The sequence below is a fragment of the Cytophagaceae bacterium ABcell3 genome (genome assembly GCA_030913385.1).
Lineage (GTDB): Bacteria > Bacteroidota > Bacteroidia > Cytophagales > Cytophagaceae > ABcell3.
The window spans coordinates 3232712-3463397 of the sequence record CP133159.1 but is presented as its reverse complement, the minus strand read 5'-3'; the positions used below and the strand labels follow the sequence as shown (position 1 = coordinate 3463397).

Genomic DNA, 230686 nt, shown 5'->3' with positions numbered 1-230686 from the left:
CTCAGTACTGGCAGCAGACTTTGCCAGACTTCATTCAGACATAGAGATGATCAACAACAGTCAGGCCGACTGGTTTCATATAGATATAATGGACGGGGTTTTTGTTCCCAATATTTCATTTGGCTTTCCTGTTTTAGAGGCCATTAACAAATATGCCCAAAAGCCCTTGGACGTACATCTTATGATCGTACAACCTGAAAAGTATCTGGAACAGTTTAAAAAAGCAGGAGCTGCAAATATTACCGTGCATTACGAAGCTTGCCCACATTTGCACAGAACCCTTCAGGAAATAAAAGACTTGGGCTGCAAAGCTGGTGTTGCACTTAATCCTCATACGCCTGTACATGTATTAGAAGATATCATTGCGGATATAGATTTGGTTTGCCTTATGTCGGTAAACCCTGGTTTTGGAGGACAAAAATTCATTCCAAAGACCTATGATAAGGTAAGAAAGTTAAAGTCAATGATCGAAGAGAACAATGCTTCAACGCTAATAGAAATAGATGGTGGTGTAAATAATAAAAATGCCAAAGAATTGATTAGCTGTGGGGCAGAGGTTCTTGTGGCGGGTAGCTTTGTATTTAATGCAGAAAATCCCGCTCAGGTTATCGTTGATCTCAAGCAACAGGTATAATAAGCCTGCCAGATGAACGTTCAACCGCATAGATGAGTTCAAAGCTTTTCATAATATTATTTTTTTTACTTTCAGGAACTTTATTATCCTACGGTCAAAACGCTGTCTTTGAGGGCGCAGTAACCGATGAGGACGGCAAAGCGCTTGAACTTGTCAACGTATTTGTTGAGGAGACGGGTGCCTCTGCTATTACGGATGAGCAAGGAAGTTTTAGCTTTAGTGTGCCTGTCGGAAAAACGTATACTTTTACTTTCTTTTACACGGGGTACAAATTCAAAAGCTATACTCTGGATGCCCTGGAAGAAAAAGTGTACAAGATGGACATAGCTCTTGAAGAGGATATCTATGAGCTGGATCATGTGGAAATCGAAGGCCAGCGCCAACGGTATAAAGATGAACGGCGGCAAGCCAGTACTTTTAAATTAGACCCTAAAGTCCCCAAGTATGTTCCTTCGGCTTTCAATGACTTTAACCGTGTTTTAGCCACCCTTCCGGGGGTAATGTCCAACAATGAGCTTTCTTCGCAATATGCAGTACGTGGAGGTAGCTTTGACGAAAACCTGGTATATGTTAATGAAATAGAAATTTACCGTCCTTTTTTGGTGCGTGCAGGACAGCAGGAGGGGTTGAGCTTTGTAAACCCCGATCTGGTGGAAGATGTGAGCTTCTCTGCTGGGGGATGGCAGCCAAGGTATGGGGACAAGCTTTCTTCTGTGCTTGCCATTAAGTATAAAGACCCAACTAGGTTCAAGGGTTCTGTTTCCGCCGGTCTGTTGGGAGGAACGGCCCATCTTGAGAACTCTTCAAAAAATAGACGGGTCAGTTGGGTGATAGGTGCCAGACAAAAGTCTAGCCAGTATCTTTTAAACTCATTGCCTGTAGAAGGAGAGTATTTTCCCCGGTTTCATGATGTGCAGTCATTCATAACTTTTGACCTTACCAAGCGAAAAGACTCCCTTGATTTTGAGAAAAGAACGACCATTAGCCTATTGGGCTCTTATGCCCGTAACCGTTACAATGTTATACCAGCCACAAGAGAAACCCGGTTTGGTACTTTTTTCGAACCTATGAATCTGCAGGTGGCTTTTGGCGGCCAAGAAGTGTTGGACTATGATACGTGGCAGGGAGGGATAAAATTTTCGCATAGAACCAAAGACCAAAAATTCAGGACCAACCTTATTGTATCTGGTTTTTTGTCTCAAGAAAGGGAGTTTTTTGATGTAGAATACGCTTATAGGTTTTGCGATATCGTAAGGGACGGTGATTTTAACAATTGTGCCTTTACCAGGGGGATTGGTGGGGGAATGGACCACGCCAGAAACCGGTTGACTGCCCAGGCCCTTAATATTACCAGCCAGAATGAAATAGTCCTTAATAAAAAGAACAGTATTGAAGTAGGCTTTACCCAAACCTTTGAAGACATTAATGACCGTCTTATGGAGTATGGATGGGTCGATTCTGCAGGTTATGTGGAAATGGCCTATTATATGAACAACGAAATAAACCTGACTTCTCAGAGGACTCAGGTGTTTGCGCAGCATACCATTAAGCCGGATACAAACCAATTGCTGACCTACGGGGTGCGGTTAAACTACTGGAGCTTTAACAACCAGTTGTTGGTCAGTCCAAGGATACAGTACAGTATAGCCCCCAAAAGTAAAAAAGACCTGATATTGAAGTTTGCAGGCGGGGTTTACCAGCAGCCTCCATTTTACCGTGAACTAAGAAATAGGGAAGGGCAGATCAACCACGATATCCGTGCGCAAACGTCTTACCATGCCATTGTAGGGAGCGACCTGTTGTTTACCGCTTGGGGCAGGACTTTTAAGTTTATTAGCGAAGCCTACTTTAAGTATATGACCAATGTAATCCCCTATGACATGGACAATGTCCGCTTACGTTATTTTGGGGACAATGTGGCGACTGCCTATGCTGCGGGTGCAGATTTCAGGGTGAGTGGGGAATTTATCCGGGGTGCTGAATCATGGATCAGCCTTGGTCTTTTGACAACCCGTGAAAATGTGGAAGGCGATGGACGTGGCTACATTAGAAGGCCTACTGACCAAAGGGTCACTTTTTCCATGTTTTTCCAAGACCATATACCTAACAACCCTTCTATGAAAATGTACTTGAAGACGGTCTTTGGTAGTGGACTTCCTTTTGGTCCGCCAAATTCGGTAGAGTACCGTGCGGCTTTTAATATGCCATTTTACCATAGGGTAGATATAGGCTTTTCTAAATTGATCAGCTTTGTGGACCGCTCGGTAGACCGTTCTACTTTTTTTGAATCTCTTTGGATCAGTTTGGAAGTATTAAACCTTACGGGGGCGAACAACACTATTTCCTATTTATGGGTCAACGACCTCGAGTCTAACAGCTATGCTATTCCCAATACACTTTCTCAAAGGTTCTTTAATCTAAGGGTAATGGCAAGGTTTTAATTAAAATAAGGGAGGGTGAACGCCAACATTTGTTTCCTTTGGTATGGTATCTGAGACATAATGTAGAGGCATTGCAGCATGCAACGCCTCTACATTATTTTAAAAAAGATTTGCCTCACGAATAACAAGGTTGAATATTTCTATTGCCTGTTTCAGGCTTAAACAGCCACAGCTTTATTTTCAGCAAGTGCGGCTCTATCCCTGATCTCTTCAAATGTGTGTTCCTTTTTGATTTCGCCATTTTCAAAAACCACCTCTAGTTGGTCAGGCAGCTCAGGGAATTCATTTTCGGCCACTGTCGAATATCTACCGTTTTCCAAGACGAGCTTTAGTTTTCCGCCTTTAGATTTTTTGAAGGATTTAACTATGTTGCCCTTGTCGTCCATTTCAACCGGTGACTTCCTCACTTGTACTTCTTCTCCGTTCACTTCGGCATAAGAACACTTTATCGCAAATTTTTGCGTATCCCTGTCCACCTTCTGTAGCAAGGCGCCACCCATACCAAGCACAAGGTTTTCAGCAGAAATGCCGTTTTCCTTTAAGCTGGCATAGATTTCTTTTATGCTGTCATAGTTTATCCCGTCTCCCTGTATGACCCTGATTTGAGGTGGAAGCACTTTGTATCCTTTTTCATTGAGGCTAAAACCGAATTTCGTGAAGAGGATTTCAAAAACCTTCAAAAGCGTCTGTACAGGATCGCCTGAGTCAGGGCGTATCACCAAGGTACCGTTTCTTTCCATGACTTTTTCCTTCAAATCCTCGCCCCAATATTCTTCACATGCCCTGAAAATGTTGAAAGAATCAGAAACACAGGCTACAATCCCGGATGGGAAAGTGTCCAGCACGTGCTTAAAAATATCTTTTTCCCCTTTTTCTCCGAGCAACGTGCAGATAGAGTGCTCTGTGGCAGGTACAGATACTCCGGCTATCTCTTTGGCCTTATAAAACCTTTTGGCAAACACAGAACCTAAAATAGTGTCGCTCCCTTTAAAATTGATGAGGTGGGCTGACCCTCCAAGGCCTCCGCTTTCCACCGAACTCACTCCGCGGAAACCGAAATCGTTGAGCACAAAAGGTATTCCAGCTTCGGCCCCTTCAGATGCAGTTTCTGCGTAATATAGGCTGATTACTTTCTTGATTTCCCTAGAAAGTGTTGCAACGGTAATCGGATACCATATCTGCATAAGAACTGTTTCAAGAAAATTAGTAAGCCAGAAACACTTAGGGTCTGTGCTTTCAATGGTTAGCATAACATTTGAGACAGGTACAGAAACCCCTTCCTTAACAGCCTTGATCCTGACAGGAAGCTTTCCGTCATATTTGTCAACTATGTAGTCAAAAATAGACCTGTCAAAAACATCATCACGGCCAAACACCTGCGTCAGGACTTCTTCGGCTTCATCTATATCTGCCTTGGTTATTACCTGTCCTTCCAGGTATTTTTTTAGATAATATTGGAGTCCATAGAAAACAGTTTCATCAAAAACGCCTCCGCGGCTTTCTAGATAAGAGTAGATTTTAGTGGTTCCTGGATAGTACAACTTGTGGTGAGAGTACTTATATGCGTCAGCCAATAAAATGAGGTTTTCTTTTTTAGTAGTGTTCATAGCATTAGGTGTTTAAAGTTGTCATTTTTGCATATTTGCTGTTCAGCAGATTCAGTTGTGGGAAATGCTCGGTGGCCACTTCTCCAGCTTCCATCATGGAGGCCACTTCTTCCAGGGAAAACCACTGGACCTTGTCCAGGTCATCTCCGGCCTTGGCATTACCGTAAGCATAGGAGCAACTAAACAGTAAGGTTATAATTTTATCACTTTCTTTTCTGTACCTCCAGTCATTTACTTTGAAGCTTTTTTCATACTTCAGGTCAGAAACTTCGAGGTTGCCACATTCTTCCTGCAGCTCCCTTAAAGCAGCAGATTCATAGTCATCATCTTCAGGGTCAGTAAAACCACCCGGCAACCTCCATTTTCCCTCTTCCTCCCTGAAACCGAGTAGGATTGATGAATAATTGTCCCTGAACAGCGCTACATCTACAGTAGGGTAGGCCTTGGGGTACATATTGGCATAAGCATAAATGATCCCGCACCTAAAGTCTTCTGAATCTCTTACGCAATCGCTTATCTGCTCCCTGAGCGCTGTTGCTGTCAATGCCCCCTTCTGTGGTATTTCTTCTGTCTCTAACCTTCCTGAATAGTAAGAGATGAAACTGTCTCTAGAACCATATAAAAGAAACTTTTCACTTGGGAAAGTTATGGATAATAATGTGTCCAAATTCAGAGACCAACGTTCATCATTTCGGGTATCAGCAAGAGGAAGAACCACTACGTCGGGAAATTCTTTTTTTACCATTTTCTCCCTTGTATAGAAATCCAAAGGGTTTCTTAAAGATCCTTTTACAGGGCTCACCCCTAAGACAATCACTACTTTATTATGCTTTTCTTTTACCCGAGAGATTAATTCATAATGCCCTTCGTGTAGGTAAGGTGTCTGGAACCTTGCAATTATTACGCCTGTTGATTTCATTTTCTATTTGCGTTTATATGACACAAATTAAGTGGTAAAAATTTTAATCTGCAAATTAAACTTGTGTTTTTTTTACGCAAATATGCCGAAGTTATGTAATGTGTTAAAAATTAAATGACTATATCGAATACAAAACCCTCTTTTTTCAGGTTTAGGAATTTTTCTTTATCAAACTTATACAAGTGACCAGGCCTTCCGGCACCTTCAGAGGACGCTAGTTCATCCAATTCCACAACCACGCCTAGTTTCATTATTTTTCTTTTGAAGTTCCTCCGGTCTAAATCCCGGTTAAGAATAGCCATATAGAGCTTTTCAAGATCTGAGAAGGGGAATTTTGGTTCAAGCAGTTCGAAGCCCACAGGTTCATAGGTAACTTTCCCCCTGAGCCTTTCCAGTGCCGTTTGGATAATATGCCCATGGTCGAAAGCAAGGGTAGGGAGCTTGTTTAGGTTAAACCAGGCTGCGTCCTCAGCATCTGACGAGGCCTTTATTTGGAAACCCTCAGGACGTACCAAGCCATAGTAGGTAACAGAAACTACCCTTTGTCGTGGATCTCTGTCCGGTGTGCCAAAAGTAAAAAGCTGTTCCAGATAGTTGACTTCTACACCGGCTTCTTCTTTCAGTTCCCTCAGAACAGCGTCTTCAAGTGATTCTTTGTCCCTTACAAAGCCACCGGGAAGCGCCCAGTGATGTATGAAAGGCTCAAGTCTTCGCTTAATCAAAAGCACGCTAAGACCTTCTTCTCTGTTATATCCAAAAAGTACGGCATCGACTGTAAGAAGTATGTCCTGTTTGAAATCCATTATTCCTCTTGTTATAGCTAAATACAAAAGTAAGGAATTTTATGAAGGACTTACTTGTGCTCGGGTAGGGTTAATGGACTTTTCTTGATTATGGGTTCATTGGGGGGCGTGAATATTGATTTGAAAGCTCTAAAAAGGACAATTTGATAATAGAGAAGAATAAGCCATCCAATTTCGAAAGCAGGTCTTTATGTTTGGGTTATTAGTAAATCATATGAGAGGGGCCATATTTATAAAGGATGAAATAAACGGTAATTTCTTAACCGATAGGCGCTGATGTTTAAGATTTGCCTTGGAAGTTGAAGCAGCCATGTTGAAAAATCCTACTTTTCAGTACGTGCTGTTGAGTTTAGTTAAATAGGATTTGTAATACAGTTATTTTTCATCATATTCATGAAATTGTTGGAAAAATACATAATAATCTCTCATTAGGTCAAGGAAATAATTTTGGGGAGATATAACATGCATTTAGCTTCTTATTTTGAATAGCTGAAAAAAACATTACTGGATAGCAAATGGGAAATTGGTGGTTTAGAAAGAAAGTTTTAAAAGTTTTTGTAGTCATACATTTAGTGGTAGTGAGTGGGTTTACTATGTCAGATGTCAGGTGTTTGTTTAACTATCACGAGTTTTATGGATGCTTAAGTTTAGGTACGTTTGGTTACCCTAAAGAAAAAAACTTTTATATTATTAGATCTCTTTTCTCTATAGTTTATACTCTTCTTGGCTTTTTTAGTATTACGTTTAATAAAAAACTGATTAGCTCTTTATTTTATACACTGGTATTCTTTTTGACAATACTTTATATACATTGCTTTATAGTTAGTGGGCATGTATTTTGGGGGCCTTTTCAGGATTTCCATCAAATGTTGATGCTTTTTACTCTTTTTTTAGTCAGTTTGAGTATTATTTTCTGCTTTATTTTAAATAAACTTTATAAGTTAAGAGAGGGCGATTAAGCTTTTGTCCTTAGTCCCTAATATTTCCCAGTGTTTTGCTATTTTCAAATCTTCCCGTTTTTTGTTAGAAATCTAAATTTTAGCTTAAAAGCCCCGAAAGGGGCGATATGATTATAGAAAAAGAACAACCATCACCACCCAGCCCCGAAGCGGGCGAATGTGTTTTTTCTATTTAGGCTAAACCCTATCGCCAGATTTGGGTTTAGTTTACAATGTCTGCAGCTAATTTACCAAATTCGTCACGAAGGAATACACGGGATAAAAGAAACTTGGCCAGAAACCGGCGAACCCATCGCAGGAGGTCGGGCAGGCGGAGGGTGTCCAGTGCTAAGGGGAGTCTTAGAAAGTTTAGACAAGCCACCTTGCTCGCTGTTATTTTTACTACTTTATTGTTGATGTTACTCCCTTCTGGCGATGCTGAAAGCCAAGACAATGATTTGCCGGATACTGTAGCTATTATTGATGAAATAGCGGTAGATGAATTAGTTGAAACAGTAGAGGAGGACGAGGAGGAGTTGGCGCCTGCTGAAACTGTCAGTGAGGCACTGATAACCCTACGTGAAATGGTGGCTTCGCTTTATCGGAACCTTCCACGTTTTGGTATCGCTCTGGTACTATTGCTTGTGGCTTGGATGGTGACCAAAGGGGTAAAGTATGTTTTTAGAAAAATTTCAAAAAACAAGAGACGCAACAGCGGGATAGTTGCACTGACTACCATTGTAGTTTGGCTGGTTGCTATTAGTATGATTTTTGGGGTGTTATCAGGGGATATAAGGGCATTGGTCGGGTCTTTGGGGCTGCTTGGATTGGCATTGTCATGGGCGCTTCAAACGCCTATAGAAAGCTTTACAGGTTGGTTGCTTAACTCTTTTCAAGGTTACTATCGGATAGGCGACCGGGTGGTGGTAGGAGAGGTGTTTGGCGACGTATATAAAATAGACTTCCTTACCACAACAGTTTGGGAAACCGGAGGACCTGAAAGAATGGGTTTTGTCAACGCAGAGCAACCTACCGGCAGGCTGGTTACCTTTCCCAATAATGAAGTGTTGGCCGGCTCTGTTATTAACCTTACCAGAGACTTTCCTTTTGTTTGGGATGAGGTAACGGTTCAGGTGTCTGACGAATCAGACTTACGCTTGGCCATGGAAGTGCTGTTTAAAGTGGCATCTGACTTATTGGGTGATCATATGAAGGGACCAGCCCGAAAATATGGGACTATTTTGCAGAAAGCTGGGTTGGCCTATGAAGGCATTCCGGAAAATCCGCAAGTATTTTTTAACTTCAACGAATCTTGGACTGATACCACACTTCGGTATTTGGTAAACGCGCGTGAACGCAGAAAATGGAAAAGTCGCCTGGTGTTGGCAATCACAGAAGAGTTTGGTAAACCTGAGTACAATGGGAAAATCTCTTTCTCTTATAATAGAAACCAGGTACAGTTTTTAAACCATCACCCTGATATTTCGTAAATCAGGAAATTACCATACTATTTTTTAAAAGAGAGCGTAATTGCTCAACGATCATGAAACACTATACCATCATTTTACTTTCTGGGCTGCTGCTGGTGTCTATAGCTTGCACAGATTTATTGAAAGAGGTCAATACTAGTCTTTCTGAAGAAGAAATGGCCGAAGGTTTAAAAGCGGCATTGCAAGTAGGTACCGATACCGCCGTTGGCCGTTTGTCTTCGGTCAATGGGTACTTAAAGGATGAGGCAGTAAAAATTTTGCTCCCACCAGAAGGGGTGAAAATTTTGAATACAGTAAACAGTATACCTGATGCCACGACAAGAGGAATTATCAACGATCAAATAGATAAAGTAATAGAAAGTATGAACCGTGCGGCAGAAGATGCAGCTTCAGAAGCAAGACCTATATTTGTTGAAGCCATTACAAATTTAACTATACAAGATGCGATAGGAATATTAAACGGCCCAGATACGGCTGCTACTGGGTATTTGCATGGTGCGACTTATAGCCAGCTTTTAACGGCATTTACTCCTAAGATCAACAATTCCCTCAATAACCCCATTGTTTTTGGGCAATCTACAGAGTCTTTGTACAAAGACCTTATCAATGCGTACAATACAGCATCCTTAGGAGGTTTTTTGTTTGATCAAATTACAGAAAACAGTTTAAGTACACATGTTACCAGTCAAGCACTGACTGGTTTGTTTTTTAAAGTGGGCGACGAGGAACGCATGATCCGTCATGATCCGCTCCACAGGGTGTCAGAAATACTGAAAAAAGTATTTGGCAATGAATATGATTAGCCAATTTTTACATTAACTGTTAGAACATAATGCTAGTTTATGGCTTTTTCCTTTTTTTCTTGTTTTTGTGATAATGTTCCCAAGTCATTTCCTTGGGAACAAGATTAAAACTTCCATAAAATATACCTCTTTTGTTGTTATTTTTTTCAGAGTCAGCATCAGTGATAAATACTTTATGTCTTAAGAGGTAGTACTTTGTTGGTTTCTTCTTCTTTTTAACCGGTTTTGTAGTTTTTACTGTGTCAGGTTCTGCGGCCTCTGAATGCGAACTGGTGTCTAACGTATCAGAGGTATTGTTCAAAGTATCTGTTCGCTTGATCGTGTCCTTGACCATGACAGGCTTGTTTTCCTCCTCCGATTCGATTTCCATTTCTTCTTCAACCTCTGGGTCCCTGACAAATCCATCTGGTTCATCACAAGCGGTTAAAAGTGCAAATGACATTAAAAAACATATGTTTGTTATATATGTAAATATTCCTTTTTTCATAATAAGCCAATTTTAAAATATAACCAGCCATTTAAGTGCTTTGTTAAAAAAACCTTTATAAGGTTCCTACAAAAATCATACGGATTATTTAAAAAGAAGATGTTTGGACATGGGTTACTTCCCACGAAAAGTAAAAATTAACAACTCTTGCCGGACCTGTTCCGGCATCTGTCAAAAGTTTGCAGAAAAGTACGGCTTTCTAAAACCTTTCTATATAAGAAAAACTTCGTTAGCACTACCTTATGTCTAAACTATTTTTTTAGGCAAAAAAAAGAGCCACCCCGAAGGTGGCCCTTAAAAATAAAAATTAATTAAACTCAGGTTATGCAGTAGAGCTCTGCATGACAACTCTGTTACATAATTGAGTTTTAAAACATAAACTCAATTCCTCCGGTAATCATCCTTGGAAGGCCTACCGTAATACCTTGAGGTCTTCTTGTGGCAATGTACCTTTCGTTGGTAAGGTTTTTACCAGCAAGTGTGAAGGTCAAGGGAATGTTTTTCATTCTATAATAAGCGGTGGCGTCCAATAAGTAGTAAGATGGCATAACCCCAGTTCTACCATTGGCATCAGGGGTTTCAGAATTAATTTGGTCGGTGTATTGGCGGCCTACATAAGTGAGCACACCTCTTACACCCACTCCAACTGGCAGCTCAAAACCGGCAGCGCTGTTTACCAATAAACGAGGTGCGTATGGCAATCTGTTTCCTGCAATATTTTCATCAACGCCATCCCTAGGAACCTCCATTTCTGTATATCTTGAATCTACTAAAGTGATATTGGCATCATAGAAAAATTTATATCTGGTGTTGAATAGTTTGCTAAAATCAACATTTAAGGCTATTTCAGCACCTCTGTGTTCTGTAGCTCCTGCATTGACAAAACCAACGCCTGCGCCTCCCATAGAAAGGGCTGCTGGTACAATTTGGTTGGAAAAAGCCATGTGGAATAAAGTAATTTCAGTAAAAACAGCCTCGTGGAGACGGGTTCTTGTCCCTAGTTCATAGTTCCAGCTAAATTCAGCATCTAGTTCCAGAGCTTCTCCTTCAGGGGTGATGGCATCTTTAATTCTTGGAGGGGCAAAACCTCTGTGTATACCAGTAAATACTGTAATTCTGTCGTTTACGTTATAGTTGACCCCTGCACCGGGAATTACACCTAAAACATTATTGTTGTTAACTAAAGCTGTGTCAACAAAACCTAATCTAAGGATATCTCTTTCATAGTTATACGATTCCACCCTTGCTCCAAATGTGAGGCTAAATCTTTTGGTGAAGTCCGTTCTGTTATGTATAAAACCACTTAGTGCGTGACCAGTCCTGATTTCATCGTCTCTTAACTCACCAGACCTTGAGTTCGGGCTGCTGCCTATTAAACGTTGTTCTAAAGCACGTTCAAAAATATACCGTACACCAGCTTCAGTATGGTTGCTTATGTTATTGGTAAAATCTACGTCATAGCTTAACCTGGATTCAGCACCAGCTACTTCAAATTGTCTGTTTCTGTGTTGGTTTCTGTTTCTTAGCAATATAGCACCGCCTGTTACAGAAGGGTCTCCGAAGTATTGACCTGTCCAATCGTTTGGACTGATTAGCGCTCCTTCTTCGACAATACTATAAGCATAGTCTTGCCTTTGCCAGTTTCTAGTGGTGGTATATCCAAATGCCGAATTTTTCAGCTTTAGGCGTGGTGTAATTTTATAGACATGGTTCACGCTTAATGAATATCTTCTAATAGGCAGAATGTCATCAGGGACAATTCTGTCAAAGTCCATGCCTCCCATATCGAACATACGCTGCGTCATGCCTACATAGGTAGCATTGGAAACTTCGTCATAAATACCCGCTTTTATTCCTACCGTATGCTTGTTGCCTAGCTTTGTAACGGTTTTTATGTTCAGGTCATTTGCCCTAAACCAAGTAGGCCCCATATTGTCAGCCCTTCTGTGTAAATAGTTGACCAATATACCGGTATTTCCTACCGTGGTTCCAAAGCTGGCATTGCCCATAAAGTAACCCATTTGTCCACCTTGTAACCTTAACCTTGTTTCGGTACTGTCGGGAGGGTTAGGGGTAATATAGTTTACGACACCTCCGATGGTCTGGGGACCATGCATAATTTGTCCACTACCTTTCAATATTTCCACACCTTGCATTCTATCAATAGATGGCGTGTAATATAGCTCAGGTTCGCCATAAGGTGAAAGCGCAATGGGGATACCATCTTCCAAGACCAACACATTACGGCTCCTGTCAGGGTTCAATCCTCTGATACCCAGATTTAATCTTAAACCCGCACCTTCTTCATCTACCACGTGTACACCGGGAGTTCTTCTAAATACTTCATTGCCACTAATAGGGGCTATTTTTCTTATTTCTTGCTCCGGAATATAAGTTGCTGAGCCAGGTATATTTTTCAAAAGGCTACCTTTTTCTCCGATAATTTCTACTTGTGGGAGCTTGCTTAGGGCAGTGTCTGAAATTACTGTTACTGAGTCAGGAATTGATTGACTCAAAGCGGAGGAACCACTCATGCAAAACAGGCACGCCATCTTAATTACCTGCTTCCGGTTTATATTGAAAATCATTTTTATTTAGATTGATTTTAAATTACAGTCGCAAAGTTATACCCGAAAGTTTTTTTTGCAAACTTTATTTAGAAAAAGTCTAAATAAAAATTAGGTAATAATTATGTGTGTAGGTTAACTTGTTGTTTATTAGTTTTTTTAGTTGGTTTTTCAGGTTGGGTGATATTTGTCATTGTTTCGATTCCTGCTTGTGCAGGTCAAAGCAATGCGCTTTTTGATCCATTGGAATTATAACAATAGTGTACTGCTTCGTCACTTTTTGTACCACTTTTTCTTTTCGGGCTCAGGAGCTTTTTTGAGCTTCATTTTGATAAGAAGTTTATTGAGCCCACTCGGTTCTTGTCCTTTATTTTTAGCCTTTTCTTTGGCTTTTTTCTTTTTGGCTTTTTCTTTTTGCTTCTTTTTGCGCTCTTTTTCCTTAGCCTTTTCTTTTCGCTTTTGCTTGCGTTCTTTACTTTGGTCTGTTTTATATTTAATATCGGTAGGGATAAAGTATCTGATGGTCACGTGCAGGTTGTTAGCCTCTTCCATTTCTTTGCTCCCCAGTAAAAAGTTGTATCCCGTCATAAGGTGGAAACCTAAGAGCCTAAAGCCGACCACTGGGCCACCACCAAAGCGGCTTCCTGTAAAATCAGTATAGTAACATGTATTTAGTCCATAAGTCAAGTCTACACCTTTTTTAGTCCATACACCCGCCTGGTACCCTAAGACCCGGTCTTGAAAACTATAAGCTGCTGTTCCATATACGGCATACATTCTTGGATTTTTTAGACTGACTTTTTTCCAGTGTTTTTGTACACCAAATTCGAAAAAGGTCGTCCGGCCTTGGTGCATGCCCAATAGAAAGCCGTACCGGGAGGAGTTTACTTTTAGGTTGGCAGCATCAGCAAGGAGGGGAGAGTGGGTATCATTGATGGAGTAAGGGAGGAGCATACTTTCCCTTCCTGCAAGCGGTTGTGCTTGCGTTGCTCCTATACCGGTCAATAATAGAAATGAAAGAAGATATAGTTTTACTTTCAACGGATTTCTTCGGTTATTAAAACAACAACTCCTAGAGAGTTTACCTCAAAAGCTATTCTTTTGCCGTTTTTTTGTCCTGAAGCGTCATCACATTGGTCGCCTGGTTCGTAAAAGTATAAGTAGCTTTTTTTGCCCCTTTCATAATAGCGTTGCATGTCAGGCTTTCCAAGCAGCTTAAAAAGGTTCTTATCTGAAACCCCTTTTAAGCTTTCTTTATTTTCCAGTAAAAGCTTTACAAGGTCTCCTCTGTGGTTGTTACAGCCTTTTATGTCGTTGGCCCAAGCCTCTTTACTAAAGCCTTCTATTTCAGGCGTACTTCCACAGGAGCAAAATATAATCGAGCAAAATAAAAGGAGTATGGTGTTTTTCATTTAATTTTTTGCCAAATTTAACCTGTTAAAATTCCTTGTCCAATTAATTGTGCAGGGAATTTGGAGGCTATGTATGGTATATAAACTCTCTTTTTGATTTTTTATTTTAGTTCTTAATTTTGAACGATCACAAAATATTATCCGACCAGATTTATGGCTGAAGATGAAATAGAGGATGGCCCTGAACAGGGCGATGATAACAACGGTGAGTTTTCACACGACGTAATTCCTGTTTCAGGAATGTACGAAAATTGGTTTTTGGAGTATGCCTCTTATGTAATCCTAGAACGGGCTGTTCCTGCTATTGAGGACGGGTTGAAACCGGTGCAGCGCAGGATTTTGCACGCCATGTACGAAATGGATGACGGGCGGTATAATAAGGTGGCCAACATTATTGGCCAGACTATGCAGTACCACCCCCATGGAGACGCCTCTATTGGCGACGCTATGGTGAACCTGGGGCAAAAAGACCTTTTGATAGATACTCAAGGAAACTGGGGTGATATTCGTACGGGCGATAGGGCGGCCGCATCTAGGTATATAGAAGCCAGGCTTTCCAAGTTTGCTCTGGATGTACTTTTTAACCCTGATACTACACCTTGGCAACTGTCGTACGATGGAAGGAAGAGGGAGCCTGTTACGCTTCCTGTTAAATTTCCTCTGTTGTTGGCGCAAGGTGTGGAAGGTATAGCTGTAGGCCTTGCCACAAAAATACTGCCGCATAACTTCTGCGAGCTATTGGAGGCTTCTATTAATATCCTTAAAAATAAACCCGTTACCATTTACCCTGACTTCCAAACAGGGGGAATGATTGATGTTACCAATTATAACGAAGGGCAGAAAGGCGGAAAAGTCAGGATTAGGTCCAGGATTGAAGAGCTGGACAAGAAAACCTTGGTCATTAAAGATATACCTTATGGTGTAACTACTACCAATCTAATTGATTCTATCATTAAAGCGAATGATAGTGGAAAAATCAAGATCAAGAAGGTTATAGACAATACCGCAAAGGATGTTGAAATACTGGTGCAGTTGGCGCCTAATACATCCCCTGACATTACTATAGATGCTTTGTATGCATTTACAGATTGTGAAGTGTCTATCTCTCCTAATGCTTGTGTAATTATTCAAGATAAACCGCACTTCATTAGCGTAAACGAAATTCTGAAGATTTGTACCGACCAGACGGTTGCTTTGCTTACCAGGGAACTGGAAATCAAGCGCAGCAACCTTATGGAAAAGTTGCTGTTCTCTTCTTTAGAAAAGATATTTATTGAAAACCGTATTTATAGGGATATTGAGGAATGTGAAACTTGGGAAGATGTCCTCATTACTATAGATAAAGGCTTGGAGCCTTATAAAAGCCAGTTTTTCAGAGAAATTACCCAAGATGATATCATTAAGCTTACAGAAATTAAGATTAAAAGGATTTCGAAGTTTGACTCTTTCAAAGCAGATGAGCTGTTGCGCAAACTTCAAGAAGACCTGGACGAGGTAAACTATAACCTTGAGCATATCATTGAGTTCTCAGTAAAATATTTCCAAAACTTATTAAAGAAATATGGAGAGGGCAGGGAAAGAAAAACTGAGATCAGGACTTTTGATGTCATATCTGCCAATATAGTCGCTGCGGCAAACCAGAAGCTTTATGTTAACAGAAGTGAGGGTTTTATTGGCTATGGCCTTAAGAAAGACGAATATATCTGCGACTGCTCAGACATAGATGACATTATCGTTTTCCGTAAAGATGGGGTTTGTGTGGTAAAGCGGATAGAGGAGAAAGTCTTTGCGGGCAAGAACATCATTTATGCCGGGGTGTTCAAACGGAATGACGACCGTATGGTATATAACATGATATACCTAGATGGGAAAAGCGGTTTTTCCATGGTCAAGCGTTTCCAGATTTTATCTGTTACCAGGGACAAGGAGTATGACCTGACTAAGGGAACCAAAGGCTCTAAAGTATTATATTTTACAGCTAATCCTAACGGAGAGGCGGAGATTGTAACAGTGACCCTGACACCAGGCTGCAAGGCCAGAATGAAAGTTTTCGAGTTTGACTTTGCTTCTATTGCCATTAAAGGAAGAGGTTCCCAAGGTAATATCCTCACCAAATATCCTGTTCGAAAAATTCAGTTCAAATCCGGTGGGGCTTCTACCCTCGGCGGTGTGGATATTTGGTACGATGAAGTGGTAGGAAGGTTGAATTATGATAATAGAGGGCGGTATATAGGCAATTTTGAAGGAGAAGACCGGGTCATTGTGTTGTATAACGATGGGACTTACGAATTGACTTCTTATGAATTGACCAACCGCTATGATGCCCCAACGGTAGTTGATATTGATAAAGTAACCGACGAGCTGGTAATTTCTGCGGTCTATGTAGAGGGAGAATCTAACGTAAACTATATCAAGCGGTTTAGGCTAGAAACGGCTACCGTAGGAAAGAAATTTAGTTTTCTTCCAGAAACAAAGGGAACGAAGTTGTTATTTGCTTCTACTTCAGAAGAACCTTTGGTCAAGGTAAGCTATGTAAAAGGAAAATATGTCACAGAACCTGATGCTGAACTAAAACTGTCCGAGTTTGACATTAAAGGTTGGAAAGCGTTAGGGAATAAAGTTTCTAATGCAAAAGTAAAAAATGTGACCTTGCTTGAATCTGGTGCTAAGAAAAAGGAGGACAAAGAAGGCTCTGGTGACGATGGTGGTTACAAACCGGGGTCGAGTGTAAAGCTTGACATAAAGCCCAAGAACAAAAAAGATGATGATGATGGAAAAGACCAATTGGGCTTGTTCTGATTCAGATGATATTGAAGAAGGCCTGAAAGTTTATCTTTCAGGCTTTCTTACAGAAGAGCGTATGGCTCGGCTAAAAGATGTACTTGGTCGTCGTACCCGCCATTTGACGGTAGTGATGGAAGATATTCACCAACCCCACAATGGAAATGCCGTAATACGTTCATGTGAATGTTTTGGTATTCAGGACTTACACATTATTGAACATAAGTCTAGGTTTTCTATTAGTAAAAAAGTTGGCTCTGGTGCTTGGAAGTGGATAGACATAAAAAAATATAAAGGTGTCCATGCTACCGAACAATGTATTAACTCGTTAAAGGACAAAGGGTATCGAGTACTGGCCGCCACCCCGCATACAGATGATATTAGCATTGGAGACTACCAGCTTGACACTAAAACTGCCATCATGTTTGGCTCAGAGCATACAGGATTATCTCCCAAAGCGATGGATCTGGCCGATGGTTTTATTAAAATACCTATGCATGGCTTTACTGAAAGTTTGAATATTTCCGTATGTGCTGCAATAATGATACAGAATTTAAGGGAAAAACTAGACGCTTCTTCACTAGATTGGCGTTTAAAGGAAGAAGAGGCTGAGGAAATCATTAGAAGGTGGGTAAGAAAATCGGTGAAGAAACCTCATATGCTTGAAAAGCAATATTTCAGTATAATAAAGAAAGCTTGAGAAAGAATTTAAAGAAACTACTTAAAGGGCTTACCATAATGGTGCTGCTCGTTGTTTTAGGGGCTGCTTCTATCAATATCTGGATGTTGGCAAAAACAGAGGGTCGGGTATATACCAATATTAATGAGATACCTGAAAATGATGTGGCTTTGGTATTGGGCACCAGCAAGTACAACAGGAGTGGAAGGGTAAACCTATTTTTTAAAAGCCGTATGGAGGCTGCAGCAGCATTATATCATTCAGGCAAGGTAAAGCATATCATTGTAAGTGGGGATAACTCCCTTTCGTATTACAACGAGCCACAGGATATGAAAAAAGCCTTATTGGCAAAAAATGTCCCCGTTTCTGCTATTACCCTTGATTATGCCGGCTTTCGCACTTTTGACTCCATTGTGAGGAGCAAAAAGGTTTTTGGAAGGAGCAAGCTAACCATTGTTACTCAGAGTTTCCATTGCAACAGGGCATTGTTTATCAGTGATTTTTACGGTTTGAATGCCATCGCTTTCTCAGCAGAGGGGGTTAAAGCAAATTATACCCGTGTTATGCAAGCCAGAGAGTTTTTTGCTAGGTGTAAAGCTGTTTCAGACCTTTACTTTTTTAACCACCAGCCCAAGTTCTTAGGCGATAAAGTAAAAATAGTCATAGAACCACCTGTGCCTTTAGATTCTGTGAAAGTAATAGAGGTTAAGGACGATAGTAGCCTTGATTTGAAAAAAGCGTTGCCTTAAACTTGGATTATGCATTAGAACTTTCTTTTGCCCCTCATAACGAAATCTAATACATGACCCAGTTTAAAATCACTTTTTCATTCTTGTAAAACAATTTAGCCTATATAGGTATTTATATGGCTAAACTGTACACTTATGAAGTATTGGTTTGGCCTAATTTTTTATGTTTTGTTTACACATCATGCATTAGGACAGTTTTTTGCCGATGTTGAGACAGGGCTAGTTACCGGCACCCGCTATAACGAGGTAAGGGTGCCTGGCAATGAGGGTACTTTTTTTGACTTTGATGATAATTTTGAAAGCAATCCCCAGTTTTTTTACAGAGCAAGGGTCGGGTATACCTTTAACGACAGGCATGTTATATCAGCTCTTTTTGCTCCCTTGGCACTTAAATATACCGATGGAGTATTTGCAGATGATGTGCGCTTCAATAATGATGTATTTGAAGCGGGAAGCGAATTAGCTGGAAGGTACAGGTTTAATTCTTACCGTCTTACCTATAGGTATAATTTTATTGTACGAGAGAACTTTGTGCTTGGGGCTGGTATAACCGGTAAAATCAGAGACGCAGCCATACGTTTGTCTGGAAACGGAACAACTAGCGAAAAAACTGATTTAGGGTTCGTGCCACTTATTAACTTTTATACCCTGTGGAGTTTTTATGACCGCTTTGGTCTTTTGTTTGAAGGCGACGCACTTGTAGGGCCACAAGGTAGGGCAGAGGATGTGTTTTTGGGATTGACCTATACTTTTAATCAATATCTGACATTTAAAGGCGGCTATAGATTGTTAGAAGGCGGCGCTGATGTTGATGAGGTTTATAATTTTACATGGATTAATTATGCTTCTGTAGGAGTTTTGGTAAATTTTTAAAAAGTATCCCAAGGAACAATTTTGATTTTTTGTCTTGTGTACCTTACCTTTCTGCTATGAAAAGAAAGGTGTTTTTAGTTCGGAAGACTGGGTCTTTGAAAAATTTGGCATGTGTAGAAGAGCAGCTTGACCCTCCCGCGCCAGACGAAGTTACCATATCAGTTAAGACCATAGGGTTAAACTATGCGGATATTTTTACAGTATTGGGACTCTATAAGGCAGCTCCTAAAAATGAAGCTTTTGTTCCTGGCCTAGAGTTTTCCGGTCTAGTGGAGGAGGTAGGCAGCGGTGTGGAAAGGTTTAAGAAAGGTGACAAAGTGATGGGGGTAACCAAATTCGGCGCATATGCAGACCACCTTAATATCAGTTCTCAATACATAGAGCTGCTTCCTGAAGGCTGGTCATTTGAAGAAGGTGCTGCTTTTCTCGTACAGGCTTTAACAGCTTACTACGCTTTAAAACCTTTGGGAAATGTGCAGAAAGGCCATGCAGTCTTAATCCATAGCGGTGCTGGTGGGGTGGGTATATTGGCTAACCGCATCGCCCGTAAGTTAGGTGCTTATACCATTGGGGTGGTGGGCAACCATGAAAAAATACCGCTTTTACAAAAAGAAAAATATGGAGCCGGAGTCGTAAGGTCAGATAATTTTAAGCAAGATGTGCTAACGGCACTGGACGGGCGTGAACTGAACCTAGTGCTAGAGACTACAGGAGGAAAGTATCTGAAAATGAGTTATGACTTACTCGCTCCAACAGGAAGGTTGATTGCCTATGGGTCTGCGAGATATACCCCGTCTGGTGACAAGCCGAACTACCTTAAACTATTGTGGAAATTTCTAACAAGGCCTAAGATAGACCCTCATGCCATGATCACCCAAAACAAAGCCGTAATGGGATTTAACCTAATTTGGATATACGAAAGGGTAGAGCTGATGCATACACTCCTGCAAGAAATTATGGAGTTGAACCTTGACCCGCCTTACATTGGTCAAAAGTTTTCATTTGAAGAACTCCCTGATGCACTTAGGGTTTTCAGAGATGGAAAAACCACAGGAAAGTTGATTGTAGACCTGTCATCGTAACGTAGGAGGATTCCATTCCGTTGTACTCTTTTGTTTCGCCCCTATGGGGCTGATAAGGAAGTTAAAGATACGTTCTACCGATATTTCGCCCTTAACAGGGCTTATTCCCCTCCCTGTTGGTTGGTGTTTTCACCAACAACCTTGTAAGTGATAAAGTGAATTCGCCAAGATAAACTAACGCAGAAAATAAAACCTTATGCTCTCTCCCAGCACCTGTTGCGGGGGCTGTTGGTAAGTAGCATTATCCATAAAGAACGTCTATTAAAAACCACTTTTCTGCCAACTCTTAACAGATGCCGGAACGGGTCCGGCAAGAGCTGATATTTTTGTTTTTCAGGTATAGTCACCAAATTAATGGCAACCTTGTGGAAAGTGATAAAGTGAATTCGCCAAGATAAACTAACGCAGAAAATAAAACCTTATGCTCTCTCCCAGCACCTGTTGCGGGGGCTGTTGGTAAGTAGCATTATCCATAAAGAACGTCTATTAAAAACCACTTTTCTGCCAACTCTTAACAGATGCCGGAACGGGTCCGGCAAGAGCTGTTAATTTTGTTTTTCAGGGGAAGTCACCCCTAATAGTTGTGCATAAGGTAAACTAACGCCGAAAATAAAACCTTATGCTCACTCCCCGCACCCGTTGCGGGGTCTGTTGGTAAGTAGCAGTACCCGTAAAATACGTTTATTAAAAAATCACTTTTCTACAAACTTTTGACAGATGCCGGAACAGGTCCGGCAAGGGCTGTTATTTTTGTATCATCAATTAACTAATTAAATTAATATATTTGTCCTCTTAGGGAATAAACATTATTATCATGAAGAGGAAAGGTAAATTGTTTTTTTACAGAAAAGACGCTGGAAAGGTTTTTGTACTTCTAGGGCAAAGAGAGAATAAAGGAGAACATTTTTGGTGGCTACCTGGTGGAGGAGCTGATGAAGGGGAGACTGTTTTTGAAGGTGCTGTACGTGAGCTATCAGAGGAGTTGTATCCTACAGTGGAAATTAAAGCTGCTGTAGACCGTTTTAGCACTTCAGGGAAAGAGCCTGAGGCCTTTCAATATAAAACCTCCATATCAGAAAATACTGTATTCTTTGTTGAGGTAAAACAAGACTCAGATGTGCTTCCTGAAATTAGAGATGAATTCGAGAAGATGCAGTGGTTTCCCGTTAATTCCTTTCCGGGAAACATGTCTCGTGAGTTCCGTTTCTTTAAACCTGGGATGGAAGCTTTTTTGAGGAGTTTGTGAAAGGTTAATTGCAAAGTTAGTTCTGAACTGAGCTCTTAAGAGTTATGGGTAAAATTAAATTTTTGGCAGCTTTCGTGTTAGTTGTTTTTAAAGGTTGGATGGGGAAAAACCCTATTAAGGGGATATAGGTGCTTTTCAGGCAAAGGAGCATTAGTCTGTGGTGGTTTAATAGTAATGCTAATTTTTTGTTCTGCCAATTCTTATAGAAGTGTTGATACATGAGAAAAATAACCTGTCAGATTATAAGCCGACAGTCTGCAGAGGAAGTTGAAGCGCTTTTGACCTCAAAAATTTTGAAGAGAAAAGGGTTTAGGCTGGACTTCTTGTCGGAAAAAAAATATTTGTTGGGAAATATAAACAGTCTTGAGCTAGACTTAAAAACTTTTGACAAACCTCCTATGAGTGTAAAAGGAAAAATTGTTCAGGAGGAATCTGGAAGCAGAATTGATTTGGTTATTATCTCCGAGTCTCTGAAAGGTCAGTTGCGGGCTGTTATGTATGCCCTTTTTTACCCGCTTGTTTTTGCGATGGTTCTTACCGTAATTATATTAAACTCCAAAGATTTTTGGAGTTATGCAGGTGGATTTCTGGCTTTTATTTTTCCGTTAGTGTTTGTCCGTGTTTACGAAACCGTGTACTATCAGGAACCGGATCCAGAGGAGGTGCTAAGGCTGATTTCAAGGACATTAAATGGAGAAATTAGAAAGATTGAGTCTGAAATGGAAGAACGATGAAGACATTGGTCCTTATTTGTTACTTCAACCGTTAATTATAAATAATTAACGCAGGAGCATTTAGGGAAATGTCGCAAGTTGGTTTGCGACAACTTAAGTTAGTTTCTGTTCTGATTTTGTTGTTTTTCCTTGTATAGTCGATATAATAATTTCTTGGGTTAATGTTTTTTTTGTCATTAATCCAAGATAGCTTAACTCTGTCAGCATGTACTACTTTTAAAAATGTTGAAGCTTCGAAAATGTGTTCTGGATTGTATACTTTTAAATTCAGTCCTCCCTTAAAATTTAAAGTTACAATGTTTAATCTTTTATAATAATGAGCGGTTTCTATTTTATGACAATTGTCATAGTGTTTTCCAAACCAACTTCCATAAAGCCTTAAAGAACCGCCTTTGCAAAGATTTTTACTATCTTCTATTAGCTCCACAAGTTCGCACGGACGCCTTCTTTTTGTTTCACTATTAGATGTTGGCTCAAGATGGTCAAGATCTGGAGTGGCATGAAGAGCTGTCATAAATTCTGTTGGCCCAACCTTTGAAACTCGCTTGAAAATTTTAACCCCTAGCCATATTGCTGAAATTTCTACTGCTCAAGAAATTACTATTCCTGTTAGGTTTGGGAATGAACTATAAATAGCTATTCCAATAATTGTTGCTATTAGCACAGGTGACAATCCGTAAATAAAACCTGTTATTATGTTAATTACCTGTGTCAAGTGATTTTTATGTGTTTAATCATTAACCTTCAATTGGAAAGTGTTTGATTACATCTTTTCATTGAAAGAAAATATTCCTTTAAAGACTTAGAAAAGCTACTGCTGTTCCAAAATAAATGAGCAGGCCGGTGATGTCCACGACAGTGGTAATGGCCGGACTTGCCGCTACTGCCGGATCACCTTTAAACCTTCTGACAATAAGTGGCAAACTTGCTCCTATGATGGTGGCTGTTATCACTTGTAGGGATAGTGCAAGTGAGATGACCGATGCTATCTGGAAAAGGTTGTAAACTTCTGGTATATCTGCTTCCCAAGATAGAAAAAGTACCTTGCCAAAAGCCAATACGCCCAGACAGATAGCCAATAGCAAGGATATCTGTGCTTCTTTCCAGATAATACGCCACCAGTTTCGTACAGACACCTGTCCCAAGGCTAGTGCCCTTACCACCACTGTAGCGGCCTGACTGCCTGCATTCCCTCCTGTATCTGCTACCATGGGCATGTATAAGGCCAAAATCAATAATTTGTCGAGGGTGGATTCGAAACTATGGATGATCATTCCGGAAATGATGCCTATAATAGCTAATGAAACTACCCAGATTACCCGTTTTTTAAAATGGCTCCAACTAGAGGTTTGTAGATAGAAAACCTCTTCTTTGTCGGGCATAATCCCCATAAACTTTTCGAAGTCTTCTGTATGTTCAGCACGTATTACTTCAATAGCCTCATCATGGGTTACAATACCCACCAACTGCCCTTGGTTGTTCAAAACAGGTATGGCTACCAGGTCATACTTTTCAATCTTGGCAGCGACATTTTCCCGGTCATCGTCTACGTGTGCGAATATGTATTCTTTGTGAAGGGCGTCTTTTACCTTCGTGTCGGGTTCTATTAATATTAGATCTTTTAGAGTTATAAACCCTGCCAGGCACATGTTTTCATCTACTACATAAACATAGTAGATCATCTTTTTGGAAGGGGCATCCATTCGTACCTTGGCAATGGCTTGTTGACAAGTCATATCTTCCCAAACAGTGGCAAAGTCGGTACTCATAATACCGCCAGCAGTTTCTGGCGGGTAAGCACTTAATCGGATTACGTCTGTGCGTATCTTTTTGGGCAAAAATGGCAGAAGGGAAGCTTGCTCTTGCTGGGTCATGTGCTGGAACAAGTCCGCACGACTCTCGGAGTACATGTGCTGAAAACCTCCGGCAAACCATCGGGCATCGCTTTTTTGGAAAAGAGAGAGCTGCTTTTTAACGTCGAACTCTGAAAGGATCAGACCTTGCTGTTCAGTGGAGAACTCCGGCATAAGGTCAATGACTACCTGATCATCTAAGCTAGACAGGATTTCGCTCAGCTCAACCAGCGCCAGTTTTTTCATTTCCGGTACCATTTGGCGCGCTTCTTTTCCTTCTGTTATTTCTTTTACCAGTACATCTTTCGTTTCCTGAGACATAATTAGCCTTTTTCCCTTTTCCTAACATTTATTTCGCTTATAGTAAAGTTTCCAAGCTCTTTTTGTCGAGTTTGGAGGGTGAATAATGAAAGTTTCCTCTAAATAGGGATGAGGAGTGCGGGGAGCCACATGGTAAAAGAAAAATGACAGCTAGGGCAAAAGCTATTAATTTTAGCTTTGTTTGGTGATATATAAATGAAATGAAACTTACCGTTCGGGTATATATAAGCTTTTACAGCCATGGTTTACACAAAGTTATCCCAGTTGATCGGGATTACTAAGGTGCAATCAGATCAACGGGCGTTGAACAATATTAAGGTCCGTATTCGACCGGGGGTACTATCCATTTTTTTAAATATTTTTATGCTGCAAAGGTAAGGACAAGTTTTGGTAAAGTCCAATAGTTATGTACTTTTTTAAGGTAAAACGCTAGGATGTTGGATAAATGATAAAAAAATATAATAAAAAAAAGGGGCGTTCCCCTTTTGTTACCTTGCTTCCGCGCCTCCTGTAGTGTTTTGGTCAGGACCGGCTGTGGTACCAGCTTCTCCATCTCTCGGATCTGTCTCACGAGGAGGAGGAGGTTCTGGCATTTCAGGATCTGCGGCTCCTGGCCCTGCAGTAGTTCCTGGGGTAGTGCCTTGTACTGCCGTATCTGTTGGGTCTGTTCTTGGCGCCATTGGCCGGTCTTCTGTTGTCGGAGCGCCTGCTTCTGGCCCAGGTGTTGCCCTTGTTGTTGCTGGTGCTCCAGGACGCCGTTCTGTTCCTTCGCCACTTTCATCGCAGGAGACTAAACTGATCGTGCCAGCTAACCCTAATATTATTATAGCTTTGTTCATAAGATTTCTGGTTTTGTCTTTAATAAGTAACTTCTACATACTTTGGAAAGTTATGAACTGATGAACCTTTTAAGCTATTTTAGTCTCGTATTACTTTTTTGTTTCTGCTGTTATAGTGAAAAAAAACAATTGATTAAGTATTTGTTTTTTAGTGACTTTTGTTTTTGGTTGAACGGTATAGTTAATTTTTTATGTTTAGAAAGCAGAGTGTTGAGTAAAAAAGGCTCTTCGGATTCATTGATATTGAACCGATACTTTATAAGCAACCTGGGGAGGTGCTTCTTTATAAGTATAATCAGCAGTTCTCTATTAATGTTTCCGAAAAATTAAAAAAAGTTAAATAAAATTTCAGGAGCGATGAAGAAAGGTCTTTTAAGAGGGAGAGATTTTGTTATACTTGGTTTAGAGAACTGGGATGATAAAGTGGGGAGCAAGAATGCTTCTAATATAGCAAGAGAAATTGCGAAGGATAACAGGGTGCTATTTGTAAACCTTCCTCTTGAAGTTAGCAATATCATCCGTAAACCGTTTGATCCTGTGAACACGAAGCGTTTGAACGTTTTTCGTGGAAAGGAACAAGATATTCAACAGGTTGACACCAACATTTGGAAGTTTTACCCTAAGACATTAAGCCAGTCTGTAAACTGGATAAAAAATGGCGAAATCTTTGACAAGTTCAATAGGAAGAACAGTAAACTATTGGCAGCCAAAATTAATGAAGCGTTAGAAGCTTTAGGTTTTGATAATGTTATTCTTTTAAATGATAATGAGCTGTTTAGGTGCTTTTACTTAAAAGAGTACTTAAACCCTGCGCTTTCTGTATTTTATATCCGAGACTTTATTACAGGGGTAGATTATTGGAATAGGCATGGTTCAAGGCTAGAGCCTGAACTGCTGGCAAAATCCGATGTGGTTGTCGCTAACTCTACCTATTACGCAGATTATGCAGCAAACTATAACAATAATTCTTATTTTGTTGGGCAGGGGTGCGATTTAAGCCTGTTTAAGCCTGACGAAGTAAAAGAGCTTCCTGAACCTCTTAAAAATATGTCTCAGCCGATCATTGGCTATGTAGGCGCTCTTACAACACTTAGGCTCGATATAAACATTTTAGAGCACATTGCCGAGCAAAGACCAGATTGGAACTTGGTATTGGTTGGAACGGAAGACGAGGATTTCAGGAAAAGCAGGCTTCATGACATGAAGAATGTTCATTTTGCTGGCCAGCAGAATATAGTAGATCTGCCTAACTGGATTGCAGGTTTTGATGTATGCTTAAACCCGCAGCAGCTAAATAAGATTACCATTGGCAACTATCCGCTAAAGTTAGACGAGTATTTGGCGATGGGCAAACCAGTAATAGCAACGAAGACACGAGCAATGGACTTCTTTAGTCAGCATGTATATTTGGCGGATTCTAAAGAAGCATATGTGGGGTTAATTGAAAAAGCTTTGCTGGAGGACGATCCGGAGAAAAGAATGAACAGGAGAAAATTTGCCGCATCACATACTTGGGACCAAAACGTGAAGAATATTTATCAAGCAATTTTAAAAACAGAATCAAACAAAATGGCTGTAGAAAGCTTATAATAGGTATGTCAGGGAAAGCTATAATTCTTTTTGATGGCGAATGTAACCTGTGCAACGGTTTTGTACAGTTTGTGCTGAAAAGGGACCCTAAGGGGTATTTCAAATTCTCAAGTCAGCAATGTGAAAAGGCAGCACCTATACTTGCCGAGTTCAATGTGGAGGATAGGTTGCGAACAGTGGTGCTTATAGAGAACGGAAAAGTATATAAGCGCTCAACTGCTGGCTTGAGGATTATGAAAAAATTAAAAGGATTATGGCCTTTAATGTACGTGTTTATTATAGTTCCGGCCAGAATCAGGGATGTTGTTTATGAGTTTATTTCCCGAAATAGGTATAAGTGGTTCGGCCACAAGGAAGCCTGTATGGTTCCTGATCCAAACTGGCGAGAAAGATTTATACTTTAAAGGATGGATGTAAAAAGACAGATTAAAAAACTGTGTATTTTTGACCTTAGATCATTGGCAGTGCTGCGTGTCGGCACTGCTTTTATTGTTGTATTAGACCTGTTGCTTCGGCTGAGAGATTTTCAGGGGCATTATACCAGTGGGGGAGTAATGCCTTTAAATGTGCTCTTTCGGTATCTTTGGAACGACTACTATTTTTCTTTCTATACTATGGCCTCTGGCTATGGATTTGCCCTTTTTCTCTTTCTGCTCAACCTTGTCTTTGCATTGGTGCTGATGTTTGGTTATAGAACCAGATGGGTATCTATAGCATGTTGGCTCATGATGGTTTCTTTACATAATAGGAACCCTCTGGTTTTGCAAGGAGGTGATGACCTTTTGCGCATGATCCTCTTTTGGGGCATGTTCCTACCCTGGGGAAGAGTGTGGTCGCTAGATGCCATTAAAGCTCAAAGAATAACTGATTATAGAGTGTTTTCTATGGCTGGAGTCGGTTATATGATGCAAACGGGTGCAGTATATTTTTTTTCAGCGCTATTAAAAAACTCGCCTGAATGGACTTCCGAGTTCACCGCTGTCTATTATGCCTTGAGCCTTGATCAAATGGTATACCCGGTGGGAAAACTAATTTATCCTTACCCTGACTTGTTGCGCGTGCTTACTGCCAGTGTTTGGTTTGCCGAGCTTTTGGTACCATTACTGCTGCTTATTCCTTTTGCGGTTTCCAGGTTTAGGCTATGTTTTATTATTCTGATCATAGGCCTTCATTTAGGGATAAGCCTAGTGCTCAATGTTGGACTTTTTCCCATTATAGGCACTGTTACTTTAGCAGGCTTATTACCAGGAAGTATTTTTGATAAAGGTAAAAATACAATTCAGGATCAACTGTTAAGTGATCATAGGTTTAAACAATGGGGTGTAAGCTTTTTTATTTGTGTGGTTTTGCTTGGGAATGTGGTTAGTCTTAGAAAGTTTGATCTTGCGGAGAAACTATACCCAATGAAAGTAGCCAACTTGTTTCGAATTGAACAAAATTGGGGCATGTTTGCCCCACGGGTTTTTAAAGACGATGGTTGGTTTGTATTAATTGGAAACGAGGAAAAGGATATTTATAGGGGAGGGAAGACTGTCAGTTTGGAAAAGCCCAAAAAAGTGTATAGCACTGTTCCAACAGATAGGTGGAGGAAATACCAGGAAAACATATTACTGATTAGTAATTCACACTTTAGGCCATATTATTGCAATTATTTGATGAATTACTGGAACAGTAGGAATGATGATAAAATTACAAATTTAAAAGTAGTGTACATGAAAGAGGTTACTCTCCCAAATTATGAAGTAGAAGGTCCTTCTTATGAACTTTTATATGAATGTAGCTGTCAATGAAAAAGCCCCAAATGACGGGGCTTTTATTACTTCTTTTTTACTTTTTTCTCAGCTGTTTGAACAGGCTCTGCTTTGTTGGTATTAGGTTTCTTACGTTGTCTGCTATTTCCATAAGACCCCATGATCATTTTTCCTCTTTTGGTTTTTTTGTCTCCTTTTCCCATTGTAAAGATTTTTTTAGGGTGAAAAAACTTATTTTGTTAGCTAAACCTGAAATATGCATTAGAACTTTCTATTACGTGGCAAAATAACTTCAAATCAGACGCTTCGGTCGCATTTGGTTTTTAACCATAGAACCACTATGCTTTGCAAACCAAATACGCTGATTTCTTGTTCTTTTGCCCTTCATAACGAAATCTAATGCATGATCTAGGCTAAAGTGAATTTAAGCGTTACAACTATCTAAGTCAAATTTTCAGGAAATGTTTTTCTAAGTGCTTACAATAAGAGCCAAAAGAACCATAAAATGTACATGTAGATAATAGTAATTTTGCCTTTTTTGTCTTGGATAATTTCAGACTATATGATTGTGGTCCTAAACTTTATGAGGAGGTAGCGGTTTTATGGAGGATGATTTTTTTTGATATGGTTTTAAAAGCTTTAAAATATTCTGTTGCACTATTTTTTTTTGTGCTTTTTCAACATATAAGTTATGGACAGCCCGATGTGCTTGAGCGCAGTTATAACCGGCATAAAATGCTTTGGACGGCATTTTATATTAATCAAGATTTGGGTGACCAATGGGAAGTGGAGCTTGATATTCAACACAGACGCCAAAACTTTGGAGAGGATGATTGGAACTTTGCTCGGTTTTATCAGTATCAGGGATATAGGGCTTGGTTGCACTTTAACCCAACCAATGATTTTACCATCTCTTTCTCACCTTTAATGTATGTGCATGACGTTCCAATTTCCGTTGACTCCTGGTTTGAAGATGTAGAAGAGCAGGACGAATTTCGGTTTTCTTTAAGGATGGAAAAAGAGTATCAGCATCGTTTCTTTAATGTTAGCCATAGGTATGGGCTTGAACACCGGCAGATATCTTCAGATGAAAGGCCAGGGTATTTTTGGCGTGAGTGGCGTGCTAGGTACCTCTTAAGGCTCACAAGGCCTATATCTTCTAACACTGATTTGGTGTTTTACAACGAGGCTTTCCTCTCTTTCGGAAGCCGCATTCAGTATAATGTTTTTGACCAAAACCGTACCTATCTTGGTCTAGAATTTGACGCAGGGGATTACCTTTCTTTTGAACTAGCTTATATGTTTCAAATAATTATGCAAAGGTCTGGAGATGCTTTTGACAGCGTAAATATTTTATATGTTAGTGCAAAAATTAGAAACCTCTTTGGGGATAGGTAAAAGTGTTGTTAATTCCAGAATCTTAAAACCTGAAATATGTAATAAAATAACTTAAAATCAGTCGTTTTGCTCAAATTTGTTATCCATAGCGTTGTTATTTTTTGCGGTCTCTAAATGCTGATATTTTGCTCTTCATGACAAAACTTATTGCATAATTCAGGTTAAAGATGTGTTTAATATTTAAAAACATAGAGTATGAGTTTCTTAAAGGCCGAATGGCGAAAATTGGCAATTTTTAACTATGAGGTAGATCCTTCACTTTTAGAAAAGCACATTCCTTTTGGCACGGAGCTAGACTTGTGGCAGGGGCGGTGTTATATAAGTTTGGTCGGTTTTATGTTTGTAAATACCAAAGTATTGGGGATAGGTGTGCCTTTTCATAAAGATTTTGAAGAGGTAAACTTAAGGTTTTATGTCAAAAGGTTTGTCAATGGGGAGTGGCGTCGGGGAGTGGTGTTTATTAAAGAAATTGTGCCTAAAACAGCAATTACTTTAGTAGCAAATACCCTTTACAATGAAAATTATGAAACCATGCCCATGGAGCATACTTGGGAAGAAACGGAAGACTCTTTAAGCGCTGTTTATAAATGGAAAAAGGGAGGGAAATGGCAAAGTGTACAAGTGAAAGGTGATAGGCCAGCCCAAAATTTGCAGCCCGATAGCGAAACCGAGTTTATCACAGAACACTATTGGGGGTATGCAAGGTATAATGAAAGCAAAAGCATTGAGTATGAAGTAACGCATCCTAAGTGGAAGATCTATGAGGTGAGCGGGTATGATGTCTCCGTAGATTATAAGCTCGTCTATGGCCAAGAATTCGAGTTTTTAAATACCGCTGAACCGGCTTCTGTTATGTTTGCTGAAGGCTCTGAAATAACAGTGGAGAGTAAACAAACTTTGGAGTAATGGGGCAAACTTTCTCAATATTTTGCTCCTCATGACGAAATCTATCGGCGCATAGTTTAGGATAAAAAAGAAAACCCCGAATTTGCTATTAAAAGCTTTTCGAGGTTTCTGTTTGCCAGTTTTCGGAGGCCGATCCGAAACTAGCTGTTATAGCCCACTTTAAGGGGGATTTTAAATGCTTTACCTAACAATGGTAACATGTCCTGTAAGTGGCTTATCAAATACTTCCGAGTTTAGGATAATTACGTAATAGTAAGTAGCTACTGGTAATATTTCATTGTTCCTGAAGTTGGTGCCGTCCCATTCGGCGGGACCTTCTGAAAGCCAAACCAAGTTACCCCATCTGTTATAAATCTCTATTCTCGCATCAGGGAAGCGCTCTAAGTTTTCTATATACCAAGTGTCGTTGATATTGTCGCCATTTGGAGTAAATGAATTGCGGACAATGACAGGCTTCTGAACAATTATGTTTACTTGGTCTTCTGCCACACAGTCTCCATTTGAAACTTCTACAGTATATGTGATATTATCTTCTGCAATCAATGTTGGATTTGGGATATAAGGGTCGCTCAGGCCATCTTCTGGATGCCATTGGAAGGATTCCCCGCCGGAAGCATGAAGTTGCACTGGGGCGCCCTCTACTGTGGTTATATCTTCTCCTGCAAAAGGAATTGGGTTAGGGATAACAGTTAAAGGAACCGACATTGATTGTTGCTCACAATAATTATTGTTTTCTATGACGCTGTATAACCCTCCTTCATTAGCGTGAATGGTATGTCCGGTTTCTCCTGCAACAGGGTTCCCGTTCAAATACCATTGTAGGCTGCCTCCATCGCTTTCGACTGTAAAAGTGGCATAATCCCCTTCACATATAGCGGTGCTGTCCTCATTGATCTGAGGGGATGGGTCAGGTATAATGTTGATCATAGCCTCGGATGAGATGGTATCACATCCTGCAGGGAAAGTTACCCTCACGGTATACGTGCCTGAGCTATCAGCTGGATAAAAAGGCGTGGATCCGTTAGGGATATCCGTACCGTTAATTGCCCAAGTGTATGAACTTTGGTCTGGAATTTCTCCCTCAACAGCTACTGGTGTGAGTAACTGAGGGCTTTGGCTTGCACATAAAGTCCTGAGATCTGGAGAAATTGCTATTTCTGGAATTTCAAAGATGTCTGCATTTAGTTGTGCATGGGCTGTTCTATCTGGACAGTCTATGCTGGATATAAGTTCAACCCGCACTTCTTCTTGGTCTTTAAGTGTGGTAATTGCAAACTCATGTGTCGTTTCTTGGTGCAACTGACCGTTTACGAACCAACGATACTCAGGTGCGCTTCCTCCATTGACAGGTATAGCGACAAACTCAGCTAATTCATTTTCACATATTGTGCTGGTAGGGCCTTGAAGGGACACAGACACTGGTTCTATAGGGTCGATCTGCATGACATGTATATTGGATGTAGCAGGGTCGCCAGTCTTACAGTTTAATGATGAGTTCAATATTACATAAACTTGGTCGCCATCCTCGAAATCATCTGCTTTAAACTCTTGATTGTTCATTCCTCTAGGTTGTCCATTGACATGCCACTGGTAAGTAGGTGTTGCACCTCCATTGGTAGGAGTGGCCTCAAAGGTAATTTCAGTTCCCTCACATTGTCTTGTGTCTGGGTTTGCTATAATAGATACGCTTACTGGCATATTTTCATTCACCACCATGGTATGGGTGTTAGAGGTCGCTTCAGCACTGGCGTTTGCATCTATGCAGTTTGAGTTAGAAGTCATAATTACGTGTACTTGGTCTCCATCTTGCAATTGGTCGCTTGACCAAGTGGCAATTTCGTCTTCCGGACCTTGGGAAACATTGTTCACAAACCACTCATAGGTAGGGTTAGTGCCGCCGCCAGAAGGGGTGGCCGTAAAGTTTACTTCTTCGCCTTCACAGATTTCAGGAGCAGTATTTATAGCGACAGACGGTGTAATTGCATCATTGACAACCATGGTAACCTCGTTCGATGTTGCTGGGTTTCCAGATGGACATTCAGCGTTTGATGTTAAGATTACACGTACTACATCAGCACTGTCCAGCGAAGAGGTGGTAAAAGAAGGGCTAGTTTCGCCAGGAACTTCACTTCCATTGATTTCCCACCTATACACTGGATTGGCACCTTCGTTTTCAGGATCTGCAGTAAATACCACAGGCTCGCCTAAGCATATTTCGCCTGGTTCATTGATTTCAACACTTACAGGCACTAGAGGTGTCACATCAATTTCTACCATATTTGAGGTTACGGTACCACAGTCGTCAGAAGTTACGAGCCTTCTATATATCGTAGACTGTGACAGGGCAGGGGGTGAGTAGGTGGAATCTGTTCCGCCACTTATTGTTGTCCATGTATTACCATTGTCCTCGGTCATTTCCCAGGTATATGTGTAAAACCCTGTTCCGCCAGTTGCCGGCGTTAGTTCAGTAATTTCGCTTGGGATATCATTTTCACAGATTTTTTGGTCTCCTCCTATTGAGCCAGGCGTTAAGTCTTCATTGACCCTGATAAGCACAGGAGAAGTAGCGGAAGTATTACACTCGCCAGTTCCTGACACTACTACTCTTCTATAAAAAATTGATTCTGTTAGAGAACCTGGGGAAAAGGTCAAGCTGTTTTCCCCACTGATATCTGACCAGTCGTTAGGGTCATCTTCACTGGCCGATTGCCAGCTATAGGTAAAAGACCCGTCTCCGCCGGAGGCAGGTGCAACACTATTGATCTCTGCTGGTGTAGCACCGTAGCATATGATTTGGTCGCTTTCGATAACGCCGGGGTTAAGTCCCGGAAGTACTGTGATAGAAATGATATTGGAAATATCCGGATCACATGTTGCTGTGGAAACCACCCTTCTGTAACGGGTGTCTACAGTTATGTTTTCAGGGGTAAACTCAGGGTCATTTTCTCCAGTTATTTCTTCCCATGGACCGTTTTCTTCAGACTTTTCCCATATATAAGTATAACCCCCTCCGCCACCTGAAGCTGGATCGTCTTCAGTAATGGTACCTGGAGAAGCTCCTGCACATATTTGGGTTTCGTCTACCTGAATAGAGCCTGGTTCTAATGGGTCATTTACATATACCTCTACGGCATCTGTAAGCTGAGGAGGGCAGTTTCCTGAGCTAACTTCTCGTACAAACCAAGCGGTTGCTGTAAGTTCCTGAGGTTGGAATGTAGAACCTGTGCCTCCTGTGGCACCAAATGTTCCGTTTTCATCTTCAGAATAAAGCCAGCGGTAAGCATAAGGTTCTGTAGAGTCCCCTTCAGTAGGCAGCTCAATGTTTGTGAGTTCAGCAGGCACATCACCGTAGCAGATTACCTGGTCGTCTCCGATAATGCCTGGTGTTGGCTCTTCATATACGGTAATGGTAACAGTGTCAGAGTAGGCGGTGTTGCACGCTGGGTCATCGCCTGATTCTACCATTCTTCTGTACATACGACTTTCTGTCAGAGGGCCTATAGAAAGCTCATTTTCTGGGCCAGTTTCGCTTGTCCAGTTGTCAGGGTCACTTAAAGGCGCAGACTGCCAGGTATAGGTATATGTGCCTTCGCCATCTCCTCCGCTGGCTAGCGATTCGCTTGTAACTGGGTCTGGCGCTACGTTATAACATGTACTTTGGCTGGAGTTTATTTCACCACCTAAAAGCTGCGGTTTAATGGTAATGATGACAGGGCTTCCCGGCACAGAGTCACATGGGCCGTTGATGGCAATCCTTCTGTACCAAGTTTCTGTGTCAATAGGATCGTTAGGCGTATATTCATCACTAATTTCATTGTCTATCAATGTCCAGGAGTTCCCTTCATCTGTGGAATACTCCCATAAAAAAGTGAAAGTCTCATCCGCATCCCCACCACTTGGGTCAACAGCATTTAAGATCGGCGGGGGAGTGGTGTTTGCGCAAATAGCGGTATCTGCATCTATATAAATCTCTCCTGGATCTACTTCGTCGATGATGGTTAATTGTGCAGAGTCCGAAATGGTGGAAGGGCAATTGGCTCCAGACGCTACTACTACCCGGTATAGATGCTCGTTTAAGGAAGCTGATGCCTCGGAAATAACCAACAAACTATCAGTTTCATCTTCTAGGTCAAGCCAAGAAATACCTTCGTCATAGCTTACTTGCCATTGGTAGCTGAATGAGCTAGTGCCTGAAGCGCTTGCTTCTACAGAAAAGTTGGCGTCGTTGGTTTCACATACTTTTGTGTCTTCTGGGTGAACAACAATGTCAACAGGTACACAGCAAGGTTCAACCGTCACAGTGTCGGTTACTGTTACATCAGAGAGCGGCGCGAAGACCAACTCGTCCAAGGCAAAGTCATTCCCCTGAGAAGAGGGGTTGATGTTGTGAAGTTCAATGTCTATTGTACCTGTAACATCAGAGGTCCACACGGTACTAAACTGAAACCAGTCATTGGTATTTTCAGGGAAGTCAATTTCATCTAGTTCCTCTCCGTTAATGATAAATCTCATTTGTGGAGGGTTCAGGGCTTCTATATGGATGTTAGCAATCCATGAGGAAAATGCATATTCCACACCTTCTTGAACATTTACCTGGGTTCTGTACATGGTTTCATCGTCGTCATTCGGGTCTAGTATCATCATGTAACCTTCGCCGGAGGTAACATCTCCCATGGATACAAACCAGTTCTCATTTAGAAGACTTGGGTCTGTGGTAACACCGTAACTTCCTGGGCCAATGGTATGTTCATTATAATTCAAGTCGGTTGTAAACCCTTGATTTCCCAGCTCAAAATCACCGTTTTCTATTTTGTTTCCGATTTGGAATCTTGCAGTGGCAATATAATTGGTGGTCTCTGTCGGGGTTACTGCTGTTTGGTTGAGGGTGGGGTTTGCAATGGTAGCAGTTCCTCCGCCTTCTTCCTCCCAGCCAACAAAAATACCGTTGGTAGTGGCAGAAATTATCGTTTCTTCATCCTCGTTACATTCTTCCAGCACTTCAGCTTCAAGATCAAAGCAAGAGTTTATAGGTCCCACTTCAATGGCGGCTGTTTGGTTCATAGGCCCTCCAAACATGATGTTGTCCATGGCGAAATCCCGACCCGGCGCAGGCTCGTATGGTTGTCTGATCTCTATGGTAGCACTAGTGTTGTTTTCTGAATTCCATTCAAAGGTGTCTGTTTTCCATCGGCATACACCTTCATACTCTCCGTTTCCATCAGTGGTAAAAGTAGCATATAATGTACCGTTGATGAAAACATGGAGGGTGGCATCAGTATCGGCGACCCTGCTATTGTCATGAGGATCACTGTCCCATGATATGTTGGCATGGTCCATTGAAAACACATAATCGTTGTTAGGTGAAACATTTACAGTTTGCCTCCATACGACGCCAGTTTGCCCTTCTTGGTTAGGGGCAAATCCATCTGCATAAAAGAAATTTCCGTCTCCCTGACATTGCTGTGCAGGATCTTGGTTGGTGGTTCTTGACCAATATGGTTGATCTGGGGTCACATGATCATCAATTCTGAATTGATTTGAAGCAGGGGTTCCGGCAGACTCTGTCATGTCCGTATAAAAACCTTCACTGCCATCTTCAAAGTCTCCATTGACAATGACATTACCAACAAACACTTTTGCCTCTGCCGTAAACTCTATGCTTCCGGTTTGGGACAAAATGGCGGTGGTGGTACGTGAATTTGGGTCGCTTACTATACTAGCAGGCGCCCAAGTTACGCCAGATATGTCTTCTCCATACGCCTCTAGCTCTATTTCATCTCCTAAACAATATTCCGCTTGTGGGTCATTAACTCTTACAAACAATGAACGCTCTTGTACATTGCCAATACCTTCTGCATAGCAACTTACGTTGTCTATATCGTCAAGATCAACAACTTCCCTAACAGTGTAGTTACCTGCTTCGCTAACTGTAATTTCTGTGGCTCCTGGCCCAGAAACTCCAGCAAGCAAGTCTCCGTCTTTATACCATTGGAAGTAATTGCTGTTGTTTTCATATCCAATAGCAGTAAGAACTGCTTCGTCCGTACCCGATACAATAACAGGACCGGAAACGTCAATACTTAGTTCTGCTAATACTGGTGTACAGCAGCCCTCTGTTGTTCTTGTGGCAGGAGGGGTTTCCTGAAATTCACAGTAGGCTGTAAAGTTCCAGTCAAACAGAACAGACCTTTTATCTGCCCCCCAGAAATTCGAGGTGTTCCCTTGAGCATTAATGATTCCCGGCTCTTCAAAAGTTTGACTGTTTGCTGGAGAATTATCCCACCAGCGGAAGCCATCTATGGGGTTTGTGCCGGCATTAGGGTTGGCTGGTGCTGTAATGACTTCTACTTCATAGTCGCCGGCTTCTATATTAAGGTTTACGGGGACAGTAACTGCATAAGTTTGGTTGCCAATTTCCGTTGCGTTATTTCCTGAAAAATGAAAGACATCAGAGTAATGGTCGCCAATGCGAATCTGTAAGTGAAAAGTATTGTCTGTGTTGTATAAAACCACAGGTACATTTACAGAATGTAGTCTAATATCTTGCTCAAGTGATAAGTTCATTGTAAAGTCTTCCAAGGCAGCAGGTTGTCCATTGTCAAAGTCTAAATCACCGAATGGAATAAAATCATTGACAGGACTTTCTTTTACATAATAAAAAGTACGCTCATCCCAGCCAGGTTCTGTAGGTTCCGGATCGGGGGTAGAATACCTAGTTGGCGAGATAAAGCGGGTGCCATTGGCATTGGCTCCATAATGGCGGTTGATGGTGTCATCTGGAATCCCATCTCCGTCCGTATCGATAAGTTGATACCACCGATATCTGGCGTTAGGGTCAGGGTTGGTAATTTCCCACTCCGCAAACTGGTTCTCGCACCAGTTGGTAACTTCAATGTTTTCATCTCCACATTGTGCAAGGGCACTGTAGGAAAACAGTAATAGCAAAGCAAAAACACTAAAGGGCTTAATCATCTGAAAAATATGTTATTATAACGTACTTCTTGAAATTATCAACATTTAATACAATCCTAAAGACGAAAAGTAACCTAAATAATATAAAAAAAAATCTTGATAAAAGCTAATTTAATGGGTACGTATTGATCCTCAAAGGGTTTTCATAATGACATCATTGAGCGTCTGGTACAATTGCCTTATATTTTGATATTTACAGCAAGGAGACGAGAAAGAATCCTTATATTGCTCCTTATGACGAAACCTTTCGTATAATTCAGGTTTAATAGAAAAAGAAAGCTTAGAAATGAAGAAAATTTTAATTATAGGGGCTGGCCCTTTGGGGAGTCTTTTGGCGGCAAGGCTTTATGAAGCAGGTCATAATATTTTCTTAATGGCAAGGGGCAAGCGTTTGCTTGATATCAGGCAGCACGGTGTGGTCGTTCAGGAAGATGGTGCGGACAAAGAGGAAGTTGCTCCCGTGAAACTTGTAGAAGCCTTTGACCCTGATGATGATTATGACTTAGTCATTGTTGTTATGAGAAAGAACCAGATTGAGGAAATTTTAGATGTTTTAAGTCAGAATAAACGGGGTCCTTCTTTTTTGTTTCTGGGGAACAATGCTGCTGGCCCTACAAGTCTGGTAGAGGCCTTAGGTAAGGAGCGGGTTATGTTGGGTTTTCCCTTGCCTGGTGGTAAAATCGAGGGGCATGTAGCACGTGTTATGCCTGTTAATGAAAAATATACCTATAAAATCCCTATAGGAGAGGTTGATGGTAGTGTCAAGAAAAGGACTGTAGAAGTGGCAAAACTGCTTAAATCCATGCGGGGTTATGAGGTGGACATTCGTAAAGATATGGATGCCTGGCTTAAATATCATGTAGGGATTTTGATTTCAGGGTTTGCTCCAGCTATTTATGCTGCTGATGTGAACCTAAAGCGTTTAGGGAAAACACAGGATCTGTTAATTATGGCTGTCAGGGCAACAAAAGAAGCCCTTCGTGGACTTAGAAAGGCCGGTGTTCCGCCAAGTCCTGGTATAGTGAGGTTTTTTGAGTATGTACCAGAGCCGGTTTTGGTCACATTGATTGGGTGGATTGCGCGTAAAGAATACGGAAAAACATCACTGGAAGGACATGCCCGTGCGGCACGTGATGAAATGCAACACCTTCATAAAGAACTAAAAAGCCTGATCGGGGGTAAGGTGAAAACTTATTATATGGACATGCTGAGCAAATACTTTAACGCTGATGAAGATCCATTTCCTGAAGGAAGCAGAAATATTCAGATGAAATGGAAGCCCTTACTTGTGCCTTTGACTGGCATATTGTTATTGATTTTGTTTTTGTTCCGAGTAGCTAAAAAAAGAGGTTAAAAAAACCGGGAATACCGGTTTTTTTAACCTCTCTCTATTCTGTAGAAGTAACTCATGGTTCCGTCAGGAAGTGCCTCCTGATACACAAAGCGATATCCATGATTTTCAAAATCTTCCAGAAAAACATCCCAGGTCAACACTTCTAGGTTGTCTGGTTTTTCCTGAGCCTCTGGAAAATATATTGTTAATGGGCCTAACCCTGGTGTATCTGTTTCCAATATCCTTGCTGGAACACCATGTCTGTCTTTGACCCAACGCTTTATCTCTGCATGGTTTGTTGTTCTCACCGCCTCAATCTGCATAATCTAATAATTTTGTCTCCTATTTAAAAAACTAAGATCTTTGAGGATTAGTTTAATCTTGGATTTTTATGCATTTTTTAACTTTTGGAGAAGCTGGTAGGATAGCAATACATGTTATTACCTGCTTTTAACCTATTAATTGCATCATGAGTTATACGTTTAGGTAATTTTGTCTAGCGCAGAGGTGTCTTCATTACCGCTTTTGCTAATGATGCTCAAAGAACCATCTGTTTCGATAATTACAGCTTCAACATTTTGTAGCCCTTTAAAACCGTTTTGTCTAACGGAGGCTAATATTTCTTCTTTGGTTACCCGTTCTTTTTTCATGTTTTCTTGTAAAAATCGATTGCGGTAAAATAAAAGGGTTGGGTTTGATTTTACAAGATTAACTACTTTTTTAGACTTCCAAGCAGCTTTGGTTATAATGAATTGAAGAAAGATTAAAATGGAAAAGGCCAAAACCCCGTCAGCTAAAGCTATGTTTTTTGTAACTATTACAGAGGCTAACGTAGAGCCCAAGGCAACAGTAACAATGAAGTCAAAGGCGTTCATTTTTGACAAAGTTCTTTTGCCTGAAACCCTAAGCAAGACAATCATAGCTACATAGGCAAAAATGCCTATCAGAAAAGTCCTAAGAAGGCTCATCCAGCTATCAAAAAATATAATCTGTTCTTCCATATCAGAAAAACAGGTCATGGGGCAGATAGTTTACCTAACTTTATTGTTCGTGTGTGAGTGACTGTTAATGCGATCTACTTTTTCTGGCCGAGTGGATTTTATTAGTCAAATTTAGCTGTTTAAGAAATTCTTTTTCAGACAATTCTTGGACTTCTCCTGGCTGCATGCTCCCAAGGTACATGTTTTCTATACTAATCCTAATGAGGCGGAGTGTAGGGAACCCGGCTGCTGCGGTCATTTTCCTGACCTGTCTGTATTTTCCCTCAATTAATGTTAGAGAAAGCCAAGAAGTAGGTTTGTTAAGCCTGAAACGGACAGGTGGATGTCTTGGGGGCAGGTTTTCCGGCTCTTCTAGTAAGCTGGCTTTAGCTGGCCGGGTCAAATAGTCTTGACCTTCAATCCTAATGCTTACACGGTTTTCGAGTATGTCAATGGCCTTTTCTGTGGCAATGCCTTCAACCTGCGCATAGTATGTCCTTTCGTGTTTGTTTTTAGGGTTGAGTAGCAGGCTATTTATTTTTTTGTTATTGGTAAGCAGGAGGAGGCCTTCGCTGTCTGCATCCAACCTTCCTACAGGGTAAACATCTTTGGGGAAGTTGCCTAGTTCGGAAAGAACAGGTTGTTGTCCATGACCGCCTGTAAACTGGCTAAGCATCCTGTATGGCTTGTATATTTTAAAGTACCTGAAAGAAGACATGAGTGGAAATTCGTTATAGCAAGTGCAAAAGTAAAGAATAGAGTAGAGGCTTGCAACTTGATAAGGCTGCTTGTATGGTGCTAATAGGATGTGATATCTGTTTTTTTAAAATTGTATTTTAGTATTATAGTAATAGTTCGGTTAAGTTTATTTATAATATTCATTACCAATTTATAAGCTATTGGTATTTCTAGTTATTCTTTTTGTATTTAAACGGCAGGTTTTATTTAAGAGTAAAAGAAACAAAACAATTTTAAACTTATGTGCTTTTTTGTTTATGTAAATTTATTTGAGGTATGAAGCATTTAACAATTACCGTTACCGGAAAGGTGCAGGGTGTATATTATCGGGCTTCGGCCAGAGAAAAGGCACTTGAGCTTGGCCTGAAAGGACTTGTGAAAAACATGTCCGATGGGTCGGTTTATATTGAAGCAGAGGGGCCGGAAGAAAAGCTTGAGGAGTTTGTCCGGTGGTGTAAAAAAGGCCCGGTATTGGCAAGGGTTTCTGATATTGATGTGAAGGAGGGCAGTGCCCAAGATTTTGCTTCATTTGTTATAGATAGGTAGTGGATGGGGCTTGTCCCTGTTCGCTATCTTTATGGAGATCCAGTTTTACCCACTCGCCCTTGGTGCAATGCGGCCTCCCGTTATCAATCATTTTTACAACCTTCTTTATTTTCAGTTTAAGGCCTTTTAAAGCTGTTTTTTGCAAGCTTTGTATCTTCCTGTGCGGAATTGTTGAAGAATGCCTTAAATGGCTTTATTTGAACCTTATTTGCGTGAACTGCCATGGGACCTTCTGAGCTTTATACCTGAAATATGCATTCGAACTTTCTATTGCGTGGCAAAATAACTTCAAATCAGACGTTTCGCTCGCATTTGTTTTTTTTTACCATAGAACCACTATGCTTGGCAAACCAAACACGCTGATCTTTTTGTTCTTTTGCCCCTCATAACGAAGTTTAATGCATAATCCAGGTTAAAAAAATATGCTTTTTTACATCTTTTTACCTATGTCATGTGTTATGATGGAATGAATAATAAAAGTACGGCTTTCTTGTACAGAAATTTTAATATGTATTTTATTGTTTTCTTTGCCATATTGAGTTCTTGTGGACAAGAGTCAGAAGAACGAACATATAACCATAAACCAACAGAAGGTATGAAACAAGCAACATTTGGCGCTGGATGTTTCTGGTGTGTCGAGGCTATTTTCCAAGATTTAAAGGGCGTGCAATCTGTAGTGTCAGGCTATACAGGTGGTGAAACAGAAAACCCTACTTATGAAGCTGTGTGCGGTGGCAATACAGGGCATGCAGAAGTTGTGCAGGTTACCTATGACCCTGATACAATCAGCTATGAGGAGCTGCTCGAAATTTTCTTCAAAACCCATGACCCGACCACGCTTAACAGGCAAGGGGCAGATACCGGGACGCAATACCGTTCTGCTATTTTCTATCATGACCAAGCTCAGCAGGAAATTGCTACCAAGGTTCTTAAGGAACTTGACCAATCCGGTGCCTGGGATGACCCTATCGTTACGGAGATTGCTCCTGCACAAAAATTTTATCCGGCAGAAGGATACCATCAAAACTATTTTAAACAAAACCAGGGGCAGCCCTATTGTTCATTTGTTATACAACCTAAAGTCGAAAAATTCCGAAAGGTTTTTGCCGATAAGATCCGGAAGTAATATGATATACAAGGGAGCTTTTGTCAATTTTGGACGAGATTTTGGTATGTGGGAAAAGAACAAGTTTGAATTGTTTTGCTACCTAAGGGGTGTTCTGTTGTAAATTTCAGGTGAAGCTTTTCTTTACCTAAGCATGGATAGTAATCTGTGCTTTTTTTGTTTTAAGAATAAAGGAGGAAATGTCATGAGAACCCCAAAACCTATAGAGCGGCAAAGGCGCAGGTTGTTTGGTGAGCGCTTAGAGAAGAAGCTAGAGAGAAAATATGCTCCTTGTGTTCGGATCGATGAGACTTTCAGGAACAACGATGTTACCATTGTTACCAATGAGCAGGGCTTGCCCGTGACACTTTACATAGGAAAAAGAAATGAGGATGGGTCTATCAAAGGTGATAGGTATGTCCGGCAGATCAGTAAAATGTCTTCAGGAGAAACCAAATCCCATTGGGAAAGAAAGGGAAAGGTAAACAGATATAAGTGATGTTGAAAATCACAGAAAAAGAAAAAATTCTTCAGGTGCTTGATATCAAACAAATATATCACGAACCGAACATAGGCCTGTATCCAAGAGGAAAAGAATTGCTTGAAAAGTATTCAGATGCTGAACGTATTATGGTTTCCTCTCATTGGAAGATACCAGATCTTTACGGTAATGAAGGGATGGCAGAGCGGTGGCTTAGAAACAAAAAAAATATTTTGGTTCTTGGGGTAAAGAAAGGGCTTACGGCAAGACCTAATACTCGGAGCTCTCATTTTGTTGCACCTTCGCTAGCCAATGGGTGTGCTATGGCATGTTCTTACTGCTATGTGCCAAGAAGAAAAGGGTACGCCAATCCGATAACTGTGTTTGTCAATATAGAACAAATACTGAAGTATATCACCAACCATTCCAGAAAACAAGGGTTAAAGACAGAACCTGATCAGATAGATGAACAGTATTGGGTTTATGAAATTGGGGAAAACAGCGACTGCTCTGTAGACGCAGCCGTATCTGACAATATTAAGGACATCGTAAATCTTTTTAAAGAGCTGCCAACAGCAAAAGGTACTTTTGCCACAAAGTTTGTCAACCGGGATATGCTCAATTATGATCCACAATTAAAGACCAGGATCCGCTTTAGTTTGATGCCGTCAAATATTGCAAAAATAGTTGATGTCCGTACCTCGCCCACTAACGATAGGATAGAAGCTTTGAACGATTTTGTAGAAGCTGGTTATGAAGTGCACCTCAATTTTTCCCCTGTCATGTTTTATGACGGGTGGTTAAAAGACTATAATGAGCTTATGGAGGCAATTGATGACTTGGCATCAGCTAAAACAAAAGCACAGTTAAAATGTGAAATAATTTTTCTAACACACAACACCAAGCTGCATGATATAAATATGGAGTGGCACCCAAAAGGGGAAGAGCTATTGTGGAAACCCGATATTCAGGAAACCAAATTTTCCCAAACAGGAGGAAAGAACCTCCGTTATAAACGAGGCTTAAAAACTGAACTTGTCCAATCCTTCACAGATCTGCTAAACGACAAATTGCCATATTGCCAAATCCGCTATGCCTTTTGAATCAAGATTAATTTACATGACGAAAGGTCAGTCGTCGGTAGGAGAAGTAAAGTAAAGCCGTCTCATTTTTTAAAGAAGTGAACTTTAGAAAAAATAAGCCACGAGAATTAAATATTCTGTCCCTATATACGGCAGGGAAATGAATATTTAATTCTCAGGGCTTTTAAGGAGTTGATTTTTCGGTATAAGTAATTGAAATACAGTTATTCAGGATTGTATACGGAAAAGGTTTTGTCGTCGTAGAAAATTACGATTTTTTCAATTTTTTTGCCTTTTGACCCTAAAAACGGCAGCATGGAGTTATCCTGCTCAATTCTTTGCGTTTTTGGAGGTTCTTCAGGAGCTTTAGGTGGTTCGGGAGGCGGAGGAGGTGTAGCGGCTTGGGGAGCCGGTGGTGGCACAGACTGGTACGGCTGCGTGTTAGTTACATTTGTAAACTTGTCCTCAGAAGCTGGTTCAGGAGTAGATTTGTTGTGGTTTACATTCGTAATCTTTTGATCCTCGCTAGGTTTGTTTTCCTGATCGCCAAATAAGTCTAATTGTTTCATTTCACCCTTTCCTGTTAGTAACCATACCGGATTGATCTCCGGAAACCTTTTAATGACCTTTTGAATAAGGTCTAAACTGGGCTTGTTTCTCCCAGACAGTATATGGGAGATGCTAGAGCGTTGAACCTCAATTTCATCTGCGAAAACAGAAGGACTGAGTTCAAAGTGCTCTATTATTTTCTTTATCCTTTTTGTAGTGTCCATTTGTGTTTACAAATGTATAAATCCATGTATCAAGAGTAACTATAACGCAATTATACAAAGTTAAACCGTGATTTACAAATGTAATTACAAATGTAAACTGTAAAATTAGCCCAAATAAAGCAATATTTAGTGACTAAAGCATTGTATTATAGTTAGTTACTGTTTAGGGTAAGTTATTTTAGAATAAAACTATTTACATGTGTGATTACAGGTGTAAACAAGTTGATGCGTGTCTTTTGAGGTGATTTTGCCTTCCTTTTGCAGCCTTTTCGTGATGGTTTAACTTGATGCAGTAGCAAGAAAACAGCCATATTGCCTATCATTTACCTTTAATGTATTTTACTGAATATGTTTCAGAATATAACGAAGAGCTATTACCAGTACCATTTTTCCAACAATTTAAACAATTTACAATTATGATTACAATTGTAAATTGTTTAAATTGTTGTGTAGCAGTGTATTAAAGTGTTTTAGTTTAAAAATGTAAACTTCCTGTTTTGATAATTTACAAAAGGAAATTAATATTGTTTTGTTGTGTTTGGTGGGTAAGTTTTCTGTTTGTAGCTTTTGGGGTGTTGGTTTAGGTTATTTAGGCGTTTTTTCTCCTAATGGCATAAAAGTAGGTAGGTAAAAGTCTGGAAGTCTCTTTTCCGCCGATGGGGTTTCCTTTTGTAAACAGGGGATTTAGTGCAAATATTCAGAAGGTTATAGCTTTTCTCACTGTGTATGTATTTTTCAGAATATGCTGCTTAACATTCTTGGTTACCGTTAGGTTTTTCATAAAAAGGCTTATGAAGAAAAGAATTGGGCATATTATCCTTATTTTTTCCATATTTATGATTAATTTTCTACTTGCAGCCGCCATTATTATTGACTTTTTGGCTGAGTGAATGATGTATAATATTAAATTGATCATTTTTTATGGAATACCGGAAACTTGGAAATACGGATATCAGTGTTAGCCGTATTTGTATGGGAACGATGACCTTTGGGGAGCAGAATTCGGAAGAGGATGCGCATGAGCAGCTTGATTATGCTGTTTCTCAAGGAATCAATTTTATTGATACTGCTGAAATGTATCCTGTGCCAGGAAAAAAAGAGACCCAAGGCCTTACTGAAAAATACATTGGGACATGGCTTAAAAAAAGGGGGATACGTGATAAAGTTATTGTGGCCAGTAAGGCTACAGGTCCCAATCCAGGGCTTGCTTATATAAGGAACGTCCCTTCTTTTGCGCCTGACCACCTTACTAAAGCCCTAGAGGGTTCTCTCAAGAGGCTTCAGACTGATTATATCGACCTTTATCAGCTTCATTGGCCTGAGCGGAAAACCAACTGTTTTGGTAAACTAGGCTTCGTTCATAAAGAGGATGAATGGGAAGATAATTTTCAAGAAGTATTGACGGTTTTACAGAGGTTTCAAAAAGAAGGCAAGATCAGGCATGTGGGATTGTCCAATGAAACACCATGGGGGCTCATGAGGTGTCTACATTTGGCCGCAGTACAGGGGCTTCCTCCTGTTGTGAGTATTCAAAACCCTTATAATTTGTTGAATAGAAGTTTTGAAGTAGGCCTTTCCGAGATTGTTACAAGAGAAAATATCGCTATGTTGGCTTATTCGCCCATGGCTTTTGGTGTTTTATCAGGCAAATACCTTAAAAATACCGCAGATGAAAGGTCTAGATTAAACCTTTTCCCTAAAATGCAGAGGTATAATAAGCCTCAGGTTGAAAAGGCTGCCCAATCCTATGTTGAAATTGCTGAAAAACATGGGTTAAGCCCTGCATCTATGGCCTTAGCTTTTGTAAACCAAAGGCCTTTTGTCACTTCAAATATTATTGGTGCTACTACCATGCAGCAATTAAAAGAAAATATAGGCTCTATTCATGTAAAACTAGACGATTCTGTATTAGAAGAGATAGAAGGGGTACACGAGCGGTTTTCCATTCCTGCACCATAAAAACAGTGTAAAGCAAAAAGAATATAGAGGTTAGGTTCTTAAGGCTTAACCTCTCTTTTTATTGGTCTTGAACGGCAAAAGTTTAAGTGGTGACGGTTCTGCGCATAGGGATATGGTTATTCTAAGGCTTGTTTGTAATTTATTGTTTTATAGTGACTTAATATTGGTGTTGCATTATGTCTGTACCTTTGTATTTTCCTGCTGTAAACATATCGGTTCCTTTATCTTTTATATTTAAAAGAGGGAATTGATATGAAGTCTATATATTCGGTTGTTGTTTTTTTATTTTGCGCATTTGGTGTTGAAGCCCAGAGTGTCGTAGATTCTATGTATGAAAATGGCGTTAATAAATGGGCCTATAGGCCTGTCCATGAATCTGATATCATGCATAGGAAAACGGTAGTTAGAGGCATTGATCTGCGTGAAAGACAGAACAGACCCATGTTTGGGAAAAACAGGGAAATTACCAAATTATTGATCAATGCAGTAAAAGAAGGCACGGTCACTGCTTATCAAAATGACTCCCTGACAAAAAAACTTTCTTTAGAAGAGTTTCAGGAAAATCTAACCATTCCAGGAGCTGAACCTGAGTATACCGAAGAGGAAAAGGAAATGATGCTGGAAATGGGCGACTCTTCGTTTTTGCACATGGAAGAAACACAATATTATCTTCCTTCAGATCTTTACCAGTTGGAGTTAAAAGAGGAGGTTGTATTTGATAAAGAGCATTCGCTAAAGTCTTATCATATTATCGCTATCACTATTTACGTGCCTGCTGACCATCCGGCAAACGTGAAGCAGATTTTGCAACCTGTAGCTTCCTTTAGCTATAAAGAGTTAGTTGAGGAGCTTTTTAGGGACAATCCTGAGGCGATATGGTTTAATGCCCAGAATGATAGCCAGCATAAAAATTTGGCGGAAGCATTTGAACTAAGGCTGTTTAGTTCTTATTTGTTAAGTGTTTCAAACCCTGCAGGCTCTTATTTGATAGATATGTATGGGGGAGATCCAAGCAAGGGGGTAGAGGCATCTGAATGGGCGCAGGATGAACTTTTAGAAGAGGAGCATAATTTATGGGATCATTGATAGTTAAGCTGATGATATGATGGTCAGTTGCCATCATATCATCAATGATGTATTTGCCTATCTGTTAAAGGTTCTAGTCCAATTTCTAAGCTTTTTTTCTATAGAAGGTTTTAAGGCACCTTTTTTAAGCCTCCAGAGCCAGTTTTTCTCTACAGATGCCGGAATGTTCATCCTTGCTTGTTCGTCCAGCCCCAGCACGTCCTGAATGGGTAAAATTGCGGTTTTTGCTACTGACGAATAGGCCAACCTGGCTAGTACTTCATGTACATTGTCATCTGTTACTTTTATACCAGTATATTTCTCCATGTTTTTACGCTCAATGCTTCCTGCATCTTGCCTGAACCATCCTTTGGTAGTATTGTTGTCATGTGTCCCGGTGTATGCTATATACAGAGGGGTATAGTTGTGTGGTATGTATATGGATTCCGGTAAGTCATCGCCAAAAGCAAACTGTAGTACTTTCATGCCCGGCAATTTCAGGTCGTCCCTAAGGTTGTGCACCAGTTCATTGATATCACCTAAGTCCTCCGCAATAAATGGCAGGTCTCCGAGCGCTTTTTTGACAGCTTCAAAGAAATCTTTTCCCGGACCATCTTTCCAAGTACCGTTTATGGCTGTTTCTTCGCCCGCAGGCACTTCCCAGTAGTCGGCAAAAGCACGAAAATGGTCTAGTCTCAGAAAGTCATACAGCTCCATGTTTTTTCTTAGGCGCTGTATCCACCAGTCATAGTTTCTTTGCTTGAGTACTTCCCATTTAAAGACAGGCATGCCCCACAATTGCCCGTTGGCGTTGAAATAATCTGGTGGTACTCCGGCAACACCTTTGATATTGCCTTCCTCGTCAAGGCTGAAAATGCCTGGATGCGCCCAAACATCAGCAGAGTCGTAGCTGACATAGAAGGGGAGGTCGCCAAATAGGTGAATATCTTGCTTGTTGCAGTAGGCTTTTAGGTGTTTCCATTGCCTGATAAACATATATTGGAACCATTTGATCTTTTCCAATACCTCTTGGTTTTCTTCTGCAAATTCTTCCAGTGTTCGTTTATCTCTTTTTTTCAAAGCTTCAGGCCATTGAAACCATGCTTTTCCTTTGTGTGCATCTTTAATGGCAAGGTATAGTGCAAAATCGTCAAGCCAGAAAGCTTCTTTGGCACAAAACGCTTCAAATTCCGGTTTTAGGTGCGGTGCTTTACCTTTCTGGAAATTTTTCCATGCTTTTTTGAACAGTACTTTCCTAATTTTTTCGGCTTTTGGGAAATTGGCAGTTTCAGAAGTTGGGATCTTAAACTGCTTCAGCTTCTCCTTTTTTATCAAACCATCTTCTGCCATAAGCTCAGGGCTTAGCAAAAGGGTATTTCCTGCCATACTAGAAATAGAGCTGTATGGGGAGTAGCCTGTTCCTTCTTCGGTTGGGTTTAAAGGGAGTATTTGCCAGTACTTTTGCCGACTTCTGGCCAAAAAGTCTGCAAATTTTTGTGCTTCTGGGCCAAAATCTCCTGTTCCAAAGGCTGACGGCAGTGAAGAAATATGCATTAGTATGCCAGCATCCCTGTTTTTTTCTAACTTTTTTAGTTTAGCAACTCCTATAGGAACCTTATTGAAAAGATCTTTTATGGCTATATTTCCTTTCTTCTTACCCTTCGCGTCAGTCAGTTGTTCGTAATGGTCTGGTGCTTCTGGGGGCAAGGAAACCCTGGTGTCTTTCCAGTCTAGTGCGTCCAGGCTCTGTTTTTGTCCTTTGCAAAGTCTACCTATATGCAAAGGTATGGCTACTACCAGCCAATCTTGTTTATGTCGACGGGCAAACGCTAAAACATGCGATGCATAAGCTCCTTTTACCTGAAGAGGAATATATTCCCCTTCGCTGAACAATTCTGGATTTTGTTTACGCTCTTTTAAAAGTGCTGTGGTCAGCCATTGCTTTATCTGTGCATTGTACCTGTTTCCCCAAAGGCTTTCCAGTTCTAGCTCGTTGGAGTTTTCAAATGTCTTGAGCGCATCTTGCCTTAATTTATAATCGACTGGCCTTCTATTGTCAGGGTCTACCATACTTAAGTCCCAAAACTCACATCCTTGATATACGTCAGGCGTTCCGGGGCAAGTAAACTTAAGTACAAGCTTTGATAGTGAATTTACAATCCCAAAATCAGAAAGCTCCTCATGGAATTTTTTGAAGCTCTTCATAAAGGCATTTTCAGGCTCAAGCAGTTTCTCTGCAAAAGAAGTAACTGCGGCCTCATAAGCTTCGTTGGGTTGAGTCCAGTTCGAGTTTAATTTCCCTTCTCTCAGTGCTTTTACTAGGTATTTCTTAAATCTTTGCTTGAAGTTATCTTCGTCTTGTCCAGGCATTGGATAGGCGCCGACCAGTGTTTGGTAAATGAAGTATTCGTCATTTGTATCAGGTCCATTTTGCTTAGCCTCTTGGTTAAGCTTCTGCCATTTCTTTACCATTTTTAACCATCGTCCAGGAATATCGGAGAGGGCATTTAGCCTAGCGCTCACATCTTCGCCTCTTTTTGTATCGTGGGTAGCAGTGGCATTCATGGACAAAGGCATCTTTAGGAGCCTTTCTTGCATGTGTTGGTGAAACTCTTCAGGTGAGATACCGAACAACTCTGGAGATCCACCCACTTCATTTAAGCCTATAAAACGGTTGTAGGTGTACATGAGGGTATCTTCTACACCTTTTGCCATTAGAGGGCCTGAAAACTGCATCAGGCGTTGGTAAAACTGTAAAGCACGTCTGTTAAATTCTGCATCTCCATGTTCCGGTGCTTTAATCAACACACCTTCTAATGCATTTACCGGTTCAGAGAGATCGTTTTCTTTTTTATTGATCTCTTTGAAAACTTGCTTTAGTGCATTTTGCTCTTCTTTGTCCAAAGGCATTGCATGGCCATAATAGCGGTAAACCGGACAGTGTATCAGCACTGCTCCAATGGCTTTTTTTAGATCTTCATACGGTATGTCATGGTCTTTCTGAAGGTCTAGGTCAAAAAAGAGTTTGCTTAAGTTGTCCAATTCTCCCGCCATATTGTTGTAAAGGATATTGGCTTTTTTCTCCAATACTTGTGAGTGGACAGGCGTGTCGTCATCGGTTAACTTCCTATAGAATTCAGTAAGCCTTTCTTTACTTTTTCTCCTTGTAAGCAGGTTATTGACCAGAGTAAGGAAGTCATAACCTGTATTGCCTTGTATTTTCCAATGCTCAGGAAGGTTTTCCCGGGGTTCAAGAATTTTCTCTACAACAATGTATAGGTTCTCGCCAGAAAGTTTCCGTAGCTGTTGTAAGTAAGTTGTAGGATCATATAGACCGTCTATATGGTCAATTCTTAACCCTTGTATTACACCTTCGTCTATAAGTTTCTTAATCTGCTTGTGGTAATCTTCAAAAACTTCTTTTTTATGGATGTTTAAGCATATAAGGCCATTGATGGTGAAGAAGCGTCTGTAGTTTATTTGGTGGTCTGTTTCCTGCCAATGGGAAAGCTGATAAATCTGTTGGTCCGCTATTTCTTTTAGGTACTCAGGCGAACTGCTAATTGCATAAATGGTATCGTTAAACCAATCTCTAATATGTTCTTGGTTTAAAAGAGTACTTAATTGCTGTCTAATTTCGTCCCATTGACCCTGATATCCTGTTTTGTCTTCGTTTTGATCAGGTAATGGAATTTTGTTTAACAGGTTTTTGACTTCTTCAGGAGTATTTTCTCCCCGTAAGACATTAAGGTAAGAAGCAGGTTGTAAAGGGTAAGTGTTATCATAATAGCGAAAGATAAGCCTTGTGTCATGATAATCTAATTTAATTTCTCCATTTCTCAGAAGGTCTTCAAGGGGCGAACCCAGAAAAGGAACCATGAGTTTTCCATTGTACACATGGCTGTTCCAAGCAATATCAAAATATTCAGCATATATGGAACGCCTGCCTTTTTCCAGCACATCCCACAACCAGATGTTGTCGGGGTGGAAGGCCATGTGGTTTGGAACAATATCCTGGAGCCAAAGAATGTCATTTTCTTTAAGCTTTTGACTTATTTGCTTGAGGATTTCTTCAGACCCTATTTCAGGGTTTATTAAATGTGGGTTTACACCATCATACCCATGCGTGCTTCCAGGTGTAGCTTGAAATATCGGGGACGCATAAACCGTTTTTACGCCCAGTGATTTTAAATATGGAATTATATGGTCTAAATCTGCTAAGGTAAAACCTTTGTGAAGTTGCAGTCTATAAGTAGAAACTGGATTAATCATGCTTATTGGTATAGATTAAAAAAGATTCAGGTTGTAATTTGAAAAAAGCTGCATTAGGCAATGTTTCTGGAGCAGCTTCTGGGCCATTCCATTCTGGGGCGGCAGAGTCTAGTAGTTTAACCCATTCCATATTAACCGATGGAAGGTTGATATTTTGAGCCTGTTTGGAAAAGTTCATCACACACACAATATGTTGATTTTCGTGCCACCTGTGCAGTATCAGGCTTTGCTTTTCTTCGTCAGGGTACACTTCTACATTTTTTCTGTTTAGGTTTTTCAGGGCTGGTTGTTTTTTGCGCAAGGCTATAAGAGTCTGATAGTACCTAAAGAGCGTTTTGTGTGCGTGCTTGTCTAGCAGCTCCCATTGAAGTTTAGATGTTTCGAAGGTTTTTTCATCCTGAGGGTCTGGTGCTTCTCCTTTTGCGTGAAAAGCCGCAAATTCCGCTTTCCTTCCTTTCCTTACAGCTTCTATTAAATTGGGGTCACCATGGCTTACGAAGTACAAAAAAGGATGGGTTTCACTATATTCTTCACCCATAAACAGCATCGGCAGGTAAGGGCTGGAGATAACCGCTCCGGCCATAACTTTAAGCATTTCGTAGCTTACAAGCTGACTGGAACGTTCGCCAAGCATCCTGTTGCCGGTTTGGTCGTGGTTTTGGGAAAATACAACAAACTGCTTTCCTGGGTTATTGTCTGTTTTTGTGCCAAAGTTTCTGTGCCTGTGCGGCGAATAAATACCGTCGTAAACATAGGCATCTTTATATGATTTGGCCAGGTGTTTCAGCCCGTCAAAATCTGCATAATATCCGGTTTTCTCTTCGCCTGTTGTAACCCTAAGGGCATGGTGAAACTCATCTATCCATTGGGCGTCCATGCCATACCCATGATCTTCTAATGGGGTTATGAACTTATTGTCGTTTAGGTCTAATTCTACAATTAGGTGGTGGTTCCTTCCTGTTGTTTTTTGTAGTTCATTGACATGCTCTTTTATTTCCCTTAGAATATGTTTTGGGCTAAAGTCTTTAATAGCGTGTACGGCATCCATACGGAGGGCATCAATATGAAAATCCCTGAACCACATCAGGGTATTTTCTATAAAATACTTTCTGACGCCATCGCACCAGGCATCATCAAAATTTATGGCCTTTCCCCAGGGGGTATTGTATTTGTCAGTAAAATAAGGTGCATATTCAGCCAAATAGTTGCCTTCGGGACCTAGGTGGTTATAAACTACATCAAGGATGACCGCTATGCCTTTTTTATGACAGGTGTCTACCAGGTGTTGTAAGCCTAATACACCACCATAGGATTCCTGTACCGCAAATGGATACACCCCATCATAGCCCCAGTTTCGCTGGCCTGGAAACTGGGAGACTGGCATAATTTCTATGGCTGTGATGCCGAGTTCCTTCAAATAGTCAAGCTTTTTTTCTATGCCTTCAAAATTGCCTTCAGGAGAAAAAGTGCCTGTATGCAGCTCATATAGGATATAGTCCTCTAGCGGAATATTGTTCCACGACTGGTCTGACCATTTATAGGTAAGGTCAATGGCTTGTGAAGGGCCATGCACGCCCTCTGGTTGAGAAATAGAAGCCGGATCCGGTAATTTCTTTTCTCCATTTAAAATGTATTGGTAATAATCTCCTGATTTTATTTGTTCTGTGGTAAGTTGCCAATATCCATAGACTTTCTGCTCTAGGGGTAGTTTTACATCTTTTTGGGTTAAGTAAACTTCTGCCTGTTGAGCATGGGGTGCCCATAGCGTTACATTGGCCACCCCTTCTTTATCAAAGCGTATTCCCGGAATACTTTTCTTTACTTCTGAAAAACTCATAAAAATGTGTATTTAAACAATGCGATCGAACGTCCTTCTACCTGTATGGTTTGACAAGGTTCATAAGTTTCTGTCGAATCTTCGTCAAAATAGTTAAAGCAGGTATCCAAGATTTTGGTCCACTGAGCACCATATTTTTTAGGTGGAAGTTTATAGTCCAAAGGCAAATGATAAGCGTTGAAAACCAAGTAAAAACTATCGTCAAGGATAATTTCTCCTTTGGGGCCTCTTGAGTGGATTCCGCGTCCGTTGAGGTATACTCCTAATGATTTAGCAAAGTAATCCTGCCAATGCACTTCTGTCATTTCAGTTCCATCGGGCAGGAACCAAGCAATGTCTTCCAGTCCTAACCCTTTAATAGGTTGACCTTGGAACCACCGGCGCCTGCAAAACACCGGATGTTTTTTTCTGAAATTGATAAGTTTTCTAGTAAAGTCTAGCAGATCTTTGTCAGCTGTAGGCCAGTTGATCCACGATAGCTCATTGTCTTGGCAATAAGCGTTGTTGTTGCCATGTTGTGTCCGGCTAATTTCATCTCCAGATACTAACATAGGCACACCTTGAGACAAAAATAGAGTGGTTAAGAAGTTGCGTTTCTGCTTTTCTCTCAACGTATTGATTTCCGGATCATCGGTAATGCCTTCTATTCCACAGTTCCAGGAACGGTTGTGGCTTTCCCCGTCACGGTTATCTTCGCCGTTCATCATGTTGTGTTTCTCATTGTAAGAAACAAGGTCGTTTAATGTGAAACCGTCATGGGCGGTAATGAAATTAATACTGGCCGTAGGTCTTCTGTTGTCATCTTGGTACAAGTCTGAGCTTCCGGTAAACCTTTCTGCAAACTCTGCCAGCATACTTTCTGCGCCACGCCAGAAGTCCCTGATGCAGTCTCTGTATTTTCCATTCCATTCTACCCATCCAGGAGGGAAGTTCCCAACTTGATAGCCGCCTTCGCCCACATCCCATGGTTCGGCAATCAATTTTACTTGTGAAATCACAGGGTCTTGGTGAATGATATCAAAAAATGCACTTAACTGGTTCACTTCATGAAGTTCACGCGCAAGGGTGGAGGCCAAGTCGAAACGGAAACCGTCCACATGCATTTCCAAAATCCAATACCTAAGGCTGTCCATAATTAGCCTTAAAACATTTGGAAGGTTTACATTGAGGGTGTTTCCAGTGCCGGTGTAATCCATATAATACCGTTGGTCGTCACTCATCAAGCGGTAGTAAGCGGAATTGTCAATGCCTCGCAAAGATAGGGTAGGCCCAAGGTGGTTTCCTTCGCCTGTATGGTTGTAGACCACGTCTAGAATTACTTCAATACCTGCTTTGTGCAGTTCCTTTACCATGTTTTTGAACTCTTTGACCTGTTCTCCCCGGTTGCCACTAGAAGAGTAGCGGACATCAGGTGCAAAATAGCTAAGGGTGTTGTAGCCCCAGTAATTCGTAAGACCTTTTTCGTGGAGGAAAGAATCCGTTATAAAATGATGCACAGGCATAAGTTCTATAGCGGTAATGCCTAATTTTTTAAGGTATTCAATTGTTACAGGATGGGCTACTGCTGCATAGGATCCTCTAATTTCTTCTGGGATCTCAGGGTGTAGTTTTGTCAAGCCTTTTACATGTGCCTCATAAATGATAGACTTATGGTACGGGTAGTTTGGTGACGTATCGCCTTCCCAATCAAAATTAGGATCTATTACAACAGATTTAGGGATATAAGGAGCACTGTCCTCCTTATTAAAACTTATATCCTCATCTTTATGCCCAATTTTATAGCCAAATAAAGACTTGTGCCATTTTATGGTTCCCGAAATGGCTTTGGAATATGGATCTATAAGGAGTTTGTGCGGGTTAAACCGGTGTCCGTTTTTGGGATCGTAAGGGCCATGTACCCTATACCCGTACAGTTGACCAGGCTTAATACCAGGTATGTAAACATGCCATATCTGGTGAGAGCGTTCGGTCAAAGGGATTTTAACAGATTCTTTTTTATCTTCGGTTGAATTAAACAAACATAAATCCACACCCTCAGCATTATCTGCATAAAGTGCAAAATTTACACCTTTTCCGTCCCAGGTTGCGCCAAGCGGATAGGATTCTCCAGGGTATACTATTGTGCTCATATCTATAGTTAAATAAAAAATATAATCTTTGAACCTCTATTTTGTTCAAAATTTGACAAGAAGAATGTTTCCCAAATTGATCTGAAGATCAAAAAGTCATTAATAATAAAGTTTTTAAACAATATTATTGTTTAGTGAAGGTCGTAATTCCTCCCTTATCTCACAAAATAAACTTTGTTTTAAACATTATTTTTTTTAGCCGGTTTGGGCTAAAAAATAACCTATGTTTGAGATAACCCAAGAATTTAAGTTCTTCGCCGATTCGTTGCCGCAAATAGTCTGGACGTCACGCCCTGACGGCAATCTTGATTACTTTAACAAAAGCTGGTATCGGCTTACAGGCCTGAGCTTTGATGAATCTCGGGACTTAGGAATTCAAAGTATTATTCACCCAGATGAAAAAAGCGAAACCGTTAAAAGATGGAAAAACTCTTTTGAAAACGGAGTAGATTTTGAAATGGAATATAGGCTTAAAGACCACCAAGGTCACTATAGGTGGTATATAGCAAGAGCTATTCCTATGCGTGGTCCAGATGGGGACATTGTTAAATGGTTTGGCACCTGTACCAGCATCCATAAGCAAAAGGAACAGGCTATAGAACTTGAAAAGGTAAACTACGAACTTGAAAAACTGCACAATGACCTTGATAACTTGGTTTATACTGCTTCTCATGAGTTGAAAGTTCCTGCGTCTAACTTAGAAGGGCTTGTGGCCAATATTTATGACATGGTTTCCCATAAGTCTTTTGATGACGACTGTGAACTAATTGCTGACTTGATGAAGCAGTCTGTTAACCAGCTTTATGTAAACATTAACCAGCTTGTTAACATGACCAAGGCACAAAAGAAATTAAACGGACATTATTTTTATGTAAAATTACCAGGTATAATCCATCAGGTCATGGATGATTTAAAAGCGCAGTTAAATGCTTCTAAGGCTAAAATTGATATTGATTTAAAAGAGCCTCAAATCTGCTTTACAGCAGCAAATACAAAGAGTGTTTTGTATAACTTGGTTTCCAACGCAATTAAGTTTAGAAAACCTGACCAAAAGTGTGTGGTTAAAATCAGTACATGGAATGAAAACGGACATACAGTCCTAAGTGTCAAAGATCATGGTATAGGCATAGAGCCTAAAGAAGAAAACCGGTATTTCAATATGTTCAAAAACTTAAATGAGCATATTGAAGGTAGTGGCTTGGGTTTATATACTGTAAAAAAAATGGTTGAAAATGCCGGTGGATTTATTGATGTTTACGGTCAAGAAGGGGTAGGAGCCGAATTCCGATTGCATTTTAAAAACCAATAACTGTAAATGATCAAAAAAACACTGAAAGGAAACCTGGTAATACGTCAGTTTGAACACTTGTCAAAATATCCTGAATTAAAGCACTTTGTGTCCGGTAGGGAAGGAGGTGTAAGTAATGGAGAGTTAGGTGGTCTCAATCTTAGCTATAATGTGGACGACAATGTAGAAAATGTCAAAGAAAACCGAAAAAGGCTTGCAAGTGCTTTGAAAGTTGACCGATTAGTGTTTCCTGAGCAGACGCATAGTGACCATGTAAAGGTTGTTCTTTCAGAAAAAGATCTTGACTATTTGAAAGATACCGATGGGCTGGTTACCCAAATGAAAGGCCTGTGTATTGCTGTTATGTCCGCCGATTGTGTTCCCGTGCTAATTTATGACCCTGTTGAAAAAGTGGTGGGAGCCGTACATGCAGGATGGAGGGGAACAGTATCTCTGATTGCTCAAAAGGCGGTAAAAGCTATGATTCGTAATTTCAATTGCGAGCCCCAAAATATGATCGTCGGGATAGGGCCTTCTATTTGCAAGGAAGTGTATGAAACAGGGTCAGAAGTAGTTTCGGCCTTTCATCGTGTTTTTGGAAAAGAAGAACGTATTGTAACAGTAAACCCAGGTACAGGGAAAGGGCACCTTGACCTCTGGGAGGCGAACAAGGTCCAATTATTGGATATCGGTGTGTTACCTGGCCATATTGAGCTAGCGGAAACTTGTACTTATAAAGAAAATAAACAATACTTTTCAGCCAGATATTCCGCTGGTAAGGCCGGAAGGTTTGCTGCTGGTATTATGGTTAGTTAAACTTGAAATATGCATTAGAACTTTCTTTTGCCCCCTCATAATGAAACCTAATGCATAGTCCAGGTTAAAATGTAGTTATGCGCTTTAGCCACTTATCAGGTGAACATAGGAGGGGGAAGGCGTGTTTTTATTAAAAGGAGGTTTTTATGGCTTATAGAGGAGATAAAGAAAAAACTAGCGTTGAAGGGAATCCTGAAAACATTCCAGGCGGATACGGTCATGCTGATTCCACTGACAAGGTATCTAAGAAAGAGGAAAAAGGATATAAAGGGAAAAAGACTTCAAATACTGGTATTGCCCCAGGAGAAAAAAAAGATTTAAAACCTGGAGAAGATGCAGATGCCTCTTCTGGTTAACCAAGGTAAGTTTGGGTTAAACCTGAAATTTGCAATAGAACTTTCTGCAGCAAAATAGCTTCAAATCAGTCGCTGACGCTCTCATTTGTGTCTAACAATAGCCCTGGTTTATTGTTATTTTGCTCCTCATGAGGTCTATCTCATTTTAAAAGTATATAGCCGGCGTAATTTTTGCCGGCTTTCTTATTAGCTATTTTTAATGGCATTGAGAACACTGTGGGCAAAATCGCTCAGCGATGGATCACGGGCTCCCATAAGTAGGATAACATCACCTTTCTCAGCCATATCGGCTAACTTTGCTGGAAGTTGCGCCCGGTCTTTTATAAAAAGCGCATGTTTCCCCTGTTTACTGACAGCTTCTGTAACAATTTCAGAAGAAATATCTTTATTTACGGTACCGCCTGCATAATATACATCAGATAAAATCAGGGTATCGTTTGCGCGGAGTGTTTCGGCAGACTTTTCAGAAAGCTCTTCGTGCATAAACCTTAGAGGACCGAAGCCGTGTGGTTGAAACCAAGCAAATACCCGTTTACCAATAATTTGACAGCTTTTAATGGCGGCTGCTACTTCTGCAGGGTTGTGTGCAAAATCATCGATAACTATAATTCCACGGTGTTCTCCGACCAGTTGTGTTCTTCTGTAAATACCTTCATAAGTACGGAGTGCTTTTGCAGATTGCTCAACAGAAACACCAGCAGTATGTGCTGCGGCCACTGCTGCGGCTGCATTCTCCATATTGTGCCTACCTATAACAGGAATTCTGAATGATACCTCTTGAATGGTAAAGCTGATAGAAAAACCTTCTTGGTTAAAATTTTCAGCCGCAAAACCAGCTTCAGGAATAGTTCCAAAATTATCTTGAGGGTTTACCGACAGTTTTTGGGTTATTTCCAGGTCATTGTTTACTATGAACTTTCCCTTTGTATTCTGCTTGAAAGTTTCAAAAAGTGCAATAAGCTCATCAAACTCTTTATGGTCTCGGTCTATATTGAGCACAACTCCTGTTTCAGGCAAGTAGTTTACGATAGATCCATCAGATTCGTCAGATTCAATGACCAGCCAAGGCCCTTCTCCAACTTTGGCATTTCCAGGTAAGCCCTGTTTTTGTAATGCTGTCAAACCTGCTCCTGTAATCAAGGAAGGGGAGAGACCGTTTTCATTGAGGATATGAAAGATCATTGCCGTAGTGGTCGACTTTCCTGAAGTTCCACCTACAGCAATTGTTTTTTTCTCTGACGAAATAGCGGCTAAAAGTTCTGACCTTTTAACAATAGGGATGTTTAACTGTAAAGCCTTTTGGTATTCCACATTGCTTTCTTCAATGGCTGTAGAAACTACAACTACTTGTGTGTTTGCATCTATACCAGAACCATCTTGATAGAAACAATGTATTCCAGCTTTCTCAAACTGCTCTTGTATCAGCATTTTGTTAGTTTGCGTAAACAGTCGATCCGATCCAGCAACTGATTTTCCTATGCCATTTAGGTATTGGGCAATGGCACTCATGCCTGTGCCAGCGATTCCTACAAAAAAATAGTTTTGATATTGTTGGGTATTAAAGTTCATGGTTCTGAATTATCCTTCTAGGATGGTAAACTGCCAAACTAATAAAATTTATATAAAGAAACTAAACTCAACTGTTCCCTGGCTTTTGTTGTAAAGGCACTCTAATTTCATAGCTTTCTTTACGTCCTACCCTTAATTTAAAATTGGAGGTGTTGTTAAACCATGGGTTTAGCAGTCGCAATTCTTTATACGTAGTGTTGTGTTCCAAAGCGAAATCTACGAGGTTGTTGATGTCATCATCTACTACTACCGTCTTAAACTCGTAAGGCTGGTATTTTTCGTTTTCAGGAACAAAATATCCGTAGGCTTCAGGGGATTCTAAGATGAGCTTTAGCGCTATAATCCTGTACACATATCTTGCAGTCTCCTGGTTGAGGTGGAGGTCAAAGAAATTGTCTGCTTTTTGCTCTTCCAGCACATCTTTGATGCCTTTTACACCTCTATTGTAAGCGGCAGCGGCAAGTGTCCAATCGTTAAACTTTCCATAAGCTTTTGTCAGGAACTTACTAGCTGCTTCAGTAGCAAGCTTAGGGTCCCTTCTCATGTCTACATCATTGTTGATTTTAAGGTCGTATTCTTTTGCTGTTTTTTCCATAAACTGCCACATGCCCACCGCGCCTGCAAAAGAGCGCGCATTGTTGTCAAACTCACTTTCTGCGACAGCTAGATAAATAAAGTCTTCTGGAACATTATTTTCTCGCAATATTTTGGTGACAAAAGGGCGCCACCGTTCAATGGTTTTTATAATGCGCAAGGTATGAGAGTGCCTGAAAGTGTTAATTATTAACTCTTGCTCCAGTCCTTCTCTAACATCTGTACGTTCTATAGGTATTTTTTCACCAGCAAAAGTTACTATTTCAGGAATAGGCACAGAGGTAATATGCTGTGTGGCTTTGCTATCGCCAGGACTAAAGACTACTGTTTCCTTGCTAAGGGCAGTGCTTTCCCTTAAGGCCCTTTGGTCTGGTGTGCTTCTGGACTGACAGGCAAAAAAACTATATGCTGCTATGAAAAGGTATATATATGACTTCATGTTTGATCTTGCGTATTACTATAAAGAAGATATTGCAAACTTATTATTTTCAGGAATATCTTTTTTATAATATTTATTGATTTCTTGAAAATTTTTAAAGAAAAAGTATTGTCAGCACCAAGTTGGCTTTTAGTTACTTTGATTAACAGACTAAGCAGAGCCAGCTTGGGTGAAATCAGGAGAACCAATAATTGTACCACTTGTACCGTTCTTTTAAGGTGAGGTTATTTTTTCTTGCCTTACTTCTGTTTTTAATTCACTCTCTACTTTAATTTTAATTGTAAATTTAAATGATTAACTGGTTTAAAATCAGTAAACATGCATGTGTTGTCATGTTTCTGGTGCTTACAATTTCTTCATGTAAAAAAGAGGATCCTTCTGCGAGTAACTCGTTGAAGGTCGGAGCTAGTGCAAGAGATTTGCTTTCGTCGTCTAGATATCAACATCTGGAGGTTGAAATACAGTATGTGCGAGGTTTTGCTCCCACTTCAGAAGCCATAAAAAATCTAAGGGACTTTTTACAAAAAAGGCTTCATAAACCATCCGGTATTACGTTTAAGTACACTTCCATTAATTCACCCAATAAGCAAAATTATTCAGTAGCTGATTTTAGGGAAATAGAAAACCAACACCGAACTGTATATACTCGTAAAGATACTATAGGTGTTTACTTCTTTTTTGCTGACGGTGGTTATGTACGAGATACTGACCGGTCTAAGGTTTTAGGGGTAGCTTATCAGAACACCTCCATGGCTTTGTTTGAAAAAACAATAATGGACTATTCCGATGGGCTAAACAAGCCATCACGAAGCACATTAGAAACTGTTGTCTTAAATCATGAGATAGGGCATAACCTAGGGTTGGTTAATCTCGGAAGTCCTATGCAAAATCTTCATCAGGATGATGAGCATGGACACCATTGTGATAACAGGTCCTGCCTGATGTATTATACTGTTGAAACAACAGATGTTATTTCTAACCTTTTAATCGGTGGGGCAATACCTGAATTGGATCAAGAATGTATTAACGACCTCCGTGCAAATGGAGGAAAATAGCCAAGATTGATTCTTTAAGCTTTTATTTAATACAAATAGTTTAAGTTATTTAGTATTAGAATGATGTTTCTAGGTATTTAAATTAAAAGATGGTCTCATTGGGAAGAAATTTATTGAGGTTCTCTGTGGTTTTTGTTTTCCTTGCTCTACATTTTGTAGCTATGGGACAGCCAGGAAATCTAGATAGAGGAAGTGGAAATTTAGGTCGAGGGAATGAAAATGGAGGGAACCCTTTGACAGAGTTTGACATTCAGTCTACCCCTCGAGGCAAAGGTGTTTCTGGCTACATTGAAATAAAGGAAGGGGATCGGCTATCTGTAGCTAATTTTGTTCGTGAACTATTAAAAGACAAACCAGCACATAAATTACGGGAGAAAAAAAGGGAAAAGGATGCGCTTGGTTTTGTACATATCAAGTATCAGCAATATTATGAAGATGTTGAAGTAGAAGGTGGGGAGTATATTCTCCACACACAAAATGGTTATGTGAAAAGTGCTAATGGTGCCATTCAAAATATATATAACTTTGATGTTAGTCCTTCTTTGACTAAAGAAGCAGCACTATCTTTGGCTTTAAACTTTTTAGGCGCAGAGAAATACAAATGGGAGATACCGGAAGAGGAAGAGCTTCTTAAAGAAATGACCGGTGATAACAACAAAACTTACTATCCTGAAGGAGATTTGGTTATAACCCCAATTGATAAAGAAGCAGCATTTATACTTTCATACAGGTTTGACATTTATTCCGAAGAGCCTCATGGCAGAAAGTTGATATATATTGATGCGAAAACTGGCGAGGTTATATCAACCTTGGATATGATATGTCACATAGATGCAGAAGGGACTGCACATACCAGATATTCAGGAGTGCAGCGTATAATGACGGACCAATTTTCGGAAGGGTATCGGTTAAGGCAATCTGCGAGGGGAAATGGAGTCGTTACGCTCAACATGCATAATGGCACTTCTTATCGTGAAGCTTCCGATTTTGTTAATGAGTCGAATGTGTGGAATAATGGAGAAAATGAAAATGCTGCTTATGATGCACATTGGGGGACAGAAAGCACCTATGATTATTTTTTAGAAAAGCATAACCGTAAAAGTTATGACAATGAAGGTGCTATACTTGCTTCATTTGTTCATTATTCAAAGAACTACAACAATGCCTTTTGGAATGGTAGGTGGATGACCTATGGAGACGGAGATGGTGTTAATCTTTCTCCTTTGACCTCCTTAGATATTATCGGTCACGAAATTGCTCATGGGGTAACTAATTATTCTGCTAATTTAATCTATGCCAATGAACCGGGGGCACTCAATGAATCTTTTAGTGACATATTTGGAACCGCAGTAGAGTTTTATAAAGGAATAGATGCCAACTATCTTATTGGAGAGAAAATCTTTATCAGAGGAGGCTTTTTGAGAGATATGGCTAACCCTAAACGGCGTAGGCATCCCAATACCTATGGTGGAGAATTTTGGTACACAGGTACTGGCGATAATGGAGGGGTACATATCAACAGTGGTGTGCAAAATCACTGGTTTTACCTTTTGTCTGAAGGAGGAAGTGGGGTAAATGATTTGGGTAACGAATATCAGGTTCCTCCAATAGGTATTGAAAAAGCTGCTGCTGTAGCTTACCGGAACCTGACTGTTTATCTGACACGTTTTTCAGATTATCAAGATGCCAGGATGTATTCTATACTGGCTGCTGAAGATTTATTTGGAGAGTGCTCAGATGAAGTTAAATCAGTAACCAATGCTTGGCATGCTGTTGGTGTGGGTGCTCCATATTATGAAGGGTTGAAGGCAGGTTTTGCTGCTTTAAATAATAGCTCCTGTCGTTTGCCCTTTACGGTGTCTTTTGAAAATGAGAGTCTTAACGGAGGTGATTTCCATTGGGATTTTGGGGATGGGAATTCTAGTAACGAAAGTCATCCATCCCATACTTATTATAAAGAAGGTAGTTACTCAGTTAAGTTAAAAGTTAATGGCTCTGTATGTGGGCGTGAGCTGGAAGATTCTCTGACCCTAGAAAATTTTATCAACATTAATCAGGAAGAAGGCCCTGTGGCAGAGTCAAACGGTCGATGTGGCCCTGGTTCTGTAAAGCTCTCTGTAGAGGAAGAGGGTATGTTTAATTGGTATGATACTGCTGTAGGAGGCAGTCCTTTATACTCAGGCAACTATTTTGATACGCCTGAAATATATGTGGATACAAAATTTTATGTAGAAAGGGAAACCCAACCAGGCAATGTGTTCTCTGAACCTATAGACCATCAATTTGGAACAGGTGGCTATCACAATAACTCATCGACTCAGTTTCTTATATTTGACTGTTATGAACCAGTAGTTTTAAAATCTGTGTGGGTCAACTCAGCTGCTTCAGGTAGAAGAAATATCCATTTATGGGATGAAAATGGTGCATTGGTGAAAAGTTTTTCTGTGCATATACCATCAGGAACCAATCGGGTAAAGTTCGACCTGCCTATAGAACCTGGTAGAAATTATAGGTTGGGTGGCTCATATATGAATTTATATCGTAACTCCAGTGGAACTTCTTACCCATACAATGTCAATAACCTTATTTCTGTACATGGTAGCTCAGCCGGTAGTGAATATTACTACTATTTTTATAATTGGGAAATACAGCCGCAAGCTTGCCTGTCTAAACGTTCAGAGGTGGTTGCGCATGTTTCAGAGCAGCAAAAGCTGAGTATAGAAGGACCTACTAATGTTTATGAGGAAGAAATGGATATTGCTTATAATGTAGGAAAGGAGCAGAACACTAGCTACTCATGGCGTGTTCCGGAAGATTGTGAAATTATTTCAGGCCAAAATACTTCTAGTATAAAGGTCAACTGGGGCGACTTTTCGGGATTCGTAAATGTGGAGTCTTTATATCGTGGGTGTGTTAGCTATGACTCTTTACTTGTTGTTGTAAAAAACAAGCTTTCTGTTTCTTTGCTTTACTTGAAGGCGCAACAGCATGATAACATGGTTGATTTGACATGGTCAACGGCTTCTCAAAAAAATACCTGTTGTTTTGTTGTTGAGAAAAGTTTTGACGGTGAGAGTTTTACAGCTATAGGTGAGGTGGCCGCTTTGGGAGAAAGCAGTCAGGTCAACTCATATGACTTTACGGATGTTTTATCAGGTTTTCAGCCATTGAGAGGGAAAAAGCTTTTTTATAGACTAAAGATTTATGATATGGATGGAGACTTTGATTATTCTCCCGTAAAAATTATTCAACCAGAATCTGTAGAGTTCAAAGCATTTGCTTACCCTAATCCGGTGCAGATCGGCAAAAATTTGCTTATAAAGTTTGATAAAATTAGCGATGGCCCTATTATGTGTCATGTTTCTGATATTGCAGGAAGGAACCTTGGCATTTATAAAATATCTGAAGAGGAGAGCATGGCTGGATTTTATTTTGACACTTCAAGTTTAAGCAGTGGGGTATATCTTTTTAGGTTTCTTAATGCCGGATATTCGGATATTGTGAAAATAGTGGTACAGTAAGTGCGGTTTTTACTCTTAAAACTGGAAATTTTTTTTTATTTGCATGTATGGATATAGTTGATTTTGGCAATACAGGCCTGCGAGTTTCGAAAATCGGACTAGGAATGGCAGCATTAGGCCGTCCTGGGTATATCAATCTTGGACATAACGAAGACCTAAAGCGCGTGTATGACCCTTTAGTTATGGAAAAACATGCTTCAGAAGTATTGGATTTAGCTTATAAGCATGGGATAAGATATTTTGATGTTGCCCGCAGTTATGGAAAAGGAGAGGAGTTTCTAGCTAATTGGATAAATAACCTTCCTGACAAGCGAAGTCTTATAGTAGGGTCCAAATGGGGCTACACTTATACTGCCGGTTGGAAAGTACAGGCCAGCAAACATGAGGTGAAGGAGCATTCTCTTGAAGTTTTACAAAAACAATATCCTCAATCTCAGAAGAACTTAGGAGAAAACCTTAAAATTTATCATATACACTCAGCCACACCGGACAGTAAAGTTTTGGAGAACCCGGCCGTCATTGAACGGCTGTGGGAGCTAAAAAGGTCGGGAATTATACCAGGGCTTTCGTTGAGTGGGACAAGCCAGGGTGAAACATTGGAAAAAGCCATGACTATACAGCGAGATGGAGTATATCTGTTTCAATCTGTTCAGGTAACATGGAATATCTTAGAACAGTCAACCACTGAAATACTCAAAAAAGCACAGGCAGCAGGCTTTGGGATTATTGTAAAAGAATCATTGGCAAATGGTCGCCTTACAGCACGTAACAGTGAGGCTTCTTTTGCTGATAAAAAAGCTGTTTTAGATAAACTGTCCGCTAAATATCAAGTAGGAATAGATGCATTGAGTATGGCATTTGTTCTAAAGCAGCCATGGGTTTCTGTCGTGCTGAGTGGTGCTGCAACAAAACAACACCTGCTTTCGAATTTACAAGCCAATGAAATAAATATTAGTGAGGAGGATATAAAAAGCTTAGCAGCTTTGAAAGAAACGCCTGAGGTTTATTGGAATAAAAGAGCCTCGCTAGAATGGAATTAATGACCTTTTCTGAAAAACAAAATTAACAGCCCTTGCCGGGCCCGTTCCGGCATCTGTTGGGAGTTCGCAGAAAAGTGGTTTTTTAATAGATGTATTTATGGATAATGCTACTTGCCAACAGACCCCGCAACAGGTGCGGGGAGAGAGCAAAAGGTTTATTTTTTCTGCTTAATTTCACCTTATGCATAACTATTTGGGGAGACTTCCCCTGAAAATAAAATTAACCGCCCTTGCCGGCCCCGTTCCGGCGTCTGTTAAGAGCTAGCAGATTTTTAATAGACGTATTTACTTACAATCAGTGAATCCAGATTCTGAAAAAAAATGTTCCGCCCCTAACGGGGCTATAACTAATATGTTAACCTCAGTCTACCAATATCTCGTCCCAAATGGGACTTGACTGGGAATAAGCCCTGTTAAGGGCGAAATATCGGTAGAAACCTTGACCTTGCCCCAGTTAGCCCTAATCGGGGCGAAACATATAAAGGAGCGAACCATATTCCGAAAAGTAGTTTTCAAAAAGACGTGTTTTTACGGACACTGCTACTTATTAACAGACCCCGCAACAGGTGCGGGGAGAGAACAACAAAGTTTATTTCTGCTTTATTTTACCTTGTGCAAAATTAATTTATCTATTTTCCGCATGATTGTTGGTGAAAACACCAACAACAGGGTGTGATTTTGGATTAACGGGATTGGTCTGAACTTGTATGTGCTGTTATTTTTTCGAGCTGAAGAGCAATCCTTGAATCCATTAATCTTGTGAATCCTGATTCTGACAGATTCCGGGTGACTTCCCCTGAAAAACAAAAAATAACAGCCCTTGCCAGCCCCGTTCCGGCATCTGTTGAGGGTTCGCAGATGCTTAGTTTTTAAATTATGTCGCCACCTTCGGGGCTTAAATAATAATGTAATTTTGATTCTATAATCATATCGCCCCTTTTGGGCTCTGGATATCATTAAAATTACCCCTATAAATTACCTGTCACCCTGAGGAACGAAGGGTCTGTTAGACATTGCCTCTTTTGCGACACTAAAAGGTAATCCTTAAATCCTTTAATCGGGCGAATCCCGATTCTGACAAAAAGGACACTGGCACTAGATAACATTTTGATAATACCAGTATTCACAGCGTACCGTAAATTGCAAAATATCTTGGTGACTATACCTGAAAAATAAAATAACAGCCCTTGCCGGACCTGTTCCGGCATCTGTTGAGAGTTAGCAGAAAAGTGATTTTTTAATAAACGTATTTTACGGGTACTGCTACTTACCAACCGACCCCGCAACGGGTGCGGGGAGAGAGAGTATAAGGTTTTATTTCTGCCTTTAATTTACCTTAGCAAAATCAATTGATTACGCTATTGCTTTTCAGTATGTTCTGAAGTACATAAAATTTAATAGGGGAAATATTTTGATGTTGTCTGGTCAAAATCTTAACTTTATGATAAGGGTTGGGTTTACAAACGAAAAATCAATAGATAAACAAAAACTGGCTTAACCCATAATGAAGAGCAGGCCGCATCCGTTTTCGAACGGACCTCGCCCAAAAAGCAGGTTAACAGCGGAAGGTCGACATATATGGAGCGGCTGATTCCTGTAAAAAGCGGATTTTTCGCTCCCAGCCCTTTTTTTCCTTCTATATTTTTAGTTTAGGTGTCGTCGTAATGCCTCCCATGAAAAAGATCAGTGTAATTATTGTATTTGCTTTCTTGGTTTTCCTTAATGCTTCCTGTACCTCTTTGTTGGGAATTAAAACAAAATCAGAGCGGCCAGTTTCTAATGTTAGCGTAGTTAAGGAAAGATATATTTGTCGTAATATTGATGTTTCTAGATTTAAGGTAAGTATTGTTGATGGTCAGTTAAATCTGTTTAAAAACAATGGGCTTATTCAGATTGAGATTGAAGGTACACTTTTATTAAACAATGAGGATGATAATATTTATTTCAAAAAGTTTAAGGCCATAGAAAAAGTTATTTCGAACCATACGCTACCTGGATGCAAAGTAGAAATAGAATTAATTCCAGTGTTTAGTAAAAGGCAAAGACATAAAGACAAAACTTTCTATAGTCGTCAAGAAAATGGTATAGGTTTTAGAACAGCATTACAACATCGGTTATATTCAGGATGTTTTGGAAGCAATGATGTTAGTATTAGGTTTATTGGCCATGAAGAAAGTTTTATTATTTATCAAGGAAAATAAGCCAGTCTACTTTTTAAGCTTTGCTCAAACTATTGATTAATTGAGCCTATGTTTATTGGATTTTGGTGTCAAATAACTAATGGGTGAAAAGTTAACTGTTATATCGGTTTGAGGATCTTGCGCATATAACTTAAAAAGGCTGCCTTACAGACAGCCTTTTTAAGTTATATGCTTATTATGGTCATTCTATTCATATTTTCTTCTTATCCACTTTTCGGCTGATATTATTAGGTAAACAATCAAACCTGCTCCAATAATTCTAGCCCAAGACTCCAAAGTAATAGGCATTGTATGGAAGAAAGTGTTCATGACTGGTACGTATATGAACAGCAACTGGGAAACCATCATAGCGCCTATACCTCCAAATATCCAAGGGTTTGAAAATATCCCTATTTGGTTTAGTGGCTTTATAAGAGAGCGGCAATTTAACAGGTAAAAGGCCTGAATCACAATGATGGTGGTAGTTGTGGTTGTACGTGCGTAATCAAGTGATACACCAAGTCCAAGTTCGTAATGGAAAAGTCCTGAGGCGAATAAAAGTATCAGGAAGCCTACCAAAAGCGTCCTCATGATCAATTGTTTTGTAATCAGGGGTTGGTCTGGGCTTCGCGGAGGGCGCTCCATAATGCCTGGTTCGTTCGGTTCAAAAGCTAAAGGAAGGCCCAATAAAACCGCCGTAGTCATATTTACCCACAAGGCTTGAACTGGTAAAATGGGCAATAATACTCCAAGAAGAATAGAGGCCATAATGGCAAGTCCTTGTCCTAGGTTGGTAGGTAAAATCCAAACAATAAACTTGGTAAGGTTGTCAAAAACTCCACGTCCTTCTTCAACAGCACTTTCTATAGATGCAAAATTATCATCTGTTAGCACCATATCAGAGGCATCTTTGGCCACTTCGGTACCAGTTATTCCCATAGCCACCCCAATATTGGCCTGTTTTAACGCTGGGCCATCATTTACCCCATCACCGGTCATTGCTACCACATGTCCTTTGGACTGTAATGCTTTTACCAGATAAAGTTTTTGCTCTGGGGCTACCCGTGCAAAAACAGCTGTTTTTTCTGCAATGGCTGGAAAATCATATTCAGATAGTTGTGAGAGCTCTCTCCCTGTGTAGGCTTTAAGTTTATCTCCTTCTTTTTCACCTTTCAGGCCTATCATCCCAGCAATGGCTGATGCTGTGAGTGCATGGTCACCGGTAATCATCTTTACCTGGATACCTGCCTGCTGACACAAATCAACAGACTGTTTCGCCTCTTCTCTAGGAGGGTCTATCATGCCTTGGATTCCTAAAAAGACAATATCTTTTTCCAAGTCTTTGTGCGAAAGGTGTTTTTTGTTTTTGTTGAACCTGTGAAAGGCAAATGCCAAGACACGCAGTCCATCCGAAGCCATTTTTTTAGCTTGCTCTTCTATGGTATCTTTATCGAGTTCAGCCTCGGTGCCATTTGCCAGTAACATTTTGTCACAGCGTTCCAGCAGGGCCTCAAGGGATCCTTTGATATAAGCGGTGGCATGTTCATCTTTTTCATGGAGCGTGGCCATGTATTGATGTTCTGACTCAAACGGGATTTCATCAATTCGAGGGTGCTTTTCGTTTTCTTTGTCAGCGTCAAAGCCTCCCTTTATAGCAGCCACATAAATGGCACCTTCTGTAGGGTCGCCTTGTATGTCCCACTTGTTATTTTTTTTCGTTATTTTACTGTCATTGCAAAGTATGCCACACCTAAGGCATTCACTCAATACATGATGCTCTTTTAAGGTGATTTCTTTTTCTTCTTTTGTTATTTTTCCTTCAGGGGCGTAACCTGTTCCTGATACAGTAAAAAATTCACCACCAGAGAAAATTTCCTTGACCGTCATCTGGTTTTCGGTAAGGGTACCTGTTTTGTCAGAACAGATGACTGTTGTGCTACCAAGTGTCTCTACGGCTACCAATTTTCTTATTATCGCCCTTCTTTTGGCCATTTTCGAAACACCTAAGGCAAGCATGATGGTAACTGCTGCCGGAAGTCCTTCAGGAATAACAGAAACCGCAAAAGCCACAGACGCCATAAATATTTCTGTAAATTCCTGCCCTCTCAAAAGGCCTATGCCAAATGTGGCAAGGGTCAAAACAATAATAACCAGAAGTAATTGATGGCTGAACTTTTCAATCTTAACAGTAAGTGGGGTTTTAATGTCCTGAGCAGACATAATGTGACCGGAAATCTTACCCATCTCTGTTTTGTCGCCCGTGGCAATAACAATACCCGAACCTCTGCCATATGTAACTACAGTAGAGGCATAGGCCATATTGAAGCGGTCTCCCAGTACAGTATCTTTTTCAAGTACTTCTTCTTTTTTATCTACAGCAACTGATTCTCCTGTAAGCGCTGATTCATCCAATCTCAGGTCTTTCACTCTCGTCAGCCTCAAGTCAGCAGGAACTCTGTCGCCCGACTCTAAAAATACTAGGTCTCCAGGCACCAATTCAGAGGCATCAATATGTGTTTTTTTGCCACTTCTAAGCACAACTGCTTTTGTTGTCATGCTCTTGGACAATGATTCAATGGCACTTAAGGCTTTCGACTCTTGTACAAAACCTATAATGGCATTGAGCAGTACAACAGCAAAAATTACAACTGCGTCTAAATATTCTCCTAGAAAAATTGTGACGGCGGTAGCACCTAAGAGAATATAAATGAGCGGCTGGTGAAACTGCATCAGGAAGCGTTTTAAAGCACTGTCCTGTTTCTTTTTGCTAATTTCGTTTCTTCCGTACTGCTGTAGCCTTTCTTCAGCTTTACTGTTACTGATGCCTTTCCCCGAACTGGTCTCCAGGCTTTGTTCGATATCCTCAACTTTAAGATTGTGCCAATCTTTATCTGGAACTTCCTTCATGGTGTCTAAAAATTCAAATAATAATTAAAAAGATGGTTCTTAAAATGCTTATAAATATAATACAAACACAATGCCATTAATTTATAATAGCTTAATTGCCGTATTTGTTTTCTACCAATAAATCATTTATTGCTAACTATGTTATTTTCTAATCTTTAAAGAATGCTTTGTGTTAGCTAATAACACAGTATTCACTTTAGTAGAAAATGATATGTTACACTTTTGTAGTGATGTTCTTCATTTTATGAAGGTAAAAAAATGAGGTTAAGAAAAAAACCGGAAAATACTTTTTGGCTATACTTTCCGGTTATATTGGTGCTTTTTACCTGAATAATGCTATAGAACTTTCTATTAATTAGCAAAATAAATCAGATCAGTTGTTTCTTTCACTTTTATCCTTTAACCGTAGCTATGCTTTTGCGGCCTTAAGTGCTTACTTATTGTTATTTTTGCTCTTCATGACTAAATCTATCATATAATTCAGACTTAAGCTTTTTGAAATATGCCCTGTTCGGCAAGTTTAGGCCCTGAGTTGGCAATTTCTTTACTCACGCCCGCTTCATATTGTTTGAAGTTTTCAATGAACAGGTTTATCAATTTCTTTTTGGTTTTAAAGTACCTGCTTTTGTCCTTCCATGTATTTTCTGGAATAAGTATATCAGCAGGAATATTCGGGCAGGACAACGGTATTTGCAAACCAAAGTCCGGATCGGTAACAGAATCTGAACCTGCAAAGCAATTGTTATGAATGCCATCTATAATGGCACGGGTATACTTAAGTTTGATCCTGGAACCTGTTCCATAATCCCCCCCTGTCCATCCGGTGTTTACCAGCCATACCTTGGCATTATGCTTTTTTATTTTACTTGACAGCAGTTCTGCATATTTGTTGGGGTGCCATAACATAAAAGGCGCACCAAAACAGGCACTAAAAGTAGCCTTTGGTTCACTTATGCCAACTTCTGTACCAGCAATTTTTGCAGAATAGCCAGAAATGAAATGGTAAGCTGCTTGCTCTGGCGAAAGTGAACTTACTGGCGGAAGGACGCCAAAAGCATCGCAGGTAAGGAATATTATGTTGTTAGGGTGACCGGAAACACATGGTATTTGTGCGTTTTGGATAAATTGGATCGGGTAGGAGGCCCGGGTGTTTTCTGTTATGGTGCTATCGCTGTAATCTACAGACCTACTTTTATTATCGTAAACAACATTTTCCAGTACTGTGCCGTAGCGTATAGCTTTATAAATATCAGGTTCACGCTCGGCAGATAAACCTATAACTTTTGCATAACATCCACCTTCTATATTAAATATCCCTTGGTCATGCCAGCAGTGTTCGTCATCTCCAATAAGTTTTCTGTTGGGATCTGCACTTAATGTTGTTTTTCCAGTTCCTGACAGTCCAAACAGCACTGACACATTATTGTCTTTTCCTGTAGTGGCAGAGCAATGCATAGGAAAAACGTCTTTCAGAGGCATTAGATAATTCATGATAGAAAAAATACCTTTTTTCATTTCCCCTGCGTATTCTGTGCCGAGTATTACCACCTCTTTCTGTTCTAGGTTAATGTCTATGCTTGTTGTTGCTTTGCATTGGCCAGCGTTGAAAATGACGTAATCAGGTTCCCCAAAGTCCTCTATCTTTTCTGGCATAACAAGCATGTTTTCCATGAATAAAGCATGGTATGGACGTGTGCATATGATCCGTACTTTAAGTTGGTACTTGGGTTCCCAACCTGCATAGGCGTCTACTATATACAGTTGGTCTTGTTGGTTTATATAACCTATAGCTTGTGCTTTGTTTGCATGGTAACTTTCCTGATCTGTCGGTATGTTAATTTTTCCCCAGTCAATATTTTTTTCAGACGGACTGTTTTTTAAAATTTTCCTTTGTTTAGGGCTCCTGCCAGTTTTTTCTCCAGAATATACCATCAGCGCACCATTATCTGCCAGGGCTGTTCCTTCTTCTTTACAAATAGCGTGTTCGTATAAGTCAGGCGCACTTATGTTTCTTAATAGCTTTTTAACATGTATATTATATTGGCTTAGGCTAAATTCCATAGTAGTATTTTTTTGCGCTTTTTAACTTTACCTATTATTAAAATGACTGCTATGGGTTCATAATGTTGATGATTGGCTTGAAATATATAATAAGGCCTATTGGCAACAGGCCTTATCGCAATAAAAGTGTACTGTAAATGCCTGCAATATTTATAAGATATTTTATAAGATATAGGTGATAGAGTTTTTCGCTTATTTCTCCCAAAGGGTTATTTTTTATACCTATGCCTGATGCAGAATTTTGGTTTAACAAAGTCTTTTTATGCTTGTTAATTACCAAAGGAATTTTTTCAATACCCATCAGAATGGATAAATAAGCAGCCATGAAATGTACTCATTGTCGCACTAATTACTTTATAACTATTATGTAGGGGAGGTATGGCTGAAAAGAAATCAGGAAAAAAAATGACACGGCATCTGGGCACGCCTTCTGTATTTGCAATAGCGACAGGTGCCATGTTCAGCTCTGGATTTTTTCTATTGCCAGGTATTGCAGCCGATGAATCGGGAGCTTCTGTGCCATTGGTCTATTTGGTGGCAGGTTTGTGTATGTTGCCTGCTATTTTTAGTATTGGCGAATTGGCTTCGGCCATGCCGCGTGCAGGAGGGCCTTATATATTCCTTACACGTGGACTTGGGCCAATGGTCGGTACTATAGGTGCTGTAGGTATTTTTCTTCAATTATTGTTTAAAGGAGCTTTTGCCTTTGTAGGTGTTGGTGTTTATCTATCGTTGATTATCGATGTACCTATAGAATTTGTGGCGGTGGGGTTGATCGTTTTTTTTACAGCCTTGAACCTGATAGGCGTGCAGCAAACAGCTACTACTGAGAAAATAATGGTTGCTGTGCTTTTATTGTTGTTGGTTTACTTTGTTACGGCCGGTTTTACTGAAATCTTAACTACCGGTATCAGTTTTAAAGAGCAGGTTGAGCCTATTTTCCCTTTTGGGTTTATGGGGTTTATCTCTGCTGTTGCTTTGATATCAGTATCGTATGGAGGTTTTCAGCAGGTGGCAAGTATATCGGAAGAAATTAAGGAACCTTCAAAAGCCATTCCGAAGGGAATGATCTGGGGGTTGGTTATTTCTACCTTTTTTTATGTTACGGGCACGGCAATTATGGTTTTACTTATATCTCCAGAGGCGCTACGTGATGACAATACACCAGTGGCCACGGTTGCAGAATTGATCAGACGGTTACCTTTGCCAATACTTGGGGTTGTAATAGCAGCATTGGCTGCTTTTGCCTCTACCGGAAATGCAGCCATACTTTCTGCCGCTAGATATCCTTTAGCTTTGGCAAGGGACAATCTGATCTGGTCGGAATTTGGCCGCTTGGATAAAAAAGGAGTACCACGTTTAGCTGTTATTTTTACCGGACTGGCTCTGACTTTGCTAGTTGTTGCTTTTGATGTTGAAAATTTAGCAAAATATGGTAGCGTGTTTTTGCTTCTGGCATTTACAGGATTGTCTGTAGCTGTTATTGTTTTTAGGGAGAGCAAACTTAAAGAATATAGGCCTGGCTATAAATCTCCTTTATACCCGTGGATTCAGATACTAGGTATATTTATATACTTGGCTTTGATTGGGCTTAGTGGGGTAGATGCTCTTGCTTTTATTTTTTTTGTTGTCGCTTTGAGTGTTGGCTGGTATTTTGGAAAAGGTCGAAAGCGGGTTCGTGTATCTGGTGCTATATACAACTTGTTTGGCCGGCTTGCACGGCATGTTTCGCAGGAAAGTCATGCGGATGTTACTAGTGTTCCGGTATTTAATGATTTATCTGGGTTGGTAAAAAGAGCTATTGTCTTAAGTCATGTGAAAGACGAAGGGTATACTGAAGTAACTGAACATATAGCTAAAGTTTTGAAAGATAGGATAGGAGGAGGCGTGGAAGAGCTCACTAGGTCCATTAGACAGGAATCCGAATCATGGAGCAGTCCATTAACCGATGACATTGCTGTTTCATCAATACTTTTAGAAGATATTGAGCAGCCTGAAATGATCATTTTAAAAGGAAAGATTGTATTAAATGGCAAAAGCTTTAGTGGACTGATAGTAATGGTTGATGACAAAGAGGCGCCTGAAAGATTTTGGAGCTATTTATCATCGCTTTCTGACATTATACGTCAACCTGAGTTTTCAAATAAATGGCGCAAGGCTTCTAAGCCTGAAGAAATAAAAGAAGCTTTAATTCAAGATATCCGTACGATAAGCTTTACGGTTGGGGATGAAACCCATACAGCCTCTATGGTAGGAAAAGATATAGGTAAACTTGGATTGCCTGAAGGCAGCCGTATTATGACTATACAGAGAGATGGAAGGCAATTTGTTCCAAAAGAAGGGCATAAGCTTGAGAAAAACGACAAAATAAGTATTATTGCAGAAAAAGATGCCTTAGAAAAGATTAAAGGTATGTTAGGTTAGTGGTGATTAAAATGAACTTTGAGAGAAAAGCAAAATGTCAGAACGAGTGAATGTACAGGATTTGGAAAAGGAAGTTGTATTTACAGCTTCTAGAAGCGGTGGGGCCGGAGGACAGAATGTCAATAAGGTAAATACCAAAGTGACACTGTTGTTTGATGTACGCAATTCCTCCATTTTGGACGAAGCGGATAAGTCGAAAATGGAAAATAGGCTGTCCAATTATATCAACAAGGAAGGTGTGCTTGTTATTTCGGCATCAGAAAAACGCTCGCAGTTGCAGAATAAAGATATTGCGCTTCAAAAGCTGGATAAGTTGCTTGCTAAGGCATTTGCAAAGAGAAAACCAAGAAAAGCTACAAAACCTCCTAAGTCGGCAGTTAAAAAGCGGTTGGATATAAAGAAGAAAACCAGTGAAAAAAAGCAATGGCGGAAAAACATTGATTGACAAAAAAACGCCTTTGATAATTAATATTAAAGGCGTTTTTTTATTAAAGTTAAGGAAGTCTAAAAAGCTAAAAAGCCGATGCCTATTCTGAAATTTATTGCTTGGTGCCTGCTCAGCCTTTCTAAAACTGGGTAGGTAAAATCAATTTCATTAGGGTCGTAATCGTCGTCTAGAAATCTATTAGTCTCCCTACTTTGTGCTAAGAAAAAACCAGGAATTATTCTAAACCTGATTCCAAAATCTATCAGCAAGCGATCAAAAGCCACTACTTGCCTACCAAAACCAACCCCAAGAAGCATTGAAGTGCCAGACTGAAGTTTTTTGTGGGTATTAACGCTATCTTGGGTAGCACTCCAAAACAATAGTTGTGTTTCAAAATCAGCATAATTGCCCATGGGCGCTAAATTGCCTGAACTACCACCATACACCCTATAGTTGAGCCCCAAACTTTGTACGTAGATCCTTTGGAAAACATCTATATACTCTGGGTCAATATAATCGTCCCTCCCATGGTCATAATTGGGTGGATATTCAGCAATATCTATCTCTTTCTGACTTATAGCTGTACGAAAAAAGCTGTAGGTTAAACCAATAGATGTCTTTCTGGTAAGGACATATTCCAGCCTTGCTAAGTGGGAGTAATTAAAGGATGGAAAAGAGGTAAGGTTGTTTCCTTTGTAGTTAGGGCCGTCAAGAACAGATATTGATTCCACTGCATAGTTTATGGAAAACTTTTTACCTTGATATCCTGGCTGTGCTTGGGAAGTTAAGGTGCTTATAAATAGAATTAGAACTATATATATATACTGCATTTTATCTGTTGGTTTTTATTTGATAAAAAAGGTCATAAAGGGTAGCATTAATTTGGCTGGATGAATCCATATAGCCTATACTTTCGGCTTGTGCATGTACAATTTCTCCGGTTTTTATGTCTAGTACCAGACAATAAAAGTTTGTGGCATATTCAGGGGTGACCATTTTAAATAGGTAATATGGTATGGCAGGAACAAAAAGGTAACCTAGGCTACTTGCTAAAAGAAGGTTACCCAATTTTCCTCCTTTCCTGCTTGTGTGTCCCAAAATACCCATCCAGCAAAAGTATTTTGTGTCGTATTTGCTTATGAGTTCGTTTACCAGCTCTCTGTCAAGGTTGGTGATGGGAACTTGGTTGTCCAAGTGTGAGAGTCTCTCTTTGAACCAACTGTTTAGAAAGGCGAGGTCGTTATACTTCTCCAAATCGTTTTCTTTGAAAACTATGTCATCAATAACCTCTAAATCCAGGTTATTAAGATTAGCATTTTTGAAAATGCGCTCGCTCAGCCCCAATTGAGCGTTTTCGGACTTTAAGAACTTCCTTGGTTGGTCTTTTCTATGGTCGAGCTTGATGTAAAAAGGATTAAATACCACCATTTTGTCAATTCCATGGGCGTGGCCCCGTCTTTTGATGAGCTGTTTTTCACGTGTTTCTCGTTTTATCCTTGCCTTACGTTCTTTAGCGGTTTCCTTCTTCTTGGTGTTCTTTTTTGTAATTGACTCTTCAATCTCATCAAACTTTCTGACAAAGTCTTTATCTTGTAACTTGTCTATAAAAGCGAAATAGGTAAACTCTTTGTTTTCCTCTACTTCCTTCTTCTTCTTTTGCTGATGTTTTATTTTTTCATACTTGGTCAGTTTTGCTATGTCTACCTCATCCTCTTCTTCTTCTTGCTGTACAGTTTTGGCTAGTTCATTTCTTTCGACACTCGATAACTTATCACGGTTTTGAAAATGTTTTTCTACTAAAGATTCAAAAACTTTATCTGTGAGCAATGAAATTTCTAAGTCGTCAGGGTGTTTTTTATTTAAATCCCAGAGGTAATTGAGGGTCACTGTATTCATGTCTTTGGCACTCATAGATTCAAAAAGGTGGAAAAGCTGAGAACTTTCTCCTTCTATTCTATCTGCGGCCGTATGTACTTTTTGTTTGTCGCCTTCATTGTAATAAGTGGTTAAGGCGTACAATGATTTTGCAATTATTTTTTGAAGGAAGAGGCTTTCTGGATCTTCTTTTAATAGCATGTATGCTTGATAAATTGCTTTTTCGTAATTTAGGCTTTGCTGATATAAATGCGCAATTTCATATCTGGCCTTTTTTCTGACATCCAGAAAATCTTCTTCTGAGACAATGAAATCTTTTTTGCCTTTGGAGTCAATATCCGCTATTTCATTGAATATGTATTCCCGTCTTTTGTTAATGCTAGGGTGGGTGCTTTTGCTTTCATCTCCTTCCTCTGGCTCTACTATCTCATTGGCTGTTTCCAGAAAATAATCTTCAGGGAATTTGAGATGGTCTGTTTCAAAAAAAGATCTTTCAAACTTAATATCATCAAAAGGAAGGTAGGCATATTGTAGCACATCAAATACGCCCATAATTTTGTTGGTGCTATAGTTACTCCTTAAGAAAATTTCAAGGCCTTCCAGATCCGCTTCAGTTTCCCTTTCTTTAGAGTAATTGTTTTTGGCCAAAAGCTTTTCCTCTACTGAAAGTTTCTTGTACATGCCTTTGCTTTGCTTTATTTTTTGTGTTTCAATATAGCCTTCTAAGACATGGTTGTGGGTATAGTGCACCATTTCGTGACTGAGTATAAAAGCAAGCTGTGCTTCTGTAGTCAACTGGGCCAATAATCCAAGGTTAACAAATATCATCCCTGAATTAGTGGCAAATGCATTTACGTGGGGAGATTTGACCGCATAAATTCTGATTTCGCTCCTAAGTTGTGGGTTGTCTTTTAAGAGCTCGTCAGCTACTTTATTGATGTAGTTAGTTACAGGGTCGTTAAACAGCACTTTCCCACTATTTAACAGTTCACGTAGCCTAAAGCTGTTTTCTAGGAAAAAGTTTTTTTGTGCTTTTTTTTCTCTGCGTTTAATACCATCTTCAATCTGCTCTGTTTCTTGCTTATAGGTTTCTGATGAGAGTGTGGTAAAGTCGTTAGGGATTTTTCCTTCTGATCGCAAGAGCTGGTAGTCTTGGGCGGAAAGTCCATTAATTAAAAACAGGAAAATAAAATTTATTAAGTAGAGTTTTTTCATTTGATGTTAGTTTAAAACCAGTAGTAACTGCCACTTTGGGAAGGATATGTGTACGAATTTAAGACAGATTGGTTTATTTTTAAAGTTTTTTAATGGAAAAAAGTGGCTTTCCTATCTTTTTAGGGATGGTGTCTGGTAGTTTTTTTAAGTAAATTTAATATTAAATTAATATAGCCTTTATCGGTTTGGAGAAAGTGGTTTTTTCTGTAAGGTTTGGACGTGAAAATTCAACAAATGTATGGGTAATGGGTTTTAATGAAATGAAAAGTTTCTTAAGTATAATATTATTGTTACTGGTGTATGTAGGCCATGCTCAAGGTGTAGACGTGCCTGTGGGCAAAACAGAATATAAAGAGTTACAAACATTTGAATGGTATGAACTTGGTTATGAAAACTATAGGCCTAAAAAAAGAGTAGTAAACGACCTTGGGAATGACCTTAACCAGTTTCAGGTTCTGATTTTTGGTGGCACTTGGTGTCCTGATACGCAAAAGCTTTTGCCTCATTTTTACAAAGTGCTTCATGATGCAGGTTACCCCTTAGATGATGTTTCGCTTTATTTGTTGGATTTTGATAAGTCAAGCCCTGAAGGGGAGGAAGAGAACTATGCAATAAAATACATTCCCACTTTAGTCCTAATGAAAGATGGGGAAGAGGTTGGTCGTATTGTGGAACGGGTAAAGAAAAGCGTGGAAGTTGACTTAAGGGAAATTATTCGTGATAAGTAGGCGTGCTGAAAAATGTGCCAAACGGTATGGTCCATGCGTAACCATAAGCTAATGCTTTGTGGCTAAGTACACGTATGATTTTTTTGGCAGCCCCTAAGTAGGCACAGGCTAACTTACTTGAATTTAGTTTAAGATCATTTTTAAAGACAAAATACCTATCGCACTAACCTATTATTTGTTTAGTGGCAAGTGCTCAATTTTATCCTACCTGAATTTTTCTATCCTGACCCACATTCATAGTTACAGCTATGGTTTTTTTAAAATACCACCTTTTATTTGATTGTTTTTAACAAATTTGTTAAACTTGGTAGTTAAAGCTTTTGTCTTTACTAATACAGTTAGTCGTATCCCGTTGTAAAATTTGATGTTTGGGTTTATAGTGTAAGGTTTTTTTGATAATGTACTGGTTGATAGGTGTTAATGGGCTGATAGTTTTACGTTAAATAATTTATGAAACCAAATTTGTTTTGTTCATGAAAGTAATCATAAAGTCACTTTTAGTTATATTTTTAAGCATTATAATTTCTTCAGCGACATTTTCTGAGAAAGGAAGAATTGTAATAGAAGTGGAAGGATTAAGAAATTCAGAGGGTAGTGTTTTGGTCAGTATATTCAAGAACAAAGATTATCTGGAAGAAAAAGGAGTTGTTTCCTATGTGGTGGGAAAAGTCAAGGACAAGCAATGCGTGTTGACAAGTGAAGAATTGCCTTATGGAGATTATGCAATCGTGCTTATTCACGACGAGAATGATAATGGGGAGATGGATTACAACTTCATGAAGATACCTAAGGAAGGCGTTGGGTTTTCAAACAACCCTAAATTGGGTCTGAGCAAGCCCTCTTATGAAGAAACTAAGTTTAATCTTGATGCTAAAGAGGTAAAGCTCAATATTAAAATGAAATATTTTTAGCTAGGGCGCGCTGAAAAACGCCCAAATATTTGCTGTTAAGTATTATGAAATTGGTTTATGATGATCAGGTGCAAAGTTTTTCTTACTTAAATTCAACAATTCCCGTGTATTTGAATTTGTCAAAGACCAAAATATTAGTGGTTGTTTGGGCTAGCCACAAGCGCACAATCTCTTTATGGCCTCACAATTGAAGTATTCCAATACGTCTTCATGTAAGGCCATACGTACCTTGCACACTTGTGACTTTTTCAGCAGGCCCTAGCTAACAAACATCAAACCATCCGAAGGTTGATTCTGATGGTTTGATGTTTTACTGTTCTATTGCATATTTCAGGTTAAACCACTCCTTGGGCTTTCATTGCTTCTGCAACTTTCAGGAAACCAAATATATTAGCTCCTTCCAGATAGTTTCCGGGCATATCATATTCTTCTGCTGCTTGAAGACACACATCGTGAATATTTTTCATAATACCTTTAAGCTGCGCGTCTACATCTTCGTTGTTCCAATACACTCCCATACGGTTTTGTGTCATTTCAAGTCCCGATACTGCCACGCCTCCTGCATTGGCTGCTTTGCCTGGAGCGTAAAGGATTTTTGACTTTTGTATCAACTCGATAGCTTCAGAGGTACATGGCATGTTAGCGCCCTCGGCTATTAATTTAATCCCGTTAGCTATAAGGTTTTCCGCATCATTTTTACTGATTTCATTTTGTACAGCACACGGAAATGCACAGTCGGCCTCTTTAGTCCAAATCGGATTGCAGAACCCTTTGCCATCACATGGATGATATTCGGCGTGAGGGTATTTTTCGATATAGGCTTTTATTCTTCTTCTTTCTTGGTTTTTTATCTTTTTTATAAATTCAAGCTTTTCCATATCAATCCCTTCGTGGTCTATGATGCACCCGTCAGAATCTGAAGCACTGATAGGTATTCCGCCTTCATGGATGAGTTTTTCAATGGCAAATTGCGCTACATTTCCTGATCCTGAAACCAAACACCTTTTTCCTTTAAGGGAGTCGTTTTTAGTTTTAAGCATGTTTGAGGCAAAGTAAATAAGTCCATACCCGGTTGCTTCAGGCCTAATAACGCTACCTCCCCAATATTCGCCCTTGCCGGTAAGTACCCCGGTAAATTCATTTCGGATCTTTTTGTACATTCCGAAAAGGTAACCTATTTCTCTTGAGCCAACACCTATATCTCCTGCAGGAATATCAGTAAATGCACCAATATGACGATAAAGTTCCTGCATGTATGCATGGCAAAACCGCATAATTTCAGCATCCGACTTTCCTTTTGGGTCAAAGTCTGCTCCCCCTTTTCCTCCACCCATAGGCAAACTGGTCAAGGCGTTTTTAAAAATTTGCTCAAATGCCAAAAACTTTAGGATACTGTAGTTTACAGACGGGTGAAACCTTAAGCCTCCTTTGTATGGGCCAATAGCAGAGTTCATTTGTACTCTATACCCACGGTTTACCTGTACTTCTCCCTGGTCGTCTTGCCAACATACACGAAAGGTAATTATCCGCTCAGGTTCGACTATTCGCTCAAGTATTTTTAACTTTTTGTACTCAGGGTGTCTTTCGAATACTTTTCTAACGGAATGTACTACTTCCTCAACCGCTTGAAGAAATTCTTTCTCATGTGGATTAATTTTTCTGACACGGGCTATGAGTTCGTCTTCTTTATTCTCTGACATTGGTATTGGTTTGTTTCTGTTGTTTTAAACTAAATAATATATTCAAACATAAGGGATGTTAAAATTAGGACATTTCCTTAAATAAATAAATGATATATATTCTTTCGTAAGATTAGTTGATAAAAAATAAATTATAAATAATATCATAAAATTGCTAATTTAGTTTATGCTTAATAATCAAAGAAAGCCTTTATGGAAGCACTTTTTAACCCTTCCTGATCTTTTGTAAGATTATAGCTTTAAAAGTAAACCTATGGAGTTACTTTCTGTTGAATATGCTGGTGTAGAAATAAAGAGGAAAGCGTATGGTGCCAGCATATTATACAGTGTTTGCTACCCTAATATTTTCTTTGGTCATGTTTATATGGGGCAAAGTCCGTCATGACTTCATTGCATTAATTGCCCTATTTATTTTAATCATAGCAGGTATCATACAGCCTGAAGATGCTTTTGTCGGGTTTTCTCATCCCGCTGTTATTACCGTAGCGGCTGTATTGGTGTTAAGTAAAGGGTTGGAGTATTCTGGGCTGATAGACCTTTTAGGAAAGTGGGTTATGCAGGTTAGCAATAATATGGTTACACAGATTGTGTTACTGTCTGCTTTGGTAATTGTTGCGTCAGCTTTTATTAACAATGTAGGAGCACTGGCAGTAACTATGCCTATTGCCATACATATGGCCAGAACTACTGGTTACTCCCCATCTTATATTTTACTTCCCATCGCTTTTGCTGCCCACTTTGGCGGTATGAGTACCTTAATTGGTACCCCCCCTAACATTATTATTGCTAATTTTCGTGGAGGTGCGGTCGGGGAGCCGTTTAGATTGTTTGACTTTGCGCCAGTTGGGGTAGGTTTGTCCATAGTAGGGTTGGCTTTTATATCTTTTGGATGGCGGTTAGTTCCAAAGAGAATGGCTAAAAAATCAGCCTCAGAATTGTTTAGTATCAACGATTATATTACGGAGGTGAGGGTCTTGAAAGATTCAAAAATAAATAATTTAAAAGTAGATGATCTGGACAAAGTTTCAAGAGTAGGTATTTCTGTGTTGGGTATAATCCGAAAGGGAAGAAAGATACCTGTACCTGAACCTCATGAAGTTTTTCTAGAGGATGATGTCATTATGGTCAAAACGGATGCCGAACACTTAAAAGCTTTTTTAGATGATACTAAAGTAGCCTTAAATGGAACGAGGAAACTGAAAGCCAAGAAAAAGGTGAAACTGGAAATCAGAGAAGCTGTAGTTGTGCACGGTTCTGAACTCGTTGGGGAGACTACCTCTTGTGCCAAAATACGAACGCGTTTCCGTCTTAATTTGCTTGCAGTCTCCAGAAGTGGAAAAAACATTTTTCACAGACTAAACCACATAAAATTTCAACCTGGCGATGTATTGCTCCTGCAGGGGCCAATCCATATTATTGAGGAGTCAATCGTAAGAATGGGGTGTTTGCCTTTGGCGCCCCGAAATCTTAGGATTGGATACAAAACAAGAATACCTATTACATTGGCTATTTTTATAGCAGGCTTGATACTGGTCGTTGCAGATATTTTTCCTACTGAAGTGGCATTTCCTATGGCGGCTGGCGCTTTACTGTTTGTAGGAATTCTTCCTCGGAGGGAAGTATACCGTTCTATTGACTGGCCTGTAATTGTTTTACTGGGGGCATTTATCCCTGTGGGACAGGCATTGGAAACCAGTGGCGGGGCAGCTATACTGGGAAATGTAATTGCAGATTTGTCGGATGGGATAGCGACTTGGGTGCTTTTGGTTCTTTTGCTCACTATAACCATGTTTCTCTCAGATGTTGTAAACAATGCCGCTACTGCCGTTTTGATGTCGCCGATTGCTATTAGTGCTGCAAATAAGCTTGATTATTCTATTGACCCCTTTCTAATGACAGTGGCTGTTGGTAGTTCCTGTGCATTTTTGACACCAATAGGACACCAATCCAATACTTTGGTGCTGGGGCCTGGTGGGTATAAGTTTGGTGACTATTGGCGGCTGGGACTTCCTTTGGAAATACTCATTGTAATTGTAGGTATACCTTTAATTTTATTGGTATGGCCGGTATAGCTTACGTCATGAGTAACAAAAGGAAAGTCTGTTGCCTTGGTATGTTTCTGTAAATTAAATATTAGGATTACCCATTTAAGTCTCTAGGAAGTAATAAGTTTTTTTGTACGATAAAATGCTTTAAACTACTTTCTAATGGCGATAAGTCAGGGCTGACGCATTTAAGTTTCAGGGTGTAAGGAACTGCCTTACAGGGCGTTCCGCAAGTCTCATAACCTTTATTGGGTTTATTTAATATATGGGTGCCTTACGGGGCACTGATGATACAAATATAATAATTTTTAATTGATAATCAGTGTTTTAACATTTTTTGCTTGACTTTTTTCTATATAGAGAACTCAATTAAAAAATTCAGTTTCCGATTCATTTGTTCGTATATTTGGCACTGTGTCAGAACCAAGAAGAACCATCAAAGGCAATTTCAAATATCCGCTGCAGGAGATCCTTTTTCTGTGCGTAAGTGCCGTTGTCAGCAATGCGGGGGACTGGCATGAGATTGTTACATTCGGCAAAGAAAAAATTGAATGGCTACGTAAATTTTTTCCTTACCGTAACGGTGTCCCTTCGCACGATACCCTGGAAAGGGTATTTGCAAAGATAGTACCGGATGAATTTGGCGAGTGTTTTGTAGAGTGGGCATCAACCATGTTCAGACCAGTCGAAAACGAGACAATCAATATTGACGGGAAGCGGATCCGTGGATCGTATGACAACAGAAAGGGCGCCAATGCATTGCACATGGTATCGGCTTATGCCACCGCTAACCAGCTTACCCTCGGTCAATTGGCCGTGCCAGACAAAAGCAACGAGATCACAGCCATTCCCAAGCTTTTGGATATGATAACTGTTGAAAACACAACAGTGACAATAGATGCCATGGGCTGCCAAAAAGATATTACGGAAAAAATAATCCGGAAAAACGGTGATTATGTAATTGCTGTAAAGAACAACCAGAAAGAGCTATTCCAGCAAATAGACAGGGCTTTTAAAAAACAGGTAATTGCAGATGTGCACAAACAGATAGACACGGGACATGGCAGGTTGGAGAGCCGCACCTGCAAACTGATAAATGACCTGAGGTTCATAGATGCAGCACATCAATGGTGCGGCATAAAGTCAGTGGCAAGGTTAGAGTCAGAGCGCTATAACAAGCTTACAGGAAAGCAGGAGCAACAGGTGAGGTATTATATAAGCAGCCATGACAAGACCGCTGAATGGCTTAACGGTACAATACGCAACCACTGGGCAATTGAAAACAAGCTGCACTGGAGCCTGGATGTGGTTTTTGGGGAAGATAGTTCCAGAAGAAGAAAGGGATATACAGCACAAAACTTCCACATCTTAAATAAAGTGTCCCTGATCTTGTTACAAAAACATAAATCTAAGGAAACAAAACCCAAAAAAAGGTATAAGGCAATATTCAATGATGCTTTCAGGGAAGAAATTTTAGATGTATTTTAAATGCGTCAGCCCTGGGCGATAAGTGCCATTGTTAGGAAATAAGGCGGCCATTGATGAAATTGCGTTAAGAACTTTATAAGCATGAAGCGGCCAAAAAATTTGCTGTTTGAGCCCGACGCAAGGAGGGTGAGTTTCATCCCGATAGCTATCGGGATAGCGTAATGGTTATAAAGTTTAGCAAATTTCATCACAGGCCTTGACTTTTTTGCTTACTTTTTTTGTCTAAGAAAAAAAGTAAGGCCCTGCCGGCGAGGCAAAAAGTAACTAAGCGAGCCTAGGTAAGCTAATAAAACATAAGATATATAAATGGGTAACCCTATTAAATAGTTACTCCGGCAATAGAGATTTCATCTTTGAGTATATAAATTTTGCTGCAAATTTGGGATTGAGTCTGTATATAAAGTCCATAAACTTTGCATCAGAGCCTACCAGGATGCGGTAACTGTTTGCTTCCATTCCTTTAATGATTTCTTGAGCAGCTTTTGGGGCTGGCATGGTTTTCATTGAATTCTTTTGGTTTCCTCCTGGCAAAGTGCCTAATCCTGAATTTTTAGCTATATCTGTACCGATGGCGCCTGGAAATACAATGCTTACGTTAACTTTGGTGTCCATTAGTTCAGACCTTAAACCTTCTGTAAAAAGCTTTACTGCTGCTTTAGCCGAACCATAAATGGTCTGTCCGGGAACTGGTAAAAAGCCGCCCATACTGGAGACGTTCACTATATGCGCTTCAGGGCGTTTTAATAGGTGAGGTAGTAATGCTTTTGTCAGGTAAAGGGTTCCATAAAAATTAACATTCATTACACGCTCAATGGTTGGGTAGTCTAAGTTATTAAACTTCACAAATGGCTGGATAATACCTGCATTGTTAATGACTCCGTCAATATTACTTTCTGAAATTAGTTTTTCTGCTAAAGCCTCACTTGCTTGTTGGTTGCTGATGTCAAGTTCGTATACAGAAAGGCTAGCTTTACTTTCTTGTGCTAAAACAGTGGTTTCTTCTAAAGCGGTTTTGTTTAAATCAAGTGCTATAACAGATGCACCTTTCTTTAATAGCTCAAGCACTAACTCTCTGCCTATGCCACTTCCGCCACCCGTAACAATAATTTTTTTACCTTTTACTTCCATAGGTTCTTCTTTTTTTGATTTCGAAATGCGTGTAGGGCTATACCACCAACTTGAGCTGAAAGTACCACTTTCGCTTCGCATAATAATCAAAATTAGTTAATATAGAACAAATACCAACCTTTGGGTTTGGATAACATGTAAGCGAAAAGAATTTAAGTTTATAAGCGGTTATGATTAACAAGCATAGTAGTGTAAAATATTCCATATTAGAGTTAGCAAGCGTCTCAGAAGGGGTAAGTCATCAGCAAACTTTTAACAATTGTCTGGATTTAGCCCAAAAAGCAGATACTATGGGCTACTTTCGTGTATGGTTGGCTGAACACCATAACATGAAGAGCATTGCCAGTTCGGCAACGGTCGTTCTCATAGGTTATATTGCAGGAGGAACGAAAAAGATCAGGGTAGGATCCGGGGGAATTATGCTGCCCAACCATTCACCGTTAATTGTTGCGGAACAGTTTGGTACATTAGGAACCTTATATCCAGGGCGTATAGATCTGGGGCTTGGAAGGGCACCAGGCACGGATCAAGAAACCGCCAGCGCTATACGGGCAGACCGCATGCAAGCGGTTTATCATTTCCCAGACGATGTGAATGAGGTTATGCAATATTTTTCCAGTGACGATGGAGGAGCCAAAGTCCGTGCTACCGTGGCAGAAGGGGTGGAGGTGCCTGTTTATATCCTTGGGTCCAGTACCGACAGTGCCCATCTTGCAGCCAAGATGGGTTTGCCATATGCATTTGCCAGCCACTTTGCCCCGACACACCTGTTTGATGCACTGAATATTTATCATAATGAATTTCAGCCATCGGAGTATTTGCAAGAGCCTTATGCCATGGCTGGTATTAATGTCATTGCTGCAGATACTGATGCTACAGCAGAAAGGTTGTCGACATCTATGCTTAGGATGATGCTGGGGGTGCTGACCAATAAACCAAATTACATGCCACCGCCCACAGAAATGGTTCCGGAACTGAGAGAGCTCTCACAACATCCTGCGATGCACCAGTTTTTGAAATATACCTTTACTGGTAGCAGGGAAACTGTAAAGCAGCAAACCGAAGATTTTTTGAGACAAACAGGGGTAAACGAGTTGATTGTGGCTTCTCATATGTATCACCATGAAGATCGCGTAAATTCTTATCGGATATTTTCGGAGATAATGAAGGAAGTGAACGGAGGTTGACAGTATAGCGCTTTAGTTAGATTGTATCTATTTCAGGATTTTTTTTTAATAAAAGGTAAGCCTGTGCTGACCGATATCAGTAGAAGGATAATTGCTGTACTTTAGTTGACGAGCTTTGTTCATTGAGGTGTTTGGGATAACCTGCCCTATAAGGATTTCGTATAATATATGTAAAAATAAGAATTTGTTACCAAATACCTATCCATATGAAAGCACCTGAAAAAATGTCAAAATGCAAATGTGCAGAAAACAATTGTACCTGTACCTCATGCAACTGTAGCACATCATGCGGGTCAGAGTGTGATTGTACCTGTTCTTGCTGTAATTAAAACTGAATTATGCGGTAGAACTTTCTATTAAGTAGCAAAATAAATCAAATCAGTGGCTTCGCTCGTATTTTGTGTCTTAACCATAGCGCTGCTATGCTTTACGACCCAAAAGAAGCTGGTTTATTGTTATTTGCTCCTCATGACGAAATCTATCATATAATTCAGGTTAAAATATGTAGTTATCCGCGGGTGTAAATTAGTTTCCCGCGGATTTTTTGTTTTTAGAGTAAAATCATTTTTTGTAAAAATAAGTCTTACATGATGAAATTAGCTAAACTTTGTACTATACTAATTTTTAATTCTCTCACTTCTTTAGGACAAGTCAACTCAGAAATACTAATCCCTTTGGAATGTTCTATTAATGAAAAAGTTCCTGTTGTTGGGCACGTTGCAGTCATGAAAAAGGCCTTGGGTGAGCCTCTGAGTACTGAAATTGTTGATTATGAATGTGGAATGACTGAAGAACAGGAGGGGGCTGACTATCAAAGTTACTATTTATATGGGGAAACCAAGTTTTTTATTTATGATGAAAAGTATAAATTAAAGATAATTGATTTTAAAAGCGGAGATTTTATCTTTAAAACGCCAAAAATAACTTTGACAGGTGCTACTACTTTTGATGATTTGGAGAAGGTATTTCCTAGAGCAGTAAAAGCCTCACTTAAGGAAAACAATGGGAGGTTGGTGAGGTTGCAGCCGTGTAAATATTGTGATGGCGAAGTTCAGTTGTATATTGAAAATGGAAAGTTAGTAAAGCTTCAGCTATGGGAGTCATGCTGATTTTTTTAATATATTTTTAGCAGAAGGAACCTTCTCGTAAGAGAATAAAGTATAAGTTGCTGAAAATCATAACCACCGGACAAAAAAGTGTCCGGTGGTTATATGGTTTACTCAATCATTAATTTATCCGATTTTAGTCCCTCCTTATCATAAATATACAAAACATACAATCCTGGCTTAAGGCTTGAAACATCAACCTCGTTTCTGTCAAAGCTAAGTTGCCCTTGTAGGACACCATGGGAAGAATAAGCTTCAATTTTTTGAATTTCTTTAGTGCCTGAAATTGTTACCTTTCCACCACTTGCAGGATTTGGATAGATAAAGCCAGATTGCACTTTTAGATCCTCAGCATCGTCTTCATCAAAATAGCCATAGCGCGCACCACTTATAGAGTGGAAGTTCATCATCAATGCCCGGCCATGATAGTCATCATAGAAAGAATCCCCGATCAAGACATCGTTGCCACTCAAGCCTACCTTAATGGGAGATATAGTCCAATCCATCTCAATCGCTCCTACTTCCTGCCACACACCATTGTTCCTTTCAAATCGATATACTTTCTTTGGGTGTATGCCAGATGAAACTATAAGTCTGGAACCTTCCAGGGCACAATCGGCACCAATATAATGGTAATTTTCCCCTATTATAGTATGCTCATAATACCAGAAGTTGTTGATTTTTCTGTAAAGGGCAACCATTCCCCTATTGTTATTATTATTGTTATAGTAATTTGAATTAGTTACGGCCATGTAGTTTTCGCCAACAGAAATACTCGAACCAAAACCGCCATTTTCCCCACTAATGGGTGAAAATATTTTTTGCGGGTTAACATATGCACTGCCATTCCACCTATAACTATAAACAACACCTTTGGAATCATCAACCCCCATAGTTATAAGGAGGCCTCCCTTCAACTTTACATTAGATCCAAAATACTGATTATCTGCCGTCTTGTCCGGTACTATCTTCTGGACCAGACTCCAGTTACTACCATTCCAATGATATATAAAAACAGCACCTGCCCGGAGTCCTTTGGTAACATCTCCGGTAGCACCAACAGCCAGATAATCCCCTTCAATACTTACCGATCCTCCAAAATACATATGGTCTCTTGCAACTGGACATACGATAGTTCTGTGTGCATCAACGTCTTCTATCTTTTCGCCCGAAGAGGACAACACATGGTAAAGCTGGACAGCGCCTCGGTTATTTCCTAGTCTGGTACCTATTGCGGCAAATTTATCTGTGATATCTACATCCACGCCAAACACTTCGCCTTGTTGCCCGTTAATACTGTGGATTTTTTTTATAAACTGCCACTCTCCGTTAACTTTCTTCAATATTGAAACAGCGCCCCCGTTTTCTTCCACATCTTTTGCAAGATCATGACCCAGCAATGCGTAATTTCCAGATATAGCAAGAGAGCGCCCTATGTAATTATGCCTTTCAGGAAACGTCGTGGTAAATACCTTGGAATTATTTGGGCCATTTTCCGGAGTTTGAATGTCATATACATATAAAGCCCCAGATGGATTCTGCGTGGTACATTGATTACCGGTAAGATTATCGTTGGTTTTATCTTCCGGGTCTCCAACAAACAATAAGTTATTTCCTGACAAAGCAACTGAGGCTCCCCACTCCTCAGTTTCATACTCATAAAAGTAACTTCTTGGCGAGCTCACTACATCTGCCATTCTATATTGTCCATCCACATAATTAAGCAAAGCTACACGGTTTCTATATGAAAAGTCATTCCGCTTATAGAAGGAAACCGCAATACCCTTGTTCTCTTTGATGTATACATCTTTAATTGTCCTGTTATTAATGTGAGGGTCAACAGAATTGTAGTTGTTGAAGGACAGTCCCAAAGAGAAGTTTATGTCAGAGACATTCTGAACGTTATCTGATCCAAACTTAACAACTCTTATACCTCCCCAACGGGAGCCAGAACCAAAAACATTGTAAGTTTCAAATACCGCAGAATTCCCGTCTACAGATGCCCTGCCACCAAGCACCCAGTTTCCGGAAGGTAAAATCTGATCATCTGATATTTCAGTAAAGCCATTTCCATGTGCCTTGAACAAGCGTACAGAGCTTTCATTCTGGACTATTACTATACCTTGATCCGTAATCCCTTGTATGGTTCCGGCATCGTTTCCTATATTCATAGAACCTACCAGATTAACGGAATATCCCGAGGCAGTATAAAGGTAAAGCTGAGACTGGTTACGGTCGTAAACTACTATTTGAATACCGTTAGTGGCTACACCACCTATTGCATATTCACCTCCAAAGCTAGGGGAGGGGGCAAATACTTTGGCAACACGCGTAAAGTTTCCTCCCCAGCTTGACCTTCTATATACGTATATAGCACCTGCCCTTGGGGTATTGCTTGAGTGGTTTTCTCTTTCCGCTGAACAAACCAGCAAATTGAGCTTATAAGAAAAGTGCCGGGCAAATTTATTCTCCGTACTTCCTTCATCGGGCAAGAAAAGTTGGTGCTGGGACCAGTTGCCCGACTGTTGTTTATACGTATACAATGCCCCATAACCCCGGCCACAGTTCGGATCCGGAGCTTTATACTCAGAATCCGAAATAAACAACGTGTTGTCAGTGAAATGCGTTTTCTCAGCGAAATTTACAGCCTTTGTCAATTGGCCCGGAAAAAGTTTTTGCTGCGCAGTTGTTTCCTGCAAAAAAAGAAAAAAGCAGATAATTGTAAAAATGTGTAAAGTTTGTCTGTTCATACACTTTAATTTTAAATTGTTTACACTTGATTTATTGCAGTAGAAAAAATAAAGTCCGTGATATGTAACACTCTGTCGCACATACAGGATAAAGAATAAAAGTAACAGAAATTAATGGGTAAGATAAGGTTGGTTTTACGAAAGACGGAAATTGTTTTACCAAGTCCAGGTTTGGCTTTATAAGCGATACTTGTATTCTTTGAAATTGAAATCAGTCCAAATACAGAGAATGGTCTTACTCTCCTTTTAATAGTTAATCTTATAATTTAGCTGGTGGGGACAACCTCCTCTGGAAGAGTTTTCTTAAAAGCACTTTATTATTGTATCTGGTGGGTATAATATAGAAAAAGTTAAGTCTGCAAAAACAAAGCTGATTCTTTACACTAATTATGAAATCTCATCTCTCTTTAATTTTTATTGTAAATTCTGGGCTAATTGGATTCTAGATGATTTTCAAAAAGTAATTTTGAACGTGGTTAGGCTAAGGTGTGAAAACAATTAATCTTTAGGTTAGAATATACCAACATTAAGGCATTCCGAATATGCTAAATAGTGATTGGATATTATATCAACTATAGAAAAATGAATAATGCTAAATGGTTGAAAGCAATAGTTGAAAAACTCTTTTATTATGGAGGGTTAACGGTTATCTTTTTGATAGCTGGATCCTTTTTTAGGTTCATCGACAATAGTTTATCAGTGGAACAGGTGGAGAGAGGGGGGATTATTTTATTGGCTTATTTTGTAGTAGCGGTTGCTCATTTTTACTTGCAAAAAGTAAAATAACTGGAATGCATAACCCTACTATTTAACATTTGTGTCTTAACCATAGCGCTGCTAAGCTTTTCGACCCAAAAGTAGTGGTTTAATTTTATTTTGCTCATCATTACGAAATCTAATGCATAATCTAGATTAAAAAAATGTTATCCTAATCTGAAGTATGGTATATTATATTTGACCTGATAACTTTTCGTTTCAATATTAAAGAAACAGGCTATCCGGATCTGGATAGCCTGTCTGCTTAAAAGATTGCCCGGCTAAAAGTGGGTAAAGGTTATTGGACCAATATAGTTTCTTTAACCATTCCTTCTTCCGTAGTTACGGTAATAACGTACAAACCGGATTTTAAAGAAGAAACATCAATCTCATTGCCCCGGGAGGAGAGTTTACTTGTTACTCCCACAGTACTTATTGCCATAGCAGAGACAATTTTGCTATTTGATGAAAGCTTTACCACATCTACTGCTGGGTTAGGATAAAGAGACAAAGAGGATTCTTCGAAAATATCTTCCGTAGCCAAAACTTCACTGTGGGCTTTGGAAAGAGGTGCCATGCCATAGAAAGGAGCTCTGAAACCTGCCCCGTCTGCAACAGTCTCATAATACGCATTTGGCGCCCCCGATACTACAATTGCATTGTGCATGGCCACAGAATAGCCAAGTAAAGTGTGTTCTTGTAAATCATTAGGACTGGCGTTAATATCTACGTGCATTTTGCCGACTTCTCGGAAATTAAATACCCATGTCGAACCATTAAAATAGGTTTCTTGCTGATAATAGCTTACTTCCCCTTGCCCATCACTACCTCCATTAGATTTTCCGAGTACCAAACGTTGTGCTTCCACAGCTACGTCTGTTATATGGTCGTCTGTTTCAATTGTCTGGTAAGGTATCCAAGTGTTGTCCCAATGTTTTACATATATTTCCACAAAACCGCCAGAACAGGAAACTGCGTGTTGGCCTGAGATATCCACCCTATGCCCCATATGGTTATTGCCAGTGTATTCACTTTTAAAAACCCAGCAATCGCCCTGTAGCTCATAAATATAGAATGTACCATTGCCTGGAGCACCCACTATTAAATGATTGTTGTCCATAGCAACAGAACTTCCAAAGTTCGCAGGGCTAGGGAATGGTGAAGGATTTCCTCCAAAAGAGGGGTACCGGAATGGGGCATTTTCGAAGTCAGGTAAAGGCAACCAGCACTTTTCCGACCAAACACCTTGAGAGTTTCTTTTGTACATGGCTACGCCACCTTCAACATCTTTTTCCGGTGCACCGACAGCAACCCAGTCGCTGCTAGTAGCTACAGCCTCGCCAAACTTTGAATCAGGACTTCCATAAAAATTATAGTCCACATAAAAATTATAATGCGTCCCATCCCATGTTTTGTTGATGATGCTTACTTTTCCTACTTCCTGGTCATTGACCTTAAAAAGAGGGGCTCCAAGAACAATGGCTTGCTGTCCTATACCTACGGTTTTTGGATTACCAAGTCCATCATGGGAATAAATCGGTGAAGTTCTGTAGGAACGTATATACTTGTCATTGTGAAATAGCATAGCGGCTCCATTTGACCCAGCTTTGCCAAACTTGCTACCAATGATAGTATATTCGCCGTGAATATCTATTGACTGCCCTCTTTCCAACTCGAGGATATCCTTCCGTATCAGCTCTGTGGCAGGTGTTTGTCCGAATGCACTAATGGAGGTTGCCATTAAAGCACCAAAAATGACTTGTTTCAATTTGAACATTTTTTTCATCTTAAAAAATTTTAGTGAGGCAGCAATTAATATGCAATTTGAAAAGCAATCAACACCTAATTTATAAACGATGGGTTTCACTTTACGATCGTAGACAAAAGGCAATAAAAAGTAATGTGGTTATTTATTTAGTTATATAAAATTTAAGTTTTTTGGACTCACCGTCAGGGGTTTTGTTTTTTTTGTTGACAAAAAAAGTACACAAAAAAGTTAAGGTATACTGTTGACCGGGGCAGGTGTGGTGTGATTTGCTAAACTATATTAACATTACACTAAAAAATATGAAAATTGTATTTTATAGAGGGTTAACGGTTCGCCTTTTATTGGTTGGATCCTTTTTGGGGTTCATCGACGATAGTTTATCAAATGGAACATGTAGAGAGAGGGGTGATGATTTTAATGGCTTATATTGTAGTAGTGATTGCTCATTTTTGCTTGCTAAAGGTAAAATAACTAGAAGGCACAACCCTACTATTTGACGTTTGTGTTCTTAAAGTGCAGTTTGGTACTGTCATCGGTTAACAAGAACTCGCCTATGCCCATTTGCCTAAACAGGCTAGATATACGCTCAAAGTAGATATACTTGTACTCCCAAGAATTAGTATTTTTTAACTCATACAGAATATCTTCAAGCGAAATACTGGTGTTTTTTACCGCCAAAGGGAGATAATGAAAATTCGACATTAGTTCGTTGATGTTAAGTCTTGTAACTCTATATTGGCCTGCTCTGAAAATGCGGATATTTTAAATTCCATACTCAATCTGAACACTAACGGTTAATTTTTACTCGATACAGTTCTAGGCGAGATTTGTTAGGGATACGGAAACCCTATTCTTTCCCCAACCTACCCTTCTCCGCCAATAGACGCTTAATCATTTCCTCGCGATTACTCTTGCGGTATTGCTTTCCGTAATCTTCTATCGCCATAAAGTAAATGCCGGTCATGCCCTCCCTCTTAATCGCCTCGGCCAGATCGGATCGCACAAGGATTAAATCTCGTTCTTGTCCCAAGCGAAAAATATTAGCATCGTCTGGAATCTGATCTTCATCCAGAACCAGGCGCTTGATGTGGTGCACTTGACTTTTATCGATTGCACTACGCACAAAATCAGAGCGCTCTTCATCCATACACGGCAACGTCCTTAATACATTCATAATATAATACGGAGTTTCAACTGGAAACTTTTTATGATCCAGAATACCAATTGGTAAGAATTCAATACAGTCTTTAGCATGAATTTCGAGTAGGTCTTTAAGTCTTGGGGAAACGATGTGCAATAAGGCATGGTTCGGAACTGAGTCCGCAAGAACTTTTCCACCCTCCTCACTCATTTCGAACAGAACGTTTTCTGGAAACCAGCTCGAGCATAAAATACCTTCATCGAGTTTATAGTCATCCTCCTCAATACTATCGGGTGTATCTTCAATTTGAATTAAACCATCATGGCTCCAATCATGGAGCCATGGATGGTAAATTCTTTCACTTCTTTCATTTCTCATATTACTGTGTTTTCATTTCATAAAAAGACTTTTTCTAATGCACATCTTCCCGTCGAAAGTCTGCTGAGTTGAAGAGCATATACGAACAACCCTATGATAGTATATTCGTCGTGAATATCTATTGGCTGCCCTCTTTCCAACTCGAGGATATACCCTTCCGTATAAACTCTGAGGTGAGTGTTTGTTCGAATGTACTAATGGAGGTTGTCATTAAAGCACTAAAAATGATTTATTTCAATTTGAACATTTTTCCCATCTTAAAAAAATTTACTGAGGCAGCAATTAATATGAAATCTGAAGAACAATCAACACCTAATTTGTAAACGATGGCTTTCACTTTACTATCGTAGACAAAAGCATTAAAAACGTATGAGATTACTCATTTAGTTATCTAATACTTTATGTGCTTTTGCATCGCCAACAAGGGCTTGCTTTTTAAATTACTTAAAATAACAGATTATGCTTAAAACCTGGCTAAAGTGTACTTAATTTTATTTCCTTTGATTGGTCGCAAAGCGTCTAAAAGATCTTTAACATATTTTTATCTTTTGCAAGACTAAGTTTGGTTTAAATAGGGCCTGCTAAAAAAGTCACAAGTGTGCAAGATACGCATGGCCTTACATGAAGACGTATTGGAATACTTCGAATGTAAGGCCATAAAGTAGATTGTGCGCTTGTGGCTAGCCCAAAAAAAGTATTGGATTAAAAGTCTCTCAATTTACTGTACACGGCAAATTAAGAAATAACCGAAAAACCCTTGCACCTATCCCTCATAATTTTTACACAAATATAAATAAGTCAACATTTTGGGCGTTTTTCAGCGCGCCCTAAATAATATAATTGATCGAGCTTATGAAAAGTACCTTAGTAATATTGGGAGTTTAAGTTTAATTCTTGAGAAACCTATCGTAAAAGGCAAATGTATTTATTCTATAAGTTCATTATCAAGTGAATTGATTAGCTCTTCAAGCTCTTGGCTGTTGTAAAAGTCTAGACACTTCATTGCACCCAGGGTTTTACTGTTTTTTGAAGGATAATCTTTTGCAGCCCAATGACCGGCAGCTTCAAATACAGTAGTAAAAGCATCTATGCTGTAGGAGCTTGTTTCCAAATATCCGGCAGCGCTTCCATCTTTCGTAAAAGCTTCCTCCATTTCAGGAGAAGTTTTGGCTAAGCAAGCGCAAAAAGCATCATTTTTTAATTTTAATTGTTCCTCTGTTAGTTTTTTAGCGGTATCTTCTTTTAGAGAAGAGCTTTTGGTGTTTCCGGTGCTTGTGGCACATCCGGCCATCAGCGAAATTGCGATGAACCATATTATATTTTTAATCTTTAGTTTAGCTGCCATAAACATAACATTGTTTGCTTCTGCAAAATAACCTCCATAAACACACCTGCTGCCATCCCACAAGGTAAAGTGTCCAGAAGCGTTTGACCATCCTGATACATTAAACTGGATAATGCCTTTTTTCCCTTTAAACGTATTCTGTCAGTAGAATTTAGATTAGGGTCACCAAGTCCTGTGTCCATTTAGGTACTAAAGTCTCTGATTCTGTGTGATTGTAAATGTAAAACTACATTATCCTCTTTTTTTTACTTTCATTAATAAGCCATTTTTAGGTCTTAAAGTAATTAAAGCTTCTGGGGTGGCGTTGTCATTGATATTTTCAAACTCAAACTCTTGGAGTAATTTAAACAGTGAAAACAATATCTCCATTTTTGCCAGTTCAACACCAATACAAAGTCTTGGGCCTCCTCCAAAAGGAAAGTAGGCATATTTTGGCCTATCACTTGTTTCCTCAAACCTTTCCGGTATGAACTTGTCTGGCTGGCTCCACCAAGCAGGGTTTACGTGTAGACCATGGACAGGAATATACAGCTGTGCGCCTTTGGGAATTTTATAACCATCAATAGTATCATCCTCCAAGGCCTCTCTTCCTAAAAACCAAGCTGGGGGAAAAATCCGTAAAGATTCGTTCATGCATGCACTGAGGTAACGCATTTCTTTCATGGCTTCCAAACCGTTAAGTCCTCGTTTTAGTATGCTACAGATTTCTTCACGTGCTTTTTCTTCTTTGTCGCGGTTTTGGTTGAAAAGGTATAAAGTCCATGTCATGGCATTGGAGCTAGTCTCAGAGCCAGCCAAGAACAAGGTAATCACCTCGTCACGCAATTGCTCATCACTCATGCCTTCTCCTGTATCTTCGTCTCTGGCGTCCATGAGCATCTGAAGAAGGTCGTTATAGCTGTTTTCTTTAGAACTTCTTCTCTTAGAAATAATGTCTTCTATTATTTTAAACAAAGCATCACGTCCTTTGATAAACCGGCGGTTATTGGGCGTTGGAATCCAGAGAGGGATTAACAAAGGGACTTTGATCATATTGCTGGCGCAATGGTTTACCTCACCAACCCAGTGTACAACATCTTCTTCCTTATTGCTGATGTCCGTTCCGAACAAAAGTCTTGAAGTAATCCTGGTGGTGAGCTTCATCATCTCATCCGCAATGTTGATTACCGCCTGACCAGCTTTCATATTTTCCTGCCACTGCGTGGAAAGCTCTTTCGTAATATCCTGTATAGAGTCTGTAAATCCAGCCAGCACCTTGCGGTGAAAAGCTGGTTGGGCAATCCTACGCTGCCTTTTCCAGAACTCACCTTCGTTGGTCAATAAACCGTTTCCCAGTAGCCGTTTAACTGCCAAATAAGATTTGCTTTTAATATAATTGCGATTGTTTTTTACCAGTACATGCTCTATAAAATCTGGATTAGTCAAAATATAGGTCGCAACTCCTGGGAAAAAACCAACGTCAACCATGTCATTGTGCTTAAGCGTTCTTGACGCAAAAAATTTCAGCGGGTCTTTGCCCATTTCAATCCAGTTGAATGGAAAGCGGTCTGTTTTTAATATCTTTTTATCCATATAAGAATTCTTTCTAGAAAAAACTATTGTAAAGTAACAATTCCAAATCAGGAGTACAAAGATTTTTTCTGGTGAAATTTTGAAAGGGCAGTGGGTGCAATATTTTAAATTAGGTTGTTTTAAAATGTGTTGACTTATAAAAGGTTAAGTTAATGGTTCTTGTAATGCGGTTAGGTTTTATTTGTCGTTCAAGGCGGTACTTTGTTCTTTAAAGGGTGTATATGTGTAGGTTTATAAAAAAAATGATTACTTTCGTACAATAAACCTAATTTTTATGAAATTTAGCATTACCACACTTTTAATTCTTTTGTGCTTTCACTTTAGCTGTTATTCCCAAAACTGGGATCTCTTTGTGAAAAACCAGAATAGCTTTTATCAACAGCAATACGGTGATTCTGCTATTGTTGAAAATTTCCTAGCTGATTCGTCAGTCAACATAGATGGTATTAGTTATTTGTACTTTAACACTGTTTCAGAATTTTCTCCAGGGTGCAGGGATAGTATTAGGAATTTTATTCATGTCTATAACTATAACTTTTTTAATCTTACAAAAATAGATAGTTTAGTGACTATTAATGATTCTGTTTTTTTTGTAATGGATACTACAGAAGATGTTGACTCCTTTTTGTTTATGCCTAACAGTAAAGTAGGGGATAAGTGGGAAACAAATGGTTTACATATAGAATGTACTAGTGCGTCTATGGGTGAGGTATTAGGCTTACAGGATTCTGTCAAAACCTTTTTATGCAGTAGCAGTGACAGATACGAAGGTATTGAGTTTAAACTTTCCAAATCACATGGACTTGTTCAATTTTTACCTTTTAATGAATTTTTAACAAATAGCAACTCTGACCTTCCCCCTTATTATGAACTGATTGGATTTTCTAGAGATGGTATCCAAAAAGGGTATCAACAGCCAGGCTTTGAGGATTATTTTACCTTGCGAGAAGGTGATGTATTGCTATGGCGGCACTATTTAAATAGATTTGGACGAGAAATAACCACTTATTCCAGAGATTCTATTGTTTCTACATATACTTCATCCGATACTATTAAATATAATATAATCAGGACTACGTATGATAACAACGGTTCAATAACTGGTACCAAAGATACTAGCACAACTTTTTTAAAGGTAGACGAAGGAAAGATCCTGAGCAATAACACTAGCTGGTTTGGGCTAAAATATGACAAAATTGAAGCCTGGGGCATTTACTTTTTTGATCCTCTTTATATTGAAGTCCAAGGTGAAGACACGGTTACTTTTGCATCATACTTAACTCCTGGACCTTATATTGACACAGCAAACTGCTCTCTTAATGTGATATTTGACATTGGGTATCGAGCGACATTTTCTACGCATAAAGGAATGATCTTTAGGGGAAGTTCTGCTTGGGGAGAGCATTCCACAACTTTAATTGGCTCTGTTATTGATAATGAGATTAGTGGCGTAATGGATATTCCAACTAGTGTGAGGGAAGCATCGCCAGCACCAGAGCATTTTGTTTATCCAAACCCTGTAAATGATTTTCTATATATTGTGGCTGAAGGTATTGCCAATGTCCATGTTTATACTGTCTCTGGAAATCTTGTTCTTTCAGAAGAGGGTGGTGATAAGATTAATGTAGCACACCTGAAGCCAGGGTTATATATAGTAAAACTAATTGATGTCCACCATCGTGAGTCTATTATCAAGATCTTGAAGGAGTAAAAATAGTTTGTTAGCAACTTGTTTCTTTGATTTAGACAATTTAAAGGGTTTTTAGTATTAAAAGCCCTTTTTTTATCACTCTTTCAAAGTGAATTCATCATGTAAACTTCATGTTCTTAAAATAAAAAGGAGGTTTGTATGGTAGAAAATGTTTGTGGTAAAGAAAGGCTGATTAGGGCCATTGTTGGACTTGTGTTATTAATTGTAGGTTTTGTGGTAATGCAGGCCTTGGGCTTAATCATTGGACTGCTTGGGGCTTATTCCTTGCTTACATCTATAATGTCCACTTGTCCGGTCAACCATTTGATCGGTAGGAACTCCTGTGCCGTGACAGGGCAGAGGCGGTAAGTGTGCGGTTTTATCATTTAAACCTGCATTAGAACTTTCTATTGCGTGGCAAAATAACTTCAAATCAGACGCTTTGCTCGCATTTGGTTATTAACCATAGAACCACTATGCTTTGTAAACCAAATACGCTGATTTTTTGTTTTTTGTCCCTCATTACGAAATCTAATGCAAATCCAGTTAAAATATCGGGCTTCGGAATTCCTCTTCCGAAGTCCTTGTTGTTAAATCGCACGATGTAGTAGAAATAGTGACAAAATTTATACCAATTTGCTTTTAAAGTATTAGATGAAGCATTATTTTAATACTTAAAGTAATCGCTAATTTATTTTAGAAGAAAAAAATACTCGGGCAATGAAAGCAAAAGGTCTATTTCCATCTCTATTTCTACTGGTTTTGTTTTGTGCTTTTGTTAATAAAGCGCCTTTTCAGTCTATGGACGAACCTTGGAAGGAAAGTCAGCTCATGCCACCGTCTGAACTGAACCAGATTATTAAAGAAGAGAAGCCTCTTGAAACCTATATTTTCAACATCGGGCCTTCTGGGAGCATAAAACAGTCTATATACATAGGGGAAACACAGGAGGAAAGCAGTCTAAAAAAACTTGAAAAGGAGGTAAGGGGACTTTCTAAAGATGCTGATATTGTCATTTATTGTGGTTGCTGCCCTTTTAAAGACTGCCCGAATGTGCGACCAGCTTTTTCTTTGCTGAACGATTTAGGTTTTACAGATCACAAGCTTCTGGATCTACCACAAAACCTAAAAGTAGATTGGATAGACAAAGGTTATCCAATGGAGTGAAATTGATTTTTTAGGTTTGGTGGTGGTTGGTGGGGGCACCAACCACGGAAAAAGAAACACTCAGCTTGTACAGAAAATAAAGGAGGGAAGCTCCATTATGTTTTAAGCTTAATGATGCCCAGTCTGTGCATACCTTTCATGATCATATATCCAAAATCAATCTCATACCATTTCACTGCATTATTAGGTCTCGAAGGATATTTATGGTGATTATTGTGATATGCTTCTCCCCAGAATACTAAATCGACAGGAAGGATATTTTTGGAAGTATTATTCATTTTGAAATTCACGTATCCGTAAACGTGCGCCCACCAGTTTATGGCCACTCCCTGGATAGGCCCCATAGCAAAGTGGACCGGCAGGAAAAGAAACATCCACCAATCTGTTGCAAACCATACATAAAGTCCTGTGTATATGGCTGCCCATATCAACCTTGAAACCCAGTTGTGGGCTATTTTATCAAAAGCATCCCAACTTGGCAGTCCTTTTGTAAATTTTTTATCAACAGGTGTTTTGCCCTTATAGATATTAATATAATTGTTACGTGTCTGCCACATCATCAGCAAAGCATTTCCTGTATGTCGAGGAGAGTGAGGATCCTGTTCGGTATCTGTATATGCATGATGAAGGCGGTGCATTATTCCGTAAGCTCCGGCACTTATATAAGATGACCCTTGGCAAATAAAACAACCTATATAAAAAGCTTTTTCCCAGCCTCTTGACATGGAAAAAATGTTATGAGCCGCATAGCGGTGATGAAAAACAGATTGAAAAAATAACGAACTATACCAGTGTACAATTAATAAAATAGCTATTCCCATTCTTTAAATTTATAAAAAATTTATGATTTAGACGATATACTCCTTTTTTAATTAATATAATAAGCTAATAGCTTTCAAAAATGTTTCCTGTAGAACATTTCTGTTTTCTGTAAAACTTAGGTGGGAAAACTATCTGACGGTATTTATAATATTATATTCGTTAAAGTTGTTGATGCCAATGCTATAAAATATAAATTTGCATGAATAGAACTTTACTGCTGCTTATGCAAGCCTCTTTACCAATTCAATCAAAATATCTTAATTTTTTAGGACCGGAAGAGAAGGAGCTGTTGTTTGCTCAGGCAGCACAGCTACACGCAAAAAAAGGTGATGCCATTATTGTTCCCGGAAAACCTGTTAAAGATGTCTTTTATATTCAGAAAGGTATTGTTCGTTTGTATATGACCGATGAAGGAGGCAGGGAAATAAATACCCACTTGGCTTGGGAGGGGATGTTTATAACTTCTTTGTATAGCCTGATTAACAATAAACCTTCCGATGAGTCATTAATGGCAGTGACTGATTGTGAGCTTTTGCACTTTCCTTATAGTTTTATATCTAGTATGTTTGACAGATACCCTAAGGTGGAACGTTTGGCTAAGATGCTTGTTGAAGAGGCTTTTTCATGTCAGTTTGAAAGGATAAGGATGATGCAGGCTATGACAGCCAAAAAACGTTATTCCCATTTAATGGAAAGTATGCCTAATGAAGTTTTCTTGAAGGTCCCCATGCAGGACATAGCCTCTTATCTTGGTATTGCTCCCGGCTCTTTAAGCAGGATCAGAAATGAATTTTCTTAACATTTGTGAAGTAGTTTCTAGTTCTTTATCCTGATTTTTACAGAAAACAGGAACATGAAGAAAATACTTATAATACAAGGACACCCTGACAAAGAAAGTTATTGCTATGCGCTTGCCAAAGCATACCGTCAGGGTGCGGAAGCTTCCGGCTCTGAGGTAAGGGTTATCAATACCGGAGAGCTTGACTTTAATCCTAACCTGGCTATGGGCTACAGAAAAAGAACAAATCTGGAACCTTGCTTGGAAAAGGCTCAAAGAGATATTTTATGGGCTGAGCATATTGTTGTAGTTTACCCTGTATGGTGGGGAATGGCTCCGGCTGTGCTCAAAGGTTTCCTGGACAGGGTGTTTTTGCCCGGGTTTGCATTCAACAAAAGACCCAATTCACTATGGTGGGATAAGTTGCTGAAAGGAAGAACAGCAAGAATTATCACCACTATGGACCAACCAACCCTTTATTACCGGCTGGTGTATGGTAGACCATCTACTAGGGCCATAAAAAACCTTACCCTTGAATTCTGTGGCATCAAACCTGTAAAGACCACAAGCATTGGCCCGATACGGATGTCCAGTGATCGTTTTCGTGAGAAATGGCTTGAGAAAATTGAAACCTTGGGTAGGAAAATGGACTGAAAAAGACTTGTGTTGGTGGGCTACAGGAGCTTCACTGGATTGTCCGATATTTCTGTAGAGCCGATTTTTTATCGGCTTACCTATTTGTCTGTCGCTATAGCTATGGTTTTGTTTAAACCTGAAATACGCAATAGAAAGTTCTAATGCATATTCCAGGTGTTGTGGCTAAACTTCCTCACTCCAGAATGGGAAATCTGGGAAACACAGCATTTCAGGAAACCTAAATTCTTTAAAACCTGAAAGTGTTGTATCCCTTAGTTTTTTTACATTTTCTTGCACTTTTCTTCTTTCATCGGAGGTGAAGTTTCCGCACAGTTCAAGGTATTCAGCGAAATAATAAATAGAGTTCAGCGAACACAGTAGTTGGGCTATGTCCGGTATCATAAATGAAATGTGTAGACGGCAAAGGACCTCATCCATTAAACCAGGAGAAAAGTCAAAAGTATTTAGTTTTTTACTTTCTGGTGCAGCTGCTAATAGGTACTGCCCGATATGGAAGGAGGAAAAAAGAGCGGTTGTAAGGGGCAATTGATATTTTTCATGTAAATAACGGGCAAAGTTATATGAGACCCCTGTCGCGAAACTTGTATAGTCTTCTGATTTTTTGTTAAGTCTTTTAGGCCATTCCTTAAATGGTTTATGAAAATTGGCAAAGTTCGCTTTCCATATTGTTTCATCTAGTTTTAGTCCGAATGACTCATCGATGTCTTTTATAAAGCTTTTTACGCCATTGTCTGAATACACCGGATGAAGGTATGATGGTAACAAGCAAAAAAATGCCTTGACTGATAAAGATTCGCAATAGAAAAGATCGTTATTATTAATAACCGTTGGTAGAGTGCTTTTGATCAGGTCAGACGCCAATTCATCTAGACCGACAGCAAGTAACAATCCTGATACTTCTTCCAGTTGATCAAAATACTCGTCTGGGTCATTTTTTATATTGGTCAGATATTTTGGTATTTTTTCAAACTCTTTACAGGAAATGAGATACATAATTACTTCAGTATCATAAAATCCTGCATTTTGACTGTAGATATTAGGGTGTTTTGTTCTTAGTAAGTCAAGAAATTCGATGTATTCTTTTGTTCGGTTTTCTTCCCTGTACTGCTCCCCTAGGTCATAAGCTACCTCCAGTTCCAGATATTCAGCAAGTTGAGGGTATGCTTCCAAGAAACCTTCTACATGGCTTCTCATTTCATCCAGGTCTTCTAAATTGTCATAGTGTTCATACCACTCATTTACAAGTAGATTTTCCTCTTCGCTGAGATCCGGATCCTGGTAAACCTCTGCATCTTCACCCTCAGATGGCTCTGGAAAAGAGTCATTTTCTATAAATAATGGTTTTTCCTTTTTGACAGGCTGACTTTTTTCAATTTCTTTTTTTAGATCAGAAGCCTCACAGCATTTTTTATACTTTTTGCCACTGCCACATGGACATGGCTCGTTTCTTCCTATTTTAGACATCTTTAAACAATTTATTTCTCTTAATGATGAACTTTAAGAATCCTATTTGTAGATAAGGTTAAACCTGAAATCTAATGCATAATCCAGATTAAATATATGTAAAGTTACAGATATTGCCTTATATTAATATTAATAGTGCAGAAAATAAACTCCGTCACTTTCTCCGTGTCGGAGTTATTCCGGCATCTGTTGAGAGTTCGCAGAAGGGTATTATAACAAAGGACGGATATTATAAAATTATGATTTTAATGCCGATTTTTTATTGGTATGGCTAAGGTATGAGTGAAACATAGTGTTAGAAACTAACAGTTAAACTTGCGGTAAGCTCCAAACTGGTAAGAGCCGAAAAGTAGACAAAAAGAACAGCTCCATAATCATCAGTGCAGTAGCTACTAACCATCATAAATACCCGTCAGCGTCCAAAAGACCTGACGGCGTATTAGACTGGCAGACACTGGTAACTGCCTATTATTTTGATTACCCCCCCGTAAATCAACCAACACAGCTTACCTCAAACAGATTGCCGCGGCATTGTTTTATAAGAAGATAAAACCTTAAAATTTCATACCAAGAACTTTAGCAACTACTACCTTGCGCCTCGCAATGACGGTTAATTTTTGGTTTTCTGCCAATTAAAATCCTTGATTAACTTCCCCTGAAAAACAAAAACAACCGCCCTTGCCTGACCCGTTCCGGCATCTGTCAAAAGTTGGCAGAAAAGTGGTTTTTCAAAAGACGTATTCTATGGATACTGCATTCTACGGATACTGCTACTTGCCAACAGACCCTGCAACGGGTGCGGGGAGAGAGCAAAAGGTTTTATTTCTGCTTTAGTTTATCGTAGCAAATCATTTTATCTACTTTTCGCCTGTTGTTGGTGAAAACACCAACAACAGGGAGGTAAGAGCCGAAAAGTAGACAAAAAGAACAGCTCCATAATCATCAGTGCAGTAGCTACTAACCATCATAAAATACCCGTCAGCGTCCAAAAGACCTGACGGCGTATTAGACTGGCAGACACTGGTAACTGCCTATTATTTTGATTACCCCCCCGTAAATCAACCAACACAGCTTACCTCAAACAGATTGCCGCGGCATTGTTTTATAAGAAGATAAAACCTTAAAATTTCATACCAAGAACTTTAGCAACTACTACCTTACGCCTCGCAATGACGGTTAATTTTTGGTTTTCTGCCAATTAAAATCCTTGATTAACTTCCCCTGAAAAACAAAAACAACCGCCCTTGCCTGACCCGTTCCGACATCTGAGCAGGGGAGGTTTGTCTGGAGAGTTACCAAAATTGAATTCAGAAGTGATGATAGCACAATAGCAGAAAAAGGGTCAGTTTTTGAAAATAGGGTGGTGCTTGGCTCCAAACGTGTTAAATAAAACCCTGTATTTAACTTCTTTATGCAATAAAGTAAGTATCGCTTTATTTATTCCCTTTCAGTTCTTAATTTTAAACCTGCAAATATCCTGAACTGACAGGGTATTTTCACTTAAACTGATTAACCTAATTAACTATCACTGATGCCGGAGTTTTCTTTTCAAAAGCAATTCCCTCTGGGAAAAGATACCACTAAATACAAGCTGATTAGCAAGGATTTCGTATCCACTGTCGAAGTTGAAGGCCGTAAGATATTAAAAGTAGATCCTAAGGGGTTAGAATTGCTTGCAGAACAAGCGATGACGGATGTTTCGTTTTACCTTCGTTCCTCTCATCTGGAAAAGCTTTCTAAAATTCTGGATGATCCGGAAGCCACCGATAATGACCGTTTTGTTGCTCATACCCTTCTTAAAAATGCGGTGGTTGCCAAGGATGGGAGGCTTCCCTCTTGTCAGGATACCGGAACAGCTATTGTTATGGGCAAAAAAGGGGAAAACGTATGGACTGGGGGAGATGATGATGAGTGGCTCTCCAAAGGAGTTTATAATTCCTACCAACAGCGCAATCTAAGGTATTCACAGATGGTTCCTGTTGCGATGTTTGATGAAAAAAACACCGGAACCAACCTGCCTGCTCAAATAGATTTATATGCGGAGAAAGGGAACGAATACAAATTTTTATTCCTCGCCAAGGGGGGAGGATCTGCCAATAAAACCTTTTTATATCAGCAAACTAAAGCCCTGCTAAACGAAGAAAGTTTAACTCAGTTTGTCCGTACTAAGATTAAAGACCTTGGTACTTCGGCTTGTCCTCCGTATCACCTGGCTTTTGTAATTGGTGGGACTTCTGCTGAGGCGACTTTAAAAGCAGTTAAAATGGCTTCTGCAGGATATTATGACGATCTGCCGACCACAGGAAATGAGGGCGGACAGGCTTTTCGTGATTTGGAGTGGGAGAAAAAAATCCAGCGTATTTGTGAGGAAAGTACTATTGGTGCTCAATTTGGCGGGAAATATCTGACTCATGATGTAAGGGTAATTCGTTTGCCGCGCCACGCTGCTTCTTGTCCGGTAGGAATGGGAGTTAGCTGTTCGGCAGATAGAAACATTAAAGGAAAAATTACAGAAGAAGGCATTTTTCTGGAGCAACTGGAAACCAGTCCGGAGCGCTTCCTGCCTGCTGTGGCACCTCAGTTAGAGAAGCCGGTGGATGTAGATCTGAACCGTCCGATGGCAGAGATATTGAAACAGCTTTCTCAATATCCGATTAAAACCCGTTTGATGTTGAGAGGTACGCTGATTGTTGCCCGTGATGTAGCCCATGCCAAGCTGAAAGAAATGCTGGATGCCGGTAAGCCCATGCCTGAGTACTTTAAGAATCATCCTGTTTATTATGCTGGGCCGGCAAAAACCCCGGAAGGAATGCCTTCAGGAAGTTTTGGTCCTACCACAGCTGGACGTATGGATAGCTATGTAGACCTTTTCCAGAGTCATGGTGGATCAATGATTATGTTGGCAAAAGGTAATAGGTCTGCACAAGTAAGAGAAGCCTGCAAAAATCATGGCGGTTTTTATTTAGGATCCATCGGTGGACCAGCAGCAATACTGGCCAAAGAAAATATCAAGTCTGTAGAACTGGTTGATTTCCCTGAATTAGGAATGGAAGCCATTCGTAAGATTGAAGTTGTTGACTTCCCTGCTTTCATCATTTGTGATGATAAGGGGAACGATTTTTTCGCCAATCTGTAAAGAGGGTCCAGAGTGGGGTTGGCAGCAACTCCACTCTGGGTTGCCCTTAAAAATATAATCTCAGATCCCATTATTGCTTAGTTTCCAAATGCTATCTTTGTGAAGGCGTACACATATGCCAAGATCAATCAGCAAATCTTTAACGGTCTTTAACAACAGAGCAGGGGGGCGGTCTTTGTTTTTTCAAGCTGGCCTAAGCGCATATAGAACCAACATTGTCTTATGAGAGCTGGAAATTTTCTTTAACTATAGGAAAAAAAATTTGGCCCTATGTGGAATACTGTGGGTAATTGAATTTCAATTTAGAGGAAATAAAGTAAATCATGTTGATAAAATTTGTAATATTCCGATATCCACGAGCTCTTCTTTTAGCTAGTTGTATTTTGCTGTTAATCCCTTCCATGACACCATTGGCAATCTGGGACTCGACATAATTGGTAATTCCTTGCCAGTGGGACTTTATTGTGTTTACAAACTTCTTGAAGGCATACAAGCCTTCCTCTTCAACAAGGTCACACCAGTAAGCCAAGAAAGCAGAGCCCTCTTCTTTTGTTTTAAACTCCCAAAAGCTCTGAAATAAGGTCTTTAACCGATAAGCCTTCCCAATAGTTGGTAACAGTTCAATAAGTACCTGCCGGTCCTGCTTCTGTTTAGCGCTAAGTTTGTGTGTGGACTTTAATAGCGTGTATTTGTGTCCTTTAAGTATTGAGTGTTCTCGGACTTCTCGCTTACGTACATCGTCCATAGCTTCATTAAGCAGTTTGACTACATGAAATTTATCAAATGTTACCGAGGTGTTAGGAAAATGTTCGAGCATGCCTGCGATAAAACCTGTAGACATATCAATGCATGCGTCGGTAATTGACAGATGTTCAACACCCTTTGCTTTTAAATGGTCTTTAATTCTTCCGATAGTGTGCCGATCCTTGCCTGGAGTAACATGAATCACACGGCGAGTAGCCAAATCTGCTGCTACGGTCACATAATCATGTCCTTTTCTTACAGAAGTCTCATCAATACCCAATTGGGTCACCGAGCTTTGATCATCTGCCCGATAGGCAATTTGTATCCAGTAGTTAAATATATTCCATATGCGCTGTGGGTACTCATTCACTAAATCAGCTGCTTTGTTCACGGGCATCTCTCGCTCAATCAAAGCCATGCTAAAAGCCTCAAACAACAAAGTAAAACCACTTCCTTTTCTAGCCCACGGCACTTCCACGGTTTTTACCTTTCCATCCGTTGTTTTGATTCGAGGGACTTTGCAATGAAGATAACATTCATGTTCAAAAAAATTGAGGTGACGCCAAGTCCTATATTGAGTATCATGAACTTTACTTTCTGGTTCAAATACGAAACCACGCTCAAAGCTAATGGTTATATGAAGTTCTTGTTTACCATTGGATGCTTCCTGAAACCTAACATCGGTTACCGACCAAGGCTTTGTTAACTGCAAAGCCAATTGAAATATTTCGATACTGTTCATTTTGTAAAAATAACTACATTATATCACCTTTCCACAGTAAATCATATAGACCCAAAAATTTGAGTATCTTAATCAAACAAGTGAACTAATTTAAGGAGGAAAAGGAAATCAAGAGTCTAATGATCGCATTATAGGGTTAGTGAAAAGATCGCCGTAGGGATAGGTATATAATTGACTCAAGCCAACCAATCTTTACATTATGTTAAATAGGGTTTGGTTAAATAATTTACTTTAGAGAGGGGCCAGTTAGACTAAGACAAATATCTCTGTGTATGGCTTTATTTTAAATAAGAATTCAGGAGCTTGGGTATAATAAGAAGCGATATGGTATTTGGCATCGGAAAAGGAGTTTCATAATTCTGGTAATTCTTAAATTCTGAGAATTCTGATTCAGACATTAGGCAATAAACAATGGACAAACATTGCAGCTCTCGTACTAACAGATCTTTCGCTCCTCAAGATGACATTCTTTTTTAACTTTTATGTGGCAGTGTCATCATTAGAAATGCTTTACCAATAGTCTCTAAGGTATTCAAATTTTTTCGCTTGACTGTTGGCAGTCTTCATTCTGGTAATTCTTTCATTCTGAGAATTCTGGTTCAGACAATAATTATACATTTGTTACATAATGTGCTGCGTTATGTTAATATAGCTTAGGGACTGGGCAGGATAAAGTTTAAGTTTTTAAGGGGGGCTTTTAAAGGAGATCCAGATGCACTTATGCTATAGCTTTGGTTTTGCCAAAGCCTTGTATAGCTATGGGATGTGTGTAGGTGTTTTGGTAGGCAGGATGCTTGTGCTGGTATTTTTATTAACTTCGCTTTTATTTTATACTTTTATGGATGATCAGAAAATGGTGATCTATGAGGTCTAAGCCGGAGCTAAGATATTCTGGATCTTCAGAAACTTAAATAACGCTGCATTCATACATGAAGATTAAAAGGTTTGATATATGGATATTGCTGGTAAAATAACAGCCATTGATGCCCTGAAGCAAGAAATTGATGCGCTGGGTGAACTGCCCGATGCGGTGCTGAACAAGATCAACTATAAATTTAGACTGGATTGGAATTTTTATTCCAACTCTATGGAAGGCAATACCCTTACCAAGTCCGAAACCCGAAGCATCATGATTGGTAATATTACCATAAGCGGTAAGCCCATCAAAGATGTGCTCGAGGTGAAAGGCCATGATGAGGTAATACAGCAAATCCTAAAAATAGGCAAAGGAGAGCTAAATATATCAGAAAAAGGGATAAAAGAAATGCACCGTGCCATCATGCATGAAGAAGATCCGAAGAAGAAAGCGCAGGTAGGAGCGTGGAAGAAGGAAGATAATGAAATCATCAATTATACCGGAGAAAAGTTTGCCTTCACTCCACCATCTCAGGTAAAGGAGGAGATGCATAACCTGATCAACTGGCTGAGTGCGGAAACGGATAAAATAAAGGTGAAAAAGCAGGATGCCATTCATCCTGCCATCTTGGCTTTTGAGTTTCACATACGCTACCTAACCATTCACCCTTTTTTTGACGGAAACGGCCGTACAGCCCGTATCCTGATGAACCTGATACTCATTTCTTATGGTTATCCTCCTGTAATTATTAATAGTGCAGACAAAAATGCGTATTACAAGTACCTGGTCGATGTGCAGGCTTATGATGCACCTAAAGGTTTTTATTATGACTTGATGCTCGGATTATTATATAGGTCGGTAGAGTTGGTGCATAAAGCGGTCAAAGGGGAAAGCATTGAAGAACCGGATGATTTGGATAAGGAAATTGCTTTACTAAAATCCAAAATTGATAAAAAGAGTGAAGTTGTTACTAAAAATGATGAAGTAGTAAAAAAATTATATGAAGAATCCTTAAAACCACTTTTTACGCTAGTTCATCAAAAACTTATAAAATTTAATGATTTATTTATAACTCATAAACACTCTTTTACAGTTAATAATGGAATGGACATAATGGTAAAGAAAGTTCTATAAATTATTTTGATCAGATTTTTAATCGCAATTATTTTTCTGCAGATCAAATTTCAGCTCTTTCACCAAAAGATGTTTCGGAATTTGCTTTATTGTACCAATGGAGGGATTATAAGAAAACAGGGGTAAGCTTAAATCTATTGGAGGTTCATATAACCGTAAATTTAAAGTACAAATCATTTTGTGTTTCTGGAGTTCCTTTTAAAAGAGTCGAAAAATCGTATTCACAGCAATTGAATAAAGACGAGCAAGAGTTAATTGCATCTAAGGTTAGTTATCATGTACTTGACAAAATTAAACAAGAGCATAGATAAGTTTTAATATATCTTATTCTAATATTTATTAAAGTATTGAAATACAGCTTTTAATATGAAAATCCTAATACAGCAGTAATGAATGGACGTTCTTTATTTCTATACATTATATTAAATAGGATTACCCATTTAAGTCTCTAGGAAGTAATAAGTTTTTTTTGTAAGATAAAATGCTTTAAATAGCCTTCTTTGAATGGTGGTATGTGCCATTGTTAGAAAATAAGGCGGCCATTGATGAAATTGCGTTAAGAACTTTATAAGCATGGAGCGGCCAAAAAATTTGCTGTTTGAGCCCGACGCAAGGAGGGTGAGTTTCAAATTTTTTAGCGTAATGGTTATAAAGTTTAGCAAATTTCATCACAGGCCTTGACTTTTTTGCTTACTTTTTTTGTCTAAGAAAAAAAGTAAGACCCTGCCGGCGAGGCAAAAAGTAACTAAGCGAGCCTATGTAAGCTAATAACACATAAGATATCTAAATGGGTAACCCTAATATTAAATAGGGTTTGATTAAATAATCTGCATTAGGGAGGGGTCATGTTAGACTAAGGCAAATACTCTTGTGTATGGCTTTAGTTTAAAAAATAATTCAGGAGCTTGGGTATAATAAGAAGCGATATGGTACTTGGCATCGGAAAAGGAATTAGTATAAGTAGCGGTTACAGTTTTAATCATTCGATTGGATTGTTGGCATTCTCATTCTGTTAATTCTTAAATTCTGAGAATTCTGATTCAGACAATAATTACATATTAAAAGCAATATGGTACTTGTTTCCTTTGCCAAGGAGGCATCGGAAAAGGAGTTTCATAGTTCTGATAATTCTTAAATTCGCAATTCGCGAATCGCGAATTGCGAATTTGCAACTTTTTATCTACCTTGCTTCCTCTTAACAAGATAAAAAGATGAAACAACATACAGGAATGCGTCCTCATGATGTGGTTGTTTTGCTTAAAATTGCTGCAAAAGGAAACAAACCCTGGCTTATGAAAGATTTATCTTATGAATTAGCCATCAGCGCCAGTGAGATTAGTGAAAGTATCAATCGATCTGTTATAGCTGGATTAATTTCCCCTGATAAGAAGAAGTTAATGAAGCTCGCCCTCCTGGATTTTTTGGAGCATGGCTTACGCTATGTTTATCCACAACAGCCAGGAGCTTTATTAAGAGGATTGCCTACGGCACATTCTGCAAAACCTTTAAGCGATGAAATTGTAAGTGAAGAACCTTATGTTTGGCCTTATGCAGAAGGGCAAGTACGTGGACAAGCTATAGAACCTCTTCATCCAAAAGTACCGGAAGCCTGCTTGAAAGATTCTTTTTTTTATGAATTGATGGCATTAGGGGATGCTTTACGGGTAGGAAAGGCAAGGGAAAAAAGGCTGGCCGTTGAAGAACTTAAAAAGCGGCTATTATGAAAAATACCCACATCAATAGAGAAGCTACTAAAAAGATAGCTAAAGCCTTGGGAGAGCTTAATGAAAAAGTTGTTTATGTGGGTGGGGCGGTGGTAAGTCTTTATATCGACGATCCTTCTGCTGATGATGTCCGTCCCACTAAAGATGTAGATATCACTTTTGAAATTGCTACTTCTGGTGAACTTGAAAAATTATAAGAGACACACTTTTTCAAAAAGGTTTTACTCAATCCCATGAAGATAATGTAATTTGTCGGTTTAGGTATGAAGATATAAAGGTAGATGTAATGGCTACCCAAGAAGTAGGTTGGGCTCCTGCCAATCCCTGGTTTAAACCCGGCTTTAAAAATAAAGAGGAGGTAATGGTAGACGAGATACCTATATTTATTCTTCCTTTTGAATATTTTTTAGCTACAAAATTTACAGCCTTCAAAGACAGAGGAGGCAAAGATCCGAGAGCAAGTCATGACTATGAGGATATTGTGTATCTACTTAATTATTCGTCCCGTATAAAGGAACAGATATTCAAGGCAGAAAAAGATGTACAAATATTTTTAAAAACAGCATTTTTAGAAATTATCAACAGCGATATCATGCAAGAGGCTATTATAGGCAATTTATACTACGAAAACCAAATGGTTCGCTTCAATAAGATCATACATGAGTTGAAAGAAATTGCTAAAGGGGTTTAACGAACTACAGCAGTGTAGAACACTAAATCATTCACCAAAAAGCGAGACTAATTCAATCAGTGAACTAATTTAAGGAGGAAAAGGAAATCAAGAGTCTAATGATCGCATTATAGGGTTAGTGAAAAGATCGCCGTAGGGATAGGTATATAATTGACTCAAGCCAACCAATCTTTACATTATGTTAAATAGGGTTTGGTTAAATAATTTACTTTAGAGAGGGGCCAGTTAGACTAAGACAAATATCTCTGTGTATGGCTTTATTTTAAATAAGAATTCAGGAGCTTGGGTATAATAAGAAGCGATATGGTATTTGGCATCGGAAAAGGAGTTTCATAATTCTTAAATTCTGAGAATTCTGATTCAGACATTAGGCAATAAACAATGGACAAACATTGCAGCTCTCGTACTAACAGATCTTTCGCTCCTCAAGATGACATTCTTTTTTAACTTTTATGTGGCAGTGTCATCATTAGAAATGCTTTACCAATAGTCTCTAAGGTATTCAAATTTTTTCGCTTGACTGTTGGCAGTCTTCATTCTGGTAATTCTTTCATTCTGAGAATTCTGGTTCAGACAATAATTATACATTTGTTACATAATGTGCTGCGTTATGTTAATATAGCTTAGGGCTTTGGGCAGGGGAAAAGATTAAGTTTTTTAGAAGGGGCTTTTCATCGAGTAGGGCAGATGCACTTATGCCATAGCTTTGGTTTGTGCTGAGCCTTGTGCGGCTATGGGATGTGTGCACCTGCCTGCGGTAGGCAGGGATGCTTGGGTCGGGTTGGTATTTTTTTAACTTCCACTTATAATTAATATTTTTATGCCTGATTCATCTGTTGCAAAATATGCAACACTTCAAAACCAGGTCGAAAGCTTAACATATTTTAAAATGGAAGAATTAGATAAAGTTGTAATATATGAAGCTGCTGATGGAAGGGCTAGTTTGGAGGTTAGACTGGAAGATGACACAGTATGGTTAACGCAGGCTCAATTGGTAGAGTTATTTGTATCTAGTAAAGCCAACATTAGTGAGCACATAAGTAGGATATACAAAGAAGGAGAACTGGAGAAAAGTCCAACTGTTCGGAAATTACGAACAGTTCGAAAGGAAGGAAAAAGGCTAGTTGAAAGAGAAGTTGAGCATTACAATCTTGACGTTATCATCTCGGTTGGATATCGGGTAAAATCCATTAGAGGAACTCAATTCCGTATCTGGGCCAATAAAATATTAAAAGATTACCTGATAAAAGGTTTTGCAATAAATGAGAAAAGGCTAAAGGAAAAGCAGGAGCAGCTTGATCAATTAAAGAAAGTAGTTCAGTTGCAGGAAAAAGTTATCAATAACTATCAGCTAAAAGACGGAGAAGCTGAAGGACTCATAAGAGTTATTGCCGAATACACATTTGCACTTGAAATACTGGACGATTACGATCATCAGAGATTGGAATTACCAAGAAGAGGTAAAAAGGAGATTTTTAGGATCAACTATGATGAAGCCAAAAAGGCCGTTGCTAAATTAGGTGAACAAACTCAATTTGCAGGCTTTTTTGGTAAAGAAAAAGACAGTTCCTTTAAAGGATCTCTGGAAAATATCTATCAGACATTTGATGGAAAAGATTTGTATCCCTCAACAGAAGAAAAAGCCGCTAATCTATTATATTTTGTAGTCAAGAATCATTCTTTTGTTGATGGTAATAAACGTATTGCAGCTTTTCTTTTTGTATGGTTTCTGGAGCGAAATAATCTTCTTTACAAAGATGATGGAATCAAAAGAATATCCGACAATGCTCTGGTTGCTTTAACACTGATGATCGCTGAAAGCAACCCAAATGATAAAGACATCATGATTAAAGTTATAGTTAATCTCCTCACAGAAAAAAAACATAATTTATAATATCTTTCAAATCTCAATCGTTCCGAAGCTATTTAAAATAACGTCAGGTTATATTACTGCTGCCTGCAAGTCTGTAATATAATGGGCTGCGTTATGTTAAGCATAGCTTAGGGGCTGGGCTGGATAAAGATTTAGTTTTTTAAGGTTGGATTTTTAAAGGAGGAGCAGATGCACTTATGCCATAGCTTTGGATTCGCAAGGCCTTGTGCGGCTATGGGATGTGTGCTTATGCTTGCGCTGGTTTTTTGAGTTAGGGATAGAAGCGGAAATCACGACATGGGCTGGGAGAGGGGCAGCTCGTAATTGGAGCGGATAGCCCGGCCGAAGGCAACTCCCAATAGTAAAGCCTATTAATTTTATCCTAAATTTCAAGGATTTTACAAGTAATCCATTCAGGTATTGTTATTTTCCGATTACAAATCAATTTTTCTTAATTTCTTCCTAAAAACTTTACCAGACTTCAATTTAACTCAATAAGATTCTGGAATCTTCTATTTCAATGACAAATCATCCATTTTAATAAGCCTTTCTGCCTCAAGGAATCTGTCCGACTTAAACATTCATTAGGTTAAGTTCTATTTCTAAAAGATTTAATTGATTGTAAAATAATTAGTTGCAAACTATTCAATAATTTTATTGAATAGTTGAATAAGTTTTATTACATTTGTATTATTAATTCAACCAAGAATGGAAAAAAGAGAATTTAAAGACAAAGTATTTGGAGAGCTTGCAAAAGTTAGCAACGCACTTTCAAATCCAAAAAGACTTGAAATTATTGACCTTTTGGCACAGGGGGAGCGAACTGTTGAAAAGATCTCTAATGAAACAGGAATGTCTATAGCAAATGCTTCTCAGCATTTGCAAGTGTTAAAAGCAGGAAGTCTTGTAGAAATAAAGCGAAATGGCAATTTCATCATATACAGGCTTGCCAGTGATAAAGTTTCTTATATATGGCAACTACTAAGAGAACTAGGAACTGAACGAATCGCTGAAATTGAGAAAGTGATAAATGATTTTCGAACACAGAAGAAGACTCTTGAATCCGTAACAATCGATGAACTACTTAAAAAAATGGAAAATCAGAATGTAGTTGTGATTGATGTACGGCCTACGGAAGAATTTAACTCAGGACATATATCACAAGCAATATCAATTCCTATAGACCAGCTTGCTAAAAGACTGAATGAGCTGCCAAAAAATAAAGAGATTATTGCTTATTGTCGAGGTCCTTTTTGTGTCTTCGCTGATGATGCAGTGATTATGTTAAAAGAAAATAACTATAAAGCTATTCGCCTTGAGCAAGGATTTCCTGACTGGAAATTAAAAGGTTTAGATGTTGAAATAAGTAAAAATTAATTTTTGAAATTATGGATAATAAAGATTTAAATAATATCGATTCTGAAACACTAAGACTCCTGCTTGAAGAAGAAAAGTCTGTCTACATTCTTGATGTAAGGCCAAAAGAACAGCGTGAAGAATGGTTTATTCCTGGCAGCAATTATATTGATGCTTACAATAGGCTAAATGAAGGTGATTTATCAGTTTTAGATGAAATAAATATTCCTGAAAATACTAAAGTTGTTACTGTTTGTGCTGCTGGAAGAACAAGCCAAATTGCAGCAGACGAACTAAGAAAAAAGGGTATTGAGGCTTACTCATTGGAAGGAGGAATGAAAGGATGGTCTCTTTCTTGGAATACTGCAGAAATTGAAGATAATAATCTAAAGATTGTTCAGGTGCGTAGAACAGGAAAAGGCTGTTTGTCTTATGTTCTTGGTTCGGGAAGTGAGGCCATCGTAGTAGATGCATCTTTAAGTCCTGACATCTATCTGGCTGTGGCAAAACAAAACGGCTGGAAAATCAAGTATGTTATAGATACCCATATTCATGCTGACCATCTTTCCAGATCGCTTGCTCTTTCTGAACTATCCGGTGGTACATTATATATGCCTGATCAGTATAAATTGAAATACTCTTTTTCCAGAATTAAAGATAACGATGAATTGCAATTCGGAACTTCTGTTTTAAGAGCATTGCATACTCCTGGTCATACTATGGATAGCACCACTTATATGATCGACAACAAATATTTGTTGACAGGTGATACACTCTTTACAAATGGTGTAGGAAGGCCTGATCTAAAGGCAAGTGAAGCTGAGGCTGCGAAAAGGGCTTCTATACTTTATAATTCTTTAATGAAATTATTAGGTCTTGATTATAGCAGTATTGTTCTTCCGGGTCATATTAGTAGACCTGTTCCTTTTGATCATCAGATAATATCCATGAGTCTTAAAGAAATAAAAGAAACAGTTTCTACTCTTCATCTTTCTGAAGATGAGTTTATAAGAGTTATTCTTTCAAAAATTCCTCCGACACCTCCAAATTATCTAAAAATAGTAGAGCTTAACTTTTCCGGTGACTTGAATAGTGTTGATCCAAAAGAAGTAGAAGCAGGAGCCAACCGTTGTGCCATCTCATAAATACTAAAATATGGAAATATTATTTACTGTTAATGAATCAGCATACGCATCAGAAAAGACATATAATGGCGTAAGAACTGCACTACAATTATTAAAAGAAGATCCATCAGTGAAGGTAAAAGTTTTTTTAATGGGAGATGGGGTAGGATGTAGTTTGTCAGGACAAAAACCTTCTGCTAGTAATTATAATATTGAAAATCTGCTTACCGAAATCATTAGCAAAAATGGGAAGGTAAAAATTTGTAAAAGCTGCCTTGAAGGAAGAGGTTATGGAAGTTCCAAATTGATTGAAGGTGCAGAAATAAGTAATATGACTGAATATGCACAATGGATTATCAAGTCTGATAAGGTATTTAATATCTAAATATGATGAAAAGAATATTTAAAATTTCTCTGATGTTGTTGCCGATGGTATTGATGTCTCTGGTCAATACTGATCCTGAGCCATGGAAGCAAGAGCAATTGATGAAGCCGGAAGAGCTGGCAAAGCTTTTATCTGATGGCGATAAAACCAATGATCCGGTCATTTTCAATATAGGCCCTGCCGGAGAAATAAAGGGTTCATTAGAGATTGGTTTTGTCAACGACAGCAAAGGAATTAAGAAGCTTGAAACGAACTTAAAGAACATTCCGAAAGACAAAGCAATTGTACTTTATTGTGGTTGTTGCCCTTTTGAACATTGTCCGAATATTCGTCCTGCTTTTACTTTGCTTAACAAGAAAAAATATAAAAACCACCGATTACTTGACCTTCCAAAAAACTTGAAAGTTGACTGGATTGACAAAGGTTTTCCTATGGAGGATTAATTAAAATTTTAACGAAATCAACATGAAAGAAGTACAGTTAGGATTAAGGGAAAACTGGAGGCAGTTTGCCTTATTAGTGGTCATTAATGGCTTTGTCGGTGGTATGGTTGGGTTGGAAAGGTCAATCCTTCCACAAATTGCAGAAGTAGAATTTCATATTGCTGCACGAACAGCCATTCTTTCATTTATTGTAGTATTTGGAATAGTAAAAGCCACCACAAATTATTTTACGGGAGCCCTTGCTAATAAATTCGGTAGAAAGAATCTATTGATTTCCGGATGGATAATAGGAATTCCCGTTCCATTTATATTAATGTATGCCCCGGATTGGAATTGGATTGTTGCAGCTAACATTCTCTTAGGTATAAATCAAGGTTTGACATGGTCTAGCACAGTCGTAATGAAAATAGATTTAGTGGGTGAAAAGAATAGGGGTCTTGCAATGGGGTTGAACGAATTTGCCGGTTATATAGCTGTTGCATTAATTGGTTTTTTGACGGGTTGGATTGCAAGCGAATATGGACTTAGGCCTTATCCTTTCTATTTAGGAATAGGATTAGTCTTTGCAGGATTGATATTGAGTTGGCTGTTTGTACAAGATACTTATCATCATACCACTAAGGAAGGTGAAACCAATACCATTCCAAAACTTAAGAATATCTTCCGAGATACTACTTTAACTAACAGGAATTTAAGTTCAGTAACTCAAGCTGGTTTAATTAATAATCTTAATGATGGTATGGCTTGGGGAATATTCCCTATTATGTTAGCAACAAAAGGTTTTAGTTTAGAACAAATAGGGATTGTCATCGCCGTATATCCCGCTGTTTGGGGGTTTGGTCAAATATTTACGGGTAAAATGGCAGACAAATTCAATAAAAAGGATATGTTGTTTACGGGAATGCTTTTACAAGCAATAGCACTCATTTTTCTTATATGGTCAAAAGATATGTGGCATTATGTTACTTTATCAGCTATTTTAGGATGGGGAACTGCCATGGTTTATCCAACATTTTTGGCTACTGTTGCTGAAAATACTCATCCGCAAGACAGAGCAAAGAGCATTGGAGTTTTTAGATTATGGAGAGATTTAGGATATGCAATTGGAGCAATATTATCCGGAATCATTGCTGACCTTATCAGTATAAATGCGTCAATTATATTTATTGGTTTTTTGACTTTGGTTTCCTCTTTGATCATACTTTTCAGAATGAACTATGCTAAGGACGGATCCGTAAAAATCTTGGATTGGATTTCTGGAAAGTCTGCTACAATTTAAATAATGAAATATAAAAGACTCTGTTTTATAATTCTTTTTGTATGGCTCCTTCCCAGTAAAGCTTTATGTCAAACAATAGAAAATCAAAGGGAAATATGGCTGGGTTATATGTCATCTGTTAAAATTACAGACAGGTTTTCTTTGTGGAATGATTTTCATTATGTATCTACTTCATTTTTCGCTTCACGTCATGGGCTAACATATTTTTTTCAACCTCAACATAGTATAAGTGCAGGCTATGCGTGGGTAGTTACGTCAACTGGTTTTTCAGATAAGCTGATCCGTCCCGAAAACCGTCTGTGGGCACAAATGGCAGGTCGTTTATCAATTAGGAATAAGACTTTGTATCAATACCGATTACGCTATGATGCAAGGTTCAGGAAAATGATAAGTAATTCGGAAATACTTGATGATAGAATATTCTACCATCGGATTAGATTGATGAATGGATTAAGATTTTATATAAAAGACCTCCCTAATCAAAGAAGACTTCATTTTGATGTATTAGATGAACTACTTTTAAATTTTGGTAAGCAGGTAAATAATGAAATAGACCAGAACAGACTGTATCTGTTACTAGGATTATCTAAGAAAAACATAACCGTATTATCAGGATATGATTGGAGAATAATACCTATGCAAAATGGCAATTTTATATTCAGGCATGGTCTTACGGTTTGGATTATTCATAATATGAGTTTCCGGTAATAGGAGCATGAGGCAAATAAAGAATGTCATAGCTTCAGATAAGCTAAGCCTTGTCAAATAGGGGAATCTTTTTAATTTTTAGAAAGTTTCGTTATTTGTTTTTTCGACAAGCCTGTATATTTTTCAATAGCCTCTAAAGGAAGATTATCCTCAAGCATCTTTTTTGCCATTTCCGTGGCCTTTTTGCTTTCAATAGATTTAATCTCCTCTTTCAAGGAATCAACTTTACTAAAAGTTAAATCATATTTGCTTTCCTTCTCAATTTTAGAAAGTAAGCCAGAATCAATAAAGCTGTAAAAATCTTTTTCTGTAATAATGAGATGATCTATAACAGGAACATTGACAAATTTTCCTATAGCAACCATCTTATCAGTTATTTGTATATCACCATATGAAGGTTCAAGTTCGCCACTCGGATGATTATGTACCATGATGATTTTAACAGCTCGTTTCTGCAAGGCAAAGCTGAAAACCTCCATAGGTTCCACCAGAGTTTTATTTACCGTGCCTAAGCTGATTAACTCGATAAGCAGGATCTGGTTGTTATTGGCCAGGCACACTATCCAGAAGTGCTCCTTGTTCCGGTCTATCTTGTTTTCACGCAACAATACCTGCTGCATGACTTTGTATAAGTCTTCCGAGTTCAGAATTTTAATCTTTTGATCTTTTGATAGCCGGATGTTCATGTTGCAAAATAGGGAATTTTCTAAAACATAGACAATGGTTTTGAAAATGACGTGCTGTTTTTATAACTGCCGTAGGCTGTTATGTTCTCATAGTAGCAGATGCAGCTTATGCCATAGCTTTGGAATAGGGAAGGTAGAGGGGCTATGGGATGTGTGCAGATGCTTGTGTTGGATAAGCGAAAATTCTAAGCATGACTATAATCTTTTTTAAGTATTAGCATTTGCGTATAGAGGAAAGAAAGGGATATTGCTATTATTAAGATTATAATAAAACCTCCATTAATCCATCTCAGGAATCTTTCATCAAGATAGTGTTGAACTGTACCAGTAGCACGGGTATAGATTCCTATAAAAATCCAGAAAATGTTCATCGTTAGGAAAACAAACTTTCCACTCCTCCAAATCTTCTTTTCCGGTTGCAGATACGAATACCATAAAGAAAGTATAAATAAAAAAACGGTAAAAAAGATAATTGTGTAATAAAGTATACGTAACTACTCAGCCCCCGAAAATTCTCTAAATTAATGTTGGTAAGTTAAAATAAAAAATCGGCTACGGGAGCTTGTCTGGGCAGTTTTTTGTGAATTGTTTCTGTTTTCGACTTTTTTGCTGAGTTATCCACGATGAAAGGTTGGCAAGTTTTGGGCAGCCTTCTTTTTATAATGCACTTTCTGCACCTATTTGCAGCCAATATCCACGCTCAGGTGCAAGACTTACAACACTATATTGATATTATTGAAAAGCAGCAGAAAATCATTTTGCAGCAAGAAAAAGTTATTGCTGAACAGGCTGCCCGTATAGTTGCATTGGAGAATGAGGTCAAAAAACTCAAAGAGAAGGTCAGGATATTAAAAGAAGGCAAGAACAGCAACAATAGCTCGATCCCCCCTTCAGCAGACCAGAAAAGAACCACCAATAAAAGCCTGCGCACCAAAACAGGAAAAAAGACCGGCGGCCAACCTGGCCATAAAGGGAGCACTTTGAAAATGACCGATAACCCTGACCAAGTGGTCAAGCATACACCATCTTTGTGTGACTGTTGTGGAGAAGACATCTCGGACAAAGAAGAAGTTTTAAAAGAAAAAAGACAGGTTGTCGATATCCCGCCCATTAAACCGGTATATGTTGAGCACAGGGTCTTTGTCAAAAAATGTACATGTGGACATGAAACCAGCAGTGCATTTCCTGAAGACGTGAAAGCCAGTATACAATATGGGGCCGGAGTCGAAGGGCTTGTAGCCTACCTGTCTGCCCGTCATTATGTCCCATTTGCAAGGACCGGTGAGATATTGGGGCATGTCTTTGGGCTTCCGCTGAGCGAAGGTTCTATTGGCAACATCTTGGAAAGGTTTGCCAAAAAAGCCCAAGAGCCCTATAAGCGGATAAAGGAGGACGTCGCAAAAGCGCCAGTGGTGGGAAGCGATGAAACTGGCTGTAAGGTCAACGGGGAAAAACTTTGGGTGTTTACATGGCAAGACCCCGAAAACACTTTTCTGAGTATCTCAAAATCCAGAGGGAATGTGGGCATTGCAGAAAGCTTCCCGGACGGCTTTCCCATGAGTACCCTGATAAGCGATGCATGGGCAGCCCAACTTGCAACATTGGCAAGAAGGCACCAGTTGTGCACGGCCCACCTTTTGCGCGACCTGAAATATTTTGTAGAAGTGCTGCATTGTTCATGGGCAGAAGATATAAAGAAGCTGTTTGAAGACGCCCTAAAGTTAAAGAAGGACTGGCAGGATGAATTAGAAGGCAACTTTGAAGAGAAAAGAAAAGGTGTTTTTGACAGGTTTGACAAACTGTTGAAACAGTCTGTAGTATTTGAAAAAGTAAAGCCCTTCAAAAAAAGGCTGCAAAAGAACAAGGAATCCGTTTTTGAATTCCTGAACCAGAAGGACGTCCCGCCAGACAATAATGCGTCAGAAAGAGCCATCAGAAATATAAAAGTAAAGCTGAAGGTATCAGGTCAATTCCGTTCCTTGCAGGGTGCGCAGTGCTTCCTGACCATAAGGTCAGTTATAGATACTGCCATTAAACGGGGCTGCAAGGTTTTGGATGTACTTAAAGACTTTGATAAATTAAGCCCTGCTGAGTAGTTACAAGTATACATTCTTTTAATGGTAGATTAAATTTATCCCAGTTAAGGCTATGCAAAGCAACTAAAATCATCGGTAGCATTATCCATATAAAAAATATCACGGTTAGTTTAGGTTCATCTTTAATATTTCCCATAAACAAATCAACCAAATATCCGACTCCTAATATATTTTCCTTATAGAAAACAATAGTGGTATTTATTGAAATTATCAATAAACAAGGAATATTCAATAGTATTACATAGTCATTCTCTCTAAAACCGCCTAAAAAATCAAAAAGTAATAAGCTTGTTGTTAATGGGCATATTAAAACAACAAATGTAATTAGGCCACTTATAAAATTTATGTAATTCCCGCTAGTGCTTTCTTGTATACCACTGTATTGTCCGAACATTTGATGTCCCAATTCCCATTTTTCAAATTTAAACTTATGAAGTTCATTTAATATCGTTCTTTTATAATGAAGTGTTTGAGTGAATTCGTGAAAAAGAATGGTTAGTATTATTACTGACAATAAAATAATTATTTTAAGTGGAATTTGAACACCTAAAATATTAAAAGATTGATCAAAAAATAGTTCTTGCTTCTCCATATCAATCTTTTGAATCTCATTGAAAATCTCAGAGTTGCTAAAATTGGATTTTTGAAGTTTAAAATATAATTCAAAGTTTATATAGTTTAGGACTAATGTATCATCATCGTTTCTGGATCTCTCTATTAACTCCTTTAAAGAATCTCCATCATACTGACTTAAATAATAATATTCTTGCCATTTATTCTGCAAAATTGCATGTTTATTTAAATTTTGTTTTTGGTTCCAGAGTAATCCAATAACAATAATGAGTAGTCCAAGGAAAAAAGCTGCTTTTTTCCTTAAAGTTAAAGTTGAAGAATGCCATTTTTCTAAAAGTTTTTCTTTATTGTCAGGTGTCATAAGTTTTCTTAATTGTTTTTAGATAATAAAAACTTTTCAATGTTTTTCACATCATTATTACATAAATAAAACCATTCACCTCTAACCCTCTTTTTCTTATATCTTTCGTGTAATGCTAGTTCGGCAGATTTAGGAGCTTTTCTACTTAAGAATAGTTTAATCTCCGGTTCTTCGGATTGTAGAGTTCTTTCCCTTTTATCAGGATTTAAACTACGGCCAATCTTAAAGAGACCATTTCTTAAATTTTTCATCAAATAAACAAAATTATCTTTACCATTAATTAGATTCTCACTGACGCTATATTCCCATAAATTTTCAGGAAACGAATGTTTAACACTTGTTAAAACATCCAATCTTTTGAAAACTATATATTGATACCTCTCAAATAGATAAAACAGATTAATCACTTTGTCCTCTGCATAATCCTCATATATAACCTGAGCAAATTTAAAGGTTAAATCACATCTTGATTTTAATGTGGAATCTAATCTCAATAATTTTCCTTCAATCTTATTGTATTTACTGGTAATGTAATAAAGATAATATTGAGATAAAGACTGAGGAGAATAGATACATCCATATGATGAGAGTAATTTCCCATTAAGGACATCGTTGATTTCATTAATATGAACAAGGTATTTATATGCAAATTCCTCAGAAATAATCTCAATTCTTTTGTTTAAAATATTGTCTAAATTCATGTGATTAATTACCTTAATGAGTTCTAAAATCTTTGCTATAGGAAAGTTTTGTATTAGTAAAATAACCTAAATTACTTTGTATTTCTTTGGCATTTTTCACAAAATCGTCATCAATAATAGGGACATGTAAGAAGCAAACATCAAATACTGATTCTTTCCCTTTAAAACCTCCTCCCAAAGAAATTCCAATTATTGTCTCAACATCTGGATTTACGACTCTCGCTACAACACATCTTAATTGCAGCTCTTTTTCTTTTTTATTCCAATTTTTATTGGTTAAAGGAATAAATACATAGGTATACTTATTTCCTGGTAATGGTTTGAGCATTCGAGCACTTACTTTATTTTTGATTGCGTTTTCGAGAACCATAACAAGCTCAATTCTATTGATTCTGGGTTCTAAGTTCATTTGTCGAACAGCAAGTTCAAGTTCCTCTCTTTTTTCAACAGACGTATCAGGTTTTATATGATGTTTATAAAGGTGGTTAATTAGATTATCCCAAATGAAACTTGGCTGAATTTCTTTCTGCCACTGTAAATAAGGTTTAGATTTACAATAGCTTTCCCACATACCATATTCTGCTACTATTGTATCATAAGGCAAATTAAAATCCAAACTATTTTCTATATATAATGCTAAAAAATCTACCTCTCTAGGGATGAAAAAGGTTTTATTAAGAAAAAAATTTTCCTTAGCATCTAAATAATTAATAAAGTCTTTTATAGTATCTAATTCATTAAATATTACCGAAGTAGATAATTCATCAAATACATGCACAAAACCATTCCCAAAATCACCGGTTGGTAATGGATAATTAGGTTTACTACCAAAAGCTACCGCAATACGATATATTTTTCTTTTACTTTTTTCTGGAAGTTTAACAGTAGTCTTTCTATCATTTAGAACAATTTCATCAACAGTATTTAGGTACCTTTCCGCACCACATATTTGCTCAGATGAATCATATATTGCTTTTTTAACCCATCTTTCATAATTAATGGATTCTTCACTATTTGTAGAAGGAGAAATATCCTTAACTGATATTATGATGATTATATCATTGCATAAAACTAAGATATCACAAAGTTCCTTTGTTTTTTTTCCTAAAGGACTTTGAAAACTCCAAAAAGGCAGGAAAGATTTGAGGCACAAATCAGAAACAAATTTTTCAGAAGGTGTCATTTTTTTAATTTTAAAAAACAATGTTTAATTATAATCATAAAGTTATATATTTTGACCGCATTGTATTTGCGTTCAACTTATTTTCAAGACGAATCAGCATTAACAAAAAAAGAGCTACCTAAAAAGCAGCTCCGTAATGCTAAACTTGAACCATAGTAAATAAATGGAAAAGTCTCGCCAGCCACCCGGATAAACACGATAGCGACTTTTGAATGAACACTTGGGCTGGGTGGTACCCAACAGATACCAACTGCCGAACTTGAACTTGAAATTAATGTGAACGTGAAACATAGTGATAAAGATTAAGTGAACCCTTGGTAACCACACCAAGGGTAATAAAAAAGCCCCCTAAAAAGGGAGCTCAGAAAATGCTAACTCGAACTTGAATATGCGAAGGCGAAACTCCCAAACACCGCCTAAGCGACAGAAGCGAAGTAAAAATGTGTGACGAGGGCAAACGCTGGCGACCAACCACCAACCAAAGAGACGAAGACGAAATAATGACTTGTACATAACGAGATAAATTAAAGTGAACCCCTGGTAACCGCACCAAGGAAAGCGGACTCCACGGTTTTGGTAAGGCAGATGCAAGGGCTGCCATAAAAAAATACTACCCGGAGCCTGTGCGGATGAATGGGAGGGGAGGGTGGAGATTTTTTTATGAGCAGGCGTAGCGAACCCTTGCTGCTCCCGAACCAACCAACCGTATTTTTGCTTTGGCTTGGTGTGGTTAATGCCAAAGATTAGCAGATAATCCTGTTGTCACACGCATTTAATTTTTATCTTTCCAGTGTTAACAGAATTTCCTTTTTATGATGATCCATAACTGGTCTCAATTACGCCCTCTTTCCAAACTAGATCAATTGGCAGAAGTAATTATTAAAACTGCCTTCTTATTATCAGACAATCATCATGTAATCACCACATATGCCGAACATAAGGGAGCTAATTTCAGGGTTAAAAACAGAGTAGGGGAGCAAGAGTTTGATGTTCTGTGTCGCCAGATTAATATTGACAAAACAACATACACCTATATTTCTAAATCACATCTCGAACAAGGAATCAGAGATGATTTATATATCGGTCTGGTAATTTTTATTGATGGACAGAAGCCATACAAATACCTAATACCTTCAACAATCTGGAAAACTCCTAATATGCTTTTTACAGATACCGCATTGAAGCATTCTGAATACGGAATCAACATCAACAAAAAGACCTTTCCGGAACTGGCTAAATATGCTTTTGAGGAACAACTAACTAGCTTATAGAAGAATTCCTTGCGTGAGTGATAGCAGTGGAAAGCCCACAGTTTGGGCAGGAAAAGCGACTGGACGAGGACTTAGAACGGATTACTCGTACCCGCAAGGCATGCGCAAAGCCCCTCGTGAGACCTCTTCGAGGGTTGCACGACCCTAAATAAGGTGGATTTGAGCCATAGCATTTAGGGGCACGCCCAAAACCTTCATCTTTCACAGATATAAATCCCATAAAAGAATCACCAAAGCCATAGATCTAAATTTGGAATAAGTTATAGCGGAATAAGGAGGGGAAATCACCATACCTTTACATTATGTTAAATAGAAAGAAGGAAGAATAGAGCCGGTAGGCCGTTATGCTCTGGTTGAAAACCGCCATGAGCGTTGGGTAAGGCAAAACAGCGGGGTGAGCGGAGGAATGTGTGTAGGAAGCATTTGTTTTGCCTAGATCTTTTGAATACTTTTTGGATCAATGCCAAAAGTATTTGCCTGTGCGGCACCAGCACAACTCACGCCATACTGCCGTAGGCTTCATAAACACTTTTGGTGAGTTCTTTAAGAGCGTTGGCTGGCATGTGTTTTGACGAGCGAAATCCAATGCCACGAGAATTCAATATTTGAAACCATTCCAGATAATTCTACGGATATTAAAATTTAAACGAACTCTCGCTCGGCAAATCTCTTGCCTTGGGTAAGCCAAAAAGAGCGTGGGGAAAAAACTTAATCTTTAATAGGTGCGTCAGGATTGTGCGGATGGTTGGTGGCCCAGCTGCACGGCCTGCGCGGCTATTTAATATAACGTCAAATTATATAACAGACAAATTAAAGTCGTCGAAGACACCATTTTTCTTTGCTTATTGCCAATTATGGAAACGGCTGCGCTATTTATACATAATATCATTATATAACATGCGTGGGTTAAAAAAGCGGTGTTTGTTATATAATTTATATTATGTTAAATAGGGTTTTGTAAAACCCCCATGGTCTAAGTGACATACTATATGCGCTTTGAGGTTCGCTCATCTCATAAATCCCCCATCTCTTTTGTCTGGTGTACAAAATCAACTCCCTCTCTAAAATGCTTGTGTAGCGGATAAGCCTATGGTGTGAAAGTTTGTGGTAAAAAAAGCCGCCCTATTTATGGACGGCCTTTTTATCAGCTATGTTCTTTGCTAAATATCATATCCTGGGTCTGGACGTTCTGCTTGTAATTTGATAAAAGATTCGTCTTCAAGCTCTATTGTAAGATTGACTACTGAGTAAAAGTTTGTAACACTTCCTTTCAATTCACCATTGCTAAACGTTCTGGTTAGGTTTACTATATTAGTGTTACCTGCATACGCTGCTTCAATGTTTTCTCCAGACATGGGTTCTTCTACATTTTCTCTAAGGTATATCTTCATATCCAGATGGTTTTTGTCACGCTGGGTGAAAATGATCCTGGCATTCTCATAAATATCCTCAACTTCCCCGTTTTCAGTTTCAAGCCTGACAATGCTATACGTGCCTGCTACTTTCTCAGCTATTTCAGGCTCTGGCTCAACTTCCTCTACTTTGCAACTTGTCATAAGTGCAAGCGCCATAAAAAATGTAAATATAAAGTAAGGTTTCTGCATTTGATATTGTATTTTTTATGGCAAAGGTATGTCTTTTTCTATTAAAACTGCATATTTTTAAGTTAAATACTTTTTAAATTGCTGATTTTAAATATTTTACTTATGTTATTTTGTCTTTATTGTTGTGTATACATCTTTTTGAATAGTGTCTATGTCTAGCGATCTGTTGTTTTAATGTGTAGGTGTAAAGAAGGGATTCTTTGGAGGAATCTATAACTATTTTTTGAAATGCCCCTCTCCTTTTGCTGTTGGTTTGTTTATAGTTGAGAGGAAACTTCTTTGGAAAGTTTTGCTTTAGGCTGATGGTCGATATTTGGCTGGACGATCAAATGCAGAAAATCTAGATCTAATGCCATCAGGTGAGCGAGTTTTTTACTGCGATACATGACACACCCACCATCTATATTGATGGCCGGTTTCATGTTGTCTATTTGTTTTTGAGTACTTAAAACAGTTTGTGGTGTATGTCCATGAATCAACCTACGGTGGTCTATTTTTTCCGGCATTATGGTATTGTCTCTGATATACACCATAGATTTAAGGTCATCAAAAACATTTTCTATTTCGAAGTTTAACCCCGCATGAACAAAAACGAAGTGATCATTTTCATAAAAGTAAGGCCATTGGCTGATCCATTCGAGTAAATGCTCTGGAATGGCTGACTCTTTTTCCAGATTGAGCATTTTGCGCACAAATGGATTTATTTTCGGTTGTCCAATCCGGATAACATCGATAAGCATTTGCTCATGGTTGCCTTTAAGAGGCTTGACATCAATTTTGTTTCGGATTAATTCAAGAACCGTGTTTAAAACCCCTATACTGTCAGGCCCTTTGTTGATCAGGTCTCCAAGAAGATACAAGGTATCCCCTTTTCGAAGGTTCAGTTTTTTAAGCAATGCTAAAAAACTCTTGTTACAACCGTGTATGTCGCTTATTGCAAAGTTTGCCATAACAAAGGCTTAACTCTCAAATGAAATGATAGTTAAAGTCGGTTAAGGAATATTTAAGGTATGGAATTCTTTTATATTATACAAACAAAGCTGAATGAATAAAGGGCGGCTGTGTGCTAGTTACGGGTTATTTGCGATATGGCTTGTCCGTATAATGACCTAAAAGCAAAAATAGATTTTTGTGCTACAGGATATAATTAAACACTTCTCAATTTACTGTACACGGAAGAAATAACCGAAAAACCCTTGCACTTATACCTCATAATAGTTTATGCAAATATTGGCAGGTCAATATTTTGGACGTTTTTCAGCGCATCCTAGTTAACTGGTAGGTGTAGGTTAATCAAAAAAAAGCTTACAGTAGATTGTAAGCCTTTTTTGCAAGTAAACCCTTGCGTAGATGTATCTTTTTTCTGCCTACTTCATTATGCTTTCAGATATCTTTTAAAAAGGCGCGCGCCATAGTTTTTCAAACCTTAACAAAAAAAACTTATGGCAGGAATTAAAGAAACACCTAGACAGAAACTGATTGGTATGATGTACCTTGTGCTAATGGCGCTACTTGCTTTGCAGGTTAGTTCAGCTATTCTTTACAAGTTTCAGTACTTAAATGACAACCTTGATTCTTTTAAGAATGAGCAGTTAGAGCGCAACAGTCTCCGGTTGTCCGAGATTCGAGAAGCAGTTACCCAGCGAGGCAAACGGCCTGAAGAAGTTGAGCTGGCACAAACAGCGCAGGAAGTGTTGGAAAATACACGTGAAGTCCTAGGGTTTACTTCATCGCTCAAAAAGGATCTTGTAGAAATGACTGGTGGCTATGATGAGGAGGGTAACCTGAAAGGTGCCAGCAATGAAACGGATGTGGAAGTGCACATGATTGGGCCAAATAAGAATGGCAAGGGTTATGAGCTTAAAGAGCGGGTGAACAGTTATATCCAATACATAAATGAGAAAACGGACGGTGACTTCCCTCCTCTTGCTCTGGATGGTGCTCAGGACCCTTTATTAAAAAACAACCCTGAACAGCGCAACAAGGACTTTTCACAGTTGAATTTTGGCCAAACTCCGCTGGTGGCAGCTATGGCGGTCATAACGGAACTTGAGTCGCGCGTAGCCAGTGTGGAGTCTTCTGTGCTTACTGGAATTTACGACCAGATAGGGCTTAATGATTTTAAATTTGACAAGCTCTCCCCTATGGTCAGAAGTAGTACCATGTATGTACCGGCAGGCCAGAAATATGAGGCTGACCTTTTTATGACAGCTACCTCTAGCTCCTTAAAACCGGATATGTTTATTGATGACAACACTGTTCCTGTTGACGAAAACGGCATCGGAAAAGTTTCTTTTACTGCCTCTGGTGACAATTTTAACGACAATGGTATTCAAAAGAAAGTATGGACTGGCAAGGTAAAAATGAAAACACCTGCTGGAGAAGACACAGTGTATACCATTAGTGAAGAGTATTATGTAACAAAACCTGTCCTGGATATTAAGAGTGGTGTTGTCAAGTCGCTGTACAAAAACTGTGGAAACAAGTTGAATATTCAGGTTCCGGCACTTGGTAACACATATAACCCTTCCTTTAGTGTTACAGGTGGCAGTGTTATAAAAGGTAATCGAAAGGGTGAAATTACCATAGTTCCTAATGCAGCAACGGTAAAACTGAGGGTAAGCAGCGATGGCTATGATCTGGGCGGTGAAGACTATAAGGTAAAAATGGTTCCGCTTCCAAGGGTAGAAATTTTGGTCAATGGAAAGGCTGTGAACCCTGCCAATGGTATACAGGTTGGCAACTTTAGGAATCTGGCAGTTAAGGTCATTCCGGATCCTTCTTTTGAAGAGGCACTGCCCGATGATGCAAAGTATTATATTTCTGAAGGTAGTGTGATACACTCACGTTCGCGCAGGCCACAGAGCACAGTACCACTTCAGTCAGGTACGGCAAACCTGACAGCCATTGCCAACAATGCTCAAGCCAACGATATGCTGGTAGTGGAAGTCAAGGAGATTAAGAGGATTAACTTCCGTAATGAAGTCGAAACGGTGAAGATGCCTGCCAAAACAGAGGTGATTCCTATTTATTAACACCTAGATCCTGTAAGGTTTAATCTTAAGGTACAAGAGGTAACTCATTATCTCTTGTACTTTGTAAACCCTGATTTTCTAACCTGTATTATGCAATAGAAAAGTTCTAAAGCATATTTCAGGTTAAACTATCGTTGTGTTTGTGAAAGGGTTTCTACCAGTGCTTCAAATTGTTGAAATTGTTCTTTTTTCATCACCCTAGGTGTTTTGCTTTGCCCGCCGGCAGTTTTGTATTTTACATGGTATTGGTAAAAGAAATCTGGCGGGACAATCTCAACAAACACATCTTTTAGGGCTTTTTCCCGTGCGCCTTTGTAGTTTTTGTTAATTTCTTTTAAATAGTGGTCCAGGCTGTTTTTCAGCAACTGATTATCGGCAGGGTCGTTGGATCCTATATACCATTTGTGTGCAAACCCCTCTTGATACTCAATAGCAGACACCAAGAAATCAGCTATTTTTATATCAAAAGTTTCTTGTAAATGATTAATACCGGCATTGAGCTTTTCTATTGAAAGCTGGGAGCCTGCCACATTTAAAAAGTGTTTGGTCCGTCCTGTTATAATTATTTCGTGCCTGGCTTTATTCGTAAACCTAATCGTGTCACCAATAAGGTACCTCCATGCCCCACTGCAAGTAGATATGACGATAGCGTAATCGCAGTTTTCTTCAACCTCTTCCAGAAGATGAATTTCAGGATTTGGTTTAATTTTTCCTTCGCTGTCAAAGTTATGCTCCGTAAAAGGCACAAACTCATAATAGATACCTGCATCAAGGTTTAGTTTCATGGCATTTGTATCAGGCCTGCACTGAAAGGCCAAGTAGCCCTCAGAAGCTAAATAGGTATCCGTAACATGTACCGGTTTGCCAAACAGTTTATCAAAATTTTTGCGGTAAGGTTCGAAAGCTACCCCGCCAGATGCATAAACTTGAAGGTTTGGCCAGATATCATGGATGGTTTCAAGTCCATAGTAATCTATGATACGCTGCATCATGACCTGGTACCAAGCAGGTATGCCAGCCATAGCGCCTATGTCCCATTCGGGTGCTTTTTTGATGATGGCGTCTACTTTTTCTTCCCAGTTACTTATGCCAGCTATGTCATTTCCTGGTTTATAGTAATTGTTAAACCATTCAGGTATGTTATAAGCACTAATGCCGCTGATTTCTCCTTCTTTATAAACTCCTTTGTCTGATAAAGAAGTGCTGCTACCCACAAGCAAGATGTCTTTTTCATAAAAGTCTACCGGTAAATTATAATGGGTTAAAGACAAGATTTGCTGTAGACTGGTTTTTTGGATAGACTTCAGCATGTCTTGTGTTACAGGGATTCTCTTGCTTTTGTTACCGGTGGTTCCTGAACTTAACGCAAAGAATTGAACCCTGCCGGGCCAGCATATGTCCTTCTCCCCTTCCAAAGAGCGGCACCACCATCTTTGAGAGATTGTTTCATAGTCGTGAATAGGTACTTTTTGGACAAAATCAGATTTAATATTTGGGCTTTTTAGCAAGTTTTCAAAGCCATAAAACTTCCCAAATGAGGTATCGCTTGCTTTTTTAAGGAGACTCCTTAACTGTTTTGTTTGTTCCTCCCCTGCATGCTCTGTTTCGGGTATTATATATTGCTGCAAGTGAATAGCAGCTTTTATTAAAGTTCCTGCAATTGCCATAATCGTCACAATCCTTTCTCTATAAAAATAACATCATTCCGCTTGCGATGTTTGGGCAAAATCATTTTTGAAATGCGCAATATAGTTTTCTGTAATACTTCTTCAAATAAGGACTATCGTTTTAGGGTAAAGGAAGGTTGAGAATATTGAGCGTTAGCTCCGTTCTTTAGTGTTTGTTTATTTCTTATGCTTTTGTTTTTTTGTTCTATTTATTTAAATATCTATTAATATTCAAATAAATGCCATAATTTAAAGTGGCTTAACTTATATAAAAGTGAAAACATACAAAGATTTAATTATTTTACTACTTATGAGTCTATTTATAGGACTTGTAGGGTGTCGAAAAAATGATCCTTAGCCGAAAGATGAGGAAGGTCCAGGAGAAGAAGTGCAACAATCTGACCAGTCTGGCTCTGTGGCAATAGACATGGCATTGGAAGATGTGAATGATATTATCAGTAATAAAATTGGTAATGGCCATGTGCATCAAAGCAACCAAAGAGTTAGTAATTATAATCTTCCTTGTGGTGTAGTATCTTTGGACTCTACCGAGCATTCTATTGACTATCAAATTTATACCATTAAGTATGGAGATCAGACACCTTGCGGATATAGCAGGAAAAGTGGAACGGTTTTGTTTAACCTTGTCCATGGAGCCAGGTATAATGAAGTGGGGGCTCGTTTTACCATTGAGTTTAAAAAATACAAAGTTGAAGTGCTGGCTACTGGAGATATAGTAGAAGTAAATGGTGTGCTGCATGTGACCAATTATACAGGGGGGTATATTTGGGAAGCTGTGACAAGTAGCAAAACTATAGAACATAAAATTCGTGGAACTCTACAGGTTCTGTACCTTAATGGTAAGGAAAGGACTAGGAATCTTTTTCAATCCAGAACATGGGCGTCAAGCAATGGGTGGAGCGGCTTAAATTTTATGCTAGCTGGCGATACCATCATTAGTGGAAAAAAGATAGTGGAGACAGGCCGCACCTATGAAGGGAACCATCAATATCAAACAGAAGCTTTAACGCCTCTTCAGTGGTTCAATTGTGGGAGCGGCTTTGCTGGGCCTTATAGACTTCAAAAAGGTGAATTTCGCATGCACCTAGAATTGCCTGCTGTAGACCCTTCTTGTTTTAATGTAGAAGCGGGTTATAAATGGGATATTGAGAATGTAGGGGTTGACCCGGTTAAGGTGAATGACTGTAACGCAAACGCCTATAAAATATCCATTAAGCTAGGAGAGCTTAGTATGACTGAATACCAGTTGTATTAATTCCTGACTTCGACACTGGGACACCCAAAGCTAAAAATTGAACATTTTTGCTAATTTTCTCTGATTTTCGTTTAGCAGTAATGTTTTTCTGTATTTTTTATCAGCTGATTTGAGCTGAACTTCTATTGTATATATTCCTTTTGCGATTTCAATAGCTTTCTGAGGCGAAAGTTTGGGTGCTTTTTCATTTAGTTATCTTTCAAGTTCTTTGTATACTTTGTATGCAACAAAAGCAATGCATATATGAGCTTCTATCCTAACTTTATTAGCTTTTGGATTTTATCAGAATCTGCACTACTGCCTAAAGTTTTTAAAACTTTATATTTCCCTTGGCTCTTATCAATAACTTGAATACTAACCTTACCGCTTCTGTAGGGTTTTTTTCGGACAAACTTGCCCTAAAAATAAGAAGAAAACACCTCTGGGACACCCACCTAACATTAATAAAAATTTCAACTAGCAGAATAACAAGTAGTTGCCAAAAACAAGAATTAAAAAGTGTCGAAGTCAGGATATCCATTAAGCTAGGAGAGCTTAGTATGACTGAATACCAGTTGTATTAAGGGTCTATATGATTTACTGTGGAAAGGTGATATAATGTAGTTATTTTTACAAAATGAACAGTATCGAAATATTTCAATTGGCTTTGCAGTTAACAAAGCCTTGGTCGGTAACCGATGTTAGGTTTCAGGAAGCATCCAATGGTAAACAAGAACTTCATATAACCATTAGCTTTGAGCGTGGTTTCGTATTTGAACCAGAAAGTAAAGTTCATGATACTCAATATAGGACTTGGCGTCACCTCAATTTTTTTGAACATGAATGTTATCTTCATTGCAAAGTCCCTCGAATCAAAACAACGGATGGAAAGGTAAAAACCGTGGAAGTGCCGTGGGCTAGAAAAGGAAGTGGTTTTACTTTGTTGTTTGAGGCTTTTAGCATGGCTTTGATTGAGCGAGAGATGCCCGTGAACAAAGCAGCTGATTTAGTGAATGAGTACCCACAGCGCATATGGAATATATTTAACTACTGGATACAAATTGCCTATCGGGCAGATGATCAAAGCTCGGTGACCCAATTGGGTATTGATGAGACTTCTGTAAGAAAAGGACATGATTATGTGACCGTAGCAGCAGATTTGGCTACTCGCCGTGTGATTCATGTTACTCCAGGCAAGGATCGGCACACTATCGGAAGAATTAAAGACCATTTAAAAGCAAAGGGTGTTGAACATCTGTCAATTACCGACGCATGCATTGATATGTCTACAGGTTTTATCGCAGGCATGCTCGAACATTTTCCTAACACCTCGGTAACATTTGATAAATTTCATGTAGTCAAACTGCTTAATGAAGCTATGGACGATGTACGTAAGCGAGAAGTCCGAGAACACTCAATACTTAAAGGACACAAATACACGCTATTAAAGTCCACACACAAACTTAGCGCTAAACAGAAGCAGGACCGGCAGGTACTTATTGAACTGTTACCAACTATTGGGAAGGCTTATCGGTTAAAGACCTTATTTCAGAGCTTTTGGGAGTTTAAAACAAAAGAAGAGGGCTCTGCTTTCTTGGCTTACTGGTGTGACCTTGTTGAAGAGGAAGGCTTGTATGCCTTCAAGAAGTTTGTAAACACAATAAAGTCCCACTGGCAAGGAATTACCAATTATGTCGAGTCCCAGATTGCCAATGGTGTCATGGAAGGGATTAACAGCAAAATACAACTAGCTAAAAGAAGAGCTCGTGGATATCGGAATATTACAAATTTTATCAACATGATTTACTTTATTTCCTCTAAATTGAAATTCAATTACCCACAGTATTCCACATAGGGCCTGTATTAATTAGTTAAAAGTTACCAGTCCCCGCACTTTTTTGTGGGGGCTGGTTGTATTATTGATCAGAACCCTTTAGCAATTGCCCACTAATTCTTAGAAGCTCTATTTCTGACAGTTTTGCAGAGTATAAAGCATTTGAGATGGCGAACTTACTACGGATTAGGTTAAGTTGGGCTTCTCTAAATTGGGTGTTGCTAATTCGGCCAAGGTTGTAAAGTTCTTGGTTTCTCTTGAAGTTGGCTTCTGCAGCGTTCAAATTTTCCCTTTCTGTTTGCAGTACAGTTAAAGCTGTCTGGTAATTGTCCCAAGTATTTCGGAAGTCTCTTTTGGTATCCAGCAGTTCTTGTTTAATGAGCATTTCACTGGTCTGGAGGTTGAGCTTGGCATTTTGCTCTTGAATTCTTCTTCTGTTACCGTCAAAAATATTATATGTCATGGTAACCCCTGCATTAAGTCCCAAGGCTTGTATAAACAACGGTACCCCTGCTTGATTGTCTGTTCGCATATACCCGTACCCGGCATTGAGCGATAGTGTTGGAAAGTATGCAGCCTGTGCAATTTTTTGGTCCAGTCTTGCAATCGCTTGATTTTGCCTTGCAGCTATAACATCTGCATTTTGTTCCATGGCTTGTGAAAGTAAGTGCTCATAAGACAAGTCTTCATGGAAAGTTACATTGGTTTTGATAACGAAATCAGTATCTATTTCTCGGGAAAGCAACGAGTTTATGTCCCTTTTAGCGTTTTCTATTTCTGTCTTTAGGGTAATCAGTGCTACAGTATCTTGGTTGAGGTCTACCCTTGCATTCAACACTTCAGAGGAAACCGCTCTACCATATTCGCTTCTGGTGGCTTGTCTTTGGTACCTTTCCCTTGATATTTCCAAGGCTTCTACTGCCGTGTGGTAGTTCTCTTGTAAAAGGGCTAAATTATAAAAAGCATTGCTGACTTGAACAATGGTATTTTCTAAAGTCATTCGTGCTTCAGTTTCGGATAAGCCATGTTGGGTTTTAAGGCTTTGAAAAGTATATACATTTCCAAGACCATCAAAAAGCACGTAGTTAAGTCCAACTTGCCCCTGAATGGTGGTAGAAACTGCAGAAGGAGCTTCAATGACAGGGTTTTCTGGGGTAATTAAAACCCTGGTGTCCCTGTTGCTGTAACTGGCGTTTCCGTCTGCGCCCAACACCGGAAGCAGGCCAGCCATACCCGGAGCAGCCATGTTTTGCCTTACATGTACATTGTTCTTGGCTACCCTTACCTCATAATTATCTCTTAAAGCCATAGAAATGGCCTGTTCTATCGTAAGGGTATCTTGCGCACTGACTGTCCAACTTGCCAGCACAAGCATGATTATATAATAAGGTTTTGGAATATACTTTTTCATTATTCTAATACTTGCAATTCTTTTACTGCTGGTTCTACTTCCTCTGAACTAGGCTTTTTGCCTTCCCACAACCATTTGATATACACCCGTAGATTGTTGAAGAATACTAGGAATACTGGTAACAAAATCAACATTAACACGGTAGAAATGACCAAACCATAGGCAATAGAAATCCCCATTGGGATTAGGAATTGCGCTTGTAAGCTTTTCTCAATAATAAGTGGGCCAAGACCTGCAATAGTGGTGATGGAGGTCAATAGTATTGGTCTAAACCTTGATACGCTTCCTTCATAAACGGCAGTTCGAAAACCCATTCCTTCTTTAAGGTTATTATTGACCGTGTTGATCAGTACCAGTGAGTCATTTACCAATACACCAATTAGTGCTATGATACCATAGGCTGAAAGAGAGCTGATCGGTGCGTCGTGGATAAAATGGCCCCACCCTACTCCTATGATCGCATATGGTATGGTAATGACCACAATAGCTGCTTGAAGGTAAGACCTAAAAGTAACAGCTATCAACGCAATCATAATTAAAAGAATGGGTAAGCCTGCCTTGGCAATTGATTTGCTCATTTTGGCTGTTTCACGGCTTTGCCCTTCAAAAGAAGCCTTTACGTCAGGGTATCTGGCAAGGATTGCTGGTACCACAACATTTTGAATTTCCAAAATAATATCTGATACTGCCGCATTAGGGTCTGCCACATCTGCTTCTAGTTTTATCTCTCTGAACCCATCCAAGTGATTGATGGCTGTAACGCCCCTTTCTATAGAAAACTCTGCAATTTCTTCTAGCGGGTACTCTTTGCCATCTGGCAACCTGATACGCATCTGTGCCAGGTCGTCGAGTGATTTCCGCTCTTGTTCTTTGTACCTGACCCAAATCCTTACTTCATCTTTGCCTCTTTGCAAACGCTGGACTTCACTGCCAAAAAATCCCTGTCTCACCTGTCCAATGACATCTTGCAGTTGGAGGCCAAGTAGGTACGCTTTAGGTTTTAAGGTCAAAGATATTTCTTTTAGACCTGGTTGGTCATTGTCTACAATATCTCTGAGCGAGGTCATAGATTGCAGTTCCGCTTTAAGCTCTTCTTTGGCACTGTTGAGTTGTTTTTTGTCATAGCCGAGCAGCGCTACAGACACTGGTTTTCCCCATGGGGAGTCAGTACCGTAGGAAAGCTTTTCGGCTCCTGGTATAGGGCCAGCTTCTTCTCTTATGGCATTAGAAATGACATAGTCCCGGGTGCCTCTTGTTTCACCGTCTAGCATGATTATGTTCAGACTTCCTTCATGGCTGGAGGTGCTGAGTACTTTTTCTATGGCAAGAATAACGTCTTTGTTGTCCTCCCGCTCTTTCTTCAACTGCTCATTAACCCGCCATGTGGCCTCTTCAATGTGGGTTAGCCAATGTTCCGTTACACTTTCACGGGTTCCTGCCGGAAGGGAAAGCGAAACGGTAATCTTGTCCCTTTCAATACTAGGGAAAAATGTACTTCTGATAATGCTTCCTTTTATGGCTCCAAAAGTGACAAGCAGCAGTCCAGTGAGTATGCTAAAGACTAGGAACTTGTTGTTTAGGGAAAAGCGAAGCGCTGGTGCATATAAATTGTCTTTCAGGAAGTTCATAAAGTTGGTGAACTGTCGCTGTAGCCAATTAGGTTTGTTTCCTTCCCTTTTTAATGCTTTGGAATGGGCAATATGCGCTGGGAGTATAAAAACAGCTTCAATGAGTGAAATCAACAAAGTCGCAATGACCACAAAAGCCATGTCTGTCATGATCTCCCCCATTCTTCCGTCCATAAAGAAGAACAGTGAAAAGCCGGTAACAGTGGTAAGAATGGCAGCAAAGACAGAGGGCAAAACATCCATAGTGCCATCAACAGCGGCTTGTACGGCACTTTTTCCTTTTTCAAAATGCTGGTAAATATTCTCACTGATTACAATACCATCGTCTACCAATATACCGATGACCAGTATCATTCCGAAAAGAGAAATGACATTGATCGTAATCCCTGCTATGGCTGCCAATATAAACATTCCTGCAAAGGATATAGGAATGCTGATGGCGACCCAAAATGCCAAACGGATATGCAGGAACATAGAAAGTAAAATTAATACCAATAAGAAACCAACAATGCCATTCTCAGATAAAAGGTTAATCCTTTGGTTTAAGTAAAGCGATTGGTCTTGTATAATAGTTGCTTGGACAACAGTATTTTGAGTATTAAAGTCTTCAATGAATTGTTTAACATGACCTGTGATAAACATCACGTCTTCATTCAGGGTGTTGTTGATGGTAATGACTACCGCAGGATTGCCGTTAAGGTAATTTCTTCCTGGGTTATCTTCCCATTTTCCCGTCACCTCTGCTACATCTTGCAGCCTGATCACACTCCCGTCCTGGGTAGTTTTGACGATAATGTTTTTAAACTCCTCTGCGTAGTAACCTTTAGCCCTGGCACGAACGAGAAACTCTTCGCGCATGCCTTTGACTGTTCCTCCTGTTACTTCAATGTTCGATTTGCTGATAACATCAGAAACTTCCTGAAAAGTTAGGTTGAATTTTCTTAGGTCGTTTTCTCTAAAACCAATTTCTATTTCCTCTTGAGGGTAACCTTTGATGTCCACTTTTGAAATGCCCTCTACCCCCATCAGGTCATCTTCAATCCTTTCGGCATAGGTTTTTAGTGTTTTCAGGTCCACATCCCCGCTTAGGGCAAAACTAATGGCAAAGCTTAGGTTTTCAACCTCAAAAATTACCGGAGGCTCCATGCCGGTGGGAAAAGAACTGATTCGGTCTACGGCGTTCTTTACATCTTGTAAAACCTTGTCTGTGTCATAGCCTTTGATTACTTCAACAGATACGATTCCTGAGTTTTCAGAAGAAACAGAAGATACTCTTTCTACCCCTGTTAATCCTTTAAGGTTGTCTTCAATTTTTTGGACAATACCTTCTTCTACTTCTTCTGGAGAAGCTCCTGGAAAGGTAGTTTGTATTTCAATCATTCTTGTTTCCCTTTCAGGAAAGAAAGACTTTTTCAGATTGGTGAAACCTAAATACCCAAATACAAACATCAAAAGCATCAGGGTGTTTCCCAATACGGGATAGCGGATAAAGTGTGCTATTAAACTCCTCACTCTTCACCTCCTTGTGCCATAACTTTCATACCTTCAAATGCACCGGGAATAGATTCGTTCAAAAGCAGTGCGCCAGCAGGCAAGCCTCTTACAATGGCCGAATCTCCTACGAAGCGTACCACCTCTACCGGCGATTTTGTTAAAAGTGAATCTTTTATTAGAAATACCTCTTTGTCGTTTAGGAGAATATTCCGGGGAAGCGCTGTGGCAGAATCTATATTTCCTATGCTAACACCTCCGGATAAAAACATACCTTCCTTTAACCCTTTGCCGCTTACCTGTACAAATATTTTTGCAGATTGGGTATTCTCATCCAATTTGTCGCTGATTCTAGCTACTGTTCCTGTCCATACGCCTTTGATGTCAGATGACTGGAGGTTTACTTTATCTCCAGGTTTGATAAAGTTCAGGTCTTTTAAACTTATTGTAGTACGAAGTTCGAAAACAGAAGGGTCGATATATTCCCCTAGCTTTTGTCCAGAACGTACTAAGGTTCCTGGATCGATAAGCGATTCTGCTACTACACCTGAGAAAGGAGCACTAATATTATACTTTGCCAACCTTTCTTCTTGGCTTTTTACGGTGTAGTAAAGGTTGTAAATGTTTTTAGATGCAACAAAGAATTTTTCTTTTTCAGAAACAGGTTCAGGAAGTGGCGTAAGTGTTTTTTTAACATCCAACTTTCGTAGGTAACGGTCCCATGCTTCAAAACTTTCTGGGTAATCTAGTTTCAAGTCTGGGAGCATATCGGTAATGAGGTTGTGGAGTTCACTTCGCTTGGCGAGGATGTCCTGGTATGCTTCATCGCTGTCAATTTTAATCAAAGTTTCCCCCTTAGAGAAACGGACGCCTTCCTTAAAAGGCCTGCCTGCCGTTTTGTATATGCCGGATACCTCCGCAAAAACTTCCATTCTGTTCTGGGCTACCAGTTTGCCGGTAACGGGTATATAAGCACTTACATTGGATATTGTAGCCGGAAGGACATTTACCACCTGTACTTTGGCCGCAGGAGAAAACCTTTTCCCTTGTTTTTTTTCAGAAAGCTGTCGCATATAAAAATATGAAAGGACAAGTACTGCAACACCTGCTATTATAGAAATCTGCCTGATTTTCATTATATCAAAAAACTGTGGTTTTTATTTATTAAAATTTGGCTCATGAGTTAATTAGGTCAAACCTAGGTTCTCCCTTAACTTTCTCAATACTTTTTTACAAGTTTCCATTTCGTTTTCTGGAATACCTTCTCGCGCTTGAGTTATGGTATCCTGACATACGGGAATCAATTTTTCTTCTAATTTCTTTCCCTTACTGGTCAGGAAAATCAATTTGTTTCTTCTGTCGCAGGTGTCGGCCACCCGCTTCACATACTCATGTTTTTCAAGATGGTCCAGCAGCCTGGTAATGGAAGTCTTATCCTTCTGTAGACTTTTAGCGATTTCCTGCTGCGATTGCCCATCTTTGTCCCAAAGCCGAACCAGTAATATCCAGTGTTCAAAAGAAACCCCCGCCTCTTCTTTAGATAATCTATGGTTCAGCTCTGCTGCCAGCCCTCTGAAGGTTGTCCCGATCAGGAAACCGATAGAGTCATTAAGTTCTAGTTTGGACATTGATAATAGTTGCTCATGAAACGGTTACAAATGTAACTAACGATCGTGAAGGTTAAAAATTTTATGAAAAATGTTTATGTAAGTCATCAGGTTTATGTATAATTAATGTAATGTTTTTGTATATGAATTTATCTTTCGATAAATTCAATCTAATATTATTATATCCTTATTTTTAATTTATTATTTTTTAAAACACAGATCTTATGATTAAAGAAATTGACGTAAAGAATGTGCAGGAAAAGTGGGGCAAAGGTATTGTCAAAATAGGTGAAGCAAAAGACAACAGGCAAGAGTGCGAAAAAGCAGCAAACGGTCTTTTAGATGAACTATATGCCTTTGACTTAGGGGAAGTGTTGTTTAAGCCTACTAAAGTTGAAGAAGTGCAATTTAGGCCAGATAAGGAAAGTGCACTTTCTTATTTTATCGGTGGTAACAAAAAATATTCTGAGGATAAGGGTTTTGCTATTACGCCTTTTACTAATGTCAAGTTTGAGAACAAGCATTTTGTCTTGGAAGAAGATAGGGCTATCGCTATGGGAAATTATTATTTTACCACTACCGATGGAAGTGTAGTTAAGGTTGAGTATACTTTTGGCTACAAACTATATAATGGTGCTTTAAAAATTGACCTCCACCATTCTTCTATACCTTACAGCGAAACATATCAAAATTTATGTGAGGCACAGAAGCAATTAACCCTAAAATTAATAAAAGAAAATAGTTGATGAGAGGCAAACACTTTTGTGTTTGCCCTTCGGATTTTTACAGCCGTCTATTCTTGTGCAAAATTATCCTGGTGACTTTCCCTGAAAAGCAAGAATAACAGCCCTTGCCGGACCTGTTCCGGCATCTGTTGGGAGTTAGCAGAAATGTCATTTCTATCAATATATCGCCACCTTCGGGGCTTATTTAATATTGATTGTACCAACATCCACAGCATACCGCAAACAGATTGCCGCGGCATTACTTTAACGCACCTAGTTCTGTAAACCAAACCTTTAGCCCTTATCTCACTTCTACCTAATGCCTCGCAATGACGATTAATTGTCTTACTGACAGGATATTAATACGCTTAATTTTTTTATGAAATTCCCAATAAATAACCTGTCACCCCGAGGAACGAGGGGTCTGTCAGACGCTGGTACCTGCATGACGTTTTGATGATACCAAATTGCACAGCGTACCGTAAACAGATTGCCGCGGCATTACCTTAACGTACCTATCCCTATAAAACTAAAACAGCTGGCTCTTACCTCATTGCTATCTTGCGCCTCGCAATGACGATTAAAGTCTGACTTACTGTATATAATGCCATAAGTTGGCAAAAGTAGTTTTTGTTATTGAATCTTTTACGGACACTGCTATTTACCAACAGACCTCGCAAGGTTTTATTTTCTGCTTTATTTTACCTTGTACAGACTATCTGAGAGGTTACTTTCCCTGAAAAATAAAAACAACAGCCCTTGCCGGACCCGTTCCGGCATCTGTTAGACACTGGCAGAAAAGTGGTTTTTAAGAGACGTAATTTAAGAGATACTTCTACATACCTATTTATGCGGTTCTTACTCAAGTTTGACGCTTTGTATCTGCGACCTGATATTAAGCCTGTAAATTCTGAAATTCTGAGAATTCTGATTCAGACGGTATAGGTAACTAACAGACCCCGCAACGGGTGCGGGGATATAGTTATAGTGTTTCTTTTCTGCTTTATTTTACCTTGTGCAAAACTATTTGGGGTGACTAGTATGACTGGGATTCAATGAGTAGGTCATAGTTTATTTAAATACAACATTGTTGCATATAAAGCTGCCTTTTTATATGTTTGCATCAGATGCTTATAAATTTTTATACAAGTACATTTTTATAAAAATAAACTCTTATGATCTCAAAAAAACAAGTATTAGAAGCTCAGGAAAAATGGGGAAGCGGAATTGTCAAAATAGGCTCCTTAAAAGAACAAAGACAAGCTTGTGAAAAAGCAGCAAGCGATCTTTTAGATGAACTATATGCCTTTGACTTAGGGGAAGTGTTGTTCAAGCCTACTAAAGTTGAAGAAGTGCAATTTAGGCCAGATAAGGAAAGTGCACTTTCTTATTTTATCGGTGGTAACAAAAAATATTCTGAGGATAAGGGTTTTGCTATTACGCCTTTTACTAATGTCAAGTTTGAGAACAAGCATTTTGTCTTGGAAGAAGATAGGGCTATCGCTATGGGAAATTATTATTTTACCACTACCGATGGAAGTGTAGTTAAGGTTGAGTATACTTTTGGGTACAAACTATATAATGGTGCTTTAAAAATTGACCTTCACCATTCTTCTATACCTTACAGCGAAACATATCAAAATTTATGTGAGGCACAGAAGCAATTAACCCTAAAATTAATAAAAGAAAATAGTTGATGATAGGCAAAGTGTTTTGCATTTGTCCCTCGGATTTTTTAGAACCGTCCATTAAAAAAACTTTTAATGGACGGTTGTTCTTTTTTTCCCTTTTAGGAAACTGTATCCATGATGGAAATAATGTTCTTGAACAAGTAAATTTTTTAGTTCAACAAGAACGGATATCAGAAGTTAACTTTGTACTAGATTATAAAAACACTTTTCTTTCTCAAGTTTCGGCTACTGAAGTGTTGCCAGCCTATAGTCTTTTCAACAACTTTGATCAAAATTGTAAAAAATGTAGAAGTAACAAAGATATTAAGGAAAAGATTGTTGCTGCTTTACATCTAAAAAAGCAGGTTTTGAAGTTAAAAAGTTATAAGGGATTGAATGAAGGTCTTTCTTTTCATGCTTATCTGTATGATCGGGAAAATAGGGTTTTTATTTCAGTAAATAATTATCTATTGTTTGCTCATTCCACGATTATGCTTAATTAAAATAAGCTGGAGTGACTTTAGAAATAACAACTCTTGCCGGACCCGTTCCGGCATCTGTTGAGAGTTGGCAGAAAAGCATTTCTTTTCTATATTTCGCCACCTTCGGGGCTTTTGAAATCTGAGAATTTTTATTTCTATAATCATATCGCCCCTTTCTTGGCTCTGGATTAAAACTTGCCCATAAATAACCTGTCACCCTGAGGAACGAGGGGGCTGTCAGACGCTGGCACTAGGATGACGTGTTGATGAGATCAACTTGTACAGCATATCGCAAACAGATTGCCGCGGCATTACCTTAACGTACCTATCCCTATAAAACTAAAACAGCTGGCTCTTACCTCATTGCTATCTTGCGCCTCGCAATGACGATTAATAATTTACAAACAGATAATTAACACCTAACTTTTATTTATAAAATCCCCCATAATTAACCTGTCATCCCGAGGACGAGGGGGCTGTCAGACGCTGGCACTAGGATAATGTTTTGATGAGAGCAACTTGCACAGCATACCGCAAACGGATTGCAAAATAACTTGGTTACTTTCTCTGAAAAACAAGAATAACAGCTCTTGCCGGCTTGTTCCGGCATCTGTTGGGAGTTAGCAGAAATGTCATTTCTATCAATATATCGCCACCTTCGGGGCTTTTTAAATAATGTATTTATTTCTATAATCATATCGCCCCTTCTGGGCTCTGGTATTAACCTGTCACCCTGAGGAACGAAGGGTTTGTTAGACATTGCCTCTTTTGCGACACTAAAAGGTAATCCTTGAATCCTTTAATCGGGCGAATCCAGATTCTGACAAAAAGGGCGAGGGGGCTGTCAGACGCTGGTGCCAACCTTACTTAATTACCAATCATCAGGAAATGGAACAAACTACCTAATAACAAATTGACTTATAAAGGTGGTAGTGAGCAACCTAGGATATTCCGTTTTTTTTAGCTAAATTTGTTTGAATCATTTTTTCAGCTTTAAATTAAGGTGTTTGATAAACCTTATCCATATAAATTTGTACAACGAAATTGTAACCGGTATGGAAGTTCAAGCTATAAATTTGAGTATATCTACAGATTTTATGTCCATAAAGGAAGCTCTTGCCGGAAGTACATTGTGGAAGTCAAAGAATATGAAGACAAATTATTCACGATAGATTTTTATGCCAAAGTTTCCAACGATGCTAATAATCAGAAATACAGGTTAAAGACAAATCAATTTACCGGAGGTGCATTAGGAGCTACTATATTAAGTATCCTCACAAACGTTTTTATAAAAAATGACGTTAGAGCATATGGAATTGTTGCAGCATCTTTAACAAATGAATCCAGCAACTCGTATAACAAAAGGTTTCAAACATATGTTAAAGTTTTACAAAGAACAACAAAAACATATTTTGAAGTCTATGTGAACAAAAAAAATAGTTCAATATTTCTTATTCATAAAGGTCATATTCAAAATAAGGATATAATAATATCTAATTATGAAAAGATATTCAGAGAGACGCTTTGGTAAAGTATCAACTTCTAAACCATCAAAAGAGCAGGTTCTTAAGTTTGCAGAAACTGGCGGACTTTCTCTTGTTTCAGAGGAATCACAAAAATTTTGTCCATCTCATGATGTCAAAAATCTAAAGTGGTTTGAAAAAGCCAAGCTTGCATGGGAAGCTAGTAACGATGAGGAAATATGTAAAATAGAGCCTGAACATATAGACGGTTACGTAACATACTTGTAAAACAGAACTCCTTCACAGGGAGTTTTTTTGTTGATAGAGCTTTTTAATTATGTGATTTTGACCTTATAATCATATCTCCCCTTTCTGGGCTCTGGATTAAAACTTGCCCATAAATAACCTGTCACCCCGAGGAACGAGGGGTCTGTCTGACGCTGGCACTAGGATGACGTGTTGATGAGATCAACTTGTACAGCATATCGCATACAGATTGCCGCGGCATTACCTTAACGTACCTATCCCTATAAAACTAAAACAATTTGCTCTTACCTTATTGCTACCATGCGCCTCGCAATGACGATTAATCATCTTACTAACAGATAATTAACACCTAAGTTTTTTATAAAATTCCCCATAATTAACCTGTCATCCCGAGGACGAGGGATCTGTCAGACACTGGCACCTGCATGACGTTTTGATGATACCAAATTGCACAGCGTACCGCAAACAGATTGCCGCGGCATTCCCTTAACGTACCTATCCCTACAAAACTAAAACAATTTGCTCTTACCTTATTGCTACCATGCGCCTCGCAATGACGATTAATCATCTTACTAACAGATAATTAACACCTAAGTTTTTTTTATAAAATTCCCCATAATTAACCTGTCATCCCGAGGAACGAGGGGTCTGTCTGACGCTGGCACTAGGATGACGTGTTGATGAGATCAACTTGTACAGCATATCGCATACAGATTGCCGCGGCATTACCTTAACGTACCTAACCCTATAAAACTAAAACAGCTGGCTCTTACCTCATTGCTATCTTGCGCCTCGCAATGACGACTAAAGTCTGACTTACTGTATATAATGCCATAAGTTGGCAAAAGTAGTTTTTGTTATTGAATCTTTTACGGACACTGCTATTTACCAACAGACCTCGCAAGGTTTTATTTTCTGCTTTATTTTACCTTGTACAGACTATCTGAGAGGTTACTTTCCCTGAAAAACAAAAATAACAGCTCTTGCCGGACCCGTTCCGGCATCTGTTAGACACTGGCAGAAAAGTGGTTTTTAAGAGACGTAATTTAAGAGATACTTCTACATACCTAATTATGCGGTTCTTACTCAAGTCTGACGCTTTGTATCTGCGACCTGATATTAATCCTGTAAATTCTGAAATTCTGAGAATTCTGATTCAGACGGTATAGGTAACTAACAGACCCCGCAACGGGTGCGGGGATATAGTTATAGTGTTTCTTTTCTGCTTTATTTTACCTTAGCAAAATCAATTTATCTACTTTCTGCATGATTGTTGGTGAAAACACCAACAACCGGGTGGGGGGATAAGCCCTGTTAAGGGCGAAATATTGGTAGAAACGTTAACCTTGCACTAATTAGCCCCACTTGGGGCGAAACATATCGAGGAGCGAACCATATTCCGAAAAGTAGTTTTCTAAAAGGCGTGTTTTTACGGACACAGCTACTTACCAACAGACCCCGCAACAGGTGCGGGGAGAGAGCACAAGGTTTTATTTTTCTGACTTTATTTTACCTTGTGCAAAACTATTTTGGTGACTTTCCCTGAAAAATAAAAGTAACACCACCGTATCAACAACAACTACCCTACCCCTAAATTCGCTACCGAAATTTTTGGGGGCTTAAATATAACAAACATGCTTTTGAAGGGTTTTTAAGGCTATGGAAAAAGCAATGAATGTGACGCAAAAGCTCATTTCTTCTCACTTGTTATCAGGGGAAATGAAGCCTGGCTCTGAAATTGGTATTAAAATCGACCAGACGCTTACCCAAGATGCTACTGGTACCTTGGTAATGCTAGAGCTTGAAGCTATGGGGCTGGACAAGGTCAAAACGGAGCTTTCTGTTCAGTATGTTGACCATAACCTGTTGCAAACGGATTACCGGAATGCCGATGACCATCTTTTCTTACAGTCGGCTGCTAAAAAATTTGGGTTATGGTATAGTAGGGCTGGCAATGGTGTAAGCCATCCTTTACATACGGAAAGGTTTGGTATTCCAGGAAAAACTTTGGTGGGTTCTGACAGTCATACTCCAGCTTCGGGTGCATTGGGGATGCTTGCTTTGGGAGCTGGGGGGCTGGATGTTGCTTTTGTGATGATGGGAGAACCTTTATACATTAAAATGCCAAAAGTGATGGGCGTTAAGTTGACAGGAAAGCTCCCAGATTGGGTAAGTGCTAAGGACGTGATTCTTGAAATGCTGCGAAGGTACGATGTAAAAGGTTGCAGGGGAATGATTTTAGAGTATTATGGTGAAGGGCTGGAGCACCTGAGTACAATGGACAGGCATGTTATTGCCAATATGGGAACAGAGCTTGGCGCCACTACTTCTGTTTTTCCTTCTGATGGGGAGGTCCAAAGGTTTTTACGCTCACAACATAGGGAAAAGGACTGGACAGAACTATTGCCCGACAGTGCGGTTACCTATGACTTGCATGACGAAATCAATCTGTCTGACCTAGAGCCTTTAATAGCCTTGCCTAGCAGTCCTGGCAATGTAGTACCTGTCCGAGAAGTAGCAGGTCGTACGGTGCATCAGTGTGTAGTGGGGTCATCTGCCAATCCTGGCATTAGGGACTTTTGGATTGTTGGACAAATGCTCAAGGACAAAAAGGTCAGTCAGCATGTGTCATTGGACATTAACCCCACTTCCAGGCAAATGATAGAAAATCTGTTGGCTAATAAATCGCTCGCCTCACTCTTTGCTGCGGGTGCTCGGTTTCACCAAGCAGGCTGTATGGGATGTATAGGCATGGGGCAAGCACCTGCTTCTGGTAAAATAAGCCTTAGGACTGTGCCCAGAAATTTCCGCGGGCGGTCTGGAACCCTAGATGACCAAGTTTACCTTTGCAGCCCCGAAACCGCAGCAGCTTCTGCACTGACCGGTGAAATTACTGATCCACGTGATATGGAGATACGCTACAAGATGAAATACCCAGCATATGTCCGGCCTGAAAAAGTGATTATTAATACAGATATGCTTCTGGCTCCTTCTTCAGATGGGCAGGATGTAGAATTGGAAAAAGGTCCCAATATAAAGTCGTTGCCGGTTTTCAAGGAGCCTCACAATCGCTATGAAGTGCCCGTTGCCTTAAAAATGGAAGATAATATTTCTACAGATGAAATTATGAAAGCAGGTGTTAAAGTACTTTCATTACGTAGCAATATACCGGCCATTAGTGAGTGGGCTTATGCCATAATAGATGACAATTTTTCTCAAAGGGCTTTGCGTGCCAAAGACGATTATGGCGGTCATATAGTAGTGGCAGGCGAAAACTATGCTCAAGGTTCAAGCCGGGAGCATGCGGCCATAGCTCCAAGATATTTGGGGCAAGTAGCGGTCATTGCTAAAAGTTATGCTCGGCTTGGATGGCAAAACTTGGTAAATTTTGGCATAATTCCTTTTGAATTTTCCAATAAGGATGATTATGATGACATTACTTTAGGTGACATGATTCTCCTTGAAAATATTCATGAGAATTTTAGGGAAGGAAAACCTCATGTTGCTATTAATAGATCTAAGAACAAAAGGTACGAGCTGACCCACTCGCTAAGCGAGAGGCAGGTAAAGGTTTTAATGAAGGGTGGTGTCATCAATTACTTTAGGATAAACGGAAGTGTTCCTGAACTGGCTGGAACTGGGTCTTTAGATGGTGGTTAATACGGAATAACGTATTAAGTAAAGTTTTGATTTATAATTTCATAAGGTATTAAAAAATTGGAGCTAAAACATTCAGCAGGTACAAGGGTTTCCTAGATATAGAAACCATTGCTTATGAAACCAGAGAAGAATATATATACACCTGTTCCACCGCAAAGGCTGTACCCTCAGGAAAAGCCGAATTCTGAAAACAATCAACGCATTTATCAAAGTGGAACTGATAATAGTAAAGGTGAAAAGGAGAAAAGCTCACCTCCTGAAAAGGGGAAACAGTGAGTGAAATGTGGAGTTGTTGTGCAGGTTTCGGACAGGACAAGGGTTAATGTATAATAAAGTCGGTCATTACCGGCTCTTTATTGTTCTGTCTGAAGTCTGTGGCTATTTGCGCCCTATGATATGTGGAGTGGTTTATGATATGGAATAAGATTTCTTTAATAGACCTTGCATACTTTTCTCCTTTAATAGAAGAGTACCAGATAGTCGATGATAGGTCATGTTCAAGAACTACTTTTAAGGAATATTGCAAATTGACTGAGTCTATCAAACACAAGTTTTCATTTTTTCGTATGTCCCAATCTCTGGTAACAATCTGCTCTCCCCTTATTCTGCAATTCCATATCTCATGTGAATTTATAATATGACAATATAGCTGAAGTGCCTTTTTAGAAGGTGGTGCTTTTTGTAGCTTTTGCGCTAGGGCTTGGTTACAACGGCTATTATACTCCAATAAGTTTTTGAAAAACTCTTCCATATTTAACGTTTATGTGCGACATTAAAAAAGTATTTGCTTTGGCGGTCATTGCAATTATAGCCTTACATTACATAAGGTACCCTAACTTGCAATGTTTTTTTCAGTGCAGCTATTTCTATGCGAACCAGTATTTCTTCTTTTCCTACAGACGAGGATAAGACTGTGTTTATCAAGTTAGTAAGTAATGGCTATCTGAGAATATATTCCTCGGAAAAGCTTGTTAAAATAGCTACAGCCTCTTGGTTTTGCTGCATAAGGGCATGGTCTAGGGCGGTATTTCCCCTTGTGTCTACCAGAGAGGTATCTGCTTGATGATTCATTAGTAAAGCCACAACTTCCCAATGGTTGAAGGTAGAGGCATAAATTAAAGCCGTAGCCCCATTATTGTTTCGGATATTGATGTCTGCGCCATTTTGAAGCAGAAATGAAGTCATTGCAGCATTTCCCCGATAACATGCTTCCATTAAGGCTGTATTGCCATAATAGTCTTGGGTATTCAAGTCTACATCCTGCGATAACAAAAGTTTTGCCACTTCAACCTGGCCGTTTATAACAGCAAGTACTAAGGGGGAATATCCATTATAGTCCCTGATATGAACTAATTGGTTGTTGTCTTGGATATGTTTTTTTATTTCTGCCAGTTCACCATTGCGAACAGCACGTAAAAAGCTTTCTTGGCAGAAACCTACAGATACAGATGCCAACACCAAAATAATTGAAATGCATTTCATAGGCCTAGCGATTTAAATCCAAAATAATCTAAAGGAAATAAGCGTAAAAATAACCTAGTATCAGCCACTATCCTCCTCCATCGTCTTTGGTTACTGCTATGACTTTAACCCAATGCCATAGCTCCTTCTTATACTTTATGGGTGAAGGTTAAAAATATTACAGCCCTAGAGGTTTTACGAAATCCACACTTCGTAAGTTTCCCTGCACTTATCCGATGCTATAAATATAGGTGATTTTTTGACTTTTGCACCTATATCAAGATTACCTTTCATTCTTAAACAACAATTATCTGATGTAATCGTAATATATAAACTTGAACATCTGATATTTTCCTATTACTTTTAGCTTTAATTTATTATTTATAATTATGACAAATAAGGTTTTAGCCAAGTGTTTGCTTGGATTTATTGTTTTGGCACTTTTTTCTTGCGGGTCAGGAGAAAAGCAAACATTAGAATATCATCTTTCTGACATAAGCCTGGTTTTAGAAGGGCCTATGTTTCCGGGGTCTAATGAGTCACAAGCTGAAATAGTATTTTCCCCGGAAGAGGTTCTAGAAAGCGCTGGCGTCTCTCGTGATAATATTAAGAACATTAGAGTAAAAGAAGTTACCTTGAGGACAAACAATGAAGAGACGTTTGACCTTTTTGAAAGTATAGTGGTTCAAATGGTTGGCGGCGGCTCTTCTCTTACCTCGGTAGCTGTTCAGTCTCCTGTTCCAGCTTCGTCTGCATCGTTAACACCTGGTGTATCAGAAAAAGCTGAATTGGCAAAGTTCAAATCAGCGGATAAGGTTTTTCTTGTCATTGATGCCAATATTAACGAAGATTATGAAGATGATTTTGAATTAAAAGCTGACTTGGTATTCCTTTTGGAAGTAAGCAAATAAATATTATCTAACTATAAAAAACAATGAAAAATACGTTGAGAACGATACCTCTAATTGTACTAAGCTTAATGCTTAGCTTTACTTTGTCTTCTTTTGCACCGTCTGCGCAGTCAGATGATGAGGGAGATGCTCTTGTAGGCGTATGGGAGCCTGGAAATGGACGTGCCAAAGTGAAGGTTTCCAAAATTGGAGACAAGTATTACGGTAAAATAGTATGGCTACTAGAGCCAAAAAATGAAAAAGGTGAAGCTAAAACAGATGTTAACAATCCCGATGAGTCCATGAGAAGCACTCCATTACTAGGATATAGGATTCTTAAGGATTTTGAGTATAAAGGAAAAAAGACTTGGGATAATGGTACCATCTACGATCCAGAAAACGGCAGTACTTACAGCTGTACCATTAAAATGAAAGACGATAATACCTTAGAAGTTCGTGGGTACATCGGTGTTTCTGCTATTGGCCGTACAGATACATGGACCAGGTTGCAAAAAAAGAAATAGTAGAAAGGTTTATGTTCTGCAACATAAAAAAAGGATCGTAAGGCAAAAGCTTTACGATCCTTTTTTTGTCAGGTTAATGGGTTTTGGAAACTATATTTAATTTAAGCCAGCTTAAGGCAAGTATTCAAGCACTTCTTTTAGGGGCTCATTCATACCCTAATCCAGAAATTCCTGAAACCCCATGCATCCCGATTCAGACAATTACTTATGGGCTTACCAAGTTTAAGCTGATGTTAAAGTACAGAGGGTTGCTTAAACGGTTCTGCATCACATATGGTTGGTTTCCGAAAAACCCCCTAAAGAAGTCACCACTATCTACATTATAGTTGTAGTTAATGACATATCCAAATTGGCCTGAAATCCAAATGAAATCGGTTAACCCTCTTTCGTAGATGGCCCTCACACGGATTTCAGATCTTCTTAATTCTAGGTTGTTTGGATCATAGTGCGCCATATGAGCGGCATGTGTTTCCCCTACCCTTGGAAATAAGTTATCCCTGTCGTTAAGTCTGTAACTTTGTCCTTCAAGTTCAAAACCTAGCATAAGGATATTTCTGGTGTTAAATGTGCGTCTGAAGTGTGCCCTTGCCGGCAATAGAGCCTCTATTCCCCACTTTCTGTCAGCACTTGTGTAGTTATACATGATGACAGGGAAATAATTGACCTCACCTGCCCGGTATGATTGGGTAGCACCAAAAGCATATTGAAGGCGGTCGTGTACTCTCCTACCATACATGGCCACCCATGTTAACCTTGTGTGTCTAGGGTGCTGAGGGTTTGTTAAGGTATAGTCTCCGTTTAAATCTCCTGCTACAAAACCCATTACAAAGTTTTTCTCAGATACCGGCTTGAATATGGTGGTGTTTAGCCCCATACTTGTAAGTCCTTTTTCTTGCAAAAGGTTAGGGAATGGATGGTTTATGTCATTCTCCATAACATAATTTGTTCGGATATAACTACCTCCTACATTTACAAGGAGCCTGTTGTGTGAAATAACCGGAATATTGGCAAACAACCGAAGACCGTGGGCCGCCCTTATTCTTGTTGACTCTCCTGGGTAAGGGTATAGAGAGTCACTGTTAAGGGTATTGCTTCCCATTACATCATACCCAACAGAAACCAGTTTGGCTGGTGCTAAACCAAAAATTTTGGGATGGGCAAAACGCCTGGTTTCCCTCCCTTCTTCTACTCCAAAATCTTCATAAATGCTGTAGTCTTCATCATCATCGTCCTCCCAAGGTTCGTCTTGAGCTTGTAGCTGAAAAGAGACAGTTAAAAAAGAAAGAAGTAAGAATACGTTTAGTTTCATGATTTATTTAAAGGAGTCAACCTTCAAATATATAAAACTTATAGCGTTTAAGAAACAAAAGAACTAAAAATAACCTACTTTGGATCTGCTGCAAAAGTAATAATTGTGCGTAGCCACAAGGAACTTTATGGGCTCACACGTAAAAGTTGGGGAGTTTTGGTTTGATTTGTTAATTTTAAGGCAAGATGAAAGAAAATATTATTGCCCCTTTTTTGCCGGAAGGCATACTAGATTTTTTTGAAATAGAAGCTGTAATAGAGCTATGTGACCTGAACAGCAAAAGATCCTTTTATAAAATCAACCTCATTGAGCAGAACCGGCTATTAGGAAAACATAATCCTGAAGAGTACGAGTCTAAAGGTTTTTATGAACCTAAAATTGTGCAAGATTTCCCTATAAGGGGAAAAGCCGTTTATCTTGAATTTAAGCGACGAAGGTGGAGGCATAAAACATGCAAGAACAAAATAGTTTACAATGACTATTCATTTGTAGCTGAAGGCTCTAAAATCACTCAAGAGCTTTCAGATTTTTTAAAAGGTACAGGTCGAGACCCGCGAAGATACCATTGGTAACATTGGCAGCTATTATGAGGTCAAAGGGGATTTGTTGAGGAGGCACTATAAGAAGAAAAGCAGTGGGTTTAAGCAGTGGGAACAAAAAGAGCATGCAGAAGACTATTTGGTCTTTCCGGACAATATCGGAGAGCATCTCAGTATAGACGAAGTTGCACTGTCAAAAGGAGAGTTGTACACTTTTATTACCAATAAAAACGGGAGAGGCAAAAGAGGCTCTTTGGTAGCTTCTGTAAAAGGCACATTGTCGGCAAATATCATACAAGTTCTGGAGAAAATCCCTCTGGAACAAAGGAATAAAGTAAAGGAAGTAACCCTTGACATGGCAAAAAACATGGAGTCATCCGCAAGAACATGTTTCCCCATGGCAAATTTGGTTACAGACCGCTTTCATGTAGTAAGGCTGGCCCTGGAGGCTCTACAACATATAAGGGTCAATCAAAGATGGGTTGAACTGGATATGGAAAACAAGGCTATCGAAGCTGCCAAAAAGAATGGCGTTAGGTATAAAGCACCCTTATTGCCCAATGGGGACACCCCAAAGCAACTTTTGGCCCGCTGCAGGTATGTCTTTGCCAAAAAGAAAGCTGATTGGACTCAAAGCCAAGAGCAGAGAGCCAACATAGCTTTTGAAAATTATCCAGACCTCAAAAAAGCTTATGACCATGTTCTTGAGTTTAGGCTAATATATGAAAGCAACACAAAAATTTCCGCTGAAAAAAAGTTTAATGAATGGATCAATAAAACTCATGAGATGGAAATTAAAGAATTTTTAACGGTAGCAAATACAGTAAGCAACCATATGAGCAATATTCTAAACTTCTTTGACAATAGATCTACCAATGCAAATGCGGAATCTTTTAATTCAAAAATAAAGCTCTTCAGGGCAAACTTAAGAGGCGTTGTAGATACCAGGTTTTTCTTGTTCAGGCTCTCTAAGCTTTTTGCTTAAATCCCCAGAAAAATACGGTGACCCACTTTATGGCTACATATGGTAATACATGAAGGTGTATTGGAAGAATCAAATGTAAGCCTAAATTGGAATATGCATTTATGGCTATTCCAAAATAAACTATTGGATCAAATTTATCACTACACCCTACTAATGCTGAGGGAGAATTTAGCTTGTTTTTAGCAAAACTTTAAATGTAGTCCCTTTTCCTTCTTCGCTCTCTATGTCAATGCTACCTCCATTGTTGTCAACTATTTTTTTTACAATAGCTAAACCGATGCCGGTACCTTCTACATGTTGGTGGAACCTGCGGAACATAGAAAATATCTTTTCCTTGTTTTTTTCTTTGATCCCCAGGCCATTGTCTTCTACAATTAACTGAGTGTGTTGATTGTCAATTTTTTTAGAAGTTATTTTTACCTGTACCTGCCGGTCAGGAGACCGATATTTTATGGCATTAGATACCAGGTTATACATAATGCTTCTTAAGTTTTTTCTAGAAAACGCAATAACAGGCGCTCCTGAAAAATCTTGGATTAACTGGGCTCCTGAACTATTAATGTCAGATTGAATGTTTTCTTTAACCTCTTTTAGTAAACCCTCTAGTAAAATTTCGGACTCATTGTCTTCTAAAGTATTGGACTGAACTTTGGCTACTTCTGCCAAATCCTTAATGGTACTCTTAAACCTTTCTACAGACTGGTTGATCATTTGTATGAAGGCATCCAATTCGTCATCAATAAGTTTTTGTTCAGACAAAGTGGCACTAAGAGCTTGAATGAGTCCTTCAATATTGCTGATAGGAGCTTTAAGATCGTGCGAAGCGGTGTAAATAAAACTATCAAGGTCATTGTTTATTCGTGACAGTTCGGCATTACTAGTCTTTAATTGCTCAGAGGCAATTTTCTGTTCGTGAATATCTATCCCGACACCGATATACCCCATAAACTTCCCATTGGGAAGGTATCTTGGGTTTCCTTTAAAATGGTGCCATCGATAGGTTCCGTCATACCTTTTTAGCCTTACTTCAGGCAGTTGGTAAGACCTTTTCTCCTGAAATGCTGTAGAATATTCTTTATATATAAACTGTAGGTCATCGGGGTGGACAATATTACTCCATGCATGACCAATGGCTTGTTTAAAGGTTTGGCCGGTATAATCAAGCCACGCTTTATTAAAGTAACTCATGGTAGCAATTTCGTCAGGTTCTACCAGGTAAACAATCATAGGTGACTGGTCTGCCAAGGTCCGGAACCGTTCTTCACTCTCGCGAAGGGCTTCTTCTGCTTGTTTATGTTCGGTAATGTCTTGACATACAACTACAACAGCTATGATCTTTCCATCAGGGTCTTTAACTGTGGAAACATTTACCTGTACCCATACCAAGGATCCATCAGGGCGGATATACCGTTTTTCAACTTTAAAAGGAGTACCTTTTTCCTTCATGTTTTTTAACAAGGCAAGATTATGCTCCAGATCGTCAGGGTTAGTAATACTCTTTATGCTTTCTTGGTAAAGCACTTCTTTGGGATAACCTGTTATCTCGCTATATCGGTCGTTTACTAAAACGAAATTCCCTTCTAAATCAGTCTGGGCAATACCTACAAAACTTTGGTTAAAAATACTGCTGAACTGCTCTTCACTTTGGGCCAACGCTTCTTTTGACAATTTATGGTCATGGATATCTGTGCAGGTGCCAAACCAGCGGATAATTTTCCCTGTATGTTCATCTCTAAATGGCAATGCTTGTCCTAGAAACCACCTATATTTCCCATCTTTTGCCCTTAAGCGGTATTCTATCTCATAGGGTTCTCCGGTTTTAAGTGAGTGTTGCCATTTTCTCCATGCCCTTTCTTGGTCATCTGGATGAAATTGCTCATTCCATTGGTCCCCGGAAGTTTCTTCAAAAGGTTTTCCTACAAAATCGTACCAACGCTTGTTATAGTAGTCATGGTAACCATCAGGTTTGGTGGTCCATACGATCTGTGGCATAGATTCAGCAATGGCCCTATATTGATTTTCACTTTTTTTAAGTGCAATTTCAGTTTTTTTGCGTTCTGAAATATCTAATACCCATGCAATTCCTTGCTCTGATGAATCTTCATAAAAGGCTCCTCCTAATAAGACATCTGCCTTACTTCCATCCTTTCGAACAAACTCCCAACTTGAAGTATTTAAAACACCCGTGTTTTTTAGCTCCTGGATTGTGTTGTCAACTTTGTTTAGGTACTTTTCAGCAATAAAATTTCTCCAGTTAATCTTTCCGTGTTTTAAGTCATTATGACTATACCTGACTATATCAAGAAATGCATCATTTGCTTCAAAGACTTCTCCTTTAACATTCCAATGGTAAATGCCCAAAAGGTTAGAATCGGAAATTCTACGGAGTTTTTGTTCACTGGCTAACAATGCTTGTTCTGCAAGTTTCCGTTCTGTAATATCGACAGTGACACCGGAAAAAGTTTCGGGGTTTCCTTCTGAGTCATAGAAACATTTTCCTCGCTCCATAACCCACCGTACCTTCCCATCATTTTGCTGTAGCCTGTACTCCTCTGAAAACTTTTTTCTCATTGAAATAGCCTTTGCTATAGACTTTCCTACTCTGTCTATATCGAGGGGGTGTATTGTGTTCCAAGCTTCTGTAATTGGTATCCCAACAAAAGCTTTTTTAGGGCTGAGGCCAATAAGAGAGGCAAACCGCTTATCGGCATAAAAAGTTTCAGATTTAATATCCCAACTCCAAGTGCCAACCGTGCCAGCTGCATTCATTGCTATTTCGAGCTGTTCTTCGGTAAGTTTCTTTTCTTCTTCAGCTTTTACAAGATGGGTCACTTCATGGTTTACGATCAAAACACCAGCAGGCGCTCCATTGTCATCCATTATTGGGCTGCAATCTAAGTCCATCCATATATTTTCTGGCGTTTTGTTGCGGTACACTTCATAAGGAATCCTTTCGTACCTTAATGATTCACCGGTTAGACAAGTGTCAATGACGTTTCTGATAAAATTGGCTGCTTCAGGCCATATTTCCTCACATTTTTCACCTAATAACTTGGGATGCCTCCCCCCTGCAAAATTGATATATCCATCATTGTATAAGGTTATTCCTTCGTTGCCCCAAAGAATAACTAAAGGCGCAGGAGACTGTATAATAATGTTTGTTGCCGAAATAAGGCTTTGGGGCCATGTATAAACCGGACCCAGTTTGCTTCTGTCCCAGTCGTATGAGCACATTAACTCACCCATTTCTCCTCCACCAACAAAAGGTTTTTTAGTTTTATTATATTCAGAGTTTATGGCCCTGCTCATATGCTATATCAATTAATATTACACGAAGTATCCAATAACAACTCACAACTGCATTGGGGCTTACAAAGCTGCTATGCCATTATTTTGCTGCTTATGTTAACCGCCTATCCAGAATACTATACTGGAACTCACAGTGGTTCTTTATGAATTGCTATACTACAATCGCTGCGCTTTTGCCGGTCTATTTAAAAACAATATGCTAAACAGCTAAATTCCATTAGCAAAAACTAAGAGAAGTGCTGTAGCCATGTTATCAAAGATACATCATTTTATCTATGAAAATAACTTTTCAATATCTTCTTTAGTAAGGTTTCTGGAAATTCCATCACTGCTAGAGTCCAGAAGGTTGTCTGAAAGAGTCTTTTTCTGTAGTTGTAATTCAAAGATTTTTTCTTCTACCGTATCTTTGCAAATCATTCTTAGAGCAGTAACGTTCTTTTTCTGTCCCATACGGTAGCACCTGTCTATGGCTTGATTTTCTACAGCAGGGTTCCACCAAGGATCCACAATATAAACATAGTCAGCTTCTGTCAAATTTAGGCCTACCCCACCCGCTTTAAGACTTATCAAAAACACACGGCATGACTTATTGTTTTGAAACCTTCTCACTTTTTCTGCCCTTTGTGTTTGCGGTGTCTTACCGTCAAGGTATTCAAAATCGACATCCATTTCCTCCAGTTCTTTTTCAATGAGCTTAAGCATTTTTACGAACTGGGAAAATATTAGAATCTTGTGGTCGCCGGTTTTTTCCGCAATATGCCTTTTAAGCTCTGCTATTTTTATAGAAGCAGAGGTCTCTAAATTTTCCTTTTCTAGCAATTGGGGGGAATCGCATATCTGGCGCAGCTTAGTAAGTCCCTCAAGTACTTGAATCATGTTTTTGTTCACCCCTTCTTCTTCAATAATACCCAACAACTTATTTCTGTACTTGTTTCTGAAAGCATCATACACTTTTCGTTGCTCTTCAGGCATCATGCAGTATACAACTTCCTCTGTTTTGTCTGGCAGTTCAGTAAGGACTTCTTTTTTGGTTCTTCTAAGGATAAAAGGAGCTATCCTGCTTTTCAATTCATCTGCTCTGTTCTGGTCGTTGTTTGTTTCAATAGGTTTTACATAATTGTCTTTGAAGTTCTTTGCCGTATGCAGAAAACCTGGATTGACAAAGTTCATTTGAGCATACAGCTCCAATGCACTGTTTTCTACAGGCGTACCAGTGAGGGCAATTCTGTTGTTTGCCTTCAAACTGCAAACTGCTTTATTGCGAAGCGAAACGATGTTTTTAATGGCCTGAGATTCATCTAGCACAATGTAGTTGAAGTTTATTTTTTTAAATTGGTCTAGGTCATTGCATACAATTCCGTAGCTGGTAATGATCAAGTCATAGTCACCGAAACTTTTAGCGCTGGCCTTTCTGTCGTTTCCATAATGAAGGAGAAACTTAAGTTCAGGAGCAAACTTTTTTAGTTCATCCTGCCAGTTGAAAAGTAGTGAAGTAGGTGCTATAACCAGATTAATCCCTTTTTTCTGATTTCTTTGCAGTTGTAAAAAGGTGATAATTTGGAGTGTTTTCCCAAGACCCATATCGTCGGCCAGTATTCCTCCCCAACGGAATTCGTCCAAGAAGTTCAGCCAGTTCAGTCCTTCTTTCTGATAATTGCGAAGTTCTGCTTTGATCTCTTTAGGTACCTTTACTTTTTCAATCCCTTTAAAAGCTTGTAACTTCTCTTTCTTCTCGGCTAGCTCTTCAAGTACATTTTTATGTATTTGTGGGTCTGCCAGTTGATCCAGCAGGCTAAAGTTAAGCTTTGAAACCTTCAGCTTTTCGCCATCTTCTTTACCTGCCCTAAAAAGTTGCCTAAACTTTTCCATCCATTGCTGCGGCAACAAGCCATAGGTGCCATCGCCCAGCAGGACATAATTTTCATCATTTTGAATGGCTTTTTTCAGGTCTTTTATGGATATGGATGTATCGCCAAAAGAAATATCTATTTTAGTGTCAAACCAGTCTTTCTGGCTAGACATATGTACCTTTACCTGTGGTCTGTGTACTGAATACTTGAAGTTTTTAAGTTCATTGAGCCCCCAAACTTCAACCTTTTGTTTCTTTAGTTTTTCAAAAGCGTTTAAGAACCAGAAGTTTTTGACCATATCGTCTGGTGACAAGTAAAAGAAACCTTGTCGGCCACCTGTCTTAAACGAAGGGTGCAGTCCGCGCAATAGTTCTTCATAGTCTTTCTCAAACTCTTCATCACGGAGATACTCTGTAAACTTTCCGTTATTGTTTTTCAATATGCTTCCAGCATCAAATAACCCAACAATATCTCCTTCCTCATAAATAACCTCTGGCTTAAATACAACAAATTTATCAAACTCTGTTACGTATAACCTTTTTTTGTCTGGCGTGAGTGGAATAGGTTTCTTTTTGGATTTTGTTTTTTTTACTGCCACTTTGTAATTGCTTTGTAAAGGATTTACTATTTTTTCGAAAAAACTATCAATGTCCTTTTTATGACATCTTTGTACCGGGTAATTTTTGAAAAAAATTAAGGTATGGAATGTCTGAAAGTCAGCTAGGTGGAAAAACTGACCTTGTTGAAAGGTAGGTGTTTGTAAAAGCTGATTTGGCTTGAAACAACCTATAAATGGGTGTTTCATTTCTACCTCAGAGATAGGCACTTTTGTCTCTTTATCTATTTGTAAGAAAGCCTCCAGTTTGTAAAATTCGCTTTCCTCATTTAGCTCAAAGTATAAGCTTGCATCCAGTGATACGATTTGAGCTGTGTTTAAGTCAGATTTTCTGAGTTCTTTGTAACTATTATACCTGCCAATGGTATAGAAGACAAAAGCTTGCTGCTTTAAATATTCAAAAACTTCCTTTGTTTTTTCAAACAGCGCTGCAAACTCAGGATTGTCCGGCTCGGGAACGTGATTTCCCATTGAATCTAGCTGCTCTTTTAAAATAAAAATTTCTTTAAGCTCGTCAGTGACTTCTCCGCTGTATTCGCCAATACTTTTGAGCTCACTTACATGAGCGGTAATTTTATCTTTAGTTTTATTGGGTTTTCCTTGAATAATTTTTAAATGAAAGGATTGGCTCATTGGATTTAAGCTCAATACATAACCTATCACTCGCAGCTCTTGATTTCCTTTGTTGATCAAAGGGGCTAATTGTAATTGCTGTTTTTGTTCGGGGGTACATATGTCCCTCACTTGACTGTTAAAGACTTCTTCAAAGGTATCTAGTGGATATAGCCCCTCTGCTTTTTTGTGCGTTACCCCAACTATTTCGTTTTCCGCAAAAATCAACTTAACATAATTGTCCGCCTCAACAGCTTTGTCCTCTAGGTTAAATTTCTTGAGGGTTTCATCCTGTAGCTTCTTTAAATTTTCCGGAATGAGCTGTTTTAATATATCAACTTGGCAGTTTTGTATGAGGTAAACTACGGCCACCGATTCATGTTTACAGAATCCTTCTACAGATTCTTCACAAGTACAGCATATCTTAAGGTATTTAGCATCAGCAGAAAGCCTAACTTTGTGTTCTTGAATCCTTGAAAAAATATCACTCCCGATTTCTAATACTAAAGATGATTTTTCAACATAAGCATGCTTTAATGAAAGCCCATATATATGCTGGCTTACGAGTGGATATAGAAAGTAAAAGTTTTTTAGTTTCTTTGGGATTTTTAAGGTAGCAGGTTCTGAACTGATCCGGTCATTTAACCGTGGAAGTAAAGCCTCTACCTCCTCCTCTTCCGCACACTCCTCTTCCTCTTCAAAATAATCTTCATTTTGCATTATATACTTAGTCATAAAAAAGATTGCAGCAACCACATGTTTGCAATAATCCTTGTTAAAAAAATCTAAGCAGTTGCAATTATAATGGTGCTTATAACATTCAAACTCTACTTTGTTAAAATCACTTTTATTTGCTGGCAAATAGACATGATAACCGTACTCTGACTTTTGGGATGTTATATCTTTTTGTAGGCTATCAAATAAAGCCTTTCCTTCTTTAAAAACTTTTTTAGGGGTATTTAATTCTACAGCGCTACTGATGACATAAAGGTCTTCAATCATTTTAAATTATATTTTCACGTTGAAGTTATTAAAATACCACATATAAAGTAAAAATTTAACCTGAATTTTGTAACAGAAAATTCTATTGCATATTTCAGGTTTTAGGTTGTTGGACATGGATTGATACTATATCTTTTAAGGGGATCATAAAATTAGTTTTTCTTTGTAAATTTACATACAATAGATTTGAAAGCCATGAAAATCCTTAATGTAGAAGACGACCATAGAATAGCTGAACTAATAAAGCGGGGGCTTGAAGAAGAAGGGTATTCTGTTTCTTCTGCACATGATGCTGCGTCTGGTTGGGAACTTATTGACAGTGATGCGTTTGATTTATTAATTATTGATGTTATGCTTCCTGACATGAGCGGCTTGGACTTATGCCAGAAAATCCGGAAAAAACACCCGTCCTTGCCTATTCTGATGCTTACCGCTTTGGGTACCACAGACGATAAAGTGGAAGGTTTTGACTCAGGTGCTAATGACTACCTGGTAAAACCTTTTGACATAAGAGAGCTTTCGGTGAGGATTCGTGAGCTGTTGAAAAGAAGCCAACAGTTTGTTTCAGAAACCCCTAAAGTATTAAAATTTGGCGATTTGGAGATGGACACAGAGTCCAAACTAGTGTCAAGAAGTGGTAAAGAAATTAATCTGACCCCAAAGGAGTTTGCTTTGCTACAGTATATGCTCCAAAACCCAAATAAAGTGCTTACCCGCCCTGAAATAGCGGAAAATGTATGGGAAACGCATTTTGATACTGGGACTAACTTTATAGATGTGTATATCAATTATTTGAGAAAGAAAATTGATAAAAACTTTTCTCAGAAGCTGATCCATACCAAACCTGGAATGGGGTTTATTCTAAAAATGTAATATTAGCCAAGGGTGTTAATAGCCATGTTGCTTCGTATGCTCTGTTAACTGCATATACATCTCAAAAAAAACTATTGGACAATCCGGAAGGAAATGTGTTGTAGTGCTTTGGCCATTTCTTTTTCACAAGGTGTTGAGAAAAGTACTTCTTCTGTTTTAAGAAGGCGAAACGAGTAGACATCTTCATCTACTTCAGGCTCTTCTGACTCTCCCATACTACAACATTTTAACAAATGGTAGTGCTGGTCTCGAAAGTCATACACCACGAGCGGGTTTATCGTGTCAGCGCAAAAGTCAAAGCAATTGACAAACATGAGATAGTCAAACAGTTCTAGGTCTTGTAGCTGAGGAAACAAATTGCCTTGAAAATATGCGTAGTGAAACAACCTGTTTTCTATATTGTGTACACTCAACTGTTGCTGAAGTTTGAGCAGCTTTTGTTTGTTTTCTTCTATAGAACCTTTTTGTGGATTCCATAGCTTGATATCAAGCCATTTTTGCGTAGATAAATCGTAGTACTCTAAAGCATTTTTAGCGATATCTAATTTATAGTCAAATGCTTTAGCTCCTGGTGCCACATAGCCTAGGTAGAAATATTTTGTTTGTAGCTTTTTGCAGTACAGCATTTTTTGATAAATCAAATACTTTCCCAAGCTGTATTTTTTATATGCCGGATCATAAAAACTGGTAATTCCTGCCGCACTGTTTTTGCCCATATCGAAAAATCCAACAGCAATAAGTTTATTGCGATCGTAAACGGTTATCTCTAAGGTGTCGAAAATGTCAAAGTCAAAATCGTCGTATAAAAGCTGGTCTAGCGAAGGTGCTGTTTCAAAAGGTATTGCGTTTTGATAGGCATGGTACAAAGCTTCTTTTTCAGGTGTAACAGTAGTTTTCTGGATACTGACGCTAAACTTTGAGTTGAGCTTAAAAAGCTTTTTGCTTGTTTTACTATTTTCAAATTCATCCAATACCACCCGTAACCAATGTACCCTATACACTTGGTCATTTAAAGGCAGGTAGGTACAGGTGAAAATATACTGGTACATCCGAAACCAGCCTTGCGAGAGGTAGGAATCAAGCTCTTCCGCTTGTAATGGTTCTAAAGGAAAGTGTGCTTGTGCGAACATGACAAGTTATAAATATTAAAGACAAGTACTAAGATACATAATTTCACTCTGTAAAAACCTTTCTTGACAGCTAAAAAGAGTTTTACTGTATTTAAAATTTTGAAAATCTTTAAAATACGCTTATTAAAAAAAATTTTATTACTTTAGAAGGTAAAAGCATTGCTTTATGCACGGTTTTAAAGGGGTTTGGATTAAGGTTATGCACTAAGGTGCTTTAATTTCTGAAGAACCATACTTCATTTTCTACAGTTTTAAATACCCGGAAAAACCAGTAGTTTTGTCCTATGTATTATCGTCGTAAAGTTTTATTAGCCTTATTGGAATCTTTTGGGGGGAAGCTGGAAAAAATCAGGCTGCAGAAACTACTTTTACTTTATTGCAAGTTTCAAGAACAGCCTGTTTATCACTTTGTTCCGTATAAATTTGGTTGTTTTTCATTTCAGGCCAATGCAGATTTAAAAACACTGGAAAAATATGGACAGGTGCTTGAAGATGATATTGTTTGGGTAAAAAAAGATCAAACCATTTACAAAAACCTACTAAGGGAAAAAGACAGAAAGATTTTATTTTCTATTAAACATCTTTATGAGGGTAAAACAAATACTGAATTAATCAAACATACTTACCTTAAATATCCTTGGTTTGCCCATCGTAAATGATATTTTATCAGGAGAGGAATTACAGCCTGTAATGTCTATTAAGCCAAAATCCAACAAAACCATTCTTTTCACCATCGGATATCAGGGGATTTCTCTAGAAGAGTATCTTAACAAGCTTCTTAAAAATGACATCAAACTTCTTGTTGATGTACGACGGAACCCTAAAAGCATGAAATATGGCTTTACTCAAAGCCAGCTTAAAAATGTTTGTGAAGGCGTTGGCATAAAGTATTGCACACTCCTGAAGTTGGGATAGAGTCAGATAAGCGGCAGGATCTTAAAACGCAGGCTGATTATGACAAATTGTTTGCCATCTATAGGAATACAAACCTTCAGGAAACTATTGGCAAGCAACAGGAAATTTTAAATTTACTTGCAGAATATCAAAGAATTGCATTAACTTGTTTCGAAGCAAATATATGTCAGTGTCACAGAAAGCATCTAGCGGAGGCTATTACCCAATTAGGTGACTGGCAGTATGAGATGAAACATATAAACTTCACCTCCTCCACACATTCCAACTCAAATAATTCAGCACGCCCCCTTCCTCGCACTTTTTCGAGGTCTGTTAGTAAGTAGCAGTACCCGTACAAACCTCTAACTACTTTTGCCAACTTCTGGTATTTTATACTGGAAGTCAGATATTAGCCGTCATTGCGAGGCGCAAGGTAGCAATGAGGTAAGAGTCAAATGTTTTAGTTTTATAGGGTTAGGTGCGTTAAGGGAATGTCGAGGCAATCTGTTTGCGGTACGCTGTGCAAGTTGGTATCATCAAAACGTCATCTTAGTACAGCGTCTGACAGACCCTTCGTCCCTCAGGGTGACAGGTTAATCCCGATTCAGACAGTAAAGACTGGGTTCATGTAATAAATATGGCTCCACGCAGATTGATTGCGTTCTGGGACTATTTATTTGCAAAAAAAGAAATTAGTCATGCAGCTTCAGGAAACAACTATACGGTCAAATATCAAAAGCTTGGGCCAGGACCAGCTTGCTGAAATATTTTCGTCAAAATCACTTTACAACGGCAGGGCGTACTATGAAGGCGCACAGGTAGAAGAAGCTGTTTTCAGCGGCTCTGTACTATCCGGTAAGGTCTTAGGGCGGGCAGTATATGATACTTCTGCCTGGTTTGCAGAAGACGGCTCCTTTCAAGGCAGGTGTAATTGCCTTGCTCCGGGAAACTGCAAGCATATAGCTGCGCTGGTTCTTTACGCAATCAACGAGGAAGTCCCGGTAAGTCAAGCCGCACTGACAAGACAGGATTACAAAAGTTATCTTGAAAACTTGGAGAAAGAAGAACTTATAGAAATTATACTCAGCCATGCAAAGCAGGAATTTTTTGATGATATTCAAAAGAAACAGACTAGCCAGCAGGAAGCACTACAAATATTCAAAAAAGTTGAGAAAAGGCTTGTTGAACTCGTTTCAAAACAACCCGAACAGTATGGGCTTGAGTATTTCTCAGACATATTTGATAAAAACATTGGAAAACTGAGAGGTCTTGAACACCATCTGGTTCCACAGCTTAAAGATTTTATATTTACGGTAGTTGATCATATAGGAGATGCTTTATCGGAGGGTTATCTCTACGACCACTACCTTGATGAGCATTTCGATTTTAATGAAGATTTTTATGACCTGACTGTTGACCTTGCAAAATCACTTTCATTAAATGAAAGGATAAGCTTTCTTTCCGACCTGGACAAACTACTGTATGAATTATGTGTAGATCTTACCATACGCCTTTCAGATGTGATAAACACTCCGGGAGATCTGCCGGAGCTGAAAAAGATACTTTTAAATAACGGCGACTTCTCCCCTGCCTTTTCCACCCGGGTTTTCAATGCCTGTGCCAGTAAATTTTCTTCTGATGAGCAGATAGCGTACCTAGAGAAACTGGAAGAAACTGACAAGGATCAGGGGCTAAGACTTGCCACTTTATATCAGGAAAAAGGTCTTACAGACAAGGCAGAACAGGTATTCCAATGCCTTCTAAGCCAAAATAGTATCTACTCCGGTAATGTTTACAAGGCTTACCTGAACCTGCTGGGGCCGGAACACCCCGGATTTATGGCCTTGGCTACTGAGGCACTGGAGGATCACCCCTATGCTGAAATACTGAACACAATTAATGAAATAAAACCAGAAGCTTTGCCAGCGCTCGAAAATATTCTGAAGAATAAGAACTCCATGGAGTATGTGCTTTTTTTGGAAGGACATGGTCGCTTTAAAGAAGCCGCTGAAATAGCTTTTCAGGAAAGAGGTAAGGTTTTTAATGACAAGCCTTTTGAGTTCTTCAAAAGACATAAAAAGCTTTTTCCTGAGTATGCCGGTAAGTTATTTACCGAAATAATTGACAAAAACCTTGAAACATCGGGTGAATATCACTATTATAAAATTGATGAGGCTTTAAGGCAGCTTATACAAATTGATGAACCCAAAGCTAGAGAGATTATTGCAGAAATCTGTGTCTTATATAAAAGGAGGCAAAAGCTGACGGGAATGCTGAGGGTGATTTAAAATATTTAGGTATGATAATAAAATAGTAGTTTCAGGCATCGGAAATATTTTCTTCGTAAATTTCACTTATGAAAATAAATTTTGCCGCACACGATGATGTAAAGTGGCTATTGGAAAGCAATAAGGCTGTTACTCTACTCAAAAAAGATACGGCCCCATTAATAATTTCTTTTCTGTTTTTTGCTTTTAAAACAAAGAACAGAACTGCTTGGCTCAGCAGCGAGCTTATCCCTTTGCTGTCTGATTTTCTTTTCAACCTGAATGAACAGCAGGAGAAATATACCTCTGCACCAAAATATTACCTTGAGCAGTGGACAAAAGAGGGTTTTCTGAGACAGTTTTACGATGGAAATGCTGATGAAGCTACTTTCGAACTAACCCCTTCTACAGAAAATGCCCTGCGCTGGATAACAGAGTTCAACAAATCTGAATTTGTCGGTACCGAGTCCCGCCTTATGCAGATTTTTGACCTCCTGCAGGAACTGGTCATTAAAACCTCTGAAGACAGGGACAAGCGCCTTGAAGAGCTTTTAAAGCAAAAGAAAGAAATTGAAGAGGAAATAGCCCGGGTGCAGTCAGGAGAAATTGGTGTGATGAACAGTACTGCTGTGCGTGAACGTACAGGTTTGCTTGAAGAGACGTCCAGCAAGCTTTTGTCTGACTTTAGGCAGATTGAGGAAAACTTTAGGTTACTAAATACACAGGCACGGGAAGACCAGATCAAAAAACAATTGGCAAGGGGTAAGTTTCTGGACAATGTTTTCAAAGCCCGCGACCTGATCATGGACAGCGACCAGGGAAAAAGCTTTATGGCTTTTTGGGAATTCCTCATGAATCAGGAAAAACAGGAAGAACTGGACCAGATGATTGCAACGGTTACAGCACTAAAGGAGATAAAGGAAGTAAAGCTTGAAAATCTTGAGAATCTGAAAGTCAGCCTAGTGAATGCGGGCGACCGTGTAAATAAAACCACCGACCTGCTTACAGAACAGTTGAGACGGTTTCTGGAATCTGCATCTGTATTAGAAAACCGTCGTATAGCTGAGGTTATCCAGAAAATAGAAGAATCAGCCTTGGCAGTCCGGTTAAATCCTCCTTCTCAACGGAATTTTCTTGAAATTGACCACAAGCCGGGCGTAAATCTTCCTATGGAGAAGAAGCCTTTTACACCACCTCAGGTACCTGTGATCAGTTCAGAAGTGCCGGAAGAAGGTGCTGGTGAGGTAAACTTTAATGTTCTCTTCAGTCAGTTGTATGTCGACCCGGAAGAACTCAAAAAAAGAATCAGGTTCCTCTTGAGGGAAAAAGAGCAGGTTTCACTGGGAGATATCGTTAGGGAGATACCGGTGGAAAAAGGACTGACCGAAATAGTAACCTACTTTAGTTTGGCCACACAACTTGAAAAACAAAACAAGGCCATTGTCGACAGCAACAACAAGGAGACCGTATACTATGAGTCGGACGGCCTCATGAGTAAAATTGAAATTCCAAAAACCATTTTCTTAAAATGAAAATCAGCGATAAAAGTGTAGGTATTCCTGTTATACACCTACTCAAAGGCATACTTTACCGCGACCAGGAAGCTCCCTGGAAACTGCTCCTGCAACATCGCTCCGAAATACGGGACTATGTTGCAGTCATGGGGTTGGAGCTTTTTGTGGATGAGGCAGAAGGCTATGCTTTTGTCAGGCAGCAGGTAATCGATGAGCAGGAAGAGGAAACTCTGTTACCTAAACTGGTAGACAAACGCCCGCTGAGCTATCAGCTGACCATCATGGCGGTACTGCTCCGCAAAAGGTTGCTGGAAAGCGACCTGGAAGGAAGTGCTTCCAGGCTTGTGCTTTCCTTTGCACAAATTGCCGATATGACCAACCTGTTCTATACCGATGGTACCAGCAATGAGCGTCGCCAGGAAGACCGCATCAGGGAAAACATCAACAAGCTTATTAAGATGGGATTCCTGAGAAAACTCAAGAATGAGGATGACAAATATGAAGTAAGCCGAATTCTTAATGCTTTTTTTACCATTGACAAACTAAAGGAAACTGAGGAAAAGCTGAGGGAGTACAAACATAAAATATCAAAAGAGGAAGATGAACATGAATCCGGAGATTAATTTTTCAGGACGTCCAGGCTTCAGGTTGCACAAATTGGAAGTACTGAACTGGGGAACTTTTACCAAACACATCTGGAAGATATGTCCTTCTGGCAACAATTCCCTGCTTACAGGTGATATCGGCTCCGGCAAGTCTACCCTAGCCGATGCCATCACTACCCTACTGGTTCCGCACCATAAAATTACCTTTAATAAAGCTGCCGGCGCAGAGTCTAAAGAAAGAACCATTTACAGCTATATACGCGGTGCTTATAAGAATGAAAAAGTGGAGCATGCTGCCAAAGCACAGGATGTTTACCTCAGGGATGAAAATACATATTCTGTAATTGTTGCCTCTTTTTACAACGAAGGTTTGGCCCGACAGATCTCTCTGGCGCAGGTATTCTGGCTGAAAAACAACAAGCCGGAAAAGTTTTTTGTGGTCAGTGCGACATCCCTGACCATCAAAGACCATTTTACAGACTTTGGCAGTGACATCAATAACCTTAGAAGGCGGCTTCGCAAAACAGAGGCTACGGAAATCTTTGACACCTTTACGGATTACTCCAATAAGTTCAGACAGTTTTTCGGGATAAAACAACCGGAAGCGCTTGACCTGTTTTATCAGACCGTGTCCATGAAATCGGTGGGTAACCTTACCGAGTTTGTCAGGGAACACATGCTGGGCAAGACCAATATTACTGAGAAAGTAACCGAACTGGTAAACCGTTATGAGGAGCTGACAGATGCCTACAGTTCTGTCAAAAAAGCCCGCCAGCAGATGGAGATCCTCAAACCACTTATTGAAAACCTGGGCAAGTTTGATAAAATAACCGCCGAAATCACCCGTCTGCAGGAATGTCTCCACATAATGCCGGCATGGTTTTCAGAAAAGAAAATTCATTTACTCAAAAAAGACCTTTTGCAGCAGGGCGAAAAGTACCATGCCTTGATGCTTGCCATCAAAGAAACGGAAAAAGACCTTGAAAATGGCAGGGAACGCCAGCGGGAACTGAAAAACCTGATTGATAACTCCGAAAGCGGGCAACGGCTGAAAAGCATTGAGAAAGATATCTATCACCTGGATGGCGAGTATAGACAGCGAAAGGCCACAGCCGCACGATACGAACAGCTTTGTAAAACGCTGGAACTCGATATCCTTCTTGAGGAAAACCTTTTTCATCAGAACCGTGAAAATGTTTCAGGGCTTTTGCAGGGTTTTAACAACCGTCTTTCTGAAATCAGAAATGAGTTGAACAAGCTCAATATTTCGCTGCACCAGAAGACATCTGATGCCGATGACCTTAAATCGGAAATTGCCTCGCTGAAAAGCCGGAAAACCCTTATACCGGAAAAGTTTCTGTCCATGCGGCAGCGTATTTTGGATTCGCTTGGTCTAGAGGAAACCGAACTGCCTTTTGCCGGTGAGCTGATTAGGGTACGGGAAAAAGAAGCAGACTGGGAAGGTGCTATAGAACGCAGGCTGCACGATCTGGGACTTAGCATGATGGTTCCTGAGCGTCACTACAATGAGCTTAGTAAATATGTGAACAGCAACGACCTGCGCGGTAAGCTGGTTTACTTCAGGGTTCTTGAAAGGGAATCTAAAGGACGCTGGGATATTGCAGATAACTCTCTTGTAAACAAGGTTGAAATAAAAGCCGATACCGAATTTTATGAGTGGCTGGAATGTGAACTGGAAGAGCGGCATAATTACACCTGCTGTGAAAGCCTGGAGGAGTTTAGAAGAGCGCCTTACGCCATTACCCGTGAAGGGCAGATTAAATCCGGCAAGGTAAAACATGAGAAAGATGACAGACGCAGCGTCTTCGACCGTAAAAACTTTGTACTTGGGTGGACAAACCAGGAAAAGATATATGCCCTAGAAAAAGACTTGGATGTCCTTGAAAAAGAAATAAACTCACTAAGAGATAAGATTTATTACCTTGAAAAAGAAGAGACTGCTAAAGGGCGCCTTAAAGACGCTGCCCGGGATTTTCTGCAATATGATGACTTTGCGGCACTGAATTGGAAGAAAAGTTTTCTGCAGCTTCAGGATCTTGAAGAAGAAAAGAAACTCCTGCAGGAAAGCTCTTATGAAATAAAAACTTTTGAAAAGCAGCTCGGGGAAGTTACCAGGGAAATAAGCAAACTGGAAGAACGTAAAAATAAGCAACAGAAACAGGCCGGTGCAAAAGAACAGGATGTTGCCACCAAAGCGATGAACCTGAAAGAAAACCTTGAGAAGTCCGGTGCATCCCCTTCCCTGCTTGCTCAGGCTTTTGATACGCAGGAAAATATTTTTGAAGACCTTCCGGCCTGCGTCAGTCGGTGGACAGAAATACCTGTGCCCGCTTCAGACATTCCGGAGAAAGCCGCTGAATTTGTCGCCTCCCTCCTTTCTGAAGACCTTTCTTTGGGCAATGCCGAGAAACAGGAAAAGCAGGTTCTGGCACGCATCAGCGGCAATGGAGGCCTTATAGAGAAAGAAACTAAGAAATCAGGCAATCTTCAGGAAAACATTATCAGGGTCATGTCTGATTTCCGCAAAGAGTACCCTGCAGAGACCGCCGAAGTGGATGCCTCCATAGAATCAGCGACAGACTTCCGACGCATATACAACAAACTGGTGGCCGATGACATACCACGGCATGAGGCACGCTTCCGCCAGCTTTTGAAGGAAGGTACCATCAACGGTATTCTCATCTTCAAAAACCAGTTGGAAATTTATGAGAAAGAAATCGGGGACAAAATCAGGGAAATAAACCTGCACCTGAAAGGCATAGATTATACACCAGTTTCCTATATCCGCATTGTGGAGGAAAAAGTGCTGTCAGAAGATATCCGGCAGTTCCGCCTTGACCTGATGAAGTGCCTGGAAAATATAGTGGGTGAAACAGACAACTACAATGAGGAGAAATTCCTTCAGGTAAAGAAAATACTTGACCGTTTTAAAGGTGAGACAGAAGAAGACCGCCGCTGGACCGCCCGCGTGACCGATGTACGTGAATGGTATACCTTCGGCGCTAGTGAAAGACATAAAGAAGACGATACCGAAAAGGAGTTCTACAGCGACTCATCTGGAAAATCAGGCGGACAGAAAGAAAAACTCGCCTACACCATTCTGGCCTCTTCTATTGTCTTTCAGTTCGGACTGGCCAGCAATGACCCTGGCTCCCGTTCTTTCCGCTTTGTAGTAATAGACGAAGCCTTCGGCCGTGGCTCCGACGACAGTACCCGTTACGGACTCAAACTCTTTGAAACACTGAACCTGCAGCTGCTTATCGTTACGCCACTGCAGAAAATCAACATCATTGAGGAGTACATCAATACCGTGCACTTTGTCTCCAACCCGACAGGTCAGGAGTCTATGGTACGCGACATCACCAGAGAGGAACTGAAGAAAGAAAAAGAAGCCTATTTCACATCAATGCAGAATAGCCTGTAATGATTTCGCCGAAGGAAATAAAACAGAAGGCAGACCGGTGGTGGAAAGATTTTCTGCAGCACGAGCTTTGTGGCACACCTTATTTTCCTAAGGATGTGCCACAGATTGGTCTCGTCAGCCAGAATGAGCTGATCAACAACTTCCTTTCTGTTTCAGAACAGTTCCGCAAACTACAGGAATCCTCTAAGGATCATAAAGGTTATGGCTATTCGCTTGAATGGTCGGAAAAGAACTTCCGCAGTACCGGAAGGAACCGCTTTATCAGCCGTATCTTTTTTGAGACTGCTGAAGACTATCTGCGCTTTACCGGCAGCGTACAGGATTTTAAAGCATTTGCAGAATCCGTACAAAAAATCAGGAATAGCTTCCCTGAACTCGAAGACTGGATGAAATCAAACCCGTTAAAGGTCTGCACCAATGCCAAACAGTGGGACGCCCTGCTCAAGGTTTGCTATTATTTTAAACACCAACACATTCCCGGAAAATTTTACATCCGCGAATTGCCGGTTAATGTACACACCAAATTTATAGAAGAAAACAAGGCCCTGCTTTCAGAGCTGCTTTCAGTCATTCTGCCGGAAGACAAAATTCAGCAGGAGTATACAGCAGTAAAAGATTTTGAAAAACGCTTCGGCCTTAGGTACAGCGAAAGTCTTGTCCGGGTGCGAATATTGGATGAAGCGCTTGCTGAGCAATGTTTTTCCGGCATTATGGATATTTCCGTGACGGAAAGCGCATTTAACAGCCTGAACCTGCCCTGTAAAAGAGCTTTTGTATTTGAAAATAAAACCAACTACAGCAACCTCATGAACTTCCTGACCCTGCCCATGCTGAAAGATTCGGCAGGCATCTTCGGGAGCGGTTTTAAAGTCGGTTTACTGAAAAATGCACACTGGCTGCACAGCCGCGAACTCCTGTACTGGGGCGACCTGGATGTACAGGGTTTTCAGATACTTTCACAAATAAGAGGGTACTTTCCCCACACCCGGAGCTTTCTGATGGACAAGGCAACACTGGAAAAATTCAGGCATGAAGCCTTGGCCGGAACAGAAACCACTCAGGACACACCGCTTCACCTTACCTCGGAGGAACAGGAAGTGTATCATTTGTTGAAACAGGATAATTTACGCCTGGAACAGGAAAAAATACCTCATGGGTATGTGGCGGAGATGATATTGAAGCTTTTTGAGAAGTAAATTGGGAAGTAGCAGTTTTGTGAAGTGCGTTATTCTAAAAACCACTTTTCTGCCAACTCTCAACAGATGCCGGAACGGGGCCGGCAAGGGCGGTTATTTTTATTTGTCAGGGAAAGTTGACAAAATAGTTTTGCATGCGGTAAAATAAGGCAGAAAAAATAAACCTTTTGCTCTCTCCCCGCACCTGTTGCGGGGTCTGTTGGTGAGTAGCAGTATCCGTTTAAAAAGTCTTTTGAAAAACCACTTTTCTGCGAATTTTTAACAGATACCGGCACGGGCTGTTATTTTTTGCTATGGGAAATCTTTTTTGACGATAATAAACCCAAACAAGCTTTACGTAAAGCCAATACCCTCATACCTACATTTTCTGCTCATTTTCAGATTATTATTTAATAATATTGGTTTCGGATTATTTAAGAAAAGCTGGTTTGCACACTATGGGAAACCCTCAAGTATTTGTATTAATGAAAATCCCACAAACAGGTTTCTTTCCAAAAACTGCATATTTCTTTTCATGAATAATTCCCAAAAAGGTGAAAACGGGACCTGAACACACCATAAAAAAAAGTAGGGCATTCATAAAACAATTTTTTAACATGAAACTATTAAAAAACTTTATAGGATTACCCATTTAGGTCGCTTCATTTTAATTTGAAAATGCGTAATAGGGACCGCCGACACCATCCTTTCTAAAATGTTGTCAAAACTGCATTTGCGGAAACCTCTTCTGTTAAATCTATAGAAGTATTCCTGTAAATATTTGTTCACACGCTCTTTGTTGCAATAAGCATGAACTCCCCGAAGCCAGTTTTTAACATTTCTTATCTGAAGGTGAAGCATTTTGAAATTTTTACCCTTATTTGATAGCTTTTATTTCAAGTTAGGGTAATCCTTTTTGAGAGGCTTATACGCGCTCCAGCCATCGGTTTCTACTTTTGCATCTTGTGAAATATGCTGTTCGAATATAGATGTCAAAGATTCGCATGAGTAATTCTTAATTACTTGGGCATAACCTCTTCCTGGCTTTCCGTTTCTATGTTCTATAGCTATTACCACTCTTACTTTCTCCTCACTGGCACTTCTTCCCTGTTGCCCCTTTTGAGGAGTGCCTATTTCAAATTCATCTACATGTACCTCATCTGTAAGAGGGTACTCTAAGCTGCTTTTCATAGCTTGCTGTACCTTTTGACGAAAAAACCATGTGGTTTTCTGCTGTAAACCGAACCGCTCTGCCAACCAAATGCTGTTAGCCCCTTTTTTGCTCGTAGCTATCTCATATAAAATCTCAAATGCCACTGCGATTGAAAATTTTATCTTGTGAAAAAGCGTTCCCGAAGTAGCTGATTCATCATATTGGCATTTGGTGCACCTTCTACTATAAGGCTGTTTGCCTTTGGAATAGCTAGTACTTTGGCACTTCTTGCATTTATATCCATTTCCAGCCCATTTCAATTCTGCTAAGTATTGTAAACAAGAATCCCTGTCTGGAAACCTTTCCTTAAACCTCTCTCGACTTAAATCTTTGAATATCTTCATATTTATTGATATTTTCATATAAAGATAGCTTGCCGCTACGCATCTTATCTGCGTTTAGATACTTAAATGGGTAATCCTAAAACTTTAATATTTTTTTTTAAATTCTTTTAGCTTTTAGTTGCCAAAGAAAAGCAGGTTTAGAGCCGTCTTCAAGTGGGTATTCCGGTTCTTATCGTTTTTTGTCGGATGATGCACATAATGTTTCGGTAGAGCAGGCCAAAGAAGTAGCTGTAAACTTTGTGAATCAAAATGACTTGATTGAGAAACCCTCTTCATTAAAAAAGGGAAGTAAAACAATCGATAATGTAGTCATTGTCCCAGATTTGGAGAATGAGCCTGCCTTGTATGTTGTACGTTTTCAAGGAGCAGGATATGCGGTCATATCTGCAACAACTAAAGAGTCGCCGGTAATTGGTTTTTCGGACGAGGAGGTTTTTGATGCTGAAACGGTTCCTTCAGGCATGGCAGATTGGTTCTTTGAAAGGATGTACAAGATACAGTCGGTAAGGAATAATGAGGAGTATGAAATTCCAGAAGAAGTAAATGCTGAATGGGCTAAAGTATTAAGACCTCTGATTTTGACACGAAATCATCTACCACTATTATAGAGCAGTATGGCCCTTTTATGACAACTTTATGGGGACAGGGGGTGCCATATAATGATATGACAAATCACACTTCATTCCCACTATTCTTATAACCAGCCTATATGGGCTTTTTTAAAAGCCCATATAGGCTGGTTATAAAAACAAAAACTTATCTCACCCGAACACATAGAGCATGTGGCACGACGCGTGGTTTACCCCACATTAAACCTTATATCCACTGTTTTTACACAGTTTCAATATTTTATACCGCAAAACATAGGCAATTTCCAGCCAGCTATACCATGTTCAATTTACCAAAAAATCAGCCTCCTTATTTTACTTTGATTTTTTTTAAAAAAAACTTAATTTCAGCATAATAAAATCATTTTATTATGCTGAAATATATATTTCTTAAAAGTATCCTTCTTTTCGTTTTATTCAGTAAACTTTCCTATGCCCAACCCTTTCCGGAATTAATTTACTATAAATTTGATTCCGAAAATACAATAACAAACTATGCAAGCGCTCCTGTGGGTTCAAATCCAGCTATATTAAATGGACTTACTGTTGAAGGGAATGGCATGTTTGGCACTGCTTTGAATGGAACAGGTTCACTTAGTTCAACTGATTATGTTGACACAGGCTGGGAAACCTCTTTAAACAGTTCATTCACAATTGGCTTTTGGACATCTGGCATTAATACTACAGATATGATATATGCATTTGGCGATAATACAGCCTCTGGTTTCAGGTGTTTTACCAATGGGGTTGCCGGTTCTGGAAATTGGCTGCTTAGATGCACAGATTGTGGTATGCCTGACGTCACTGCTTACAATGGTGCAACTACAGAAGCAAGTTATGTTCACTTTGTTTATGATGAAAGCGCCAGTAAAATGAGGGCTTATTTTGATGGAGTTAAAGTTGACTCCTCGGATGTTACATCAGCAATTTCAATTAATGGCGATAATTTTAAAGTTGGAGGATATGATGCTAATTCCTCAATTGATGGTATGTTAGATGAATTTAGACTATATGACAGAGCATTGTCTGATGAAGAAATACTTGAGACCTATAATACTACACTTGTAAGTTGTGAAGGGCCATCAAATGTAGAAATAGTTGAAGAAAATTGCGATGAAATAATTGTTTCCTGGGACTCTGGGAGCAACTCCCTAAGGTCTTATTTAGAATATGGCCCCCCGGGTTTTACTTTAGGACAAGGAACTAGAGTGGAAACCACTTCAAACCCGTTTGAGGTTAGCGGTTTAAATGCAGGTACAGAATATGAGTTTTATGTAGTCGATAGCTGTAACTTGGAAACTAGTTTACCTTCAACCAGCCTCTTAGCAAGCACTTTGCCCAGACCTGAAGCCGCCTTCAATAGTTTTCTTCTAGAAGTGAACGATAACGGGGCCCAAGCTTTTTTTGACGCCAGTGCTTCAGAGGATGCATCTTCATACACATGGATATTTGGTGATGGGTCAACAGGTTCCGGTCAAGATGTGGTTCATTATTACACGAAAGATTCTGTTTATTCTGTGCGGTTAATTGTTGATAATGAATGTGGCTCGGATTTAGTAAACCAAGATTTTGTAGTTAATGTGGTTTCTAGGACGAAATCTTTATCTGAAAGTCCTTTGAGCGTATTTCCAAATCCATTTAACAACACTATTAATTTTAAAGGAGTATCGGAAAACCAATCTTTTAATGTTGAAATATATGATATGACAGGAAGGGTTGTATTTTCTAAAAATAACATTAGAAGCAATGAAATTTTAAATCTACAAAATCTTCATCAAGGTAGTTATATTTTAAATTTAATATCCGGGGAACAAACATATTATACGAAAATATTAAAATCTTCACATTAAGGTAAACTAAAGCAGAAAGAATAAAACTTTTTAGCTCTCCCCCCGCACTTGTTGCGGGGGCTTTCGGTAAGTAGCAGTATCCGTAGAATACGTCTTTTGAAAAACCACTTTTCTGCTAGCGTTTGACAAGATGCCGGCACGGGTCTGTTATTTTTGTTTATCAGGGAGAGTCACCAAAATAGTTTTACTTACGGTAAAATAACGCAGAAAAATCAACCTTTTGCACTCTCCCCGCACCTGTTGCGGGGTCTGTTAGTAGGTAGCAGTATTTGTGGAAAACGTCTTTTGAAAAACCATTTTTCTGCCAGTGTCTAACAGATGCCGGAACGGGGCCGGCACGGGCTGTTATTTTTGATTTACAGGAAAAGTCACCAAAATAGTTTTGCATGGGGTAAAATAACGCAGAAAAATAAATCCTAAAGCTCTCTCCCCGCACCTGTTGCGGGGTCTGTTGGTAGGTAGCAGTGTCCGAAAAATATGTCTATTTAAAAACCCACTTATCTGCGAATTCTTGACAGATGCCGGAATGGGTCCGGCAAGAGCGGTTAATTTTGTTTTTACAGGGAGAGTCACCAAAATAGTTTTAACTTACGGTAAAATTACGCAGAAAAAATTAACCTTTTTGCACTCTCCCCGCACCTGTTGCGGGGTCTGTTGGTAGGTAGCAGTATTTGTGGAAAACGTCTTTTGAAAAACCACTTTTCTGCCAGTGTCTAACAGATGCCGGAACGGGTCCGGCACGGGCTGTTAATTTTGTTTATCAGGGAGGGTTGACAGGATGTTAGTTTTCAGGTGATGGTTAAGGCACAAAAGACTTTGAACTTAATTTTAAAAGTTAGAAATCATTTTTTTTATATGGCTAATTTTTATGTTTATATTCTTACTAATAAAAATCATACAGTTCTATATACTGGGTTTACTGATGATTTAGAAAGAAGGGTCTATGAGCACAAGAATAAGCTAATTAAAGGTTTTACTAGTAAGTATAATCTTTTCAAGCTGGTGTATTTTGAAGAATTTAATGATGGTAAAGATGCTTTAGCTAGAGAGAAACAGATAAAAAAATACAAAAGGAAGTGGAAAGAACATTTAATATATTCCACCAACCCTCAATGGATTGATCTTTATGATAATTTTACGTCTATTGATATAGAGCAGATAAAATAAAACCTTTTGCACTCTCCCCACACCTGTTGCGGGGTCTGTTGGTAGGTAGCAGTGTCCGTAAAATACGTCATTTGAAAAACCACATTTCTGCCAGTGTCTAACAGATGCCGGAACGGGTCCGGCAGTGGTTTAGCCCCCTATTAATCGGACTATTTTATTTTTGAATTTGTATTACTCTTACCACCCACCATATCTTTGTATCAGCAGGAAACGACTGACGGTGACCTTTGAACCGATGTCGTGTAACTTGGAGTGTTGGGCCCATTCACTTCTTTTTGCAAATTCTCGCCCTCATTGAGAGGGCTCGTATTTGAGCAGGAAACTTCCCTCCGGCTCCCATTACCCGATATCTCCTGATATGGTATTGATAGCTTAAATTTAACTCTTTTTTTAGCTTTTTCAATACGAATAACTTTTCCTTCATTCCATAACTCCCAGAACTTCATTGGCCAGAGGTATGCTATAGAAGAATGCAGCCTTACGTTGTTGTACTTGTAGTAGAACACATTCAGGCGTTCTTCTAATTCATCAAGGGACCAGAACGTATGCCCTTCTAACGCGTGCTTCAATATGCTATGAAAGCTTTCCACATGACCGTTTTCCTGAGGTGTATATGGATGTGTAAACACCTGATTTATATGATTCTCCTTAAAAAAACCTCTTATTTCAGCAGCACTGAACTGAGGTCCATTGTCATTCCTTAACTCCACATGAACACCTTTTGATAGCTGGTCAGCAGCTTGTAAATGCTCGGTTATCACTGCTTCCCAAGCCTGTTTTATCTGACTTTTTCGCATACTGAACCCGACAGACCAGTGCAGAACCGCACGGGTAAAAGTGTCGATAATTGTAAGAATGTAGGCATACCGCCGCTCTCTGGTGATCCAGACTTGTTTAATATCCATTTCAAGAACCTCCAGAGGGCCTTCGGGTGTAACAATACGATATTTGATATATGTTTTTCCAGTTGCTTTCTGTCTGGCTTTAAGCAATAAAGCTTTTTTCATCAACCTGTACACCTTCTTATGGTTGATCACGAAGCCAAGCAGCATCAGCTGTATTGTCATTTTCCGATAGCCATAATCTGTGTCCGGATCTAATTGTATTCTGGAAATTTCTGCCACCACATCCTCATTTGTACACTCGGTGTGTTCATCATCAACACGCCTGAAGACCACAGAGCTTTTCTTACGGCCTCTGCGTCCTGCCTTAGGTATATAGTAAAACTGGTGCCTTGTAAGTTGTAGAATCTCAAGAACTCTATCCCTTGTTAATCCCTGGCCGATGTACTTTACAGCTAATTCTTTTTTTTCGGACAGGGATACTTCTTTTTTAGCAGATCATCTTTTAAACGGGCTTCCAGCTCCTTTTCAGCTATTATTTTCTTCAGATAGTCATTCTCTTTTTCAAGTCTTCTGATTTCCTTCAGATGTTCCGGGGTCATGCCGTGCCGGAAACCTGCATCGCCCATGCTTTCAAATTTTTTCTTCCAGTTGTAATATGTGGCAGGATATACTCCATACTTGTCAAGGGTCACCTGAACGCCATTGCTTTCAGCTTCTTTGAGGATCTTGACTTTTTCTTCTTTGGTAAATGTTCTCTTTTTCACGGACATAAAATTACTAATTTTAAACTATAATTGTGTCCGATCTTTTAAGGGGCTTAATCAGCACGGGCTGTTATTTTTGATTTACAGGAAAAGTCACCAAAATAGTTTTGCATGGGGTAAAATAACGCAGAAAAATAAATCCTAAAGCTCTCTCCCCGCACCTGTTGCGGGTTCTGTTGGTAGGTAGCAGTATCCGTAGAATACGTCTTTTGAAAAACCACTTATCTGCTAGCTCTAAACAGATGCCGGAACGGGTCCGGCAAGAGTGGTTAATTTTGATTTACAGGGGAAGTCCCCCCAAATAGTTTTGCGTATGGTAAAATAACGCATTAAAATCAACCCTTATGCACTCTCCCCGCACCTGTTGCGGGGCCTGTTGGTAGGTAGCAGTATCCGTAAAATACGTCATTTGAAAAACCACTTTTCTGCCAGTGTCTAACAGATGCCGGAACGGGTCCGGCACGGGCTGTTATTTTTGTTTATCAGGGAGGGTTGACAGGATGTTAGTTTTCAGGTGATGGTTAAGGCACAAAAGACTTTGAACTTTTCAAATTTTAATTAATGTTAAAAGTTAGAAATCATTTTTTTATATGGCTAATTTTTATGTTTATATTCTTACTAATAAAAATCATACAGTTCTATATACTGGGTTTACTGATGATTTAGAAAGAAGGGTCTATGAGCACAAGAATAAGCTAATTAAAGGTTTTACTAGTAAGTATAATCTTTTCAAGCTGGTGTATTTTGAAGAATTTAATGATGGTAAAGATGCTTTAGCTAGAGAGAAACAGATAAAAAAATACAAAAGGAAGTGGAAAGAACATTTAATACATTCCACCAACCCTCAATGGATTGATCTTTATGATAATTTTACGTCTATTGATATAGAGCAGATAAAATAAAACCTTTTGCACTCTCCCCGCACCTGTTGCGGGGTCTGTTAGTAGGTAGCAGTATTTGTGGAAAACGTCTTTTGAAAAACCATTTTTCTGCCAGTGTCTAACAGATGCCGGAACGGGTTTGGCACGGGCTGTTATTTTTGTTTATCAGGGAAAGTCACCAAAATAGTTTTGCATGCGGTGAAATGATGCCTAAAAATTAACCATTTAGTTCTCTCCCCGCACCTGTTGCGGGGTCTGTTTGTAAGTAGCAGTGTCTGAAAAGTAGGTCTATTTAAAAACCCACTTATCTGCGAATTCTTGATAGATGCCGGAACGGGTCCGGCACGGGCTGTTATTATTGTTTTTTAGGGAGAGTCACCAAAATAGTTTTGCATGCGGAAAATAACGCAGAAAAATAAACCCTAAAGCATTCTCCCCGCACCCGTTTCGGGGTCTGTTGGTAAATAGCAGTATCCGTAGAAAACGTCATTTAGGAAACCTCTTTTCTGCCAGTGTCTGACAGATGCCGGAACGGGTCCGGCACGGGCTGTTATTATTGTTTTTCAGGGAGAGTCACCAAAACAGTTTTACTTACGGTAAAATATCGCAGAAAAAATAAACCTTTTGCACTCTCCCCACACCTGTTGCGGGGGCTGTTTGTAAGTAGCAGTATCCGTAGAAAACGTCATTTAGGAAACCACTTTTCTGCCAGTGTCTAACAGATGCCGGAATGGGTCCGGCACGGGCTGTTATTTTTGTTTATCAGGGAGAGTCACCAAAATAGTTTTACTTACGGTAAAATATCGCAGAAAAAATAAACCTTTTGCACTCTCCCCACACCTGTTGCGGGGTCTGTTGGTAGGTAGCAGTGTCCGTAAAATACGTCATTTAATAAAAACCTCTTTTCTGCCAATGCTCCACAGATGCCGGAACAGATCCGGCAATGGCGGTTATTTTTGTTTTTTAGGGAAAGTCCCCAATAGTAATTTGGCATGAGGAAAATAAAGCGAAACAAAAACTAGAGCTCTCTCCCCGCACCTGTTGCGGGGTCTGTTAGCAAGTAACAGTACCCGTAAAAATTCACTAACTAATGTTTTATTGAGGTTTTAAAAACGTAACAGACCCAATCTTGTCTGCTGGATATAAGATACTTTCTCCCTTGCTGCTTTTTAGTATCAGGTATTTGTATCCATGATAAATAAAAAAAAGACTGTCTGAAGTTTGGACAACTGAGTTATCATAGTCAAACTTAACATTGACAAAGCTACTCTGAGGTTTAGAGGCACTTTCTTCCAAAATATAACCAACAAAAAAATAAGCCCACAAAAAATTAAACACGAGTAAGAACGTCAAAATTAATTTACGCTGCTTTACAAACATAATGTAAATAATTGGAGCAATTGTCAGGAGAATAATAAAACTGAAAGTAAGTAGTAAGGAAGCCTGATTTGATATATATTGGAAAGTACAGTACTGGAAAATTAAAAATAAAATGATAACAATTATTAACAACAATATATACCATCCACTTGAACTAATTTTTTGTACTATTTTCTGGTATAAATTGATTAGATTATTAAGTCCTGATTCTCTATCTGCTGATCCAAAGAAGGATTCAACTAATTGATTAGCGAAAATAAGCAAAAAACCAGAGCTTGACAGGGTGAATAATAGAATATTCAATTTCCCAAATGGTAAAGAGATATCCTCAAAGCTTATTATTCCATACGGATCAATGTTATTCATTTCAAGGAATCCAGTTAACCACAGGTATGAAAAGAAATAATGAAGGCTAATGATAATAGAAATAAGCCCCAAAATGGTGATCAAAGAATTTGATTCTGAATTTTTTGACGACATTTTTATTTAATTGATTTTTGAAAGAATAACTAAGTACAAAATACAAGAAGTTTTCCCATATGTATAATTTGTTAATTACAAATCCATCCCCGCCCCTTTAAACTTCAGCCAGTTTTTCCTTTCCCGGTAGTCGGGCATAACCTTGTCCACTTCGTTCCAGAAAGCTTCGGAGTGGTTGTCGTGCCGCAGGTGGGCGAGTTCGTGGACGATGATGTAGTCTATGATGGACAGGGGCGCCATCATGCATTTCCAGTGAAAGTTCAGGTCGCCTTTTTTGTTGCAGGAGGCCCAGCGGTTTTTCAGTTCCATTACCCGGATTTCGGCAGGACTTACACCCATCTTTTCTTTGTAAAAATCCACCCGTTTTTTGATTTTCAGAAGGCCTTTTTTCCGGTAAAAGTCTTTAAAAACCTCCTGTATGTCGTTACGGTGTTTTTTGCTTAACAGGAAATGTCCTTCTTTCAGCATAAGCGGCACATCCTGCCCTTCCACCAGCTGTAACTGATAGTTTCTGCCCAGGTAGGTATAGGTTTCACCGCTGACGGGTTCACGGGTGCTTCTGGAGGCGTTGAGTTCTTCTTTCTCGGCCAGAAAACGGAATATCTGAAAGCTTTTCTTCTTTACCACTTCCTCAATTTCCGTATCCGATTTATTTTCGGGGGCAAGCACAGAAATGCTGCCGTCCCGCTCTATGTATATGCTGAGGGTTTTACGCTTGCTTTTTTTTATGGTATATTCCGGTAGTTCTGACATGGATTATGCTCCTTTCACAATTTCCTGGTGCCTTTTCTTCGCCAGAGCCATTATCTCTGTGGTGATTTCCTTGTCCTTTTCAGCAAGCCTTCCGATGCCGCTGAATATCAGTATGTCCTCAATTTCACCGGAGGTACGTTCTATTTCCTTGCCTTTGTTCCAGAAGTCTATGATGCCGATGGTGCCTGCCAGCTCTTCTATTATCTGACTGATGGCTTCCTTACATTTTTCTTTTTCTTCTGCTGAAGGTGTGCCCTCTTTACCCCAGGCTATCTGAATCATCAGGTCGTAGAAGGGTGCTTCTGTTGCCGTTACTCCTTCTTCTGTCTGCTGTCTGCCGGCAAGGGCTTCGCTGGTCAGGCCCTTGAATTCTTTTACCAGTCGCTCCCAGTCGTCTTTGTACTGCTGTATGATGGCTTCAAGTTTTTCGTGCAGTTTGGTAAACAGCGCCGGGTCTTCTTCAAAGTTCACTTTGATGTGCTTACGGATGGCATGCTCCATTTCGGAGGCAATGGCTTTGGGGGAAATGTTTTTGGAAACTTCTTCCTCAAAACTTTCTGAGAAAAGCTCTACCGGCGGAATTTTCGGATTGATGCCGAGGTTCACCACATGCTCGTTGATAAGCCGCTTTATTTTCTCCCCTGCCCCTTCTATGGAAATGGAATTGTCCTTGTAGCGGTTTCTGATTTTTAAAAGTATATATCCAAACTGCTTGGCCGGAATTTTAAAGGGATTGGCTGCGGCATTGGGCAGCACGATGTTCATGCTTTCCATAAAGCTCTTGAAAAAAACATCAAAATCGGCACGGAATTTCACATCTGCGGCTAGTTCTATGCACGCTTCCAGGATATCCTGCCGTTCGGCTGTGTCTTCTGTTGCCTGCTCCACATAGTCTTTTATGCGCTTCACGCCTTTTTCCTTAAAGAGCTGTATGAGGCGGTTAAACCTTTGCTCCAGAATGGGAATTTCCGTATCTGTACGTTTAAAGGAATCCAGAATATCCTCAAGGTCGTCTGAACTGTAAATGGAAAGAGCTTCTTTGAGGTTGTTGGTATTGCCAATATAGTCCACCACAAAGCCCCTTGACTTGCCGGAGGCGGTTCTGTTTACCCGTGCAATGGCCTGCAGCAGGTTGTGCTCCTTCATTTTCTTATCCAGGTACATGATTTGCTCAATGGGCGCGTCAAATCCTGTGAGCAGCATATCGCAAACCACCAGAAAAGCTATGCCGGTAAGCGGTTTCTCATAGTCAAATTTGTCTTTGAAATTATCTACAGCATTATTTCTCTGGGCGGACTTCCGTGCTTCTGTAATAATGGCCGCTTCGTTGGTTCCCTGTGAGGAAACGACCACCTCAACCTTCAGGAATTCTATTTTCCTTATCAGCTCCTCATCCGGATTTTTGCGTTTCCGTTCTGTTTCTATCCGCTCTGCAAGGGCCTTTTCTATGGCTTTTTTGTAGCGTACGGCAGCAAGCACCGAACTGGCTACTACCTGAGCTTTAAAACCGTCTAAGAGGATGTTGTCTATGTAATGGTTTACCAAATCTCTGGCTATGGCGGCTATTCTTTCCTCTGCTTCCAGTACATCGCCATAAGTTCCGTACCGTTTGGTGATTGCTTCCCGCTCTTCTTTGGTATGGTCTTTTACCAAATCCTCAAACTTTACCTCCATTTCGTGTTTGTCCCTTACGGCATCATCCGAGGTTTTGCCTTCATAGAGAATCTGCAGGGTGGCTCCGTCATCTACGGCGTCTTTGAGTTTGTATTTGTCTATATAAGTGCCAAAGCGGTCATGAGTCTTTTTCTTATGCCTGTCGGTAATCAGCGGCGTACCGGTAAAGGCGATTTTCGTGGAGTTCGGAAAGGCCTCAAAGAGGTTGTCGCCCAGGTCGCTGCTTTGTGTGCGGTGGGCCTCATCTATCAGTATGAGTATCTTTTCAGAAGGATTGACCTTGCCAAACCTGTTGTAGGTTACCAGCGGCTCTGCGGCCTGTGCCAGCGCCTGCCCGACTTCGGTATCGTCGGTCTGTACTTTTTCCTGAAACTTATGTATCATCACCATGACCAGATTGGAGGACGGGGTGGCCAGTTTATGTTTCAGTTCTGTGGTAGAATGTACATAGTCCACTTTCTCTTCGGTAAGTTCTGCGGTTGCACCAAGCTGTCCCTCCAGGTCGGTGCGGTCGTTTACCATAAGGATTTTATAATCCTTCAGCGCTTCTGTAGTGCGGAGTTTCCTGACCAGCATCACCATGGTAAGGCTCTTGCCGGAGCCCTGTGTATGCCAGACAACGCCTGAGCGCTCCAAAGGTGTTTTGCCTGTCAGCAGCCTTTCCACAATTTTACCAACAGCCCTGTACTGCTGATATCTGGAAATGATTTTAATCTCCCGGTCGTTGGTGCGCATGTAGAGGGTAAAATGCCGGACAATGTCCAGAAGCGTTTCCGGCGGCAGCATACCCTGAACCAGCACCTCCTGCGAACGGGCTTTTCCCAAAGGCGGCAGGTATGCTTTGTATGTTTCAGGATAAATGTCTTTCCATTCAAAATAATAGTTTTCACTGGAAGTAATGGTGCCGTACTGTGCCACCTCCCCGTGGGTAGCCACGGAAAACTGGTTAAACCAGAACAAGCGCTCATCCCCTTCTTTCAGGCCATCGGCATGTGTGCCCTCCCGCTGATTACTATAGCGCAGTATCTGCTCTATGGCCTCATGCAGCGGATTGCTGGTAAAAGCATTCTGCTCTTTACATTCCACCACCACAAGCGGCAGGCCGTTCACAAACAGTACAATGTCCAGAATAATGAAGCCTTTGCCCGTACCGGGTGTGTCTATGCGGAACTGGTTGATGGCCAGAAAATGGTTTGTTGAGGGATTGTCAAAATCTATAATTTTTACAACCGGGTACTCCTCTCCCGTCAGTTCATTTTTATCTGTACGGGTGTTTTTGGTAATAAGCTCAAATACCTCCTTGTTGGCTTCCAGCAGGCTTTTTAGCTTATGCCCCATCAGCTCGTCATGGATATCCTCCAGTTGTTTGTCCGTAAGCCATTCCGCACCCGATTCGGTTTGGTTGATTTTCCGGACAGCCTGCGTAAAAATGTCTTTAAGAAGCACCTCCCTGAAAGAATACCTGCAGCTTTTACCCGGGTCGCAGGGAATGCCTTTGCCCTGGTCTATGGTATGCCAGCCCAGGTTTTTGAGCTGCTGAAGGAAGGGTTGTTCTATGTGGAGGTATTCGGACATTTAGGTTAATTCTAATAGTTCATCCTCTGAAATAGTAATATTAAATCCTTGAGCCAGTTTTCTCACAACAATCATATGATTATGTTTTAAATCAACCAATCTCCAAGTATGAAAATCATTCATAACTCTAATTGAATTACTAAAAAGCTCTATATTACTCTTGAAATACCTTTCTTTTTTGTCATTGAAATCTTTATTGCTTTGCGCAGCATTTTTCCTTCTTGATATTAATATTAAATTGCCCGCTTTATCTTTCCAATACTGATGCTCACTTTCTGAATATAAACTTTTCCATTCCGACCCGTCCGTTGGATTTTGAGGTAAAATATGCTCAACACTTGTTGTTCCTGGTGGGTCAAACTTTGTGGTATGGCCATGGAATAATAAATCAATTTTAAGAAGAATATATCTAGCAGCTCTTCTGCCATATATATCATGTGCAATTTCTTTAATAAAGTTTTGTGTACTAAATGACATCTCAGAAGAGCCTAAGACTTCCTGATATTCTTTACAAACATCAATCTTCTGGATAATACTATTTATATTTTCTATCCTGTGGGTTGGCGTAAGACCTGTTAACCAATCAGCCGCAAACTTTATCTCTAAAGCTTTTGTAAACTCAACAAGCCCTGTATTCCTGAATTTTTCAAAATATCTTAATAATGGAGCAATCCAAAAATCAGCTTCAAACCCTTTTCTCATCAATTGAATATGATTGTAAAATTCAAAACTGTTGGTTAGTTCATAATTATCTTTGTCAAATATTTCCTGATAGTTCTTGAAGTGCGTGTTGATAAACTTAAACGTATTTTCCCCTTTGGTCAATAAAGGTGCCTTGGGATGGTAAGTTTTTGTAATTCGGTCATACTCCCTTGGGAAATAAATATTATCTTCAAATTCTTTTAATAAGCTATACGCAGCCTTTTGCTTTACCAACATAGTACGAAGGTGAGATAAAAAATTATCAAAATCTTCCCCGAAATATTCTTCTATACACTCCCATTGTATGGCTGCATTCCTTCTTTTGCTTTTATCACTCACTTGTGATAAATTTTCTGCCTTAAGAATATCACTATTACGTAACTTTATTCCTCTGTTATTCATTACCGTAAATAACCGAAATGCATCTTCCAGCTCCTCTGCAGCAACGTATATCATTAGTACGTTACTTCGTAGGTATGGAAAAAAATCATCTATTAGATGTTGTGAAGAAAAATATTCCCTGATTTTCAAAATAGCCTTTGCCATATTCCTAATGGAAATATCTTCATCTTTTTTATTAGCTAATAATGCAAGTTCTTGCACTTTTGCTGTACCTCCATCGGTTTTAATAAAATCATCAACAAATTCTTTTACTTTATTTCTAATATCAAAAACAATTCTAATTCTTTCCGGAACATTGTCATCAGGATTAGCCCTCTGGAAAATTGTTTCTCCACAAGTTTTAATTCTCCCAGTATTATTTGTTAAATCCCTTATTACCGCTGTTAATAAGAATAATGTTGTTAATCTTTGTTGTCCATCAAGCAGGTCATATTCTTCATACCTTGTATTTCCTTCGGTAATATTAGACCGTTTAAGAACCATTGAGCCTAAAAAATATTGAGATTCAGGGTTAGTGCTACACGCTTGACTTATGTCTTCAAGTAACTCACTTACTTGGTCAGCGCCCCATACATAAGGCCTTTGATATTCAGGAATTCTATACCATCTGTTAAAAACGTCTTTTACAAAAAGTTTATCGCTTTCAATTGTTTGTGCCATAATATTAATCAGAGATTGGGAATTATAAATTAATAAAATAAATTGGTTTCAACTTAAGAATAAACAGTTAAAACAGTTCTAAATATAAGCGTGCAATATAAACAAATGCTTTATTGAGATACCTTAACTTCTATAAGGTCATCTGAAGAAACAGTTATTGAGTTATTATAAATTACTTCTAAACTTTCTTTTAAAAGTTCTTCTCTTAACTTATTGCCTACTTTATCACATTTTTCTTTTACATATTGAATAACACACTCTATTAGTATATCAAAGTTTGATAATTGAGATTCAATATCAACTAAACTCATTAGATTATCTTGGATTTTAATAATTTTTTTATTATTTAAATCAGGACTTAAATATGCAACAACTGGATTTTGTTCATAACCTTTTAATTCTCCATGAGCTACATATTTATTTCTTTGGTCAATTATTAAATCATGTTCTTCTTTAATTTCTAAAGAACAATACTTTAACGCATCTTTTTTATTTAATTGACAACCTCTTCCTTTTGCTTCCGAGAAACATTTTCCATAAGTTATAACAGCGTAAAAAGATAAGCTTTGTTTAACAATTGATGATGTCTCAACCATTTTTAAACCTCTCAACTCAGCTAGAACCTTTTTAACAACCTCTAAATCTTTTAGAATTAACCTGTATCCTGAATAACTTTTTGCAATAGGACTTAATAATGGGTAAACTTTACAGTATTGTCCTTTTATTTCTTCCGCCCGAATGTACCCTTCAAGGTTCTCATTCCAAAAAACTTTTATGGTTTTGGCCATATGAACTATATTTTCACTTCTAATTTTCCTTCCACTTTTACCTCTTTCCTACCGCTTAATAAATCGGACATGAGGCCTTGTTTCACATGCAAAAGTTTCGTCAAAGTTGAAAGTTCAGATTTTAGCAGCTTGTTCAGAGCAGTCATTCTATTAATAATTAATATCATTTCTTCGTGTTTGGGAACAATGAAATGCATCGCCTTAATTTGTTGAAAATTCAACCCTTCCCGGTTTCCTCCTGCAATTAGTTTGAAAATTTGTGACTGACCTTGATAATCATTTAAGTATTCACTTAAAAATAAAGCCAATTCAAAGGATGGATAAAATGGCCTTAGTATACAAACATGCTGATTTACATTTGCCACTTTTAAATCTAATGGAAAATATGTTGCTCTACCTATTGATGCACCGGTAATATTAAGCAAAACATCATATGGTTTTACTCTTGTACTTGCCATATTAGTGTCTATTGCTTCAGAAATAAATGCTACATCTTCTAATGATAACTCATTGACAAGAACATTCTGACTCCTAATAAACAAAACACCACTTTCTTGGTAAACTTCACTTCCTCCTAAAGGAGTTTTACCACTACCAACTTTTTCTAAAACCTTCTCCAACCTCACCACCTCCCACTCCTTCGGCACCATGCCCAGGGGAGAATCCTTATACAAATGCGGGGCGTCTTTGTAGGCGGGGCGGAGTTTGCCGGTGTTGACATCTATGCCACGGGTAAACAAGTCCTGCAAAAGGCCTTGTTTTATGGCTTTATATTTCTCTATTATCGCTTCTGTTTTCTCTATCTGCCCGTCAACCGTACTCAGTATCTGCGCTATCTTCCGCTGTATGGGGAGAGGGGGAAGATTTAAAGAAATATTTCTTATTGAATCTAAAGTTAAACCATAGCGGGTACTTCCGTTTGCTTTATTGCTGAATTGCTTTTTTATATCATCAAGCAGCAGGTAGTGCATTAAGAACTCCCCATGACAATTAAATGGCCTTATTAAAGCTAAATGATAACCACAAACTAAATTATCAATATCCTCAGTTATTACTGAAGGTACCGCAATGTCATCAGGAGTTTCAGAATCTTTTGTTATTAAAACGTCATTCTTGATGAGTTGAAATTTTACAAGTTCAGATGCATTAACAGAGCCATCAGAGAAAATTATTCTGGAATGAATATATCTATTGTTGTATACATCCATGTAATTACAAAGCTTCACAGGTAATTCCTCTTTATGTATTACCTTATCAACATTGCTTGGGAAAATATCTGCTACTTCAAATAATTTAACTTTTCTACTCATACCCCAACTCCATTAAAAACTTGTCCAACATTGCTTTTTCCTCATCCCGTTCTGTTTCCAGCTGCTTCAGGGTAATGCTGTACTTGCCGTACAGGTTTTCCACCGCCGCTACAAAGGCCTGCACGTGTTGTTTCAGATATCCGTCAAAGGTATCCAGCAAGGTGTTTTTCCAGCGGGCAAGTATCAGTTCCTCGGCCTCCTCTTTAGAGATTTTCTGCCTTGCCACTTCCACCAGTTCGGCTTTGCGTTTGTCAAGGGCTTTTACCTCTGTTTTCAGATGTTTCAGCTCTTTTGCAAGGGCTTCGTGCTTTTCTATCTGTTCCTGTAGTTTTTTGTTGTTCTTGTCTTTTTTCAGTTTGTCCTTCAGGTTTTTCAAATCTTTCTTAGAAAGCACGCCGCTCTCGCTTTCCTCATAGTCATAATCTTCCCCTTCTGCCTCGGCAAACAAAGCTTCCAGTTCGGCAATGCGGTTCATGTTGGTTTCATGTTTTTCCAGCAGTTCGGGAAACTGAGACTGCAGGATTTCCTCCTCAGGAATCAGGGCAGCACCCCATCCGCTGGCAGCCACAGATTTCAGGTCACTGAGGATAATGTCGTGGTTCCAGAAAGAAGCAAAAGCACCCCGCAGCCTGAACTGGTCAAGCAGACTGAGCGGCAAAAGGGCCTTGGTAATGTCGTCGGTAAAGCGGTTGTAGAGTTCATAAACCTTCTTCTTGCTGTCCATGCCCCTGAGCTCCGGCAGGTTTTTCTCCCACCAGGCGGCAATGATGTCGCGGTAGTCCTGCAGCTTTTTGTTTATCTCCCCGCTGTTTTCCAGCAGTTCCCTGATATTCTCTTTGCCTGTTACGGCTCCGGTAAATTGCAGGTAATCCTTTTTATATGGCCGGAACAGGAGCGCCCTCACGCCGTCAAAATTCCTGAAATAAAAGTCCAGCGCCTCCACTTCCGCCTCCGGAATGCCACCATAGAGATGTGCCGTCACGTCGTGCGGCTCCGGTTCTGGGGCATTGTCCACATAGCGGCGTATGTTCAGGTTGTACTCCTCCTTCTCTATTTCCTCCAGACTTACCAGCCGCGCGTATTTTTCCACCGGTAGTTTATGGCGGTACACATAGCTGATTTTGGCAATGTCCTCCGGCCGCAGCTTGTTCTGGTTTTTGCCTTCTTTGTACTCCCGGTCGGCATTGACAAACAGCACCTCTTTCCGCTGTGCGGCACCTTCCTTGTTTATCAACAGCACAGAAGCCGGAATGCCCGTACCGTAAAACAGTCCCGGTGGCAGGCCTATTACCGCTTCCAGCAAACCCTCCTGTAGCAGGTACTGCCGCGCCTCTTTTTCCTGTCCGCCACGGAACAGCACCCCGTGCGGCATAATCACCGCCATCCGGCCATTGGCCTTCAGCACGGAAACCATGTGCTGCACAAACATAAAATCGGCCTTTTTACCATTGTCGGGCATAAATACCCGGAAACGGTCTTTGAACTTCAGCTCTTTGAGGCTGTAGTTCTGCGAAAAGGGCGGATTGGCAATCACCCTGTCAAAACGCTTCAGTTCGCCATTTGCCTCCAGGTGCTGCGGTTCCTTCAGCGTATCCTCATGCCGGATGTCGGCAGAGTAAATGCCATGCAGGAGCATGTTCATACGGCACAGAGACCAGGTGGTACCGTTGCTTTCCTGTCCGTACAGCGACAGGTCGCGGATGTTGCCACCCGTCCGCGCCACATAATCCCATGACTGTATAAGCATACCTCCGGAACCAACGGTAGGGTCATAGATGCTCATGCCCTCCTGTGGCTCAATCAGCGTCGTAAGCAGGTTTACCACCTCGGTAGGTGTATAGAACTCCCCGCCTTTTTTGCCCGCACTGTCGGCAAAGTACTTGATAAGGTATTCGTAAGCAGCCCCCATGAGGTCAGGAAACTCAAAATCCTCGTTGCGCAGGGGAATCAATTCAAAGTGCTGGATAAACTCCACCAGTTTTTCATCACTGATGGCCTTTTGTCCTACCTTTTTGTTATAGTTAATGCTTTTAAGCACATCCTGTAAGGTGCTGGTATTGGCCTCCTCCAGTTCGGTGAGTGCCTTGTTGAGGGCCGAGCCCACATCTTTTTTCAGGTGGCGGATATTTGCCCACCGTGCCCGCTCCGGAACATAGAAGTCATATTTGGCCGGATTTTCCAGCTGCCGGGCAATCAAATCCTCAGAAAGTCCTTTTTGGGTATATTCCTCCTTCAGCCTTGCACGGTCTTCATCAAACTTGTCGCTGAGCCTTTTCAGGAACAGCATACCAAATATATGCTCCTTAAATTCAGAGGCATCCATATTTCCCCGCAGGATGTCACAGGCATCTTTAAGTAAATTTTCAAGTCTGGAAAGGGTAACTTTTTGGGTCATATAGGGAAAAATTCTTAATTCTAAAGGATTTTAAAATTAGACATTAAGAGACGGAAATGGAAGGGAAAGGTAACAATTGTTACAATGTGCTTTCTAACAATAAATTATAAGTAAATAATAATGAACTAACATTGGTAAAAGACAATTTAATGTCTAATTTTAAGCTATGTGAGAAGGTAGTTGTAATACCGATTGGTTACGTTTTTTTCTGAGTTGCTTATCAAGACATACGTTGATAAGGTTGGACATTTCAAGAAAACAAGTTTCTCCCAGATAAAGAGAGAATGCCTGTTGAATTGCTGTTAGTAATATATATCTAATAGTGAATGTTCTGGTTCTGATTGCTTTCATGATAAAGTTTATTATTATGTTTAAAGTTATGAAGAATATTTCCACAAAGAGGGGCGATAAGCTTTAGCTTATTGGTTTAGCATGTGCCGGTCAAGGTTGCTCCGACAGCTACTTTTCTCACTTTTTTATTATGATTAAAAAAGACTGGTTTAAAATAAAAGGCTATCCGCATATTGGTGAGCCCCTCACCCATGCAGACAGGCCGTGGGTAGAAAAACTTGTGAAGGATAAAAAAAGAGTTTCCCAACATAGCTTCTCTCCTTTCATTTTTAATCCCATAACGGTTAGAAAGTTCCGAAAAGAAAAATTTCAGGATGGCTCCCGTTCAGAGCTTAGAGTTTCCGGAGATAAAACCCGTCCAATATATTACGCCAACCACATTGATGCTTGTATATACGGATACTATTCCTCCTTAATTCAGGAAAGTTATGAGAGCTATCTGAGCGATGCAGGAATTAAAGAATGCGTAACAGCTTACAGAAAAATCCCTAAAGACCCTGATAATCTAAAGGCTGGGAATAAGTGCAATATTGATTTTGCAAGTGAAGTATTCCAGTATATAAAGAATAGTGGCAAGCAAGAGCTTATTGCCATTGCCTTTGACATTTGTAGCTTTTTTGACAATCTGAGCCACAAAAAATTGAAGGTAGCCTGGAGAGAGGTTATTAAATCCGGCACCGACTTACCTTGTGATCATTACAACGTTTTCCGCAACATCACTAAATTTTCATATGTATATGAAAGAGAAATATTTAATGAATTCAAGTCGAGCATTATAGTAAAGGACGCTGCCAATAACATAAAGAGAAAAAAAGTCAACAAGCGTAAATACCTTAAAGAGAATAAGGCTGTTGCTTTTTGCCAATCCAAAGAAATAGATATTCTTAGAGAGAAAAACTATATCAAAAGCAATAAATATGAAAAGGATAAAAAGGATAGGTATATAACAGATGAAAATGGGAACAAAGTGCTTAGGAAAAAAGGCATTCCGCAGGGCTCTCCTATTAGTGCTGTTCTTGCTAACATCTACCTTTATGAGTTTGACAAAGCAGTTTCTGATTTCATTTCAGGTATTGGAGGATTATATAGAAGATATTCAGATGATATTGTAGTTGTTTGCGAACCTGCCTATGAGCAGCAAATTATTTCTTTTGTAGAGAAGCTAATAAAAGAGGTTGAATTAGAAGTAAACTGTAATAAAACACAAATTTTTCATTTCATAAAGAAGGGCGGCAGGTATATGTGTTATGAAAAAAACGCCTGTACTAAAAAACTTCTCACAAACACCATGTTTGACTATTTAGGTTTTTCCTTTGACGGGCATTACACATATTTAAAGTCAGCCAGCCTGGCAAGCTTTTACCGGAAGATGAAAAGGAGCGTAAGAAGAGGGAAGTATTATTCAAGTAGAATTAACAACTCCACAAATGGAGAACTTTTTAAATCAAGGCTATACAAGAGATTTACTTTCTTAGGAGCAAAAAGAAGGAAAATTTACAAAAGGGTTCCAGGCACAACAAATAAATGGCAGAAAACCAAAAAAGACGACTGGGGGAATTACTTAAGATATGCCATTAAAGCGGCTAATAATATACCTGATAACAAAATAAAATCTCAAATCAGAAGGCACTGGAAGGTATTTCATGGTTTGATAAATGCTTCTCTTTAAATCCAAAAAGCTTATAAGCTAAAAAGCATTTATAGAAACTATACCCTACACTCCTTTTTAGCTTCCTGTACCGTATTAAGTAAAGCGGAGTTTGATGCTTTTACTATTGGAAGCTGGCAGAAATTGAAAGAGCTAATCAATAAAACTGAATACTAAAAGGTAGTAATACTATTTTTCTATTATATTTAAATATGGCATATATACAATTTTATGATGATCCAAATTATGCTTTAAGATACGAAGGACTTTCCTGTTTTGCTTTTGATTGTGTTAAGTATGGTGGTGCCGGTCGTATTGCATATTCAGATTTTTACGGTGAGAATATGGTTCCCGAACCAACAACTGAAGGAATTAATGCTATAAAATTGATTCTTTCAGAACTGATAAGTAAAGCTGAGTCTTCTACTAAAGAGGATCTAAAAGGTATCCTTGAATCTGTAGATGAAAGATTAGAGCAAGAAGGTGTTGCAGATCTTTTGGATTATGTGATTAAGATTTGTATGGAGGAGATGGATTAAATAAAGACAGTTCCTTTTATGTGGTAATAGCAACTGTATTAGCCACAGGAGTATAAATATCAACATCAACTTCAGGAGCCTCTATGGTTACAATCAGACTATATCTTACAGCAGTATCGTATTTCTGAAGTTTTTTGCGTGTTTTGTACCAACCTGAGACAGGATAAACAGCTATACAGTTTCTGGTTGATAAATCAGCACCAGAGCCAATCCAGAAATCACGGTGGATAGAACCACTATTCCTGCTTTGTTCCTTTATAATCCAGTCTTCCGATGTAAATCCCTTTTCCCCTTCCTCCCGTGCATTCTTATTGATTCTTTTTAGGAATGTATCTTTATCTTCTCCTGGTTTAATAACATTAAACCGTAAACCATGTGATCTGTAACTAAAATTATTACTGTAGGTTCGGCTTCCAGGATTTGGCTCAATATAATATGATAAGGTAACATTGAGTTTAACATCTGCGTCAGTCAGATAATCCTGAAGCACATCCACCGGCCAGGGAAACTCAAAAAAGTGAACTTCATCGTATTTGATGTCAGAACCTTGTTTTCTAAAAGGTTTTAAAGTACGCTCAGCAATTAAAGTAAGGGAACTACCAGCGCTGTATAAAGCTTTGTCTAAATCAGGAACTCCATAGCCAAATGATCTCAGCAGGTTACGTTTTTCAATAACCGGAAGCGTAGAAAATTCTTTGAGCGTTCTTCCCTGAAGCATCTGTGGCGTCCAGTCAGCTGAATGAACCATTAAACCCCTTATTGTTTCAGGCCAAAGATCAGGATATTGATTTTTTAATAAAGCTGCAAAGTTTGATGCCAGCGCCGTAGCACCACTGGTGTCACCGAAAGTTTGAAAAGGCGTATTTAAGGAGTTATTATTAGTGGTGAGCAAACGAAGTGAATGCGCAGTTATAATGTCATCATCCTGCTTAAGTAAATTACCTCCTTCCATAACCACTTCAGGTTTAATGGGCCAGTCATTTTCCCAGATTATAGAAGAAGAGTTTGATGCTCCCATTCCTCCTTTAGGGGCTAAAAGTTGGGTTCCCGGAAATTCTTCAGAGTCAAAGCAGTCCATTTCTGTATAGGCGCCGACTGTAATTGCATTGAAAGCCTGAGCCGGATCATGAACAGATTCATAAACATTTTTATCAGTATAATCCTCAGCCTTTTGTATATGAACATTCCCGGCAGAAACAAAAAACAACTGTTGGTCTGAGCCCTCATTTCCAAAGACAATACTATCTAAAGCGGCAGACCAGGAAGATGGCCGACCATATAAGGCTTCATCTTTATCAGTAACAGCCATGCAGAAAATACGTGGTCGTTCCGGAGCATTGATAACAGGAGTATTTACGGCTTCAATTGTAACGGCACCATATAATTCAGGCTTATGCGGAATCTGGTGATTGATAAGCTTATAAGATTCTATACAATGATAAATATCGATGCTGTTATTAGCAGCCAGAGCTTCGGTCAGATCCCCGTAAAGAACAAGACCGGCCATACCAGTCCCATGGCCTATACTATCATGGATACCCCAATCATAGTTGTAGCTGTATAAAGCATCTTCGCTAAGAAAATCTTTCAATAAAGGATGCAGTCTCTGAATGCCGGTATCCAAAATACAAACGGCAACACTTTCTTCATTTACATGACTTCTTACCCGACTTAACAGCTCCTGAACAGCACTTTCCCGTTCAGAATAATTTAGGTTTTGAAAAAAGTCAGCCGTTTCCTTTGGCTTTCTTAGTTCCGCAAGATTGTCTAACAAGTAAACAGAATTGTATAATTGTTGAGCGGTGGCTTTTACAAGTTTCACAAAGTGCTCCGGAAAGTTGATTTCATGACTTGCCACCTCTGCCCCGATTGACCTAAGCTGACGGGTAATCTTTTCTTTGTCAGCTTCCTGAGCCGTGTCTCCTGCTTTTTTCCGAAACCATACTTCCCACCAGACAATTTCATCTTTCTCCGGAAAAGGAACTTTGTCTGGTTCCATCCAAAAAGCCTCTAAAGTAGCGAGCTTAATGGCTTCAATATTACTTACCAGTTTGTTGTTCTTCGGCGTTTCTGTTTGCTCCCCGTTGCGCTCAACATTTTCAGAGATATATTCATTAATTTTTTTATAAAAATGACTAATACCACCTTCTGTAAGCATCACATTGGTACGATACCTTATGTCTTCGCCATGTTTTTCCTTTTTAATCGAGAGTAGCCGGTATTTAGGTTGAGCAGCATTGCTTTCAAAACTATTAAAAGCTGGTTCAAAGTTAAGCTCAGAAACAAATTCAACATAAATAGCATCATCCTGAACTATACCTTCAGCGAGCGGACCACCTTTTAGTGCTTCAAATTGTTGCTGTATTATATTCAGATGCCGAAGCAACTTATTTCCATGCGACCGTCTGTTGGTATGAACTTTAACCGGAGGCGAATTGCCCATTTTAGGGCTTTTATAATCATCTACCTGATAATAGCCATCTATTTTTATATGCCGGAAGGTAGGTTTAGGGGGCATTTACTAAAAACTTTTACGCTTCTTCAACAAAGTCAGCAAGGACTCGACTGAAATACTGTCTTCATCTAAAATTATCATCTCCTTGATAGCCTCTTCGCAAGCCCTTACAATATCTGAATAACTTAACCCCTGAGCTTCTTTACTCACCTTATCAAGCGCACTTTTTTCTGATAAGGTAAAGCCCGAAAGATGTTTTTTCAACAGAGCTTTGATATCGTCCTTGTTAGGTAAAGGATAAGAAATAATATCATCAAACCTCCTGAAGAGTGCCTTATCCAGAGAGTCGGGTAAATTAGTAGCAGCAATAACAATACTGTTGCTTTGGTCTTTCTCAATATTTATCAGAAAACTATTGAGTACTCTTTTGATTTCACCAACATCCTGTCCCTGATCCCTGTGTGAACCAATAGAATCAAATTCATCAAACAAGTAAACACCCCGGTGTTCTTCCATTGCTTCAAAAATCATTCTAAGCTTTGCAATGGACTCTCCCATAAATTTGGAGATTAAGCCATCCAACCTGATAATAAAAACCGGAAGACCAAGTTCACCGGCCAAAGCCTGAGCCGTCATCGTCTTTCCACAGCCCGGCAGGCCTGTCAGTAAAAGTTTCCGTCTGGGACTTAGGTTATGTTGTCTAAGCAGGTCTGTTTTCCGGTATTCTACAACAACCCTGTTTAATGAATCCCTCACCTGCTTATCCAATACCATATCAGCAAGCCTGATTTTGGGATTAAAAATTTCAATTAGCTCATTGAGTTCCCGTTTAGGCCTGGAAATAGGAATGGTCTTTCCGTTGTCAAGGAAAGATAAGGAACGTTCCTTTTTAGCTTTTTCAATAAGGTTTTTTAGTTCCTGAGCAAAGGTAGTATGCCCTTGTCTTGCTTCGGAGGCCGCGATTTGCATTGCAGTAGCAAAAAATCTTGATTCATCCCCTTCTCCAAAGGATTTAATAAGGCTTTTTATCTGATCTGCGGCTGCCATTAACTTTTACTTTATAACTTTTAATGAAACTGCAAAGTTTCTTTGGGTAAAGATACGTTAAACATTAACAAAAATAAAGACTTTTCTACCCACCCTTCTACCAACCTTTGGAGTAAAAAAAAATTACAATTCACTGATCTGCAAAGCAATGATATAGCTTTACAAATTTTTTTTCTACCCACCCTATAAACCAAAGTTTGGTTAATCCCCATACACATCCACGACATCCTCTTCCTGCACTTCCTCAAAAACCAGTTCCCTCGTTGCCCTCTTAATTTGCAGCTCATGGTTTATCTGGTGGTATTTTACCTTGTCGTGAAAGTCTACAATGAGGCACTTTTCAGAACCGCCTACGGCAGGTCCACGAAGACCGCGGCCTATCATCTGGGTCATGAGAACAGTACTGAAAGTTGGTCGGGTAAGGAAAATGGCATCTATGTTAGGCACGTCAAAACCTTCTGTTAAGAGGCCTACAGTAACCAGGCACTCAATCTTTCCGGTTCGGAAGTCCTGAATGATGCGGAAACGGTCGAAATCAGAGATTGAATCTCCGGTAACGTCCGGCTGGCAGCCCTCCCTGGTGATTTTGCCCATGTGAAAAACCTGAGCCTTTTGTCCGCATTCGTTGAGCATTTCTGCAATTTGATTGGCATGTTCACAATCAATACAGAAAAATAAGGCTGAGCGGAAGTTCTTTTCCTTTTTTAGGTTTATGTAAGATTCAAGAATAAAGCTGTTTCTTTCCTGACGGCTCTTTAGCTTATCCAGGTAATCTGAAAAATCTTCACCCAGAATGGTTTCGGCTTGGGTATCTACATAAACAAACTCCGGTTCAGAGAAAATCTTTGGGTTTTCTTTTTTAACATCTTCAAGCGTAACAGAAGCAACCACAGAAGGCTGTATATTCTTTTGGCTTTTATCTAAATGGAAGTGGGTTGCCAGCGTTTCCTGTTCCACACCTCCCCCTCTGTAAGGCGTGGCGGAAAGACCAATAAGCGCTTTGTATTCAAGCTTCCTGAGGATGGTTCCGTACATTTCGGTTTCACCAGATGCGCGATGACTTTCATCTACAATGATCAGGTCAAACTTTAATGCCTTCAGAATATCAAAATATTTCCCGGAGGCTTTATGACAAGAGCATATAATAAATCCTTTGTTAAAATATTCCTCACCAAAATAATGGTTATGGAAAACAGGATTCACCTCTACTTTTATTTCAGAATTCCATTTTACGGATTCAATTTCACGAGTTGCCTGTTCAAGCAGTTCCGTACGGTGAGAAAGCCAGAGCACCCTCGCAGTAGTATGCTTTTCCTTTAGAAATTGGTCAAAAAGCCATTTTACCATAGTAAATGTCTTACCAGAACCTGTGGGCATCACCAGAAAAGCACCGGTTTTGGGATAAGAATATCCCTGCAAAACAGGAAGAAAAGTTTCATTCAAATTCTTATGAACCGCTTTCTGATATTTAAAAAGCGTTTTAGAGGTAGTCTGCGGAGTAACAAATCCTTCAGGAATAGCACAAAAATCTAAAGGATTAAATTCTTCGCTTTTTTCCCACAAATCATTGAAATAGTTGACCGGTGCAAGCTTTTCGGAATCCATAATTCCTGTAAAAGCAACGGAATATTCCATGTTCCGGTTTATGCCTGCACCTGTGGCATTGGCGGAGCCGGTTATTGTGAGGTAGTTTTCATCAGCAAGCACAAAGTTGTATAGCTTATTATGCATAAGACCACAACTATATTCAACCTTGCCTACTTGTTTAAGCTGAAGTAATCCTTCAGCCATAAATTTATACAGTTCCACAGCAAAAAGATGGTCCGTTCCGGCAGGAGGAGCCAGAAGCACTTTAAGTTTTCCAGGATTTGATTTTATAAATGAAGTAAGTCCTGCTTGCTCAAAAAACGTTTTATTGGTAACAAAAGAAAGAAGGTGAACCTCCTTCAATTTAGGATTTTTCAAGAGACAGGAAACAGCCTCAGGAAAAAGATCTGAATTTGTAAGTTTTCTGGCGTCATCACCAACGGCATAAAGCAAAGAGCGATTTTTTGATAAAACCGTAGACTCGTTTTTGCCGGCAATGTTATGGGCATCTTTTTCTGAAAATTCTCCTTCAAACCTATACGTATCTTTAAGGTTGGTTTTGGCAGGTTCGTCATATTTTTCTTCAGAATATTCTCCTCCATGCAAAAGATTGTCGCCGGAGAAGTTTTCTATTTTTTCAAGAATTTCATTAATCCAGGCTCCCTTTCTTGGTTCTCCTTTTTCATTCAGGACATAAAAGACATTGCTTGTACCGGGTCTTCCTTGTTTACTTTGTGGATCAGATATCTTCCATTTTCTGTCATAACCGTTCAGTAAAACCCCATTTTCTTCAGAAGTAACTAAATTATATGTAAAACCATTTCTGTTGTTTTGATTTTTGGGTTTTTGGTATTTTCTGTAAACACTAGCGTCTTTATACCAACCAACAACTACCTGTGCACCTTGCCTTATTGAAGTAGCAAAGAATATTACAAGTACATCTTCTATTAGGTTTTTATCATTTAAGTTTACAGATATTCTTTCAAGATTTAGTTCACGTCTGGAAAATGATTGCATTGAAGGTTGTACATAACCGAATAAGATACCCTTCTCAGGTTTAAAACTATAAACCTCATGACCTACCTCATCTTTATTATAACTTCCTCCACCTATGGGCCTTTTTCCTTTATCTTTTATATCGTCATAATATTTACACCATCCAACGCGACAAAAAAGGACTTTTTTCATAATGTTTTAAATAATTAGTTGAAAGAAAAATCAAAAAGCATGTTTAAACAGGCAACTTTTAAATCTACACCAAACCGGCATTTATTGCAATAATAAAGCACTTCCGGAAGATAAACTCCCCTCACCTCCTCACATTCCATGTACAGCAGTTCAGCACCCCGCCTATGTCAGAATCAGAATTCTCAGGATGATAGAATGAACAGAATTTTGGATGTTGGGGCAACCAGACTGGTTCTTGTTCAATCCAGCAGTTCTTAAAAGGCTACTCCTTTTTCATCCTGAAAATTAAGAAGTTCTGAAAATCCTGATTCAGACAGAAGGCAATGTCAGAATCAGAACTCTCGGGATTGGAGAATGGGCAGAATGCTGTCTGGTGGAAGGTAGCAGTATCCATAGAATACATCTTTTAGAAAACCACTTTTCTGCCAGTGTCTAACAGATGCCGGAATGGGTCCGGCACGGGCTGTTATTTTTGTTTATCAGGGAGAGTCACCAAAATAGTTTTACTTACGGTAAAATATCGCAGAAAAAATAAACCTTTTGCTCTCTCCCCGCACCTGTTGCGGGGTCTGTTGGTGAATAGCAGTATTTGTGGAAAACGTCTTTTGAAAAACCACTTTTCTGCCAACTTTTGACAGATGCCGGAACGGGTCCGGCACGGGCTGTCATTTTATTTTTCAGGTATAGTCACCCAATTAATTCTGCATAAGGTATATCATTAATTGAATCATTGGATCATCAAACGTGGCTAATGTTCATTTATATCTTCTCCAACCATTTCCTTGCATTGACAAATGCCTCCATCCATGGCGACACTTCGTCTTGGCGGCCTTTTGGATAATGTGCCCATTGCCATTGTAACAGTGAACGTTCAATGTGTGGCATCATGACCAGGTGGCGGCCTGTGTCGTCGCACAACATAGCGGTATTATAGTCTGAACCGTTAGGGCAATGCGGATAGGTTTCGTAGGCATATTTGGCTACGATCTGATATTTGTCTTCTGTTTGTGGCATGCTAAAACGGCCTTCTCCGTGCGACACCCAAACGCCCAAGGTACACCCGGCAAGGTTGGAAAGCATCACTGATTTGTTTTCACTGATGGTTAGGGAGGTGAAAATACTTTCGTGTTTTTGACTCACGTTGTGAAGCATTTTAGGCTTCTTGTCATGATCCATGTTGATGAGACCCAACTCTATGAATAGTTGACAACCGTTACAGATACCGACCGACAATGTATCGTCGCGTTCGAAGAAGTTTTCCAAGGCTGTTTTGGCTTTGTCATTGTACATAAATGCGCCCGCCCAACCTTTGGCCGATCCTAACACGTCGGAGTTAGAAAACCCTCCTACTGCGCCAATAAACTGAATATCCTCTAAAGTCTCCCTGCCGGAAATCAGGTCTGTCATGTGCACGTCCTTTACATCAAACCCGGCCATATACATGGCATTGGCCATTTCCCGTTCGGAATTGCTTCCCTTTTCACGGATGATGGCAGCTTTGATCCTTGGTTTGGCAGGATCTATAACAGGCTTTTTACCATCAAAACCTTCCGGGAATTTGTAGATAAGGTCGTGCTTTTTATAGTTGTCAAAACGCTCCTTGGCACTTACAGCCCCGCTTTGCTTGATATCTAAAAGGTACGATGTCTTATACCAAGTGTCTCTTAATTGAGGTATGTCAAAATTGTAGGCATCCGAGCCGTTTTTCAATTCCAAAGTGGCTTTAGAAGTGCTAGCTCCTATTTTATGGAAAATAACCCCATTGGCTTTCAATGTAGCTTCTACCTCTGCTGGAGCCTGGAATACCACGCCAATATTTTCAGCAAAAAGTACCTTTACAGTATCCGGCTCACCAAGTGATGTTAAGTCTAGTTTTGCCCCCAAGTTGTTGTCGGCAAAGCACATTTCCAATAAAGTAGTAATCAAGCCACCGCTGCCGATATCATGTCCTGCCTCTATCTTACCTTCCTTAATTAACTGTTGAAGTGTATTAAAAGCGTTTTTAAATTGGTCGGCATTGGTAATGTCAGGTGTTTCATTTCCGATTTTGTTGACCACCTGCGCAAAAGAAGACCCGCCAAGTTTATAAGCATCGTTTGACAGGTTGATATAGTAAATATTACCCCCATCTTTCTGCAATACAGGCTCCACCACTTTACGAACATCACTGCAATTGGCACCTGCGGAAATGATAACCGTTCCCGGCGCTATTACATCCTCTTCTTTATATTTTTGCTTCATAGATAGCGAGTCTTTGCCGGTTGGGATATTGATACCCAAGGCAATGGCAAAGTCAGAGCAAGCTTCTACGGCTTTATATAATCGAGCGTCTTCACCTTCGTTTTTGCAGGCCCACATCCAGTTGGCCGAAAGGGAAACGCTTTTTAGGCCATCTTTCAAAGGCGCCCAAACAATATTTGACAGTGATTCGCCAATGGCATTGCGACTACCGGCTGCCGGGTCTATAAGGGCCGAAATTGGGGCATGTCCTACCGAGGTGGCAATACCTTCTTTGCCTTGAAAATCAATGGCCATTACACCACAATTGTTTAAAGGCAATTGAAGCGGTCCTGCACATTGTTGTTTAGCCACGCGTCCGCCCACGCAACGGTCTACTTTATTGGTAAGCCAGTCTTTACAGGCCACTGCTTCTAATTGCAGCACCTGTTCCAAGTAAGACTGAAGTTGGTTTTTATCATAAGTTACCGCTTGGTAAGTCCTTTCTACAGACTTATCGGTCATGACCATTTTAGGGGAGCTGCCGAACATATCGCCCAGCTCCAAATCCATTGGCTTCTCTCCACTTGTAGAAGACTCAAAGGTAAAGCGGTGGTCGCCGGTCACATCTCCTACCGTATACATAGGCGAGCGTTCACGTTCGGCGATTTTCTTCAAGGTCTCAATGTCCTTCTCTCCTATCACCAAACCCATACGTTCTTGCGATTCGTTGCCGATAATTTCTTTGGCAGAAAGTGTCGGGTCGCCTACTGGCAGTTTGTCAAGATCTATTTTGCCTCCGGTTTCTTCTACCAATTCAGAAAGACAGTTAAGGTGTCCGCCGGCACCATGGTCATGAATAGACACAATGGTATTATTTTCATGCTCCACCATTCCTCTAATGGCATTGGCGGCACGTTTCTGCATCTCTGGATTCGAACGCTGGATGGCATTTAACTCAATACCGGTTCCATGCTCACCGGTATCTGCCGAAGAAACGGCTGCGCCACCCATTCCGATTCTATAGTTGTCACCGCCAAGAATGACGATTTTATCTCCGGTTTTGGGTTTCTTTTTCTGCGCCTGACTGGCTTTTCCATATCCTACGCCCCCGGCAAGCATGATCACTTTGTCATATCCCAGCTTTCTTGGAGATGGAAGTGAATCAGCTTTTTCGTCGTGCTCAAAAGTGAGGACCGAACCTGTAATCAACGGCTGTCCAAATTTATTTCCGAAATCTGTAGCACCATTGGAAGCCTTGATAAGGATGTCCATAGGGGTTTGATAAAGCCACTTTCTTTCCTGTGTGGCTTTCTCCCAAGGACGGTCTTTTTCCAAACGAGATAAAGCGGTCATGTAAACAGCTGTTCCAGCTAAAGGAAGTGCACCTTGACCGCCTGCTAGTCTGTCTCTGATCTCCCCTCCTGAACCTGTGGCCGCACCATTAAAGGGCTCGACGGTTGTAGGGAAGTTATGGGTTTCAGCTTTTATGGAAATAACAGATTCAAAGTCGCTTACCTGATAAAAATCCGGCTCGTCGGCACGTTTGGGGGCAAACTGTTGAACGGTAGGGCCTTTAATAAATGCTACATTGTCTTTATAAGCAGAAACAATATCGTTAGGGTTGGTTTCTGATGTTTTCCGGATAAGCTTGAACAAAGAACTTTGTTTTTCTTCGCCATCAATAATGAACTTTCCATTGAAGATCTTATGCCGGCAGTGCTCCGAGTTTACCTGTGAAAAACCAAATACTTCTGAGTCTGTCAAAGGCCTGCCCAGTCTTTCGGAAAGTTTGTCAAGGTACGCTACTTCCTCTTCGCTAAGCGATAAGCCTTCTTGTTTGTTATAAGCCGCAATGTCTGTTATAGGTATAACAGGTTCGGGCTTGATATTAATAGTAAAAATATTTTGATCAAGTCCGTTGTACTTTTGAGAAAGCATCGGATCAAAGTCTTTGTACCCCTTTTCTACTATTTTAAATTCTTCGATTCTGGCAATTCCCTCAATAGCCATGTTTTGGGTTATCTCAACGGCATTGGTACTCCAGGGGGTAACCATGGAAGCACGAGGGCCTACAAAAAATCCACTCAAGGAGCTTTCTTGCTTTAACTTGGCCTCACCGAAAAGCCATTCTAACTTTGAAATATCTGTAGGGTTCAGTTCTTGCTGGATTTGTACCGCAAAAACTTTATTTGATTGACTAAAAAAGAAACGGATCATGGTATTTTTTTCAAGTCCCAAAGGTACGGTATAAATTTCAAAAACTGAAAATTGAGTTGTCGGTAAGTGGATATTTCAGGTAGGTTTTTGGGCTTTTGCTATCTATGTTAAATAAGGTAAGGTAAAGGATGAGTAGCAGCTTTTTTAGTTTAATTTGCCGGCGAGGCAAAAAACAACTAAACGAGTCTATTTAAGGTAATAAAACATAAGATGTTTAAATAGGTAACCCTATTTTCTATTATGCTAATAATATGCATTTGAGTTATTTTGTCCTCTTTAAAGGTTCAACACTTCATTTAAGAAATTGAGTAATGTTTGTAGGCTTGTTTTAAAGTTTGCTTGCTTTGTGTTTTTTTGTTTGAAAATATGTGGTTTTAATATGTAAAATATTTATTTTTGGTCTTTATTTTAAAATTTTAATCTAACTTTTTAATGAATGAAAACATTACCTTTAAAATTAATTGTACTTCTTATTTTCTCTTTATCCATTTTTGGGTGTAAAGATAAAAAAGAAAAAGAAGCTGTAAATCCAGACCATGTTGAAGAAACAGATGATAATGGAGGCAATAACTCTGATAATGGAAATGAAGATAACCAAGGAGATGGCAATGATAGTGATAGTGGATCTTCAGGTTCTTGCTCAGATTGTTCTCCAACAGATATATGCACAGGGGTATCAAGCAACAGTTACTTACCCTTGGCCGAAGATGCTAAGTGGAGATTGGGTGCAAGATCTAATTTTTCATCCGGCCTTGTTTATAACAATATGACTATAGAAGGTACGGAAACAGTTAATGATACTTTGTATTATTTGTATCGTCCAGAAAGTATGTCAACCAGAACTTACCAGTTAAGGCTTGGTGATGACGGAAATATATACGTACGTTATCATACCGGGGAAATCTTATATTTTCCTGCGGAACCAACGGTAGGGACTTACTGGACAAAACCTTGGGATTCAACTGAAGGAGATTCCGTGGTAGTTTCGAATATTACGAATATTCAAACTGACAGTTGCAGTTATAGTAATGCTGTAGTGGTTGATTACTTCCATTCTAATGAAGGTAGCAGGTTTAAAACCAGGTACTATGTTAAGGGAATTGGTGTGGTAAGAGAGCAAACTTATGGTTCTTTCGGAATGAATGAAACCCTTCGGTATTTGGATCTGTCAAATTATTAAACTTGCCCTAACATGATTTTAATCCTATAGTGAGGGGCGACCTGTTCTGTTACTGTCTTTCCCGCTCTCTAAATTTTAAAATTTTGAGGGTGGGATTTTTTATTTCTATCTATGACTAAATGTAACTCTACTGCTCTCTATTAAAAACCCTAATACTCATTCCAAGTTAATTAAGGAGAACAAGTATTTTTTATGAGTATTTTAAAGAAGGTGTTGTTGGCACTGCTCGGAGGTTTTATCGTACTGAACCTATATATTTTACTTTCTGGCCAATCATATATTTATCATGCCATTGTAAGTCCTGGACCGGAGCTGGACGATTATAAGCTTTTTTACCAAAGGGCGATAGCTGCTAGCCCTAATGCGCAGGAATGGCCATTGTCCTTGCATTATAACGAGCAAACATTGTCAAATAAATTGCGGAAAACTCTTAAGGAAAATAAATCTGTTTCTTTTTTGGTCATAAAAAATGACTCAATTCTGCATGAGGAGTATTTTGATGGCTATGGGACAAGCAGCCTCTTTAGTTCAGCTTCTGTCGCCAAAGCCTATGTTTCTACTTTGGTAGGAATAGCCATAACAGAAGGGTATATAGAAAGTGTGGAAGAACCGGTCGCCAACTATTTACCATCATTTAAAGATGAAGGCAAAAAGAATATAACCATTAAGCATTTGCTACAAATGAGCTCAGGTCTTAAATGGGAAGCCTCCCCTGTTGATCCTTTTTCTCACACAGTAGAGGCTTACTATGTGAATGACTTAAGAAAGATGGTAGATGATATGGAACCAGCGTATGAGCCGGGACAATATTACCGTTACAGCGATGGAGATGCACTGGCGCTGGGTCTTGTTGTTTGTGAAGCTACAGGTAAAAAGCTTAGTAAGTTGATGGAATCATATTTTTGGCATCCACAGCTAATAGCCGACAGTGCTTCGTGGAGTTTGGAAAAAGCGGGTGGCATGGAAAAGGCTTTTTGCTGTCTTAACATGACTACCAGAGGTTTTGCGTACCTTGGCAACTTATATTTACACCAAGGAATAGTTAAGGGAAGTCATGTATTAGACTCAGCATTTATAGAAGCGGCAACTGCTCCAAGTAATTTGAAGAAAAGAGAAGACCCTGACACGCGCGTTGATTTTTTTGGGTATGTTTGGCGACCATTTACGCACGAAAGTCTGGGCAACCTTTTTTATGCAAGCGGTTTTCTAGGACAAAAGATTATAGTTGTACCTTCGCAAAAAATGATTCTGGTAAATATTGGAAACCAAAACTCTGATCAGGTGAACAATCACCCCGAGGACTTATATGTGATCCTAGATGAGGTTGCAAAAATGTTTTGATCGCTTGCACCATAACAATTACCTAGCTTTTCTAGGCTTTTTTCTTATGGGCAAATTGCTTTCTTCGTTCTTAGGATATTATTGTTGAAGTTGATATTTTAGTCAGCTAATTTAAGTCTTTAAAATTTGCCTATACACACCAAACTTACGCTACTTTACACTGCTATCACGGCAGTTCTATTGACTGCCTTTTCCGTGGCTATTTATTGGACTTATACAGAAAACCGCGAGGAGGAGTTTTTTAGATTACTTCGCTTGCAGGCTACTATAAAAGCCAACTTGCTTCTAGATGCTCAGGTAGAACCAGAAGTTCTTCAACTGATTTATCAGCAGTCTCGTACGGCTACCTTTCAGGAAGAAGTGGCTATTTATGATACTTCCTATAATTTGCTTTATCATGATGCTGTTGAAATAGATTTTGTAAAAGAAACACCCGAAATGTTAGATGAAATTAGGGATGCGGGGGAATTACGCTTTTGGCAGGAGAATTGGCAGGTTCTTGGGTTTCGTTTTGAGTATGAAAATAATGTTTACCTGATAACAGCCGCCGCTTATGACCATTATGGTTTTACCAAGGCTGAACACCTTAGGTATTCTATGTTTATAGGTTTACTTATTGCTATAGTGGTTTGTTTTTTCCTAGGAAGGATCTACAGTCGGAAGTCCTTGGAACCTGTGTCTGAAATGGTAGACAAAGTTGAAGACATTACAGCTACAAATTTAGACTTAAGGGTAAACGAAGGTAATGGCAAAGATGAAATTGCGGAACTTGCCATTACTTTTAATAATATGTTGGACAGGCTTGAAAACTCTTTTGAATCACAAAAACACTTTGTTTCTAATATTTCTCATGAGGTAAGGACTCCATTATCTACTATTATAGCAGAGTTGGACTTGGCCCTTTCAAAACCAAGAAGTGCTGAGGAGTATGAAAAAACGATATCTCTCGTAAAGAATGATGCCGTAAAAATTTCCCGGTTAATCACAGGCCTGCTTGACCTTGCCAAAGCTGATTATGACAAGTCTGCTGTTAAATTCCGCCCAACAAGAGTGGACGAGGTGCTACTTGATGCCCGAAAAGAATTGATGAAAGCCGATAGTGCTTATTCGGCAGATATAAATTTTGAAATTGAAGAGTCAGATCAAGATGTTGAGTTTTCTATTTTGGGAAATGAATACCTGCTAAAAGTAGCCTTTCTTAACCTTATGGAAAATGCCTGCAAGTATGCACCGGACAATCATTGCAAGGTTTCTATCCGTGCCGGTAAAAAAGCCATTATGGTTTACTTTAAAGATAATGGCCCTGGAATTCCTAAAGAAGAGCAAAGTAAAGTCTTTGAACCCTTTTACAGAGGTAAAAACCAAAGTCTTGGAAAAGGAAATGGTATAGGACTAGCTCTTACACAAAAGATTGTTAGTTTGCACCGAGGAAGTGTCACACTTACCTCGGCTGTTAACCGCGGAACGGAAGTAGGTACTACGCTGCCCCTTTAGCGATTATTGGCGAGGAAAATAGATTTGGAAGCCAAAGTCAAGAGTGAAAATATTCTTACTTTTTCGGTTATTGTTTCTGTCATATCTAAACAGGGCTTCTAAACTCACCTGTTCTGTAATAAAGTATGCTACACCTAAACCTCCTCCAAAAGTTCCTACAAATGAATTAGTTGGTAATATATCTTCACTAATAGGATACTTCCTGCGTGTTTTATGATGAGTGTAAATAAAGTTTCCTTGAACTTGTCCAAATAATTGTACTGATGGGCTTAGGCCAATATAGTATCGGGAGAACAAGTTGAGACCTCCAATGTAGCTATTATATGTACCTGATTGAAGTCCTAAAATAGGGCCTCCTCCAAGGGCAAATCCATCTGCAAGAAAGTAACCTATGTTCGGTGAAATAACTGTTTTAAAGGCATAAGAAGTGGTAAAATCTGCATTGCCATAGCCTCCGACCATATAAGACCCTTTCTTTGTTTGGGCATTACACAATATGGTTGCGCTTAAAAAAAGTATTAAAGTTATGAGTTTGGTTCTCATTGAATTGTTTTTACTATTTTCGAGGGAAATAAATTTGAAATCCAAGGTCAAGAGTGAAAAAATTCTTCCTGCTTCGGTCATTGATTCTGTCATACCTAAATAGGGCTTCTAAGCTCACCTGTTCTGTGAAAAAATATGCTAATCCCAAACCCCCGCCAAATTTTCCTCTAAATGAATTGGAGATGCTTATGTGGTCTTCATCAAAAAAATACCTCATGTCAACTCTCTGGTGGGTATACCTGAGAGTTCCGTGAACTTGCCCAAACATTTGCAAAGATTGTGTTAGGCCAATATAGTATCGAGAAAACAAGTTCAACCCTCCTGAGTAACTTTTATGCCCAGTGAAAGAGCCAACGGTTAAACTAGGCCCCGCTCCAAGGACAAAGCCATCAGCAAGAAAATAACCTATATTAGGAGAAATTAACATACTAAAACCATTAGTAAAGCTAGCATAGCCATGCCCCCCTACCATGTAAGAGCCTTTCTCTGTTTGAGCGTTACATAAAACGGATGAGCTTAGGAAAATCAAAAAAGAAAAGAATATTACTCTCATTGAACTGTTTTTTGCAAATTAAGTAAAATGTTGGTTAATGTCGCAATAAAACAAGATGAATGTTTGAGTTTCCTATTCAAACACCCGGATAAAAATAGGTTTTTCACTAATATCCAAGACAGCAGTAGGTTTAGGTGTGCCAGATTTTAATAATGTTTTCCCTCGCTCGGACTGGTTTATCAAGGTCATTACTTCATACTGTTTCTTACCTTCTGGAATTTCAAAGTTATAACCTTTTACTTCTTTTTGAGTGCTCGTGGGACTCCATAGCACGTAAATGGCGTTCCCTGTTTCTTCTTCTACAAAGCGGTAACAATTTATTCCATCTTTATTGTTTATTTCTTTGTCAAATGTATAGCTTCCTAAAATATGGACAAAGCTTTTCAGGTAGTACCAAGATGGCCTTTTTCGTTCATTTTTCCCTTCAGTAAGACCACTGGTTGCAAAGCGGGTTGTTTTTGATAAAGCTGGAGCATCCCTTACCATATACATAGCGGCTCGGTCTACCCCTGCGGCTGCTATTTCCAAATAGCTTCTGATAAGCCATATGGCTTGAACCTCCTCTGGCGAAAAGCTGCCAATGGCTGGTGCTCTTTGGATGGATTTTTGGTTGATATCGTACCCAAACTCTGTCAGCCAGACTTCCTTGCCAGGTAGGTATCGGTCGCGGTAGTCTACGATGGGTTTAAGTCGTTTTTTCAAGCCATCTTCCTCGGGGGAAACCCCAATGCTTGCATCGCCTTGTCCTCCCACATCATTTGAGTAATGGTGTACATTGATGACATCAGAAGGGAAATCCCCATCACGGTTATAGTCCGCCCATAGTTTAATGGCTTTTATATAGTCTAAATCTAAACCAGCCAAACCGCCCATTACATGTATGGCGTCAGGATCGGCAGCTTTGATGCCATACGTTTTACCCAAGGCCCCTTTGTGTCCGTCATAGTTGGCACTGGCCATAGAAGCATATTCAAAAGGGGTAAAATAGGCTTTTCTGCCATTCCACCATTGGTTCTGTTCGTTCCAGTCTTCGTAATATTTCAACAAACCAAGACCAGTTTGAGGCTGCTGTCCTTCTGCGAGTTTCAACTTGCTTTTGTCTATTTTCTTATTGCCATACCTAGCAGCATATTGATACATATAGCTGGCTTTTTCTTTGTAAGAAAAAGGGTTTTCAGGGTCTAAACCTCCTTTTACCGGTTTGTGTTCTTTATGGTCAGCAATCCACTTGACGCTTTGTTTTAAACAAGGAACTACTAAAATATTAGCATCCTTCATGTTTTTATAATACTCGTCAAACTTCCAACCTGGATAACTGGGGTTAAACTTGATTTTTCCTTCCTCAGCCTCATTCCAGTCCCAGTTATGATATTCACGAATAAAGTGGCATACATTGGAGACATCCATAGGGTCATCGACAAAACCGTTAATACCTGCAAAATCTTTAATTTTAAACCTTGGGTGCTTGGTAGGTGAAGGTTCAGGGATCTCCTCTCCTACTTTAGTACCATAAACAACTATTTCGTCCGGCACAGAGCCTGGTTTGTTTATTTGGATTTTAATATAGCGAGTGGTTTCTCCCACAGGGTGTTTCATCCACTTTAAGTATCGGTTTAAGGGATCGTCAAAAAGGTGCTTCCAGTCGCCGGGATGGCCTGCATAGGCTGAAACAAGCCCCGTTCCCTGCCCTCCCCAGAAATAGATATCAGAGATATGGTACTCTGCTTTTAAATCAATAACAGCGGATGCTGGGTAATACCAATCTTTCCACCCAGGAAACCACCTGTTTTCAGGGTGTTCACCTTCTTTTCCAGCCGCAGGATCTCCTACCTTTTCTTGTTCATCTACCAGCATTTGTGCATTTCCCCAACTGGAGAGGTTGGTAACCATGTCTTCAGTAAGTTTAATTTTATGCTGTCCTAATGACTGAAAATGGATACAAATGAGCAAAAAAATAAAGAGCCGGTTCATAGAAGTCTTCTTTTGGTGGACTTAAATTTTTTAATAGTATGAAATATCTTACTTAATCTCCCACATATCGTCCTTTTCTATTTTGCATTTAATGTTTGCTCCTCTATCAATATTAAAGCTTCGGAATATGTATAAAGGGACATCCATATATAGATGATAGCCAGATGTAAGGACTTCTAACTTTAAGCCTACATTGTTTTCCCTCATTAAAATGTCGAGGACTTTTGCGTTGAATGTATTAGCATGGCCATCCTCTTGATTAACTGGTTGAATTCCTGTAGTTTTAAAGCCTATCTTTAGCTGGTTGTTAAGCGTATCTGTAAAAGAAGTTATTTTATTGTCAAAAGTCAATAATGTGTTTAATTCCTCGCTCCAATAATCAACTTTTCCCTCTTTGTCAGTATTACGTTTTATGTTAATAATATTGCGAATGCCAAAAAAAGCGGAGGCGCTTTGAGGAATCGGCTGGTGTTTAAACGTTTCTTTTGAAGTGCTGAAAAGGATTTTCCCTTTTTCAATAAAATGTAGATAGTCAGCTAATAAAAATGCTGTGTTTTTATGATGTGTGGTCATAAGGATGGTGAGGTTATACTCCTGTTGTATTTTCTTGAAAAACAGGGCTAGTTCCTCTTGCATAGATTCGTGAATGGCTGCTGTGGGCTCGTCGAGCAGTAAGATTCTTTTTTTGATTATCAATGCTCTTGCCAAAGCGACCCTTTGTTTTTCTCCACCGCTTAGTTCATTGACACTCCTGTCTAGTAAATGTTTTATCCCTAAAGTGTCAGCGAGTTTATGAACCTGTTGAATGTCTGTCTTTTTGTGGTTTATAGTCAAACCGTATATAATATTTTCATGTACATTTAAATGCGGAAACAAAGCAATATCCTGAGGTACATAAGCAATATTTCTTTTCTCTGGAGCCAGTAGTTTAGCCTCTTTCCCTTGAATATGCAAAGACCCTGTTTTGCTTTTTCGAAGCCCGGCAATCATTTCAAGTATTAAAGTTTTTCCACTACCAGTTGGGCCAAGTAGCACATTAAAAGACCCCTCTTGAATGGAAAGAGAAACATCCGAAAGGTTAAAGTCTCCTGTGGCTAATGATATGTTTTTCAGTTGGATCATTTTCTTAGAAGTAAAAGGCGTGTTACTATGAGCAAGGATAAACTAATGCCCAGCAATATCAAAATTAGAACCACAGTACCTTCTATATCTGCTACAGACAAACGCATGAAAATAGCTGTTGGCAATGTTTCTGTTTTCATAGGCATAGAGCCAGCAAGAGTGATGGTAGCGCCAAACTCGCCAACTGCCTTAGCCCAAGTCAATATTACTGTCGATATCAGGCCTTTTTTTGCCAAAGGGAAAGTTACTGTTAAAAAAGCTTTTTGGTGGCTAGCGCCCAAGGTTCGCGCTACTTGTTCATAGCGTTTGGGCACTTCATCATAAACAGCTTTCATTAATCGGGTGGAAATGCCAATGATTGTTACAAATTGTGCAAGTACAATACCCGCAAAAACAAATACAAAGTCTACTATATTTTCAGTGATAAAGCTGCCGGCAGGTGTTTGAAAAAAGATAAGCAGCATGGCTCCCAAGGCGGCAGGAGAAACTATCAGGGGAAATTCCAGAAAAGTGTCTACCCAAAATTTGAGAGGAAAGGAAAACCTGCTCAAGGCATAAGCAGCCGGTATGGCGAGTGCTGAGGCTAGTATGGTTGCCAAGGTGGCCGCATAGAGGCTGTTGGTTATGGCATTGATGATTCTTCTATTGGTAAAGCTATCTACCATTGCCTGGCCATCGAAATAAAAAAATACCGAAATTATGATTATGCCATAAAGCAATAAAATGCTAAAAGTCGATATGATGGTCAGTTTTCTAAATCCCATAGTTACTTACTTAGCCATGTTGCGGGCACTTCATAAATGCCGCCTACTGGCTTTTCAGTGCCAATATAATCAACAGCTTCGTCAATGCTGGAAAAATACTGGTATTTTCTAAAAACTTCTTTTCCTTTTTCAGAGGTGACAAAATCTATGAACTCTTGCGCTAGTTCTTTCTTTTTGCTGAACTTTGTGATCGCTATTGGGATATAGCCTATCCGGACTATTTCCTCTCGGTCCAATGCAATACTTTCAATTTGTGCAGGGTTCCAATGTTGAAAAACACTCCACCCAATGACAGCGTCCACTCCCTTTAGTGCAATGATAGTAGCAGTTTTATCACAGCTTTCGGTATAGGTGACTATGTTCTTTCGGAACTGTGCTTTTTGCTCCTCATTAAAACTTTGTTCTATAATTTCTACAGCATAAGCCCCCACACATACACCTTCTGGGTTGGCAATGGCTACTTTAAGGCCAGGCTGGGAAAGGTCTTTGAGTTTCTTAATATTTTTCGGGTTGCCATTTTGTACATTAATGGCGTTGACCAGATAAACTACCTGTTCTTCAGTTTCAGGGTAAATTAAATCATCATTTTTGGCTATTTCCATAAAGTCAGAAGACCCAGGGAAAAATATATCTCCTTTTTGCGCCAATTTCATTTGAGAAAGCATATACCCAGAACCTCCGAAGTTTACATGTATTTTTATTCCATGCATTTCTTCAAACATGGCGGCTAGTTCTTCTACAGGCGGTTTGGAGGCGGCACCTACATAAAGCATTAAGCTTTGGCCGTTTTGCTCTTGCTGTGCCTCGTTGGGCTGGCAAGTGCACATTAGGGTAGATAAAAAAAGTATGATCAGTATTCTCATTGTTTTTTTACGGGGTAATTTAAATACTCTTCTGCCTATGCTGAAGAAAAAGGTAAATTTAAGGTAAGCATTTATTAAAAGGTATATTTTAAAACCAAATAATACATGACACAATTCAACAAAGTGATTTAAAAGTTGAGAAAGTAGTTTACTTATTAGGGAAACTTCATATTTTTGAAGAATCATTGCAACTAGGATCTATAAGTATATATTGCCTTAGCTACTTTGTTCAATTTATTTATAATTACATGGTTTTGATTAACAAGTATAACTTCAAAGTATTATTATTTTTAAAACAAGAAAACTCATCTATTCGGCAACTCTGCTGATGCTTCACCTAAAAGCATTTCAAAAGAAAAAAAGATTCTTAACAATTTCTTAACACCATAAACATTTAAAGGATGTTCAAGAAATGTATTATTGCACTGTCAACAAAATAACAAATCAGCCTCAAGGGCATAAATTTCATGGCCAAGAAGACCTTAGTAAAAAGAAAGGGCACCTATTTAAATCTATTAGAACGCTTTACAGAAGAGAAAACCTTTCTAGCTATAATTTTAATCGGCTTTTTACTTTCAGCAATTATTGTCCAGTACGGACAAGCTGCAATGTGGGTCGGTTTTATATTTGCTGCATACGCTGCCGTTGCCAATGACAGTATACAGTCTTTGGGAACTTTTATTGAAAGTAATAAAGACAAAAAGTGGTGGATACTGTGGCTCTTTACAGGTAGTATTTTCTTAGTAACGGTAACCTTTAGTTTTGTATACTTTGATGGGGATGTTACTTATCAACGCCTGATGACTCCTGAAGGAACCACCAAATATCCTCATCCCGAAAACTTTAGTTTCTTTCAGGTTATAGCTCCGCTTGTTTTGCTTATCCTTACAAGGTTGCGAATGCCTGTTTCAACCACTTTTCTGCTTTTAAGTGTATTTAGTGCCAGTACTACCGGCATTACTAGTGTGGTAGGTAAAAGTATGTCAGGTTATTTGATGGCTTTCGTGCTTTCGTTCATCATCTGGTACAGTGGCTACAATTTTATTAAAAAATATTTTAAATCAAGGAAAGTACATGTTGGATGGTCTATACTACAGTGGACAGTAAGTGGGTCGTTGTGGGCTGTTTGGCTTATGCAAGACGGTGCCAATATTGCAGTTTTCTTGCCAAGGCAGCTGAGCCTGGTAGAGTTTATGATTTTTGCAGGTACAATTTTCGGTGGCTTAGGCCTGCTATTTTTCCTTAGGGGAGATAGAATCCAAAAAGTGGTGAGTGAAAAAGTACGTATTGCCGATGTTAGGGCTGCAACCTTGGTTGACTTTACTTATGTGATTCTGCTAATTTATAAGCTGTTTATAAGCACAGTCCCTATGAGTACAACTTGGGTATTTCTTGGTACCATGGGCGGTAGGGAAATAGCTATTAGCTTAGCGAGAAAAAAGTCTGGGAATAAGCACCGCTTCAAAGCTGTTAAACTCATATCCCGAGACCTTTTATATGCCTTTATAGGACTGTTTATATCGGTAGCCTTGGCAGTAGGTGCTAATCCTACCATTAAAGCAGAGATTTTCGGCTACTTTAGATCATTGTTTGATTGAGTTGAGGTAAATCAATATGGTTTTGTTTAACCTGTTCTATTACATATTTCAGGTTTGATTGTTTTGTTGCTCATAACCCTGTCATATAACCGTGGTTATGAGCACTTTTTTAATGTATATCAATTAAACTCCAAAAATTGATTCTATTTTTCCTATTATAATAAAAGGTGTTTCAAGAGAGATTTCCTGCACCCTTATGTCTTTGGACAAACTTAAATTTTTACTATATTTATCAGTTGTTTTTTCATATTCGTAAGGAAAAAAACATTTCTTCGTTTTAATACTGCTTTAAGCATATCAATAAAGATAATTTGCTATGATTTTACAAAGGGTCTTAACTGTCAGTCTATTACTCTTGATTACTTATACCTATGCATATAGTCAAGTTTCCTCAGTTATTCACCAAGACGATTTTTCTGATAATGAGACCGGCTGGCGTCTTTTGAACGGCCGTGAAGATCAATCAGAAATAAAAAACGGTAAATTGCGGTGGAAGCGTAAGTCTACTACGGGTGCTGGTATTTACAATTACTTTAACCTGATCAATGATAAGTTGGAATATTCTGCCGAAGCTGACTTTAGTGTTTTGAAGCCGGGAAGCGAATATGGTTTTATGATAGGCACAGATCAGGAAAATGCAGTGTATTGCTTGATCAAAAATATGAAGTACAGGATTGTCCTTGCCCAAAAAGGAAAAGGTTCTTTGTTGCAGGATCCTTCTACTTCGTTCAAAGTTAAGCCTACAGGAAATACGCTAAAGGTAGTTGTAAAAGGGAATACCTTAGGTTTTTACTCCAATGACAACTTGCTATCAGAAGTCTCTATCCCTCCCAATTTTGGAAAGGCCGTAGGTTTTGCTCTTTGGGAAAACTCGTCTGTAGATATCAAAGACTTTGTACTGAAAGGGGCTAAATTGCCCATCAATGTTGTTCCTAACCTAGCTTATGAGTTCCCCGCAGAAAATTTAGGCGATGGAGTAAATACACAATACGGTGAGCTGACGCCTGTGGTAACACCTGACGGTAGAGGTTTGTATTTTACCCGCACATATTCTCCTGATAACATTGGTGGAGCGTCAGATTATCAGGATGTGTACTATTCCAGGTATATTGACGGCAAGTGGAGCAAAGCAAAAAACATAGGGGCGCCTGTAAACAACGATGCCCCTAATGCAGTATGCTCTGTTACCCCAGACGGTAATACACTCTTGCTTATGAATACTTATGACGCTCAGGGTACTACAAATTCCATGGGGGTATCTATGAGCCGGAAGACTAAAGATGGCTGGAGCGTGCCAGAAAACCTGCAGATTAGGAATTACTATAATAAAAGTACTTTTAACGAATACTTTCTAAGCAACGATAAGCAAATACTATTGTTGGCATTGGAAAGAGATGACACAGAAGGTTCTAGAGATATTTATGTGTCATTTAAAGAAGGCCCCGATAATATCTGGTCTACTCCCAAAAACCTAGGTTCTATCATTAATACACCTGGTACTGAGCTGTCTCCTTTTTTGGCAGCCGACAACTCTACCTTGTATTTCAGTAGTACGGGTCATCCTGGGTATGGTAAAAACGATATTTTTATCACCAGAAGACTTGATGATTCTTGGACTAACTGGTCAGAGCCTCAAAATTTAGGCGAGCCTGTTAATTCCAAGGGAATGGATGCGTATTACAGTATACCGGCTTCTGGAGAGTATGCATATTTTGTTTCAGAAGAGAACTCTATAGGTAAAAGCGATATTATGAGAATCAAGCTGCCTGTAGCTGTTAAACCAAAACCGACAGTGCTGGTTTATGGAAGGGTGTTGAACAGTAAGACTAAAGAGCCTATAAGTACAGGTATCACTTATAGGATTCTAGAAACAGATAAGGAAGTAGGTATTGCACATTCAGACCCTGAAGATGGAAGCTATAAAATTTCCCTCCCTTATGATCAGGTATATACTTTTTTTGCAGAAAAACATGGTTTTTATAGTGTAAGAGACTCTATATCTGTTCCTAAAATTAAAGAATATATGGAAATTGAAAGGGATATTTATCTAACGCCTTTAGAGCCAGGAGAAGATATTCCTCTTAGAAATGTATTTTTTGTCCGTAGTCAGGATAAGTTGTTGCCCACCTCCTTTCCTGAACTGGATAAGTTAGTGGCTATGCTAAAGGATAACCCAACAGTTGAAATAGAATTGGGAGGCCATACCGATGGTGTTGGTAGTGCAGAAGGCCTTAGAAGGCTGTCGGAACGCCGGGTGGAAACGGTGGTTGAATATTTAGTGTCTAATGGTATAAGCAAGAAAAGGGTTACTGGAAAAGGGTATGGCGGCAGTAAGCCTATTGCTCCAAATGATACAGAAGAAAACCGCCGTAAGAACCGTAGGGTGGAATTTAAGATAGTAAGTATGTGATTTTAACCTGAATACTGAATTAGGGTTACCCATTTAGATATCTTATGTATTATTAGCTTACCTAGGCTCGCTTAGTTACTTTTTGCCTCGCCGGCAGGGCCTTACTTTTTTTCTTAGACAAAAAAAGTAAGCAAAAAAGTCAAGGCCTGTGATGAAATTTGCTAAACTTTATAACCATTACGCTATCCCGATAGCTATCGGGATGAAACTCACCCTCCTTGCGTCGGGCTTAAACAGCAAATTTTTTGGCCGCTTCATGCTTATAAAGTTTTTAACGCAATTTCATCAGTGGCCGCCTTATTTTCTAACAATGGCACTTATCCCCATTAGAATGCAGTTTAAAGCATTTTATCGTACAAAAAAAACTTATTACTTCCTAGAGACTTAAATGGGTAATCCTATCCTAAATTATGCGATAGATTGGCGCTCAAGTCTGAAAACTAGATTGGAGCACCTGTTTTCTCTAATACCGGCACTAGGAGGTGTGATAACTATATACTTGTGGCTTGATTAGAACTCCTTTCTAAGAAATTTTTTAAATGGAGATGTTTCTCTGTTTAGATATCCTTGATAAGCTGCATAGAGAAACAAAATGGCTGCACAAGTTAATGCGCTGGCACTTACTGCTGAACTTTGCTGACGTACTGCTATGGCCACTAAGCCCCAAGCTCCTACCAGCGCAGCTTCTCTCATATTTCTATAATATATGAATAAAACATAAATAATGGTACTAATGGCAATCAGGACTATTGCCCATATCGATGGCGAAAGCATCCCTCCTTCCCAACCAATACTTACCAGAAAGGCTGAAACGTTGACGACTGTGGCCAAAATGATCCAACCTGTATAAATGCTAAACGGCCACCATACAAATGCTAAGGTACTCAATGGGGCATCCCATTTCTCCATATTTAATTTCACAACTATACTTAGTAATGAAAATAGTAATAATAACATTAGTATAACGGAAAGGCCAGGAAAGTCATTGACCCAAAGGATCACCCATAGCGCATTAGCGAGATTGGCCAAGGTAAACCATCCCCAAGATTTCTTTAAAGTGCTGTCTCTACCTTTCTTTAGCCATTCATACCATAGAAAAGCCACAAATGCTGCTTGAAATAAGTAAATTATACCCCATATAGAAAATGCGTACCCTGCCGGGGTAATTAATGTAGGATACATTTGGCTTACCTCTCCTACACTCTTTTCGCCAATTATATCAGTATTGGATAAATAGTTGGCAGCCAAGACAAGAGCAAAGCTGGCGGAACTGGTGACCAAGAAAATTAGGTTTTTACTCATAGATACCTTCTAAAGTATATAACATAAACCGATTGGAAGGAAAAATGATTAAAGTTATTATTGGGTAAACAACCTGGTATCGAACTAATGGACATAAAGTCTCTTTTTTTTGTTATATATATATAGTGAAAATGTTTTAATATTATGGAAGGAATAAAGAAAACAAAAGAACAGGAAATGCCTCACTACAGAACGACAATGTCCTACCAGCTTGATTGTTTGCAGGGGCAAGGTTATAATAAACAGTTTTCTGTGGTAGGGGATAAACTTAAATGTCTTGAAACTGGGGAAATGATTGCGCCTGACGATATAGAAATTGTAGAACATGAAAGGTTTGAAGGGATATCAGATCCCGATGATATGGCCATACTTTACGCCATAACCACAAAGTCCGGTCTGAAAGGTACTATAGTTGGGGCTTTCGGTATGTATGCAGACAGTGATTTGATAGGCTTTATGAATAAAGTCAAAGACAAAACCATAGATAGTATATCGCATGCTGCCATTAAAAAATGTACAGACTAATTACCTATCCCCTACTTCTGAAAGCAGGGGTGTTAAACCCCTGCGGAAGTAAGGCTGTTTTTTCTACCTTTTTTTATAATCTGAATAAACTCTAGCAATTTTTGCAAGATGGTGGCTAACAAGTATTCCTAAGGCTCAATTAAAAGCTATTACCACCTATAGTAATTTGATCTTGTCAAAGGCAGGTTGGGCTATTTTCGCACCTATGATTTGTTCTACTATTGTCAAAATCTATCCCCTAAACAGGTTAAATTTTAAAAAATCAGCGTTATCTTTGAAGTCTTTACCCTTTTCTGAAAAGTTTCAACATGAGTCTTGTCCTTTTACTGTTAATTTCCGGCGCTATCTTACTAACAGCTTATTTTACCTATGGCAGGTTTGTTGTTCGGAAACTCAACATAAACAATAAAAACATTACCCCTGCGCATACCCATAAAGATGGAGTTGACTATATACCCAGTAAGCCATTTGTTGTTTTGGGGCATCATTTTGCCTCTATTGCAGGTGCAGGCCCAATTATAGGCCCGATTATAGCAGTAACTTTTGGTTGGGTGCCGGCGGTAATCTGGATACTGGTGGGCGGTATATTTTTTGGCGCAGTACATGACCTTGGCAGTATGGTTGCCTCTATTAGGCATGAAGGAAAGTCCATAGGTGTTATTATCCGTCAGCACATTGGTCAGAGGGGCAAGCAACTGTTTTTAATTTTTAGCTTTTCTACTCTTATTTTAGTCATTGCGGTTTTTGCTGATATAATTGCCAAAACTTTTGTTAACAACCCAGGTGTAGCTTCTTCCTCTATTCTGTTTATTGTCTTGGCCATTGTTTTCGGAGCGGTGAATAAGCTCACAAAAGGCAGTAAAATAGCATTCTTGCTTTCTTCCATTCTAGGAGTGCTACTTATGTATTACTTTGTGTATTTGGGCGTGCAGATCCCCTTTTTACAGTCATACCAAGTTTGGGTCGTGGTCTTGTTGGTTTATGCCTCTATAGCTTCTGTTATCCCAGTTTCATTTTTGCTACAACCCAGAGACTATCTTAGCAGTTTTTTGCTTTATGGGCTCATGATATTTGCAGTAGTTGGAGTGCTTATTGCTAATCCAGAAATTCAGATGGATACCCATGTACAGGTTAAGTCAGAAAGTTTGGGATATGTATTTCCGGTGCTTTTTGTTACCATTGCTTGTGGTGCCATTAGTGGGTTCCATTCTTTAGTGTCATCAGGAACTACTTCTAAACAAATCAACAAAGAAGGCGATGCCAAAGTAATAGGTTTTGGAGGAATGCTTATAGAATCGTTTTTGGCTATCATTTCTATTGGTACTGTAATTATAATCAATAGGTCAGAGTATGTTTCCCAGTTGTCAGCCTTGGGGCCTGTAAGCATGTTTTCTGATGGTTTGGGCGGAACTATATCCTCTACTGGCATAAATGCGGACTTGGCCATTACTTTTGTTGCGCTCACAATTTCTGCTTTTGCGCTTACGACCTTGGATACTTGTACAAGGCTCGCCCGTTTCACTTTTCAGGAATTCTTTGAGGACAGTGAGAGTAAAACAGTAAAACAAATAAGCCAAAACAGATATATGGCCACTTTTTTTGTGGTAGTACTATCAATTCTGCTTTTGCTTTCGGGTGGTTTTACTTCCCTTTGGCCGGTTTTTGGGTCGGCTAACCAGCTTTTGGCCGCCTTGGCCTTGCTGGCTGTAGCTGTATGGTTGATAAAAACCAAGAGAAACGCCTGGTTTGTACTGGTACCGATGTTCTTTATGTTTGCCGTAACCTTGAGCTCTCTGTTTATGTTGGCTGTCAATAATTTTAACAATGGTATTTATACCCTTTCGGTTATCGCCAGCCTTTTGTTTTTGTTGTCCATTGTGTTGATCATTTTGGCAAGAAAAAGCCTCAAGAAAGAAACCGAAGTTGAAAACGCTCCCGTTTCACCATAATTCGTTTTTAGCTATCGTACATTGACTCCTTTTGCCGCCGCAATGGTAGGATTTGGGAAAAGTGTTTTGTGGCTTGTGATATCAGATGTTCAAATTCGGGTGTATATGGGCTTTTATGAAGTGCAGTAAAGCTCCTCGGCGCCCAGCCTATACTTCCTGACGGCTCTTGGGGTTAGGTATTTGTATATTAAACAAAAAAGAGGCTGCTCAGAAGTAGCAGTCTCTTATATCATGAAAATTTATTATATTTATTGGGGTTACCCACTTAGATATCTTATGTTTTATTAGCTGACATAGGCGCGTTTAGTTACTTTTTGCCTCGCCGGCAGGGCCTTACTTTTTTTCTTAGACAAAAAAAGTAAGCAAAAAAGTCAAGGCCTGTGATGAAATTTGCTAAACTTTATAACCATTACGCTATCCCGATAGCTATCGGGATGAAACTCACCCTCCTTGCGTCGGGCTCAAACAGCAAATTTTTTGGCCGCTTCATGCTTATAAAGTTCTTAACGCAATTTCATCAATGGCCACCTTATTTTCTAACAATGGCACATATCGCCATTTAAGAAAGGCAGTTTAAAGCATTTATCGTACAAAAAAACTTATTACTTCCTAGAGACTTAAATGGGTAATCCTAATATTTATTTTAAGATTCCTGCTCTTCTTAGCAAAGCTTCAGGAGATGGTTCTTTGCCACGGAACCGTTTATATAGCTCCATTGGATGTTCGCTCCCTCCTGCACTGAGGACATGTTTTTTGAACAGGTCGGCTGTATCTTTATTAAAGATTCCTTTTTCTTGGAAAAATTCGAAAGCATCAGCATCCAATACTTCTGCCCATTTGTAACTATAATAACCTGATGAGTAGCCTCCTTGGAAAATATGCGAAAATGAACAGCTTGCATTGGTGCCTTCTACAGTAGGAAGAAGTTCTGTATCTTTTTGTAACCCTTGTTCATGGGTGGAAACGTTATTGACCTTAGGCGCATTTTCTGTATGCCAGCCCATATCCAGCTTGGCAAAGCTAATTTGCCTTACTGTTTGATAAGCTTCCATAAAGGTGGCACTGTCTTTAATTTTTTCAATCAGCTCTTCTGGGATGGTTTCACCAGTTTCATAGTGTCGGGCGAAAATGTCCAAACTTTCTTTTTCATATACCCAATTTTCCATCACCTGTGACGGCAGTTCTACAAAGTCCCAGAATACACTGGTACCAGAAAGGCTTTCGTATTTTCCATCGGCTAGTATGCCATGTAGGGCATGGCCAAATTCGTGGAAAAGTGTCTTGACTTCATTGAAGGTCAGTAAAGAGGGTTGTGAGCCTGTTGGTTTTGTAAAGTTGCACACAATAGCTATATGAGGTCGTATATCATTGCCATTTTCTCTTTTTTGACCTCGAAAAGATGTCATCCAAGCACCATTTCTTTTGCCACTTCGAGGGAAAAAGTCAGCATAAAATACTGCCACGTGCTTGTTGTGTTCGTCTAAAACTTCAAACACTTGTACGTCGGGATGATAAACCTGAACATTGTCCAATGCTTTAAATTGCAACCCATACAACCTACCTGCCACTTTAAAGACACCATCAATGACATTTTCTAACTTAAAATAAGGTTTTAGCAATTCGTCATCTATGGAAAACTT

Annotated in this window: 168 protein-coding genes (2 of these 168 cut by a window edge); 93 read left to right on the top strand and 75 right to left on the bottom strand. The window is 39.3% G+C overall.

Features of this window, described 5'->3' with window-relative positions; genetic code table 11:
* Together rpe and RCC89_13880 are read left to right on the top strand one after the other, a co-directional pair.
* A protein-coding gene (gene rpe, locus RCC89_13885; protein WMJ74249.1) for a ribulose-phosphate 3-epimerase crosses the window boundary here: on the top strand, positions 1–634 show its 3' portion. Its footprint begins 20 nt before the window's first position; 634 of the gene's 654 nt are visible here — the last part of the coding sequence; its start codon lies off the left edge, out of view; it ends in the stop codon at positions 632–634.
* A 32-nt stretch (positions 635–666) separates the two neighbouring features.
* Complete coding sequence (locus tag RCC89_13880) at positions 667–3075, top strand: carboxypeptidase-like regulatory domain-containing protein (GenBank protein WMJ74248.1); 2409 nt, start codon at positions 667–669, stop codon at positions 3073–3075.
* A gap of 158 nt (positions 3076–3233) precedes the next feature.
* Here RCC89_13880 and RCC89_13875 read toward each other — a convergent pair whose 3' ends face one another.
* The 3 genes from RCC89_13875 to RCC89_13865 all read right to left on the bottom strand — a co-directional run bounded on the left by RCC89_13875 (position 3234) and on the right by RCC89_13865 (position 6404).
* Positions 3234–4682: a nicotinate phosphoribosyltransferase gene (locus RCC89_13875; GenBank protein WMJ74247.1), complete on the bottom strand. Its 1449-nt coding sequence runs from the start codon at positions 4680–4682 to the stop codon at positions 3234–3236.
* Positions 4683–4686: 4 nt separating this feature from the next.
* The gene (locus RCC89_13870) at positions 4687–5601 is read right to left on the bottom strand and encodes an NUDIX domain-containing protein (protein WMJ74246.1); all 915 of its coding nucleotides are present in this window, start codon (positions 5599–5601) and stop codon (positions 4687–4689) included.
* Between the two features lie 110 nt (positions 5602–5711).
* Complete coding sequence (locus RCC89_13865; GenBank protein WMJ74245.1) at positions 5712–6404, bottom strand: NUDIX domain-containing protein; 693 nt, start codon at positions 6402–6404, stop codon at positions 5712–5714.
* Between the two features lie 1171 nt (positions 6405–7575).
* Between RCC89_13865 and RCC89_13860 the strand changes: the two genes are divergently transcribed.
* A complete protein-coding gene (locus RCC89_13860) occupies positions 7576–8832 on the top strand; it encodes a mechanosensitive ion channel (GenBank protein ID WMJ74244.1) in 1257 nt (418 codons plus the stop codon).
* A gap of 53 nt (positions 8833–8885) precedes the next feature.
* Positions 8886–9635: a DUF4197 domain-containing protein gene (locus RCC89_13855; protein WMJ74243.1), complete on the top strand. Its 750-nt coding sequence runs from the start codon at positions 8886–8888 to the stop codon at positions 9633–9635.
* Positions 9636–9672: 37 nt separating this feature from the next.
* On the opposite strand, the gene RCC89_13850 is transcribed toward RCC89_13855, so the two are convergent.
* The 4 genes from RCC89_13850 to RCC89_13835 all read right to left on the bottom strand — a co-directional run bounded on the left by RCC89_13850 (position 9673) and on the right by RCC89_13835 (position 14101).
* A complete protein-coding gene (locus tag RCC89_13850) occupies positions 9673–10077 on the bottom strand; it encodes a hypothetical protein (protein WMJ74242.1) in 405 nt (134 codons plus the stop codon).
* 413 nt (positions 10078–10490) lie between these two features.
* The gene (locus RCC89_13845; protein WMJ74241.1) at positions 10491–12710 is read right to left on the bottom strand and encodes a TonB-dependent receptor; all 2220 of its coding nucleotides are present in this window, start codon (positions 12708–12710) and stop codon (positions 10491–10493) included.
* A gap of 252 nt (positions 12711–12962) precedes the next feature.
* Positions 12963–13730 (bottom strand): hypothetical protein, encoded by a 768-nt coding sequence (locus tag RCC89_13840; GenBank protein WMJ74240.1) that lies wholly within the window; start codon positions 13728–13730, stop codon positions 12963–12965.
* On the bottom strand, positions 13727–14101 hold the full coding sequence (locus RCC89_13835; protein ID WMJ74239.1) for a hypothetical protein: 375 nt from the start codon (positions 14099–14101) through the stop codon (positions 13727–13729). The genes RCC89_13840 and RCC89_13835 overlap by 4 nt, the downstream gene beginning before the upstream one ends.
* 153 nt (positions 14102–14254) lie before the next feature.
* Between RCC89_13835 and RCC89_13830 the strand changes: the two genes are divergently transcribed.
* The 7 genes from RCC89_13830 (at position 14255) to RCC89_13800 (ending at position 22245) form a co-directional block, all read left to right on the top strand.
* The gene (locus tag RCC89_13830) at positions 14255–16900 is read left to right on the top strand and encodes a DNA gyrase/topoisomerase IV subunit A (protein ID WMJ74238.1); all 2646 of its coding nucleotides are present in this window, start codon (positions 14255–14257) and stop codon (positions 16898–16900) included.
* Positions 16872–17582 (top strand): RNA methyltransferase, encoded by a 711-nt coding sequence (locus RCC89_13825; GenBank protein ID WMJ74237.1) that lies wholly within the window; start codon positions 16872–16874, stop codon positions 17580–17582. The genes RCC89_13830 and RCC89_13825 overlap by 29 nt, the downstream gene beginning before the upstream one ends.
* A complete protein-coding gene (locus RCC89_13820) occupies positions 17579–18310 on the top strand; it encodes an ElyC/SanA/YdcF family protein (GenBank protein ID WMJ74236.1) in 732 nt (243 codons plus the stop codon). The genes RCC89_13825 and RCC89_13820 overlap by 4 nt, the downstream gene beginning before the upstream one ends.
* A 135-nt stretch (positions 18311–18445) precedes the next feature.
* A complete protein-coding gene (locus tag RCC89_13815) occupies positions 18446–19183 on the top strand; it encodes a hypothetical protein (GenBank protein ID WMJ74235.1) in 738 nt (245 codons plus the stop codon).
* Between the two features lie 56 nt (positions 19184–19239).
* Positions 19240–20265 carry a zinc-binding dehydrogenase gene (locus RCC89_13810; GenBank protein ID WMJ74234.1) on the top strand — a complete coding sequence of 342 codons (1026 nt, stop codon included), beginning with the start codon at positions 19240–19242 and terminating at the stop codon, positions 20263–20265.
* 814 nt (positions 20266–21079) lie between these two features.
* Complete coding sequence (locus tag RCC89_13805; protein ID WMJ74233.1) at positions 21080–21511, top strand: NUDIX hydrolase; 432 nt, start codon at positions 21080–21082, stop codon at positions 21509–21511.
* A 218-nt stretch (positions 21512–21729) separates the two neighbouring features.
* Positions 21730–22245, top strand: a complete 516-nt coding sequence (locus RCC89_13800; GenBank protein ID WMJ74232.1) for a hypothetical protein — start codon at positions 21730–21732, stop codon at positions 22243–22245.
* Between the two features lie 31 nt (positions 22246–22276).
* Here the strand turns inward: RCC89_13800 and RCC89_13795 are convergent, their stop codons facing one another.
* The 3 genes from RCC89_13795 to RCC89_13785 all read right to left on the bottom strand — a co-directional run bounded on the left by RCC89_13795 (position 22277) and on the right by RCC89_13785 (position 25258).
* Complete coding sequence (locus RCC89_13795; protein WMJ74231.1) at positions 22277–22759, bottom strand: hypothetical protein; 483 nt, start codon at positions 22757–22759, stop codon at positions 22277–22279.
* A 280-nt stretch (positions 22760–23039) separates the two neighbouring features.
* Positions 23040–24419 (bottom strand): magnesium transporter, encoded by a 1380-nt coding sequence (gene mgtE, locus RCC89_13790; GenBank protein WMJ74230.1) that lies wholly within the window; start codon positions 24417–24419, stop codon positions 23040–23042.
* Positions 24420–24907: 488 nt separating this feature from the next.
* Positions 24908–25258: a hypothetical protein gene (locus RCC89_13785; protein WMJ74229.1), complete on the bottom strand. Its 351-nt coding sequence runs from the start codon at positions 25256–25258 to the stop codon at positions 24908–24910.
* Between the two features lie 357 nt (positions 25259–25615).
* Between RCC89_13785 and RCC89_13780 the strand changes: the two genes are divergently transcribed.
* From RCC89_13780 to RCC89_13770, 3 genes are read left to right on the top strand one after another with little or no spacing between them, the layout of a single operon-like run.
* Positions 25616–26848 carry a glycosyltransferase gene (locus tag RCC89_13780; GenBank protein ID WMJ74228.1) on the top strand — a complete coding sequence of 411 codons (1233 nt, stop codon included), beginning with the start codon at positions 25616–25618 and terminating at the stop codon, positions 26846–26848.
* 5 nt (positions 26849–26853) lie between these two features.
* Positions 26854–27252: a DCC1-like thiol-disulfide oxidoreductase family protein gene (locus RCC89_13775; GenBank protein ID WMJ74227.1), complete on the top strand. Its 399-nt coding sequence runs from the start codon at positions 26854–26856 to the stop codon at positions 27250–27252.
* A gap of 3 nt (positions 27253–27255) precedes the next feature.
* Positions 27256–28638: an HTTM domain-containing protein gene (locus RCC89_13770; GenBank protein ID WMJ74226.1), complete on the top strand. Its 1383-nt coding sequence runs from the start codon at positions 27256–27258 to the stop codon at positions 28636–28638.
* A 26-nt stretch (positions 28639–28664) separates the two neighbouring features.
* Here the strand turns inward: RCC89_13770 and RCC89_13765 are convergent, their stop codons facing one another.
* The gene (locus RCC89_13765; protein ID WMJ74225.1) at positions 28665–28802 is read right to left on the bottom strand and encodes a 30S ribosomal protein THX; all 138 of its coding nucleotides are present in this window, start codon (positions 28800–28802) and stop codon (positions 28665–28667) included.
* A gap of 532 nt (positions 28803–29334) precedes the next feature.
* Between RCC89_13765 and RCC89_13760 the strand changes: the two genes are divergently transcribed.
* Together RCC89_13760 and RCC89_13755 are read left to right on the top strand one after the other, a co-directional pair.
* A complete protein-coding gene (locus RCC89_13760) occupies positions 29335–29997 on the top strand; it encodes a DUF2490 domain-containing protein (GenBank protein WMJ74224.1) in 663 nt (220 codons plus the stop codon).
* A gap of 195 nt (positions 29998–30192) precedes the next feature.
* Complete coding sequence (locus tag RCC89_13755; GenBank protein WMJ74223.1) at positions 30193–30903, top strand: DUF2071 domain-containing protein; 711 nt, start codon at positions 30193–30195, stop codon at positions 30901–30903.
* Between the two features lie 180 nt (positions 30904–31083).
* Here RCC89_13755 and RCC89_13750 read toward each other — a convergent pair whose 3' ends face one another.
* Complete coding sequence (locus RCC89_13750) at positions 31084–37875, bottom strand: gliding motility-associated C-terminal domain-containing protein (protein ID WMJ74222.1); 6792 nt, start codon at positions 37873–37875, stop codon at positions 31084–31086.
* A gap of 286 nt (positions 37876–38161) precedes the next feature.
* Between RCC89_13750 and RCC89_13745 the strand changes: the two genes are divergently transcribed.
* Positions 38162–39229, top strand: coding sequence for a 2-dehydropantoate 2-reductase N-terminal domain-containing protein (locus RCC89_13745; protein WMJ74221.1), 1068 nt, complete (start codon positions 38162–38164; stop codon positions 39227–39229).
* Positions 39230–39252: 23 nt separating this feature from the next.
* Here the strand turns inward: RCC89_13745 and RCC89_13740 are convergent, their stop codons facing one another.
* The 3 genes from RCC89_13740 to RCC89_13730 all read right to left on the bottom strand — a co-directional run bounded on the left by RCC89_13740 (position 39253) and on the right by RCC89_13730 (position 40906).
* A complete protein-coding gene (locus RCC89_13740) occupies positions 39253–39531 on the bottom strand; it encodes a hypothetical protein (GenBank protein WMJ74220.1) in 279 nt (92 codons plus the stop codon).
* Between the two features lie 159 nt (positions 39532–39690).
* On the bottom strand, positions 39691–40227 hold the full coding sequence (locus RCC89_13735) for a DUF421 domain-containing protein (GenBank protein WMJ74219.1): 537 nt from the start codon (positions 40225–40227) through the stop codon (positions 39691–39693).
* Between the two features lie 46 nt (positions 40228–40273).
* Positions 40274–40906 carry a pseudouridine synthase gene (locus RCC89_13730; protein WMJ74218.1) on the bottom strand — a complete coding sequence of 211 codons (633 nt, stop codon included), beginning with the start codon at positions 40904–40906 and terminating at the stop codon, positions 40274–40276.
* Positions 40907–41202: 296 nt separating this feature from the next.
* Here RCC89_13730 and RCC89_13725 point away from each other — a divergent pair, with 296 nt between their 5' ends.
* The 4 genes from RCC89_13725 (at position 41203) to RCC89_13710 (ending at position 44161) form a co-directional block, all read left to right on the top strand.
* Positions 41203–41472 carry an acylphosphatase gene (locus RCC89_13725; GenBank protein ID WMJ74217.1) on the top strand — a complete coding sequence of 90 codons (270 nt, stop codon included), beginning with the start codon at positions 41203–41205 and terminating at the stop codon, positions 41470–41472.
* 595 nt (positions 41473–42067) lie between these two features.
* Complete coding sequence (msrA, locus tag RCC89_13720) at positions 42068–42598, top strand: peptide-methionine (S)-S-oxide reductase MsrA (protein WMJ75661.1); 531 nt, start codon at positions 42068–42070, stop codon at positions 42596–42598.
* A gap of 184 nt (positions 42599–42782) precedes the next feature.
* Positions 42783–43076 (top strand): hypothetical protein, encoded by a 294-nt coding sequence (locus tag RCC89_13715; protein WMJ74216.1) that lies wholly within the window; start codon positions 42783–42785, stop codon positions 43074–43076.
* Positions 43076–44161 carry a spore photoproduct lyase family protein gene (locus RCC89_13710; protein WMJ74215.1) on the top strand — a complete coding sequence of 362 codons (1086 nt, stop codon included), beginning with the start codon at positions 43076–43078 and terminating at the stop codon, positions 44159–44161. The genes RCC89_13715 and RCC89_13710 overlap by 1 nt, the downstream gene beginning before the upstream one ends.
* A gap of 203 nt (positions 44162–44364) precedes the next feature.
* Here RCC89_13710 and RCC89_13705 read toward each other — a convergent pair whose 3' ends face one another.
* A complete protein-coding gene (locus RCC89_13705; protein ID WMJ74214.1) occupies positions 44365–44913 on the bottom strand; it encodes a helix-turn-helix transcriptional regulator in 549 nt (182 codons plus the stop codon).
* Between the two features lie 921 nt (positions 44914–45834).
* On the opposite strand from RCC89_13705, the gene RCC89_13700 reads away from it, so the two are divergent.
* Both RCC89_13700 and gldN read left to right on the top strand, forming a co-directional pair.
* Positions 45835–46872: an NADP(H)-dependent aldo-keto reductase gene (locus RCC89_13700; GenBank protein WMJ74213.1), complete on the top strand. Its 1038-nt coding sequence runs from the start codon at positions 45835–45837 to the stop codon at positions 46870–46872.
* 252 nt (positions 46873–47124) lie between these two features.
* Positions 47125–47958 carry a gliding motility protein GldN gene (gldN, locus tag RCC89_13695; protein ID WMJ74212.1) on the top strand — a complete coding sequence of 278 codons (834 nt, stop codon included), beginning with the start codon at positions 47125–47127 and terminating at the stop codon, positions 47956–47958.
* Between the two features lie 57 nt (positions 47959–48015).
* Here gldN and treY read toward each other — a convergent pair whose 3' ends face one another.
* The 3 genes from treY to glgX are packed head-to-tail and all read right to left on the bottom strand — an operon-like array spanning position 48016 to position 56175.
* Positions 48016–52209, bottom strand: coding sequence for a malto-oligosyltrehalose synthase (gene treY / locus RCC89_13690; protein ID WMJ74211.1), 4194 nt, complete (start codon positions 52207–52209; stop codon positions 48016–48018).
* Positions 52202–54046 carry a malto-oligosyltrehalose trehalohydrolase gene (gene treZ / locus RCC89_13685; GenBank protein WMJ74210.1) on the bottom strand — a complete coding sequence of 615 codons (1845 nt, stop codon included), beginning with the start codon at positions 54044–54046 and terminating at the stop codon, positions 52202–52204. Before treZ ends, treY begins: the two co-directional genes overlap by 8 nt.
* Complete coding sequence (gene glgX / locus RCC89_13680) at positions 54043–56175, bottom strand: glycogen debranching protein GlgX (protein WMJ74209.1); 2133 nt, start codon at positions 56173–56175, stop codon at positions 54043–54045. The genes treZ and glgX overlap by 4 nt, the downstream gene beginning before the upstream one ends.
* Positions 56176–56398: 223 nt before the next feature.
* Here glgX and RCC89_13675 point away from each other — a divergent pair, with 223 nt between their 5' ends.
* The 3 genes from RCC89_13675 (at position 56399) to RCC89_13665 (ending at position 58635) form a co-directional block, all read left to right on the top strand.
* The gene (locus RCC89_13675) at positions 56399–57484 is read left to right on the top strand and encodes a PAS domain-containing sensor histidine kinase (GenBank protein ID WMJ74208.1); all 1086 of its coding nucleotides are present in this window, start codon (positions 56399–56401) and stop codon (positions 57482–57484) included.
* A 6-nt stretch (positions 57485–57490) separates the two neighbouring features.
* Positions 57491–58279: a peptidoglycan editing factor PgeF gene (pgeF, locus tag RCC89_13670; protein ID WMJ74207.1), complete on the top strand. Its 789-nt coding sequence runs from the start codon at positions 57491–57493 to the stop codon at positions 58277–58279.
* Between the two features lie 146 nt (positions 58280–58425).
* Positions 58426–58635 (top strand): hypothetical protein, encoded by a 210-nt coding sequence (locus tag RCC89_13665; GenBank protein ID WMJ74206.1) that lies wholly within the window; start codon positions 58426–58428, stop codon positions 58633–58635.
* A 186-nt stretch (positions 58636–58821) separates the two neighbouring features.
* Here the strand turns inward: RCC89_13665 and murC are convergent, their stop codons facing one another.
* Positions 58822–60204 carry a UDP-N-acetylmuramate--L-alanine ligase gene (murC, locus tag RCC89_13660; GenBank protein ID WMJ74205.1) on the bottom strand — a complete coding sequence of 461 codons (1383 nt, stop codon included), beginning with the start codon at positions 60202–60204 and terminating at the stop codon, positions 58822–58824.
* Positions 60205–60271: 67 nt separating this feature from the next.
* Positions 60272–61237, bottom strand: coding sequence for a lytic transglycosylase domain-containing protein (locus RCC89_13655; protein ID WMJ74204.1), 966 nt, complete (start codon positions 61235–61237; stop codon positions 60272–60274).
* A 290-nt stretch (positions 61238–61527) separates the two neighbouring features.
* On the opposite strand from RCC89_13655, the gene RCC89_13650 reads away from it, so the two are divergent.
* The 4 genes from RCC89_13650 to RCC89_13635 all read left to right on the top strand — a co-directional run bounded on the left by RCC89_13650 (position 61528) and on the right by RCC89_13635 (position 69054).
* The gene (locus RCC89_13650; GenBank protein WMJ74203.1) at positions 61528–62292 is read left to right on the top strand and encodes a peptidase; all 765 of its coding nucleotides are present in this window, start codon (positions 61528–61530) and stop codon (positions 62290–62292) included.
* A 98-nt stretch (positions 62293–62390) separates the two neighbouring features.
* A complete protein-coding gene (locus tag RCC89_13645) occupies positions 62391–65813 on the top strand; it encodes a M4 family metallopeptidase (GenBank protein ID WMJ74202.1) in 3423 nt (1140 codons plus the stop codon).
* 104 nt (positions 65814–65917) lie between these two features.
* Positions 65918–66853, top strand: coding sequence for an aldo/keto reductase (locus tag RCC89_13640; GenBank protein WMJ74201.1), 936 nt, complete (start codon positions 65918–65920; stop codon positions 66851–66853).
* Positions 66854–68526: 1673 nt separating this feature from the next.
* Positions 68527–69054, top strand: coding sequence for a hypothetical protein (locus RCC89_13635; protein ID WMJ74200.1), 528 nt, complete (start codon positions 68527–68529; stop codon positions 69052–69054).
* 186 nt (positions 69055–69240) lie between these two features.
* Here the strand turns inward: RCC89_13635 and RCC89_13630 are convergent, their stop codons facing one another.
* Positions 69241–71940 carry a cation-transporting P-type ATPase gene (locus RCC89_13630; GenBank protein WMJ74199.1) on the bottom strand — a complete coding sequence of 900 codons (2700 nt, stop codon included), beginning with the start codon at positions 71938–71940 and terminating at the stop codon, positions 69241–69243.
* 486 nt (positions 71941–72426) lie between these two features.
* Positions 72427–74001: a phosphoenolpyruvate carboxykinase (ATP) gene (gene pckA / locus RCC89_13625; protein ID WMJ74198.1), complete on the bottom strand. Its 1575-nt coding sequence runs from the start codon at positions 73999–74001 to the stop codon at positions 72427–72429.
* 405 nt (positions 74002–74406) lie between these two features.
* Here pckA and RCC89_13620 point away from each other — a divergent pair, with 405 nt between their 5' ends.
* Both RCC89_13620 and arfB read left to right on the top strand, forming a co-directional pair.
* Positions 74407–76425, top strand: coding sequence for an amino acid permease (locus RCC89_13620; GenBank protein ID WMJ74197.1), 2019 nt, complete (start codon positions 74407–74409; stop codon positions 76423–76425).
* A 34-nt stretch (positions 76426–76459) separates the two neighbouring features.
* On the top strand, positions 76460–76870 hold the full coding sequence (gene arfB, locus RCC89_13615) for an alternative ribosome rescue aminoacyl-tRNA hydrolase ArfB (GenBank protein ID WMJ74196.1): 411 nt from the start codon (positions 76460–76462) through the stop codon (positions 76868–76870).
* A gap of 59 nt (positions 76871–76929) precedes the next feature.
* Here the strand turns inward: arfB and RCC89_13610 are convergent, their stop codons facing one another.
* A complete protein-coding gene (locus tag RCC89_13610) occupies positions 76930–77682 on the bottom strand; it encodes a hypothetical protein (protein ID WMJ74195.1) in 753 nt (250 codons plus the stop codon).
* Between the two features lies 1 nt (position 77683).
* Positions 77684–79942 carry a M48 family metallopeptidase gene (locus RCC89_13605; protein ID WMJ74194.1) on the bottom strand — a complete coding sequence of 753 codons (2259 nt, stop codon included), beginning with the start codon at positions 79940–79942 and terminating at the stop codon, positions 77684–77686.
* A gap of 260 nt (positions 79943–80202) precedes the next feature.
* Between RCC89_13605 and RCC89_13600 the strand changes: the two genes are divergently transcribed.
* Positions 80203–80670 carry a thioredoxin family protein gene (locus RCC89_13600; protein WMJ74193.1) on the top strand — a complete coding sequence of 156 codons (468 nt, stop codon included), beginning with the start codon at positions 80203–80205 and terminating at the stop codon, positions 80668–80670.
* A 473-nt stretch (positions 80671–81143) separates the two neighbouring features.
* Positions 81144–81581 (top strand): DUF2141 domain-containing protein, encoded by a 438-nt coding sequence (locus RCC89_13595; GenBank protein ID WMJ74192.1) that lies wholly within the window; start codon positions 81144–81146, stop codon positions 81579–81581.
* Between the two features lie 335 nt (positions 81582–81916).
* On the opposite strand, the gene gdhA is transcribed toward RCC89_13595, so the two are convergent.
* The gene (gene gdhA, locus RCC89_13590) at positions 81917–83281 is read right to left on the bottom strand and encodes an NADP-specific glutamate dehydrogenase (protein ID WMJ74191.1); all 1365 of its coding nucleotides are present in this window, start codon (positions 83279–83281) and stop codon (positions 81917–81919) included.
* Positions 83282–83586: 305 nt separating this feature from the next.
* On the opposite strand from gdhA, the gene RCC89_13585 reads away from it, so the two are divergent.
* A complete protein-coding gene (locus tag RCC89_13585; GenBank protein WMJ74190.1) occupies positions 83587–85353 on the top strand; it encodes an SLC13 family permease in 1767 nt (588 codons plus the stop codon).
* Between the two features lie 387 nt (positions 85354–85740).
* Positions 85741–86814 (top strand): ISAs1 family transposase, encoded by a 1074-nt coding sequence (locus RCC89_13580; GenBank protein ID WMJ74189.1) that lies wholly within the window; start codon positions 85741–85743, stop codon positions 86812–86814.
* 327 nt (positions 86815–87141) lie between these two features.
* On the opposite strand, the gene RCC89_13575 is transcribed toward RCC89_13580, so the two are convergent.
* Positions 87142–87942 carry an SDR family oxidoreductase gene (locus RCC89_13575; GenBank protein ID WMJ74188.1) on the bottom strand — a complete coding sequence of 267 codons (801 nt, stop codon included), beginning with the start codon at positions 87940–87942 and terminating at the stop codon, positions 87142–87144.
* A gap of 170 nt (positions 87943–88112) precedes the next feature.
* Between RCC89_13575 and RCC89_13570 the strand changes: the two genes are divergently transcribed.
* Together RCC89_13570 and RCC89_13565 are read left to right on the top strand one after the other, a co-directional pair.
* The gene (locus tag RCC89_13570) at positions 88113–89129 is read left to right on the top strand and encodes an LLM class flavin-dependent oxidoreductase (GenBank protein ID WMJ74187.1); all 1017 of its coding nucleotides are present in this window, start codon (positions 88113–88115) and stop codon (positions 89127–89129) included.
* Positions 89130–89716: 587 nt separating this feature from the next.
* Positions 89717–90238, top strand: coding sequence for a hypothetical protein (locus tag RCC89_13565; GenBank protein ID WMJ74186.1), 522 nt, complete (start codon positions 89717–89719; stop codon positions 90236–90238).
* Between the two features lie 107 nt (positions 90239–90345).
* Here the strand turns inward: RCC89_13565 and RCC89_13560 are convergent, their stop codons facing one another.
* Positions 90346–92892, bottom strand: a complete 2547-nt coding sequence (locus tag RCC89_13560; GenBank protein WMJ74185.1) for a T9SS type A sorting domain-containing protein — start codon at positions 92890–92892, stop codon at positions 90346–90348.
* A 675-nt stretch (positions 92893–93567) separates the two neighbouring features.
* Between RCC89_13560 and RCC89_13555 the strand changes: the two genes are divergently transcribed.
* Entirely contained in the window at positions 93568–93771 is a 204-nt protein-coding gene (locus RCC89_13555; GenBank protein WMJ74184.1) for a hypothetical protein, read from the top strand.
* 268 nt (positions 93772–94039) lie between these two features.
* On the opposite strand, the gene RCC89_13550 is transcribed toward RCC89_13555, so the two are convergent.
* From RCC89_13550 to RCC89_13530, 5 genes are all read right to left on the bottom strand, one after another.
* A complete protein-coding gene (locus RCC89_13550; GenBank protein WMJ74183.1) occupies positions 94040–95518 on the bottom strand; it encodes a T9SS type A sorting domain-containing protein in 1479 nt (492 codons plus the stop codon).
* Between the two features lie 480 nt (positions 95519–95998).
* Positions 95999–96211, bottom strand: coding sequence for a hypothetical protein (locus RCC89_13545; GenBank protein WMJ74182.1), 213 nt, complete (start codon positions 96209–96211; stop codon positions 95999–96001).
* Positions 96212–96356: 145 nt separating this feature from the next.
* A complete protein-coding gene (locus tag RCC89_13540; GenBank protein ID WMJ74181.1) occupies positions 96357–97028 on the bottom strand; it encodes a hypothetical protein in 672 nt (223 codons plus the stop codon).
* Positions 97029–97953: 925 nt separating this feature from the next.
* Positions 97954–98373 carry a hypothetical protein gene (locus RCC89_13535; protein WMJ74180.1) on the bottom strand — a complete coding sequence of 140 codons (420 nt, stop codon included), beginning with the start codon at positions 98371–98373 and terminating at the stop codon, positions 97954–97956.
* A gap of 231 nt (positions 98374–98604) precedes the next feature.
* On the bottom strand, positions 98605–99945 hold the full coding sequence (locus tag RCC89_13530; protein WMJ74179.1) for a cytochrome P450: 1341 nt from the start codon (positions 99943–99945) through the stop codon (positions 98605–98607).
* Between the two features lie 274 nt (positions 99946–100219).
* Here RCC89_13530 and RCC89_13525 point away from each other — a divergent pair, with 274 nt between their 5' ends.
* The 3 genes from RCC89_13525 to RCC89_13515 all read left to right on the top strand — a co-directional run bounded on the left by RCC89_13525 (position 100220) and on the right by RCC89_13515 (position 102802).
* Positions 100220–101656 (top strand): T9SS type A sorting domain-containing protein, encoded by a 1437-nt coding sequence (locus tag RCC89_13525; GenBank protein ID WMJ74178.1) that lies wholly within the window; start codon positions 100220–100222, stop codon positions 101654–101656.
* A 138-nt stretch (positions 101657–101794) separates the two neighbouring features.
* Positions 101795–102004, top strand: a complete 210-nt coding sequence (locus tag RCC89_13520) for a DUF2892 domain-containing protein (GenBank protein ID WMJ74177.1) — start codon at positions 101795–101797, stop codon at positions 102002–102004.
* A 351-nt stretch (positions 102005–102355) separates the two neighbouring features.
* Positions 102356–102802 carry a rhodanese-like domain-containing protein gene (locus tag RCC89_13515; GenBank protein WMJ74176.1) on the top strand — a complete coding sequence of 149 codons (447 nt, stop codon included), beginning with the start codon at positions 102356–102358 and terminating at the stop codon, positions 102800–102802.
* 95 nt (positions 102803–102897) lie between these two features.
* Here RCC89_13515 and RCC89_13510 read toward each other — a convergent pair whose 3' ends face one another.
* Positions 102898–103623, bottom strand: a complete 726-nt coding sequence (locus tag RCC89_13510) for an acyl-CoA desaturase (protein WMJ74175.1) — start codon at positions 103621–103623, stop codon at positions 102898–102900.
* Between the two features lie 200 nt (positions 103624–103823).
* Here RCC89_13510 and RCC89_13505 point away from each other — a divergent pair, with 200 nt between their 5' ends.
* Positions 103824–104423: a Crp/Fnr family transcriptional regulator gene (locus RCC89_13505; GenBank protein ID WMJ74174.1), complete on the top strand. Its 600-nt coding sequence runs from the start codon at positions 103824–103826 to the stop codon at positions 104421–104423.
* Positions 104424–104477: 54 nt separating this feature from the next.
* A complete protein-coding gene (locus RCC89_13500; GenBank protein WMJ74173.1) occupies positions 104478–105056 on the top strand; it encodes an NAD(P)H-dependent oxidoreductase in 579 nt (192 codons plus the stop codon).
* 165 nt (positions 105057–105221) lie between these two features.
* Here the strand turns inward: RCC89_13500 and RCC89_13495 are convergent, their stop codons facing one another.
* Entirely contained in the window at positions 105222–106523 is a 1302-nt protein-coding gene (locus RCC89_13495; protein WMJ74172.1) for an SEC-C metal-binding domain-containing protein, read from the bottom strand.
* A 1531-nt stretch (positions 106524–108054) separates the two neighbouring features.
* On the opposite strand from RCC89_13495, the gene RCC89_13490 reads away from it, so the two are divergent.
* Entirely contained in the window at positions 108055–109659 is a 1605-nt protein-coding gene (locus tag RCC89_13490; protein ID WMJ74171.1) for a fumarate hydratase, read from the top strand.
* 268 nt (positions 109660–109927) lie between these two features.
* Here the strand turns inward: RCC89_13490 and RCC89_13485 are convergent, their stop codons facing one another.
* Positions 109928–111145 carry an ISL3 family transposase gene (locus tag RCC89_13485; GenBank protein ID WMJ74170.1) on the bottom strand — a complete coding sequence of 406 codons (1218 nt, stop codon included), beginning with the start codon at positions 111143–111145 and terminating at the stop codon, positions 109928–109930.
* 952 nt (positions 111146–112097) lie between these two features.
* Between RCC89_13485 and RCC89_13480 the strand changes: the two genes are divergently transcribed.
* The 11 genes from RCC89_13480 (at position 112098) to RCC89_13430 (ending at position 122718) form a co-directional block, all read left to right on the top strand.
* Positions 112098–113135 carry a Fic family protein gene (locus RCC89_13480; protein ID WMJ74169.1) on the top strand — a complete coding sequence of 346 codons (1038 nt, stop codon included), beginning with the start codon at positions 112098–112100 and terminating at the stop codon, positions 113133–113135.
* A 1211-nt stretch (positions 113136–114346) separates the two neighbouring features.
* Positions 114347–114859, top strand: coding sequence for a hypothetical protein (locus tag RCC89_13475; GenBank protein ID WMJ74168.1), 513 nt, complete (start codon positions 114347–114349; stop codon positions 114857–114859).
* Entirely contained in the window at positions 114856–115056 is a 201-nt protein-coding gene (locus RCC89_13470; protein ID WMJ74167.1) for a hypothetical protein, read from the top strand. The genes RCC89_13475 and RCC89_13470 overlap by 4 nt, the downstream gene beginning before the upstream one ends.
* Before the next feature lie 89 nt (positions 115057–115145).
* The gene (locus tag RCC89_13465) at positions 115146–115550 is read left to right on the top strand and encodes a hypothetical protein (protein ID WMJ74166.1); all 405 of its coding nucleotides are present in this window, start codon (positions 115146–115148) and stop codon (positions 115548–115550) included.
* Between the two features lie 820 nt (positions 115551–116370).
* Positions 116371–117444: a virulence protein RhuM/Fic/DOC family protein gene (locus RCC89_13460; GenBank protein ID WMJ74165.1), complete on the top strand. Its 1074-nt coding sequence runs from the start codon at positions 116371–116373 to the stop codon at positions 117442–117444.
* A gap of 687 nt (positions 117445–118131) precedes the next feature.
* The gene (locus tag RCC89_13455; GenBank protein WMJ74164.1) at positions 118132–118800 is read left to right on the top strand and encodes a metalloregulator ArsR/SmtB family transcription factor; all 669 of its coding nucleotides are present in this window, start codon (positions 118132–118134) and stop codon (positions 118798–118800) included.
* Positions 118801–118811: 11 nt separating this feature from the next.
* On the top strand, positions 118812–119924 hold the full coding sequence (locus RCC89_13450; protein ID WMJ74163.1) for an MBL fold metallo-hydrolase: 1113 nt from the start codon (positions 118812–118814) through the stop codon (positions 119922–119924).
* Positions 119925–119934: 10 nt separating this feature from the next.
* Positions 119935–120288: a DsrE family protein gene (locus RCC89_13445; protein ID WMJ74162.1), complete on the top strand. Its 354-nt coding sequence runs from the start codon at positions 119935–119937 to the stop codon at positions 120286–120288.
* Positions 120289–120290: 2 nt separating this feature from the next.
* Entirely contained in the window at positions 120291–120731 is a 441-nt protein-coding gene (locus tag RCC89_13440; protein ID WMJ74161.1) for a rhodanese-like domain-containing protein, read from the top strand.
* Between the two features lie 22 nt (positions 120732–120753).
* On the top strand, positions 120754–122010 hold the full coding sequence (locus RCC89_13435; GenBank protein WMJ74160.1) for an MFS transporter: 1257 nt from the start codon (positions 120754–120756) through the stop codon (positions 122008–122010).
* Positions 122011–122013: 3 nt separating this feature from the next.
* On the top strand, positions 122014–122718 hold the full coding sequence (locus RCC89_13430) for a DUF2490 domain-containing protein (GenBank protein WMJ74159.1): 705 nt from the start codon (positions 122014–122016) through the stop codon (positions 122716–122718).
* 71 nt (positions 122719–122789) lie between these two features.
* Here the strand turns inward: RCC89_13430 and RCC89_13425 are convergent, their stop codons facing one another.
* The gene (locus RCC89_13425) at positions 122790–123404 is read right to left on the bottom strand and encodes a JAB domain-containing protein (GenBank protein WMJ74158.1); all 615 of its coding nucleotides are present in this window, start codon (positions 123402–123404) and stop codon (positions 122790–122792) included.
* Positions 123405–124027: 623 nt separating this feature from the next.
* Between RCC89_13425 and RCC89_13420 the strand changes: the two genes are divergently transcribed.
* A complete protein-coding gene (locus tag RCC89_13420; GenBank protein WMJ74157.1) occupies positions 124028–125500 on the top strand; it encodes an IS66 family transposase in 1473 nt (490 codons plus the stop codon).
* Here RCC89_13420 and RCC89_13415 read toward each other — a convergent pair.
* From RCC89_13415 to RCC89_13405, 3 genes are read right to left on the bottom strand one after another with little or no spacing between them, the layout of a single operon-like run.
* A complete protein-coding gene (locus RCC89_13415) occupies positions 125466–126434 on the bottom strand; it encodes a hypothetical protein (GenBank protein ID WMJ74156.1) in 969 nt (322 codons plus the stop codon). The genes RCC89_13420 and RCC89_13415 overlap by 35 nt on opposite strands.
* An 8-nt stretch (positions 126435–126442) precedes the next feature.
* Entirely contained in the window at positions 126443–127135 is a 693-nt protein-coding gene (locus RCC89_13410; GenBank protein ID WMJ74155.1) for a GIY-YIG nuclease family protein, read from the bottom strand.
* Positions 127136–127148: 13 nt separating this feature from the next.
* Complete coding sequence (locus RCC89_13405; GenBank protein ID WMJ74154.1) at positions 127149–128318, bottom strand: hypothetical protein; 1170 nt, start codon at positions 128316–128318, stop codon at positions 127149–127151.
* An 812-nt stretch (positions 128319–129130) separates the two neighbouring features.
* Here RCC89_13405 and RCC89_13400 point away from each other — a divergent pair.
* Positions 129131–129589: a hypothetical protein gene (locus tag RCC89_13400; protein WMJ74153.1), complete on the top strand. Its 459-nt coding sequence runs from the start codon at positions 129131–129133 to the stop codon at positions 129587–129589.
* 1160 nt (positions 129590–130749) lie between these two features.
* Here RCC89_13400 and RCC89_13395 read toward each other — a convergent pair.
* Both RCC89_13395 and RCC89_13390 read right to left on the bottom strand, forming a co-directional pair.
* A complete protein-coding gene (locus RCC89_13395) occupies positions 130750–131193 on the bottom strand; it encodes a hypothetical protein (GenBank protein WMJ74152.1) in 444 nt (147 codons plus the stop codon).
* A 257-nt stretch (positions 131194–131450) separates the two neighbouring features.
* Positions 131451–132143: a metallophosphoesterase gene (locus RCC89_13390; protein WMJ74151.1), complete on the bottom strand. Its 693-nt coding sequence runs from the start codon at positions 132141–132143 to the stop codon at positions 131451–131453.
* Between the two features lie 492 nt (positions 132144–132635).
* On the opposite strand from RCC89_13390, the gene gldM reads away from it, so the two are divergent.
* Positions 132636–134228, top strand: coding sequence for a gliding motility protein GldM (gene gldM, locus RCC89_13385; GenBank protein WMJ74150.1), 1593 nt, complete (start codon positions 132636–132638; stop codon positions 134226–134228).
* Positions 134229–134356: 128 nt separating this feature from the next.
* Here gldM and RCC89_13380 read toward each other — a convergent pair whose 3' ends face one another.
* Positions 134357–135895, bottom strand: a complete 1539-nt coding sequence (locus tag RCC89_13380; protein ID WMJ74149.1) for a GH3 auxin-responsive promoter family protein — start codon at positions 135893–135895, stop codon at positions 134357–134359.
* A gap of 388 nt (positions 135896–136283) precedes the next feature.
* Between RCC89_13380 and RCC89_13375 the strand changes: the two genes are divergently transcribed.
* Both RCC89_13375 and RCC89_13370 read left to right on the top strand, forming a co-directional pair.
* Positions 136284–137171 carry a hypothetical protein gene (locus RCC89_13375; GenBank protein WMJ74148.1) on the top strand — a complete coding sequence of 296 codons (888 nt, stop codon included), beginning with the start codon at positions 136284–136286 and terminating at the stop codon, positions 137169–137171.
* A gap of 616 nt (positions 137172–137787) precedes the next feature.
* Positions 137788–139005: an ISL3 family transposase gene (locus RCC89_13370; protein ID WMJ74147.1), complete on the top strand. Its 1218-nt coding sequence runs from the start codon at positions 137788–137790 to the stop codon at positions 139003–139005.
* A 61-nt stretch (positions 139006–139066) separates the two neighbouring features.
* Here the strand turns inward: RCC89_13370 and RCC89_13365 are convergent, their stop codons facing one another.
* From RCC89_13365 to RCC89_13350, 4 genes are read right to left on the bottom strand one after another with little or no spacing between them, the layout of a single operon-like run.
* Entirely contained in the window at positions 139067–140395 is a 1329-nt protein-coding gene (locus RCC89_13365; GenBank protein WMJ74146.1) for a TolC family protein, read from the bottom strand.
* The gene (locus RCC89_13360; GenBank protein WMJ74145.1) at positions 140395–143535 is read right to left on the bottom strand and encodes an efflux RND transporter permease subunit; all 3141 of its coding nucleotides are present in this window, start codon (positions 143533–143535) and stop codon (positions 140395–140397) included. The genes RCC89_13365 and RCC89_13360 overlap by 1 nt, the downstream gene beginning before the upstream one ends.
* On the bottom strand, positions 143532–144650 hold the full coding sequence (locus RCC89_13355) for an HlyD family efflux transporter periplasmic adaptor subunit (GenBank protein WMJ74144.1): 1119 nt from the start codon (positions 144648–144650) through the stop codon (positions 143532–143534). Before RCC89_13355 ends, RCC89_13360 begins: the two co-directional genes overlap by 4 nt.
* A 51-nt stretch (positions 144651–144701) precedes the next feature.
* Positions 144702–145142 carry a MarR family transcriptional regulator gene (locus RCC89_13350; GenBank protein ID WMJ74143.1) on the bottom strand — a complete coding sequence of 147 codons (441 nt, stop codon included), beginning with the start codon at positions 145140–145142 and terminating at the stop codon, positions 144702–144704.
* 203 nt (positions 145143–145345) lie between these two features.
* Between RCC89_13350 and RCC89_13345 the strand changes: the two genes are divergently transcribed.
* The 6 genes from RCC89_13345 to RCC89_13320 all read left to right on the top strand — a co-directional run bounded on the left by RCC89_13345 (position 145346) and on the right by RCC89_13320 (position 153664).
* Positions 145346–145867 (top strand): phosphoribosyl-AMP cyclohydrolase, encoded by a 522-nt coding sequence (locus tag RCC89_13345; GenBank protein WMJ74142.1) that lies wholly within the window; start codon positions 145346–145348, stop codon positions 145865–145867.
* A 1154-nt stretch (positions 145868–147021) separates the two neighbouring features.
* Positions 147022–147543, top strand: coding sequence for a phosphoribosyl-AMP cyclohydrolase (locus RCC89_13340; GenBank protein WMJ74141.1), 522 nt, complete (start codon positions 147022–147024; stop codon positions 147541–147543).
* Positions 147544–147617: 74 nt separating this feature from the next.
* Complete coding sequence (locus RCC89_13335; GenBank protein WMJ74140.1) at positions 147618–148019, top strand: hypothetical protein; 402 nt, start codon at positions 147618–147620, stop codon at positions 148017–148019.
* 1478 nt (positions 148020–149497) lie between these two features.
* Entirely contained in the window at positions 149498–149749 is a 252-nt protein-coding gene (locus RCC89_13330; protein ID WMJ74139.1) for a hypothetical protein, read from the top strand.
* Positions 149750–151387: 1638 nt separating this feature from the next.
* A complete protein-coding gene (locus RCC89_13325) occupies positions 151388–153388 on the top strand; it encodes an aconitate hydratase (GenBank protein ID WMJ74138.1) in 2001 nt (666 codons plus the stop codon).
* Positions 153389–153502: 114 nt separating this feature from the next.
* On the top strand, positions 153503–153664 hold the full coding sequence (locus tag RCC89_13320; GenBank protein ID WMJ74137.1) for a hypothetical protein: 162 nt from the start codon (positions 153503–153505) through the stop codon (positions 153662–153664).
* A 43-nt stretch (positions 153665–153707) separates the two neighbouring features.
* On the opposite strand, the gene RCC89_13315 is transcribed toward RCC89_13320, so the two are convergent.
* Positions 153708–154139 (bottom strand): DinB family protein, encoded by a 432-nt coding sequence (locus RCC89_13315; protein ID WMJ74136.1) that lies wholly within the window; start codon positions 154137–154139, stop codon positions 153708–153710.
* Positions 154140–154327: 188 nt separating this feature from the next.
* The gene (locus tag RCC89_13310; GenBank protein WMJ74135.1) at positions 154328–154870 is read right to left on the bottom strand and encodes an ankyrin repeat domain-containing protein; all 543 of its coding nucleotides are present in this window, start codon (positions 154868–154870) and stop codon (positions 154328–154330) included.
* 368 nt (positions 154871–155238) lie between these two features.
* Here RCC89_13310 and RCC89_13305 point away from each other — a divergent pair, with 368 nt between their 5' ends.
* A complete protein-coding gene (locus RCC89_13305) occupies positions 155239–155760 on the top strand; it encodes a hypothetical protein (GenBank protein ID WMJ74134.1) in 522 nt (173 codons plus the stop codon).
* Between the two features lie 23 nt (positions 155761–155783).
* Positions 155784–156263, top strand: a complete 480-nt coding sequence (locus RCC89_13300) for a DUF2147 domain-containing protein (protein WMJ74133.1) — start codon at positions 155784–155786, stop codon at positions 156261–156263.
* 205 nt (positions 156264–156468) lie between these two features.
* On the opposite strand, the gene RCC89_13295 is transcribed toward RCC89_13300, so the two are convergent.
* Positions 156469–157572 carry a DUF6268 family outer membrane beta-barrel protein gene (locus tag RCC89_13295; protein ID WMJ74132.1) on the bottom strand — a complete coding sequence of 368 codons (1104 nt, stop codon included), beginning with the start codon at positions 157570–157572 and terminating at the stop codon, positions 156469–156471.
* 185 nt (positions 157573–157757) lie between these two features.
* Here RCC89_13295 and RCC89_13290 point away from each other — a divergent pair, with 185 nt between their 5' ends.
* Together RCC89_13290 and RCC89_13285 are read left to right on the top strand one after the other, a co-directional pair.
* The gene (locus tag RCC89_13290) at positions 157758–158144 is read left to right on the top strand and encodes a hypothetical protein (GenBank protein WMJ74131.1); all 387 of its coding nucleotides are present in this window, start codon (positions 157758–157760) and stop codon (positions 158142–158144) included.
* A 31-nt stretch (positions 158145–158175) separates the two neighbouring features.
* A complete protein-coding gene (locus tag RCC89_13285; protein ID WMJ74130.1) occupies positions 158176–159096 on the top strand; it encodes a transposase in 921 nt (306 codons plus the stop codon).
* A gap of 168 nt (positions 159097–159264) precedes the next feature.
* Here RCC89_13285 and RCC89_13280 read toward each other — a convergent pair whose 3' ends face one another.
* Together RCC89_13280 and RCC89_13275 are read right to left on the bottom strand one after the other, a co-directional pair.
* Positions 159265–162405 carry a PAS domain S-box protein gene (locus RCC89_13280; GenBank protein WMJ74129.1) on the bottom strand — a complete coding sequence of 1047 codons (3141 nt, stop codon included), beginning with the start codon at positions 162403–162405 and terminating at the stop codon, positions 159265–159267.
* A gap of 273 nt (positions 162406–162678) precedes the next feature.
* A complete protein-coding gene (locus RCC89_13275; GenBank protein ID WMJ74128.1) occupies positions 162679–166485 on the bottom strand; it encodes an SNF2-related protein in 3807 nt (1268 codons plus the stop codon).
* Between the two features lie 195 nt (positions 166486–166680).
* On the opposite strand from RCC89_13275, the gene RCC89_13270 reads away from it, so the two are divergent.
* Positions 166681–167358: a response regulator transcription factor gene (locus RCC89_13270; GenBank protein ID WMJ74127.1), complete on the top strand. Its 678-nt coding sequence runs from the start codon at positions 166681–166683 to the stop codon at positions 167356–167358.
* Positions 167359–167429: 71 nt separating this feature from the next.
* On the opposite strand, the gene RCC89_13265 is transcribed toward RCC89_13270, so the two are convergent.
* The gene (locus RCC89_13265) at positions 167430–168488 is read right to left on the bottom strand and encodes an arginyl-tRNA--protein arginylyltransferase (GenBank protein ID WMJ74126.1); all 1059 of its coding nucleotides are present in this window, start codon (positions 168486–168488) and stop codon (positions 167430–167432) included.
* Between the two features lie 284 nt (positions 168489–168772).
* Between RCC89_13265 and RCC89_13260 the strand changes: the two genes are divergently transcribed.
* The 8 genes from RCC89_13260 to RCC89_13225 all read left to right on the top strand — a co-directional run bounded on the left by RCC89_13260 (position 168773) and on the right by RCC89_13225 (position 178409).
* Positions 168773–169147 (top strand): hypothetical protein, encoded by a 375-nt coding sequence (locus RCC89_13260; protein ID WMJ74125.1) that lies wholly within the window; start codon positions 168773–168775, stop codon positions 169145–169147.
* Entirely contained in the window at positions 169131–169403 is a 273-nt protein-coding gene (locus RCC89_13255) for a DUF488 domain-containing protein (protein ID WMJ74124.1), read from the top strand. Before RCC89_13260 ends, RCC89_13255 begins: the two co-directional genes overlap by 17 nt.
* Positions 169379–169726, top strand: a complete 348-nt coding sequence (locus RCC89_13250; GenBank protein WMJ74123.1) for a DUF488 family protein — start codon at positions 169379–169381, stop codon at positions 169724–169726. The genes RCC89_13255 and RCC89_13250 overlap by 25 nt, the downstream gene beginning before the upstream one ends.
* 354 nt (positions 169727–170080) lie before the next feature.
* Positions 170081–171670: a hypothetical protein gene (locus RCC89_13245; protein ID WMJ74122.1), complete on the top strand. Its 1590-nt coding sequence runs from the start codon at positions 170081–170083 to the stop codon at positions 171668–171670.
* A gap of 68 nt (positions 171671–171738) precedes the next feature.
* Positions 171739–173181 carry a DUF3375 domain-containing protein gene (locus tag RCC89_13240; protein WMJ74121.1) on the top strand — a complete coding sequence of 481 codons (1443 nt, stop codon included), beginning with the start codon at positions 171739–171741 and terminating at the stop codon, positions 173179–173181.
* A complete protein-coding gene (locus RCC89_13235; protein WMJ74120.1) occupies positions 173178–173786 on the top strand; it encodes a DUF4194 domain-containing protein in 609 nt (202 codons plus the stop codon). Before RCC89_13240 ends, RCC89_13235 begins: the two co-directional genes overlap by 4 nt.
* Positions 173770–177213 (top strand): ATP-binding protein, encoded by a 3444-nt coding sequence (locus tag RCC89_13230; protein ID WMJ74119.1) that lies wholly within the window; start codon positions 173770–173772, stop codon positions 177211–177213. Before RCC89_13235 ends, RCC89_13230 begins: the two co-directional genes overlap by 17 nt.
* The gene (locus tag RCC89_13225) at positions 177213–178409 is read left to right on the top strand and encodes a DUF2220 family protein (protein WMJ74118.1); all 1197 of its coding nucleotides are present in this window, start codon (positions 177213–177215) and stop codon (positions 178407–178409) included. Before RCC89_13230 ends, RCC89_13225 begins: the two co-directional genes overlap by 1 nt.
* A gap of 870 nt (positions 178410–179279) precedes the next feature.
* Here RCC89_13225 and RCC89_13220 read toward each other — a convergent pair.
* Positions 179280–179945, bottom strand: a complete 666-nt coding sequence (locus RCC89_13220) for an IS1595 family transposase (protein ID WMJ74117.1) — start codon at positions 179943–179945, stop codon at positions 179280–179282.
* A 179-nt stretch (positions 179946–180124) separates the two neighbouring features.
* On the opposite strand from RCC89_13220, the gene RCC89_13215 reads away from it, so the two are divergent.
* From RCC89_13215 to RCC89_13205, 3 genes are all read left to right on the top strand, one after another.
* The gene (locus RCC89_13215; protein ID WMJ74116.1) at positions 180125–180553 is read left to right on the top strand and encodes a Spi family protease inhibitor; all 429 of its coding nucleotides are present in this window, start codon (positions 180125–180127) and stop codon (positions 180551–180553) included.
* A 371-nt stretch (positions 180554–180924) separates the two neighbouring features.
* Positions 180925–182403 carry a LamG-like jellyroll fold domain-containing protein gene (locus tag RCC89_13210; GenBank protein ID WMJ74115.1) on the top strand — a complete coding sequence of 493 codons (1479 nt, stop codon included), beginning with the start codon at positions 180925–180927 and terminating at the stop codon, positions 182401–182403.
* A gap of 855 nt (positions 182404–183258) precedes the next feature.
* Positions 183259–183570 carry a GIY-YIG nuclease family protein gene (locus RCC89_13205; GenBank protein ID WMJ74114.1) on the top strand — a complete coding sequence of 104 codons (312 nt, stop codon included), beginning with the start codon at positions 183259–183261 and terminating at the stop codon, positions 183568–183570.
* A 200-nt stretch (positions 183571–183770) separates the two neighbouring features.
* Here RCC89_13205 and RCC89_13200 read toward each other — a convergent pair whose 3' ends face one another.
* A complete protein-coding gene (locus tag RCC89_13200; protein ID WMJ75660.1) occupies positions 183771–184856 on the bottom strand; it encodes an IS3 family transposase in 1086 nt (361 codons plus the stop codon).
* An 11-nt stretch (positions 184857–184867) separates the two neighbouring features.
* The gene (locus RCC89_13195) at positions 184868–185185 is read right to left on the bottom strand and encodes a transposase (protein ID WMJ74113.1); all 318 of its coding nucleotides are present in this window, start codon (positions 185183–185185) and stop codon (positions 184868–184870) included.
* Positions 185186–185769: 584 nt separating this feature from the next.
* On the opposite strand from RCC89_13195, the gene RCC89_13190 reads away from it, so the two are divergent.
* A complete protein-coding gene (locus RCC89_13190; GenBank protein WMJ74112.1) occupies positions 185770–186081 on the top strand; it encodes a GIY-YIG nuclease family protein in 312 nt (103 codons plus the stop codon).
* Between the two features lie 1074 nt (positions 186082–187155).
* On the opposite strand, the gene RCC89_13185 is transcribed toward RCC89_13190, so the two are convergent.
* The 7 genes from RCC89_13185 to RCC89_13155 all read right to left on the bottom strand — a co-directional run bounded on the left by RCC89_13185 (position 187156) and on the right by RCC89_13155 (position 198179).
* Positions 187156–187806 (bottom strand): hypothetical protein, encoded by a 651-nt coding sequence (locus RCC89_13185; GenBank protein ID WMJ74111.1) that lies wholly within the window; start codon positions 187804–187806, stop codon positions 187156–187158.
* Between the two features lie 189 nt (positions 187807–187995).
* Positions 187996–188673 carry a SprT family zinc-dependent metalloprotease gene (locus RCC89_13180; protein WMJ74110.1) on the bottom strand — a complete coding sequence of 226 codons (678 nt, stop codon included), beginning with the start codon at positions 188671–188673 and terminating at the stop codon, positions 187996–187998.
* Positions 188674–188676: 3 nt separating this feature from the next.
* On the bottom strand, positions 188677–191922 hold the full coding sequence (locus RCC89_13175) for an HsdR family type I site-specific deoxyribonuclease (protein WMJ74109.1): 3246 nt from the start codon (positions 191920–191922) through the stop codon (positions 188677–188679).
* On the bottom strand, positions 191923–193686 hold the full coding sequence (locus tag RCC89_13170) for a DUF262 domain-containing HNH endonuclease family protein (GenBank protein WMJ74108.1): 1764 nt from the start codon (positions 193684–193686) through the stop codon (positions 191923–191925).
* A 110-nt stretch (positions 193687–193796) separates the two neighbouring features.
* On the bottom strand, positions 193797–194474 hold the full coding sequence (locus RCC89_13165; protein ID WMJ74107.1) for a hypothetical protein: 678 nt from the start codon (positions 194472–194474) through the stop codon (positions 193797–193799).
* A gap of 5 nt (positions 194475–194479) precedes the next feature.
* Positions 194480–195784 carry a restriction endonuclease subunit S gene (locus tag RCC89_13160; GenBank protein WMJ74106.1) on the bottom strand — a complete coding sequence of 435 codons (1305 nt, stop codon included), beginning with the start codon at positions 195782–195784 and terminating at the stop codon, positions 194480–194482.
* Positions 195777–198179 carry a class I SAM-dependent DNA methyltransferase gene (locus RCC89_13155; GenBank protein WMJ74105.1) on the bottom strand — a complete coding sequence of 801 codons (2403 nt, stop codon included), beginning with the start codon at positions 198177–198179 and terminating at the stop codon, positions 195777–195779. The genes RCC89_13160 and RCC89_13155 overlap by 8 nt, the downstream gene beginning before the upstream one ends.
* Positions 198180–198660: 481 nt before the next feature.
* On the opposite strand from RCC89_13155, the gene RCC89_13150 reads away from it, so the two are divergent.
* Complete coding sequence (locus tag RCC89_13150; protein WMJ74104.1) at positions 198661–200199, top strand: reverse transcriptase domain-containing protein; 1539 nt, start codon at positions 198661–198663, stop codon at positions 200197–200199.
* A 191-nt stretch (positions 200200–200390) separates the two neighbouring features.
* Positions 200391–200717: a hypothetical protein gene (locus RCC89_13145; protein WMJ74103.1), complete on the top strand. Its 327-nt coding sequence runs from the start codon at positions 200391–200393 to the stop codon at positions 200715–200717.
* A gap of 16 nt (positions 200718–200733) precedes the next feature.
* Here RCC89_13145 and RCC89_13140 read toward each other — a convergent pair whose 3' ends face one another.
* From RCC89_13140 to purL, 4 genes are all read right to left on the bottom strand, one after another.
* The gene (locus RCC89_13140) at positions 200734–203235 is read right to left on the bottom strand and encodes a S8 family peptidase (GenBank protein WMJ74102.1); all 2502 of its coding nucleotides are present in this window, start codon (positions 203233–203235) and stop codon (positions 200734–200736) included.
* Between the two features lie 3 nt (positions 203236–203238).
* Positions 203239–204219, bottom strand: a complete 981-nt coding sequence (locus RCC89_13135) for an ATP-binding protein (protein ID WMJ74101.1) — start codon at positions 204217–204219, stop codon at positions 203239–203241.
* Between the two features lie 201 nt (positions 204220–204420).
* Positions 204421–206994 carry a DEAD/DEAH box helicase family protein gene (locus tag RCC89_13130; protein WMJ74100.1) on the bottom strand — a complete coding sequence of 858 codons (2574 nt, stop codon included), beginning with the start codon at positions 206992–206994 and terminating at the stop codon, positions 204421–204423.
* 759 nt (positions 206995–207753) lie between these two features.
* On the bottom strand, positions 207754–211431 hold the full coding sequence (purL, locus tag RCC89_13125; GenBank protein WMJ74099.1) for a phosphoribosylformylglycinamidine synthase: 3678 nt from the start codon (positions 211429–211431) through the stop codon (positions 207754–207756).
* A 436-nt stretch (positions 211432–211867) separates the two neighbouring features.
* Between purL and RCC89_13120 the strand changes: the two genes are divergently transcribed.
* The 3 genes from RCC89_13120 to RCC89_13110 all read left to right on the top strand — a co-directional run bounded on the left by RCC89_13120 (position 211868) and on the right by RCC89_13110 (position 215446).
* Complete coding sequence (locus tag RCC89_13120; GenBank protein WMJ74098.1) at positions 211868–212611, top strand: hypothetical protein; 744 nt, start codon at positions 211868–211870, stop codon at positions 212609–212611.
* Between the two features lie 192 nt (positions 212612–212803).
* Complete coding sequence (locus tag RCC89_13115) at positions 212804–213952, top strand: serine hydrolase (GenBank protein ID WMJ74097.1); 1149 nt, start codon at positions 212804–212806, stop codon at positions 213950–213952.
* 126 nt (positions 213953–214078) lie between these two features.
* The gene (locus RCC89_13110; protein WMJ74096.1) at positions 214079–215446 is read left to right on the top strand and encodes an ATP-binding protein; all 1368 of its coding nucleotides are present in this window, start codon (positions 214079–214081) and stop codon (positions 215444–215446) included.
* Between the two features lie 3 nt (positions 215447–215449).
* On the opposite strand, the gene RCC89_13105 is transcribed toward RCC89_13110, so the two are convergent.
* The 6 genes from RCC89_13105 to modA all read right to left on the bottom strand — a co-directional run bounded on the left by RCC89_13105 (position 215450) and on the right by modA (position 221262).
* Positions 215450–215989: a hypothetical protein gene (locus RCC89_13105; GenBank protein WMJ74095.1), complete on the bottom strand. Its 540-nt coding sequence runs from the start codon at positions 215987–215989 to the stop codon at positions 215450–215452.
* A 13-nt stretch (positions 215990–216002) separates the two neighbouring features.
* Positions 216003–216542 carry a hypothetical protein gene (locus tag RCC89_13100; protein WMJ74094.1) on the bottom strand — a complete coding sequence of 180 codons (540 nt, stop codon included), beginning with the start codon at positions 216540–216542 and terminating at the stop codon, positions 216003–216005.
* A gap of 72 nt (positions 216543–216614) precedes the next feature.
* Positions 216615–218513 (bottom strand): hypothetical protein, encoded by a 1899-nt coding sequence (locus tag RCC89_13095; GenBank protein WMJ74093.1) that lies wholly within the window; start codon positions 218511–218513, stop codon positions 216615–216617.
* Between the two features lie 48 nt (positions 218514–218561).
* On the bottom strand, positions 218562–219635 hold the full coding sequence (locus RCC89_13090) for an ATP-binding cassette domain-containing protein (protein ID WMJ74092.1): 1074 nt from the start codon (positions 219633–219635) through the stop codon (positions 218562–218564).
* Entirely contained in the window at positions 219632–220399 is a 768-nt protein-coding gene (locus tag RCC89_13085; GenBank protein ID WMJ74091.1) for an ABC transporter permease, read from the bottom strand. Before RCC89_13085 ends, RCC89_13090 begins: the two co-directional genes overlap by 4 nt.
* 2 nt (positions 220400–220401) lie before the next feature.
* A complete protein-coding gene (modA, locus tag RCC89_13080; GenBank protein ID WMJ74090.1) occupies positions 220402–221262 on the bottom strand; it encodes a molybdate ABC transporter substrate-binding protein in 861 nt (286 codons plus the stop codon).
* Between the two features lie 467 nt (positions 221263–221729).
* Here modA and RCC89_13075 point away from each other — a divergent pair, with 467 nt between their 5' ends.
* A complete protein-coding gene (locus RCC89_13075) occupies positions 221730–222860 on the top strand; it encodes a hypothetical protein (GenBank protein ID WMJ74089.1) in 1131 nt (376 codons plus the stop codon).
* 316 nt (positions 222861–223176) lie between these two features.
* Entirely contained in the window at positions 223177–225270 is a 2094-nt protein-coding gene (locus tag RCC89_13070; GenBank protein ID WMJ74088.1) for an OmpA family protein, read from the top strand.
* Between the two features lie 510 nt (positions 225271–225780).
* On the opposite strand, the gene RCC89_13065 is transcribed toward RCC89_13070, so the two are convergent.
* Positions 225781–226572, bottom strand: coding sequence for a tryptophan-rich sensory protein (locus RCC89_13065; GenBank protein WMJ74087.1), 792 nt, complete (start codon positions 226570–226572; stop codon positions 225781–225783).
* A 144-nt stretch (positions 226573–226716) separates the two neighbouring features.
* Here RCC89_13065 and RCC89_13060 point away from each other — a divergent pair, with 144 nt between their 5' ends.
* Together RCC89_13060 and RCC89_13055 are read left to right on the top strand one after the other, a co-directional pair.
* A complete protein-coding gene (locus RCC89_13060; protein ID WMJ74086.1) occupies positions 226717–227097 on the top strand; it encodes a hypothetical protein in 381 nt (126 codons plus the stop codon).
* Positions 227098–227405: 308 nt separating this feature from the next.
* Positions 227406–229046 carry a carbon starvation protein A gene (locus tag RCC89_13055; GenBank protein ID WMJ74085.1) on the top strand — a complete coding sequence of 547 codons (1641 nt, stop codon included), beginning with the start codon at positions 227406–227408 and terminating at the stop codon, positions 229044–229046.
* A 638-nt stretch (positions 229047–229684) separates the two neighbouring features.
* Here RCC89_13055 and RCC89_13050 read toward each other — a convergent pair.
* Positions 229685–230686 carry the final stretch of a M3 family metallopeptidase gene (locus RCC89_13050; protein ID WMJ74084.1) on the bottom strand. 1032 nt of this gene lie beyond the right edge of the window, so only the last 1002 of its 2034 coding nucleotides appear in the window; its start codon lies off the right edge, out of view; the stop codon is at positions 229685–229687.

Excerpts from the sequence above, each read along its gene's own strand:
- RCC89_13880 (WMJ74248.1), top strand. The coding sequence starts at position 667 with ATGAGTTCAAAGCTTTTCATAATATTATTTTTTTTACTTTCAGGAACT.
- RCC89_13875 (WMJ74247.1), bottom strand. The coding sequence starts at position 4,682 with ATGAACACTACTAAAAAAGAAAACCTCATTTTATTGGCTGACGCATAT.
- RCC89_13870 (WMJ74246.1), bottom strand. The coding sequence starts at position 5,601 with ATGAAATCAACAGGCGTAATAATTGCAAGGTTCCAGACACCTTACCTA.
- RCC89_13865 (WMJ74245.1), bottom strand. The coding sequence starts at position 6,404 with ATGGATTTCAAACAGGACATACTTCTTACAGTCGATGCCGTACTTTTT.
- RCC89_13860 (WMJ74244.1), top strand. The coding sequence starts at position 7,576 with ATGTCTGCAGCTAATTTACCAAATTCGTCACGAAGGAATACACGGGAT.
- RCC89_13855 (WMJ74243.1), top strand. The coding sequence starts at position 8,886 with ATGAAACACTATACCATCATTTTACTTTCTGGGCTGCTGCTGGTGTCT.
- RCC89_13850 (WMJ74242.1), bottom strand. The coding sequence starts at position 10,077 with ATGTCATTTGCACTTTTAACCGCTTGTGATGAACCAGATGGATTTGTC.
- RCC89_13845 (WMJ74241.1), bottom strand. The coding sequence starts at position 12,710 with ATGATTTTCAATATAAACCGGAAGCAGGTAATTAAGATGGCGTGCCTG.
- RCC89_13835 (WMJ74239.1), bottom strand. The coding sequence starts at position 14,101 with ATGAAAAACACCATACTCCTTTTATTTTGCTCGATTATATTTTGCTCC.
- RCC89_13830 (WMJ74238.1), top strand. The coding sequence starts at position 14,255 with ATGGCTGAAGATGAAATAGAGGATGGCCCTGAACAGGGCGATGATAAC.
- RCC89_13825 (WMJ74237.1), top strand. The coding sequence starts at position 16,872 with ATGGAAAAGACCAATTGGGCTTGTTCTGATTCAGATGATATTGAAGAA.
- RCC89_13815 (WMJ74235.1), top strand. The coding sequence starts at position 18,446 with ATGAAGTATTGGTTTGGCCTAATTTTTTATGTTTTGTTTACACATCAT.
- RCC89_13810 (WMJ74234.1), top strand. The coding sequence starts at position 19,240 with ATGAAAAGAAAGGTGTTTTTAGTTCGGAAGACTGGGTCTTTGAAAAAT.
- RCC89_13805 (WMJ74233.1), top strand. The coding sequence starts at position 21,080 with ATGAAGAGGAAAGGTAAATTGTTTTTTTACAGAAAAGACGCTGGAAAG.
- RCC89_13800 (WMJ74232.1), top strand. The coding sequence starts at position 21,730 with ATGAGAAAAATAACCTGTCAGATTATAAGCCGACAGTCTGCAGAGGAA.
- RCC89_13795 (WMJ74231.1), bottom strand. The coding sequence starts at position 22,759 with ATGACAGCTCTTCATGCCACTCCAGATCTTGACCATCTTGAGCCAACA.
- mgtE (WMJ74230.1), bottom strand. The coding sequence starts at position 24,419 with ATGTCTCAGGAAACGAAAGATGTACTGGTAAAAGAAATAACAGAAGGA.
- RCC89_13785 (WMJ74229.1), bottom strand. The coding sequence starts at position 25,258 with ATGAACAAAGCTATAATAATATTAGGGTTAGCTGGCACGATCAGTTTA.
- RCC89_13780 (WMJ74228.1), top strand. The coding sequence starts at position 25,616 with ATGAAGAAAGGTCTTTTAAGAGGGAGAGATTTTGTTATACTTGGTTTA.
- RCC89_13775 (WMJ74227.1), top strand. The coding sequence starts at position 26,854 with ATGTCAGGGAAAGCTATAATTCTTTTTGATGGCGAATGTAACCTGTGC.
- RCC89_13770 (WMJ74226.1), top strand. The coding sequence starts at position 27,256 with ATGGATGTAAAAAGACAGATTAAAAAACTGTGTATTTTTGACCTTAGA.
- RCC89_13765 (WMJ74225.1), bottom strand. The coding sequence starts at position 28,802 with ATGGGAAAAGGAGACAAAAAAACCAAAAGAGGAAAAATGATCATGGGG.
- RCC89_13760 (WMJ74224.1), top strand. The coding sequence starts at position 29,335 with ATGCTTTGGACGGCATTTTATATTAATCAAGATTTGGGTGACCAATGG.
- RCC89_13755 (WMJ74223.1), top strand. The coding sequence starts at position 30,193 with ATGAGTTTCTTAAAGGCCGAATGGCGAAAATTGGCAATTTTTAACTAT.
- RCC89_13750 (WMJ74222.1), bottom strand. The coding sequence starts at position 37,875 with ATGATTAAGCCCTTTAGTGTTTTTGCTTTGCTATTACTGTTTTCCTAC.
- RCC89_13745 (WMJ74221.1), top strand. The coding sequence starts at position 38,162 with ATGAAGAAAATTTTAATTATAGGGGCTGGCCCTTTGGGGAGTCTTTTG.
- RCC89_13740 (WMJ74220.1), bottom strand. The coding sequence starts at position 39,531 with ATGCAGATTGAGGCGGTGAGAACAACAAACCATGCAGAGATAAAGCGT.
- RCC89_13735 (WMJ74219.1), bottom strand. The coding sequence starts at position 40,227 with ATGACCTGTTTTTCTGATATGGAAGAACAGATTATATTTTTTGATAGC.
- RCC89_13730 (WMJ74218.1), bottom strand. The coding sequence starts at position 40,906 with ATGTCTTCTTTCAGGTACTTTAAAATATACAAGCCATACAGGATGCTT.
- RCC89_13725 (WMJ74217.1), top strand. The coding sequence starts at position 41,203 with ATGAAGCATTTAACAATTACCGTTACCGGAAAGGTGCAGGGTGTATAT.
- msrA (WMJ75661.1), top strand. The coding sequence starts at position 42,068 with ATGAAACAAGCAACATTTGGCGCTGGATGTTTCTGGTGTGTCGAGGCT.
- RCC89_13715 (WMJ74216.1), top strand. The coding sequence starts at position 42,783 with ATGAGAACCCCAAAACCTATAGAGCGGCAAAGGCGCAGGTTGTTTGGT.
- RCC89_13710 (WMJ74215.1), top strand. The coding sequence starts at position 43,076 with ATGTTGAAAATCACAGAAAAAGAAAAAATTCTTCAGGTGCTTGATATC.
- RCC89_13705 (WMJ74214.1), bottom strand. The coding sequence starts at position 44,913 with ATGGACACTACAAAAAGGATAAAGAAAATAATAGAGCACTTTGAACTC.
- RCC89_13700 (WMJ74213.1), top strand. The coding sequence starts at position 45,835 with ATGGAATACCGGAAACTTGGAAATACGGATATCAGTGTTAGCCGTATT.
- gldN (WMJ74212.1), top strand. The coding sequence starts at position 47,125 with ATGAAGTCTATATATTCGGTTGTTGTTTTTTTATTTTGCGCATTTGGT.
- treY (WMJ74211.1), bottom strand. The coding sequence starts at position 52,209 with ATGATTAATCCAGTTTCTACTTATAGACTGCAACTTCACAAAGGTTTT.
- treZ (WMJ74210.1), bottom strand. The coding sequence starts at position 54,046 with ATGAGTTTTTCAGAAGTAAAGAAAAGTATTCCGGGAATACGCTTTGAT.
- glgX (WMJ74209.1), bottom strand. The coding sequence starts at position 56,175 with ATGAGCACAATAGTATACCCTGGAGAATCCTATCCGCTTGGCGCAACC.
- RCC89_13675 (WMJ74208.1), top strand. The coding sequence starts at position 56,399 with ATGTTTGAGATAACCCAAGAATTTAAGTTCTTCGCCGATTCGTTGCCG.
- pgeF (WMJ74207.1), top strand. The coding sequence starts at position 57,491 with ATGATCAAAAAAACACTGAAAGGAAACCTGGTAATACGTCAGTTTGAA.
- RCC89_13665 (WMJ74206.1), top strand. The coding sequence starts at position 58,426 with ATGGCTTATAGAGGAGATAAAGAAAAAACTAGCGTTGAAGGGAATCCT.
- murC (WMJ74205.1), bottom strand. The coding sequence starts at position 60,204 with ATGAACTTTAATACCCAACAATATCAAAACTATTTTTTTGTAGGAATC.
- RCC89_13655 (WMJ74204.1), bottom strand. The coding sequence starts at position 61,237 with ATGAAGTCATATATATACCTTTTCATAGCAGCATATAGTTTTTTTGCC.
- RCC89_13650 (WMJ74203.1), top strand. The coding sequence starts at position 61,528 with ATGATTAACTGGTTTAAAATCAGTAAACATGCATGTGTTGTCATGTTT.
- RCC89_13640 (WMJ74201.1), top strand. The coding sequence starts at position 65,918 with ATGGCAGCATTAGGCCGTCCTGGGTATATCAATCTTGGACATAACGAA.
- RCC89_13635 (WMJ74200.1), top strand. The coding sequence starts at position 68,527 with ATGAAAAAGATCAGTGTAATTATTGTATTTGCTTTCTTGGTTTTCCTT.
- RCC89_13630 (WMJ74199.1), bottom strand. The coding sequence starts at position 71,940 with ATGAAGGAAGTTCCAGATAAAGATTGGCACAATCTTAAAGTTGAGGAT.
- pckA (WMJ74198.1), bottom strand. The coding sequence starts at position 74,001 with ATGGAATTTAGCCTAAGCCAATATAATATACATGTTAAAAAGCTATTA.
- RCC89_13620 (WMJ74197.1), top strand. The coding sequence starts at position 74,407 with ATGACACGGCATCTGGGCACGCCTTCTGTATTTGCAATAGCGACAGGT.
- arfB (WMJ74196.1), top strand. The coding sequence starts at position 76,460 with ATGTCAGAACGAGTGAATGTACAGGATTTGGAAAAGGAAGTTGTATTT.
- RCC89_13610 (WMJ74195.1), bottom strand. The coding sequence starts at position 77,682 with ATGCAGTATATATATATAGTTCTAATTCTATTTATAAGCACCTTAACT.
- RCC89_13605 (WMJ74194.1), bottom strand. The coding sequence starts at position 79,942 with ATGAAAAAACTCTACTTAATAAATTTTATTTTCCTGTTTTTAATTAAT.
- RCC89_13600 (WMJ74193.1), top strand. The coding sequence starts at position 80,203 with ATGAAAAGTTTCTTAAGTATAATATTATTGTTACTGGTGTATGTAGGC.
- RCC89_13595 (WMJ74192.1), top strand. The coding sequence starts at position 81,144 with ATGAAAGTAATCATAAAGTCACTTTTAGTTATATTTTTAAGCATTATA.
- gdhA (WMJ74191.1), bottom strand. The coding sequence starts at position 83,281 with ATGTCAGAGAATAAAGAAGACGAACTCATAGCCCGTGTCAGAAAAATT.
- RCC89_13585 (WMJ74190.1), top strand. The coding sequence starts at position 83,587 with ATGGTGCCAGCATATTATACAGTGTTTGCTACCCTAATATTTTCTTTG.
- RCC89_13575 (WMJ74188.1), bottom strand. The coding sequence starts at position 87,942 with ATGGAAGTAAAAGGTAAAAAAATTATTGTTACGGGTGGCGGAAGTGGC.
- RCC89_13570 (WMJ74187.1), top strand. The coding sequence starts at position 88,113 with ATGATTAACAAGCATAGTAGTGTAAAATATTCCATATTAGAGTTAGCA.
- RCC89_13565 (WMJ74186.1), top strand. The coding sequence starts at position 89,717 with ATGATGAAATTAGCTAAACTTTGTACTATACTAATTTTTAATTCTCTC.
- RCC89_13555 (WMJ74184.1), top strand. The coding sequence starts at position 93,568 with ATGAATAATGCTAAATGGTTGAAAGCAATAGTTGAAAAACTCTTTTAT.
- RCC89_13550 (WMJ74183.1), bottom strand. The coding sequence starts at position 95,518 with ATGTTCAAATTGAAACAAGTCATTTTTGGTGCTTTAATGGCAACCTCC.
- RCC89_13545 (WMJ74182.1), bottom strand. The coding sequence starts at position 96,211 with ATGTCGAATTTTCATTATCTCCCTTTGGCGGTAAAAAACACCAGTATT.
- RCC89_13540 (WMJ74181.1), bottom strand. The coding sequence starts at position 97,028 with ATGAGAAATGAAAGAAGTGAAAGAATTTACCATCCATGGCTCCATGAT.
- RCC89_13535 (WMJ74180.1), bottom strand. The coding sequence starts at position 98,373 with ATGGCAGCTAAACTAAAGATTAAAAATATAATATGGTTCATCGCAATT.
- RCC89_13530 (WMJ74179.1), bottom strand. The coding sequence starts at position 99,945 with ATGGATAAAAAGATATTAAAAACAGACCGCTTTCCATTCAACTGGATT.
- RCC89_13525 (WMJ74178.1), top strand. The coding sequence starts at position 100,220 with ATGAAATTTAGCATTACCACACTTTTAATTCTTTTGTGCTTTCACTTT.
- RCC89_13520 (WMJ74177.1), top strand. The coding sequence starts at position 101,795 with ATGGTAGAAAATGTTTGTGGTAAAGAAAGGCTGATTAGGGCCATTGTT.
- RCC89_13515 (WMJ74176.1), top strand. The coding sequence starts at position 102,356 with ATGAAAGCAAAAGGTCTATTTCCATCTCTATTTCTACTGGTTTTGTTT.
- RCC89_13510 (WMJ74175.1), bottom strand. The coding sequence starts at position 103,623 with ATGGGAATAGCTATTTTATTAATTGTACACTGGTATAGTTCGTTATTT.
- RCC89_13505 (WMJ74174.1), top strand. The coding sequence starts at position 103,824 with ATGAATAGAACTTTACTGCTGCTTATGCAAGCCTCTTTACCAATTCAA.
- RCC89_13500 (WMJ74173.1), top strand. The coding sequence starts at position 104,478 with ATGAAGAAAATACTTATAATACAAGGACACCCTGACAAAGAAAGTTAT.
- RCC89_13495 (WMJ74172.1), bottom strand. The coding sequence starts at position 106,523 with ATGTCTAAAATAGGAAGAAACGAGCCATGTCCATGTGGCAGTGGCAAA.
- RCC89_13490 (WMJ74171.1), top strand. The coding sequence starts at position 108,055 with ATGCCGGAGTTTTCTTTTCAAAAGCAATTCCCTCTGGGAAAAGATACC.
- RCC89_13485 (WMJ74170.1), bottom strand. The coding sequence starts at position 111,145 with ATGAACAGTATCGAAATATTTCAATTGGCTTTGCAGTTAACAAAGCCT.
- RCC89_13480 (WMJ74169.1), top strand. The coding sequence starts at position 112,098 with ATGGATATTGCTGGTAAAATAACAGCCATTGATGCCCTGAAGCAAGAA.
- RCC89_13475 (WMJ74168.1), top strand. The coding sequence starts at position 114,347 with ATGAAACAACATACAGGAATGCGTCCTCATGATGTGGTTGTTTTGCTT.
- RCC89_13470 (WMJ74167.1), top strand. The coding sequence starts at position 114,856 with ATGAAAAATACCCACATCAATAGAGAAGCTACTAAAAAGATAGCTAAA.
- RCC89_13465 (WMJ74166.1), top strand. The coding sequence starts at position 115,146 with ATGGCTACCCAAGAAGTAGGTTGGGCTCCTGCCAATCCCTGGTTTAAA.
- RCC89_13460 (WMJ74165.1), top strand. The coding sequence starts at position 116,371 with ATGCCTGATTCATCTGTTGCAAAATATGCAACACTTCAAAACCAGGTC.
- RCC89_13455 (WMJ74164.1), top strand. The coding sequence starts at position 118,132 with ATGGAAAAAAGAGAATTTAAAGACAAAGTATTTGGAGAGCTTGCAAAA.
- RCC89_13450 (WMJ74163.1), top strand. The coding sequence starts at position 118,812 with ATGGATAATAAAGATTTAAATAATATCGATTCTGAAACACTAAGACTC.
- RCC89_13445 (WMJ74162.1), top strand. The coding sequence starts at position 119,935 with ATGGAAATATTATTTACTGTTAATGAATCAGCATACGCATCAGAAAAG.
- RCC89_13440 (WMJ74161.1), top strand. The coding sequence starts at position 120,291 with ATGATGAAAAGAATATTTAAAATTTCTCTGATGTTGTTGCCGATGGTA.
- RCC89_13435 (WMJ74160.1), top strand. The coding sequence starts at position 120,754 with ATGAAAGAAGTACAGTTAGGATTAAGGGAAAACTGGAGGCAGTTTGCC.
- RCC89_13430 (WMJ74159.1), top strand. The coding sequence starts at position 122,014 with ATGAAATATAAAAGACTCTGTTTTATAATTCTTTTTGTATGGCTCCTT.
- RCC89_13425 (WMJ74158.1), bottom strand. The coding sequence starts at position 123,404 with ATGAACATCCGGCTATCAAAAGATCAAAAGATTAAAATTCTGAACTCG.
- RCC89_13420 (WMJ74157.1), top strand. The coding sequence starts at position 124,028 with ATGAAAGGTTGGCAAGTTTTGGGCAGCCTTCTTTTTATAATGCACTTT.
- RCC89_13415 (WMJ74156.1), bottom strand. The coding sequence starts at position 126,434 with ATGACACCTGACAATAAAGAAAAACTTTTAGAAAAATGGCATTCTTCA.
- RCC89_13410 (WMJ74155.1), bottom strand. The coding sequence starts at position 127,135 with ATGAATTTAGACAATATTTTAAACAAAAGAATTGAGATTATTTCTGAG.
- RCC89_13405 (WMJ74154.1), bottom strand. The coding sequence starts at position 128,318 with ATGACACCTTCTGAAAAATTTGTTTCTGATTTGTGCCTCAAATCTTTC.
- RCC89_13400 (WMJ74153.1), top strand. The coding sequence starts at position 129,131 with ATGATGATCCATAACTGGTCTCAATTACGCCCTCTTTCCAAACTAGAT.
- RCC89_13395 (WMJ74152.1), bottom strand. The coding sequence starts at position 131,193 with ATGCAGAAACCTTACTTTATATTTACATTTTTTATGGCGCTTGCACTT.
- RCC89_13390 (WMJ74151.1), bottom strand. The coding sequence starts at position 132,143 with ATGGCAAACTTTGCAATAAGCGACATACACGGTTGTAACAAGAGTTTT.
- gldM (WMJ74150.1), top strand. The coding sequence starts at position 132,636 with ATGGCAGGAATTAAAGAAACACCTAGACAGAAACTGATTGGTATGATG.
- RCC89_13380 (WMJ74149.1), bottom strand. The coding sequence starts at position 135,895 with ATGGCAATTGCAGGAACTTTAATAAAAGCTGCTATTCACTTGCAGCAA.
- RCC89_13370 (WMJ74147.1), top strand. The coding sequence starts at position 137,788 with ATGAACAGTATCGAAATATTTCAATTGGCTTTGCAGTTAACAAAGCCT.
- RCC89_13365 (WMJ74146.1), bottom strand. The coding sequence starts at position 140,395 with ATGAAAAAGTATATTCCAAAACCTTATTATATAATCATGCTTGTGCTG.
- RCC89_13355 (WMJ74144.1), bottom strand. The coding sequence starts at position 144,650 with ATGAAAATCAGGCAGATTTCTATAATAGCAGGTGTTGCAGTACTTGTC.
- RCC89_13350 (WMJ74143.1), bottom strand. The coding sequence starts at position 145,142 with ATGTCCAAACTAGAACTTAATGACTCTATCGGTTTCCTGATCGGGACA.
- RCC89_13345 (WMJ74142.1), top strand. The coding sequence starts at position 145,346 with ATGATTAAAGAAATTGACGTAAAGAATGTGCAGGAAAAGTGGGGCAAA.
- RCC89_13340 (WMJ74141.1), top strand. The coding sequence starts at position 147,022 with ATGATCTCAAAAAAACAAGTATTAGAAGCTCAGGAAAAATGGGGAAGC.
- RCC89_13330 (WMJ74139.1), top strand. The coding sequence starts at position 149,498 with ATGAAAAGATATTCAGAGAGACGCTTTGGTAAAGTATCAACTTCTAAA.
- RCC89_13325 (WMJ74138.1), top strand. The coding sequence starts at position 151,388 with ATGGAAAAAGCAATGAATGTGACGCAAAAGCTCATTTCTTCTCACTTG.
- RCC89_13320 (WMJ74137.1), top strand. The coding sequence starts at position 153,503 with ATGAAACCAGAGAAGAATATATATACACCTGTTCCACCGCAAAGGCTG.
- RCC89_13315 (WMJ74136.1), bottom strand. The coding sequence starts at position 154,139 with ATGGAAGAGTTTTTCAAAAACTTATTGGAGTATAATAGCCGTTGTAAC.
- RCC89_13310 (WMJ74135.1), bottom strand. The coding sequence starts at position 154,870 with ATGAAATGCATTTCAATTATTTTGGTGTTGGCATCTGTATCTGTAGGT.
- RCC89_13305 (WMJ74134.1), top strand. The coding sequence starts at position 155,239 with ATGACAAATAAGGTTTTAGCCAAGTGTTTGCTTGGATTTATTGTTTTG.
- RCC89_13300 (WMJ74133.1), top strand. The coding sequence starts at position 155,784 with ATGAAAAATACGTTGAGAACGATACCTCTAATTGTACTAAGCTTAATG.
- RCC89_13295 (WMJ74132.1), bottom strand. The coding sequence starts at position 157,572 with ATGAAACTAAACGTATTCTTACTTCTTTCTTTTTTAACTGTCTCTTTT.
- RCC89_13290 (WMJ74131.1), top strand. The coding sequence starts at position 157,758 with ATGAAAGAAAATATTATTGCCCCTTTTTTGCCGGAAGGCATACTAGAT.
- RCC89_13280 (WMJ74129.1), bottom strand. The coding sequence starts at position 162,405 with ATGAGCAGGGCCATAAACTCTGAATATAATAAAACTAAAAAACCTTTT.
- RCC89_13275 (WMJ74128.1), bottom strand. The coding sequence starts at position 166,485 with ATGATTGAAGACCTTTATGTCATCAGTAGCGCTGTAGAATTAAATACC.
- RCC89_13270 (WMJ74127.1), top strand. The coding sequence starts at position 166,681 with ATGAAAATCCTTAATGTAGAAGACGACCATAGAATAGCTGAACTAATA.
- RCC89_13265 (WMJ74126.1), bottom strand. The coding sequence starts at position 168,488 with ATGTTCGCACAAGCACACTTTCCTTTAGAACCATTACAAGCGGAAGAG.
- RCC89_13260 (WMJ74125.1), top strand. The coding sequence starts at position 168,773 with ATGTATTATCGTCGTAAAGTTTTATTAGCCTTATTGGAATCTTTTGGG.
- RCC89_13245 (WMJ74122.1), top strand. The coding sequence starts at position 170,081 with ATGCAGCTTCAGGAAACAACTATACGGTCAAATATCAAAAGCTTGGGC.
- RCC89_13240 (WMJ74121.1), top strand. The coding sequence starts at position 171,739 with ATGAAAATAAATTTTGCCGCACACGATGATGTAAAGTGGCTATTGGAA.
- RCC89_13235 (WMJ74120.1), top strand. The coding sequence starts at position 173,178 with ATGAAAATCAGCGATAAAAGTGTAGGTATTCCTGTTATACACCTACTC.
- RCC89_13230 (WMJ74119.1), top strand. The coding sequence starts at position 173,770 with ATGAATCCGGAGATTAATTTTTCAGGACGTCCAGGCTTCAGGTTGCAC.
- RCC89_13225 (WMJ74118.1), top strand. The coding sequence starts at position 177,213 with ATGATTTCGCCGAAGGAAATAAAACAGAAGGCAGACCGGTGGTGGAAA.
- RCC89_13220 (WMJ74117.1), bottom strand. The coding sequence starts at position 179,945 with ATGAAGATATTCAAAGATTTAAGTCGAGAGAGGTTTAAGGAAAGGTTT.
- RCC89_13210 (WMJ74115.1), top strand. The coding sequence starts at position 180,925 with ATGCTGAAATATATATTTCTTAAAAGTATCCTTCTTTTCGTTTTATTC.
- RCC89_13205 (WMJ74114.1), top strand. The coding sequence starts at position 183,259 with ATGGCTAATTTTTATGTTTATATTCTTACTAATAAAAATCATACAGTT.
- RCC89_13195 (WMJ74113.1), bottom strand. The coding sequence starts at position 185,185 with ATGTCCGTGAAAAAGAGAACATTTACCAAAGAAGAAAAAGTCAAGATC.
- RCC89_13190 (WMJ74112.1), top strand. The coding sequence starts at position 185,770 with ATGGCTAATTTTTATGTTTATATTCTTACTAATAAAAATCATACAGTT.
- RCC89_13185 (WMJ74111.1), bottom strand. The coding sequence starts at position 187,806 with ATGAATAACATTGATCCGTATGGAATAATAAGCTTTGAGGATATCTCT.
- RCC89_13180 (WMJ74110.1), bottom strand. The coding sequence starts at position 188,673 with ATGTCAGAACTACCGGAATATACCATAAAAAAAAGCAAGCGTAAAACC.
- RCC89_13175 (WMJ74109.1), bottom strand. The coding sequence starts at position 191,922 with ATGTCCGAATACCTCCACATAGAACAACCCTTCCTTCAGCAGCTCAAA.
- RCC89_13170 (WMJ74108.1), bottom strand. The coding sequence starts at position 193,686 with ATGGCACAAACAATTGAAAGCGATAAACTTTTTGTAAAAGACGTTTTT.
- RCC89_13165 (WMJ74107.1), bottom strand. The coding sequence starts at position 194,474 with ATGGCCAAAACCATAAAAGTTTTTTGGAATGAGAACCTTGAAGGGTAC.
- RCC89_13160 (WMJ74106.1), bottom strand. The coding sequence starts at position 195,784 with ATGAGTAGAAAAGTTAAATTATTTGAAGTAGCAGATATTTTCCCAAGC.
- RCC89_13155 (WMJ74105.1), bottom strand. The coding sequence starts at position 198,179 with ATGACCCAAAAAGTTACCCTTTCCAGACTTGAAAATTTACTTAAAGAT.
- RCC89_13150 (WMJ74104.1), top strand. The coding sequence starts at position 198,661 with ATGATTAAAAAAGACTGGTTTAAAATAAAAGGCTATCCGCATATTGGT.
- RCC89_13145 (WMJ74103.1), top strand. The coding sequence starts at position 200,391 with ATGGCATATATACAATTTTATGATGATCCAAATTATGCTTTAAGATAC.
- RCC89_13140 (WMJ74102.1), bottom strand. The coding sequence starts at position 203,235 with ATGCCCCCTAAACCTACCTTCCGGCATATAAAAATAGATGGCTATTAT.
- RCC89_13135 (WMJ74101.1), bottom strand. The coding sequence starts at position 204,219 with ATGGCAGCCGCAGATCAGATAAAAAGCCTTATTAAATCCTTTGGAGAA.
- RCC89_13130 (WMJ74100.1), bottom strand. The coding sequence starts at position 206,994 with ATGAAAAAAGTCCTTTTTTGTCGCGTTGGATGGTGTAAATATTATGAC.
- purL (WMJ74099.1), bottom strand. The coding sequence starts at position 211,431 with ATGATCCGTTTCTTTTTTAGTCAATCAAATAAAGTTTTTGCGGTACAA.
- RCC89_13120 (WMJ74098.1), top strand. The coding sequence starts at position 211,868 with ATGAAAACATTACCTTTAAAATTAATTGTACTTCTTATTTTCTCTTTA.
- RCC89_13115 (WMJ74097.1), top strand. The coding sequence starts at position 212,804 with ATGAGTATTTTAAAGAAGGTGTTGTTGGCACTGCTCGGAGGTTTTATC.
- RCC89_13105 (WMJ74095.1), bottom strand. The coding sequence starts at position 215,989 with ATGAGAACCAAACTCATAACTTTAATACTTTTTTTAAGCGCAACCATA.
- RCC89_13100 (WMJ74094.1), bottom strand. The coding sequence starts at position 216,542 with ATGAGAGTAATATTCTTTTCTTTTTTGATTTTCCTAAGCTCATCCGTT.
- RCC89_13095 (WMJ74093.1), bottom strand. The coding sequence starts at position 218,513 with ATGAACCGGCTCTTTATTTTTTTGCTCATTTGTATCCATTTTCAGTCA.
- RCC89_13090 (WMJ74092.1), bottom strand. The coding sequence starts at position 219,635 with ATGATCCAACTGAAAAACATATCATTAGCCACAGGAGACTTTAACCTT.
- RCC89_13085 (WMJ74091.1), bottom strand. The coding sequence starts at position 220,399 with ATGGGATTTAGAAAACTGACCATCATATCGACTTTTAGCATTTTATTG.
- modA (WMJ74090.1), bottom strand. The coding sequence starts at position 221,262 with ATGAGAATACTGATCATACTTTTTTTATCTACCCTAATGTGCACTTGC.
- RCC89_13075 (WMJ74089.1), top strand. The coding sequence starts at position 221,730 with ATGGCCAAGAAGACCTTAGTAAAAAGAAAGGGCACCTATTTAAATCTA.
- RCC89_13070 (WMJ74088.1), top strand. The coding sequence starts at position 223,177 with ATGATTTTACAAAGGGTCTTAACTGTCAGTCTATTACTCTTGATTACT.
- RCC89_13065 (WMJ74087.1), bottom strand. The coding sequence starts at position 226,572 with ATGAGTAAAAACCTAATTTTCTTGGTCACCAGTTCCGCCAGCTTTGCT.
- RCC89_13060 (WMJ74086.1), top strand. The coding sequence starts at position 226,717 with ATGGAAGGAATAAAGAAAACAAAAGAACAGGAAATGCCTCACTACAGA.
- RCC89_13055 (WMJ74085.1), top strand. The coding sequence starts at position 227,406 with ATGAGTCTTGTCCTTTTACTGTTAATTTCCGGCGCTATCTTACTAACA.